This window comes from Mesorhizobium sp. M0751 (assembly GCF_040320265.1).
GTDB lineage: Bacteria > Pseudomonadota > Alphaproteobacteria > Rhizobiales > Rhizobiaceae > Mesorhizobium.
The window spans coordinates 55,370-283,535 of the sequence record NZ_JAMYPH010000005.1; the positions used below are offsets into that span (position 1 = coordinate 55,370).

The 228,166-nt window shown below is 61.7% G+C and carries 210 protein-coding genes, 1 tRNA gene and 6 pseudogenes (1 of these 217 only partly in view); 107 read left to right on the forward strand and 110 right to left on the reverse strand.

Annotation, left to right across the window (positions count from 1 at the left end):
• Nucleotides 1–1,061, forward strand: the 3' portion of a protein-coding gene (gene groL, locus NKI19_RS10425) for a chaperonin GroEL (RefSeq protein ID WP_352490843.1). The gene continues 559 nt to the left of window position 1, outside the view; 1,061 of the gene's 1,620 nt are visible here — the last part of the coding sequence; its start codon lies off the left edge, out of view; the stop codon is at nt 1,059–1,061.
• 82 nt (nt 1,062–1,143) lie between these two features.
• The gene (locus NKI19_RS10430; RefSeq protein ID WP_352490842.1) at nt 1,144–1,305 is read left to right on the forward strand and encodes a hypothetical protein; all 162 of its coding nucleotides are present in this window, start codon (nt 1,144–1,146) and stop codon (nt 1,303–1,305) included.
• Nucleotides 1,306–1,385: 80 nt separating this feature from the next.
• Here NKI19_RS10430 and NKI19_RS10435 read toward each other — a convergent pair whose 3' ends face one another.
• Nucleotides 1,386–2,090 (reverse strand): TetR/AcrR family transcriptional regulator, encoded by a 705-nt coding sequence (locus NKI19_RS10435; RefSeq protein ID WP_352490841.1) that lies wholly within the window; start codon nt 2,088–2,090, stop codon nt 1,386–1,388.
• 19 nt (nt 2,091–2,109) lie between these two features.
• Between NKI19_RS10435 and NKI19_RS10440 the strand changes: the two genes are divergently transcribed.
• The 4 genes from NKI19_RS10440 (at nt 2,110) to NKI19_RS10455 (ending at nt 6,617) form a co-directional block, all read left to right on the forward strand.
• Nucleotides 2,110–2,685 (forward strand): cupin domain-containing protein, encoded by a 576-nt coding sequence (locus NKI19_RS10440; RefSeq protein WP_352490840.1) that lies wholly within the window; start codon nt 2,110–2,112, stop codon nt 2,683–2,685.
• A 407-nt stretch (nt 2,686–3,092) separates the two neighbouring features.
• A complete protein-coding gene (locus tag NKI19_RS10445) occupies nt 3,093–5,252 on the forward strand; it encodes a transglycosylase domain-containing protein (RefSeq protein WP_352490839.1) in 2,160 nt (719 codons plus the stop codon).
• Between the two features lie 239 nt (nt 5,253–5,491).
• The gene (locus tag NKI19_RS10450; RefSeq protein ID WP_352449049.1) at nt 5,492–6,076 is read left to right on the forward strand and encodes a DUF1214 domain-containing protein; all 585 of its coding nucleotides are present in this window, start codon (nt 5,492–5,494) and stop codon (nt 6,074–6,076) included.
• Nucleotides 6,069–6,617 carry a DUF1254 domain-containing protein gene (locus NKI19_RS10455; RefSeq protein WP_352490838.1) on the forward strand — a complete coding sequence of 183 codons (549 nt, stop codon included), beginning with the start codon at nt 6,069–6,071 and terminating at the stop codon, nt 6,615–6,617. The genes NKI19_RS10450 and NKI19_RS10455 overlap by 8 nt, the downstream gene beginning before the upstream one ends.
• A gap of 14 nt (nt 6,618–6,631) precedes the next feature.
• Here the strand turns inward: NKI19_RS10455 and NKI19_RS10460 are convergent, their stop codons facing one another.
• Nucleotides 6,632–6,817, reverse strand: a complete 186-nt coding sequence (locus tag NKI19_RS10460; RefSeq protein ID WP_352490837.1) for a hypothetical protein — start codon at nt 6,815–6,817, stop codon at nt 6,632–6,634.
• Nucleotides 6,818–7,004: 187 nt separating this feature from the next.
• On the opposite strand from NKI19_RS10460, the gene NKI19_RS10465 reads away from it, so the two are divergent.
• Entirely contained in the window at nt 7,005–8,015 is a 1,011-nt protein-coding gene (locus NKI19_RS10465) for a DUF2336 domain-containing protein (RefSeq protein WP_352566133.1), read from the forward strand.
• 10 nt (nt 8,016–8,025) lie between these two features.
• Here NKI19_RS10465 and NKI19_RS10470 read toward each other — a convergent pair whose 3' ends face one another.
• From NKI19_RS10470 to NKI19_RS10480, 3 genes are all read right to left on the reverse strand, one after another.
• Nucleotides 8,026–8,373: a DUF1491 family protein gene (locus NKI19_RS10470; protein ID WP_352454316.1), complete on the reverse strand. Its 348-nt coding sequence runs from the start codon at nt 8,371–8,373 to the stop codon at nt 8,026–8,028.
• A gap of 94 nt (nt 8,374–8,467) precedes the next feature.
• Nucleotides 8,468–9,235, reverse strand: coding sequence for a peptidoglycan-binding domain-containing protein (locus NKI19_RS10475; RefSeq protein WP_352566132.1), 768 nt, complete (start codon nt 9,233–9,235; stop codon nt 8,468–8,470).
• Nucleotides 9,210–10,955 (reverse strand): ATP-binding protein, encoded by a 1,746-nt coding sequence (locus NKI19_RS10480; protein ID WP_352566204.1) that lies wholly within the window; start codon nt 10,953–10,955, stop codon nt 9,210–9,212. Before NKI19_RS10480 ends, NKI19_RS10475 begins: the two co-directional genes overlap by 26 nt.
• A 519-nt stretch (nt 10,956–11,474) precedes the next feature.
• Between NKI19_RS10480 and NKI19_RS10485 the strand changes: the two genes are divergently transcribed.
• Nucleotides 11,475–11,843: a DUF5330 domain-containing protein gene (locus NKI19_RS10485; protein ID WP_023677842.1), complete on the forward strand. Its 369-nt coding sequence runs from the start codon at nt 11,475–11,477 to the stop codon at nt 11,841–11,843.
• Between the two features lie 112 nt (nt 11,844–11,955).
• A complete protein-coding gene (locus NKI19_RS10490) occupies nt 11,956–12,384 on the forward strand; it encodes a SufE family protein (RefSeq protein ID WP_023677843.1) in 429 nt (142 codons plus the stop codon).
• Between the two features lie 114 nt (nt 12,385–12,498).
• Here NKI19_RS10490 and NKI19_RS10495 read toward each other — a convergent pair whose 3' ends face one another.
• On the reverse strand, nt 12,499–12,924 hold the full coding sequence (locus NKI19_RS10495; protein WP_023677844.1) for a Ros/MucR family transcriptional regulator: 426 nt from the start codon (nt 12,922–12,924) through the stop codon (nt 12,499–12,501).
• Between the two features lie 674 nt (nt 12,925–13,598).
• Here NKI19_RS10495 and NKI19_RS10500 point away from each other — a divergent pair.
• The 3 genes from NKI19_RS10500 (at nt 13,599) to NKI19_RS10510 (ending at nt 16,943) form a co-directional block, all read left to right on the forward strand.
• The gene (locus NKI19_RS10500) at nt 13,599–15,710 is read left to right on the forward strand and encodes a S9 family peptidase (RefSeq protein ID WP_352566131.1); all 2,112 of its coding nucleotides are present in this window, start codon (nt 13,599–13,601) and stop codon (nt 15,708–15,710) included.
• 77 nt (nt 15,711–15,787) lie between these two features.
• The gene (locus NKI19_RS10505) at nt 15,788–16,414 is read left to right on the forward strand and encodes a LysE family translocator (protein WP_023677846.1); all 627 of its coding nucleotides are present in this window, start codon (nt 15,788–15,790) and stop codon (nt 16,412–16,414) included.
• Between the two features lie 145 nt (nt 16,415–16,559).
• Nucleotides 16,560–16,943, forward strand: a complete 384-nt coding sequence (locus NKI19_RS10510) for an SET domain-containing protein (RefSeq protein WP_023677847.1) — start codon at nt 16,560–16,562, stop codon at nt 16,941–16,943.
• An 11-nt stretch (nt 16,944–16,954) separates the two neighbouring features.
• Here NKI19_RS10510 and NKI19_RS10515 read toward each other — a convergent pair whose 3' ends face one another.
• From NKI19_RS10515 to NKI19_RS10530, 4 genes are all read right to left on the reverse strand, one after another.
• On the reverse strand, nt 16,955–17,905 hold the full coding sequence (locus NKI19_RS10515; RefSeq protein WP_352951119.1) for a cytochrome c: 951 nt from the start codon (nt 17,903–17,905) through the stop codon (nt 16,955–16,957).
• A gap of 9 nt (nt 17,906–17,914) precedes the next feature.
• Nucleotides 17,915–18,358 carry a c-type cytochrome gene (locus tag NKI19_RS10520; RefSeq protein WP_352566539.1) on the reverse strand — a complete coding sequence of 148 codons (444 nt, stop codon included), beginning with the start codon at nt 18,356–18,358 and terminating at the stop codon, nt 17,915–17,917.
• 175 nt (nt 18,359–18,533) lie between these two features.
• The gene (locus NKI19_RS10525; RefSeq protein ID WP_023677850.1) at nt 18,534–19,130 is read right to left on the reverse strand and encodes a superoxide dismutase; all 597 of its coding nucleotides are present in this window, start codon (nt 19,128–19,130) and stop codon (nt 18,534–18,536) included.
• 107 nt (nt 19,131–19,237) lie between these two features.
• Entirely contained in the window at nt 19,238–20,116 is an 879-nt protein-coding gene (locus NKI19_RS10530; protein ID WP_352470990.1) for a branched-chain amino acid aminotransferase, read from the reverse strand.
• Nucleotides 20,117–20,267: 151 nt separating this feature from the next.
• Here NKI19_RS10530 and NKI19_RS10535 point away from each other — a divergent pair, with 151 nt between their 5' ends.
• Entirely contained in the window at nt 20,268–20,930 is a 663-nt protein-coding gene (locus NKI19_RS10535) for a haloacid dehalogenase type II (RefSeq protein WP_023677852.1), read from the forward strand.
• Between the two features lie 174 nt (nt 20,931–21,104).
• Nucleotides 21,105–21,929 carry a L,D-transpeptidase gene (locus tag NKI19_RS10540; RefSeq protein ID WP_352566537.1) on the forward strand — a complete coding sequence of 275 codons (825 nt, stop codon included), beginning with the start codon at nt 21,105–21,107 and terminating at the stop codon, nt 21,927–21,929.
• Nucleotides 21,930–22,319: 390 nt separating this feature from the next.
• Here the strand turns inward: NKI19_RS10540 and NKI19_RS10545 are convergent, their stop codons facing one another.
• Entirely contained in the window at nt 22,320–22,703 is a 384-nt protein-coding gene (locus NKI19_RS10545; RefSeq protein ID WP_352566535.1) for a hypothetical protein, read from the reverse strand.
• Nucleotides 22,704–22,949: 246 nt separating this feature from the next.
• On the opposite strand from NKI19_RS10545, the gene NKI19_RS10550 reads away from it, so the two are divergent.
• The 4 genes from NKI19_RS10550 (at nt 22,950) to NKI19_RS10565 (ending at nt 28,712) form a co-directional block, all read left to right on the forward strand.
• Nucleotides 22,950–24,584, forward strand: coding sequence for a carbamoyltransferase C-terminal domain-containing protein (locus NKI19_RS10550; protein ID WP_352566533.1), 1,635 nt, complete (start codon nt 22,950–22,952; stop codon nt 24,582–24,584).
• A 76-nt stretch (nt 24,585–24,660) separates the two neighbouring features.
• Complete coding sequence (locus NKI19_RS10555) at nt 24,661–25,503, forward strand: glycosyltransferase family 32 protein (protein WP_352566531.1); 843 nt, start codon at nt 24,661–24,663, stop codon at nt 25,501–25,503.
• Nucleotides 25,504–25,529: 26 nt separating this feature from the next.
• Nucleotides 25,530–27,638 (forward strand): family 16 glycosylhydrolase, encoded by a 2,109-nt coding sequence (locus NKI19_RS10560; RefSeq protein ID WP_352566529.1) that lies wholly within the window; start codon nt 25,530–25,532, stop codon nt 27,636–27,638.
• 231 nt (nt 27,639–27,869) lie between these two features.
• Complete coding sequence (locus tag NKI19_RS10565; protein WP_352566543.1) at nt 27,870–28,712, forward strand: tetratricopeptide repeat protein; 843 nt, start codon at nt 27,870–27,872, stop codon at nt 28,710–28,712.
• A gap of 322 nt (nt 28,713–29,034) precedes the next feature.
• On the opposite strand, the gene NKI19_RS10570 is transcribed toward NKI19_RS10565, so the two are convergent.
• Nucleotides 29,035–30,567, reverse strand: coding sequence for a helicase HerA-like C-terminal domain-containing protein (locus NKI19_RS10570; protein ID WP_352566527.1), 1,533 nt, complete (start codon nt 30,565–30,567; stop codon nt 29,035–29,037).
• A gap of 275 nt (nt 30,568–30,842) precedes the next feature.
• On the opposite strand from NKI19_RS10570, the gene NKI19_RS10575 reads away from it, so the two are divergent.
• The 4 genes from NKI19_RS10575 (at nt 30,843) to NKI19_RS10590 (ending at nt 35,092) form a co-directional block, all read left to right on the forward strand.
• Complete coding sequence (locus NKI19_RS10575) at nt 30,843–32,285, forward strand: methylmalonyl-CoA mutase subunit beta (RefSeq protein WP_023679334.1); 1,443 nt, start codon at nt 30,843–30,845, stop codon at nt 32,283–32,285.
• Nucleotides 32,282–34,405, forward strand: a complete 2,124-nt coding sequence (scpA, locus tag NKI19_RS10580; protein ID WP_352566525.1) for a methylmalonyl-CoA mutase — start codon at nt 32,282–32,284, stop codon at nt 34,403–34,405. The genes NKI19_RS10575 and scpA overlap by 4 nt, the downstream gene beginning before the upstream one ends.
• Nucleotides 34,406–34,478: 73 nt before the next feature.
• Complete coding sequence (locus tag NKI19_RS10585; RefSeq protein WP_352566523.1) at nt 34,479–34,709, forward strand: AbrB/MazE/SpoVT family DNA-binding domain-containing protein; 231 nt, start codon at nt 34,479–34,481, stop codon at nt 34,707–34,709.
• Nucleotides 34,706–35,092, forward strand: coding sequence for a type II toxin-antitoxin system death-on-curing family toxin (locus tag NKI19_RS10590; RefSeq protein WP_352566521.1), 387 nt, complete (start codon nt 34,706–34,708; stop codon nt 35,090–35,092). Before NKI19_RS10585 ends, NKI19_RS10590 begins: the two co-directional genes overlap by 4 nt.
• Here the strand turns inward: NKI19_RS10590 and NKI19_RS10595 are convergent.
• Nucleotides 35,089–35,562, reverse strand: a complete 474-nt coding sequence (locus NKI19_RS10595; RefSeq protein ID WP_352566519.1) for a GreA/GreB family elongation factor — start codon at nt 35,560–35,562, stop codon at nt 35,089–35,091. The genes NKI19_RS10590 and NKI19_RS10595 overlap by 4 nt on opposite strands.
• A 131-nt stretch (nt 35,563–35,693) precedes the next feature.
• On the opposite strand from NKI19_RS10595, the gene NKI19_RS10600 reads away from it, so the two are divergent.
• Entirely contained in the window at nt 35,694–37,070 is a 1,377-nt protein-coding gene (locus tag NKI19_RS10600) for a TIGR03808 family TAT-translocated repetitive protein (protein ID WP_352490813.1), read from the forward strand.
• Here the strand turns inward: NKI19_RS10600 and NKI19_RS10605 are convergent.
• Both NKI19_RS10605 and NKI19_RS10610 read right to left on the reverse strand, forming a co-directional pair.
• Entirely contained in the window at nt 37,063–38,067 is a 1,005-nt protein-coding gene (locus NKI19_RS10605) for an asparaginase (RefSeq protein ID WP_352490812.1), read from the reverse strand. The two genes, NKI19_RS10600 and NKI19_RS10605, sit on opposite strands and share 8 nt — an antisense overlap.
• A gap of 25 nt (nt 38,068–38,092) precedes the next feature.
• Complete coding sequence (locus NKI19_RS10610) at nt 38,093–39,259, reverse strand: acetyl-CoA acetyltransferase (RefSeq protein WP_352566517.1); 1,167 nt, start codon at nt 39,257–39,259, stop codon at nt 38,093–38,095.
• Between the two features lie 224 nt (nt 39,260–39,483).
• Here NKI19_RS10610 and betI point away from each other — a divergent pair, with 224 nt between their 5' ends.
• From betI to betB, 5 genes are read left to right on the forward strand one after another with little or no spacing between them, the layout of a single operon-like run.
• Nucleotides 39,484–40,074, forward strand: coding sequence for a choline-binding transcriptional repressor BetI (gene betI, locus NKI19_RS10615; RefSeq protein ID WP_352490810.1), 591 nt, complete (start codon nt 39,484–39,486; stop codon nt 40,072–40,074).
• Nucleotides 40,071–41,600 (forward strand): choline-sulfatase, encoded by a 1,530-nt coding sequence (gene betC / locus NKI19_RS10620; RefSeq protein ID WP_352490809.1) that lies wholly within the window; start codon nt 40,071–40,073, stop codon nt 41,598–41,600. The genes betI and betC overlap by 4 nt, the downstream gene beginning before the upstream one ends.
• Nucleotides 41,600–42,607 (forward strand): threonine/serine dehydratase family protein, encoded by a 1,008-nt coding sequence (locus tag NKI19_RS10625; RefSeq protein ID WP_352490808.1) that lies wholly within the window; start codon nt 41,600–41,602, stop codon nt 42,605–42,607. Before betC ends, NKI19_RS10625 begins: the two co-directional genes overlap by 1 nt.
• 3 nt (nt 42,608–42,610) lie before the next feature.
• Nucleotides 42,611–44,263 (forward strand): choline dehydrogenase, encoded by a 1,653-nt coding sequence (gene betA / locus NKI19_RS10630; RefSeq protein WP_352566515.1) that lies wholly within the window; start codon nt 42,611–42,613, stop codon nt 44,261–44,263.
• A 59-nt stretch (nt 44,264–44,322) separates the two neighbouring features.
• On the forward strand, nt 44,323–45,786 hold the full coding sequence (gene betB, locus NKI19_RS10635) for a betaine-aldehyde dehydrogenase (RefSeq protein WP_352566513.1): 1,464 nt from the start codon (nt 44,323–44,325) through the stop codon (nt 45,784–45,786).
• Here betB and NKI19_RS10640 read toward each other — a convergent pair.
• Nucleotides 45,750–48,020, reverse strand: coding sequence for an AGE family epimerase/isomerase (locus tag NKI19_RS10640; RefSeq protein WP_352566511.1), 2,271 nt, complete (start codon nt 48,018–48,020; stop codon nt 45,750–45,752). The genes betB and NKI19_RS10640 overlap by 37 nt on opposite strands.
• A gap of 17 nt (nt 48,021–48,037) precedes the next feature.
• A complete protein-coding gene (locus tag NKI19_RS10645; RefSeq protein WP_502899268.1) occupies nt 48,038–49,552 on the reverse strand; it encodes a phosphomannomutase/phosphoglucomutase in 1,515 nt (504 codons plus the stop codon).
• 205 nt (nt 49,553–49,757) lie between these two features.
• On the opposite strand from NKI19_RS10645, the gene NKI19_RS10650 reads away from it, so the two are divergent.
• Nucleotides 49,758–49,834, forward strand: a tRNA-Pro gene (locus NKI19_RS10650).
• Between the two features lie 59 nt (nt 49,835–49,893).
• Here the strand turns inward: NKI19_RS10650 and NKI19_RS10655 are convergent.
• From NKI19_RS10655 to NKI19_RS10670, 4 genes are all read right to left on the reverse strand, one after another.
• The gene (locus NKI19_RS10655) at nt 49,894–51,513 is read right to left on the reverse strand and encodes an ABC transporter ATP-binding protein (RefSeq protein WP_352566509.1); all 1,620 of its coding nucleotides are present in this window, start codon (nt 51,511–51,513) and stop codon (nt 49,894–49,896) included.
• A gap of 1 nt (nt 51,514) precedes the next feature.
• Nucleotides 51,515–52,633 (reverse strand): ABC transporter permease, encoded by a 1,119-nt coding sequence (locus NKI19_RS10660; protein WP_352490802.1) that lies wholly within the window; start codon nt 52,631–52,633, stop codon nt 51,515–51,517.
• On the reverse strand, nt 52,626–53,549 hold the full coding sequence (locus tag NKI19_RS10665; RefSeq protein ID WP_352490801.1) for an ABC transporter permease subunit: 924 nt from the start codon (nt 53,547–53,549) through the stop codon (nt 52,626–52,628). Before NKI19_RS10665 ends, NKI19_RS10660 begins: the two co-directional genes overlap by 8 nt.
• A gap of 166 nt (nt 53,550–53,715) precedes the next feature.
• Nucleotides 53,716–55,308 (reverse strand): peptide ABC transporter substrate-binding protein, encoded by a 1,593-nt coding sequence (locus NKI19_RS10670; protein ID WP_352566507.1) that lies wholly within the window; start codon nt 55,306–55,308, stop codon nt 53,716–53,718.
• A 441-nt stretch (nt 55,309–55,749) separates the two neighbouring features.
• Between NKI19_RS10670 and NKI19_RS10675 the strand changes: the two genes are divergently transcribed.
• Both NKI19_RS10675 and NKI19_RS10680 read left to right on the forward strand, forming a co-directional pair.
• Nucleotides 55,750–56,169, forward strand: a complete 420-nt coding sequence (locus NKI19_RS10675) for a TadE family protein (protein ID WP_352566541.1) — start codon at nt 55,750–55,752, stop codon at nt 56,167–56,169.
• A gap of 1 nt (nt 56,170) precedes the next feature.
• A complete protein-coding gene (locus NKI19_RS10680) occupies nt 56,171–57,955 on the forward strand; it encodes a pilus assembly protein TadG-related protein (RefSeq protein WP_352566506.1) in 1,785 nt (594 codons plus the stop codon).
• A gap of 16 nt (nt 57,956–57,971) precedes the next feature.
• On the opposite strand, the gene bglA is transcribed toward NKI19_RS10680, so the two are convergent.
• The 10 genes from bglA to NKI19_RS10730 form a co-directional block, all read right to left on the reverse strand.
• A complete protein-coding gene (gene bglA / locus NKI19_RS10685; protein WP_352566504.1) occupies nt 57,972–59,600 on the reverse strand; it encodes a beta-galactosidase BglA in 1,629 nt (542 codons plus the stop codon).
• Nucleotides 59,590–61,596: a glycogen debranching protein GlgX gene (gene glgX, locus NKI19_RS10690; protein WP_352566502.1), complete on the reverse strand. Its 2,007-nt coding sequence runs from the start codon at nt 61,594–61,596 to the stop codon at nt 59,590–59,592. Before glgX ends, bglA begins: the two co-directional genes overlap by 11 nt.
• A 253-nt stretch (nt 61,597–61,849) precedes the next feature.
• On the reverse strand, nt 61,850–63,478 hold the full coding sequence (locus NKI19_RS10695; RefSeq protein ID WP_352566500.1) for an alpha-D-glucose phosphate-specific phosphoglucomutase: 1,629 nt from the start codon (nt 63,476–63,478) through the stop codon (nt 61,850–61,852).
• Nucleotides 63,479–63,481: 3 nt separating this feature from the next.
• Entirely contained in the window at nt 63,482–64,927 is a 1,446-nt protein-coding gene (gene glgA / locus NKI19_RS10700) for a glycogen synthase GlgA (RefSeq protein ID WP_352566498.1), read from the reverse strand.
• Between the two features lie 3 nt (nt 64,928–64,930).
• On the reverse strand, nt 64,931–66,196 hold the full coding sequence (gene glgC / locus NKI19_RS10705; RefSeq protein WP_352566496.1) for a glucose-1-phosphate adenylyltransferase: 1,266 nt from the start codon (nt 66,194–66,196) through the stop codon (nt 64,931–64,933).
• A gap of 35 nt (nt 66,197–66,231) precedes the next feature.
• A complete protein-coding gene (gene glgB / locus NKI19_RS10710; RefSeq protein ID WP_352566494.1) occupies nt 66,232–68,445 on the reverse strand; it encodes a 1,4-alpha-glucan branching protein GlgB in 2,214 nt (737 codons plus the stop codon).
• Between the two features lie 145 nt (nt 68,446–68,590).
• On the reverse strand, nt 68,591–71,059 hold the full coding sequence (locus NKI19_RS10715; protein WP_352566492.1) for a glycogen/starch/alpha-glucan phosphorylase: 2,469 nt from the start codon (nt 71,057–71,059) through the stop codon (nt 68,591–68,593).
• A gap of 175 nt (nt 71,060–71,234) precedes the next feature.
• On the reverse strand, nt 71,235–72,023 hold the full coding sequence (locus tag NKI19_RS10720) for an ATP-binding cassette domain-containing protein (protein ID WP_352468541.1): 789 nt from the start codon (nt 72,021–72,023) through the stop codon (nt 71,235–71,237).
• Complete coding sequence (locus tag NKI19_RS10725; protein WP_352566490.1) at nt 72,020–73,102, reverse strand: ABC transporter permease; 1,083 nt, start codon at nt 73,100–73,102, stop codon at nt 72,020–72,022. The genes NKI19_RS10720 and NKI19_RS10725 overlap by 4 nt, the downstream gene beginning before the upstream one ends.
• Nucleotides 73,103–73,191: 89 nt before the next feature.
• On the reverse strand, nt 73,192–74,208 hold the full coding sequence (locus tag NKI19_RS10730) for a sugar ABC transporter substrate-binding protein (protein ID WP_352468544.1): 1,017 nt from the start codon (nt 74,206–74,208) through the stop codon (nt 73,192–73,194).
• Nucleotides 74,209–74,436: 228 nt separating this feature from the next.
• On the opposite strand from NKI19_RS10730, the gene NKI19_RS10735 reads away from it, so the two are divergent.
• From NKI19_RS10735 to NKI19_RS10755, 5 genes are all read left to right on the forward strand, one after another.
• Nucleotides 74,437–75,666: an ROK family transcriptional regulator gene (locus NKI19_RS10735; RefSeq protein ID WP_352566486.1), complete on the forward strand. Its 1,230-nt coding sequence runs from the start codon at nt 74,437–74,439 to the stop codon at nt 75,664–75,666.
• 2 nt (nt 75,667–75,668) lie between these two features.
• A complete protein-coding gene (locus tag NKI19_RS10740) occupies nt 75,669–76,115 on the forward strand; it encodes an RbsD/FucU family protein (RefSeq protein ID WP_023679299.1) in 447 nt (148 codons plus the stop codon).
• On the forward strand, nt 76,112–77,035 hold the full coding sequence (locus tag NKI19_RS10745; protein WP_352566485.1) for a carbohydrate kinase family protein: 924 nt from the start codon (nt 76,112–76,114) through the stop codon (nt 77,033–77,035). Before NKI19_RS10740 ends, NKI19_RS10745 begins: the two co-directional genes overlap by 4 nt.
• A gap of 252 nt (nt 77,036–77,287) precedes the next feature.
• The gene (locus NKI19_RS10750) at nt 77,288–78,430 is read left to right on the forward strand and encodes a DegT/DnrJ/EryC1/StrS family aminotransferase (RefSeq protein WP_352566483.1); all 1,143 of its coding nucleotides are present in this window, start codon (nt 77,288–77,290) and stop codon (nt 78,428–78,430) included.
• A gap of 18 nt (nt 78,431–78,448) precedes the next feature.
• Nucleotides 78,449–78,655 (forward strand): hypothetical protein, encoded by a 207-nt coding sequence (locus NKI19_RS10755; protein WP_352566481.1) that lies wholly within the window; start codon nt 78,449–78,451, stop codon nt 78,653–78,655.
• Nucleotides 78,656–78,858: 203 nt separating this feature from the next.
• Here the strand turns inward: NKI19_RS10755 and NKI19_RS10760 are convergent, their stop codons facing one another.
• The gene (locus NKI19_RS10760; protein WP_352566479.1) at nt 78,859–79,818 is read right to left on the reverse strand and encodes a patatin-like phospholipase family protein; all 960 of its coding nucleotides are present in this window, start codon (nt 79,816–79,818) and stop codon (nt 78,859–78,861) included.
• Nucleotides 79,819–80,303: 485 nt separating this feature from the next.
• Between NKI19_RS10760 and NKI19_RS10765 the strand changes: the two genes are divergently transcribed.
• Nucleotides 80,304–81,323, forward strand: coding sequence for an LLM class flavin-dependent oxidoreductase (locus tag NKI19_RS10765; protein WP_352566478.1), 1,020 nt, complete (start codon nt 80,304–80,306; stop codon nt 81,321–81,323).
• A gap of 59 nt (nt 81,324–81,382) precedes the next feature.
• Here NKI19_RS10765 and NKI19_RS10770 read toward each other — a convergent pair whose 3' ends face one another.
• Nucleotides 81,383–82,009 carry a CDP-alcohol phosphatidyltransferase family protein gene (locus tag NKI19_RS10770; protein ID WP_352566476.1) on the reverse strand — a complete coding sequence of 209 codons (627 nt, stop codon included), beginning with the start codon at nt 82,007–82,009 and terminating at the stop codon, nt 81,383–81,385.
• Nucleotides 82,010–82,243: 234 nt separating this feature from the next.
• Between NKI19_RS10770 and NKI19_RS10775 the strand changes: the two genes are divergently transcribed.
• Nucleotides 82,244–82,756, forward strand: a complete 513-nt coding sequence (locus NKI19_RS10775; protein WP_352951120.1) for a phosphatidylglycerophosphatase A family protein — start codon at nt 82,244–82,246, stop codon at nt 82,754–82,756.
• Nucleotides 82,757–82,950: 194 nt separating this feature from the next.
• Here the strand turns inward: NKI19_RS10775 and NKI19_RS10780 are convergent, their stop codons facing one another.
• The 7 genes from NKI19_RS10780 to NKI19_RS10810 form a co-directional block, all read right to left on the reverse strand.
• Nucleotides 82,951–83,565 (reverse strand): aromatic-ring hydroxylase C-terminal domain-containing protein, encoded by a 615-nt coding sequence (locus NKI19_RS10780; RefSeq protein ID WP_352566473.1) that lies wholly within the window; start codon nt 83,563–83,565, stop codon nt 82,951–82,953.
• Between the two features lie 4 nt (nt 83,566–83,569).
• On the reverse strand, nt 83,570–84,859 hold the full coding sequence (locus NKI19_RS10785) for an ABC transporter substrate-binding protein (RefSeq protein WP_352951122.1): 1,290 nt from the start codon (nt 84,857–84,859) through the stop codon (nt 83,570–83,572).
• A 28-nt stretch (nt 84,860–84,887) separates the two neighbouring features.
• Nucleotides 84,888–85,724 (reverse strand): carbohydrate ABC transporter permease, encoded by an 837-nt coding sequence (locus tag NKI19_RS10790; RefSeq protein ID WP_352566469.1) that lies wholly within the window; start codon nt 85,722–85,724, stop codon nt 84,888–84,890.
• Nucleotides 85,714–86,649, reverse strand: coding sequence for a carbohydrate ABC transporter permease (locus NKI19_RS10795; protein WP_352566467.1), 936 nt, complete (start codon nt 86,647–86,649; stop codon nt 85,714–85,716). The genes NKI19_RS10790 and NKI19_RS10795 overlap by 11 nt, the downstream gene beginning before the upstream one ends.
• A gap of 31 nt (nt 86,650–86,680) precedes the next feature.
• Nucleotides 86,681–87,544: a TauD/TfdA dioxygenase family protein gene (locus NKI19_RS10800; protein WP_352566465.1), complete on the reverse strand. Its 864-nt coding sequence runs from the start codon at nt 87,542–87,544 to the stop codon at nt 86,681–86,683.
• 111 nt (nt 87,545–87,655) lie between these two features.
• Nucleotides 87,656–88,318, reverse strand: coding sequence for a TetR/AcrR family transcriptional regulator (locus NKI19_RS10805; RefSeq protein ID WP_352566463.1), 663 nt, complete (start codon nt 88,316–88,318; stop codon nt 87,656–87,658).
• A gap of 275 nt (nt 88,319–88,593) precedes the next feature.
• Nucleotides 88,594–89,076: an Lrp/AsnC family transcriptional regulator gene (locus NKI19_RS10810; protein WP_352566461.1), complete on the reverse strand. Its 483-nt coding sequence runs from the start codon at nt 89,074–89,076 to the stop codon at nt 88,594–88,596.
• 87 nt (nt 89,077–89,163) lie between these two features.
• Here NKI19_RS10810 and NKI19_RS10815 point away from each other — a divergent pair, with 87 nt between their 5' ends.
• Both NKI19_RS10815 and NKI19_RS10820 read left to right on the forward strand, forming a co-directional pair.
• The gene (locus tag NKI19_RS10815) at nt 89,164–90,237 is read left to right on the forward strand and encodes a pyridoxal-phosphate dependent enzyme (RefSeq protein ID WP_352566459.1); all 1,074 of its coding nucleotides are present in this window, start codon (nt 89,164–89,166) and stop codon (nt 90,235–90,237) included.
• 94 nt (nt 90,238–90,331) lie between these two features.
• Entirely contained in the window at nt 90,332–90,949 is a 618-nt protein-coding gene (locus NKI19_RS10820) for a glutathione S-transferase family protein (protein ID WP_352490778.1), read from the forward strand.
• A 180-nt stretch (nt 90,950–91,129) separates the two neighbouring features.
• On the opposite strand, the gene NKI19_RS10825 is transcribed toward NKI19_RS10820, so the two are convergent.
• Entirely contained in the window at nt 91,130–92,539 is a 1,410-nt protein-coding gene (locus NKI19_RS10825; RefSeq protein WP_352490777.1) for a Do family serine endopeptidase, read from the reverse strand.
• Here NKI19_RS10825 and NKI19_RS10830 point away from each other — a divergent pair.
• From NKI19_RS10830 to NKI19_RS10860, 7 genes and pseudogenes are all read left to right on the forward strand, one after another.
• Nucleotides 92,538–92,756, forward strand: coding sequence for a hypothetical protein (locus tag NKI19_RS10830; protein ID WP_352490776.1), 219 nt, complete (start codon nt 92,538–92,540; stop codon nt 92,754–92,756). The two genes, NKI19_RS10825 and NKI19_RS10830, sit on opposite strands and share 2 nt — an antisense overlap.
• Before the next feature lie 27 nt (nt 92,757–92,783).
• Nucleotides 92,784–93,146, forward strand: a complete 363-nt coding sequence (locus NKI19_RS10835; protein ID WP_352490775.1) for a hypothetical protein — start codon at nt 92,784–92,786, stop codon at nt 93,144–93,146.
• A 261-nt stretch (nt 93,147–93,407) separates the two neighbouring features.
• Nucleotides 93,408–93,878 (forward strand): Hsp20 family protein, encoded by a 471-nt coding sequence (locus NKI19_RS10840; protein ID WP_352490774.1) that lies wholly within the window; start codon nt 93,408–93,410, stop codon nt 93,876–93,878.
• Between the two features lie 74 nt (nt 93,879–93,952).
• A complete protein-coding gene (locus NKI19_RS10845) occupies nt 93,953–94,447 on the forward strand; it encodes an Hsp20/alpha crystallin family protein (RefSeq protein WP_352490773.1) in 495 nt (164 codons plus the stop codon).
• 72 nt (nt 94,448–94,519) lie between these two features.
• Nucleotides 94,520–95,266, forward strand: coding sequence for an ETC complex I subunit (locus tag NKI19_RS10850; protein ID WP_502899269.1), 747 nt, complete (start codon nt 94,520–94,522; stop codon nt 95,264–95,266).
• Between the two features lie 9 nt (nt 95,267–95,275).
• Nucleotides 95,276–95,596 carry a DNA-directed RNA polymerase subunit omega gene (rpoZ, locus tag NKI19_RS10855; RefSeq protein ID WP_352490771.1) on the forward strand — a complete coding sequence of 107 codons (321 nt, stop codon included), beginning with the start codon at nt 95,276–95,278 and terminating at the stop codon, nt 95,594–95,596.
• A gap of 25 nt (nt 95,597–95,621) precedes the next feature.
• Nucleotides 95,622–95,987: pseudogene (locus tag NKI19_RS10860) on the forward strand (SPW repeat protein).
• 119 nt (nt 95,988–96,106) lie between these two features.
• On the opposite strand, the gene NKI19_RS10865 reads toward NKI19_RS10860, so the two are convergent.
• The 3 genes from NKI19_RS10865 to NKI19_RS10875 are packed head-to-tail and all read right to left on the reverse strand — an operon-like array spanning nt 96,107 to nt 99,096.
• A complete protein-coding gene (locus NKI19_RS10865; protein ID WP_352490770.1) occupies nt 96,107–97,249 on the reverse strand; it encodes a two-component system sensor histidine kinase NtrB in 1,143 nt (380 codons plus the stop codon).
• Nucleotide 97,250: 1 nt separating this feature from the next.
• Nucleotides 97,251–98,714 (reverse strand): circadian clock protein KaiC, encoded by a 1,464-nt coding sequence (kaiC, locus tag NKI19_RS10870; protein ID WP_352566457.1) that lies wholly within the window; start codon nt 98,712–98,714, stop codon nt 97,251–97,253.
• A gap of 19 nt (nt 98,715–98,733) precedes the next feature.
• Nucleotides 98,734–99,096, reverse strand: a complete 363-nt coding sequence (locus tag NKI19_RS10875) for a circadian clock KaiB family protein (protein ID WP_352566455.1) — start codon at nt 99,094–99,096, stop codon at nt 98,734–98,736.
• Between the two features lie 217 nt (nt 99,097–99,313).
• Between NKI19_RS10875 and NKI19_RS10880 the strand changes: the two genes are divergently transcribed.
• Both NKI19_RS10880 and ftsH read left to right on the forward strand, forming a co-directional pair.
• Entirely contained in the window at nt 99,314–100,096 is a 783-nt protein-coding gene (locus tag NKI19_RS10880; protein WP_352490767.1) for a Crp/Fnr family transcriptional regulator, read from the forward strand.
• A gap of 114 nt (nt 100,097–100,210) precedes the next feature.
• Nucleotides 100,211–102,145, forward strand: a complete 1,935-nt coding sequence (gene ftsH, locus NKI19_RS10885; RefSeq protein ID WP_352490766.1) for an ATP-dependent zinc metalloprotease FtsH — start codon at nt 100,211–100,213, stop codon at nt 102,143–102,145.
• 91 nt (nt 102,146–102,236) lie between these two features.
• Here the strand turns inward: ftsH and NKI19_RS10890 are convergent, their stop codons facing one another.
• Nucleotides 102,237–103,094 (reverse strand): protein-L-isoaspartate O-methyltransferase family protein, encoded by an 858-nt coding sequence (locus tag NKI19_RS10890; protein WP_352490765.1) that lies wholly within the window; start codon nt 103,092–103,094, stop codon nt 102,237–102,239.
• A gap of 681 nt (nt 103,095–103,775) precedes the next feature.
• Here NKI19_RS10890 and NKI19_RS10895 point away from each other — a divergent pair.
• Both NKI19_RS10895 and NKI19_RS10900 read left to right on the forward strand, forming a co-directional pair.
• On the forward strand, nt 103,776–104,018 hold the full coding sequence (locus NKI19_RS10895; RefSeq protein ID WP_352490764.1) for a type II toxin-antitoxin system Phd/YefM family antitoxin: 243 nt from the start codon (nt 103,776–103,778) through the stop codon (nt 104,016–104,018).
• A 19-nt stretch (nt 104,019–104,037) separates the two neighbouring features.
• Entirely contained in the window at nt 104,038–104,457 is a 420-nt protein-coding gene (locus NKI19_RS10900; protein WP_352566453.1) for a type II toxin-antitoxin system VapC family toxin, read from the forward strand.
• Nucleotides 104,458–104,630: 173 nt separating this feature from the next.
• Here NKI19_RS10900 and NKI19_RS10905 read toward each other — a convergent pair whose 3' ends face one another.
• From NKI19_RS10905 to NKI19_RS10920, 4 genes are all read right to left on the reverse strand, one after another.
• Nucleotides 104,631–105,656, reverse strand: coding sequence for a zinc-binding alcohol dehydrogenase family protein (locus tag NKI19_RS10905; protein ID WP_352490938.1), 1,026 nt, complete (start codon nt 105,654–105,656; stop codon nt 104,631–104,633).
• Between the two features lie 93 nt (nt 105,657–105,749).
• A complete protein-coding gene (locus tag NKI19_RS10910; RefSeq protein WP_352567146.1) occupies nt 105,750–106,664 on the reverse strand; it encodes a sugar ABC transporter substrate-binding protein in 915 nt (304 codons plus the stop codon).
• A gap of 94 nt (nt 106,665–106,758) precedes the next feature.
• Nucleotides 106,759–107,544: an ATP-binding cassette domain-containing protein gene (locus tag NKI19_RS10915; protein WP_352493022.1), complete on the reverse strand. Its 786-nt coding sequence runs from the start codon at nt 107,542–107,544 to the stop codon at nt 106,759–106,761.
• Nucleotides 107,541–108,593 carry an ABC transporter permease gene (locus NKI19_RS10920; protein WP_352567144.1) on the reverse strand — a complete coding sequence of 351 codons (1,053 nt, stop codon included), beginning with the start codon at nt 108,591–108,593 and terminating at the stop codon, nt 107,541–107,543. Before NKI19_RS10920 ends, NKI19_RS10915 begins: the two co-directional genes overlap by 4 nt.
• A gap of 167 nt (nt 108,594–108,760) precedes the next feature.
• On the opposite strand from NKI19_RS10920, the gene NKI19_RS10925 reads away from it, so the two are divergent.
• Nucleotides 108,761–109,672, forward strand: a complete 912-nt coding sequence (locus NKI19_RS10925; RefSeq protein WP_352567142.1) for a GntR family transcriptional regulator — start codon at nt 108,761–108,763, stop codon at nt 109,670–109,672.
• Nucleotides 109,673–109,805: 133 nt separating this feature from the next.
• Here the strand turns inward: NKI19_RS10925 and NKI19_RS10930 are convergent, their stop codons facing one another.
• Both NKI19_RS10930 and NKI19_RS10935 read right to left on the reverse strand, forming a co-directional pair.
• Complete coding sequence (locus NKI19_RS10930; protein ID WP_352493019.1) at nt 109,806–110,399, reverse strand: DJ-1/PfpI family protein; 594 nt, start codon at nt 110,397–110,399, stop codon at nt 109,806–109,808.
• Nucleotides 110,400–110,550: 151 nt separating this feature from the next.
• Nucleotides 110,551–111,243 (reverse strand): GntR family transcriptional regulator, encoded by a 693-nt coding sequence (locus tag NKI19_RS10935; protein WP_352567140.1) that lies wholly within the window; start codon nt 111,241–111,243, stop codon nt 110,551–110,553.
• Nucleotides 111,244–111,575: 332 nt separating this feature from the next.
• Between NKI19_RS10935 and NKI19_RS10940 the strand changes: the two genes are divergently transcribed.
• Genes NKI19_RS10940 through NKI19_RS10950 form a run of 3 tightly spaced genes read left to right on the forward strand, consistent with a single transcriptional unit; the run spans nt 111,576 to nt 115,138 of the window.
• On the forward strand, nt 111,576–112,802 hold the full coding sequence (locus NKI19_RS10940) for an iron-containing alcohol dehydrogenase (protein WP_352567138.1): 1,227 nt from the start codon (nt 111,576–111,578) through the stop codon (nt 112,800–112,802).
• Nucleotides 112,803–112,820: 18 nt separating this feature from the next.
• Entirely contained in the window at nt 112,821–114,308 is a 1,488-nt protein-coding gene (locus NKI19_RS10945) for an NAD-dependent succinate-semialdehyde dehydrogenase (protein ID WP_352493016.1), read from the forward strand.
• Nucleotides 114,309–114,316: 8 nt separating this feature from the next.
• The gene (locus NKI19_RS10950; protein WP_352493015.1) at nt 114,317–115,138 is read left to right on the forward strand and encodes an alpha/beta hydrolase; all 822 of its coding nucleotides are present in this window, start codon (nt 114,317–114,319) and stop codon (nt 115,136–115,138) included.
• Nucleotides 115,139–115,260: 122 nt separating this feature from the next.
• Here the strand turns inward: NKI19_RS10950 and NKI19_RS10955 are convergent, their stop codons facing one another.
• From NKI19_RS10955 to NKI19_RS10975, 5 genes are all read right to left on the reverse strand, one after another.
• Nucleotides 115,261–116,340: an ABC transporter ATP-binding protein gene (locus NKI19_RS10955; protein ID WP_352493014.1), complete on the reverse strand. Its 1,080-nt coding sequence runs from the start codon at nt 116,338–116,340 to the stop codon at nt 115,261–115,263.
• Between the two features lie 10 nt (nt 116,341–116,350).
• The gene (locus tag NKI19_RS10960; RefSeq protein ID WP_352567136.1) at nt 116,351–117,196 is read right to left on the reverse strand and encodes a carbohydrate ABC transporter permease; all 846 of its coding nucleotides are present in this window, start codon (nt 117,194–117,196) and stop codon (nt 116,351–116,353) included.
• A complete protein-coding gene (locus NKI19_RS10965; RefSeq protein ID WP_352711175.1) occupies nt 117,189–117,983 on the reverse strand; it encodes a carbohydrate ABC transporter permease in 795 nt (264 codons plus the stop codon). Before NKI19_RS10965 ends, NKI19_RS10960 begins: the two co-directional genes overlap by 8 nt.
• Nucleotides 117,984–118,181: 198 nt before the next feature.
• Complete coding sequence (locus tag NKI19_RS10970; RefSeq protein WP_352493011.1) at nt 118,182–119,420, reverse strand: ABC transporter substrate-binding protein; 1,239 nt, start codon at nt 119,418–119,420, stop codon at nt 118,182–118,184.
• Between the two features lie 116 nt (nt 119,421–119,536).
• The gene (locus NKI19_RS10975; protein WP_473554799.1) at nt 119,537–120,172 is read right to left on the reverse strand and encodes a GntR family transcriptional regulator; all 636 of its coding nucleotides are present in this window, start codon (nt 120,170–120,172) and stop codon (nt 119,537–119,539) included.
• A 135-nt stretch (nt 120,173–120,307) separates the two neighbouring features.
• On the opposite strand from NKI19_RS10975, the gene NKI19_RS10980 reads away from it, so the two are divergent.
• Entirely contained in the window at nt 120,308–121,447 is a 1,140-nt protein-coding gene (locus NKI19_RS10980) for a mandelate racemase/muconate lactonizing enzyme family protein (protein WP_352493009.1), read from the forward strand.
• A gap of 119 nt (nt 121,448–121,566) precedes the next feature.
• On the opposite strand, the gene NKI19_RS10985 is transcribed toward NKI19_RS10980, so the two are convergent.
• From NKI19_RS10985 to NKI19_RS11025, 9 genes are all read right to left on the reverse strand, one after another.
• Nucleotides 121,567–122,205, reverse strand: a complete 639-nt coding sequence (locus NKI19_RS10985; RefSeq protein ID WP_352493007.1) for a LysE family translocator — start codon at nt 122,203–122,205, stop codon at nt 121,567–121,569.
• 275 nt (nt 122,206–122,480) lie between these two features.
• Nucleotides 122,481–123,605 (reverse strand): methyltransferase, encoded by a 1,125-nt coding sequence (locus NKI19_RS10990; RefSeq protein ID WP_352493006.1) that lies wholly within the window; start codon nt 123,603–123,605, stop codon nt 122,481–122,483.
• 23 nt (nt 123,606–123,628) lie between these two features.
• Nucleotides 123,629–123,862: a hypothetical protein gene (locus NKI19_RS10995; RefSeq protein ID WP_352493005.1), complete on the reverse strand. Its 234-nt coding sequence runs from the start codon at nt 123,860–123,862 to the stop codon at nt 123,629–123,631.
• A gap of 351 nt (nt 123,863–124,213) precedes the next feature.
• Complete coding sequence (locus NKI19_RS11000) at nt 124,214–124,963, reverse strand: ribonuclease activity regulator RraA (protein WP_352567134.1); 750 nt, start codon at nt 124,961–124,963, stop codon at nt 124,214–124,216.
• A 22-nt stretch (nt 124,964–124,985) separates the two neighbouring features.
• Nucleotides 124,986–126,149: a mandelate racemase/muconate lactonizing enzyme family protein gene (locus tag NKI19_RS11005; protein WP_352493003.1), complete on the reverse strand. Its 1,164-nt coding sequence runs from the start codon at nt 126,147–126,149 to the stop codon at nt 124,986–124,988.
• A gap of 33 nt (nt 126,150–126,182) precedes the next feature.
• Complete coding sequence (locus tag NKI19_RS11010) at nt 126,183–127,280, reverse strand: ABC transporter ATP-binding protein (protein ID WP_352493002.1); 1,098 nt, start codon at nt 127,278–127,280, stop codon at nt 126,183–126,185.
• Nucleotides 127,281–127,290: 10 nt separating this feature from the next.
• The gene (locus NKI19_RS11015; RefSeq protein ID WP_023679256.1) at nt 127,291–128,181 is read right to left on the reverse strand and encodes a carbohydrate ABC transporter permease; all 891 of its coding nucleotides are present in this window, start codon (nt 128,179–128,181) and stop codon (nt 127,291–127,293) included.
• On the reverse strand, nt 128,178–129,137 hold the full coding sequence (locus NKI19_RS11020) for a carbohydrate ABC transporter permease (protein WP_352493000.1): 960 nt from the start codon (nt 129,135–129,137) through the stop codon (nt 128,178–128,180). Before NKI19_RS11020 ends, NKI19_RS11015 begins: the two co-directional genes overlap by 4 nt.
• Before the next feature lie 78 nt (nt 129,138–129,215).
• On the reverse strand, nt 129,216–130,694 hold the full coding sequence (locus tag NKI19_RS11025; protein ID WP_352492999.1) for an ABC transporter substrate-binding protein: 1,479 nt from the start codon (nt 130,692–130,694) through the stop codon (nt 129,216–129,218).
• A 218-nt stretch (nt 130,695–130,912) separates the two neighbouring features.
• Here NKI19_RS11025 and NKI19_RS11030 point away from each other — a divergent pair, with 218 nt between their 5' ends.
• The 4 genes from NKI19_RS11030 to NKI19_RS11045 are packed head-to-tail and all read left to right on the forward strand — an operon-like array spanning nt 130,913 to nt 135,478.
• Nucleotides 130,913–131,623, forward strand: a complete 711-nt coding sequence (locus NKI19_RS11030) for a GntR family transcriptional regulator (protein ID WP_023679253.1) — start codon at nt 130,913–130,915, stop codon at nt 131,621–131,623.
• A 55-nt stretch (nt 131,624–131,678) separates the two neighbouring features.
• A complete protein-coding gene (locus NKI19_RS11035; protein WP_352492998.1) occupies nt 131,679–132,845 on the forward strand; it encodes a mandelate racemase/muconate lactonizing enzyme family protein in 1,167 nt (388 codons plus the stop codon).
• Nucleotides 132,846–132,899: 54 nt separating this feature from the next.
• A complete protein-coding gene (locus NKI19_RS11040; RefSeq protein ID WP_352567132.1) occupies nt 132,900–134,261 on the forward strand; it encodes a mandelate racemase/muconate lactonizing enzyme family protein in 1,362 nt (453 codons plus the stop codon).
• A gap of 17 nt (nt 134,262–134,278) precedes the next feature.
• Entirely contained in the window at nt 134,279–135,478 is a 1,200-nt protein-coding gene (locus NKI19_RS11045; protein WP_352492996.1) for a mandelate racemase/muconate lactonizing enzyme family protein, read from the forward strand.
• Between the two features lie 359 nt (nt 135,479–135,837).
• Here NKI19_RS11045 and NKI19_RS11050 read toward each other — a convergent pair whose 3' ends face one another.
• Complete coding sequence (locus NKI19_RS11050; RefSeq protein ID WP_352492995.1) at nt 135,838–137,583, reverse strand: adenylate/guanylate cyclase domain-containing protein; 1,746 nt, start codon at nt 137,581–137,583, stop codon at nt 135,838–135,840.
• Nucleotides 137,584–138,933: 1,350 nt separating this feature from the next.
• On the opposite strand from NKI19_RS11050, the gene NKI19_RS11055 reads away from it, so the two are divergent.
• From NKI19_RS11055 to NKI19_RS11095, 9 genes are all read left to right on the forward strand, one after another.
• A complete protein-coding gene (locus NKI19_RS11055) occupies nt 138,934–140,049 on the forward strand; it encodes a tetratricopeptide repeat protein (protein ID WP_352492994.1) in 1,116 nt (371 codons plus the stop codon).
• 365 nt (nt 140,050–140,414) lie between these two features.
• A complete protein-coding gene (locus NKI19_RS11060) occupies nt 140,415–141,026 on the forward strand; it encodes a cupin domain-containing protein (RefSeq protein ID WP_352492993.1) in 612 nt (203 codons plus the stop codon).
• Between the two features lie 116 nt (nt 141,027–141,142).
• A complete protein-coding gene (locus tag NKI19_RS11065; RefSeq protein WP_352492992.1) occupies nt 141,143–142,081 on the forward strand; it encodes an ABC transporter substrate-binding protein in 939 nt (312 codons plus the stop codon).
• Nucleotides 142,082–142,155: 74 nt separating this feature from the next.
• Nucleotides 142,156–142,953, forward strand: coding sequence for an ATP-binding cassette domain-containing protein (locus NKI19_RS11070; protein WP_352492991.1), 798 nt, complete (start codon nt 142,156–142,158; stop codon nt 142,951–142,953).
• Nucleotides 142,950–143,954: an ABC transporter permease gene (locus tag NKI19_RS11075; protein ID WP_352492990.1), complete on the forward strand. Its 1,005-nt coding sequence runs from the start codon at nt 142,950–142,952 to the stop codon at nt 143,952–143,954. Before NKI19_RS11070 ends, NKI19_RS11075 begins: the two co-directional genes overlap by 4 nt.
• 4 nt (nt 143,955–143,958) lie before the next feature.
• Nucleotides 143,959–145,047: a phosphotriesterase family protein gene (locus tag NKI19_RS11080; protein ID WP_352492989.1), complete on the forward strand. Its 1,089-nt coding sequence runs from the start codon at nt 143,959–143,961 to the stop codon at nt 145,045–145,047.
• A 28-nt stretch (nt 145,048–145,075) separates the two neighbouring features.
• Entirely contained in the window at nt 145,076–145,846 is a 771-nt protein-coding gene (locus tag NKI19_RS11085; protein ID WP_352492988.1) for a glutamine amidotransferase, read from the forward strand.
• A 3-nt stretch (nt 145,847–145,849) separates the two neighbouring features.
• Nucleotides 145,850–146,758 carry a ribokinase gene (locus NKI19_RS11090; RefSeq protein WP_352492987.1) on the forward strand — a complete coding sequence of 303 codons (909 nt, stop codon included), beginning with the start codon at nt 145,850–145,852 and terminating at the stop codon, nt 146,756–146,758.
• On the forward strand, nt 146,755–147,585 hold the full coding sequence (locus NKI19_RS11095; RefSeq protein ID WP_352567130.1) for a BtpA/SgcQ family protein: 831 nt from the start codon (nt 146,755–146,757) through the stop codon (nt 147,583–147,585). The genes NKI19_RS11090 and NKI19_RS11095 overlap by 4 nt, the downstream gene beginning before the upstream one ends.
• Nucleotides 147,586–147,622: 37 nt before the next feature.
• Here the strand turns inward: NKI19_RS11095 and NKI19_RS11100 are convergent, their stop codons facing one another.
• The 3 genes from NKI19_RS11100 to NKI19_RS11110 all read right to left on the reverse strand — a co-directional run bounded on the left by NKI19_RS11100 (nt 147,623) and on the right by NKI19_RS11110 (nt 148,640).
• A complete protein-coding gene (locus NKI19_RS11100) occupies nt 147,623–148,009 on the reverse strand; it encodes a type II toxin-antitoxin system VapC family toxin (RefSeq protein WP_352492985.1) in 387 nt (128 codons plus the stop codon).
• On the reverse strand, nt 148,009–148,251 hold the full coding sequence (locus tag NKI19_RS11105) for a type II toxin-antitoxin system Phd/YefM family antitoxin (RefSeq protein WP_352492984.1): 243 nt from the start codon (nt 148,249–148,251) through the stop codon (nt 148,009–148,011). The genes NKI19_RS11100 and NKI19_RS11105 overlap by 1 nt, the downstream gene beginning before the upstream one ends.
• Nucleotides 148,252–148,418: 167 nt before the next feature.
• On the reverse strand, nt 148,419–148,640 hold the full coding sequence (locus NKI19_RS11110) for a hypothetical protein (RefSeq protein ID WP_352492983.1): 222 nt from the start codon (nt 148,638–148,640) through the stop codon (nt 148,419–148,421).
• A gap of 142 nt (nt 148,641–148,782) precedes the next feature.
• Between NKI19_RS11110 and NKI19_RS11115 the strand changes: the two genes are divergently transcribed.
• Both NKI19_RS11115 and NKI19_RS11120 read left to right on the forward strand, forming a co-directional pair.
• On the forward strand, nt 148,783–149,922 hold the full coding sequence (locus NKI19_RS11115) for an FIST N-terminal domain-containing protein (RefSeq protein WP_352492982.1): 1,140 nt from the start codon (nt 148,783–148,785) through the stop codon (nt 149,920–149,922).
• 10 nt (nt 149,923–149,932) lie between these two features.
• On the forward strand, nt 149,933–151,273 hold the full coding sequence (locus NKI19_RS11120; protein ID WP_352567128.1) for an ATP-binding response regulator: 1,341 nt from the start codon (nt 149,933–149,935) through the stop codon (nt 151,271–151,273).
• Between the two features lie 664 nt (nt 151,274–151,937).
• Here NKI19_RS11120 and NKI19_RS11125 read toward each other — a convergent pair.
• The 3 genes from NKI19_RS11125 to NKI19_RS11135 form a co-directional block, all read right to left on the reverse strand.
• Complete coding sequence (locus NKI19_RS11125; RefSeq protein ID WP_352492980.1) at nt 151,938–152,621, reverse strand: response regulator; 684 nt, start codon at nt 152,619–152,621, stop codon at nt 151,938–151,940.
• Between the two features lie 404 nt (nt 152,622–153,025).
• The gene (gfa, locus tag NKI19_RS11130) at nt 153,026–153,595 is read right to left on the reverse strand and encodes an S-(hydroxymethyl)glutathione synthase (protein WP_352492736.1); all 570 of its coding nucleotides are present in this window, start codon (nt 153,593–153,595) and stop codon (nt 153,026–153,028) included.
• Between the two features lie 66 nt (nt 153,596–153,661).
• A complete protein-coding gene (locus tag NKI19_RS11135; RefSeq protein ID WP_352951125.1) occupies nt 153,662–154,789 on the reverse strand; it encodes an S-(hydroxymethyl)glutathione dehydrogenase/class III alcohol dehydrogenase in 1,128 nt (375 codons plus the stop codon).
• 330 nt (nt 154,790–155,119) lie between these two features.
• Between NKI19_RS11135 and NKI19_RS11140 the strand changes: the two genes are divergently transcribed.
• The 5 genes from NKI19_RS11140 (at nt 155,120) to NKI19_RS11160 (ending at nt 159,676) form a co-directional block, all read left to right on the forward strand.
• Nucleotides 155,120–156,295: a lanthanide ABC transporter ABC transporter substrate-binding protein PedA1 gene (locus NKI19_RS11140; RefSeq protein ID WP_352710004.1), complete on the forward strand. Its 1,176-nt coding sequence runs from the start codon at nt 155,120–155,122 to the stop codon at nt 156,293–156,295.
• Nucleotides 156,296–156,316: 21 nt separating this feature from the next.
• The gene (locus tag NKI19_RS11145; RefSeq protein ID WP_352493642.1) at nt 156,317–157,288 is read left to right on the forward strand and encodes a YVTN family beta-propeller repeat protein; all 972 of its coding nucleotides are present in this window, start codon (nt 156,317–156,319) and stop codon (nt 157,286–157,288) included.
• Nucleotides 157,289–157,386: 98 nt separating this feature from the next.
• Nucleotides 157,387–158,175, forward strand: coding sequence for a lanthanide ABC transporter ATP-binding protein PedB/LutE (locus NKI19_RS11150; protein WP_352493643.1), 789 nt, complete (start codon nt 157,387–157,389; stop codon nt 158,173–158,175).
• Nucleotides 158,172–159,047 carry a lanthanide ABC transporter permease protein PedC gene (locus tag NKI19_RS11155; protein ID WP_352493644.1) on the forward strand — a complete coding sequence of 292 codons (876 nt, stop codon included), beginning with the start codon at nt 158,172–158,174 and terminating at the stop codon, nt 159,045–159,047. The genes NKI19_RS11150 and NKI19_RS11155 overlap by 4 nt, the downstream gene beginning before the upstream one ends.
• Entirely contained in the window at nt 159,047–159,676 is a 630-nt protein-coding gene (locus NKI19_RS11160) for a hypothetical protein (protein WP_352493645.1), read from the forward strand. The genes NKI19_RS11155 and NKI19_RS11160 overlap by 1 nt, the downstream gene beginning before the upstream one ends.
• A 27-nt stretch (nt 159,677–159,703) precedes the next feature.
• Here NKI19_RS11160 and NKI19_RS11165 read toward each other — a convergent pair whose 3' ends face one another.
• The 4 genes from NKI19_RS11165 to NKI19_RS11180 form a co-directional block, all read right to left on the reverse strand.
• Entirely contained in the window at nt 159,704–159,904 is a 201-nt protein-coding gene (locus NKI19_RS11165) for a hypothetical protein (RefSeq protein WP_352493646.1), read from the reverse strand.
• A 295-nt stretch (nt 159,905–160,199) separates the two neighbouring features.
• Nucleotides 160,200–161,015, reverse strand: a complete 816-nt coding sequence (locus tag NKI19_RS11170) for an oxidoreductase (RefSeq protein ID WP_352565942.1) — start codon at nt 161,013–161,015, stop codon at nt 160,200–160,202.
• Nucleotides 161,016–161,081: 66 nt separating this feature from the next.
• Entirely contained in the window at nt 161,082–162,386 is a 1,305-nt protein-coding gene (fabF, locus tag NKI19_RS11175) for a beta-ketoacyl-ACP synthase II (protein WP_352492350.1), read from the reverse strand.
• Between the two features lie 37 nt (nt 162,387–162,423).
• The gene (locus tag NKI19_RS11180) at nt 162,424–163,002 is read right to left on the reverse strand and encodes a TetR/AcrR family transcriptional regulator (protein ID WP_352492351.1); all 579 of its coding nucleotides are present in this window, start codon (nt 163,000–163,002) and stop codon (nt 162,424–162,426) included.
• A gap of 79 nt (nt 163,003–163,081) precedes the next feature.
• Between NKI19_RS11180 and NKI19_RS11185 the strand changes: the two genes are divergently transcribed.
• Both NKI19_RS11185 and NKI19_RS11190 read left to right on the forward strand, forming a co-directional pair.
• Nucleotides 163,082–163,444, forward strand: a complete 363-nt coding sequence (locus tag NKI19_RS11185) for a hypothetical protein (RefSeq protein ID WP_352492352.1) — start codon at nt 163,082–163,084, stop codon at nt 163,442–163,444.
• A 344-nt stretch (nt 163,445–163,788) separates the two neighbouring features.
• Entirely contained in the window at nt 163,789–164,247 is a 459-nt protein-coding gene (locus NKI19_RS11190) for a nuclear transport factor 2 family protein (RefSeq protein ID WP_352492353.1), read from the forward strand.
• A 209-nt stretch (nt 164,248–164,456) separates the two neighbouring features.
• Here the strand turns inward: NKI19_RS11190 and NKI19_RS11195 are convergent, their stop codons facing one another.
• Complete coding sequence (locus NKI19_RS11195; RefSeq protein WP_352492354.1) at nt 164,457–165,416, reverse strand: LysR family transcriptional regulator; 960 nt, start codon at nt 165,414–165,416, stop codon at nt 164,457–164,459.
• A gap of 123 nt (nt 165,417–165,539) precedes the next feature.
• Here NKI19_RS11195 and NKI19_RS11200 point away from each other — a divergent pair, with 123 nt between their 5' ends.
• The 10 genes from NKI19_RS11200 (at nt 165,540) to gph (ending at nt 175,548) form a co-directional block, all read left to right on the forward strand.
• Nucleotides 165,540–166,586 carry a class 1 fructose-bisphosphatase gene (locus NKI19_RS11200; protein ID WP_352565940.1) on the forward strand — a complete coding sequence of 349 codons (1,047 nt, stop codon included), beginning with the start codon at nt 165,540–165,542 and terminating at the stop codon, nt 166,584–166,586.
• A 5-nt stretch (nt 166,587–166,591) separates the two neighbouring features.
• Nucleotides 166,592–167,464, forward strand: coding sequence for a phosphoribulokinase (locus NKI19_RS11205; RefSeq protein WP_023678839.1), 873 nt, complete (start codon nt 166,592–166,594; stop codon nt 167,462–167,464).
• 10 nt (nt 167,465–167,474) lie between these two features.
• Nucleotides 167,475–169,496, forward strand: a complete 2,022-nt coding sequence (gene tkt / locus NKI19_RS11210) for a transketolase (protein ID WP_352492356.1) — start codon at nt 167,475–167,477, stop codon at nt 169,494–169,496.
• 30 nt (nt 169,497–169,526) lie between these two features.
• Nucleotides 169,527–170,606, forward strand: a complete 1,080-nt coding sequence (fba, locus tag NKI19_RS11215) for a class II fructose-bisphosphate aldolase (protein ID WP_352492357.1) — start codon at nt 169,527–169,529, stop codon at nt 170,604–170,606.
• 21 nt (nt 170,607–170,627) lie between these two features.
• The gene (locus NKI19_RS11220) at nt 170,628–172,121 is read left to right on the forward strand and encodes a ribulose-bisphosphate carboxylase large subunit (RefSeq protein ID WP_502899262.1); all 1,494 of its coding nucleotides are present in this window, start codon (nt 170,628–170,630) and stop codon (nt 172,119–172,121) included.
• 18 nt (nt 172,122–172,139) lie between these two features.
• The gene (locus tag NKI19_RS11225) at nt 172,140–172,574 is read left to right on the forward strand and encodes a ribulose bisphosphate carboxylase small subunit (RefSeq protein WP_352492358.1); all 435 of its coding nucleotides are present in this window, start codon (nt 172,140–172,142) and stop codon (nt 172,572–172,574) included.
• 8 nt (nt 172,575–172,582) lie between these two features.
• Nucleotides 172,583–173,521, forward strand: coding sequence for a CbbX protein (cbbX, locus tag NKI19_RS11230; RefSeq protein ID WP_352492359.1), 939 nt, complete (start codon nt 172,583–172,585; stop codon nt 173,519–173,521).
• Between the two features lie 63 nt (nt 173,522–173,584).
• Entirely contained in the window at nt 173,585–174,271 is a 687-nt protein-coding gene (gene rpe, locus NKI19_RS11235; RefSeq protein ID WP_352492360.1) for a ribulose-phosphate 3-epimerase, read from the forward strand.
• Nucleotides 174,272–174,292: 21 nt separating this feature from the next.
• Nucleotides 174,293–174,850: a thioredoxin family protein gene (locus tag NKI19_RS11240; protein ID WP_352565938.1), complete on the forward strand. Its 558-nt coding sequence runs from the start codon at nt 174,293–174,295 to the stop codon at nt 174,848–174,850.
• On the forward strand, nt 174,847–175,548 hold the full coding sequence (gph, locus tag NKI19_RS11245; RefSeq protein WP_352565936.1) for a phosphoglycolate phosphatase: 702 nt from the start codon (nt 174,847–174,849) through the stop codon (nt 175,546–175,548). Before NKI19_RS11240 ends, gph begins: the two co-directional genes overlap by 4 nt.
• Before the next feature lie 61 nt (nt 175,549–175,609).
• Here gph and NKI19_RS11250 read toward each other — a convergent pair whose 3' ends face one another.
• Complete coding sequence (locus tag NKI19_RS11250; protein WP_352492363.1) at nt 175,610–175,990, reverse strand: c-type cytochrome; 381 nt, start codon at nt 175,988–175,990, stop codon at nt 175,610–175,612.
• Nucleotides 175,991–176,494: 504 nt separating this feature from the next.
• On the opposite strand from NKI19_RS11250, the gene NKI19_RS11255 reads away from it, so the two are divergent.
• Together NKI19_RS11255 and NKI19_RS11260 are read left to right on the forward strand one after the other, a co-directional pair.
• The gene (locus NKI19_RS11255; RefSeq protein ID WP_352492364.1) at nt 176,495–177,184 is read left to right on the forward strand and encodes a DUF899 family protein; all 690 of its coding nucleotides are present in this window, start codon (nt 176,495–176,497) and stop codon (nt 177,182–177,184) included.
• Nucleotides 177,185–177,226: 42 nt separating this feature from the next.
• Complete coding sequence (locus NKI19_RS11260) at nt 177,227–177,508, forward strand: thiosulfate oxidation carrier complex protein SoxZ (RefSeq protein WP_352492365.1); 282 nt, start codon at nt 177,227–177,229, stop codon at nt 177,506–177,508.
• A gap of 31 nt (nt 177,509–177,539) precedes the next feature.
• Here NKI19_RS11260 and NKI19_RS11265 read toward each other — a convergent pair whose 3' ends face one another.
• Nucleotides 177,540–177,893: a hypothetical protein gene (locus tag NKI19_RS11265; protein ID WP_502899263.1), complete on the reverse strand. Its 354-nt coding sequence runs from the start codon at nt 177,891–177,893 to the stop codon at nt 177,540–177,542.
• Between the two features lie 797 nt (nt 177,894–178,690).
• Between NKI19_RS11265 and NKI19_RS11270 the strand changes: the two genes are divergently transcribed.
• The 8 genes from NKI19_RS11270 to pqqE all read left to right on the forward strand — a co-directional run bounded on the left by NKI19_RS11270 (nt 178,691) and on the right by pqqE (nt 186,118).
• A complete protein-coding gene (locus NKI19_RS11270) occupies nt 178,691–180,466 on the forward strand; it encodes a methanol/ethanol family PQQ-dependent dehydrogenase (protein ID WP_502899270.1) in 1,776 nt (591 codons plus the stop codon).
• A 153-nt stretch (nt 180,467–180,619) separates the two neighbouring features.
• Nucleotides 180,620–181,144 carry a c-type cytochrome, methanol metabolism-related gene (locus tag NKI19_RS11275; protein WP_473559245.1) on the forward strand — a complete coding sequence of 175 codons (525 nt, stop codon included), beginning with the start codon at nt 180,620–180,622 and terminating at the stop codon, nt 181,142–181,144.
• Between the two features lies 1 nt (nt 181,145).
• Nucleotides 181,146–182,009, forward strand: coding sequence for a substrate-binding domain-containing protein (locus NKI19_RS11280; RefSeq protein ID WP_352492368.1), 864 nt, complete (start codon nt 181,146–181,148; stop codon nt 182,007–182,009).
• Nucleotides 182,010–182,047: 38 nt separating this feature from the next.
• A complete protein-coding gene (locus tag NKI19_RS11285; RefSeq protein ID WP_352565934.1) occupies nt 182,048–182,605 on the forward strand; it encodes a PQQ-dependent catabolism-associated CXXCW motif protein in 558 nt (185 codons plus the stop codon).
• Nucleotides 182,606–183,013: 408 nt separating this feature from the next.
• Nucleotides 183,014–183,952: a pyrroloquinoline quinone biosynthesis protein PqqB gene (gene pqqB, locus NKI19_RS11290; protein WP_352492370.1), complete on the forward strand. Its 939-nt coding sequence runs from the start codon at nt 183,014–183,016 to the stop codon at nt 183,950–183,952.
• A complete protein-coding gene (pqqC, locus tag NKI19_RS11295; protein ID WP_352492371.1) occupies nt 183,949–184,707 on the forward strand; it encodes a pyrroloquinoline-quinone synthase PqqC in 759 nt (252 codons plus the stop codon). Before pqqB ends, pqqC begins: the two co-directional genes overlap by 4 nt.
• Nucleotides 184,704–185,000 (forward strand): pyrroloquinoline quinone biosynthesis peptide chaperone PqqD, encoded by a 297-nt coding sequence (gene pqqD / locus NKI19_RS11300; protein ID WP_352492372.1) that lies wholly within the window; start codon nt 184,704–184,706, stop codon nt 184,998–185,000. Before pqqC ends, pqqD begins: the two co-directional genes overlap by 4 nt.
• Entirely contained in the window at nt 184,997–186,118 is a 1,122-nt protein-coding gene (pqqE, locus tag NKI19_RS11305) for a pyrroloquinoline quinone biosynthesis protein PqqE (protein WP_352492373.1), read from the forward strand. Before pqqD ends, pqqE begins: the two co-directional genes overlap by 4 nt.
• Before the next feature lie 22 nt (nt 186,119–186,140).
• Here pqqE and fghA read toward each other — a convergent pair whose 3' ends face one another.
• The 5 genes from fghA to NKI19_RS11330 form a co-directional block, all read right to left on the reverse strand.
• Complete coding sequence (gene fghA / locus NKI19_RS11310) at nt 186,141–186,992, reverse strand: S-formylglutathione hydrolase (RefSeq protein WP_352565932.1); 852 nt, start codon at nt 186,990–186,992, stop codon at nt 186,141–186,143.
• 155 nt (nt 186,993–187,147) lie between these two features.
• On the reverse strand, nt 187,148–188,602 hold the full coding sequence (locus tag NKI19_RS11315; protein WP_352492375.1) for an aldehyde dehydrogenase family protein: 1,455 nt from the start codon (nt 188,600–188,602) through the stop codon (nt 187,148–187,150).
• A complete protein-coding gene (locus NKI19_RS11320) occupies nt 188,599–189,873 on the reverse strand; it encodes an NAD(P)/FAD-dependent oxidoreductase (protein ID WP_352565930.1) in 1,275 nt (424 codons plus the stop codon). Before NKI19_RS11320 ends, NKI19_RS11315 begins: the two co-directional genes overlap by 4 nt.
• Before the next feature lie 52 nt (nt 189,874–189,925).
• Entirely contained in the window at nt 189,926–191,104 is a 1,179-nt protein-coding gene (locus NKI19_RS11325; RefSeq protein WP_352565928.1) for an alanine racemase, read from the reverse strand.
• An 11-nt stretch (nt 191,105–191,115) separates the two neighbouring features.
• Nucleotides 191,116–192,153: a GNAT family N-acetyltransferase gene (locus NKI19_RS11330; protein WP_352492378.1), complete on the reverse strand. Its 1,038-nt coding sequence runs from the start codon at nt 192,151–192,153 to the stop codon at nt 191,116–191,118.
• Between the two features lie 55 nt (nt 192,154–192,208).
• On the opposite strand from NKI19_RS11330, the gene NKI19_RS11335 reads away from it, so the two are divergent.
• Nucleotides 192,209–193,147 carry an ornithine cyclodeaminase family protein gene (locus NKI19_RS11335; protein WP_352492379.1) on the forward strand — a complete coding sequence of 313 codons (939 nt, stop codon included), beginning with the start codon at nt 192,209–192,211 and terminating at the stop codon, nt 193,145–193,147.
• 158 nt (nt 193,148–193,305) lie between these two features.
• On the opposite strand, the gene NKI19_RS11340 is transcribed toward NKI19_RS11335, so the two are convergent.
• The 5 genes from NKI19_RS11340 to NKI19_RS11360 form a co-directional block, all read right to left on the reverse strand.
• A complete protein-coding gene (locus NKI19_RS11340) occupies nt 193,306–194,637 on the reverse strand; it encodes an NAD(P)/FAD-dependent oxidoreductase (RefSeq protein ID WP_502899264.1) in 1,332 nt (443 codons plus the stop codon).
• A gap of 32 nt (nt 194,638–194,669) precedes the next feature.
• Nucleotides 194,670–195,548 (reverse strand): ABC transporter permease, encoded by an 879-nt coding sequence (locus tag NKI19_RS11345; protein ID WP_352492419.1) that lies wholly within the window; start codon nt 195,546–195,548, stop codon nt 194,670–194,672.
• A gap of 32 nt (nt 195,549–195,580) precedes the next feature.
• Nucleotides 195,581–196,531: an ABC transporter permease gene (locus NKI19_RS11350; RefSeq protein ID WP_352565924.1), complete on the reverse strand. Its 951-nt coding sequence runs from the start codon at nt 196,529–196,531 to the stop codon at nt 195,581–195,583.
• A gap of 79 nt (nt 196,532–196,610) precedes the next feature.
• A complete protein-coding gene (locus NKI19_RS11355) occupies nt 196,611–198,281 on the reverse strand; it encodes a peptide ABC transporter substrate-binding protein (protein WP_352565922.1) in 1,671 nt (556 codons plus the stop codon).
• A gap of 23 nt (nt 198,282–198,304) precedes the next feature.
• The gene (locus tag NKI19_RS11360; protein ID WP_352565921.1) at nt 198,305–199,969 is read right to left on the reverse strand and encodes an ABC transporter ATP-binding protein; all 1,665 of its coding nucleotides are present in this window, start codon (nt 199,967–199,969) and stop codon (nt 198,305–198,307) included.
• Between the two features lie 771 nt (nt 199,970–200,740).
• Here NKI19_RS11360 and NKI19_RS11365 point away from each other — a divergent pair.
• The 3 genes from NKI19_RS11365 to NKI19_RS11375 all read left to right on the forward strand — a co-directional run bounded on the left by NKI19_RS11365 (nt 200,741) and on the right by NKI19_RS11375 (nt 203,710).
• Nucleotides 200,741–202,066, forward strand: coding sequence for an NAD(P)/FAD-dependent oxidoreductase (locus tag NKI19_RS11365; RefSeq protein WP_352492384.1), 1,326 nt, complete (start codon nt 200,741–200,743; stop codon nt 202,064–202,066).
• A gap of 83 nt (nt 202,067–202,149) precedes the next feature.
• Nucleotides 202,150–203,223 carry a tartrate dehydrogenase gene (locus tag NKI19_RS11370; protein WP_352492385.1) on the forward strand — a complete coding sequence of 358 codons (1,074 nt, stop codon included), beginning with the start codon at nt 202,150–202,152 and terminating at the stop codon, nt 203,221–203,223.
• Nucleotides 203,224–203,233: 10 nt separating this feature from the next.
• Nucleotides 203,234–203,710: an Lrp/AsnC family transcriptional regulator gene (locus tag NKI19_RS11375; RefSeq protein WP_352492386.1), complete on the forward strand. Its 477-nt coding sequence runs from the start codon at nt 203,234–203,236 to the stop codon at nt 203,708–203,710.
• Between the two features lie 205 nt (nt 203,711–203,915).
• Here NKI19_RS11375 and NKI19_RS11380 read toward each other — a convergent pair whose 3' ends face one another.
• Complete coding sequence (locus tag NKI19_RS11380; protein WP_352565919.1) at nt 203,916–205,292, reverse strand: aspartate aminotransferase family protein; 1,377 nt, start codon at nt 205,290–205,292, stop codon at nt 203,916–203,918.
• 427 nt (nt 205,293–205,719) lie between these two features.
• Here NKI19_RS11380 and NKI19_RS11385 point away from each other — a divergent pair, with 427 nt between their 5' ends.
• The gene (locus tag NKI19_RS11385; RefSeq protein ID WP_352492388.1) at nt 205,720–206,409 is read left to right on the forward strand and encodes a haloacid dehalogenase type II; all 690 of its coding nucleotides are present in this window, start codon (nt 205,720–205,722) and stop codon (nt 206,407–206,409) included.
• A gap of 131 nt (nt 206,410–206,540) precedes the next feature.
• Here the strand turns inward: NKI19_RS11385 and NKI19_RS11390 are convergent, their stop codons facing one another.
• From NKI19_RS11390 to argE, 5 genes and pseudogenes are all read right to left on the reverse strand, one after another.
• Nucleotides 206,541–208,016 carry an NAD-dependent succinate-semialdehyde dehydrogenase gene (locus tag NKI19_RS11390; RefSeq protein ID WP_502899265.1) on the reverse strand — a complete coding sequence of 492 codons (1,476 nt, stop codon included), beginning with the start codon at nt 208,014–208,016 and terminating at the stop codon, nt 206,541–206,543.
• Between the two features lie 19 nt (nt 208,017–208,035).
• Nucleotides 208,036–209,078, reverse strand: a pseudogene (locus NKI19_RS11395) (tartrate dehydrogenase).
• A gap of 169 nt (nt 209,079–209,247) precedes the next feature.
• Nucleotides 209,248–209,604, reverse strand: coding sequence for a cupin domain-containing protein (locus NKI19_RS11400; RefSeq protein WP_352492390.1), 357 nt, complete (start codon nt 209,602–209,604; stop codon nt 209,248–209,250).
• 14 nt (nt 209,605–209,618) lie between these two features.
• Nucleotides 209,619–210,542: a 2-hydroxyacid dehydrogenase gene (locus tag NKI19_RS11405; protein WP_352492391.1), complete on the reverse strand. Its 924-nt coding sequence runs from the start codon at nt 210,540–210,542 to the stop codon at nt 209,619–209,621.
• Nucleotides 210,543–210,558: 16 nt separating this feature from the next.
• A complete protein-coding gene (argE, locus tag NKI19_RS11410; RefSeq protein WP_352565917.1) occupies nt 210,559–211,683 on the reverse strand; it encodes an acetylornithine deacetylase in 1,125 nt (374 codons plus the stop codon).
• 242 nt (nt 211,684–211,925) lie between these two features.
• Between argE and NKI19_RS11415 the strand changes: the two genes are divergently transcribed.
• The gene (locus tag NKI19_RS11415; RefSeq protein WP_352565915.1) at nt 211,926–212,804 is read left to right on the forward strand and encodes a GNAT family N-acetyltransferase; all 879 of its coding nucleotides are present in this window, start codon (nt 211,926–211,928) and stop codon (nt 212,802–212,804) included.
• 87 nt (nt 212,805–212,891) lie between these two features.
• Here NKI19_RS11415 and NKI19_RS11420 read toward each other — a convergent pair whose 3' ends face one another.
• The 3 genes and pseudogenes from NKI19_RS11420 to NKI19_RS11430 all read right to left on the reverse strand — a co-directional run bounded on the left by NKI19_RS11420 (nt 212,892) and on the right by NKI19_RS11430 (nt 215,933).
• The gene (locus tag NKI19_RS11420; protein ID WP_352565913.1) at nt 212,892–213,731 is read right to left on the reverse strand and encodes an ABC transporter ATP-binding protein; all 840 of its coding nucleotides are present in this window, start codon (nt 213,729–213,731) and stop codon (nt 212,892–212,894) included.
• Nucleotides 213,725–214,804 carry a FecCD family ABC transporter permease gene (locus NKI19_RS11425; RefSeq protein WP_352565911.1) on the reverse strand — a complete coding sequence of 360 codons (1,080 nt, stop codon included), beginning with the start codon at nt 214,802–214,804 and terminating at the stop codon, nt 213,725–213,727. The genes NKI19_RS11420 and NKI19_RS11425 overlap by 7 nt, the downstream gene beginning before the upstream one ends.
• A pseudogene (locus NKI19_RS11430) lies at nt 214,794–215,933 on the reverse strand (ABC transporter substrate-binding protein). Before NKI19_RS11430 ends, NKI19_RS11425 begins: the two are co-directional and overlap by 11 nt.
• Nucleotides 215,934–216,048: 115 nt before the next feature.
• On the opposite strand from NKI19_RS11430, the pseudogene NKI19_RS11435 reads away from it, so the two are divergent.
• Nucleotides 216,049–216,832: pseudogene (locus tag NKI19_RS11435) on the forward strand (class I SAM-dependent methyltransferase).
• 75 nt (nt 216,833–216,907) lie between these two features.
• Here NKI19_RS11435 and NKI19_RS11440 read toward each other — a convergent pair.
• The 4 genes from NKI19_RS11440 to NKI19_RS11455 all read right to left on the reverse strand — a co-directional run bounded on the left by NKI19_RS11440 (nt 216,908) and on the right by NKI19_RS11455 (nt 219,737).
• Nucleotides 216,908–217,306 (reverse strand): type II toxin-antitoxin system VapC family toxin, encoded by a 399-nt coding sequence (locus NKI19_RS11440; RefSeq protein ID WP_352565909.1) that lies wholly within the window; start codon nt 217,304–217,306, stop codon nt 216,908–216,910.
• Nucleotides 217,303–217,569 (reverse strand): AbrB/MazE/SpoVT family DNA-binding domain-containing protein, encoded by a 267-nt coding sequence (locus NKI19_RS11445; protein ID WP_352565908.1) that lies wholly within the window; start codon nt 217,567–217,569, stop codon nt 217,303–217,305. The genes NKI19_RS11440 and NKI19_RS11445 overlap by 4 nt, the downstream gene beginning before the upstream one ends.
• 336 nt (nt 217,570–217,905) lie before the next feature.
• Nucleotides 217,906–218,988 (reverse strand): S-adenosylmethionine:tRNA ribosyltransferase-isomerase, encoded by a 1,083-nt coding sequence (locus NKI19_RS11450; protein WP_352565906.1) that lies wholly within the window; start codon nt 218,986–218,988, stop codon nt 217,906–217,908.
• Nucleotides 218,985–219,737 carry an SDR family NAD(P)-dependent oxidoreductase gene (locus NKI19_RS11455; protein WP_352951128.1) on the reverse strand — a complete coding sequence of 251 codons (753 nt, stop codon included), beginning with the start codon at nt 219,735–219,737 and terminating at the stop codon, nt 218,985–218,987. The genes NKI19_RS11450 and NKI19_RS11455 overlap by 4 nt, the downstream gene beginning before the upstream one ends.
• 212 nt (nt 219,738–219,949) lie before the next feature.
• Between NKI19_RS11455 and NKI19_RS11460 the strand changes: the two are divergent.
• Nucleotides 219,950–220,105 (forward strand): annotated as a pseudogene (locus tag NKI19_RS11460) (ISNCY family transposase); the annotation flags it as partial.
• Between the two features lie 322 nt (nt 220,106–220,427).
• Here NKI19_RS11460 and NKI19_RS11465 read toward each other — a convergent pair.
• The 6 genes from NKI19_RS11465 to NKI19_RS11490 form a co-directional block, all read right to left on the reverse strand.
• Nucleotides 220,428–221,144, reverse strand: a complete 717-nt coding sequence (locus NKI19_RS11465; RefSeq protein WP_352565902.1) for an ABC transporter ATP-binding protein — start codon at nt 221,142–221,144, stop codon at nt 220,428–220,430.
• Complete coding sequence (locus tag NKI19_RS11470; RefSeq protein WP_352565900.1) at nt 221,141–221,887, reverse strand: ABC transporter ATP-binding protein; 747 nt, start codon at nt 221,885–221,887, stop codon at nt 221,141–221,143. The genes NKI19_RS11465 and NKI19_RS11470 overlap by 4 nt, the downstream gene beginning before the upstream one ends.
• Nucleotides 221,884–222,867 (reverse strand): branched-chain amino acid ABC transporter permease, encoded by a 984-nt coding sequence (locus NKI19_RS11475; RefSeq protein ID WP_352565898.1) that lies wholly within the window; start codon nt 222,865–222,867, stop codon nt 221,884–221,886. Before NKI19_RS11475 ends, NKI19_RS11470 begins: the two co-directional genes overlap by 4 nt.
• 8 nt (nt 222,868–222,875) lie before the next feature.
• The gene (locus tag NKI19_RS11480) at nt 222,876–223,748 is read right to left on the reverse strand and encodes a branched-chain amino acid ABC transporter permease (RefSeq protein WP_352565896.1); all 873 of its coding nucleotides are present in this window, start codon (nt 223,746–223,748) and stop codon (nt 222,876–222,878) included.
• 161 nt (nt 223,749–223,909) lie between these two features.
• Nucleotides 223,910–225,178: an amino acid ABC transporter substrate-binding protein gene (locus NKI19_RS11485; RefSeq protein WP_352565894.1), complete on the reverse strand. Its 1,269-nt coding sequence runs from the start codon at nt 225,176–225,178 to the stop codon at nt 223,910–223,912.
• Nucleotides 225,179–225,778: 600 nt separating this feature from the next.
• Entirely contained in the window at nt 225,779–226,588 is an 810-nt protein-coding gene (locus NKI19_RS11490; RefSeq protein ID WP_352565893.1) for a methyltransferase domain-containing protein, read from the reverse strand.
• 265 nt (nt 226,589–226,853) lie between these two features.
• Here NKI19_RS11490 and NKI19_RS11495 point away from each other — a divergent pair.
• Nucleotides 226,854–227,027 (forward strand): annotated as a pseudogene (locus tag NKI19_RS11495) (integrase); the annotation flags it as partial.
• Between the two features lie 123 nt (nt 227,028–227,150).
• Here the strand turns inward: NKI19_RS11495 and NKI19_RS11500 are convergent.
• Both NKI19_RS11500 and NKI19_RS11505 read right to left on the reverse strand, forming a co-directional pair.
• Entirely contained in the window at nt 227,151–227,666 is a 516-nt protein-coding gene (locus tag NKI19_RS11500; RefSeq protein ID WP_352565949.1) for an RES family NAD+ phosphorylase, read from the reverse strand.
• Nucleotides 227,659–227,940, reverse strand: coding sequence for an MbcA/ParS/Xre antitoxin family protein (locus NKI19_RS11505; protein WP_352565948.1), 282 nt, complete (start codon nt 227,938–227,940; stop codon nt 227,659–227,661). The genes NKI19_RS11500 and NKI19_RS11505 overlap by 8 nt, the downstream gene beginning before the upstream one ends.
• Nucleotides 227,941–228,166: the final 226 nt, after the last annotated feature.

Here is a 228,166-nt window from a genome sequence, read left to right on the forward strand (position 1 = left end):
TCGACGTCGTCGAAGGCATGCAGTTCGACCGCGGCTATCTCTCGCCCTATTTCGTCACCAATGCCGAAAAAATGCGCGCCGAGCTGGAAGACCCCTACGTGCTCATCCACGAAAAGAAGCTCGGCAATTTGCAGGCGCTGCTGCCCATCCTCGAAGCCGTGGTGCAAAGCGGCAGGCCGCTGTTGATCATCTCCGAGGATGTCGAGGGCGAAGCGCTGGCGACGCTGGTCGTCAACAAGCTGCGCGGCGGCCTCAAGGTCGCGGCCGTCAAGGCGCCTGGCTTCGGTGACCGCCGCAAGGCGATGCTGGAAGATATCGCCGTGCTCACCGCCGGACAGATGATTTCCGAGGATCTCGGCATCAAGCTGGAGAATATCACCATAGACATGCTCGGCCGCGCCAAGCGCGTGCTGATCGAGAAGGACACCACCACGATCATCGACGGCGCCGGCGAGAAGACCACCATCCAGGCGCGCGTCCAGCAGATCAAGGGGCAGATCGAGGAAACCACTTCCGACTATGACAAGGAGAAGCTGCAAGAACGTCTCGCCAAGCTGGCGGGCGGCGTTGCCGTCATCCGCGTCGGCGGCGCCACCGAATCCGAGGTCAAGGAAAAGAAGGACCGCATCGACGATGCGCTGAACGCCACGCGCGCCGCCGTCGAAGAAGGCATCGTTCCCGGCGGCGGCGTCGCGTTGCTGCGCGCCAAGGCTGTGCTGAACGGGCTGACCGGAGCCAATGCCGATGTGACGGCGGGCATTTCGATCGTATCGAGGGCGCTCGAAGCGCCGATCCGGCAGATCGCCGAGAATTCCGGCGTCGAAGGTTCGATCGTCGTCGGCAAGCTCGCCGATAGCAAGGACCACAACCAGGGCTTCGATGCCCAGAACGAGGTCTATGTCGACATGATCAAGGCCGGCATCGTCGACCCCGCTAAGGTGGTGCGGACGGCGCTGCAGGACGCGGGCTCCATTGCCGCGCTCCTGATCACTGCTGAAGCCATGATCACCGACGTTTCAGCCAAGGAAGCCGCTGCTTCGACCGGCGGCATGGGCTATTGACCAGCCGCTGCCGGAAACAAGCCTGAAAGACAGCCGCCGGGGTATCTTCCCCGGCGTGCACCATCGGCAAGGAGATCGATCCATGATCGCATTCGTCCCGAAGCCAAATGCGGCGGCGAAGACCAAAGTGGCCGAGGAAAGCCGCTTCGATCGCATTCGCAGGCTTGCCGACAAGTACAGGAAAGCCGACGCCGGCACGATAGGCCGCGACCCGAAAAAGATCGCGGACAAGCGTCCCATGTGATCCGCGAGATCAGCGTCAGATCATGAGACCGGCGGCCAAAAGTCTACAAGCATCCGTTTCCAGCGCCGACGGTTGTCAAGTCAACGGCTTGTTACCTCGGCGTCCCGCAAACTCGACCTGACGCTGCGGACGAGGACGAGCATGGTTTCCACCGCCTCTTCGTCAGAGAGGCCTTGGTTCTCGACAAGCGACAGCCAGGTCGTGAAGTCCAGCGCATGTCCTATCGTGGCAACGAGCAACCTTGCAGTTCCGCCATCCGGGTCGAGGTAGCCTTGTGAAAGGATCGCGACGCCTTTTGCGAGAACCTCTCGCCGGCGGGCCAGTGCCGCGGCAACCACCGGCATTTCGGCATCGCGATACAGATTTGCGAGGAGTTGCCGCTTGCGCCTGTAATAGCCGTAGAGCTGGAAAAGCGCTGTCCGGAGCCGGACTTCCGGTTCGACGATCGATCGCCAGGCTTCAGGGTTGGGGGGCGGGTCCTGGCCGAACGAATATGCCGAGCAAGCATTAAAGACCGCTTCTTCGTCGGGAAAATGACGGTAGACGGTTAGCCGTTGCACCCCCGCTTTCTCAGCGATGGCGCTCACCGTCGTTCTCGATGGACCCACCGAACAGTGCAGATCGAATGCTGCGCGGGCGAGCGCAAGATGGGTCTCGGCCTGCTTGATCGCGCGTCGCTGCAACCGGTATGAGCGCCGCTGGCCTTCTTTCAGTGAACTCATATGATCACCGATATTGACTTGGGTTCGAATGGCGCGTAGAAATGGGTGATCGGCAGCGTACACCCATTTTCAGGAGGATGATATGGAACACGCAGTGCCTGATCCAAGCCTCCAACGTACGACGGCTTACTCGCCTCACAGCCATTCATCTGATCCCATCACAATTCTGCCTGGAGCCGGTGACCGCTTTGATCTGGGCGGTTTCGGCATCCACTGGAAGATAGACGGATTCCACACCGGGGAGCGCTTCTCCATCGTGCACCATCCGCTCGCCCCTCGTGCGCTGGCCGCGCCCTTGCACCGGCATCACCGTGAAGACGAATATTCATATGTGCTGAGCGGCAGTTTGGGCGCGTTGCTTGGAGAGAACGTTGTTACCGCTGGGCCGGGCACATGGCTGTTCAAGCCGCGAGGCGAATGGCATACGTTCTGGAACGCGGGCGACACGCAGTGCGAAATCATCGAAGTGATTTCGCCTGCCGGCTTCGAGAATTATTTCCGCGAACTGGCCGTCATCTGGCCAGACAGAACAAAGTCCGGCGAGCTTTTGCGGAAGTACGAACTGGATATGGACTTCGATAGTGTTCCAGGCCTCTGCACCCGATTTGGACTGACATCGGCACGCACCGCCGCTGCAACAGTCGCACGGCAGAAATAGATACACGCCTGATCGCCTTGCGAGTGCATGCGGTTTGCGACAGCAGGCCATTGCAGGAGACCCGGAAAGGTTTGACTGATTCCGGTGAAAATCACCGGGTGTGCGGGCGGCACCAGGCCCTTATCGCGTCTCGCCGCTGATCAGCCCGGCACGGTTCTTGATGACCGTCGCAACGAAGCGGATGACGGCGCGCACCGGCGCCTCTCGCGCAGGGCAGTCAGCATCTCACTGACACCGCACGGGAGCCGTCTTCCCCTCGACAAACCTCCCGCTCATCTTCATCGCCCTCATCTTCATCGCCCTTGTAGGCAGCGCCAAAATGGACGAATAGTCATAGCGGCGCGCCGCCGTGAAATTGCCGGCATGCGGTTTCTCAGTTGGCGGCATCGCCGCAGCCGGATCCTGGAATGGCCAGTCCTTTGGAACCACGCAAGAGAAGAGGTCCGATCGCCGCAAGGCTGCTGGCGGTGGATGCGTGGATCGATTCCTCGGTCTACGAAATCGGCTTCAGGGCGCGCCAGTTCTGGGAGGCGGCGACCATCTTCTCGCGGCGTTTCCGCGTCGCCGGCTGGCGCCGCGGCCTGATCGAACTGTTGAGTGAAGGCTTTACGCTCGGTGCCGGCGGCATCGTCGTGCTTTTGGCGCTGGCCTTGCCGGCCTTCCAGATAACCGCCGGCGACTGGCGCACGCAGGGCGACTTCGCCGTCACCTTCCTCGACCGCTACGGCAACGAGATCGGCCAGCGCGGCATCATCCAGCGCGATTCGGTGCCGGTCGACGAGATGCCCGACCATGTCATCAAGGCGGTACTGGCCACCGAGGACCGTCGTTTCTTCGACCATTACGGCATCGATGTGCTCGGCCTGTCGCGCGCCATATTCGAAAATGTGCGGGCCAATTCCGTCGTCCAGGGCGGCTCGAGCATCACCCAGCAGCTGGCCAAGAACCTGTTCTTGACCAATGAACGGACGTTCGAGCGCAAGATCAAGGAAGCCTTCCTGTCGCTGTGGCTCGAAGCCAATCTGTCAAAGAAGGAAATCCTGCAGCTTTACCTCGACCGCGCCTATATGGGCGGCGGCACTTTCGGCATCGAAGCGGCAGCCGATTTCTATTTCGGCAAGAGCGTCAAGGACCTGAACCTTGCCGAGGCGGCGATGCTGGCCGGCCTGTTCAAGGCGCCGACCAAATACGCGCCGCACATAAACCTGCCCGCTGCCCGGGCGCGGGCCAACGTGGTGCTGTCCAACCTGGTCGATTCCGGCTTCATGACCGAAGGTCAGGTGCTGCAGGCAAGATTGCACCCGGCCGAAATCGTCGACCGTGGCGAGCAGAAGAGCCCCGACTATTATCTCGACTGGGCCTTCGACGAGGTCAAGAAGATCGCCGCCAAAGGCGGCCCGCACTCGCTTGTCGCCCACACCACCTTCGACGCCAACATCCAGAAGGCAGCCGAAGAATCGATGGAGTTCCACCTCCGCCAGTTCGGCAAGGAATACAACGTCACCGAGGGCGCCATCGTCGTCATCGAGACCAATGGCGCGGTCAGGGCGATCGTCGGCGGCCGCGACTACGGCGCCAGCCAGTTCAACCGCGCCACCAAAGCACTTCGCCAGACCGGCTCCTCGTTCAAGCCCTATGTCTATGCGACGGCGATGGAGCATGGCTTCACGCCGGATTCGGTGGTCTCCGGCGGACCCATCTCCTGGGGCAGCTGGTCGCCGCACAATTACAATGGCGGGTCGGCCGGCAACGTCACGCTGATCACAGCGATGGCCAAATCGATCAACACCGTGCCAGTGCGGCTGGCCAAGGACTATCTCGGCATCAAGCCGATCAAGGCGATGGCCGAGGCGATGGGGGTCGAGTCGCCGCTGGAATCGCACAAGACCATGGTGCTCGGCACGTCGGGCATGACCGTGATGGACCAGGCGACGGGCTACAGCGTATTCGCCCAGAACGGCTTTGCCGGAACCCGGCACGGCGTCAGCCAACTCTTCACCCGTACCGGCGAGGTGGTCTACGACTTCGCCAAGGATGCGCCGCCGCCGCATCGGGTGCTGTCGGAACAAGCGCTCAAATACATGAACACCATGCTGGCGGCGGTGCCGGTGATCGGCACTGCCCGGCGCGCGGCCCTTCCAAACATCGTCGTCGCCGGCAAGACCGGCACGACGCAGTCCTACCGCGATGCCTGGTTTGTCGGCTTTACCGGCAACTACACAGCCGCCGTCTGGCTCGGCAATGACGACTTCACCGCGACCAACAAGATGACCGGCGGCACGCTGCCGGCCATGGTGTGGCAGCGCCTGATGCTCTATGCGCACCAGAATATCGACCTCAGACCGATCCCCGGCCTCGATCACCCCTTCGTCGATGCCGAAATCGCCGCCAAGGCCGAGGAAGCGGAAAAGAAGAACGCCGAACAGGCAGCTGCCGACGCCGCCGCCGAGCGTCCGCCGGTGCTGTCTAGCCGGACCACCCAGACCCTGAAGGAACTGACCAAGCTGTTCCAGGCGGCGCCCGTGCTCGACGCGCCCGCTGCACCGGAGACCCTATCGGCGCTGTGACTTGGGCGCGGCTTTCCCTTCTCCCCTTGTGGGAGAAGGTGGATCGGCGCGCAGCGTCGAGACGGTTGAGGGGTGCTGGACGGAGCACCGCCTTTGCCAAGCTGGAACACCCCTCATCCGACCGAGCTTCGCTCGGCCACCTTCTCCCACAAGGGGAGAAGGGAGACCCGCGTGCTTGCCATGCCCACTGCCTCGCGATATCCCAAATGGCGCTTCGCCTTCTAATCCCCGGCCTCCTCATGCTCAAGAACGCCTTCCTGACACTGCTCTCGCTTGCCATCGCCGTCGTCGGCGGTGGCGGCAGCGTCTGGTATGCACTGAAGCTGCAGGACGGCGTCGGCGCCATCAGGATCGGCCAATGGACCGCCTTCCCGGATATCGGCACGCCGACGGCAGATCCCTATTCGAAGGCCCGCGTGGCTCGCGAAGGCGTGCTGGCGCTCGGACAGGCGGAAGGACTGTCCTTCATAGCCGAGCGCGATTCCGGCGGCGAACAGCTCAAGCGGCAATGTGCCTACAAGATTGCGGGCGGCTTTCCCACCGCCCGGTTCTGGACGCTTTATGCCGCCGACCAGTCGCTTGGCGTGGTCGAGACCGGCAAGCCGAGGCCGGCTGCGCTGCAGTCCTATCAAGTGCTGCGCCAGGCCGACAATTCGGTGGTCATTTCCGTCGGCAGCCGCCCTGCGCCCGGCAATTGGCTGCTGACCAGCGGCGCCGGCAAGATGTACTTGGTGCTTACGTTCTACGACACGCCGATCGCCAGCAGCACCGGTCTCTCGGACGTCACGCTGCCGCAGATCCAGAAGGTCGGCTGCAATGCGTAGCCTGCTGCATGCCGTGCTGCTCGGCCTGCTCGGTGCCGGCATCGTGCACATCATCGTGCTGCTGCTCGTCCCCGAGTTTTCCGAACGCGACGCCTGGTCGCGATTGGCCATGGCTTCGGATCTCTACAAGATGACCAGGCTCGACGCGGAAGCCGGCGGCGCGCCGGTGGTGAAATCGGTCGATCCGCTGTTTTATGCGGCGGCTTGCCGCTTCGATCTTGCCGAGGGGATGGTGCGGGTCAAGGCGCCGGGAACGGTGCCGTTCTGGTCGATATCGGTCTACGACCGCGGCGGCCACAACATCTACTCGTTCAACGACCACAGCGCGACCGCAGGCGTGCTCGACACCGTTGTGCTGACGCCCGCCCAGATGATCGAGGTGCGCAAGGATCTTCCCGAGGAACTGCAAGGGGCCATCTTCGTCGAGGCGCCGATAGAGGAAGGCGTCTTCGTCATCCGCTCGTTCGTGCCCGACGACAGCTGGAAGCCGATCGTCTCGCGGTTTCTCGAACAGAGTTCCTGCGAACTGCAGGATTTTTAGGCCCGTTCCGACGCTCAGTGATGCGGTACCGGCAATGTCCCCGAAGGTCCCGGCTTGTCGGGGCCTGCCGGCCGCGTTTCGCCTGTCTTCGGCCGCTGCTCGTAGCGCACCCCGGGAAAGATGATCACTGCCGCCGGCGCGGTTTGTTGTGCTCGATTGGTTGCCGCCGTTCGCGGCACGAAAGACAGTACCATGCCCATGGTTCGCGTATTCCTCTCGGTTGCCCCGGAGCACAACGCAACGCCTCCACAGTCGATTAAGAAGGCAGTAGGTTAACGGAGCGCTAACGGATCGCCGCTAAATTGATCTTTGTTCTTGGGAAACGCGAAACCGGTACAGCCCGGCAGAGCGCTGTCCAGATCGTGTCGAGTGTCGGGCGTATCCTTCGTGTCAGCTTCGGATTTCAGGCAAATCGCAGCAGGAGCTGAATCGGGAAAGGCCGAAAGGCTGTTTCGCGCCGCGGTATCGGCGTTCTGCTCGCTCACCCGCCCTTCGCGCCGGGAAATCGCGCAACTCGAAGACCTGACGCTGCCGCTTTTCGACAATGTCTCGGTCGAATCGCGCCGCTACGTCGCGGCAGCCCTTTCCGAATGCGAATATGCACCCGCCGCACTGGTGCGGCGGCTTTGCCAGGAGCGGGTCGACATCGCAGCTCCGCTGCTCATCCGCTCGCGCGCCCTCAGCGACGTCGACCTGATCGCGCTGATCGGGCGTCACGGCCTGCCGCATGCCCGTGCCATTGCCCGCCGCAAGGATCTCAATCAAACGATCGCGGATCTCATCAAAGTGCTCGAAAGGCCGACGCTGGTGCGGTCGCAGCAGCAGCCGGAAACAACCGCCAAAGCCGCGTCCGAAAACGCCGAAGTGGTTGCGGGCGAGGTCAACAGGCAAGAGGCTTCCGATGCCGCTGAAACTGTACGCCGCAGGCTGCGATCCATGATGCGCGCCGAGAGCGGCGCCGCCATCAGTCCGTTCGTCGAGCCACAAACCTATGTCAAGCTGCGCGAGACCGCGCTGACCGGCAATGCGGCATTCTTCCAGACAGCGCTCGCCGATGCGCTCGAAGTCGATTTTTCAACGGCGCGGACGCTCACCGCGAGCCACAATTACACACCGCTGCTGGCCGCCTTGCGCGCGCTCGACCTTAGTGAAGACAAGGCGTTCCTGATCACGGCGGCCATCTATCCGACCGAGTTTCCGCACCCGCAGGCGATCCGCATCTTCCTCGACCGCTACCGCCTGCTGCACCGCGACGCGGCGTTGGACAGGCTCCGCGGCTGGAAGGCCGACACCGTATCGAAAATTGTTCGCAAGCCTGGGCGCGTCGCCGCAAATGCCGACCTGCGCAAGCCGAACAGCGCCGATATAGCCGCCACCCCAAAGGCGCGTCGCATCTGAAGGCTTGCCGTTACGACGCCTTGACCGAGATAAGCTCCTCGACGGGAATGGCGCCCGCCTCGATCTCGACTACCCAGATATCCGGATCGAATCTCTTCTCGCGCTCCAGCCGCGCGTCGAAGATGGCGGCATCGTCGCCTTCGCCAAGCAGGCTGAAAAAACGGTCGTCCGGCCTGGCTGAATCGTAACTCGTCTGCGGCGCCGGCCCGAACAGCGCTATCTCCCCCAGCCTGCCCCGCGCCAGCACGAAAACCGCGCCGGCTTCCGTCGCGCCGCGCTTGACCACGGCGGCAAAGCCGCCGGCGCTGAAAACCCGGCGCAACAGCGCCGACACCCACAGATCGGTGGTTACCCGCATGGAGAATTCCTGGACATGCGGCGGTCCTTACAGCATTGGCCGGAAAACCGTAACCGGTCTTTGCCGAGCGACCGGCGAGCGGCCGTCACGACCCTTAGTTGGTCAGGCCGATCTCGCGCATCTTGACGTAGACGATCTCGTCTGGCTCGCCGGTCTCCGGCAAGCCGAACAGCGCCTGGAATTCCTTGATCGCGGCCTTGGTGCGCGCGCCTACGACGCCATCCAATTGAATGTCGTCATTGCCGAACGCTTTCAGTCCGGCCTGGATCTTGACGATGCGGGGATCCGGCGCCACCGCATTTGCCGGTGCGGACGCTGGAATGGCGGCTGGAACAGCGACCGTTTCGACCGGCCGCGGCACGGGATGCGGAACCACGGCTGCGGTCGTCGGCGTGGCACCCAGTTGATCCAGCAGGACGCTGTCGATCTCGCCGGAGGCATTCAATCCGACCTTCTGCTGATAGGCCTGGATGGCCTTGCGCGTATTCGGTCCGGGAATCCCGTCCACGGTGCCGGAATAGAAATCGAGATCCTTCAAAATGCCCTGGACCTGTTCGACGACCGGGTCGCTCTTGATCGGCGCAGCGGCCGGACGCACGATATTGATGGTGGTTTCGGGCTCGTCGCTGTCCGCCCGGGGAAAGCGCTCGATACTCCTGGTGGCGAAAAACGCGCCGGCATGCGGAAATGGCTGGTACCAAAGCGCGTTCGCCGAGACGTAGAACAGCGTCACCAGGAATGCGGTGGAGCCGCCGACCACAACAGGATTGCGCGAGATCAGGCTGCCCAGAGCCATAGCTCCGTGCTCGAAGGCATTGCCGCGGCGTTTGACCGCCTTAGGCTGTTTTGCGGAGCGACCCATTGCTCTCCCCCTTGCCACCGTCCGCTCTGGCTTTGGCCGCGGACATCGGCACCACGCCGGCCTTCTCCGCCGAGCGGCCCGTCGGGCCGCTCACGGGAAGGCTGATCGTCACCGTAGTGCCCTCGCCCGGCATGCTTTCGATCGACATGGTGCCCTCGTGCAGCGCCACCAGCCCCTTCACCAGCGAGAGCCCGAGGCCTGTGCCTTCGAAACGGCGGGTATAGTCGTTCTGGATCTGCATGAACGGCTTGCCGAGATTGGCGAAATCTTCCTCGGCGATGCCGATGCCAGTATCCCGGACCCAGAAATGCAGCCGCGAGCCGATGCGCTTGGCGCCGATGACGACATTGCCGCCTTCGGGCGTGAACTTGATCGCGTTAGAGACGAGATTGATCAGGATCTGCTGCACGGCGCGACGGTCGGCATTTATTTCGCCTGCGTCCGGCGCGATCTGGGCCTGCAGATCGATGGCCTTTGCCTCGGCTTGCAGGCGCATCATCGATTGGCACATCTCGACCGCTTCGCGGAAGCGGAACGGTTCCGGTTCGGTCGCGTAGGCGCCCGATTCGATCCGCGATACGTCGAGTATCGAGGTGACGACGGCGAGCAGGTGCTGGCCCGAATCCCTGACCAGCCCGACATATTCCTTCTGGCGCGGATCCTTGAAGCTGCCGAACATCTCGTGCAGCAACATGTCGGAAAAGCCGATGATGGCATTGAGCGGGGTGCGCAACTCATGGCTGACGACGGCAAGGAAGCGTCCTTTCGCCACCTCGGCGGAGGCAGCCGCCTCATTGGCGGCGGCAAGCTCCTGGCGCAGTCCGGCCAGTTCGTCGTTCTCGCGCAGAAGAAGCGTAAAGACAGTCTCCTGCCCCGGCGCGCGCATCATCTCGAGCGAGAACGGCCGGTAATTGTCGGCCGTCACGCCACTGCTCTGCGGCAGCCGTACGCGAAGGTCGAGCCGGCGCGACAGGGCGCCATCGCGCATATCGGCCAGCGCACTGAGATACGGGACGCGGTCGGACAGATGGATGCGATCGAAAAGTCCGGTGCCGAAAAGCAGCTCCGGTGGCAGCCGCAGCATAGTGCGTGCCTTAGCCGAGACGTCCAGAACCTCGCCATGCGCCGCGATTCGCAGCACGACGGCGTCGATGAGGTCTTCGAGCCGGTGGCTGCCGGCCGGATCGAACTGTGCGCTGGCGGCGCCGCGAAGCGGAGCGATACGCGGAATGAGCGTGAGTGCCCAGGCCAGTGGTACCAGCCAGTGCCATGCGGCGATTTCGGTCTGGTCGAGCGGCAAGACGGAACCGGCTAAAGGCTGCAGCAAGACTGCGACAAAGGCCGATATGGCGCCCCAGATCACGGCACGGCGCGACTGGCCGATCCACCACGCTTCAAACGGCACCGCCACCGCGAGCAAGGCAACCGGCGAGGCCACACCGCCGGCGGCAGCGATAAGGGCACCGAGGGCAACGCTGCCGACGACCAAGGCGAGTTGGCCGGCCAGGGTCATCTTGCCCGATGCAGCCACCAGCAGGGCGGCGAACCAGCAAAGGCCGAACGCCGCAAAGATGGCAGCCACGGTCACGGCCGCGCCCATGCCCGACGTGACCAGCGTCACCGCTGCACCCGCGCTGAAGAAAGGAGCCGCCAGCATGGCGCCAATGAACCGACTGTGGCGGCGACGATCGCTCTGGCCGAGCACGGACGGATGAACCATCCGTTCGCAACCGGCGGCTATCGCGCCCGGCAACTCGGCGTATCTGGCCTTGATCGCACTCAACTCAACGCACCCGGTCGTGAACGGCCCTGCTTTGCAGGCGGCTTTTGTCGATTCCGAAACTCGCATCCAGCGTTTAAGGAATGGATAAGGCTGGGCCGATGGTCCCCCGGCAGGCTGCAAATATCGGGATACCGGCGGGGAAAAACCGGGGCAATTGCCGCCATAGTAAACGGAGCGTTATCCACACCGCCCGCGCCTGAACCTACGACCGATGGCATCAAACTGTCGCCGATTAAGAAAATGATAATGAAAAACAATAGGTTGGATGGTTATCATTTGCTGAATAAAATCTGAGCCGTTCGAGGCAAATGAACTTCAAAACGCTTCGTTTCGAATCTACCTAAAATTTAAGGAAAACTGTTGCTTTCGGGACAAGCCGTCCTTTGCGCGTCTGTGTCAGTATCGCGGTACAAGGGTCGTGCGGTTCGGATGCATGACGTCATAAAGGACAGACAGATGGGCTTTCTGATAAGAGCTGCTTTCTGGTTTTCGCTGGTGCTTCTGGCGCTGCCGCTGGGTGTCGGCGCCGATGATGCGGGCCGCGAAAGCGTCGGGCCGCTCCAGGCGCTGTTTGCGGCGCGCGAAGCCGTCGGCGATATCGCCGGCATCTGCGAGCGCAAGCCGGACGTGTGCGAGACCGGCAAATCGGCAATGCACACCATCACCGCCCGGGCCAGGGAGACCGCCAAGATCGCGGCCGCCATGCTGGACGACAAGGCCGCTGAACCCGATACGGTGACGACCACCGGCAGCGTGTCCGAGGAAATCGTGTTGCCGGCGAAAGTCGATTTGCCGGCGAAAGTGCACTTGCCGGCGAAGAACTGAGACTGTTTCGGCCGAATTCATCGCTAAACCGCAAGGCTCTCGCTCTCGGCACCTGCGGCGTTTCTCCTCTTTTTCCGTGACGTGGCAGCGCCGGATGACTATATCCGGGGGAATGACGACGACGATCCAGACCATCCGCGACGACTTTTCCCTGCTCGACGAGTGGGAAGACCGCTATCGCTATGTGATTGAACTGGGTGAAGCGCTGCCGCCGTTTCCCGACGAGCAACGCATACAAGCCAACAAGGTGCCCGGCTGCGTCAGCCAGGTCTGGCTGACCACCGAGCAAGGCGGGGGTGTCGACCCCGTTATCACCTTCAAGGGCGATTCCGACGCGCATATCGTGCGCGGCCTGGTCGCCATCATGCTGGCGCTGTTTTCGGGACGGCCGGCCAGCGAAATCCAGAGGACCGACGCAGAGGCCACATTGAAGGCACTCGGACTTGACGAGCACCTGTCGCCGCAGCGCGCCAATGGTCTTCGCTCGATGGTCAAGCGCATCAAGCGTGACGCCGAGGCAGCGCTGAAGCAGACCGCCTGACCGGACGGCAATTGCCGGCGGCATGAAGAACTGGCGGCCTGAGCTTGGTCTCCCCACAATGCGAAAACGGCGCCTGTAGGCGCCGTTTGAGTATCAAACCGGAAGAGCCGCTTGTCAGCGTCCCTTGCGCTTGCGGCCGAGACCCATCTTCTTGGCGAGCTGCGAACGGGCGGCCGCGTAATTGGGCGCAACCATCGGATAGCTCGGGTCCAGGTTCCACTTTTCACGATACTGGTCGGGCGTCAGATCATAGTGGGTCATCAAGTGACGCTTGAGCGACTTGAACTTCTTGCCGTCTTCGAGACAGATGATGTAGTCGTCATGCACCGACCGCTTCGGATTTACCGCCGGCTTCTGCTTGTCGGCAGGCGGCTGCTCGGCGGCCCCGCCGACACGCCCGAGAGCGGCATGGACATCGGCGATAAGGTTCGGCAGTTCGCCGACCGGTACGGGATTGTTGCTGACATAGGCAGCCACCACGTCGGCGGTGAGCTCGATCAGCGCGTCACTGTTTCTGGAAGGTGTTTCGGTAATATCCATGGCGTTCAGGCCCCAACGAGAATTGTTTCTGTTTGCGCCCGTTTCGATAGTTGGGCATCGCGCGAACTTGTGCAGGAAAAAGCCTCCGCGATTCGCGTCGCGGCATCTTAATGGGCCGGGCCGCCAAGTAAGTCAATTCGCTTCTTTCGGTCTATTCAGCGATACAAGTCAAATCTTCCATATTCAGCTTCACTCTTTCGTGCAAAGCGTAACTTTGCCGTTTTTTCTGGTCAGACCAGCATCGACTGACGCCGCGGCAAGCAGCCATTACACAAACGGCAGCAGGTAAATAGAGTTCGATGCTTGACCCTGCCGGCGGCATTACAGCCTGGATGATCGGCGGATTCAGTAAAATCATAGGTTGCGAAGCGTTACTGTTGCTCGCGAGCCGTCGCCGGAGCGGTGCGCTGTGTCATTGAAATGGGGTAATGTATTTCCGTAGACCCAGCCATATCGGCCACTTGCCAAGCCGCGAAGGCAGTTGCATGAGATTGACCGGCACTGGCAGGGTCATCGCAGCGACGGCGAGAACCGCGGCAGTCCGAGAAGAAATATTCGTTATCCGCTCCTCCAGCCCGTCCTCTCGAGCCACCACGACAATAGATCATAGCCCTTGAACCCGCGCTGCTCGGCGTGTTCATTCGCCATTCAAGTAGCTTCCACAGCGAGACGCAATGACCAGAACCCCAGTGTTTCCGACCGCCACGCCGCCGCAGCCGGAGAAGCGGCCGATCTTCGACACGCATCACGGCATAACGCGGACGGACGATTATGGCTGGCTGAGGGCCGCCAATTGGCAAGAGATGTTCAGGGATCCGTCCCTGCTCGACGGCCAAATCCGCGCCCACCTCGAAGCCGAGAATGCTTACCAGGCGGCGCTGATGGCCGATACGGTCCAACTGCAGAAGCAGCTTTTCGCGGAAATGAAGGGACGCATCAAGGAAGACGATTCTTCCGTGCCGATGAAGGACGGACCTTACGCCTACGGCTCCTCCTTCAAGCTTGGCGGCCAGCAGCCGCGTTATTTCCGCACGGCGCGTGACGGCGGCGACAAGCAGATATTGCTCGACGGCGATGCCGAGGCCGAGGGCAAGCCCTATTTCCGCCTGGGCGGCGTCGATCATTCGGACGACCACAGCAAGCTGCTCTGGGCCTTCGACGACAAGGGTTCCGAATTCTACACGCTGCGCGTCCGCGATCTGGCCGGCGGCAACGATCTGGCGGACAGGGTCCCGGACACCGGCGGCGGCGGTGTGTGGGATGCCGGCAATGACGGTTTTTTCTACACCCGCCTCGACCCCAACCACCGTCCTTCCAAAGTGCTGTTCCATGCGCTTGGCGACGGTCCTGAAAACGACCGGCTGATCTACGAGGAGACCGATCCCGGCTTCTTCATGGATGTCGGCGGCACGCGCTCCAACGAGTGGATCATGATCGGCATCAACGACCATGAGACCTCGGAATACCGCATCATGAGCGCCGACGATCCGTTCGCAGAGCCGAAGCTGGTTGCGGCGCGCCAGACGGGCCTGCAGTACGAACTCGAGGAAGGCGGCGACATCTTCTTCATCCTCACCAATGCCGACGGCGCCAAGGACTTCAAGATCATGACGGCGCCGGCCCATGATCCGGTGCGCGCCAACTGGCAGGAACTGGTGCCGCACGAAGCGGGCCGGCTGATCCTTTCGGTGATCGGCTTCAAGGACCACATGGTCCGGCTCGAGCGCAAGGAAGGCCTGCCGCGCATCGTCGTGCGCGACCGCAAGAGCGGCGAGGAGCACCTGATCTCCTTCGACGAGGAAGCCTTCTCGCTCGGCCTGTCCGGCTCCTACGAATACGACACCGAGATCATGCGCTTTTCCTATTCGTCGATGACGACCCCGGCGCAGGTCTTCGATTACAACATGCGCACCCGCGAGCGGGTGCTGCTCAAGACCCAGGAAGTGCCGTCCGGCCACGACCCGGAGCACTACGTCACGCGCCGGCTGATGGCGCCTGCCGCCGACGGCGAACTGGTGCCGATCTCGCTCCTCCATCACCGCGACACACCGCTCGACGGGTCCGCCCCTTGCCTGCTTTACGGCTACGGATCTTACGGCATAGCCGTACCCGCCGCGTTCAACACCAATCTGTTTTCGCTGGTCGACCGCGGCTTTGTCTACGCGATAGCCCATGTTCGCGGCGGCAAGGACAAGGGCTATGGCTGGTACGACGACGGCAAGCGGGCGAACAAGATGAACACGTTCACCGATTTTGTCGCTGCCGCCCACCACCTTGTCGCCGAACGCTATACGCAGCATGACCGCATCGTTGCGCAAGGCGGTTCGGCCGGCGGCATGCTGATGGGCGCGGTCGCCAACATGGCGCCGCAATGCTTCGGCGGCATCGTCGCCGAGGTTCCCTTCGTCGACGTGCTCACCACCATGCTCGACGCCAGCTTGCCGCTGACGCCGCCGGAATGGCCGGAATGGGGCAATCCGATCGCGTCGGCGGAGGATTACCGGACCATCGCCGCCTACTCGCCCTACGACAATGTCGCCGCACTCGACTATCCGCCGATCCTGGCGCTGGCCGGCCTGACCGACCCGCGCGTCACTTATTGGGAGCCGGCCAAATGGGTGGCGCGGCTGCGCGACCGCAAGACAGGTGGGAATCCGGTGCTGTTCAAGATCAACCTGGATTCAGGCCATGCCGGCGCCTCCGGCCGGTTTTCAAGACTGGAGGAAATCGCCTTCACCTACGCCTTCGCGCTCAAGGTGACGGGCAAGGCCGAGCTTGCGGCGTGAGCATCGGCGGATGAGCGGTCATTGCCTTCCGTTCCGCGACGTGGCTTCATTGGCGGTGAGAGTTGCGGAGCCCACCAATGATCGATCTCGCCACGTTGATAGCTTATGTCGCGGTTGTGCTTGGCTTTGTCTTCATCCCGGGTCCCGCCACTCTTCTGACGGTGGCGCGGGCAACCAGTTCCGGAACCAGGGTGGGCATTGCGACCGGCGCCGGGATCGCGGCCGGCGACGTGGTTCACACCTTCATGGCGATCGTCGGCATTTCGGCGATAATTGCCACGTCGGCGGCGCTTTTCAACATCGTGAAGTACATCGGCGCAGCCTACCTCATTTATCTCGGCATTCGCGCGATCATCGAGAAAACGCCGGCCTATCCGGCCGCCGGCGCACTTGCGATCCCCGCTGCCAAAGCATTTCGGCAGGCTGTTTTGACCGAGGTTCTCAATCCCAAGACCGCGCTTTTCTTCCTCGCATTTCTTCCGCAGTTCGTGCGGCCTGAAAACGGATCGGTGATGCTTCAACTGGCGATATTGGGCATCATCTTTGTTCTGTTGGGCCTCGTCAGCACGGTGGTTTTCGCCGTGGGTGCGGGCGGCCTCGGTGCATTCCTGCGCCGAAACCCGACGGTGCTGAGATGGCAAGGCAAGGCTGTCGGCGGTATCTATTGCGCCTTAGGCATCCGGCTGGCGCTGCAACAGCGCTAGGGTCTCGACAGGCGACGAGCCGTACGAGGCTTCGGATAATGGGCAGGCACAGCTGATTTTCCGCTCGCAATTGCAAAGGCCGCGCGCTACCCAGTGCGCGGCCTTTTCACAGCCGCGCCAACACACAATCACCCAGGGATCTGCCATGTTGCTCGTCGATGTCTATCTCGACAAATCGCCCATCCAGGGCATCGGCGTCTTTGCCAAGAACCACATTGCCCGCGGCACGCTGGTCTGGAAGCTCGACCCGAAATACGACCGGCGCATCGAGGTAGCGGCCTACGAGCGGGAAACCGGGCCGGTCAGAACCTATCTCGACCGCTACGCCTATCCGGACCGGCGCGACCCGAATTACATCGTCTTCGAAGCCGACGATGCGCGCTACATGAACCATGCCGACGACCCGAATTGCGACGTCTCGCAGCCGGAGGAGACCTATGCCTTGCGCGACATTGGGCCCGGCGAGGAAATGACCTGCGACTACAATCACTTCTTCGAAACCGGCTTCGACTTTCTCGGCGACCGCTGACGCAACGGCCGTCAGCTCGACGGCTTCTTGCGCGCCGGATAGCCGTTGGGGTGCGGCGGCACGGCTTTCAGGTAGGCGGCGATCGCCGCGCGGTCCTCCGGGGTCAGCACGGCCATGTTCCGCTGCACGTCGACCATTGCGCCGCCGACCGTATCGAAATCCGGCGCGAAGCCGGTTTCGAGATAGTTGGCGATGTCGGCCTCGGACCAGTCCGCGATGCCGCCCTCGCCCGACGTGATGTTCGGCACGATGCCGCTGCCTTCGGCGGCGGCCGCACCTGCCAGCCATTGGCTCTTCCTGGTGCCGCCGGCAAGATCCCGCGGCGTGTGGCATTCGCCGCAATGGCCGGGGCCTTCGACCAGATAGCGGCCTGTCAACACCGGATCCGGTGTGCCGTCGGGAAAGGAAACGACCGGCTGGTCACTCAAATAGAGCAGCTTCCACAAGCCAAGACCGCGTCGGACGTTGAAGGGAAATGCCAGCGAATTGGCGGGCGCCTTGCCGGCGACCGCGGGTAACGTCTTCAGGAATGCATAGAGATCGGCAATGTCGGCCGGCTTCATGCGCGCGTAGGAAGCATAGGGAAATGCCGGATAGAGATGCTCGCCCGACGGCGACACGCCCTTCAGCATGGCGTTGACAAAGTCCTCGACCGACCAGGCGCCGATGCCGTCCCTGGTATCCTGCGATATGTTCGGCGGCACGAAGGTGCCGAATGGCGTCTTGAGTTCAAGGCCGCCCGCCAGCTGAAGACGGGCGTCGCCTTGCGAGCCAGGCTTGGCATGACAGGATGTGCAGCCGCCGGCGTAGAAGATGCGCTTGCCCCTGGCGGCGTCGCCAGGACCAAGCTCAGCCAGCGTTGCGGCATCGAGCCTGACCGGAGCCGACAGGAACCAGCCGGCAATCGCGGCCGCGCCGCCCAGAACGAGGGCGGCGCCGACAAGTTTCTTCAGCAAGCGCATTGCCCGCTATCAGCCTTTTTTCACCCTGTAGTTTTGATGACAGTTGCCGCAGCCGCCGCCAATGGTGTTGAACTGCGCCTTCAACGCGTCGGCATCCGCAGGTGCTGCGGCGACCGCCGCCTTGACGTCGGCGAGGTACTTGCCTTCAGCCGTCTTGAAGCCGGCCATGTCCTGCCAGATTTTTGGGGACGCCGTCGTGTCGCTGGTGTCGCTGCCCGCCGGGAAAAGCGTGTCGACGCCGGCATGGAATTTCTCGGCATTGACCTGCAGTGCCTGCAACGCCGTCAGCACCGAAGCGGCGTCGTAGGGCGTCTCGCCCTTGACCACTTTCGACAATCCGGCGGCGATCTTGCCACGTTCCTTCATCAGGGCCTGCCGGTCGGCTACCGGGTCGGCAAATGCCGCCGAACCGGCGAAGGCGAGCATCGAGATGGCGAGGATAAGCTTTCTCATTCACTTGGCTCCATGTTGAAGGCAAATTCAGAATGCGGTCCCACCCCGATGACAAACGGCAAGGATGGCTTAAAAATTCCGACGCTTCGCCTCACGCTTGCGTGAAATTTTTGCAGCTGTCGTTCTGATGCAGAAAAAGAAAAGCCCCGGTTCTGCCGGGGCTTTCTGGAACGGATCAGGCCTTTTCGTAGAGTTCGAGCACATAGTCCCAGTTGATGAGACTGTCGACGAAGGCTTCGAGATATTTCGGCCGGGCGTTGCGATAATCGATGTAATAGGAATGTTCCCAGACATCGACGCCGAGGATCGGCGTCGCGCCATGGACGAGCGGGTTCTCGCCATTCGGCGTCTTCGAGATCGCCAGCTTGCCGTCCTTGACCGAGACCCAGGCCCAGCCCGAACCGAACTGGGTGGTGCCGGCGGCGATGAAGTCGGCCTTGAACTTGTCGTAGCCACCAAGATCGCTGTCGACCGCCTTTTGCAATGCGCCCGGCAGCTTGTTGCCACCGCCGCCCTTCTTCATCCATTTCCAGAAATGGATGTGATTGTAGTGCTGGGCGGCATTGTTGAAGAGGCCCGCATTCTTGCCGAAGGACTGTTTGACGGCCTCTTCGACCGACAAATCGCCCATGCCCGCCTCGGCGGCCAGCTTGTTGCCGTTATCGACATAGGCCTTGTGGTGCTTGTCGTGGTGATATTCCAGCGTTTCCTTGGACATGTAAGGCTGCAAAGCCTCGTAATCATAGGGCAAGGCGGGCAATTCAAAAGCCATCGGTCGTACTCCCTCGTGGAAAAATCCGGTGTCGATACCGGACTAACATAGGACTGGATTGGTCTGGAACAACTCCGGAAACGAAGCGCCGGCCGCTTTTTAGCGGGTCAGCCGGGCGAAGTCGAATGCGCCCATTCCCAATAGAGTTCGCGCGCCTTCTTGGCCACCGGTCCCGGCTGCAGATTGCGATCCTCGATACGGGTGACCGGCACGACTTTCGAGTGGTTTCCGGTCGAGAAGATTTCGTCCGCCTCCAGGAAATCGCGGATCGACAGCGTCTTTTCCGTCGTCGTGAAACCGTATTCGCCTAGCAGGGCCATGGTGCGCGCGCGGGTAATGCCGGACAGGAAGGTGCCGTTCGGCGCCGGCGTCAGGACATGGCCGTCCTTGACCAGGAAAATATTCGAGGTGCCGGTCTCGGCGACATTGCCCAGCATGTCGAGCACGAGCGCATTGTCGAAGCCGCGCATCTTGGCTTCGAGGATGGCACGGCCGTTGTTGGGATAAAGGCAGCCGGCCTTGGCGTTGGTCGGCATGGTCTCGATGGTCGGGCGCCGGAACGGCGACACCGTCACCGAAAACCCCGCCGGCGAGATCATCGGCGATTCGTAGAGGCAAAGGCAGAAACGCGTCGAGGCCGGGTCGGCCGGCACGCCCATATAGCCGCCATGCTCGGCCCAATACATCGGCCTGATATAGACCGCCGTCTTGCCGTCGAACTTCTTCAGCCCGTCCCAGGTCAGGCCGACGATCCTGTCGGTGCTCATCGTCGGTTTCAGACCGAGCGCGATCGCCGAGGCATTTACCCGCGCTGCATGGCGATCGAGATCGGGAGCGACGCCCTCGAACCAGCGAGCGCCGTCGAACACGCTGGTGCCGAGCCACATGGCGTGGCTGCGCGGCCCTAGAATGGCAACATTGCCCTCGTACCAGTCGCCGTCGACGAAGGTCCATGTCGCGGATTGCGCCGCTGTCGCCAATGTCATTGCCAGGTTCCGTTCGATGCTTGTTGCGGCGCATTGGAAGATGCTTTGGCGGCCGCCGTCAACCGGCATGGCTGAGATTTGTTGAGGCCAGCGGGCTGGCGGACTGCAATCAGCGCTTGCGCCTTGCCTTATGCGGCCTCAAAACTGTCGAATGCAGTTCGCGGCTTACGTTTTCGACGCCTATGGCACGCTGTTCGACGTGCATGCGGCCGTGCGCCGTCACGCCGACCAGATCGGGCCGGACGGCCAGTTGCTGTCCGATATCTGGCGCGCCAAGCAGCTGGAATATTCCTGGGTCAGGACGCTGATGGGGGCCTATGCCGATTTCTGGCAGCTCACCGAGCAGGCCCTCGACTTCGCCCTGCGCAAGGTTCCATCCGCCGATGCCGGGCTGAGGGCGAAGCTGCTCGAGGCCTATTGGCGGCTGGACTGCTATCCGGAGGTACCGGCCGTGCTCAAGGCGCTCAAGGCATCGGGGGCAAGGCTGGCGATCCTGTCCAACGGTTCGCCTGAGATGCTGCAAGCGGCCGTCAAGTCCGCCGCGCTCGACCAGGTCCTGGACGACGTCTTTTCCGTCGACAGCGTCAGGCGCTTCAAGACCGATCCGTCGGTCTACGACATGGTCACCACGGGCTGGCGCCTCTATCCGGGCGCTGTCTCTTTCCAGTCATCCAACCGCTGGGACGTCGCCGGCGCCACCAAATTCGGCTTCAGGACAGTGTGGATCAACCGCGCCAATCAGCCTGAGGAATACCGGGATTTTCCACCGGCCCTGATCCTGCCGTCCCTTGAAGGTCTGGTCGCCGGGGGGTGACACCGGAAATGTTGCGTCGGCGCAACAGTGACGATCCGGTCACAGCTTTGCCTTTGTTTGTCCACCCTGCGGCCAGAATTGGAACCGCCTATCGCGCCGGGCATTGCTCGGGCAACCGCGCGCAACAGGACGCATTTATGCTTTGTTGCGATTTGAGACTTAAAAAAGGCAATCATGTTCACACCCCCATCGTCCTCTTTTCGCCTGAGCCGTCGCGGTTTTCTCAACGCAGCAGCCCTTGGCGCCGCCTCGGTCGCGGTCTCCAGTTGCACCACGCTGTCGCAACAACCGGTCGAGCCACCGCCGCCGACCTATGTCGAGCCGGCGCTCGGCGACTATGTGACGATGTATGGGCCGATGTCGGATGGCGGCTTCGAGCTGCCGGCCATACCGGCCGACAAGATCGACCCGCAGTTCCTGCGCCAGATCGTTGACGATCCGACCGGGCAGCAGCCGGGCACCATCGTCGTCGACACCACCAATCACTTCCTCTACCTGGTGCGCCCGGGCGGCCAGGCGATCCGCTACGGTGTCGGCCTCGGCCGCGCCGGCTTCGAATGGTCGGGCGATGCGGTGGTCCAATGGAAGCAGAAATGGCCGAAATGGACGCCGCCGGACGACATGATCGCCCGGCAGCCGGAGTTGAAGCCGTACAGCGCCGACAATGGCGGCATGCCCGGTGGGCTCAAGAACCCGCTTGGCGCGCGGGCGCTTTATCTCTTCCAGGGCAACCAGGACACGCTCTACCGCTTGCACGGTTCGCCGGAATGGCGGTCGATCGGCAAGTCGGTGTCGTCGGGCTGTGTGCGCCTGATGAACCAGGACATCATCGATCTCTATGATCGTGTGCCGAACAAGACCCCGGTCGTGGTGACGGCCGACATCGGTCAGCCGATGGTGGCGACAGCAAACCGCAAAGCCATCCCGATCGACGCTGGCGTGCCGGAAGGATCGATCCTGCTCGGCCCGATAAAAGCGGTGACCAACTCGATCTTTTGAGCTGGCGGAAGCACTGGGGCAGGATTGCTCCGGCTCCTGCTGGTTTTGCCGGACGTCGGGTTGCCCGTGCCGGTGCCCGCCTTTAGGTGCGGTGCTTACGCCGAGCAGCGGATTTTGCCGCGCTCTGTGCAGACGCCACCAGTGACAGCTCATGACCCGAAGCAGACTCTCGCAAACCGAGCCGTGCACGACAGCTTTGCGCCTCATTGTCGCCTTCAGGATGCCGGTTGCCAATCCCGAAACCAGTCATTCCTCCGGAAAGGCTGTGGGGCGGCCAACCGGGCATCGGCAACTGGCACTAAGCTGTCTTCCCACCGTCGGGGAGAGGTCGGCTCATGGCCAGAGCAGAGATCGCCAAATCGAAGTCGGAGATTGCCCCGATCATCGCCTTCAACTCTTTTCTGCCGATCGTCGTCTTAAACATGTGCCCTTAGTAAGGTCACCGCCCAGGGATCCAGCCAGCACGGTGTGGCGCAATTGGCCAGTGGGGAAGGCCCTGTGTTGTTTGCTGGCCGAACGGGTGCGCAATTGACAGGCAGTTCTCCGGAAATCTAACAGCGGCTTCCACTTGTTGCTGATGTTCGTGCCGTCGAATGGCGGTAAATGGTTGTGAGCCGCCGATCCATCTGACAAGGCATGTTCGTTCTTCCATTTGGACATTGTGACCGCAAAATCAGCCAAATCGAATCGCTCTGCGCGCAATTCCAGCGTCCAACCTTCGCTATTCTTGCCCACACATTGCTCCAGAGAGGATCCGCCCAGGACGAAGGTCATTCGTGGATTCGCGCGTCTTGCGTTTCACCGGCAATCCTGTGGCTGCCCGTCAAGAACTCACCGACAGAAAGTTAGCGCAGTTCGAGCAAATCAGACTGTCACGCTTTCTATTTAAGCGACAGCAGACCAGCGGCACCAAATTAAACGTGTATATCTTATACATTGGCATTGCGTCGCGGGATGTAAATTGATTCATCAATTACAGAGAAATGAATACTGAGTGATTTTTTTGGGGGGTGACCGGATATGAATTTCCTGTCGTATAAGCCTGGCCACGATGGTGCCATCGCCTTTCTTCAGGACTTCCGCCTGGTGTTCTCCATTGAGGCAGAGAAGGACTCCAACTACAGATATTCCGCGATTTCAGTAGCCGATGTACTGGACGCCATCGGCGAGCTCGGCGTCATTCCAGACGTCATCTGCATGGGCGGGTGGTGGCCGCGTGATCATCACGAGTATTTACACGGCTCCCACAGAAACGGTGGGTATCGAGGCGTCTCGAGCAACAGTGCCATCATGGATAAGGGCAGGCTTCTGCGTGGTAGGGCCGACTACTTTTCCTCCTCCCACGAGAGGTCGCACATACTCTGCGCGTTCGGCATGTCGCCTTTGCCCAAGGGGACCGCCTGCTACGCACTAGTGTGGGAAGGAGAGATGGGTACGTTCTACGATATCGACTCCGAGCTCAATATCACGCTAATCGCCGATGTACTGACCCAGCCGGGAAATCGATATGGACTGCTCTACGGCCTAGCTGACCCTACGTTCCCCAAGGACGGGCCGTACCCCCGCGCCTCGGACGCGGGAAAGCTGATGGCCCTCGCTTCGTTCTCGAAGCGTATTGCCCCCACCGAGGCAGAGAGGGACCTGCTCCGCTTCATGCTGAATGGTCCCTATCGAAAGCTCAGCGACTACCATCGCATCGCTCAGGCGCCGCATCTCGACGCGGGCCTGGGTGATCCCGAATTCCGCAACTTCGCGGGGATCTACAGCGATGCGATCTTCGATGTTTTCCAGCAGTTCGCGAGGAAAAATCTGGAGAAAGGGCGACCGCTGGTCATAGCGGGCGGTTGCGGTCTCAACTGCGACTGGAACACCAAGTGGAAGGAGACAGGCCTCTTTTCTGAGATATTCGTCCCTCCGGTTGCGAACGATTCGGGGTCCGCTATCGGCACGGCCATCGATGCGCAGTTCCGCCATACCGGCAATCCGAAGATCGACTGGAACGTCTACTCGGGCCTGAGCTTTCGCACGGAAAGCGCAGTCGATTTTAGCAAATACGATGTGTACGAGAAGAATCACGACACGGTCGCCCACATGCTAGCCAATGACGTCATCCTGGGCTGGGCGCACGGCAGATACGAAATCGGCCCCCGCGCGCTAGGCAACAGATCCATCCTCGCTGCTCCGTTTGGTAATGAGACAAGAGTGCGACTAAACGAGATCAAGGAGCGCGAACAGTTCCGCCCAATCGCCCCCGTTTGCCTTCGGAATGATGCCAAGAGGTGGTTCGGATGCGATCACGAGAGCCCGCACATGCTGTATACGTATCACGCGACTACAGAGGAACTCCGGGCCGTCACACACGTGAATGGAACCGCTCGCCTCCAGACGGTCACCCCCGACACTAACAACGACCTCTATAACCTCCTTGTCGCGTTTAAGGCTCGCACTGGCTACGGAGTCTTGTGCAACACGTCTCTCAACTTCAAGGGCAAGGGCTTCATAAACAATATGACCGATCTCGATGCATATGCTCATGAGCATGGTCTTGACGGGTTCGTCGTCGAGGGACGAGCACATCTTCTCAAGAGTTCCCCGCGATACCAGGCGTACCTGAACGCGGCAAAGCCCCAAGTCGCAGATCGCTTACCAGCTTAGCGCAGGAACTCGGGCAACTTTGCGCGGCGGTAGGCACGCGCGGAAGGCCTCAGTTCTCGAACCAACTTCAGGGACCATGACAGACATAAATCCATATCCACCCGGCTTCGAAGAACGCGAGGACCTTCGATCCGCTTTCATCCGCGAGATCACCTTGCAGCAGCTAGAAGTCTCGACGAGAGCAGTCGAGGACCTCAACGTGGAGTCGGCCTCGATTCCAAGAAGGCTGGTCAGATACTGGCACGATCCGACCAACCTGCCGGAGGACGTCCGCGCCTGCCTCGAAAGTTGGGATCGCCTCGCCGACGAGGGCTTCGAGTTCCACATGTTCGACGACGCCAGCGCGGCAGCCTACATCGCGAATACCTATGGTAAACGGGAGCGCGAAGCGTTCGACCGCTGCAGCCATCCGGCGATGCGCTGCGACTATCTGCGCATGTGTTTTGTGCTCGCGGAAGGCGGCCTTTACGTCGATGCGGATGACGTGCTGCTCGGGGATGGCTGGAGACACATCTTTCGGGACGGCAAGCTCAAGATGCAGCCACTGTGTTACGACATCACGGCTAGCGGAATGATGCCAAGTGCCGAGATCTGGCGACCGGATCTGCCCACGGACGGCCGCATCTTTTACGTCAATAATGACCCGATCGCTGCACCGGCCAATCATCCAGTCCTGCGATGCGCGCTTTTCCGAGCGACTGAAAAGCTGCTCAGCGAAGATCGCTTTCCCGAAATCCAGTCCACGACAGGGCCCGGCAACCTTACTGCCGCGCTGGCAGTCCACGCGCACCAACTGCAGTTGGCCGGTCTTCCGTTCGATTTTGAGCTACTGCGCGATTGGGAGTTAGTCGCAGAAATGCGCTGGGACCTGTCCTACAGGGGTGATACCCGTAACTGGCGCAACGTGTACGGCTGCTAAGACCCGATGCGCAGCGAGTCCGTGCAGTGAATCTCCAGAAAACCTTTGGTCGGGTCCAGAGGCTCGCGTTCCGCGCGTCACGCGTCATGCTCGGCCTGATCCATGGCGGTCGGATCTCGGCGTTCGGTACGGGCACGGGGAAGATCGGGATGGTCCTGATCGTGAATTTGGACCGGCAACCGCAGCGGCTGCGGCGGACGCTACGCGAGCTGAGCCGCTTCAGAACCTCTGACGGCACGTCTCTGACCTCTCTGGCGCGGCGGCTGACGGCAGTAGATGCTCGCGACGGCCGTGCCGTAGCAGCAACGGCTGATGTCGACCAGACCTACCTTCTTGGCGATCAGCTCTACGTTCAACCAGATGGGAGGCTGGAGGAGTGCTTTGGCGTCAAGGAGCCGATCAGGATGACACGGCAAGAAGTAGCCGTCGCCAGATCGCACATTGAGGCATGGAAAGCCATCGTCGCAGGCCCCTGCGATAATGTTCTGGTGCTTGAGGACGATGTCTGGTTCAGGCGCGGGGCCGCTGCGGCGATCGACCTGGGATGGCGCGCAGCAGGTAGGCGTTGTGCGGGCGAGAGAGGTCCGCGTCTGCTCTATCTCTCCTACGAAGACGCCGGTGGGACGGCCGCACGTGTCGACATCTGCGACGCCCTGTTTCGCCCGAAGCGCGGACTCTGGTTTCTGTCAGGCTACGTCCTGTCTCGAGAAGGTGCGGAGGCTCTGCTGCGCTCGATGCCGGTCATCGGCCCTGTCGACATGTGGATCAACTATCGTTTCGATGAGCTTGGCGCGCTGGCACTGTCCTCGCCAGCAATCCTGCAACGTCCGGATGGAGGGTCGGACAACTGCTATTCCGTCCTACCTTACCTCGCACGAGCTGGAATCGTTGATGCAAATGCCGTCCATATGCCACGCCGAACCGCCGTTGGCACTGTATTGGCATGGACCGCCGGTCGCGACCGGGAAGGTTTGGCCATGGCGTTGTCGATGCTCGGTCTTCGTGTGCGGGCTTTCGATGGTGATGAGGACACGATTCGAGAGAATGAGCTGCCAGCTCTCCTCGAGACATTCGACGCCCTCGTCGACGCTCCGCTGTCGGCGGGCGCGATCTCTGCTGCAATCGGACGGACGGGCGCTAAGTTCGTGTTCGAAGCGGATGCCTGTCTCGGCTGCGGGATCGAACTAGATCGCTTGCCCTCCGCCAGAACTGCGGTCTTGCCAAACTACGAGTCGGGCTATGCTTCATGGCAACCGCTTTGCGCCCTGCTATGTCTCGCTGTGCCGATCCAGGCTTTTCCCATCGGTCCCCCGCGGGAATGGAGGGTCTTCCGCGACGACCGTGCGGCAGCATCGCGCCTCGAGAATAGTGCCGCGCCTTGGGCCGGCCCGATGGATGACTCGCCTTGGATCCTTCTTCCAGGAAGCGGCTGGCCTTCGCCACCACCGCCGGACCGAGCCGTGCAGTCCAACAGCACGCGCCTCGTCCGGGCTACGATGAGGACCCCGACACCGCTGCTCCCAAGACGCGTGGAGACGTTCCCAGGAAATCTAGCCGCGTTTGCCCGAGAGGGTCTGGTGCACGATGCACGCGGGACACACCTCGTCCTTAGCAAGACGGCGATCGGAGATAGACCGTATCGCTCCGGCGCCTTTGCCTCCGCGCGCACTTTCGGGCACGGAAGGTTCGAGGCGGAGATAAGGGCCGCCCGAGGTTCAGGTCTCGTCACAGGCTTCTTCCTTCACCGGGACGCACCTCGGCAGGAGATCGACGTCGAGCTGACCGGCGATGATCCGTACGGCATGCTGGTCAATGTCTATTTCAATCCTGGAGACGATAGAGCGGCGATAGGTTTCGGCTATCGGGGTTCGCCCTACCGTATCGAGCTCGGGTTCGACGCCTCCTTAGACTTCCATCTTTACGCGATCGACTGGCGACCAGGTTTCATCTCTTGGTGGGTAGATGGCAGAGTCGTCCACGAACGTGTAGGATGGGATCCTACACCAATTCCGCATCTTCCAATGCGTCTGCACGCCAACCTGTGGGTTCCTCGTTCGGAGGAACTCGCCGGACGGATCGATGAAAGTGCCCTACCTTCGACGGCAACCTTCAGGAACGTATCGATTTGGACGTGAACACTCGCGGAAAATGTGCAGTCGGCGGATGAATTAAGGGCAGCTTATCATATACTCTGAACCGAAACCTGCCGGTCCGCTTCCGGCCCAAACTGGACCAGCCATAACGGCTTCCTCGGAAGCGGAACGGCCGCTTTCGGCGAACAGCGCGAAAAGCAGTCGCTCATGGGCTTATGCTGAAACAGAATTGCCCAATTCTGTTTCATTTGGTCTAGTGCCATCGTGAAGCTGATGGTGCGCAGCTTCTACAAAAACTGGGAGAGAAAGAATGTTGCCGTGCTGAAGCGTATACTTACCGGGTTTATCATCGTTGTCATGTTGGCCGATGCGACGATGGCAGGGCCATTCGAGGATGGCGTTGCTGCTGATAAGCATGGCGACTATGCCGAGGCCGCAAAGTTGTATCGTCTGGCAGCCGATCAAGGCCATGCTCAAGCACAATACAACCTCGGTCACATGGCCGGCAACGGCCAAGGCGTCCCGCAGAATTATGCGGAGGCGATGAAGTGGTTTCGTCTGGCCGCCGACCAAGGGGATTTGAAGGCTATTAGCAGCTTAGGTTTCATGTACGCCAACGGCCAAGGTGTCTCGCAGGACTATGCCGAGGCGATGAAGTGGTTTCGTTTGGCCGCCGACCAAGGGAATTTAAAGGCTATTAGCAGCTTAGGTTTCATGTACGCCAACGGCCAAGGCGTCTCGCAGGACTATGCCGAGGCAATGAAGTGGTTTCGTTTGGCCGCCGACCAAAGGGATTTGAAGGCCCGTGACGTCTTAGGCTTCATGTACGTCAACGGCCAAGGCGTCCCGCAGAACTATGCCGAGGGGGCAAAGTGGTATGGGCTGGCAGCCCAAGAGGGTTTTGCCGACTCCCAGAACAACCTGGGCGTCTTGTACACCAATGGCCAAGGCGTCCCGCAAGACTACGTGGTTGCACACATGTGGTTCAACCTAGCGGCGGCGCAGGGCTACGAGGTGGCGGTTCAGAACAGGGATTGGGCCGCCAGCAAGATGACTCCCGACCAGATCGCAGAAGCACAGCGCCTGGCGCGAGCTTGGAAACCAACGAACGGATAAGCCTCATCATTTACGCAAAAGGCAACGTCTAGGTTGAAACAGATTGGTAGTATTCTGTTTCACAGATCGAACGTCCGCTTTAAGAGCGATGACGGTGACGATACGAGCGTGCGTGATGGGTCGGCAGCGGAATGTCGGTTTTCTGGCCTATTCATCCGGGAATCGGACAGTCCGCTCTCGGCCCAAACGTCTGAGTAGTGGTTCGGCAATGACCGCCCTTTCCGCATAGCCGCCGTCCTCTGTCCACCATATCTGGCTGCCGGCGCTTGATGCCAGGACAGAATTTGCCCACACCGACGCCCGCCCTTCGGTGCGATGCCCCTCACCGCCCCCTGGACAAGCTCCCCAAAATCCCGCGGACGATGGCTCGTCCGACCGACGAACCGACCGAGCGCACGACTGATTTGATCGCCGCCTCCGCCACCGTCTGACGGTTGGAGGGGCGCGGCGCGCGGCGGCCGCCGGTCGGCTGGGGGTCGTCATTGCCGAAGCCGGGAATGGTCCAGCGCGAACGGCCGCTCTCCTGCTGCTGGGATTGCGCCTCCTGGGCGTCCTTGGCCTTTTTCTGCAGGATCTCGAAGGCCGATTCGCGATCGACGGTCTGGTCGTACTGTCCCGCAACCGGGCTCTCATTGATCAGCTTGCGGCGCTCGTCGGGCGTGATCGGGCCAAGGCGCGACGATGGCGGGCGGATCAGCGTCCGCTGCACCATGGACGGCACGCCCTTGGCTTCCAGCGTCGAGACCAGCGCCTCGCCGGTGCCGAGCTGCGTGATAACGGTTGCGCAGTCGAAATCGGGATTGGGTCTGAACGTCTCGGCCGCCGTCTTGACGGCCTTCTGTTCGCGCGGCGTATAGGCACGAAGTGCGTGCTGCACCCGGTTGCCGAGCTGGGCCAGCACCGTTTCAGGGATATCCAGCGGATTTTGCGTGACGAAATAAACGCCGACGCCTTTCGAGCGGATCAGCCGGACCACCTGCTCGACGCGGTCGACCAACACCTTCGGGGCGTCGTCGAACAGAAGGTGCGCCTCGTCGAAGAAGAAGACCAGCTTCGGCTTGTCCGGGTCGCCGACCTCGGGCAGTTCCTCGAACAGTTCCGACATCAGCCACAGAAGGAACGTCGCATAGAGCCGCGGATTCATCATCAGCTTGTCGGCGGCGAGCACGCTGATGGCGCCGCGTCCATCGCGCGTGGTGCGCATGATGTCGGCGATCCGCAATGCCGGCTCGCCGAAGAAATTGGCAGCGCCCTGCTGCTCCAGGACCAGCAGCGTGCGCTGGATGGCGCCGACCGAAGGTTTCGTAACATTGCCGTAGCGGGCGCCGATCTCTTGGGCGCGGTCGGCGATATTGGCCAGCAGTGACTGCAGGTCCTTCAAATCGAGCAGCAGAAGGCCTTCCTCGTCGGCGATGCGGAAGGCGATGTTCATGATGCCTTCCTGCGCCTCGGAAAGGTTCATCAACCGCGACAGAAGCAGCGGCCCCATCTCCGAGATGGTGGCGCGGATCGGGTGGCCCTGCTCGCCGAACAGATCCCAGAAGATGACCGGGAATTCCTGGAATTCGTAAGGATCGAGCTTGACCTGCTCGGCCCGCTTCACCAGAAAATCCTGCGCTGTGCCCATCATGGCGATACCCGACAGGTCGCCCTTGATGTCGGCGCAGAATACCGGCACGCCGGCATTGGAGAAACCCTCGGCCAAAATCTGCAGGGTCACCGTCTTGCCGGTGCCGGTCGCGCCGGTGACCAGGCCGTGACGATTGCCATATTGCAGCAAAAGCTGTTCGGGCCGCTGATAGCTGTCGTCCGGCTTGCGGCTGGCCCCTATGAAGATACTGGTATCGTCGGCCATGTGTCCGGTCTCCGCAAACCTATAGGGTTGAATGCCCTGATCCCTTGAAGAAAAGGGAGCCCCGCCGCAGGTATAGTGAGGCCATTGCGCAGCGACAATGGGCGTTGTCGAAAATGGCTTTTGGAGCTTGCAGAACCTGCCCATGTTTGGCAATCGGTTGACGGTCACCATCACGGAAGGCGCGTTGCACGGCATGTGTGCTGCATTGTGATATCGGGCCGGGGACCGTAGACTGACATAGTCGGCCGCTGCGGCCGCTAGAACGAGGAGAACCGATGGGCGCCGGTGCCTTGACCCAGGATGCCGAACTTCCAAACGTCGACCGGCAACGATGGCTGGCGCTGGCGGAGAAGGCGCTGGCCGGCGGGTCCTTCGAGGAAAAGCTCGTCTCGCATACGGACGACGCCATCCGCATCGAGCCGCTCTACGAGCGTTCGGTAACCGCCGAGCCTGTCGTGCGCGCCAACCCGGGATCACCGTGGATCGTCAGCCAGCGCATCGACGATCCGGACATAGGCCGCGCCAGTGCGCAGGCGCTGGAAGACGTCGCGCAGGGTGCCACCGGACTGTCGCTTGTCTTCGAGGGTGCGCCGAACGCCTTCGGCTATGGCTTGCCGAGGACGGCGGAGGCGCTGGAGGGCGTGCTCGACGGCGTGCCGCTCAACCGCATCCAGATCCGCATCGACGCCCATCCCTGGAGCCGTGCCGTGGCCGACTGGCTGGTGGCGTTTTTGACCAAGCGCCGCTCCGACCCGGCAAAGCTCAACCTCTCCTTCGGCATCGATCCGGCGGCGATCTTTGCCGGGACCGGCAGGCTGCGCATGTCGATCGAGGCTTTACAGGCTTCGATGCCGCAATCGCTGGCGCATTTCTTTTCGATGGGTGTGCCCGGCGTGCTGCTGGAGGCCGACGGGCGGGTATTCCACAATGCCGGCGCCACCGAGGCGCAGGAGCTTGGCACCATGCTCGCCTCGGCCGTCTCCTATTTGAGGCTGTTCGAGAAGGCGCGCCAGCCGCTCGTCTACGCGGCGCCGCATATCGGTTTTGCGCTCAGCGTCGATCAGGACCAGTTCGTTTCGACGGCCAAGGTCAGGGCGTTGCGCAGGCTGTGGGCGCGTGTCCAGGAGGCCTGCTCGATACCGCCCTCCACCGCCAGCATCCATGCCGAAACCTCCTTCCGGATGATGACGGCGGCCGACCCGGAAACCAACATCCTGCGCACCACCATCGCCGCTTTCGCGGCTGCCGCCGGCGGCGCGGATTCGATCGCCATCCTGCCGCACACGATCGCGCACGGCCTACCCGCGGATTTTGCTCGCCGCGTTGCCCGCAACGCGCAACTGATCATGGCCAATGAAAGCCACATCGACCACGTCGCCGATCCGGTTTGCGGTTCGGGCGCCGTCGAAGCGCTGACTGCGGAGCTCTGCGCGGCGGCCTGGCAGGAGTTCCAGCAGATCGAGGCGGAAGGCGGCGTGCTGACCAGCCTTGAGCAAGGCCACATCCAGAGGCGCGTCCAGGCAGCTTCCGCCCGCCGCAACACAGCCTACCAGGCGGGCGAACGGGCGATCGTCGGCACGACGCTGCACCCGTCGAAGACCGAGCGTCCGGTCGAGACGCTGGCGGCGGAGCGGCGGCCTGCCTTCACCGAAGGCGTTGCGGTGTGCGAGCCGCTATTTCCGATCCGCATCGATCAGTCGATCGGAGCCGTGCCATGATCCCGGATTTCAGCCAGATCGCCTGGTCGCCGCCACGGCGGGCGCCGGTCGAGATCAAAGGCCAGCGGATGACGCCGGAAGGCATCGCCGTCAAGCATCTCTACAACCAGGGCGATCTCAAGGGCTTGCCGCACCTCGATACCTATCCAGGCCTGCCGCCTTTCGTGCGCGGCCCCTATCCGACGATGTATGTCCAGCAACCCTGGACGATCCGGCAATATGCCGGCTTCTCGACTGCCGAAGAGTCCAACGCCTTCTACCGTCGCAACCTTGCCGCCGGCCAGAAGGGCCTGTCGGTCGCCTTCGACCTCGCCACGCATCGCGGCTACGACAGCGACCATCCGCGCGTAGCCGGCGATGTCGGCATGGCCGGCGTCGCCATCGATTCCATTCTCGACATGCGCCAGTTGTTCGACGGCATCCCGCTTAACGAGATGACGGTATCGATGACGATGAACGGCGCGGTGCTGCCGATCATGGCGCTCTATATCGTCGCGGCGGAGGAACAGGACGTTGCGCAGAAGGACCTCACCGGGACCATTCAGAACGACATCCTGAAAGAGTTCATGGTGCGCAACACCTACATCTATCCGCCAAAACCTTCGATGCGGATCGTGTCGGACATTTTTTCCTACACGTCGAAGCACATGCCGAAGTTCAATTCGATCTCGATCTCCGGCTACCACATGCAGGAGGCGGGAGCGACGGCGGACCTCGAGCTCGCCTACACGATTGCCGACGGTATCGAATATGCGCGCGCCGGCGTCGCGGCCGGCCTCGACATCGACCGTTTCGCGCCGCGCCTTTCCTTCTTCTGGGCGATCGGCATGAATTTCTTCATGGAAGTCGCCAAGCTGAGAGCAGCGCGCCTTTTGTGGGCCAGCCTGATGCTGAAGAACTTTTCGCCGAAAGACGAGCGCTCGCTGTCGCTGCGCACCCATTGCCAGACTTCGGGCTGGTCGCTGACGGCGCAGGATCCCTACAACAACATCATCCGCACCATGATCGAGGCGATGGCCGCCACTCAAGGCCACACGCAGTCGCTGCACACCAATTCCTTCGACGAGGCAATGGCGCTGCCGACCGACCATTCGGCCCGCATCGCCCGCAACACACAGCTCATCCTGCAGAAGGAATCCGGCACGACGCGCATTATCGACCCGTGGGGTGGCTCCGCCTATGTCGAACGGCTGACACATGATCTTGCGGCGCGCGCGCTTGCGCATATCGAGGAGGTCGAGAGCCTCGGCGGCATGGCCGCAGCGATCGAAAAGGGCCTACCGAAGCTGCGCATCGAAGAGGCTGCCGCGCGCACCCAGGCGCGCATCGATTCCGGCGAACAGATCGTGGTCGGTGTCAATGCCCAGCGTCCCGCCACGGACATCGAAGTCGACGTGCTGAAGATCGACAATGCCGAAGTCAGGGCGCGGCAATTGTCGAAGCTGCAGCGGCTGAAAGGTACGCGTGACGTCGCCGCCGTCGAGAGCGCGCTCGATGCGCTTACCCGTGCTGCCGGGAGTAACGGAAACCTGCTGGAATTCGCCATCCGGGCCGCACGCGCCAACGCCACGGTCGGCGAGATTTCGCTGGCGCTGGAAAAGGTTTTCGGCCGCCATGTCGCCTCGGTGCAGACGATCTCCGGCGTCTATCGCAACGCGCTCGGCGACAATCCGGTGGTCGACCGGCTGCAGGACAAGATCGTCGCGTTCGAGGAGAAGTCCGGCGGCAAGCCACGCATTCTGGTCGCCAAGATGGGGCAAGACGGCCATGATCGCGGCCAGAAAGTGATCGCCACCGCCTTTGCCGACCTAGGCTTCGACGTCACCGTCGGGCCGATGTTCCAGACTCCGGACGAGATCGCCAGGCTGGCGGTCGAGCATGACGTGCACATCGTCGGCGCCTCGTCGCTGGCAGCAGGCCATTTGACGCTCATTCCCGAACTCAGGCTTGCACTGAAGAAGTTGGGCCGCGACGACATGCTGATCGTCGCCGGCGGCGTCATCCCGCCGCAGGATTACGACTCAGTCCGGCAGGCAGGCGCCACTGAAATCTTCCCGCCCGGCACGGTCATCCCGGAAGCGGCGGAGCGGCTGATGGACCGGCTGCTGCAGGCCGGCTGACGCTTTGTTATAATGTCTGTTGTAACAAGAAACGCGCTGAGTTATAATCAGTGTTGCAACAGGATGCCTCACCATGAAAACGACCATTCGCAAGATCGGCAATTCCGAAGGCGTGATCCTGCCGAAGGAAATTCTCGACCGCATGAACCTGAAGGCGGGCGACAGCATCGTCATCGTCCAGGAAGGCGATGAGCTTCGTCTGCGCCGCACCGAGGACACTGCTGAAGAATTCGAGCGCAAGATGAAGATCGCGCGCGAGCGGATGAAGAAGTATGAGGTTGCCTACCGCGCGCTCGCAAAATGACCGAGCATCATTTGCGGGAATTCGTGGAGGCGCTTCACGCCGAGCAGCTGCGCCTCCACGGCGGCGCAGCGGGCATCCGCGACGAAGGAATGCTGGAGTCGGCGCTCTACAGGCCGCAGCAGAGGGAAATCTATGGCGAGCCCGATCTCTGTGAGCTGGCGTCCGCTTATCTTTTCGGTATCGGCAAAAACCATCCATTCGTCGACGGAAACAAGCGTACTGCTTTCGCGGCGGCCGATCTGTTCCTTTATTTCAATGGCTTGAGCATCGAAGCCGAGCAGGCGGACATTATTCAACTGGTCATGATGGTTGCCGCCGGCGAAATCGACGAGGCCGGCGCCGCAGCGTTCTTCCGCGATCATGTCATCAAGCTCGAAGACTAACTGTCGGAGAGCTTGACGATCTCCCATTCCTTGCCATTGACCACGGCAACTTCGCCGACCTTCTTGCCGAACAGCGCCATCGCCATCGGCGACATATGGGAAATTGTCCCCTTGGCCGGATTGGCTTCGTCCTCGCCGACGATCTTCCAGTGCACCTTCTTGCCGTCGTCGCTTTCCAGGGTGACGCCCATACCGAAGCGAACCATGTCGCTGCCCGGTTCCGGCACCGAAAGCTCGGCGCTTTCCCGCCGCGCCGTCCAATAGCGGAGATCACGCGACACCAGCGCGATGCGCTCGCGGTCGGCCCTCTTTTCGGCTCTGCCCAGTTCGTCGCGCAGAGCGGCCACCTCCGCATCGATCAGCGCCAGGCCGCGTTCCGTCACCAGATTGCGGTGATGACTGATCGGCCGCTCGCCGATGCCGGCGATGGCGTTTTCGCTGTCTTCTTCGCGGGTGAAGGCCCTGCTCATCTATCGAACTTATGCCTGACGCGACGACTCCACAAGCCGTAGCCGGCGAACCGACGTCGGGGTCGATCCGGGCCGATCCTGTCTGGCACGAATCCTGCGGCGCGACCGTTGAACGCAAGGAATCTGTGCCGATGTTGAACAGACGAACGCTGCTTGCGCAGACCGCCGGCTTTGCCGTCATGGGGCTTTCGCTCGGCAAGGCCGCGGCGAAAAACCTGCCCGGCATCGAGAAAGCCGCGATACGTGGCGCGATCAACGCGACCGAGCTCGGCGTTCGGCCCGGCGCGCTTGACGACCAGAGCAAGGCTTTCACCAAGCTGCTGCGCGACGCGCACGACCACGACATGCCGGTGTTCCTGCCGCCGGGGATCTATATCGTTTCCAACCTGTCGCTGCCCGGCCGGGTACGCCTGTCCGGCGTGCCGGGCGCGTCGCGGATCGTCTACGGCGGCAACGGCCATCTCATCATGGCCGAACAGGCCGAGCATATCGAACTCAGCGGGCTGGTGTTCGACGGCAGCAACCGCTGGATGGGGGACTACACGCAAGGCCTGCTTGATCTGCGCCGCATCGCCCATCTGGTCGTCGACAACTGCCAGATGACCGGCAGCGGCAAGAACGGTCTGGCGCTCGAGCACGCCTCGGGCCGCATCGAGCGCTCGGAGATATCCGGTGCAGCCGATGCCGGCATCTATTCGGTCGAGGCCGATGGCCTGGAAATATCAGGCAATAGCGTCTGCGACTGCGCCAATGGCGGCATTCTCGTGCACCGCTGGCAGGCGGCGGAAGACGGCACCATCGTCAGCGGCAACCGCATCGAACGCATCCAGGCGCGCGGCGGCGGAACAGGCCAGAACGGCAATGGCATCAATGCCTTCCGCGCCGGCAATGTCATCATCTCCGGCAATATCGTTTCGGACTGCGCGTTCTCGGCGATCCGCGCCAATAGTGCCAGCAATTTGCAGATCACCGGCAATACCTGTTCGCGCTCGGGCGAAACGGCCGTGTATTCCGAATTCTCCTTCGAAGGGGCGATCATCGGCAATAACATCGTCGATGGCGCCGCGAACGGCATTTCGATCGTCAATTTCAACGAAGGCGGCCGCATGGGCGTCTGCTCCGGCAACATCGTCCGCAATCTGTCGACCAGCGGCCCCTACCCTGCCGACGCGCCCGGCTTCGGCGTCGGCATCAGCGTCGAGGCAGACACCACAGTTTCCGGCAATGTCGTCGAGAATGCGCCGCTCTACGGCATGCAGATCGGCTGGGGACCGTTCATGCGCAATGTAGTCGCCACGGGAAATGTCATCCGCAAGGCGGGGACCGGCATCGTCGTCACCGTGGTCGAAGGTGCCGGGACGGCAATCATTTCCGACAATGTCATCGACGGGGTCCAGAACGGCGCGATCGTCGGCCAGCGCTGGGCCGAGCCGGTAACCGGCGACCTCGCCGCCTCAGGCAATGCCGGCTATGCGCATTTGACCGTCGAGCGCAATCACGTCAGTTGAGGGCGGCGGTGTGCCGGAGCGCGCCGACTTTGGCGCCGATCCGGCTTTCGATGGGCGGATTTGCCTGTTCGATCAGTTTCGCCGCCAGCGCGTGGTCGGCGTGCAAAAGCTTTGCCAGCACAGCTGCGACCATCACTTCAGCGGCGCGGCCGGCGCCATCGTCACATTTCAGCGCGATGCCAAGGCCAAGCTCCGGAACGGCGGCGCAAAAAACGCCTTCGGCGCCTCCCTTGACGAAAATCCGGCCCGGCGCTGCCTCCATCATCGCGACATCGGACCTGCCCGTGCCGGCGACGAAAAACGGCTCGGCCATGCAGGCGGAAAGCAGCCGCTCCGCCGCCCGGGCGCGCACCGGCTCGAAGCCGGCACCTGTCGCCATGCGGGCAAAGCCAAGGGCAAAGCTGCGCAGCGGCACGGCATAGGTCGGAATCGAGCAGCCGTCGGTGCCGCGGTGATCGGCGTCATGGGCAGCACCGGTCACCGCCTGCATCGCTTCGCGCACCATTTCCTGCGAGGCATGGCCAGCCTTGACGTAACCACGATGGGCGATGCCGCTGTGAACGCAGGTGCATAGGAAGCCTGAGTGCTTGCCGGAACAATTGTTGTGCAGCGCGTTCGGTACGCTGCCGGCGCGGGCAAGCGCCAGCGTCGCCCCATGGCTCGACGGCCAATGCGCGCCGCATTCGAGTGCCGTCTCGTCGAGGCCGGCCTTCGCCAGCATGGCCCGCGCGAGCTCGACATGTGGCGGCTCGCCGGAATGCGAGGCGCAGGCCAGCGCCAGCTCCCGATCACCGAAGCCGTAGGCATCGGCAGCGCCGCTCTCGACCAGCGGCAACGCCTGGATCGCCTTGACCGCCGAACGCGGGAACACCGGCTGTGCCGTGTCGCCGATCTCCCAGACAGGCTTGCCGTCGGCGTCGAATACGGCAACAGCGCCGCGATGCGCGCTCTCAACGATTGCGCCGCGCAAGACTTCGACCAGAACCGGATTTGTCATGTCACTTCCCGCAATGCGGGCGGGTTTATCTGATCCGGTCGAGAATGGAAACGTAGTTGGCGACCGCAGCACCACCCATGTTGAAGATGCCGCCGAGCTTCGCTCCCTGCACCTGGATGCCGCCCGCCTCGCCGACGAGCTGCATGGCGCTCAGCACATGCATCGATACACCGGTGGCACCGATCGGATGGCCCTTGGCCTTCAGCCCGCCCGACGGATTGACCGGCAGCCTTCCATCTTTCGCCGTCTCGCCATCCAGGACCAGCTTGGCGCCCTCGCCCGGCTTTGCCAGGCCCATCGCCTCATACTCGATCAGTTCGGCGATGGTGAAACAGTCATGCGTCTCGACGAAGGACAGGTCGCAGAGCGTCACGCCCGCCTGCTTCAGCGCCTGGTTCCAGGCCTGCTCGCAGCCTTCGAAGGCGAGAATGTCGCGCTTCGACATCGGCAGGAAATCCTGCACATGCTGATTAGCGCGGAAGGCGACGGCGCGGCGCATCTTCAGCGCCGTGGCCGTGTCGGCAAGGACAAGCGCGGCGGCGCCGTCCGACACCAGCGAGCAGTCTGTGCGCTTCAGCGGACCGGCGACGAACGGGTTCTTCTCGCTTTCCTGCCGGCAGAACTCGTAGCCGAAATCCTTGCGTATCTGCGCGTAGGGATTGTCGACGCCGTTCTTGTGGTTCTTGGCGGCGATCATCGCCAGCGCATCCGACTGGTCGCCGTAGCGCTGGAAATAGGCTTGGGCGATCTTGCCGAAGACGCCGGCGAAGCCTGCCGGCGTGTCACCGTCCTCCGGCAGATACGAGGCCTTGAGCAGGTTCTTTCCGATCTCGGGACCGGGCGTCGTCGTCATCTGCTCGGCGCCGACCACCAACACGATACGGGCGGCATTGGCGTCGATGGCGCGGATGCCTTGCCTGACCGCCGCCGAGCCGGTGGCGCAGGCGTTCTCGACGCGGGTCGCCGGCTTGAAGCGCAGCCGGTCGTCGGCCTGGAGGACCAGGCTCGCGGTGAAATCCTGGGCGGAAAACCCGGCGTTGAAGTGGCCGAGCACGATCTCGTCGATGTCATCCGGACCGATGCCGGCATGATCGAGCGCCTCGACTGCCACCTTGGTGATCAGGCCCTCCAACGTCTCGCCTTCGAGCTTGCCGAAGCGCGAATGCGCCCAACCGACGATGCATGCTGTCATGGCGATCTCCATCCTGTGGACCTGGGCCACGCGATACTGCGGCGCGCTCAGCATTGTTCAAGCATGAACCGTTCCGCCGGCTTCGTGAAGGGGCCAGAACCGCACAATCGCTTGATCTTGATCATCTGGTCATAGTGCCTGGCTTTTGCCAGCAAATCAGGCTGGATTTTTGTTGATTGATGCGTCAATAAAAAATAATCTTGCCCCAAAAGGCCGGAGCAGGAATGCCGAAACTCGGAATGGAGCCGTTGCGCCGCAGGGCGCTCATCGACGCAACGATCTCGGCGATCGGCGAGCGCGGCTCGCTTGATGTGACGATGTCGGAAATCGCCGGGCGTGCCGGCGTGTCCTCGGCGCTTGCCCACCATTATTTCGGTGCCAAGGACGAGTTGCTGTTGGCGACGATGCGGCACATCCTGAGCGAGCTCACCGCCGACACGCGCCGCGCGCTTCGCGCAGCCGGCTCGGCGCGGCAGCGCGTCTCGGCAGTGGTCGCGGTCAATTTCTCCGACATCCAGTTCCGGCCCGAAACGATCGCCGCATGGCTCGCCTTCTATGTCGAGGCGCAGAAATCGGCAGCACTTCGCCGGCTGCTCAGGGTCTATGCGCGGCGGCTGCATTCCAATCTGCTCAGCGGGCTGACCGGCATCCTGCCGAGAAGCGAGGCCGACCGGATCGCCGAAGCGACGGCGGCGCTGATCGACGGGCTCTATATCAGGCGCGCGCTGAAGGACGGCGTCCCCGATGCCGCGACCGCGATTGCACTGGTCGAGGACTATCTCGAAACGAAGCTCAGCGGACGGCAGAAGCAGTGACATCCAAGCGACCCAACATCCTGATCGTGATGGTCGATCAGCTCAACGGAACGCTGTTTCCGGATGGGCCGGCGGACTTCCTGCACGCGCCGCATCTGAAGGCGCTGGCCGCACGTTCGGCTCGTTTTTGCAACAATTACACCGCCTCGCCGCTCTGCGCGCCGGGCCGCGCCGCATTCATGAGCGGCCAGTTGCCGTCACGCACAGGGGTCTATGACAACGCCGCCGAATTCGTGTCTTCGATCCCGACCTTTGCTCATCATCTGCGCGCTGCCGGCTATCACACCTGCCTCTCCGGCAAGATGCATTTCGTCGGCCCGGACCAATTGCACGGTTTCGAAGAGCGGCTGACCACCGACATCTATCCGGCCGACTTCGGTTGGACGCCGGACTATCGCAAGCCCGGCGAGCGGATCGACTGGTGGTATCACAATCTCGGCTCGGTGAGCGGCGCCGGTACTGCCGAGATCACCAACCAGCTGGAATATGACGACGAGGTCGCCTTCCATGCGGTGCAGAAGCTTTATGATTTTGCCCGCGTCTCCGACGACGCCGCACATCGCCCCTGGTGCTTGACTGTTTCCTTCACCCATCCGCACGATCCCTACGTCGCACGGCGGCGCTACTGGGACCACTACGAGGATTGCCCGGCGCTCGAGCCGGAGGTCGGCTTCATTCCTTATGACAGGCAGGACCCGCATTCGCAGCGGCTCTACCGCGCCAGCGACTATGACAGGTTCGACATCACCACGGAGCAGATCCGCCGCGCGCGGCGCGGCTATTTCGCCAACATCTCATATCTCGACGACAAGCTCGGCGAATTGCTGTCCGTGCTCGAGCTTACGCGCATGCTCGACGACACAATCATCCTGTTCTGCTCGGACCATGGCGACATGCTCGGCGAGCGCGGCCTGTGGTTCAAGATGTGCTTCTTCGAAGGTTCGGCGCGGGTGCCTCTGATGATCGCCGGCAACGGCATCGCCGCCGGCCTTATCGAGACGCCGGTCTCCAACCTCGACGTGACGCCGACGCTTTGCGACCTCGCCGGCATCGACATCAGCGCGATTGCGCCGTGGACCGACGGCCAATCGCTGCTGCCGCTGCTGAACGGAAAGAAACGCTCCGCGCCGGTGCTGATGGAATATGCTGCCGAAGGCTCCAACGCCCCGATCGTGGCGATGCGCGAGGGCCGCTACAAATTCATCCATTGCGAGATCGACCCGCCGCAACTGTTTGATCTTGAATCGGATCCGCGGGAATTGACCAACCTCGCCGCCGATCCGGCCAATGCGGCTTTGGTGGCCGCTTTCACCGACAAGGTGCGGGCGCGCTGGGACATGGCTGCGTTCGACGCGGCGGTGCGTGCCAGCCAGGCACGCCGCTGGGTGGTCTACCCGGCGCTGCGCAACGGCACCCATTACCCCTGGGAATTCCAGCCGCTCCAGAAGGCATCGGAGCGCTACATGCGCAACCATATGAACCTCGACCTGCTCGAAGAGCAGAAGCGCTTTCCGCGAGGCGAATGATGACAGATAGTCTCCTCCCCTCGCTCGACCATCTCAGGCAGGCCTATGCCGTCACCTCGAAGGCGACGCAGATCACGCCGCTGCTGGAATCGGCGGCACTCGCCCGCGAGACCGGCGCCGCCCGCGTCTTCGTCAAGGCCGAGTCGCTGCAATGGGCTGGATCGTTCAAGGTGCGCGGCGCCTATTGGCGGCTGAAGCGGCTGTCGCCCGATGAAGCCAAAAATGGCGTCGTCGCCTACTCCTCCGGCAATTTCGCGCAAGGGCTGGCGGCGGCGGGCCAGGCGCTTGGCATTCCCGTCACCATCGTCATGCCGATCGACGCGCCTGCCGCCAAACGCGATGCCACGTCGGGCTATGGCGCCCGCGTCGTGCTGACCGACCATGGCGAGCGCGCGCGTGAGGAAGTCGCTGCCGCCAAGGCGCGCGAGATCGCCGCGAGCGAAGGCCTGGCGCTGCTGCACCCGTTCGACGATCCGGAGATCGTCGCCGGCCAGGCCGGTGCCGGGCTGGAGGCACTCGACCAGCTCGCCGCCAGGCAGGTCGAGGCCGATCTCTTGTTCTGCTCGGTCGGCGGCGGCGGCCTGATCGGCGGTGTTTCGCTGGCCTTCCACTACCTGTCGCCAACCACGAAGATCATCGGCGTGGAGCCGGAAGGTTTTGACGGCATGGGCTCGTCGTTGGCGCATGGCGCCATCGAAACCATGCCGATCGGGCCGAAATCGATCTGCGATGGGCTGATGTCGCGGCGGCCCGGCGACGCGCCGTTCGCAGCGGTGAAGGCCGCCGGCGTTCGCGGCGTCACGGTCGACGATGCTTCGGTGCGGCGCGCCATGCAAATCGCCTTCGAGCGGCTGAAGTTGGTCCTCGAACCTTCGGGCGCTGCTTCGCTCGCGGCACTGCTGGGCGGCAAGGTCGACGTGACCGCCAAGACCGTTCTCGTAATGGCAACCGGCGGCAACGTCTCGCTGGCCGATTTCATTGCGCATATGAACCATGGGCGCGCATGAACCATGCTTGAAGCGGATTTCGTCATTATCGGCTCCGGCTCGGCCGGTTCGGCCATGGCCTACCGGCTGTCGGAGGACGGCAAGCATTCGGTGATCGTCATCGAATATGGTGGCAGCGATATCGGGCCGCTGATCCAGATGCCGTCGGCGCTGTCGATCCCGCTCAATATGAGCCTCTACGACTGGGGCTTTGCCAGCGAGCCGGAGCCGCATCTCGGCGGCCGCGTGCTGGCGACGCCGCGCGGCAAGGTCATCGGCGGCTCATCGTCGATCAACGGCATGGTCTATGTCCGCGGCCATGCGCGCGACTTCGACCACTGGGCCGAACAGGGCGCGGTCGGCTGGGGCTTTGCCGACGTGCTCCCCTATTTCAAGCGCATGGAGGATAGCGCAGGCGGCGAGGACGGCTGGCGCGGCCATGGCGGGCCGCTGACTGTGCAGCGCGGATCGAGGACGAACCCACTCTACGGCGCCTTCGTCGAGGCAGGCCGTCAGGCCGGTTTCGAGCTGACCGACGACTATAACGGCGCGAAGCAGGAAGGCTTTGGGCCGATGGAGCAGACCATTCGCGGCGGTCGCCGCTGGTCGGCGGCGAGTGCCTATCTGAGGCCGGCGCTGAGGCGAAAAAATGTCAGCCTGGTCGAGGGTTTCGCCCGGCGAGTAGTCATCGAGAATCAACGCGCCACCGGCGTCGAGATCGAAGTGCGCAAACGGATTCAGGTGGTCAGAGCGCGGCGCGAGGTGATCGTTGCCGCGTCCTCGATCAACTCGCCCAAGATCCTGATGCTGTCCGGCATCGGCCCCGGCCAGCACCTTAGGGAGAACGGTATTCCGGTGATCGCCGACCGGCCCGGCGTCGGCCGCAATCTGCAGGACCATATGGAACTTTACATCCAGCAGGAATCGACGAAGCCGATCACGCTGAACTCGGTGCTGAACCCGTTCTCGAAGGCGCTGATCGGGGCGCAGTGGCTGTTCTTCAAGTCCGGCCTCGGCGCCACCAATCATTTCGAGGCGGCCGCCTTCGTGCGCTCGCGCGCCGGCGTCGACTATCCCGATATCCAATATCACTTCATCCCGGCCGCGGTCCGCTATGACGGCAAGGCGGCGGCCAAGGCGCATGGTTTCCAGGCGCATGTCGGGCCGATGCGGTCGAAGTCGCGCGGTTCGGTCACGCTGCGCTCGCCCGATCCCAAATCGAAGCCGGTGATCCGCTTCAACTACATGTCGCATCCGGATGACTGGACGGAGTTCCGTCACTGCATCCGGCTGACCCGCGAGATCTTCGGGCAAGCTGCCTTCGATCCGTACCGCGGCAAGGAACTGTCGCCGGGTTCACATGTGCAATCGGATGAGGAGCTCGACGCCTTCATTCGCGACCACGCCGAAAGCGCCTACCATCCTTGCGGCACCTGCAAGATGGGCCGTGCCGATGATGCGATGAGCGTCGTTGATCCGGAATGCCGCGTCATTGGCGTCGAAGGGCTGCGGGTCGCCGATTCCTCGATCTTTCCACGCGTCACCAACGGCAATCTCAACGCGCCGTCGATCATGACCGGCGAGAAGGCCGCCGACCACATTCTCGGGCGTACGCCGCTGCCACCGTCCAACCAGGAACCATGGATCAATCCGCGCTGGCAGGTGTCGGACAGATAGGCCATGATCCGGCGGACGCATATTCTGCATGCCGCGAAAAGACGATTTGGAGAACAGTCATGCGCGCCCAGCCAACGGCATCGCATTATGTCAACGGCCGCTATATCGACGACGAGCGCGGCGCGCCCCTGCCGGTCATCTATCCGGCAACCGGCGAGACCATCGCCATGCTGCGCTCGGCGACACCGAACGTGCTGGAGCTCGCGATCGAGGCGGCGCGTGCGGCACAACCGGCCTGGGCGCGGCTGAAGCCGGTCGAACGCGGCCGCATCCTGCGCCGTGCCGCCGACATCTTGCGCGCGCGCAATGCCGATCTGGCGCGCATCGAGACGCTGGATACCGGTAAGCCGATCCAGGAGACGCTGGTTGCGGACGCTCCGTCGGCGGCGGATTGCCTCGAATATTTCGGCGGCGCGGTCGCCGCCTTCAATGGCGAGGCCGTCGATCTCGGCGGACCCTTTGCCTATACCAGGCGCGAGGCGCTCGGCGTTTGCGTCGGCATCGGCGCCTGGAACTACCCGATCCAGATCGCCGGCTGGAAATCCGCACCCGCCCTAGCCATGGGCAATGCGATGGTTTTCAAGCCCTCGGAGAACACGCCGCTTTCAGCGCTGGCGCTCGCCGAAATCTACACCGAGGCCGGTCTGCCCGACGGGCTGTTCAACGTCGTGCAGGGTTTTGGCGATGTCGGCGCCGGTCTTGTCGGACATGATGTCGTCGCCAAGGTCTCGGTGACCGGCTCGGTGCCAACCGGCCGCAAGGTGCTGTCGCTCGCCGGCTCGAAGATGAAGCACGCGACGATGGAGCTCGGCGGCAAGTCGCCGCTGATCGTCTTCGATGACGCCGACCTCGAAAACGCCATCGGCGGCGCGATGCTCGGCAATTTCTATTCGACCGGCCAGATCTGCTCCAACGGCACGCGGGTCTTCGTGCAGAGCGGCATCCATGACCGTTTCGTCGAGAGGCTGACCGAACGGACGAAGAAAATCCGCATCGGCGATCCGCTCGATCCGGACACGCAGATGGGGCCGCTGGTCTCGAAGGCGCAGCACGACAAGGTGGTCTCTTACATCGAGGCCGGCAAGCAGGATGGCGCGGTACTCGCTTGCGGCGGCAACGTGCCTTCGCTGCAGGGTTTTCAGGGCGGCTTCTTCGTCGAGCCGACGGTGTTCACCGGTGTCACCGACAGGATGCGCATCGCCCGCGAGGAGATTTTCGGGCCGGTGATGAGCGTGCTGAAGTTCGACGGCGAGGACGAGGTGATCGAGCGCGCCAACGATACCGAATTCGGCCTCGCCGCAGGCGTGTTCACACGCGACCTGCAGCGCGCCCACCGCGTCATCGCCGAATTGCAGGCCGGCACCTGCTGGATCAACGCCTACAATCTGACGCCGGTCGAAATCCCCTTCGGCGGCTTCAAGCAGTCCGGCATCGGCCGCGAGAATTCGCTCGCGGCACTGGCGCTCTATTCGCAGCTGAAGTCGGTCTATGTCGAGACGGGGGATGTCGCCAGCCCGTACTGATCCTTGCGGGCCGTGCCGTCGAGATACTGGGTCAGCGCGCAGACCAGATGATAGAAGATGCTGGCCGGCACCTCGCTTGCCAGCGAGCGGCCACGCTCGTCGATGCGGTCGATCCACAGGCCGAGCGGTGCCGGATTGATGTGCCAGCGGAACAGCCGGCCGACACGCGCCTCGATTTCCGGCTTCAGGTCGGGACCGCCCGAACCGTCCAGCGCGATCGCCGCCTTGATCGCTTCGGCCTGCGGCCAGCTGCGCGAGACGCGGTCGAGCGGCAGTCCTTGCCGCGAGACCGCGCCGTAGGCGAGGCCTGTAGCGCGGTTCAGGCCATTGGCAATCGCCGACGCATAAAGTTTCCGGGCGAGCCCGGTCAAGCCGCTCTGGCCACTGCGCCCGGCGAAGTCGACCAGCAGCGAGGCCCATTCGAAATGATGGCCAGGTTCGGTCCACGTGCCCTTCTCGCCAGGGGCCGGCCGCCATTCATGGTCGAAATACTCACCCAGCGTCCAGCTTTCCGGGTCGAAGAAATGGCTGCGGAACAGATCGACGATGCGCGCGGCGCGGCGAAGATAGGCACGCTCGCCCGTCGCCTGATGCCAAGCCAGGAATGCCTCGAGCAGATGCATATGCGGGTTGGAGCGGCGCTCGCCCTCGCCGCTCGAGGTTTCGCGGAAGCCGGTCAGGCGTTCGTCCTCGAGATGCGCGTCGATGAACGCAAAGGTCTCCTCGCCAAGCCGCAACGCATCGGGATTGCCGCACATATGGGCATGTGCCAGCGCCAGGAGCACGCAGGAATGGTCGTAAGCATCCTCGGCGGCGTCGGCGACGGTGCCGTCGATGTTGAGCGTGCGTACCCAGCCGCCATTGTCGGTACGTCCGTGCCTGGCCATGAATTCGAGGCCGTGGCTGATCAGCCGATCGGCCGGGCCGTTCCAGCCGCGCGCCTTGGCGACGGCGAAGGCGTAGATCTGCCTGGCCTGCGTGCGCATGCGCTTGGGTTTCATCAGCGGGGCGGCATCGAAGCCGAGCGCCTCGTGGAACCCGCCATGGCGCTCATCGACGCCGACTGTCGACCACAACGGCACCGTCTCCTCGAACAGCCAATGGTGCACGCGGCGCTGCCAGGCGCCGCTTTCGATGACGCGGTCGTCGGCGGGCGTGAACCTGGTCTCGAGGCGGCCGCTTTTTTCGAGCTGCTCGACGATCTTCTTGACGTTCTGGCTGTGGCTGACCGGGGCGACGAAAGTGGCGTCGGCGGTCGACACGATGGCAACGTCCTTCAGGCCTATGGCCGACAGCAGGCGACCGTCGCTGCGGATATAGGAGTTCTCGCAATCGATGGCGACGACATCGCCGACGATGACATTGCCCTGCGTGTCGGAGGGGCCGACGTCGAGCAGCGATTGCCAGGAGCCGAGATCGTTCCAGCGAAAGCCGGCCGGCACCATGGCGATGCCGCTGGCGCGCTCCATGATCGCATAGTCAATCGATGTCGATGGGATGGCGGCATAGAGCTCCAGAGGCATGTAGAGGCCGGAAAGGTCCGATGTGGCACCCTGGTAGGCTGCCTCGGTGGCGCTCCAGATGTCGGGCTGGAAAGCCATGAACGCGTCGCGCATGGCACTGGCGCGAAACAGGAAGATGCCGGTGTTCCAGTAGAAATTGCCGGCCTCGAGATAGCTCTGCGCGGTGGCGAGATCGGGTTTTTCGACGAAACGCGAGACATCGCAGATGCCATCGCGCTCGCCGGCCACCTCGATGTAGCCATAACCGGTCTCGGGTTGGGCGGGCTTGATGCCGAACACCACCAGCCTGCCCTGGCGCGCGACAGCCGTGCCGGCCTCGACGCTGCGCCAGAATTGCTGTGGCGTCGCGATCTCATGGTCGGACGGCACCACCAGCACCAGGCTGTCGCCGAATTCCGACAGCGTGCGCAGGCTTGCCAAAGCGACGGCAGCGGCGGTGTTGCGTCCGGTCGGCTCGAACAGCGGACCGCCGCCGGAAAGCTCGTGACCGGCAATGTCGGCATGAACGCGGTCGGCATGCCTTTCCGAGGCAATCAGGAAAACCGGCGTTTCGCCCTCCGGCCGCGCCGTCAGCCGGCGCAGCGTCTTGGCCAGCATCGAGCCGTCGCCGGAGAAATCATGGAACTGCTTGGGATTGTCCTCGCGCGACAGCGGCCACAGCCGCGAGCCGACGCCTCCGCTCATCACAAAACTGACGATCCGTTCGGTCATGAAAACAAGCCCCGCGTTCAAAAGGTCTGATTGTAAGCGCCAACTTCGGAGCTGCGGCGCAGCACCGCATCGACGGCTTCGAACATCTGCCGGCGCCGCTCGGATGATACCGGGCTCTCCACCACCACCACAAGCTCCGGCTTGTTCGATGATGCCCGCACCAGGCCCCAGGTGCCGTCCTCCGCCACGACCCTGACGCCGTTGACGGTGATCAGTTCGGCGATCTTCTGGCCGGCGAAGACCGCGCCCTCGTCCTTCATCTTGCGAAAGTCGCCTACGACGCGCTCGACGACGCCGTATTTGAGCTCGTCGGCGCAATGTGGCGACATGGTCGGCGTGCCGAAGGTCAGCGGCAGGTCGCGGTAGAGGTCGGCCATGCTGCTTTGCGGGCTGCGATCCAGCATCTGGCATATGGCGATGGCCGTGACCAGACCATCGTCGTAGCCGCGGCCGATCGGCGGATTGAAGAAGAAATGGCCCGATTTCTCGAAACCGGCGGCGGCGCCGAGTTCGGCAACGCGCCGCTTGATATAGGAGTGACCGGTTTTCCAATAATCGGTGACCGCGCCATTTTCCCGCAACACCTTGTCCGTCATGAACAATCCGGTCGACTTGACGTCGACGACGAAGGTCGAGCCGGGATAGAGGTGCGAGATGTCGCGCGCCAGCATGACACCGACCTTGTCGGCGAAAATCTCGTTGCCTTCATTATCGACCACGCCGCAGCGATCGCCGTCGCCGTCGAAGCCGAGCCCGACATCGGCGCCCGTCTCCAGCACCTTGTCGCGAATGGCGTGCAGCATCTGCATGTCTTCGGGGTTGGGATTGTAGTTGGGAAACGTATGATCGAGCTCGACGTCGAGCGGGATCACCTCGCAGCCGATCCTTTCCAGTGCCTCGGGAGCGAAAGCCCCGGCGGTGCCGTTGCCGCAAGCGGCCACCACCTTGAGCTTCCTGGAGATACGCTTTCCCGCTGTCAGATCGTCGAGGTAGGTTTTGCGGAAATCCGCAACGAAGTCATAGGAGCCACCACCGACAAGGTCGAAATCGCCTGAGAGCACGATCGCCTTCAAGGCGCTCATCTCTTCCGGACCAAAAGTCAGCGGGCGCGCCGCGCCCATCTTGACGCCGGTCCAGCCATTCTCGTTGTGCGAGGCAGTGACCATGGCGACGGACGGCGTGTCCAGCGCGAACTGGGCGAAATAAGCCATCGGCGACAGGGCCAGCCCGACATCCTTGACCCGTGCGCCGGCCGCCATCAGCCCGGAAACCAGCGCCAGCTTTATGGCAAGCGAATAGGAGCGGAAATCGTGACCGGTGACGATGTCGGGTCCGGCACCCAGGCGACGGATCAGCGTGCCGAGCCCCATGCCGAGCGCCTGGACGCCGATCAGATTGAGTTCCGGCGTTTCGTTCGAGCCGGGATGGCCGAACCACCAGCGCGCATCATATTCGCGAAACCCGGACGGCTTGATCAACGCCGAGGTTTCAAACTCAAAAGTGTTTGGTCTGACATCGCTAACGATCTTCATCGACAAGGCTGCAAACTCCAGGCGGCTGAATCAGGTGCTTCGAGGCAAGTGGACGGTTACCCACAAGCCCTTTAAGCCGTGTTTGTGCGACAGGAAACTGAAACCTGTATGACGTGGCGGCTAAAGCGAAAGAAATGCGACAGAAGCGCTGCCATTGGCGCTTGCAGTAACCAAACGCGGCGGCTATAAGCCCGCGGTCTGGTCACGGAGTGTAGCGCAGCCTGGTAGCGCACATCGTTCGGGACGATGGGGTCGCAGGTTCAAATCCTGCCACTCCGACCAGAAAAAACAGCGGCTTAGCTGTTTTTGTTCCCGAAACAACGCAGTTCTGACCAATCACGCTATGCACTCAGGCGAAATCGCGTGACGTCGATGGCCGCGGCCATCAGTGTCTGTGTGTAGGTGGCCTGCGGATTGCTGAAGATCGCCTCGGCCGGTCCCTCCTCGACGATCTTGCCCTGCTTCATGACAATGATGTAGTCGGCCATGGCGCGCACGACGGCGAGATCGTGGCTGATGAATAGATAGGACAGCTCGTGGTCGGCCTGCAGCTTGCGCAGCAATTCGACGATCTGCTTCTGCACGGAGCGGTCCAGCGCCGAGGTCGGCTCGTCCAGCACCACCACCTTCGGCTTGAGGATCATGGCGCGCGCAATGGCGATGCGCTGCCGCTGGCCGCCGGAGAATTCGTGCGGATAGCGGTTGCGCGTGTTCGGGTCGAGCCCGACTTCGAGCAAGGCGTCGACCGCGCGGAGATCGCGCTGCCTGCCCGACAGATTGGGCTCGTGGACCAAGAGCCCCTCGGTGATGATCTGGCCGACGGTCATGCGTGGCGACAGCGAGCCGAATGGATCCTGGAAGACCAGCTGCAATTCGCGCCGCAGCGGCCGCATCGCCTGGCGGTCGGCGTGGGAAATGTCGCGATCGCCAAGCCGGATGATGCCGTCGCTGGGCAGGAGCCGCAGCAAGGCGCGGCCGAGCGTCGATTTTCCCGAGCCGGATTCGCCGACGATGCCGATGGTCTGGTTGCGCTTCAACCGGATCGAAATGCGATCGACGGCGCGCAGCAGCAGCGGCTCGCCGCCAAGAAATCCGCCGCCGATCCTAAAGGTCACCTCGACGTTCCTGCCTTCAAGCAGGACAGGCGCATTCGGAGGCGGCGGCGCCTTGGTGCCGGTCGGTTCGGCGGCGAGTAGCATCTTGGTGTAGGCGTGCTGCGGGTTGGCGAAGATCGCTTCCGCCTCGCCCTCCTCGACCACCTCGCCATAGCGCATCACATAGACCCGATCGGCAAAGCGCCTGACGATGCCGAGATCGTGGGTGATGAAGACGATCGCCATGCCGAGCTTGCGCTGCAGTTCGGCGAGCAGCATGAGGATCTGCGCCTGGATGGTCACGTCGAGCGCGGTCGTCGGCTCATCGGCGATCAGTATGTCGGGGTCGTTGGCCAGCGCCATGGCAATCATGACGCGCTGGCGCTGGCCGCCCGACAACTCGTGCGGATAGGATTTCATCCGCCGCTCCGGATCGGGAATATGGACCAGCCGCAGCAACTTGAGCGCCTCCTCGCGCGCCGCGGCGGCGCCAAGTCCGCGATGCTTGCGGATCGGCTCGATCAGCTGGTTGCCAATCGAATAGAGCGGGTCGAGCGACGTCATCGGCTCCTGGAAGATCATGCTGATCTTGCGGCCGCGGATCTTGTTGAGCTCAGGCTTGCTCAAGGTCAAAAGATTGCGGCCGCGATAATCGACTGTGCCGGTGGCTTCGCCGTTCGAGGCGAGCAGGCTCATCGCCGCCATCATCGTCTGGCTCTTGCCGGAACCGGATTCGCCGACGACGGCGACGGTTTCGCCTGATTTGACGTGGATGTTGATACCCTTCACCGCCTCCACCACACCGTCGAGGGTGCGGAAGCGGACGCGAAGGTCCTTGACGCTGAGGATGGTTTCGGAAGCAGCCATCTCAACGATCCTTCGGGTCGAGCGCGTCGCGTAGCCCATCGCCGACGAAATTCAGCGCAAACAGCGTGGAGACGAGAAAGAAGGCCGGGAACAAAAGCAGCCAGTTGGCCGAGCCGATGTTCTGGGCGCCAACCGAAATCAGCACGCCCCAGCTGGTCATCGGCTCCTGGACGCCGAGCCCGAGGAACGACAAAAAACTCTCCAGGATGATGACCTGCGGCACCAGCAGCGTCATATAGATCACCACCGGCCCGAGCAAATTGGGGATCACATGGCGCAGCAGAATGCCGCGCTGGCCGACGCCCATCGCCTCAGCCGCCTGGACATATTCCTGCCGGCGGATCGACAGCGCCTGTCCGCGCACGATGCGCGCCATGTCGAGCCACAGCACCGCGCCGACGGCCAGGAACATCAGCACGAAGTTCCTGCCGAAGAACACCACCAGCATGATGACGAAGAAGATGAACGGCAAAGAATAAAGCACGTCGACGACACGCATCATCACCTCGTCGACCCTGCCGCCGGCAAGGCCGGCGGTGGCGCCGTAGAGCACGCCGATGACCACGGCCACGATGCCGGCAAGCAGGCCGATGGCCAGCGATATGCGCCCGGCCATCAGCGTTCGGGATAGGAGATCGCGGCCGGTATTGTCGGTGCCGAACACGAAATATTGCTGCTTGATCGAGGCACTCATCACCATTTCGAGACCGTCCGGCGATTTGCTCTCGATCTTTGTGTCATCAAAGGTATCGGAACGATCAAGGTAGCGAATGTTGCGGTCGTCGATCGGCTTGGACGATTTGACGGTGACGAACACACGGCTGCCCTCCTGCCGCCACTCCTTGATGTCGACGCGCATACGCCTGATCGCCTCATCGAGAGCGCCTTCGATCATGTCGGCCTTCGGATAGGCGGAGAAGCTCGGCGGCGTCCGGACATAGTCGGCGTAGATGGTGGTGTATTGGTGCGGCACGAAATAGGGCCCAAACACGCTGATGACGGCGATGAAGGCAAGATAATAGAGGCTGAACATGGCCGCGCGATTGGCCTTGAGGCGCGCCCAGGCGTCACCCCACAGGGATCGACCGACGACCGGTGCGGCAACTGCGATATCAGTCATAGCGCACCCTCGGATCGACGACCCCATAGAGGACGTCGACGATCAGGTTGAAGACAATGGTGAAGAGCGCGATGACCACCACCGTTCCCATCACCAGTGTGTAGTCGCGGTTGAGCGCGGCAACGACGAAATGGCGACCGATGCCCGGGATAGAGAAGATGGTCTCGACGATGATCGAGCCGGTGAGGAGGGCTGCAGCTGCCGGACCGGTGAAGGAGACGATCGGCAGGATGGCGCCGCGCAGTGCATGCTTGACGACGACTGACCAGTCGGACAGGCCGAGAGCGCGCGCGGTGCGGATGTGATGCGAGTGCAGCGATTCGATCATCGAGCCGCGCATCAGGCGGGCAACGATGGCGATCTGCGGCAGAGCGAGCGTCAGCACCGGGCCGACCTTGTTGATGAGGGCTCCATCCCCCCAGCCACCGATCGGCAGCAGCTTCCAGGTCAATCCGAACACAAGCTGGATTACCGGGGCGATGACAAAGGTTGGTATGGTGCTGCCGGCGGTCGCCAGTGCGATCACCGAATAGTCGGCAAGCTTGTTCTGGTTGAGCGCGGCAACAGTGCCGAGCACGCTGCCGAGGAGCAGCGCCAGAACGAGCGCCGAAGCGCCGAGTTGGATCGAGATCGGCAGGCCTTCCCTGAACAGCTCGCCGACGGTGAAATCCGGCATGTTGTAGCTGGGACCGAAATTGCCGCGCAGAAGATTGCCTAGATAATGGAGGTATTGCAGCCAGAGCGGGTCGTTGAGGCCGAACTGGGCTTCGAGATTGGCTCTGATCTCGGGGCTCAGGCCCCGCTCCTGGTTGAACGGGCCGCCCGGCGCGACGCGTATCAGGAAGAACGCTATGGTCACGATGACGAACAGCGTCGGGATGGCGGTCAGCAGCCGCCGGAAAACGAATCGCAGCATCGATGCCCCGCTTGATCCAGAGCAGCGCGCGTCCGGCTGGACGATTGCGCTCTAGCCTTCAAATCTTCGCACCGACATTGTCGAAAATCGAATCCGGTTCCCGGGCCGATGCGATGGCAAACCGGCGCCGCCGCGCGTTGAGTTGCGCGGCGGCCTGGCTAAGGGATCAGTCCTTGCTGATGAAGCGGGACGGATGGATGTCCATCACATTGTCGTCGAAGCCGTGCAGCTTCGAGGAAACGATGTCGTGGTAGCTGTAGTAGAGAAGCGGTATCTCGCCGACGTCGTCGACGAGGATGCGCTCGGCCTCGGCGAGTTCCTTCATGCGCTGTTCGGGCTTGCCGCCGGCGGCGGCGGCCTTATCCATTGCCGCTTCGAATTTCGGGCTGTCGTAGCTCGAATAATTATTGCCGCTGGCCTTGCGGGATATGCCGAGGAAAGTTTCCGGGTCCTTGTAATCGGCGATCCAGGCGGCACGCGCCACGTCATAGTCGCCCTTCTGCTCGAGGAAGGAGTAGTGCGTCTTGGTGTCGGTGTTGAGCAGGCTGACCTCGACGCCAAGCGGCTTCAGCTGTTCCTGGATAGCGACAGCGGTGTTCTTGTGGTTTTCCGAGGTGTTGTAGCGGATCTGCATCTTCAACGGATGCTCGGGTGTATAGCCGAGTTTCTCGAGGATCTTCTTCGCAGCGTCCTCGCGGTCGATCTGCGACATGTCGGCGTATTTGGCCAGTGCCGGCGTGTAGCCCTCGATGCCTGGAGGCACCATCGAATAGCCGGGCAGCATCGAATTCTGCCAGACTTTTTCAGCAAGGAAGTCGCGATCGATCGCCATCGAGATGGCGTTGCGCAGTTCGACATTGTCCCACGGCGCCTTGTCGGTCTTGATCGCGTAATAGTAGATGCCGAGATATGGCCCGACACGGACCTGGTCGCCGAATTTGGCCCTGAGGTCGGCGAGCTGTTCGGTCGGCAGGTCACCGTAACTGTCGAATTCGCCGGCCTCGAAGCGCTTCATCGCCGACGAGCGATCCTCGGTCGGGATGTAGTTGACCACGTCGAACTTGACGCTCGCGGCATCCCAGAATTTCGGATTCTTGACCAGCTTCAGATGGTCGTTGGGAATCCACTCTGCCGCTGTAAAGGCCCCGTTGGACACCAGCTTGCCTGCCTTGATCCAGTCGGCGCCAAGCTTTTCGATAGACGCCTTGTTGACCGGATAGGTCGCCTGATGGGTCAGCATCTCCAGGAAGTAAGGCGTTGGCGCCTTGAGCGTGACTTCGAGGGTATTTGCGTCAATCGCCTTGACGCCCATATCCTCCGGCTTGCCCTTCTTGGTGTTGACTTCCTCGGCACCCTTCACAGGATAAAGCATGGAAGCGTATTCGGCTGCGGTGGCCGGATCTTCCAGCCGACGGAACGAATAAACGAAGTCGTCCGCCGTTACCGGGCTGCCATCCGACCAGAGGCCATCCTTGCGCAGCTTGAAGGTGTAGACAGTGCCGTCGTCGGACACCGTCCAGCTTTCGGCGGCGCCCGGAATGAGATTCGTCTTCTGGTCATGCATGACGAGGCCCTGGAACAGGTCGCGTATGATATCGGCTTCGTAGACCGTCGAGGTCTTGTGCGGGTCGAGCGTCTCCGCTTCGGCGGCGGCTCCGCGGTTGTAGACGGTTTCGGCGAAAGCCGGCGTGTAGAACGCACCGGCGGCCAAGATCATGGTCGTGGCGAGTACCGTCGCCTTCAGCACATGTTTCAGCATGGAGTTCTCCCTAATGACGTCGCCCTTCAGCCACGTCTCTAAGTGTTGACGCCCCGAAACCGATTGGCTGGTTCCTTTCGAGCGCGCAGCCGGTTCCCTTTCCGGCAGCTGGTGGCCAAACAGTAACGTGGAGATTTTTTATTTCAACAGACTCTCGGGGTCACCCAAAGTAAGGGGGCCGGGGCAGTCGTTTTGCGGGCGGCCAATCAATGGTCGGAACCATGAGTTTGACTGGGTTTCCTGGCCAGAACACCGATTTGGGAAATAATCTGGCCGATCATTTCAGTTTACCAGAATGTATTAATTGGTTCTTAGGCAACCAAGGGTTACAAACTTCGATGGGATCGGCACATCGACCTTGGGTTCCAACGGGCAAGGGCAATGAACAAGATAGACAGTAATACTGTCACATTGAAGCGTAAAATATTGCGCCAAATACGGATGAATCTACGCAAAATTGGAGAAGAGTCCGGAACTTCCGCGGTCGAGTTCGCCCTGCTTTCCCCGATCTTTATCCTTCTTTTGCTCGGAATGGTTGCATACGGTATCTATTTTGGTGCAAGCAACTCCTTGCAGCAAATCGCCGCCGATGCCGCCCGCACCGCAATTGCCGGATTGAATCAGACCGAGCGCCAGGCGCTGGTGGCGAGTTTCGTCAAAAACAATGCCAGTGGATACCCGTTCGTCGATTCCGGCAAGCTGACCTATCAGGCGACGGACAGCACGGCCGACGGAAATCAGTTCGTCGTGTCGATCCAGTACGATGCCAGCAACCTGCCAATCTGGAACCTGTTGCCCAGCCTTGCGATGCCGCAAACCACGATCTCACGCAGATCGACCATCAGGATTGGAGGCATTTGAAATGTCGCAGTTCTTGCTGAGGGGCATCGGGCGGATCGCTCGGTCGATGGTTGGCGACAAGAAGGCGAACTTTGCCGTCATGACGGCGCTGATATCGCCATTCGCGTTGGGGCTGGCGGCCTTTGCTGTCGACGAAGGTTCGATCTACACGGAGCGCAGGGAAGCCCAGGCGATGACCGATCTGGCGGCGATCACCGCGGCGTCGAACATCAACAATATGGAAGCCGCGGCAGTAACCACGCTCAGTGACAACCGAATGCCCGGCATCATTGTTCAAAAGCCAGGTCAGACAATCGTTCCCACGGTTGGCAAAACCGTCGTGTCGGTCACCGGCGGCCGATACTCAGCGGCGTCCTCCGTTGGCGTCGACAAGCGCTTCGAAGCCGGTAAAACGCCTTACAACGCCGTTCGCGTCACTCTGAAAAAAATCCCCGCCCGGTATTTCGCCAGTTCGCTCATCCCTACTCCGGTCGTCGGCACCGAAGCCATTGCCAGCGTGACCCCGCAAGCGATGTTCTCGGTCGGGTCCAGGCTCCTCAGCGTCAATGGCGGCATCCTCAACGCGCTTCTCAGCAAGTTGCTGGGCGCCAACATTGCGCTCAGCGTCATGGACTACAACGCGCTGATCTCGGCCGATGTAAACGTGCTTTCGTTCGTCGATGCCCTTGCCGTACAGTTGCAACTGACAGGTGTCAGCTATTCCGACGTGCTGGCGTCAAAAGCGACGGTAGGCCAGATCGCGACTGCCATGGCCAATGCGTCCGGGTCGGGCAGCGCCAGCAAACTTGTGCTGCAGACGATCGCGTCGAGGGCCACCAACACGGTCAAGATACCCCTCAGTCACCTTATCGACCTTGGCTCGATCGGCAAGCTCGGCCTCGGACAAAAGTCTCCCGGCTTTTCCGTCGACGCAAGCGCGATGGGCATGCTGGGTGCCGCCGCCTCGCTGGCCAATGGCTCAAACCAGGTCCAGGTCGATCTCGGCGCCACTATTCCGGGACTTACCTCCACCACGCTCGCCATCGCCATCGGCGAACCGATGCAATACTCACCCTGGCTGGCCGTCGGGGAAAAAGGCACCGTGGTGCGCACCGCGCAGACGCGCATCAAGCTGGTCACCACAGTCGGCATCGGCAATTCCAATCTCGGCGGCGGCATCAGCCTGCTGTCCGTCAACCTGCCTCTGCATGTCGAAGTCGCCTATGCGGAAGCCAAGCTGACCGACATCAGTTGCCCGACGGGCCGGCCGGATAGCATCAAGGTCTCGATCGCCGCGCAGCCTGGCGTGGCCTCGCTGCACCTTGCCGCCAGCGACGCCGACAACAGCCCATCGACCTTCGCCGATTTCAGCAATCCGCAATCGTTCTCCGATGCCACGATTGCACAGGTAAGCGTGAGGCTTCTGCTGCTCACCCTCAATCTGCTCGATGTGAAGGGTTCGTCATCGCTTGCCATCACCAACAACGATCCGACCACATTGACGTTCGACAGCACCGATATCGCCAACAAGACGATAAAAACTGTCGCCACGAAAAACCTGACGCAATCGCTCACGACATCGCTGGTCAGCGGCCTCTCGCTCTCGGTCAATGCACTGGGCCTCGGGCTGGACGTGACGGCCCTGCTCGGAACGGTGAAGCCGGCGGTGGTAGCGGTTCTGAACGGCGTGACGGCGCCGGTCGACGAACTGGTCTATAACGTGCTTGCAGCTGTCGGCGTGCATGTCGGCGAAGCTGATGTGCGGGTTGTCGGCGCGACTTGCGGGCGCTCCGTGCTCGTTCAATGAGATGATGAAATAGAGCTCAGCCGATCCGGCCGAGGAAGCAGCCCAGCGGCGGCAGCGACAGAGTTCTTTCCTGCAAGACGCCGGCAGCACCGCCAAGATCTATCGGCTCTATCGCTTCCACATCCGGTGGCAAGTGCCAGCCGGCCGGCTCGTCGGCGAAATTGAAGACACAAAGCAGCTTTTCGTCACCGCCTTCGCGAATGAAAGCAAGGACGTCGCCTTCGGCATCGAGGAACCGGATCGAGCCTCGAACCAGCGCCGGATGCTGCTTGCGCAAGGCCAGCATCGCCCGGTAGCTCGCCAGGACGGAGGTTTGCTCGCCATCCTGGACGTCGACCGCCCGGGCGCGATGGCTTGCCGGCACCGGAAGCCACGGCTTGCCGGTCGAAAAGCCGGCATTGTCGGCACCAGCCTCCCAGACCATCGGCGTTCGGCACCCATCCCGCCCCTTGATTGCCGGCCAGAAGCGGATGCCGAAGGGATCGCGCAAATCCTCGAACGCCAGTTCGGCCTCCTCCAACCCGAGTTCTTCGCCCTGGTAGAGGCAGATCGATCCGCGCAGGCAGGAAAGCAGCACGATCGAGAATTTCGCCACCCTGTCCGGATCGCCGCCCGGCTTTGTCCAGCGACTGACATGGCGCACGACATCGTGGTTGGAGAACGCCCAGCAAACCCAGCCGTCGAACACCTTACTTTCGAAGGCCTCGACACAGCCACGCACATGCGACGCCGAAAATTGCGGGCCGAGCAGGTCGAACGTGTAGGACATTTGAAGCTTGTCGCCACCGCCGGTATAGGCGGCGAGTGTTTGCAAGGAACGAGTTTCGTCGCCAATCTCGCCGACAGCGACGCGGCCTTCATATTCGTCAAGCAAGGCCCGGAAGCGCCTGAGGAAAGCAAGGTTTTCCGGCTGGCTCTTGTCGAAGAGATGCTCCTGATAGAGATAGGGGCTGGTTGCCGTATTGGTGCCGGCGACGCTTTCCGCCAAAGGCGGGTTGCTGCGCAGCCAGCGGTCGTGGACGTAGTAGTTGACGGTATCCAACCGGAAACCGTCGACGCCGCGCTCGAGCCAGAACCGCACCGTTTCCAGCAGGGCGTCCTGCACCTGCGGATTGTGGAAATTCAGGTCCGGCTGCGAGGCGAGGAAATTGTGCAGGTAATATTGCCTGCGCGTTGCGTCCCATTCCCAAGCCGGGCCGCCGAAAAGCGACAGCCAGTTGTTGGGGGCGGTGCCGTCGGGCTTCGCATCGGCCCAGACGTACCAGTCGGCCTTGGGGTTGTCGCGGCTCGTGCGGCTTTCGACAAACCATTCGTGCCGATCCGACGAATGCGACAAGACCTGGTCGATAATCACCTTCAGGCCGAGCCGGTGTGCCTCGGCAACCAGCGCGTCGAAATCCTCTGATGTGCCGAACGTCGGATCGACGGCGCAGTAATCCGAAACGTCGTAACCCATATCGGCCATTGGCGACTTGAAGAAAGGCGACAGCCAAACCGCGTCGACACCGAGCGATGCGACATGGGCCAGCCTCGAGGTGATGCCGCGGAGATCGCCGCTGCCGTCGCCTGTCGTATCCTGGAAGGAGCGCGGGTAGATCTGGTAGATGACGCAGCCGCGCCACCATTCGGCATTGTCAGCCATCATGGCTCTCCCCTGCGCCCGCCCGCGCTGTCCTGCTTTCGATCATGAACAAGACCGTTCGCCCAGGCACCGGCCGTGAGATATCGCCACTATCCGGTTCGATAGCTGGGCGCCAAAGAAAACCCGCCCGTTCCGGCAGCGTGAACATGCAGGCCCGGCGGTCGCCATTGATGACCACCGCAAGGCGACTGTTCTCACCGCTACCGAGAACCATGACCAGCCGGTGCCGCCTAGCATTGTGCCAGGCTGCCTCGTCGAGCGGCACGCCGGTTTCCGTCAGCCAGGCTACGTCTGGGATTTCCGAGCCCGCAGGCGGTTCTCCGGTCAGGAATGTTGTGTCCAAAAGCGCCGGCACGGCACGACGCATCTTGGCGAGCAGAACCGTGTACCGCTCCAGCGCCCGGTCGCGCCCGGACCAGTCGAGCCAGGTGATGTCATTGTCCTGCGCGTAGGCGTTGTTGTTGCCGCGCTGCGTGCGGCCGAACTCGTCGCCGGCCGTCAGCATGATCGTGCCGCGCGAGGCAAAGAGCGTCGCCAGCAGCGCGCGCTGATCATCGAAACGGACCGTAACGATCGCCCGGTCGCCGGTTTCGCCCTCGACGCTATTGTTCCAGGACAGGTTGTCGTCGTGACCATCGCGGTTCTGTTCGCCATTGGCCTCGTTGTGCTTGTGCTCATAGGAAACGATATCGGCCAGCGTCATGCCGTCATGCGCAGCGATGAAATTGACGCTGCGGCTCATTGTCTGGCCTGCTTTGGCAAAGACGTCGGACGAACCGGCAAGCCGCGTCGCCAACGCACCGATCATGCCGCCGTCGCCGCGCCAGAAGCGGCGGATATCGTCGCGGTATCTGTCGTTCCATTCGAGGAAGTGCGGCGGAAAATTACCCAGCTGATAGCCATCCGGTCCAATATCCCAAGGCTCGACGATCAGCACCCGGTCGCCAAGAACAGGATCTTTGCGAATGGCGTTCAGCAGCGGCGCATCAGCGTCGAAAACGCCGTCGACGCGACCCAGAACGGGCGCCAGATCGAAGCGGAAACCGTCGACGCCGGCATGGCGCACAAAGTGACGAAGCGTGTCGAGGACCATTTCCCGGACGACCGGATGATCGCAGGCGAGCGTATTGCCGGTTCCGGTGTCATTGACCAGAGCGCCGTCGGCCTCGTGCCGGTAATAGGCGCGATTGTCGAGCCCGCGCAGCGACAATGTCGGGCCGAGCCGGTCGCTTTCGCCGGTGTGGTTGAACACCAGGTCGAGGATGGTGCCGATGCCGGCCACGCGCAGCGCGGCGACCGTTCCGCGCAACTCGGCCAGACCGCCGGGCGCCAGTCGCGGATCGAGCGCCATAAAGGTCACGGGATTATAACCCCAGGCGTTGCGCAGCCCGAGGGACGGTAAATGCCGTTCGTCGATCGATGCAGTCACCGGCATCAACTCAATGGCTGCGACGCCGAGTTTTCGCAGATGCTCGACAACGAGGGGGTGAGCGAGCGCTGCAATGGTGCCGCGTTGTTTCTCGGGAATGTCCGGATGCAGCTTTGTGAAAGCGCGTACCGGCACCTCGTAGATGAGGCCGCCGGGCCGAAATAGAGGCGGCAAAGCAGGCAAGGGTTCCGGCAAGACGCCAGCAATGGCCTTCGGCATCAGCGACGCCGTGTCGGCCCCCTCGCCCCGGCGCGCGGCCAGCCGGCCGTCATAGGCATAGGACCTGTCGATCTCGACGGCATAGGGATCGGCCAGCAGCTTGTCGGGATCGAACCAGAGACCGTGTTCCGGCGCGTAGTCGCCATCGGCGCGGAACCCGTATCGGGTGCCGGCGCCGAGACCGGCAACAAAAAGTGCGTGGACGCCCTCGCCTTCCGACTGGAGTTCCAGCCGGTCGACTTCGCGGTTGCCGTGTTCGTCGAAAATCGAGATCCAGATGCGCCGAGCCGACGAGGACCATGCGGCGAAGCGAATGCCTTCCTTGGTGATGGTTGCGCCGAGTTGGCTCACGCGCGCTCACAGCAGCAGGTCGTAGACAGTTTGAGGCGTTGCCAGGTTAGTTCCCCCTTCTCCCCTTGTGGGAGAAGGTGTCGCCGAAGGCGACGGATGAGGGGTGCTCCAGCTTGGCACCCACGGCGATCCGTCCAACACCCCTCATCCGTCTCGGCGCTACGCGCCGATCCACCACCCGGGGGCGAGCCACGGGTCTCGGCCCGTCCTTCGGACCCCACAAGGGGAGAAGGAAAGGCGCGCCGCTCCAGGCTCACGTAATCACGCTCGGCTTGGCGCGGCCGGTATGGCTGCGAATCCCGGCAATGTCGTCGGCCGCCGCGATCAAATCGGCAAGCGCCTCCTGGGTGTCGAGATCGTGGCGGCTCTTGTCCGGCTCGTAGCGCTCGACATAAAGACGTAGCGTCGCGCCCGAGGTGCCGGTGCCGGACAGGCGAAAGACGACGCGTGAGCCGCCTTCGAACAATACCCTGATGCCCTGGTTCTTGCTGACCGAGCCGTCGACCGGATCGTGATAGGCGAAATCATCGGCGCTGGCGATCGTCATGCCGCGCACGCTGGTGCCAGGCAGCGAGCCGAGCTTGGCGCGCAGCTCGTCGACAAGGGCGTTGGCACGGTCGGTCTCGACCTCCTCGTAATCATGGCGCGAATAGTAGTTACGGCCATAGGCCGCCCAATGCTGGGTGACGATCTGCTTGGCGCTTTCGCCGCGCACGGCAAGGATGTTGAGCCACAAAAGCACGGCCCACAGGCCGTCCTTTTCGCGGACATGGTTGGAGCCGGTTCCGGCACTTTCCTCGCCGCAGATCGTCGCCATGCCGGCATCGAGCAGATTGCCGAAGAACTTCCAGCCGGTTGGCGTTTCATAGATGCCGATGCCGAGCTTTTCGGCGACCCGGTCGGCAGCACCGCTGGTCGGCATCGAACGGGCGATGCCTTTCAGCCCGGCCTTGTAGCCTGGCGCCAGATGGGCGTTGGCGGCGAGCATCGCCAGCGAATCCGACGGGGTGATGAAAATGCCCTTGCCGATGATCAGGTTGCGGTCGCCGTCGCCATCCGAGGCAGCGCCAAAGTCTGGCGCATCCGGCCCCATCATCTCGTCATAGAGGTGTTTTGCATGCACCAGATTGGGATCTGGATGGTGGCCGCCGAAATCCGGCAGCGGAATGAAATTGCGGGCGGTGCCGTTGGGCGCGCCGAGGCGGTTTTCGAGGATCTCCTTGGCGTAGGGGCCGGTCACAGCATGCATGGCGTCGAAGCGCATGCGGAAGCCTGATTTGAACAGCGCCCGCAAGGCATCGAAATCGAACAGGCTTTCCATCAGTTCGGCATAGTCGGCGACCGGATCGATGATTTCGACGGTCATGTCAGCCGCCTTGACCGTGCCGATCGTGTCGATGTCGACCGGCCCGATATCGGCGATCTTGAAGCTCGAAATCGCCTTGGTTTTTTCGAAGATCGCGTCGGTCAGCTTTTCCGGCGCCGGGCCGCCATTGCCGGCATTGTACTTGATACCGAAATCCTCATGCGGGCCACCCGGATTGTGGCTGGCCGACAGGATGATGCCGCCGAAGGTCTTATATTTGCGGATGACATGCGAAGCGGCCGGCGTCGACAGGATGCCGCCCTGCCCGACCATCACCTTGCCGAAGCCGTTCGCCGCGGCCATGGCGATGGCCTTCTGGATGACCTCGCGGTTATAGAAGCGGCCGTCGCCGCCGATCACCAGGGTTTTGCCCTCGAACCCGTCCAGGGCATCGAAGATCGACTGGATGAAGTTCTCGGCATAGTGCTCCTGCTGGAACACCGGGACTTTCTTGCGCAGCCCGGAGGTGCCGGGCTTCTGGTCGGGATAGGGTTTGGTGGCGATAGTGCGGATCATCAGTCAGGCAGCCCTTTTCGAAAGCAGCAAGCGATAGAGTTGGACATATTTTTCGGCGCTTTTGTCCCACGAAACGTCGGCCTTCATGCCTTGCCGCTGCATCGACGTCCACACTGCGAGATTGGCATGCGCCTCGACAAGGCGGCGGACGGCGTACAGCAGGGCGCCGGCGTTGGCGGGGGCAAACTGGAAACCGGTCGCCACGCCGGCAGAGATGGCGGCTTCGTTGGCATCGATGACCGTGTCGGCAAGGCCGCCGGTGCGCGCGACGACCGGCACGCAGCCATAGCGCAGGCCGTAAAGCTGCGTCAGCCCGCAAGGTTCGAAGCGCGATGGGATAATGATGGCGTCGCAGCCGCCCTGCATGGTGTGGGAGAGTCCCTCGTCATAGCCGACGACGACGCCGATGCGACCGCGATGGCGGGCTGCGGCGGCAAGCAATGCGCCTTCCAGCCCAGCGTCGCCAGACCCAAGGATTGCCAGCCGTGCACCCGCCGCGACGATGCCGTCAACGGCCGCAGCCAGTATGTCCATGCCCTTTTGCCAGGTCAGCCGGCTGACAACGCAGACGATCGGGCTGTCATCGCGATCGAGGCTGAAACGGTCCTCGACCGCGGCCTTGTTGGGCATTCGCGCCTTGAGCGTCTTTGCGGTGTAGTTGGAGGCCAGATGCTTGTCGGTTTCCGGGTTCCAGATCTCGGTATCGATGCCGTTGACAATGCCATGGAGATCGACGGATCGCATATTAATCAGGCCGTCGAGGCCCATGCCGAATTCAGGCAAGCGGATCTCCTGCGCATAGGTCGGGCTGACCGTGGTGATCGCCCACGCGGCCTGCAGGCCGGCCTTAAGGAAGCCGACGCCGCCATAATATTCGACGCCGTCGAGCGCCATCGCCGCCGCCGGCAGGCCAAGCTCGCCAAAGATGCCGGCGCCGAACTGGCCCTGGAAGGCGAGGTTGTGGACGGTGATCATCGACGGTGTGCCGACCGCCTTGCCGTAGCGCATGTAGGCAAGCGTCATTGCCGACTGCCAGTCATGGGCATGGACGATATCTGGCAGGTAGCCCGAGATCGCGCCGCCGGCAATATCACCGCCTACCTGGCTCAAGGCCGCGAACCGGCGCCAATTGTCCGGCCAGTCGGCGCCCGTCGCGTTGCCGTATGGGCCGCCGGGACGGTCGAAAAGATGCGGCGCATCAAGCACGAACAGGTCGAGCCCGGCGATCTGGACGGCATGCACCGAAGCCTTGCCGCCCTGCAGCAATGGATATTGCTGAACCGCCTTCTTTTTCCTGAAGGCTCCCATCACCTGAGGATAGCCGGGGACGAGCGTGCGCATGGTGACGCCCTTGCCGGCCAATGCCACGGGCAACGCGCCGGTTACGTCGGCGAGCCCGCCGGTCTTGACCAGCGGAAAGATCTCGGGCGCCACCGACAGAACCTGCATGCACTACGATCCCAGCCTGTTGATCATGTCCTGCGTGACGAGGCAGATGCCTTTTTCCGAAACGCGGAAACGCTTGGCGTCGAGGACAGGATCCTCGCCGACCACCAGACCCTCCGGGATCCTGACGCCGTGATCGATGACCACGCGCTTCAGCCTCGCACTGCGGCCGACATGGACGTCGGGCAGCATGACGACCTCCTCCAGCGTCGAATAGGAGTTGATGCGCGCGCCGGTGAAGATCAGGCTTCGCTTCAGCGAGGCGCCCGAAACGATGCAATCGCCCGACACGAGAGACGACACGGCCGACCCGCGGCGGCCATCCTCGTCATGCACGAACTTTGCCGGCGGCTTCAACTCGGCGTAAGTCCAGATCGGCCAGTCGCGGTCGTAGAGGTCGAGTTCCGGCGTGATGTCGGTTAGGTCGATATTGGCTTCCCAGTAAGCGTCGACCGTGCCGACGTCGCGCCAATACGCCTCATTCTCGGCGGTCGAGCGCACGCAGGATTTGGCGAAGCGATGCGCGATCGCCTTTCCGTGCTCGACGATATAGGGGATGATGTCCTTGCCGAAGTCGCGGCTCGAGCCGGGCTCCGCCGCATCGCGACGCAATTGCTCCATCAGGAACTTGGTCTTGAACACATAGATGCCCATCGAGGCCAGCGCGAAATCGGGTTTGTCGGGAATGCCCGGCGGATCGGCTGGCTTTTCGATGAAGGAGATAATGGTGTCCTTGTTGTCGACATGCATGACGCCGAAGCCGGTGGCTTCCATGCGCGGCACTTCGAGGCAGCCGACGGTGACATCGGCGCCGGCCTCTACATGCTGGCGCAGCATCATTTCGTAGTCCATCTTGTAGACGTGGTCGCCGGCCAGGATGACCATGTATTCCGGCCCATAGGCCTCGATGATGTCGATGTTCTGGTAAACGGCGTCGGCGGTGCCCTCATACCATTGCGTTTCCGACACACGCTGGCTGGCCGGCAGGATGTCGAAACTCTCGTTACGCTCGGGCCGCAGGAAGTTCCAACCGCGTTGCAGATGGCGGATTAGCGAATGCGCCTTGTACTGGGTGGCGACGCCGAGGCGGCGGATACCGGAATTGAGCGCATTGGAGAGCGCGAAGTCGATGATGCGGGTCTTGCCGCCGAAATAGACCGCCGGCTTGGCGCGGCGGTCGGTCAGCTCCTTGAGCCGGCTGCCACGGCCGCCGGCCAGCACATAAGCCATGGCGTCGCGTGCCAGCGGCTGTGTTCGTTTTATTTCAGCCATTCCTATCCTCCCAGGTTAGATGCTCCAGACATAGCTCAGTCCGGGACGAATTCGAGCATGATCGTCGACAGCGGCGGCAAAAGCATCGTCGCCGAAATGCCTCCTCCTTCCGCCCGAGCCTCGACGACCCCGCTATTGCCCTTGCCGGAACCGCCATAATCCGTGGCATCGGTGTTGATGATCTCGCGCCATTTTCCGGCCTGCGGCAACGGCACGCGGTAATTGTCGCGCGGCACCGGCGTGAAGTTGGAAATGACGGCGACCGGGTTGCCGCCCGGCGCGCTGCGCAGCCAGGCAAATACCGAGTTCGCGCTGTCGTCGACAATCAGCCAGGAAAAGCCCTCCGGCTCGCAGTCGCGGGCATGCAGCGCAGGGCGCGAGCGGTAAAGATAGTTCAGATCGCGCACAGTCTGCCAGACGCCGCGGTGGAGCCGGAAATCGAGCAGGTTCCAGTCGAGCGCGCGCGCCTCGCTCCACTCGCGGCGCTGCGCGAACTCCTGGCCCATGAACAACAGCTTCTTGCCGGGATAGCCCCACATGAAGGCGTAGTAGGCGCGCAGCGTCGCGAATTTCTGCCAGTCGTCGCCGGCCATCTTGTTGAGCAGCGTGCCCTTGCCGTGCACCACCTCGTCATGGGACAGCGGCAGCACGAAATTCTCGCTGAAGGCGTAGACCAGGCCGAAGGTGATGTCGTTGTGGTGATGCTTGCGGAAGATCGGCTCCTTGGAGAAATACTCCAAAGTGTCATGCATGAAACCCATGTTCCACTTGAAACCGAAGCCCAGTCCGCCTTCATGCACCGGCTGCGAGACTTTCGGCCACGAGGTCGATTCCTCGGCGATGGTCATCACGCCCGGATGATGGCCGTAGACCTCCTTGTTCATACGCTGCAGGAAACTGACCGCTTCGAGGTTCTCCCGCCCGCCCTTCTCGTTGGGAATCCACTCACCGGCCTTGCGCGAATAATCGAGATAAAGCATCGAGGCGACCGCGTCGACGCGCAGTCCGTCGACGTGATATTTCTCGGCCCAGAACAGCGCATTGTTGACCAGGAACGAAATCACTTCGCGGCGCCCGAAATTATAGATCGCGGTGTTCCAGTCGGGATGGAAGCCCTTGCGCGGATCAGCATGTTCGTAGAGTGCGGTGCCGTCGAATTTTGCCAGCCCGTGTTCGTCAACCGGAAAATGCGCCGGCACCCAGTCGAGGATGACGCCGATGCCGGCGCGATGGGCGCCATCGACGAAGCGGGCAAAACCGTCCGGATCGCCAAAGCGGGCAGTCGGCGCATAGAGACCCGTCGTCTGGTAGCCCCAGGACGGGTCATAAGGGTGTTCGGAGATCGGCATGAATTCGATGTGGGTAAAACCGGTCTCGACCACGTAAGGGATCAGCCTGTCGGCGAGCTCGTCCCACGACAGGAAGCTGCCGTCGTCGTGAAGCCGCCATGACCCGGCATGGACCTCGTAGATCGATACGGCTTCGCGCCTGTGGTCGGCATTGCGCCAGTAGTTCCGGTGCGCCTCGTCACCCCATTCATGCGCCGGCGGCAGCGCCGTCACCGAGGCGGTGGCCGGGCGCAGCTCGGACTTGAAGGCGAACGGATCGGCTTTGAGCGGCAATCTCACGCCATCCGGCCCGATGATTTCATACTTATACGGGCGGCCAGCGCCGATGTCGGGAATGAACAGCTCCCAGATGCCGGTGTCGCGGCGGACGCGCATGGTATGCCTGCGGCCGTCCCACTCGTTGAAGTCGCCGACCACCGAGACGCGCCTTGCATTGGGCGCCCACACCGCAAAATGCACACCCGATGCACCTTCATGGTCGATGAGATGGGCGCCGAGCTTGTCGAACAGCCTGAGATGCGATCCTTCGGCGATGTAATAATCGTCCAGCGGGCCGAGCACGGGGCCGAAGGAATATGGATCGGTCAGCCACCAGTCACCGCCGGAGTTCCTGGCATGATAGCGCAGCGGCTGGCGTTTGCGCAGCGACAGTTTGCCCTCGAAGAAGCCGCGGTCGTCGCGTCTCGACAGCTCGCCGGCCTTCTTGCCGGTCAACGTGTAGGCGGTGACGAACTCGGCATGAGGGACGAAGCAGCGGGCGACAAAGCCCTTCCCCGCCTCATGCACGCCAAGCACGGCAAACGGGTCGCCATGCGTGCCGGCGACAATCGCCGCGACATCGCCGGCTGGCGCCAGTCCGTCCGGCCCGCTTGTCGCAACGGTTGCGCGCGGCTTGCTCATCAGGCAGTGTCCCTCCTCGGGCACTAAGTGTGTGTTTCTAGTGAAGTTTTGAATTCGACAGTCGCAGGCCGCCTGACCTTCCAAGGGATGCGAAGGTCAAATCACTCCACTAGGGCCACATTGTTCCTGGTCTCATGCAATCACATCAGGCGGGCACGTGCCAGATGTCTTTCGCATATTGGCGGATCGTGCGGTCGGACGAGAACCAGCCGACGCGGGCGACATTGCGGATCGCCCTGGCGTACCAGTCCGGGCTGTTGCGCCAGACGGCATCGACGTCGCGCTGGGTGGTGGCGTAGGCATCGAAATCCGCGGCGACCATGAACCAGTCGCTCTGGTAAAGACCGTTGATCAGGTCGCGATAACGGTCCGGATCGTCAGGTGAAAAGACGCCGGATGAAACCGCGGCCAGCGCCTGCGCCAATTCAGGCGATTCCTCGATCACGGCACGCGGATCGTAACCATTGTTGCGTCGCTCGGCGACCTCATCGGTGGTCAGGCCGAAGATGAAGATGTTGTCGTCGCCGACGCATTCCTTGATCTCGACATTGGCGCCGTCGAGCGTGCCGATGGTCAACGCGCCGTTCAGCGCGAACTTCATGTTGCCGGTGCCGGACGCTTCCATGCCGGCGGTCGATATCTGCTCCGAAAGATCGGCGGCCGGCATCATGATCTCGGCCAGGCTGACATTGTAGTTCGGCACGAATACCACTTTCAGCAAGCCGCGCACCGCCGGGTCGCGGTTGATGACCCGGGCGACGTCGTTGGCAAGTTTGATGATCAGCTTGGCGTTGTGGTAGCTGGGCGCCGCCTTGCCGCCGAAGAATTTGACGCGAGGCATCCAGTCGCGCTCCGGATGCGAGCGGATCTGGTCGTAAAGCGCGACCGCTTCGAGAATGTTCAAGAGCTGACGCTTGTATTCGTGGATGCGCTTGACCTGGACGTCGAACAGCGCCGAGGGGTCGACCTTGATACCGAGCCGGTCGGCAACGAGATTGGCAAGCCTCGTCTTGTTCGCCCGTTTGACAGCGGCGAACTTGTCGCGGAAGGCGGCGTCCTCGGCGAAAGGATCAAGCCGCTTTATCTCGTTGATGTCGTCGAGAAAACCGTCGCCGATCGCCTCTCGGGTGAGTGCCGTGAGGCCGGGATTGCACTGTATCAGCCAGCGCCGCGGCGTGATCCCGTTGGTCTTGTTGTTGATGCGGTCCGGGTAGAGCCTGTGGAGGTCGGCAAACACCGTCTCCTTCATCAATTCCGTGTGCAGTGCCGACACGCCGTTGATCGAGTGCGAGCCGACAAAGGCCAGGTTGCCCATACGCACGCGGCGATCGCCATTTTCCTGGATCAGCGAGATGCGGCTGATCTGCTCGTCCGAGAACTGGTCGGAGGCGCGCGCCTCGAGCAGCACCTCGGCGTTGATGGCGTAGACGATCTGCATGTGGCGCGGCAACAGCCGCTCGAACAGCGGCACGGGCCAGCTTTCCAGCGCTTCGGGAAGCAGCGTGTGGTTGGTGTAGCCGAAGGTGCGCTTGGTGATGCTCCAGGCCTGGTCGAAATCCATGCCGTGGACATCCATCAACAAGCGCATCAGCTCGGCTACGGCGATCGCCGGATGGGTGTCGTTGAGATGGATCGCCGCCTTATCGGGCAGCGATTGCAGGTCGCCATACTGGCTGAGATGACGCTGGACGATGTCCTGCAGCGAGGCGGTGGAGAAGAAATACTCCTGCCTGAGCCGCAGCTCCTGGCCGGCCTTGTGGGAATCGGCCGGGTAAAGGACGCGCGACAACGCATCGGCCTTGTTGCTTTCGGCGAGCGCGCCGATGTGATCGCCGGCGTTGAACTTGTCGAGCAGGATCGGGTCGACCGGCATGCCGGACCACAGACGCAGCGTGTTGACGCGGTTGGCCCGCCAGCCAACCACTGGCGTATCGTAAGCGACGGCCAGAACATGTTCGGTCGGCTTCCAGACATGGCGCTCGAGCCTGCCGTCCTTCGAGGTGATCGATTCAACCGAGCCGCCGAAGCCGACCTCGAAGGAGCGTTCGCGGCGCTCGAACTCCCAGGGATTGCCGTGATCGAGCCACGTCTCGGGCAGCTCCACCTGCCAGCCGTCATGGATCTCCTGCCGGAACATGCCGTTGGCGTAGCGGATGCCGTAGCCATGCGCGGGGATATTGACGGTCGCCATGCTTTCCATGAAGCAGGCGGCGAGCCGGCCAAGACCGCCATTGCCAAGGGCAGCATCCGGTTCGAGCGCTGCAATGATGTCGAGGTCGACGCCAAGCGACGACAGCGCCTCGCGCATATTGTCCATCAGGCCGAGATTGGAGAAGGCATCGCGCATCAGGCGGCCGATAAGGAATTCCAGCGACAGGTAGTAGACGCGCTTTTCCTGCTGGGCGTAGGCCTCTTGGGTCGCCTGCATCCAATGATCGACAATGCGGTCGCGCACAACCTTGATCGAGGCGGTGAGCCAATCGTACTGGGTTGCAACGTTGATGCCCTTGCCGACTCTGTATTTGAGGGCCTGCAAGACTTCCTCGGCGAGCGTCTTGGGATCCGGGTTTTCGAGCGTGGGCAGAGGAGCTTCGGTTGTCATCGCGCGCGTCATGCTGCCTCTCGTGACGTTGCCAGGATCATGCGGCTTTCACCATCTTTGCCAATGCTAATGCATCTCACCGAATGTTCAATTGATTCAGGCGACCGCAAGCCGGGTTGCCCTGCGGCAATTTGGTATTTTGAAACAGCGAATTTGGGCCCCTGGGCGATGGGCCTCAACTTCTTGCTCAAGCCGCCAGCGCCGCTTCCGGCGGCACCTTGGCGCCGGTCATGAAGGCGACCGCGTCGGACATGGTATACTGCTTCGGATCGATGACACAGAGGCGGCGGCCGAGCCGGTGAATGTGGATGCGGTCCGCCACCTCGAAGACATGCGGCATGTTGTGTGAAATCAGCACGATCGGCAGGCCTCGGCGTTTGACGTCGAGTATGAGTTCGAGCACGCGGCGGCTCTCCTTGACGCCGAGCGCGGCCGTCGGCTCATCCATGATGACCATCTTCGAGCCGAAGGCGGCGGCGCGCGCCACCGCCACGCCCTGGCGCTGACCGCCGGAGAGCGTTTCCACCGCCTGGCTGATGTTCTGGATCGTCATCAGGCCGAGTTCGGTGAGCTTGTCGCGGGCGCGCTTTTCCATCGCCGGACGGTCGAGCATGCGCAGCCAGCTGCCAAGAAAGCCCGGCTTGCGGATCTCGCGGCCGAGGAACATGTTGTCGGCGATGGACAGCGCCGGCGACAGAGCCAGGTTCTGATAGACCGTCTCGATGCCGGCCTCGCGGGCCTCCATCGGCGACTTGAAGGCAATAGGCTTGCCTTCAAGCCGGATCTCGCCTTCGTCGGGGGTGACGGCTCCGGAAATCGCCTTGATAAGCGACGACTTGCCGGCGCCGTTGTCGCCGATGACAGCAAGGATTTCGCCCGGATAGAGGTCGAAGTCGGCGCTGTCGAGAGCGGTGACGCGGCCATAGCGCTTGACCAGGCTGCGGGCGGTAAGGATCGGTTCCTGAGTCTGGTTCATGCCGAGATCTTCCTGATCCACTGGTCGATACCAACAGCGATGATGATAAGGGCGCCGACGGACAATTGCGTCCATTGGGGATCTGTCCCCCAAAGCCTGAGGCCGAGCGCGAACACCCCGACGATCAGCGCACCGAAGATGGTCCCGAGAATGGAACCGCGGCCGCCGAACAGCGATGTGCCGCCAATCACCACGGCGGTAATCGAATTGATGTTCTCGAACTGCCCGGCCTGCGGCGAGACCGATCCGATGCGTCCGATCAAGGCCCAGCCGGCGATGGCACAAATGATGCCAGTCAGCGTATAGACCGTGACCAGCATCCGGCTGACGCGCACCCCCGACAGTTCCGCGGCTTCCGGGTCGTCGCCGACTGCGTAGACATGCCGGCCCCATGCCGTGTGATTGAGCACGTACCAGGCAATTGCCCCCATGATCAGCACCAACAGCACGCCATAGGTGAAGACGGCGCCGCCGATCCTGAACGAGCCGCCGAAAAACTGCAGCAGCGGTGCCGTTGCCTCGAGATCCTGGCTGCGGATGGTCTCGTTGCCGGAATAGATGAAGTTGATGGCAGCGTAGATCGACCAGGTGCCGAGCGTCACGATGAAGGGCGGCAGTTTCACCCAAGCGATGAGAATGCCGTTGATCAGGCCGCAAATCGCGCCGACAAGCAGCCCGACGGCAACGGCGACCGGCGCTGGAACACCGTAATGCATGGCGAACTGGCCCATAACAACCGAGCTCAGCACCATGATAGCGCCGACTGACAAGTCGATGCCAGCGGTGAGCACCACCAGTGTCTGCGCGATGCCGACCATGCCTGTTATCGCCACCTGCTGGAGGATCAGGGTGAGGGTGAAGGGAGAAAAGAAGCGGCCACCGACGACGACTGCGAACAGAACCACCGAGATGAGCAGGATGATCAGCGGCACCATGGCGGGGCTTTTGTGCAAGCGGTGCTGGATGCTCTCCAATGTCGAGCGGGAATGCGTCTCGAATGAAGCGACGCTGGCGTCGCTGGCGGCCAGGACCGTCTCGAATTCCTGCGGTCCCTTGCTCCTGGTTGTTTCGACGCTCAAGTCGGCCTCCCCGCCTGTGACGTGGAGCGGCCGAAACCGCTCCACATTCTCTATTGTTGTTTTGAAGTTGAGCCGATCAGGGGATCAAATCAACCCCAGCACTTGCTGAGGCCTTGCTTCGTGTCGATGGATTCGATGCCGGCGGCAGGCTTATCGGTGATCAGCGTGACGCCGGTGTTGTAGAAATCCAGACCGGGCGACGGCTCCGGCTTCTTGCCGGTGTCGGCAAAGGTCTTGATCGCTTCGATGCCGAGCGAGGCCATGAGCAGTGGATATTGTTGTGAAGTGGCGCCGATCACGCCCTCGGCAACGTTCTTGACACCAGGGCAGCCGCCATCGACCGAGACAATCAGGACGTCCTTCTCCTTGCCGACTGCCTTCAGCGCCTGGTAGGCGCCCGCGGCCGCAGGTTCGTTGATGGTGTAGACGACGTTGATATCCGGATCCTTCTGGAGGCAATTCTCCATAGCAGTATGCCCGCCATCCTCATTGCCGCTCGACAGATCATGACAGACGTTGCGTGCGTCGGTTTCGTCGCCGATCTTCTTGGGATCGCCGAGGTCGATGCCGAAGCCCTTCATGAAGCCTTGATCACGCTGGACGTCGACGGAGGGCTGGCTGGCGATCAGATCCATGTAGGCGATGTGCGCATCCTTGGCCTTGTCGCCCAACGTAGCCTTTGCCCAGGAGCCGATAAGCTCGCCGGCCTTGAAATTGTCGGTCGCAAACGTCGCATCCGCGGCATCGGCAGGCTCGAGCTGCGTGTCGAGAGCGATCACCAGCACCCCTGCATCGCGCGCCTTCTTCACCGCCGGCACGATGGCCGCAGTGTCGGTGGCGGTGATCAAAATGCCCTTGGCGCCGTCGGCGATGCAGGATTCGATCGCCGCAACCTGGCCCTCATTGTCACCTTCCGCCTTGCCGGCATAGGCTTTCAGATCGACACCGATTTCCTTGGCTTTCGCGGCGGCACCCTCCTTCATCTTGACGAAGAAGGGGTTGGTGTCGGTCTTGGTGATCAGGCAAGCACTGACATTGGCTGCGGACGCGGTCGATGCAAACGCAATCAAGCTCAGACCGGCCGCCGCAAACACGGTGGATTTCAACAGTTTTGACGTGGTCACGATTTTCCTCCCATGGAACCATTTAGGATGCCGGCCAACCGGCATCTGCAGCGCGTCCGACGAAATCTCCCAGTGTCGGCGCCGATCTCAAGAGACACCAGTCCGCCAGCACTGTCAATAATTAAATCACTCTTATTTATTATTGACAACGCAGGATTGTTCACTCACTCTAGACCAAAAGCATTGAGGGGAAACGACGGGAGGAACAGGGTGGAGACCGGCATTACAAGGCACGGCTCGCCCGATGCGGCCGAAAGCCGCCTGCACCGCGGCACCAATCAAAGCGGCATGCGGGACCACAATGAGCGGCTGGTGCTGTCGCTGGTGCGCCAGCACGGCAGCCTGGCCAAATCCGACATCGCACGTATGACCGGGCTCTCGGCGCAGACAGTATCAGTCATCATGCGTGAGCTGGAGGAGGACGACCTGCTCGTTCGCCAGGCGCCGTTGCGCGGCAAGATCGGCCAGCCCTCGATACCGATGGCGCTCAATCCCGACGGCGCCTATTTCATCGGCCTGAAGATCGGCCGCCGCAGCGCCGAGCTGGTGCTGATCGATTTCCTCGGCAATGTGCGCTCGATGCTGCAGCATTCATACCGCTATCCGGCGCCGCGCGAGACGGTGGAGTTCGTCACAAGCGGCATGAAGAAGATGCGCGGCGAGCTAACCCCTGCGCAGGACAAACGCATCGCCGGGCTTGGCATAGCCATGCCGTTCGAATTGTGGAACTGGGCCGACACCGCCGGCGCACCGCGCGAAATCATGGACGAATGGCGTCATCGCGACATCCGCTCCGACATCCAGGCGCAATGCGAATTTCCGGTCTATCTGCAGAACGACGCCACCTCGGCCTGCGGCGCCGAGCTCGTGTTCGGCCACGCGGCGGGTGCGGCACGCGATTTCGTCTATTTCTATATCGGCGCCTTTGCCGGCGGCGGCATCGTGCTGAACGGCCGGTTGTTTGGCGGCCCAACCGGCAATGCCGGCGCGCTGGGCTCGATGCCGGTGCCCGGGCCGGACGGCAAGCCGACGCAGTTGATCGACGTGGCGTCGATCGCCATGCTGGAAAAGGCGCTCAACGCGCGCGGCGTCGAAGCCTCGCATCTGTGGACATCACCGGGAGATTGGGGCGAGATCGGCGCCGAGCTTGACGACTGGATCGCCAGCGCCTCGCAGGCGCTCGCCTATGCCATCGTTTCGGCGTCCTCCGTCATTGACTTCGAAGCCGCGGTGATCGACGGATGGATGCCGCTTACTGTGCGCAGGCGGCTTGTCGATGCCGTCGTCCAGGCCATCGGCCGGATCGACGGCGAAGGCCTGAGGCTGCCGGCGGTTCGCGAGGGAACGGTCGGCATTCATGCGCGGGCGCTGGGTGGCGCCAGCCTGCCGCTATCGGAGCGCTTCCTCATCGGCTCGACCACGATTTCCCGGAGCTTCTGAAAATGCTGATCGGCATCCCGGCGCTGCTCGGCCCGGAGCTTCTGGCGATATTGCGCGCCATGGGCCATGGCGACGAGATCGCCCTGGTCGACGGCAACTACCCGGCCGAGCAGCAGGCACAGCGGCTGATCCGCGCCGACGGTCATCATCTCGTCCCGGTGCTGGATGCCGTATTGAGCGTGTTGCCGGTCGATGACGCCGTGCCGCAGGCGCTGTTTCGCGCCTCGGCCAAGGGCGATCCGCTGCTCGCCGATCCGGTCCATCATGAGATGGAAGCGATCTGCGCCAGGCGCGCGCCCGGCCGCAAGGTGGTTGCGCTTGCCGGTGCCGACTTCTATGCACGGGTCAAGGCCGCGCACGCAATCGTCGCGACGAGCGAGCCGCGGCTTTATGCCAACATCATCATTCGCAAGGGCGTGATCTATCCGCCGGAAAGCAAGACTTCATGATCCTCTGCTGTGGCGAAGCCCTGATCGATATGCTGCCGCGGACCACGACGGAGGGCGAGCCGGCCTTTGCGCCCTATGTCGGCGGTGCCGTCTTCAACTCGGCAATTGCGCTTGGCCGGCTCGGTGCGCCCGCTGCCTTCTTCTCCGGCCTGTCCTCGGATCTGTTCGGGGGCCAGCTCAGGGAGGCGCTGGGAGCCAGCAAGGTCAGTTCCACCTATGCGCACACCTCGCCGCGGCCAACCACGCTCGCCTTCGTGCGCCTCACCAACGGCCAGGCGACCTACACCTTCTATGACGAGAACACCGCCGGGCGCATGCTGACCATCGAGGATTTGCCGGAACTCGGCAGCGAGATCGAGGCGATGCTGTTCGGCGCCATCAGCCTGATCTCGGAACCGGCCGGGTCGGCTTATGAGGAGTTCATGCGACGCGAGCATGAGCGCCGCGTGATGATGCTCGACCCCAACATCCGGCCAAACTTCATTCCGGACAAGGCCAAGCACCTCAGGCGCATCCGCAACATGATGGCGATGGCCGACATCGTGAAACTGTCGGACGAGGATCTGAACTGGTTCGGCGAAGCCGGCTCGCATGAGGACGTCGTCCGCAACTGGCTGGACCGCGGTCCGAAGCTGATCGTCGTCACCCATGGCAGCGAGGGCGCGGTTGGTTATAGCAGCCAGCACCGGGTCACCGTCGCGCCGGACAAGGTCGAGGTGGTCGATACGGTCGGCGCCGGCGACACCTTCAACGCCGCCATCCTTGCCTCCTTGCACGAACAGGGTCTGCTCTCGAAGACGGCAATCGCCAGCCTGCCGGAAGACGCCATCCAAAAGGCGCTGACGCTCGGCGCCAAGGCCGCGGCGGTGACGGTATCGCGGGCCGGCGCCAATCCGCCATGGCGGCATGAACTCGCCTGACCGGCTGGCACCATGCTCACGGACGTGCCTGCCGCGATCACTTTATGTTTCGCCGACCGGCGGGACAGGCTGTGAAAGTCCATATCGAGCCGGCCGAAGCCCGGATTTCCCAGCGTTTAAGAGGGCAGATCGGAAATCAGAGGTAACAGGCTGCGACACTTGAGCAATTCAGGGTTTTGCCGTGCGGCTTTCTCGGCCGTGCCAAGTCTGCTACCAGCGGCCGGTTATCTGGCTAAACCGTTTGAGGCCGACATGCAGTTCATCGATCTTGGCGCGCAGCGCGAGCGCATCCGCGACAGGCTGAAAGCGGCAATCGAGCGGGTTGTCGACGAGGGCCGCTATATTCTCGGACCTCAGGTCACCGAATTCGAAAACAAGCTCGCCGCCTATATCGGCACCAAGCATGTGGTCGCTTGCGCCAACGGCACCGATGCGCTGCTGCTGCCGCTGTTTGCCGCCGGCATCGGCCCGGGCGACGCTGTGTTCGTGCCGAGCTTCACCTTCGCCGCCACGGCCGAAGTGGTGGCGCTGACCAAGGCCGAACCGGTGTTCGTCGATGTCGATGCCGACAGCTACAATATCGACATCGCCAGCCTCGAGGCGGCAATCGCCATGATCAAGGCGGAAGGCCGGCTGAGGCCGAAGGCAATCATTCCCGTCGACCTGTTCGGCCTCGCCGCCGATTACGAGGCAATCATGGCCATCGCTGATCGCGAAGGCCTGATGGTCATCGAGGATGCGGCGCAGGCGACCGGCGGCTCGGCTGACGGCAAGATGTGCGGCTCGTTCGGCACCGTCGGCTCGACCAGCTTCTATCCGGCAAAGCCGCTCGGCTGCTATGGGGATGGCGGTGCGATGTTCACCAATGACGATGCACTGGCCGAACAGCTGCGCTCGTTTGCTTTTCACGGCAAGGGCGAAACGCAATATGACAATGTCCGCGTCGGCATCAACTCGCGGCTCGACACGCTTCAGGCGGCGATCCTGATAGAGAAGCTGGCCATCCTCGAGGACGAGATGGTGGCGCGGCAAGCGGTCGCCAATCGCTATGCCGAAGGTCTCGGCGATATCGTCAAGGCGGCGCGCAATCTGGGCGGCGGCCGCTCGGCCTGGGCGCAATACGCCATCGAAACGCCGAAACGCGACGGGCTCAAGGCACATCTCGGTGAAAAGGGCATTCCGTCGGTCATCTATTATGTGAAACCGCTGCACAGCCAGATCGCCTATCGCGATTATCCGCGCACGCCGACCGGCCTTGCCGTTTCGGAAGAGCTGCCGAAGCGCATCCTGTGCCTGCCGATGCATCCCTATCTGAGCGAGGCCGACCAGGATCGGATCATCGAAACGATCCGTAACTATATCGGCTCGAATTCGGCGCATGTAGCGGCGGCATAGATTCGAAAGTTTCGAAGCGTGGTCGCGGATTACATCGACGAGTTCATCATGTTCTGCGCCGGGTTGTGGATGGCTGGCGTCGGCTTCGGATTTTTCTCGGACCCCTCTCAAGCTCGCCCCGGCCAACAGCAGGCATGGTGGACCAACTTTGGAACCCATTTTAGATGGATGGGGCCGCTGTTGATCCTCATCGCGATAGTGCTGGCGTTCGCGGCACCTTCCTAGCGGACCGGTGCTCGTTGGTGCACACGGCGCCAGTGAGACGGCGGGGCATGGCCGCCCGATTTCCTGAAGCGGCTCGCGGGCTGCCTCGTGTCACTCCGCGTAATCACGACGTTGCCACTGTAGGCGCGGCGACTCTGCTGCCCCGAACAATCCCAAGCAGTTCGTGCTTCGGAAGCATCAAAGGGCTTCTGCGACTGCTCCTTTTATCCATGCGACTTTGCGTGATTCACAGCATCTTTGCCTTGCTGGATCATGGCAGCAATCTGCTTTCTATTGAATTTCATGATATCAACTAGAATCGGAGATTTAGGCCAAATTACAGTTGGCTTCGGTATATCTCTGTAGCGCATAATCTCTTTTAAGCTTGGGTTTCTCTCAAAATCAATAACTTTTGAAACTCTTCTGTACGCGTCAACCACGCCAATATCATTAAGAACAATCTCGTTTACAATAATGTCGGTTATACGATCTATATGACCTAGCAAGTTACCGGTATTATAAGTGAAGGCATCAAGGTTTTGAGACTGACAAACAATGCAAATAATATTGTCGAATCCATCTTTGATTGCACGCCTTAGCGGTGCCAAGTCCCTAACGCCGCCATCAACAAATGGGTGAATACCGGTTGGAGGAACATCGATATTCATCACCGGAAACGCTACAGGGATTGCTGCACTCGCAAGCGTATAGTCAATGATGTTATCCGATACGGCGGTTTCATAGATGATTTTGCTGGTGAAGACATCAACTGCTCCAGGTTGGAAATGCCGACCACTTCCGGCGAACCTCCGCAGATTGGTTTTGTCAATCTCAGCTCTAATTAAAGCATGAAATTTGTCGACTTTGGTCAGTCCCTTGAATCGGTTAAAAAGTGCACCAGAAGCGATACCGCCTAGCCAACGTTTCTCGACAATGTCGGCAGGTTTTGTAATGCGGGTCATCCAAAATTGTTCTAGATCGGAGCCAACTTGGCGCCAGTTAATTTTGGAGCTACTCGCGAGCTGTCGCCCTGCTCTGTCCGCTAGGAAGGCGCCGTTTAACGCGCCAGCAGAGACTCCGTAAATGCCTTCCGGCTCCACACCATTGTTGAGCAACGCAGAAATTGCGCCGGCTTGAAACGCACCTTTTATTGATCCGCCGCTTAGTACAAGAGCAGTTTTCATTGTTATCCCCCCGAGTATCCCTACCCATATCTTTCTCTCAATTTTCCGAGTTTGTCGATAGGCAGGCCGTTGAATGTTAGAAAGGTCAATGCATGTCGTTTGTCATGCTCGAACGCGCGATGTGACAACGGCCGTCCTATAAAATGGCGCTCAGAGTTTGAACACGTCCTCGTGAAGGCGTTGATCGCGTTTCGGCCGTGCTTCTCTTGCGTCGCGTTTTTGCTTGTAATCGCCTACCGTTGACCCAACACTTGCCCGCCGTCTCCCGCAGCCACACACTCGAGAAACACCCCGCGTAGGACCGTTACGTCCACACTCATTCGGCCATCTTCGCGATCGCACATTGGCCTTTAGCACCGTTCAAAACCCCTCCCCTCTCTCTGCCGGAGCGGCTTTGAAGATTGCCGTCGGGGCAAAATTTTGAAGTGCTTTGCTCTGCGCCGAAGCATAGTCTGCACCTGTGTTCCCTCTAGGCTGGCTAGTTCATGAAGAAGATTGGTTTCCTCTCGTTCGGGCACTGGACGCCTTCGCCGCAATCGCAGACGCGGACGGCATCCGATGCGCTTTTGCAGTCCGTCGAGCTGGCCGTCGCGGCCGAGGAGCTGGGTGCGGACGGCGCGTATTTCCGCGTGCATCACTTCGCGCGCCAGCTCGCCTCGCCCTTCCCGCTGCTGGCAGCGGTTGGGGCGAAGACCAGCCGAATCGAGATCGGCACGGCGGTGATCGACATGCGTTACGAGAGCCCGCTCTATATGGCCGAGGACGCCGGCGCCGCCGATCTAATCGCCGGAGGGCGTCTGCAGCTGGGCATCAGCCGCGGCTCGCCGGAGCAGGTAATCGAGGGATGGCGCTACTTCGGCTACGCCCCGCAAGAGGGCGAGAGCGATGCCGACATGGCCCGCAGCCACACTGGAGTGCTGCTCGAAGTGTTGCTGGGCAAAGGCTTTGCGCAGCCCAACCCGCGGCCGATGTTTCCCAACCCGCCTGGCCTGCTTCGTATCGAGCCGCACTCGGAGGGCCTGCGCGAGCGCATCTGGTGGGGCGCCGCCACAAACGCCACCGCAGAATGGGCTGCGAAACTGGGGATGAATCTGCAGAGCTCCACGCTCAAATTCGATGAAGGCGGAAAGCCGTTTCACATCCAGCAGGCCGAACAGATCCGGGCTTTTCGTGAGGCCTGGAAGGCGGCCGGACACACGCGCGAGCCGCGGGTATCGGTGAGCCGGAGCATTTTTGCGCTGGTCGACGATCGCGACCGGGGCTATTTCGGCGGCAACCAGAGCGGAGATCATTTCGGTTATATCGAGGCAGACAGACGCGCGGTGTTCGGCCGCTCCTATGCCGCCGAACCGGACGTCCTGATCGAGCAGCTAAAGGGCGACGAAGCCATCGCCGAGGCCGATACGCTGCTGCTTACCGTCCCCAACCAGCTCGGCGTCGACTACAATGCCCACGTCATCGAGGCGATCCTGACCCATGTCGCCCCCGGCTTGGGCTGGCGCTGACGCGCGACTTTGTTGGAAAAGCTCACGGCGGTCGATACGATGCTCGCGTTCTAGCGGTCTCACTGCTGCTTCCCGTCGGCTCGTTTCAGCATCGCTAATGCGCGACTGATCCGTTGCAGCGCTGTGGCGTTGGCCAGCACTGCGTACAGCACGAACCCACCCGCCAGAATCCAGGGAGAAGCCGCGCCCATGGCGGTAGCGACTCCGTCGGCGGCGAGCAGCACGCAAATGAACACCAGGCGTTCCATCCGCTCGAAGAAATCCGGCCAACCGTGGTTTTCCACAGGGATTTCCAGCGCCGTCCGCGCCTTGGCATAACTTGTGAGTATCCCGCCGGCGAACGCGAACATTGCGATCGCCCACAGATCGGCGACCCAGCCGATTGCCGCAAAGACGGCCAATTCCTGATAGCGGTCGACGACGGCATCGAAATAGCCGCCGGCCTTGGTGCTCATGTTTGTCCGGCGGGCGACCGCACCATCCAGCGCGTCGAAGGTGAAGGCAAACGCCAGGCAAAGGCCAAAGGCAAGACTTGAATGGTGGTAGACGTAGGCGGCCGAGGACAAAGCGACGAGCACGAGCCCGCTGGCCGTAACCTGGTTCGGCGTCATGCCGATCCCGATCAGCGGAGAGGCGGCCTGCTCCCATAGCGGGTCGATGCGACTTTTCATGAGACCGGCGATCATGGCGGCTCCTCTGATGATGTCGTTTCACCGAGCTTTACCAGCAATTTGCGGGTTTGTTCCACCGGCGCCACCGTTCCAATTGGTCAAAGCGGCCCGGGACCGGGCTCAGCAACATTCTCTACTCGCCGCAACAGCGATTTCTTTCGGCGAATGCGGCCGGCGGAATAAGGCGCTCGCCGAGCCGACGGAGCAAATCGGCCGGCGGTCTGGCGGTCGCACCCGAACGATGTGACTATGATTGCTTGCCATCCGTCGGATGCCGGCCGAAACTCGATGCATAAATTTCCACCCAAGTTTGCCTACCTGCTCGCGACCTCTCTTGGCGCGGGATTATCTCCAATATGGCCGGGCACGATCGGCGCAATGGTTGGAGTGGCTGTTGCCGCAGCTTTGATACCTGCATCGCCTTGGCTGACCGTGCTTGCTTATGCGGCCCTGTTCGCCGTCGGCGTGTGGGCGTCATCGCATGTTATCTTCCGAACCGGGACGGAGGACCCGCAGATCGTCGTCATCGATGAGACCTTCGGCGCCGCCGTGACACTTTCCATGCTGCCACTCGACCCACTCTGGTGGGCAGCAGGCTTCCTTGCTTTCCGGTTTTTCGACGTCGTCAAGCCTTGGCCCATCCGTATCATGCATGACAAGATAAGGGGTGGGGCCGGCATCATGCTGGACGATGCTGCCGCGGCTGTCGTCGCTGGGCCGTTGCTGCTCCTGCTGAACGGTTTGATTGACCATTTGCGGTAACGGCGATAATCGGTCTGCCAAGGCCACGGTGGTCCATCGGAGTTTAGCGACACAAGCGGAGACCGGACCGATGCGAAGCCACAGGATCGCGGCCATTCCAGGCGATGGGATCGGCAAGGAAGTCGTAGCAGCCAGGTTTCGTGCGCTGGCCGTCTGCGCCCTGGGCATCGGAACGCAGGAGGCATCCGCGCCGCTCACCGATGGTGTTCGTGTGCCTGCGTACGGAAACCAAACCCGTCAAGTGTTTCGATCAGCACCTGTACGGGATCAGGCACACCGTGCGATGACCGCCATGCGACAAAGCCGTCCGGCCTGACCAAGACAGCACCGCCGCTTTCAACCCCGAGCGCGGAAGGCCACCGATGGTCCAAGTCAACCAGCTCCCCATTGGCACCCAAGGCGTGGCAGGTCAGCGGCATTCCGAGGCGCTGGCTTACGGCGTCAGCGGCCTGACACCATGCTTCGTCGGCGCAGAGGAGAAGAAAGTCGCGATCGCACAAATCGAGACTCGAAATCCGCTGGCCGGCGCGCTCGACCGCGAAATGCGGTAAACGCGTGCCAGGGCGGCCCGACAGCTCCGTGGATTTTTGGAACGGGTGATCGTCCGGCGTGGATTCCCGAGCCACGATGCCTGCAGTGTAGCGTTGGCCAAATACCACGTCGTAATCCTGAACGATCGCAACCGGAGGAGGCAACCGCTTCGACGGATCGTCGAACCATTTCTGTAGGCGGGCGAGCGCTTGCGCCAACGTAGCCTCGATGACCGGCCGGCGCTCCATGTCACCAGGCGACTTGCCGACGTGACCCATACGATTACGCTGGCATCAGCGGCTTGACGCGATCGACAATGGCGGCGACCGCTTCCTTCGGGCTCTTGCGACCGAGGACAGCGAGCTGAACCTCCTCGAGAAACGTCGACTGAGCGCGAGCGGCTTCGGGAAAAGCCGGGAAGGCCGGTCGCGCCTTGGCGAGCGCGGCAGCCTCGACCTTCGCCTGCGGCAACGACCCGGCGAACGACGGCTCGGCATAGGTCGAGGTGCGGACGGGGCCATTGCCGTTGCGCGCCATGTCGAGTGTGGCGGCCTTGCTCGCTACGAATCGGATGTAGCTCCAGGAGAGCTTCTTGTCCGTCGAATTGGCGGGAATGGCCATCGCCCAGGATTCGACGACCGGATGCATTTCGTGACCGCTGTCGAGGGTTTTGGAGCCGGGGAACTCGATCGCCTTGATCTTTCCCGGTGCGGTCGACTGTTCCTTGTTGTTGAGCTGCGCGTAGCGGGCGAAAGGCAGCACCGCGAAGGCAGCGCGCCCCTGCTGCATCCACGTCACCATGTCGTCGTTGCGCGTTGTGGCATAGCTGCGGGGGAGCGCGCCGGCCTTGAAGAGGTCGGCAAGCACGGACAGGCCTTTTTCCATCGCCTCCGGATCGGGGACCACCTTGAACTGCTTGTCGATGAAATCGCCGCCGAAGGCGCGGGCGAACATGACCGGGAAGACGGCGAGGTCGCTCGCAAGGATCATGCCGACGACGGGCGTGCCGGACCTGGAGGTGAAGGTCAGCTTCTTCGCCTGCTCGACCAGTTCCTCCAGCGTGTTCGGTGGCGCCGAAATGCCGGCCTCCTGAAGCAGCTCCTCGTTGTAGAAAAGCCCCTGCGTAGCATGGCGCACCGGAACGCCGACGAGCTTGCCGCCGACGATCATCGACTGGCGCAGGCCCTCGGCGATATCGTCGAAATCCTCGATCGGCTCGGCTTTCCGGAGATCGTCTAGCGGCTCGAACAGCGAGGCGATCTGCGACGTCATGCGGTTGTCGATGACATAGCCGACGTTGAAGTCGGTCTCGCTCAGGCTCGCCTCCCGGAATAGCCGGTCCTGGAGCGGATTGCTGTCGAGCGTCGTCCAGGAGATCTGGGCGTTGTTCTTGTCCTCCCAGGGCTTGATGACATTGCCGGCGGCGCCGGTCGTCAGGTTGGCTTGGTGGACGCGATGGCAAAGCACGTTCGGCGTCTTTACCTGGGCATGGGCCAACCGGCCCAACGCGCTCGTCGCGCCGGCGGCCATCGCGGTCGTCAGCAGGGCTCTGCGTGTCATGTGCAAAGGCATTGTCTTCCTCCCTTTCTCGGTGACGTCGTCACCCCTTGGTCGCGCCGGCGGTCAATCCGGCGACGAGAAACCGGTTCATCAGGACCACGAAGACGAGAACCGGCAGCAATTGGACGGTAGAGGCCGCAAAGAGCACGCCCCAGTCGACGCCGTCGATCGAACTGATCATCTCCGAAAGGACCAGAGGCGCGGTCTTGGCGTGGTTGGCGGTGAAGATATAGGCGAACAGAAACTCGTTCCACGCGAAGACGACTACGAAGACGGCGACAGCGAGCATGCCGGGCGCTACGAGCGGCAAGATGATCTTCACAAGGATCGTCAGCGGCCGCGCGCCGTCGAGGACGGCCGCCTCGTCGAGTTCGCGCGGTACCTGGTCGATGAACGTGCGCATCAGGAGCGTGCCGAGCGAGACGAAGAAGGTCGCGTAGAGCAGGATCAGCACCAGATGGGTGTCATTGAGCCCGAGCCGATTGACAACCGGGAACAGTGGCAGCGTCACGACGATCGGCGGGATCAGCCGCGATCCGATCAGAAACATCACCGATCCTTCCAGGAAACGGACGCCACGATAGCGCGAGTAGGCGAAACCGGCGAGCAGACTTGCCATGACGGCAAGCGCCGTCGCCCCGGTGGTGATGATCAGGCTGTTGACGAGCCCGTCGAAAAAGGCCGGCCAGCGCTGCCACAGCGAGGCGTAGTGCTCGAAGGTCGGTTCGAAGAAGAGCTCCGGTGGAACCGCGAAAATCTCGCGACCGGGTTTGAACGACGAGAGCACAATGAAGCCGATCGGAAGCAGTGACCAGACGACGATTGCCGCAACAGCGAGCATCTTTCCGGCACCGATGGCGAGACGCCTAGAACGCATTGGCCACGGATTCCTTGCGCAGCCGCCATACATAGCCAGTCGCAAGCAGCAGCGAGATGACGACCATCATCCACGCCGTCGCCGCCGCCGTGCCGAACGAGTTGTAGCGGAAGCCTTCCTGATAAAGATAAACGGAAACGACCTCGGTCGTGCGTGCCGGGCCGCCCTGGGTCAGGAGCCAGACTTCGGAAAAGAGGCGGAAGGCGAAGATGTAGCGGAAGAGCAGCGCGATCAGCATCGCTGGCGCCAGAAGCGGCAGCGTGATGCTGCGGAAGAGCTGGAATCCATTGGCTCCGTCGGTGCGCCCAGCCTCGTAGAGCTCCTTCGGAACCGCGAGCCGTGCCGCATACAGGATGATGAATGTGAATGGCAGGTGCAGCCAGATCGTGAGCAGGCCGACGAGGATGAGGCCGTGAGAAGGGATAAACGTCCAGTCGAGCGTCGGCAGACCGGTGTATCGCAGCATCAGCGTGATCGGGCCGACGTCCGGATCGAACAGGAAGCGCCACATTGCGACCGCCGTCACCTCGCTGATGGCGTAGGGAGCGAGCACCACGACGAGCATGACGCGCTGGAGGGGAAGCCCGGAGGCGAAAAGCAGGGCCAGGCCAAGGCCGAGCAGCAGTTCGATATGAACCGCCACAGCGACGACGAGGACCGTGTTCCAGACCGAAACCCAAAAATAGGGATCGGTGAGGACGCGGATATAGTTATCAAACCCAACGAAGGTCGCCGATTGGCCGAATGATGAGGCTTCGAAACTCAGCCACAGGACGAAGATGGCGGGGAGCACGATGATCCCAAGCACCAGGAGGTGCACGGGCGTCGCATAGAGGTAGGCAGGCGAAAACGCGAAGCGCCGCCTCTTGGCCAGCCGCTTCCGCCGTCCCCTCCCCCCTGTGGCCGACAGACGCCTCGGAACCAAATGCCATTGCTCCTCCCTGAGCGGTTGCGCGTCAGCCGTCCCTGGCGGCAAGTGGAACGGTGCCCTCCACCGTTGTTCTGTACATCACCCGGCGGTATCCGGGGTAATCGTTGATGGCGGTGTGTAGGACATGGGGGTTGTTCCACATACCGAGCGTCTTCGGTTCCCAACGCAGCCTGCAGTTGAACTCGGGCCGGACAGCCCGCGCCATCAGGAAGTCGATCATCGGCTTGCTTTCTTCCTCCGTCATCCCCTTGAAATTGGTCATCACGCTGCTGACGAAGACATAGCGCCGGCCAGTCTCAGGGTGGCGACAGATCACAGGATGCTCGACGGCGGCATTCTCGATCGCCTCGACATCGGCCTTGACGCCGAGCCGGCTATGGGCTGCGTTGATGGCGAAGACCCCGCGGCCGCTATGGACGCCCGTCAGCCCTTGCAGGATCTCGACCAGTCGCGGCGAAAGCGAGTCATATGCCTTCTCGAGGCTGGAGAAGCAGGTGTCGCCGCCAACCGGCGGCACCTCCTCACCGTAGAGGATCGTAATGCCCGGTGGCTTCGGTAGCCAGGCGAGGTCCATGTGCCAGTCCTCGCCGATCACCTTGCCCGTGTCGTCCGGCTCGCGCACGAACCGCACAATATCGTCGAAGCCGTCGATCGGCGTGTGCACCGGATTACCGCTAAATGGTCCGAACCGGCGGGCGACCTTGTGGACGCCGGCGGCGTCAAGCTCCTGATCGCGCACGGCGAGCGCATGATACTTGTAGAGCGCGCGGCGAACGTCCTGGAAGGCATCCTCGCTCGCGCTCGCCAGATCGATCCCACGAATTTCTGCACCGAGCGCTCCAGTGAAGGGGCTGACCTCGAAACGGGCGAATGCATCATCGCGCAGCACGTGATCCTCCCTAATACGCGCCTCGTCGCCATCATGGGCTGACTTACCTGCAAGTAAGTAACTCGAAAGCCAAAGGCTGTCAACTCACCCTCGCTTTGATCCACCGGATGTCTAGCCTCGACCCGAGCCCTTTCCCGCATCCTGCCACGCGGCACGGATGATCGCGGCGAGCGCTGCGAAGGTCCTGGCGACCTCGTCGAAGCTTCCGGTGTCCTGCGTCATCGGTGGACAGGACAGAAGGGTAATGCGCAGCATGTGCACGAGCTCGTCGCTGAGTGTGTCGGAGGAAAGCTCTCCGTCCTTCACCGCCTGGTCCACCGCATGACGCAGGCTCTGATCATAGACCCGGTTGACGCGCTCCAGGGCACGTTCCGCTGGTTCGCCGAGAACCGGGAGGTCGTGGCGAAGGCGCGAAAGCGGGCTCCACATATTGCGGGCTCCCTTCTCGGCGTTGAAACGTTCGTAGAAACGGCGCAGATCCTCGAGCTGCATATCGAGTCGGTCGAAGAACCGGATATCGGGAGTCGTCCAGAAGCGCTTGATCCGGGCCTCGGCGTTGGCGGCGAAGTCGGCGATCAATTCCTCCATCAGCTGACGCTTGTTGCCGAAGTGATGATGGATGTTGGCGCGGGTCGTGCCGATCGCCGTCGCTATATCGCCGAAGCTGAAACCATCGTGGCCGCGCAGGACATAGAACTCGGCCGCGACCTCTTTGATTCTGCTGCGGGTAGAGTGCGCCTCATCGCCGGGAGATCCTGAAGTGTTGGCTCTCATATCCCTTCCGAAATTCATGCCGCCGTTGGACGATCAGTATAGGGGAGCGGGCTGCACCTCCTCGTTTCATACATGGATATTCTTCTACGCACGAGTGGAAGTAATTTGCGCCAGGTGCAGACATTCGCGAAGCATCTTGGCGGCAGCCATTAGCGCGGTGCGGCGGGTGAGTAGATACGGGATGCCTGTATCGAACTTCAATCGGGTTCGCGCCCTCGACTGAGAATTCCGGGTCAAAGCAGGCCCAATCAGCTTGCTGGCGACACGCCGCAAACTCAGGCAGTGGATAGCGGCCGCGCATCCGCTGCGCCGACCACTTCCCGCATTGTCACAACGGTGCGGAACGCCTTCACGTTTGAATCGGCATGGAAGACTTCCCGCGCGAAGACATCGTACGCCTCCATCCCCGGCAATTGCAGGAGGAGCACGAAATCGGCTTCACCGGTGACATACCAGGCCTGCCGAACCTCCGAGCGCCCACGGAGCTTGCCGATGAAGGCGTCCAACTCGACAGCGCTCTCCCGTTCCAGGGAAACGAGCACATGGATGGTTAGCGGCAGGCCCACGGCCGCCGGACGAACGACGGCAATGTCTGCTGCGATCACGCCATCTTTCCGCAGCCGGCGCAGGCGGCGCAGGACCGCACTCTGGGAAAGCCCGACCTGCTCGGCGAGACGCCGCGCCGGGATCTGGTTGTCGCGTTGAACCAGCGACAGCAGTACATGGTCGAAGCGATCGAGGGCGGCAGTTTTCGTCATGAGGACAGGCATCTATGACGAAATCAGGCAGGTGGGCAACGATAATAGGCGCCAAGCGGCATCGTTTCCGGAGTAGAGTTTCGTCTCATGACGACAGACACACAGCCGGGCCTTGGCCCTGATCTTATTGCGGCGCTGTTGCAGCGCCTGTCGCCATTTTATGCCCCGACGCCGCTGCTCGACCTGCCTGACCTGGCTGCGGGCCTGGATGTGACCCAGGTGCTTGCCAAGAACGAGGGCCACCGTGCCCTGGGCAGCTTCAAGTCCCTCGGCGGCACGTATGCCGGTCTGTGCGCTCTCGCTCGCACTACCGGGATGGATATTGATGAACTGCTCGATTCAGAGCGGGCTCACACGCCGCTGCCGGCGCTCATCACGGCCAGCGCCGGCAATCACGGACTTGCCGTCGCGGCGGCGGCGAAGTTTGCGGGCGGGAGGGCAAGAATATACCTCCACACGGGCGTTCCTGCAGCGCGAGTGCGGCGTGTTGAGTCCCAAGGCGCCGAAATCGTGTGGGTCGACGGCACCTATGACGATGCGGTGGATCGAGCCTCCGCGGCGGCCCGCGCCGGAGAAGGTATTCTGGTTGCCGACACCTCGAGCGACCCGGATGATCCAGCTGTCGCTGATGTCGTCGCTGGCTATGGCGTGCTTGCTGCGGAAATCCGTCGCCAGGTCGACGAGATCGGCCATCTGAGGCCAACCCACCTTTTCGTGCAGGCCGGTGTCGGTGGACTTGCCGCCGCCTTGACGACTGGGCTGAAGGACTGGCTGATGCCTCCAGCCATGATCGTCGTCGTAGAGCCAGAGGCCGCAGCCTGCGTCGCGGCCGCGCTGTCGCAAGGACGGTCGGTGCGGATATCCGGCGATCTCAAGACGTCGGCGGACATGCTCGCCTGTGGCGAAGCAGCCGCATCGGCGCTCGACGTACTCCGCCAAGGCAACGCTCGGGCCATAACCGTGTCCGAGGCGGCGCTTGCCGACGCGAAGAGCCGGCTTCGCGAGGCAAACGGTCCAGGCACAACCCCGTCGGGTGCGGCCGGCCTCGCCGGTCTCGCCACAGCCGTCGCGGCTTCCGGCCTGTCGCAGGAGCTTGCGCTTGATGGATCGGGCCGGGTGCTGATCATCGTGACCGAGGCCGAACTGGAGAAGGACGCATGACGATGGCGCCGGACCCGGGACCATTGAGCAGAAGAGCGGCTGGGTCACGGACTGCTCAGATGGCCGCGTTCCAGCCCCAACGCAGAACGGGTCCATGAAGCTCATCTACCAGACCCACTCCCCCTACGCGCGCAAGGTTCTGGTCTTTGCCCACGAGGCTGGGCTTGCCGGACGTCTGCGCGTCATTCATCAGGAGACGAGCCCCATCAATCGCAACGATGATGTGTTTGCGATCAATCCGCTTGGCAAGGTGCCCGTTCTCATTCTCGATGACGGCTATGCGATCTTCGATTCGGGCGTAATCTGCGACTATCTCGACAATCTTGAAAGCAATCGTCGGCTCATCCCCGAGACAGGGCGGGCCAAATGGTCCGCCTTGCGCCTCCAGGCGCTCGCCGGCGGCATGTGCGACGCAGGCATTTCCATCCGCTGGGAAAACGAACGCCGCCCTGAACATCTGCGTTATCCCGCCTTGGGCGCAGGCATGACGATGAAGCTTATCGAATCCTATGACTTCGTGGAACGCGAGGTCGAATTCGACGTGCCGCTCCATGTCGGCCACATCGCGCTCGCCACTTGCCTAACCTGGCTGGAATTCCGCGGACTGCCGGACTTCCTGCACGGAAGGCCACGACTGGAACAATGGTATAGATCCTTCGTGGAGCGCCCTTCAATGCGTGCCACACCCTACGGCGGCGACACGCGAGATTGATATCGATCGCCAGGCTTTCGAAATCCAGTATGTGCCGCTCACCAGCCAAGCATTCTCGCGACCATTCGCTGGTCGGCCCCGATGATACTGCGCGAAACCGGTAATCTTGCCAGCACAGCCTCGAGGGCGGCCATCAAGGCCATTTCTTCGTCTGTGCGCCTGGTCTGTCGCAGCACCGTGTCAGGAGGCAGCCACTGCAACGAAAAGCGATTGTCCTTGCCTTTCGATGCGGAACAGGATGGGCTTTTTCTGCTGACGGGATTTCGTCCACTCTTGCTGGATATCCGACGGCTGCGTCACGTTGCGGTTGTTGGCCGAGACGATGACGTCGCCAGGCCGAAGGCCGTTCTCGGCGGCGGGGCTATTCGGCGCCACCTCCTGGATAAACACGCCGGTGGTACCCGGCTGGAGACCGAGTTGCTGGCGCGCTTCATCCGGAATGGGGCTGAGCGACAGTCCGAGACGTTGGTCCGCCGCTTCCGGACTCGGAACGGCACCGGTCTGCACCTCCTCATCCTTGCGTTGACCGACGGTCAGCTCCACCTCCTGCTGGGAGCCGCCGCGGTTCCTTGTCAGCGTCGCTTTCGACCCTGGCTTTTCGTTCGCTGCCGCCAGCGTCAAGTCATGGACGCCCTGGATGTCCTGGCCGTTGAACCGGGTGATCACATCGCCCGATTGCAAGCCTGCCTTCTCCGCCGGGCTGCCGGGCTCGACCGAGGCGACCAGCGCTCCCTTGGTGCTCGATATCCCAAGCGCCTGGGCAAGCGACGGCGTCACCTCCTGGAGACGCACTCCGATAAAACCGCGCTCGATCCGGCCCGTGCGGATCAGCTGATCGGCGACGCTCCGTGCAGTTCGGGACGGCACGGCGAAACCGATGCCTATGCTGCCGCCCGACGGTGAGACGATAGCCGTGTTGACCCCGATTACTTCGCCGCGCGCGTTGAACAGGGGGCCGCCGGAATTGCCTCTGTTGATCGAGGCGTCTGTCTGGAGGAAATCGTCGTAAGGGCCGGCCTGGATGTCGCGCGATCGGGCGGAAAGAACGCCGACGGTCACGGTTCCGCCGAGCCCGAAGGGACTGCCAATCGCGATGGTCCAGGCACCCGGCTGCATTGCGTCAGAATCACCCCAGGCGGTGATCGTCATGTTGGGGCGTGGATCGACCTTCAGCACCGCGATATCGGTTGCTGGATCGCGGCCCACCAGTCGCGCGGGCGACGTCTCCGCGGGCGACGTCTCCTTGTCGGAGAATACGACGTGGATTTCAGTGGAGTCGGCCACGACATGATTGTTGGTGACGATGTAGCCCTCGGGACTGATCACGAAGCCGGAGCCAAGAGCTTCTCGCACCTGCGGCTGGGCAGGCCCGCGGCTGTCGAAGGGGTTGAGAAAGTCGTCGAGCATCGTTTGGTCCTGGATGATCTGCCTGGTCGTGATCGCGACCACGGCTGGCAGCTTCTGACGCACGATTGCGCTGAAGTCGTTCGGGATTTCCTGTGCCGAAACCGCAGCAGGGCCGCCAGCCGAGAGCATTAAAATTCCTGCGACGAGGCCAATGCACAGTCGCTTCCTGGAAATGTAAGACATGATTGTTCTCCTGCCCGGCCGCCCTGGCGCTGCTGCGCGACTTGTCCAGACGCAAGAACTGACATTCACGCCGATTGTTTCACCGGTTCGAAAAAATGTTGATGGTGGGCTGAACGGCGAAGAATGTGGCCTTGCGTGGCCATTGAAATTTGGTCGAAACTCTCCAAAATTTCAGCTGGTGGAAATCGCGAGAGCCACCAACATGACGTCAACATAGGAGACCATTCAAAGCGGAGGACCATCGATGGAAGGAACCATGTCGACGAGTTTTCCCCCGATCGGGCCTGAAAGCCCTGATGTTTTTCTTGACCGGTTGCTCCATCCGGCACGGCATTTCGAGCGACCTCAGGACGTGCTGACCGACTTGACGCTGGACGTCCATGAGAAGCGTGCGATCCTTTCGTCATGGGCATCGGATGCCTGTGCGGTGGAATCGGTGCCGGCGCTGCGCATGCCGCCGGGAGCCACCGAACCGGTCAGCTTCGACGCCATCATGGATGCGTTGCGGCAATTGGATCAATTGGAGGAGCTTCCCGGCGCCGGTCGCGGTCGTGAGGTCGACAGCATCGCGGTTGCCGGTTTCACAGCATCGGTTGATCGACTTTAAGTGAAACGCCGCCCCTCCCCGCGGGACCCGGATCCGCTGGCGAGGAACTCGCCAGCGGCAACCGCCGAATGCGTTCACCCGCCCATTCGTCTACACGTCTGGATCACGCCTGAAAATTTTTCCATGGCCCCTCTTGAACGCGTAACGCACTGTTATAAATAACTAATCGCCGGTCGCCAGATGGGGCCGGCGTAAGTCCAGGAGGTGTCAAGGCGCTCTTGGCGCTTCTTGTATCCATGTTGCTCAAAGGAGGATGTGGCTATGAGGACAAACCTCGATTTTACCCCCCTGTTCCGGTCCAGCATCGGCTTCGACCGCATTTTCAACATGCTGGAAAACGCGAGCCGTGTCACTGCGATAGACAATTGGCCGCCTTATGACATCGCCAAGACTGGTGAAGACGCCTATCGCATCACCATGGCGGTCGCCGGCTTCCCGCAGGATCAGCTGACCATCACTCATCAGCCTAACCTGCTGGTTGTGAGCGGGTCGCAACCTGGCGACGATAACGGCCAGTATCTCTATCGCGGCATTGCCGGGCGCGCCTTCGAGCGTCAGTTCGAACTGGCCGACCATGTGAAGGTCGTCGGCGCCAGCCTGGACAACGGGCTGCTGAACATCGATCTCAAGCGCGAGCTTCCCGAAGAGATGAAACCGCGCCGGATCGCCATCGCCGGCAGCACGGCAAAGACAGCACCGCGGCAGATCGAAGCCGAAAAGAACGCAGCCTGAGGTCAGAGTGAATCAGAAGCGACAGGCACCGGCATTCGCCGGTGCCGCGCGGTTGAACATGGAGGTGAATGAAGATGAACATGCGTGACCTTATCCCGTGGGGCCGCAACAACAACCAGGCCCCGAGCATCTATAGCGGTGGCGATCCCTTCCTTTCGCTTCACCGCGAGGTAAACAGGCTCTTTGACGATATGTTGAGGAGCTTCGAGACGCGCTTGCCTACTATGGGGCAGATTTCGCCTTTCGATAGCGGCTGGCCGAAGGTGGAGATTTCGGAGTCGGATGATGAGCTTCGTGTCACCGCCGAGGTCCCCGGTATGGAAGAGAAGGACATCGAAGTCCTGCTCGACGAAGACGTGCTGACCCTGCGTGGCGAAAAGCGGTCGGAGACCAACGAGAAGGACTACTCCGAGCGCTTCTACGGTCACTTCGAGCGGCGCATACCCCTCGGCTACGAGGTCGAGGACGACAAGGTCAAGGCGTCCTTTGCCAATGGCGTCCTGACCTTGACGCTGCCGAAGAATCCGAACGCGCAGTCCAAGGTGAAGCGCATCCCGATCACCCACTGACGCATGAAGCAAGTCGGAGGCGGCAGGCCGCCGCCTCCGACGCATCCTTCGCCAAAATGGGAGGGATGAATGATGCAGAAGCAAGAAAGAGAAATCATACCAGTCGTAGAAAATCTCGAACCGGCAAACGACAACCGCGGGCGAGCGCCGTCGCTTGGCCGATCCGAGTTTCCGCGTGATGCGGTCGCGCGGATCTACAAGCCTTGCCGCTCAGTCATGACCTCGGGCCGTGCGCGGCCGAAAGGCTGGCGGCTGGTGTTCGAGCGGCGCGCTGCGCCGGTCATCGAACCGCTGATGGGCTACACCGCAAGCGGTGACACGCTGACCCAGGTGGAGCTCGATTTTCCGACGGCTCAGGCGGCCATCGACTATGCCGAACGCCAGGGACTTGCCTACACGGTTCAAGGAAGCCCGGCGGCCGAAGAATCCGGTGTCGAATCTGCCGATGCGGACAAGCGGCTGCAGGGCGGCGCAGACGTTGTCTGGAACCGCGTCCAGTTGGCCTTGCTGCAGAGCAGCCACGGCGGGGTCTCGCAGGCGCCACATTATGGACCGGCGCTGACGGACCCAGAGGCGCTTTATGCATCGCCGATGGACGTGGTCGTCGATCCTCTTCTGACAGCCGACGAGAAGCGCGCCATCCTGCGCAACTGGGCCTGGAACGAGTATCTGGTCGATCTCGCGACAGCCGAGGGGATGCCTGAAAACGCGCGTCCGACACGGCTCGACGAAGTGGAACTGGCCCTGCTCGCGCTGGAGCCAGTTACGGCAGCGAACCTGGCCGTTTTCATTCCTGAACAGAAGCAGAAGGCAATGTGAGGTGGCGTCATGGATCCGCTGATCGTGCTCGACTGTGAAAATACCGTGCCGAACCGTTTCGCACTGGCCGTCGCCGCGGCGGGACGGGCTCGTGCGCTCAGCCGGGGTGCCGAGCCTCGCCTGAGCGACGAAGCAACGGCGCCGGTCGAACTCGCCCTGCGCGAGATCGCCGGCAACCGCTTCCAGCCTGACGAGGTCAAGCCCTTCGTTCTGGCCGGTACGGTTGCGCGCGATGGCCGGGTTCGGCCCGGCCAACGAAGGAAGCTTCGCGGTGGCGAAGGGCAATCCTTAGCCGCCGCACCCGCCTTCGCTCAGAGGGCGGTACACTGACCATGTCAGGAAAGGAGGATGAACAATGGAGAAATGGCTGAAAACTGAAAAACGTCCGGTGATCGATATAGTCAATGTGATCGCCGGCATAGCGCTGGTACTGTCGCCTTGGTATCTCGGGTTTGCGGCTGAAACCTATGCGGCCTGGAACGCCTAGATCGCAGGCGCGGCGATTGCCCTGATCGCCGTGGGTGCGCTGGTTGCGTTCCATGCCTATGAGGAATGGGCAAACCTGGTGGTTGGGCTGTGGACGCTGATCTCGCCCTGGGCCCTCGGTTTCTCGGCCCTGGCAACGGCCATGTGGGTACATGTGGTCGTGGGTGTCATCGTGGCGGCCTTGGCTGCCGGAAGCCTCTGGTTCTTCGGCGACCGTCCGCTTTCAACGGCCTGACCAGCATCTCCGGCGGGCCCGGATCTCCGGGCCCGCTTTTTCTCAAACGCCACGGATGCGGTCTGCCGTTGTGGGCGTTGCGGCCAGGCAAATCGGCAGCCGAAACATAGGCCGCTTTTTCACCGACGTGTGTTGAGCCGGATCTCGGCCTGCATTTGCACCTCGTCATTTCCTGTGCTTGGCGAGCGGGGAAGAAAGAGATGAACGCTTGTTCCCTCGCCGACCGCACTCTCGATCCTAACATGCCCCCCGGACTGCTTGATGAAGCCGTAAACCTGGCTAAGCCCAAGTCCGGTTCCCCGGCCATCGGCCTTGGTCGTAAAGAACGGCTCAAACACGTGGGCCAGGACCTCCTTGCTCATCCCGCACCCCGTATCGCTGACCGTGACCCGAACAAAAGAGGCAGCCGGAGCGGGCACGTCTTCGATGTCGCCGGGAGTATCGCTGGTCTCGATCGCCAGCGTGCCCCGGCCGGCCATCGCGTCCTTGGCATTCACAGCCAGGTTCAGGATGGCGACGTCGAGCTGATTGGCATCGACAACGACGGGGCCAAGTGCCGGATCCAGCTCAAGCCTGATGCTGATCCCGTTCCCCAGCGTCCGCTCCAGCAGCATCGTGACGGCTTCGATACGTCCATTCAGGTCGATTGTCTCCGGATACAGCGACTGTCCGCGAGAGAACGCGAGCAATTGCTGCGTCAGCGCACCGCCGTTTTGCGTTCGTTTGAGCAACTCTTCGATCAGCATCGCCGTGTTCGGATTGGCAGGATCCTCGCGCAGCTGCTTCTGAAGCAGTCGCAGCCCCGATTCGAACACCGCGAGCAGATTGTTGATGTCGTGAACGATCCCGGCAGCGAGCCGGCCGATCGCTTCGAGCTTTTGCGATTGACGTCGACGCTCCTGCTGCGCGCGTTGCGCGGAGACGTCGCGAAGACTGGCCAGCAGTGCCGGCCTGCCGTCCCAGCTAAGCTCAACCGTCCGCATTTCCACTTGGGCTGGTGCTCGAATGGGTCTGTGGACGGTGATCTCCGTGGTTTCACCCGACATGACCGGCCGTCCGAGAGGAATGTGGACGAGATCGGCAGCCGGATAGCCGAAAATGGTGGCCGCCGCCGGATTTGCATAAAGCACCGTTCCCGACAGATCGACGACCAGAACCCCGTCGGCTGTGGTTTCGATCAGCCGTCGAAAGTCGAGCTGGCTGATGCCCGTCAGACTTGCGTCGCCGTATTGGTCGGAGATTTCGGCTGCGCCGCGCGCCATCTCAACGCTCCTCACGCCGGGACGCGGCGGACTCGCCGAACACGTCGGGTGCGCCGTGGAAGGGCTGACCGAGATGCATGCCGGCGCCGTCGATTGTGAAGCGTCGAATCTGCTTGTCGTGCTCGCTGCCGCGCATTTTCAGCACCATGATCCCGCGATGCATGAAATCTCCTTCCTGGATGTACCGCAACAGAATGATCGAGTCCGTGAGGGTTGAAATATGTTGTTCGCTGGCACTCTGGCCGCCGACGAGCGACTTGTTGGTGGCCGTGCAAAGGCCAGCGATCTCGTGTTTCTTGATGAAGGAAGTGAGACTGATCAGGAATTCCCGGAAACCGGTCTCTGGCGCGATCCGTTCCAATGCCGACAGGCTGTCAATGGCGATCCGGTCAGGTTTGAACTCCTCAACGAGTTCGCGGATCATCAACAGGTGGTCCGGCAAGTTCTGCGCTTCCGGGTAAATGCAAACGACCTTCAGCCGCCCATCCGCCTCCATAGCCTCGAAATCGACGCCCCAGCCGCGCGCATTGCGAAACAGCTGGCCGCGGCTCTCCTCGTAGCCTACCAGCAAGGCACGTTCGCCAGCCGCCGCGCCGCCTGCCAGAAAGTTTGTCACCAGCAGGGTCTTTCCGGTCCCCGTCGCACCGCTGACGAGGGTGACGCTGTCGCGGAAGAATCCACCGCCACACATCATGTCGAGTTCCGGATTGCCGCTAGTCACCCGCTTCGTGCTGGATTGCTGCTCGAGCCGCAATGAAGACAATGGCACCGCCACTATGCCTTGCTTCACCACAAGGGTGATCGGCACCTCGCCCTCGACGTGGCGGCTGCCCCGCATCTTGAGAACTTCGATCGTGCGTCTGCGCCGCTCGCGCTCGAGCGCATTGCGCAGGATCACGACGTTGTCGGCAACGAACTCCTCGATGCGATGGCGGGAGATCTCGCCATACTCGCTGTTGCGTTCGGCGGTCATCAGCACCGTCAAACCTTCCCTCTTTAGCGCTGTCGCAATGCGAAGGAGCTCCCGACGCACCGACGCCTGCTCCGCCACGAAGTGGTCGAAGAGCTGGGTCACGGAATCCAGCACGATGCGCTTCGCCGCGGCGTTTCGCGCAGCGTGCAGGACACGCGTCAGCAAGCCTGACAAATCGAAATTGCCGATAATCATCTGGTCGTGGTCACGCGGGCTGGCGTCGACGAAGACCAGCTTGTTGATCTCCCGCCAACGGCGGATGTCCCAGCCGAAGCTGGCCATGTTGACCTCGATCTCGACCGGCGATTCCTCGAACGTGACGAAGACGCCGGGCTCGTCGAGCATGGTGATGCCGTGGGCCAGAAACTGCGTTGCAAATACAGTCTTGCCACTGCCGGGCGTGCCACCGACGATGGTGGTGCGCCCGCGCGGCAGGCCGCCCATCACAAGATCGTCGAAAGCCTCGATACCGGTCCTGACCCGTTCGAGCACGGGATCGATGAGGATCTCTTCAGCTGTGGTCATGGCCGCTGTCCTTCCTGCGATAACCGAAATAGTCGAGAACCTGAGCGATGTTGCTGATGTCGCCAATCAGCCGGCGTGGAGGGGTGGTTGACTCATCCGAGAGCGTCGGCGTCGCTAGAATGCCGGCCCTTTCCGCCTCTTCAGGATGCGCGAGGACGTCGACGACCTCGATTTCGATACCGCCGGCCAACTCCTCTACTATCCTCCGACGGCTTTCCAGCGCCCGACGGGCGCCCGGCGCATCGCCGGCGACATACAGGCGAAGCAGGCCGTTGGCCCCTGGATTGGACCGATGACTGACGCTCATGTTTACGCCTTGCTGCAGGGAGTTGCAGTTTTCGGCGTGCACGAGGCGCCACGCCACGGAATCCAGTCGCCGGCATTTTTCTTCCCTGAGCAGCTGTCGGTCTGCCTGGAAGCCGATGCACCCGCGGCTCGCGCTCGGTGAGGCCTGGATCAGCGCCCCTGTGCAATTTGTAGATAGCGGCGCCCGCCTCGTCTGCGCACTTGTGAACATTTCGCCGCGCCGGTCGTTGTAAATGCCGCCATTTGGGAAGAGGAGTGCGATGGAGAACCCTCGAAGACGATCAGACCCGATCGGAAACAACCTGCTTCGGGCTCTCAGAGCCGACGACTGGGAGATCCTGCAACGGAGGCTCGAACAATGGTCGGCGTCCGCCGGGACCTTGCTGCACGAGCCAGGCGATGCAGTCCGTTACGCCTACTTCCCGCGCGGATCGGCCCTGGTCTCCTACCGCGTCGTGCTGAGCGACGGGCGAGCGATCGAGACTGCGCTCATCGGACGTGAAGGAGCGGTCGGCGGCATCGTCAGCCAAGGCAGACTTCCGGCCTATGCACGGGCCGAAGTTCAACTTGGCGGTTCATTCTTCAGGATCGACCTGCACCATCTCGAGGAGGCCAAATTGCGTTCCTTGACATTGCGTCACCTGTTTGCCCGCTATGCTGATTGCCTGATGGCGCAAGTATTCCAATCCGTCGCCTGCAGCGCAGCGCATTCGATCGAACAGCGCACGGCAAGATGGCTGCTGGCCGCGACAGAACGGACGGGAGCCGAAAACCTTGCGGTGACACAGGAACAGCTTGCAACAATGCTGGGAGTAGGCCGCTCCTATCTGAGCCGGGTCATTCGCGACCTGCGGCAGCGCGGCGTCATCGAAACCCGGCGCTCCCGGCTTGCGGTACGCAGTCCAGAAGGGCTGCGCTCGCTTGCCTGCGAGTGCAATGCGGCCGTCAGCCGCCATTTCAACGAAGTTCTGAGGGGGGTCTATCCGGCGGAGGAAAACGGCATGACGGGTTCGCCAGGCATGCCGCACAGGAAAGGACAATGACTGACCATTATCGTCGCTGGCTGGTCTGGACCTCCACTTTTTTGCGCCGGACCCTGCCTACACCGATGCCGCGCGGGCTGGGCGACCTATATCCGGTTCCCTGTGGAGGCCGCCATGGACATGAGCAACAGAAAGACGCAGTTCAATATCTGGTACTGGATCGCGGCGTTCGTGGGCGTGATTGTTGTCCAGTACATCTATGCCACGACGCAGCACGTTGCCCAGATACCGTACAGCCAGTTCGAGACCCTGCTGAATGCCGGCAAAATCGCCGAGGTGCAGGTTTCGGACCGCTTCATCCAGGGCCGCTTCAAGGAGCCGCAAGACGGCAGGCCGCTGTTCATCACCACACGCGTTGAGCCGGACCTCGCCCGCGACCTGCAACAACACGGTGTTACGGTGACTGGCCAGATCGAAAGCACCTTGCTGAGCGACCTGCTTTCCTGGGTTGTGCCGGTGCTCGTCTTCTTTGGCCTGTGGATGCTGCTTCTAAGACGCATGAACGGCGGCGTCGGAGGTTTGATGCAAATCGGCCGGAGCAAGGCCAGAGTCTATGTCGAGGCCAATACCGGGGTGACGTTCGACGATGTGGCGGGGGTCGATGAAGCCAAGGCCGAGCTGCAGGAGATCGTGGATTTTCTGAAGAACCCGGGCGAATACGGCCGCCTCGGAGGCCGCATGCCCAAAGGCGTGCTGCTGGTCGGCCCGCCGGGCACGGGCAAGACCCTGCTCGCCAAGGCCGTCGCGGGCGAAGCCAAGGTTCCGTTCTTTTCGATCTCCGGTTCGGAGTTCGTCGAGATGTTCGTGGGGGTCGGGGCCGCGCGCGTGCGCGACCTTTTCGAACAGGCGCGGTCCAAGGCTCCCGCCATCATATTTATCGACGAGCTCGACGCTCTTGGCCGCGCCCGCGGGACCATGGTCGGCGGCCACGACGAAAAGGAGCAGACGCTCAACCAGCTTCTGGTCGAACTCGACGGTTTCGATCCACAGATCGGCGTCGTGCTGCTGGCCGCGACGAACCGTCCTGAAATCCTTGACCCGGCACTTCTGCGCGCCGGCCGTTTCGACCGCCAGGTATTGGTCGACCGGCCCGACAAGCAGGGTCGCATCAAGATCCTGCAGGTTCACATGAGCAAGGCCAAGCTGGCGACGGATGTCGATGCGGAAAAAGTGGCGGCGCTGACGCCCGGTTTCACCGGTGCTGACCTGGCAAATCTCGTGAACGAGGCGACGTTGCTCGCCACGCGCCGCAAGGCGGATGCGGTAACGATGGACGATTTCAACAATGCGGTGGAGCGCATCGTCGCGGGACTGGAGAAGCGCAATCGGCTCCTGAACCCGAAGGAGCGCGAGATCGTCGCTTACCATGAAATGGGTCATGCGCTGGTAGCCATGGCGCTGCCTGGCGTCGACCCGGTGCACAAGGTGTCGATCATACCACGCGGCGTCGGCGCGCTCGGCTACACTATCCAGCGTCCGACCGAGGACCGCTTCCTGATGACACGCGAGGAGCTGGACAACAAGATGGCAGTGCTGCTCGGCGGCAGGGCGGCCGAATGGATCGTATTCGGCCATCTGTCCACCGGAGCCGCCGATGATCTCGCCAAGGTAACCGACATAGCGCGCGCCATGGTGACGCGTTACGGCATGTCGGCAAAACTCGGGCACGTGGCGCTGGAAAAGGATCCACGCTCCTTCCTGAGCCCCAACCCGCTCGCCGGCGGACCGCGCGAGCACGATTACGGCGAAGCCGCCGCCGATGCCATCGACGCGGAAGTGCGCGACATTGTGGAGGCCGCGTTCGAACGAACCGTCAGCCTGCTCACCGAGCGGCGCGACGTGCTGGAAAGGGCGGCACGCAGGCTGCTCGAGACCGAGACGCTCGACGAGACTGAACTTGCGTCGCTGGTCGGAGATGTCTCGGCGGCGGATCGCGCTGTACGGGATAGGTCTAGTCAATCGTCGGACAAGAGAAAGCCTGCGCTGCAGCCGGCCAGGACCGCGGCTGCAATCCCCACGCGCCGATCGGGGAAATACCGGACGCAATAATGATGTTTCGGACTGCTCCCGACGGCATAGATCGCTCGTGGAACGCCGTGCCGCACGCTACTACGGCGACACGCGAGATCGACATCGATCTCTAGGCTTTCGAAATCCAGTATGTGTCGGTCACCAACCAAGCGTTCTCGAGGCCGTTTGTTGGTCGCCCTTGGTGATATTGGGCGAGACGGGTGACCTTGCCTCGCGCAGCCTTGAGGGCGACCATCAAGGCCTTTTCTTCGTCACTGCGCCGGGCTCCGCTGCAGGGGTAAAACCCGCATGGCACCAGTGATCGCACGGGAAACGTATCGCCAGCCCTTTCCAGAAGCATCATGAAACCTCGTCGGTCTTCACCTGTGAACGGCAATGCCATCCGGCCAGCGTCGGACAAATTTGAAAGCCACCGTTCCGGCACGTGCGTCACTCCGGCAAAGGCGACCACGACATCGAGGTCTGGCAGATCAACCGCCTGCGTTGCATCACCGGACGTCACTTCGACGTGCGCATAATGAGCAAGATTGCTTTGCGCGCGCCGAGCTAGTCCTTCGTCGATCTCATAGGCAATCACCCGTCCTTCAGAACCCGTCAGTTCAGCGAGGATGGCGGTGAAATAGCCGACACCGGCGCCCACCTGAAGGACTGTCTGGCCGGGAGCGATGTTCAGATGGTCGAATACCAATGCCCAAAGCGACGGCAAGCCGCTGTTTAGTCCGCGTTTTTCGTCAAGCAAGACCAGAACGTCGTGATAAATCTCATGAAGTGCGGCTGAAGGGCTGGTGTGGACCGCCCCGATTTGCAATCGCGAATGGATACGCCATGGCCCGTTGCCAAGGTAGTGTTCGCGCGGAACCCTTGCGAAGGCCTCGATGACCGCAGGGTTGTGCAAGACAGGCGATGCGACACGCAGGTCTTCGGCAAACCACCGGCGCGCTTCACTAGCATCGGTTCTTGTCGGCATTGAGTATCGGCTCCGGATTGCGCGTACTCAGTCATGCTCTCAGAAAACCGAACGGCGGCAAAGGGCGCCTATCGCCTCCGCCCTGCTGTTGAAGTGCTTCGGAGCGTTGGATCAGGCAAGCTCCGACTTGGGCACGATCATTGCAAGCTCGCGCCCGGTTCGAAATTAGGCCAAGACAGCGCTCGTGCATCCACGTCGGTGATCAGCATATGGCCCGGCGAGAGATCGCGAATTCGGCACGAGCAGGTGCGGAGAGACCCGCGCCAGGAAAGCCAGCGCAATGTCGGACAGGAGCATGCTGACAATGAGCGGAAAACGAGGGTCAGCGGTCCGGCAATTTGTCCGCTGGATTTGGCCGAAGCGCGTTTGCACCGACTGTCACTCCGGCACACTGCAGAGCTAAATGCCCGTAGCATCACCATGACGGGAGTTTCGAGATCCCGAGCACGATCAGAAACCCCCGTTCCACCAGAACGAACGATTTCACCTTATTGAGAGACGGCCCCGCCTTGCCGCGTACGAAGGGTCGGTAGTGTCCAGCCTAGTGACTTGACCAAGCCTTGACCAAGCGTCAGCATTGCGCCTATTGCCGCGCACAGCGATTGTCGGGCTATCCACACTCAGCTCAACGGCAATGAACACGGCTCGCCACGAGGGCCCCGACGTGTACAAGGACAGGAAGTGCCCATCACGGTGAAAGTTGGCGAGGCCAAGACGCATCTCTCGGAACTGCTTTCAAGGGTCGAAGCTGGCGAGGAGGTGATCATTTCGCGCGGCAACGATCCCATCGCTAAACTGTCGCGGATGCAACGGCGCAACGATGTCGAGGCCGTGATCGAAGAGATCAGCGCTGCCCGCGCCCGTGCCAAGCGCGTGACACAGGACGAAATTCGGGCCTGGCGCGATGAAGGGCGCCGCGCTTGATGGTGATCATCATCGTTTGATGCCCTTCGTTGTCGACCTTTCCATGGCGGCTGCCTGGATTCTTCCTGATGAAGACAGCGAGGCGGCGGCCGCCCTGATGCGACCACTGCCGGGAACAACGGCGCCTGTCCCTTCCCTGTTCTGGCACGAGGCCCATAACGTCGTACTGATGGCCGAGCGGCGTGGCCGCATCGCGGCGGGCGAAGCTGCCACCACCATGGCACGGCTGCGCCGATTGCCGCTGGAGGACGCCGGCGGCGGGTCGGACGGCGCAGTGCTGACGCTAGCGGCTTCGCACGGGCTCAGCGCCTATGACGCCGCCTATCTGGCGCTGGCAATCGAAACCGAGTTGCCGCTGGCCACCCTCGATCGCAAGCTCGCACTTGCCGCGCGCCACCAGGGACTCCAAATTCTCGGGCCGCTTGCGAATGGAAACTGACCTCTTCGCTCGACCACCTGCCTAAGCCAGTTCGGCAGGAACAATTGTTCTCTGAGGAAAACCACGCCGAATACCGTGTCAAGCGCGACGCTTAGCCTGGCGTCACCGAGCAACTCCCCACCCATAATGCAGCGCCAGGGCTGCGACGACATATCTTGATAGTGTTGCTGAAGTCAGCCAGATCCCGCTACGTCGATAACGGCCTTGATCAGACCGCACTTCTGCTGCGCCCAGATTGCGATATCGCGTGGGCTGTCGCGCAGGGTAGTGCGGTGGGTGACGAGCTGGTCGATTGGTATTTTTCCAGCGCGGATCGAGGCAATGACGTGCTGGAAATCGCTACGCGTTGCGTTGCGACTGCCGATCAGCATCATTTCCCGCTTGTGGAACTCTGGATCGGAGAAAGTTATATCTTCCGGTACGACGCTGACCATCACCATGACGCCGCCATGGGCAACATAGTCAAAGGCAGACTGCATCGAACGGCTGTTTCCCGTTGCGTCGTAGACGACATCGAAGCCTGCCCCGGCGGTTCGCTCCGCTATCGTTTCGGCGATCGATCCCTTCGATCCGTCGATCACCAGGAAACCCAGTTGCCTCGCGGCAAAGGTCAGCCGCTCACTATCGACGTCCATGACGGTCACGTTCTGTTGCGCGATGCGCGCAAAAAGCGCGGTGCCGAGGCCGATCGGCCCGGCGCCGATAACCAAGGTGCGAATGCCCGGCCCCGCCATGGATCTGCGGACCGCGTGGGCACCGATGGCCAGAAACTCGACCGTGGCAGCCTCGACCGGTGACAGGCCGGCCGCTGGTATCAAGTTCCGCGCCGGCACGAGAATCTGCTCACTCATGGCACCGTCACGGTGCACGCCAAGCACCTCGATCGACATGCAGCAGTTGGGCTTGCTCTGGCGGCAGGCGGCACAATTTCCGCAGGCAAGATAGGGATTGACGAGGATTTGCTCTCCAACCGACAGGTCCACGGGCGCGTCGATTGCCGCGATCGTTCCCGAAACCTCATGGCCCATGACGCGCGGATAGGCGAGATAAGGATGCGTGCCCTCGAAGATGTGGTAGTCGGTTCCGCATATCCCGACAAGGGCGACATTGACCAGTGCCCAGCCTTCGGGCGGAGCGCCTGGTGCCTGCTGCTCCTCAAACACCAGTCTGCCGGGCTCGGCGCATCGCACGACTTTGATGGTGGGGTCCATGACTGCAATTCACCCCTTGCTAAGCTGGAGTCCGGCAACAGGAAGTGGTCCGGCGGTGCAATACCCCGGACCGCTGGTGGATCACTCGAAGTCCTTGACGTTCTGCAGCGTCACCAGTCCGGCGCCGGTATCCACATTAGCCTCGACGGGTTCCCCACGGATGGCCTTGACGACAGTGTCGATGCCAAGCTCGCCCATTTTTGCGGGAAATTGAGCTACGCTGGCGTCCTCCGCCCCCGACTTGATCGCTTCGATCTCACCGCAGCAGGCGTCAAATCCGACCACTATGAGGTTGTCGTTGGCAATGCCAGCATTGCTGATCGACTTGACGGCGCCAGGGATCGGCGGGCCGCAGGCCGAGTAGATTGCCTTGAGATCGGGATTGGCGGTCAGAATGTCTTCCGTCACTGACGTACCAAGTTCCAGCGTGCAGTTGGTTGCACCTTTGCCGACGACCTCGACCTTGACGTCGCCCAGTCCCTCCATCATGCCCGTGACCCGGTCATCCAGAGCCGGCACCCCGGGAACGCCTTGCAGGATACCGATCTTGTCACCGCTCTTGAGCACCGTCTTAAGATACTCTCCGGCGATCTTGCCGCCATTGAGGTTGTTGGTCGATACCAGCGCCGTCTGGCCTTTCCAGTTGGGGATGCTGTTGTCGACGAGAACCACCTTGATGCCGGCGGCCACCGCCTTGTCGAGCGCCGGCGCGACCGTCGGGTCGACCGGAGTGATTGCAAGCCCCTTGACGCCTTGCGTGATCATGGATTCGATCAGAGCGATCTGGCCTTCGATGTCGGTAGCCGCCTGGCCCTGGCCGGTGACCAGTTCGATCTCCGGATGAGCGGCCGCGTATTTCTTGGCAGCGTCCTCCATGGTCGAGTAGAACGGCACCGGGAATTTCGTAATCAGTCCGACCTTGATCTTGTCTGCGGCCGAAGCCGGCACGGAAAACGCAACGGCGATCGCCAGCCCTGCGAACAGTTTTCGGTTCATTGGCATTGTATTCCTCCCTTGGATTTGAAACGCCTCCCGGCGGGAGACGCTTCAGGCATTTGCGGACCGGAAAGGTCCCCAAATTTCGAACGGGTCAGGCTCCAACGATCATGGAAACCAGTTCCTGTTTGTTGCCCTTGGTCGGCACCAGTTCGCCGACCCTGCGGCCCTGGCGAAGCACCACCGCGCGATCGGCGAGCTCGACGACGTGTTCCATGTTGTGAGTGATCAGGATGACGGCGTTGCCCTGGTCGCGGAGCGCAGCGACCAGATTGAGCACCTGGCGCGATTCACGCAGGCCGAGTGCGGCGGTCGGCTCATCCAGAATGACAACCTTGCGGGCGAACACGGTCGAGCGGGCCACGGCGATCGCTTGCCTTTGGCCGCCAGACATCATGGCGACGACGGCATCCAGCCGCGGCAACGCAACCTTCAGGTTTGCCAGCAGGGCGCGGGTCTCGGCGTCCATCCGGCGCTGCTGCAGAAATCGCAGTCCGCGCGGAAGCCATTGCGGGCCAGCCAGCTCGCGACCGGCAAAGAAGTTCTGTCCCGGTGTCAGATTGTCGAACAGCGCCAGATCCTGATAGACGGTCTCGATGCCGGCGAAGCGCGCATCCGCAGGGGAGCGTATCTGCGTTGGCGCACCGTCCAAAAGGATCACGCCGGCATCGAGTTGGTGCACCCCGCTGATGCATTTGGTCAGCGTCGATTTACCCGCGCCATTGTCGCCGAGCAGGCCGACGATCTCGCCTCGCCGCACCTCGATGCTGACATCGTCCAGCGCCAGAACCGAACCGAAACGCTTCGTAGCACCACGTACCGCCAGCACGGGATTGTCCGTGCTGACCGCATGATCGGCGTTGGCCGCAACGGCGCTCATGACTGTCGTCCGGCTTGCAGGACACGCACACGCCCTTCGAGGTAATTGCGCAGCACGTCGGACTCGACCGCTATGACGATAACCACGCCGATGACGATGAGCTGGAAAAAGACGTTGACGTTGAGCAGGTTGAGCGCGTTGCGGATAACGCCGATCATGATGGCGCCGATCAACGCATGGCCGAGGTGGCCGCGACCGCCAAGAAAACTGGCGCCGCCAATGATCACCGCCGCGATCGTATCCAGTTCCAGCAGATTGCCGAACAGCGGCGAACCGGCGTCGGTGCGGCCGGCAAGGATGACGGAACCGATGCCGGCGCACAGCCCTGAGATCACATAGACGGAAACCAGGACCCAGGACACGGGAATACCCATGCGCAATGCAGCGTCGGGCCGGCCGCCGACGGCATAAATCCAGCGCCCCCAGACCATGGTTTTAGCCATGATGAAAAGAACCGCGGCAACGCCGGCAACGACGAACACCGATCCAGGCAGACCCCAGACGGCGTCGCGGCCAAGCGCATCGATGGAATCCGGCATGCCAGGAATGGCGCGCCCGTGGGCCAATTGCAGCGCCAGCCCCTTGGCGATGCTCAACGTCGCCAGCGTGATGATGAAAGGATGCGGCAGCCGGCCGAAGACGTAGAAAAGCCCGTTGATGGCGCCGACCGCGGCACCGCAGCCAACCATCACGGCGATCACGACGATGGCGGGGGCGCCGGCATGAAAGCTCAGCGCGCCGACGACGGAAGCCAGTGCAAGGTTCGAGCCGACGGAGAGATCGATGCCGCGCGTCAGGATGACCAGATGCTGGCCCATCGCGACAACCGAGATGACGGCCGTCTGGGCGAGGATGTTGCTGAGATTGCGTCCCGTCAGGAAATAGGGTGACAGAAAGCTGAGGACGGCGATCAGCAGCACCAGGATGACCACCGGACCAGCGCTCAGCAGCATCAGGCCAAGCGAAAGGCCGGGGACGGCTTCTGACTTCCTGGATGCTGGCAACGCGACCTCGCCGACAGTCGTGCCGGTGTTTCCCGGTTCAGGCAAATTTCCCCTCCCCACCGCGGCTCACGCGAGCCGCGTCGTCAAAAACTCAATTCGTGTTCAGGTCCTCTTCTTATCGATAAAAAACAACCAGCCGGGTCGGGTCAAGTTGTTTTTTATGGATAAAGTTCATGCTAAAAAGGACAAGGTATTGTTCCAGGGAAAATCGGATGAGAACCGACACCGTCTACAAGAAGGCCTTCAATCGAGCTGCAAATATGCTGCGCGACGGGCAACTGGCCGGTGACCTTCCTTCCGAAAATGAGCTTAGACGGCGAATGTGCGTCAGCCGCACAACCGTCAGAAAGGTTTTGCGGGAACTGGTTCACCGCGAACTTGTCACCGAGCATAACGGCCTCAGGTCGACGGGCCGCCCGGTCAGCGACAACGACTACTATCCGGACGCCGAAACCACGCCTCGCGCCAAGCATGTCGAACAGCAGTTCATGGAGTGGATGCTGCGGGGTGACACCAGGCCTGGAACCAGCATCAATGAGCTCGAGCTTGCGCGCCAATTCGGCGTTGCGACCAATGGAATTCGCGAATTCCTGATCCGCTTCAGCCGGTTCGGACTGATCGAGAAAAGGCCGAATACAGGCTGGCTTTTCAAGGGCTTTACCGAAGACTTTGCACTTGAGCTCTTCGAGATCCGGGTGATGTTCGAATTGCGTTCGGCACAGCTGTTTTCACTGCAGCCGGACAGTTCTCCGCTATGGTCGAAACTCGCCGCGCTCAGGATGGCGCATGCCGACCTGCTGGAGCGAATTGAAGGCCGTTTTCACGACTTCTCCGGCCTGGACAACCGGTTTCACCGGCTCATAAACGAGGCGTCACCGAACCGCTTCATCAATGATTTCTACGACATCATCACGTTCATTTTTCACTACCACTATCAGTGGAACAAGCAGGACGAAAAGCAGCGCAACCTTGCCGCAATCCACGAACACATTGCCTATATCGATGCGCTTGAGAGCCGCAACTCCACTCGGATTGAGGTGGCCTGCCGAGCGCATCTGGCCTCAGCGAGGGAAACACTGATGCGCTCGCTCACAGGATTTGATGAAACGAGCATCAATGCATAACGAAAGACCTCTGTCCTTGGGAGGCAAACTCAGCGTGGTGCAGGCGTTTTATGATCCGGGCCGAACTGGCGGTGACAAGTTTCCCTTCCAGAAGGGAACCGACGCCCCCCTTTGAGATGCGTCGGAAGAAGGTCTAAGCGTGGCGGATTTCCGTTCCCAGCACCTTCAGGCATTCGCGGATGAACGCTGCAAGCGCCGTCCAGCCTTTTGCCGAAACCATCGTCCCATCCACATATGCCTCCGTTGGAGACAGATCGATATAGGTTCCGCCCGCAAGCGTCACCTCCGGCTCGCACGCCGCCAGCGCGCCGACCTTCTTGCCACGCACGACGCCGTCGACCGCGATCAGGATCTGCACGCCGTGGCAGATCGTGAAAATCGGCTTCTTGGTTTCGTGGAAGTGGCGCACCATCGCCTGCACGCGCTTGTCGGTGCGGATGTATTCGGGCCCGCGACCGCCAGCGCAGTAAACAGCGTGGTATTGCTCCAGTTGCTTCTCAGCGTCGGAAAAGGTCTTGTTGATCAGCGCATAGTGGCCGAGCTTTTCGGTGTAGGTCTGATCGCCCTCGAAATCGTGCAGCGATGTTTTGATCAGGTCTCCGGCGCTTTTGTCTGGGCACACGACATGAACAGTGTGGCCCACCGCTTCCATCGCCTGCTGGTAGACGAAGATTTCGTATTCCTCGGTGAATTCACCGGTCAGCATCAGGATCTTTTTGCCTGGCATGGTAGTTCCTTTCCTGTGACAACGGCCGGGCGAGACCTGTACTCGCCCGGTAGGTTTGAGTTTCTAGAAGGGTGAATCGGGGAAGTAGTATTCGTTGGCACTGGCCTGCGTGATGACCATCGACGGCGGGTACGGGGACATCGGGACAGTCTCAGTCGAACGCCAACAACAAACGGTCGCGGGAATGCTCGATATGGCGACGCATCGCCTGCTCGGCAGCGGCAGGATCGGCCGCAGCGAGAGCGGCCAGAATAGCCTCATGCTCGTCAAGCGCCTCCTCGGTGACGCGCGAATGGAACATCAGGCGAAATATGTGGAAGTGGGTATGCTGGTGCGCCAGTGTCTCGCGCACGAGTTCGTTGTTGGCGAAATCCATGACCTTGTCATGGAAAATGGCATCCTGGCGGGCGAAGTTGGAATACCGCAGGCGCTCGTCCTTGCCCTCACGGCGCGCCATGACGCCGGCCGATTTCTGAAGCTGTGCGAGCTTTACCTCGTCCATGAGCACCGCTGCCTTGGCTGCACCGTGAGGCTCGAGCAGCAGGCGAAGCTCGTAGAGTTCGTCGAACCGTCGTTTCGTAATCTGCGGCGCAGCGCGGTAACCGATCAGATGTGTCTTCAGCACCAGGCCTTCGCCTTCGAGCCGGCCGAGCGCCTCGCGGATCGGCGTGTGGGATACGTTGAATTCCTTGACCAGGCTGTCGACCGTGATGCGCGAGCCCGGCGCAATTTTCAGCGACATGAGTTGCGCGAAAATCGCTTCGTAGACGTCCTCAACCAGGCTGCTGGAGCGCTGGATACGCCCGCCGGCGAGGTTCGCTTCGTCTAGACTGGGTAAGTTCATGGCCTGCACTTTTTGCCTCTTGACACATTGAGTTGCTAACACGATGCTCCAACCAATGCAATCCTATATCCTATACGATTTTATAGAGGATATAATTTGAGGCTGTTTCGAGACAAAGTAATGGCACTTGCGCTAGCGCTGCTGGAACAGCGTGCCGCCCTGGCAACCCGTGCTTCCTCACCTGCTGAACGGACCGCCAGCGTTGCGGGCGATGGCTGGGCGCGTCGACATGCAACCGCGCGACAAGACGGGTTTTACATCGAACCCAGCCTTTGGGCCGAGTTGAACGCCATCTCGCATTCCAATCCAGACATCATCACAGGATGCAGGTCATGAGGCTTTTCGCTGCCCTAAGGCTGCCGCGCGAAATCCTCTTCGGGAAGGGCCAACGCCACGTCATTCCGGTTGTCGCGGCCAGGCTTGGACGTCGCGCACTCGTCTGCACCGATGAACGTTTTACCGCAACGAGCCCGTTCAGAGAGATCGTCGCGGCGCTGCGAGCCGCCTCGATAGACCTACTGGTGCATGACCGTGTGCTACCCGACGTCCCCCGGGATACCGTTGCCGTCTGCGTCGAGGAAGCGCGGAAGTTCGCGCCCGACATGGTGATCGGCATTGGCGGCGGAAGTTGTCTCGACATGGCCAAATGCGCCGCGTTGCTCATCAGTCACGGCGGTCAGCTCCAGGATTACTACGGCGAGTTCAAGGTGCCCGGCCCGACGCTGCCATTGATCGCGGTGCCGACAACCGCCGGCACCGGCTCTGAAGTCACCCCGGTTGCCGTGATCTCGGATCCGGATCGCACGCTGAAGGTCGGCATCTCCAGCCCTTATCTGATCGCGGCCGCGGCTGTCTGCGATCCTGAACTGACGATGACATGCCCGCCGGGATTGACGGCGATCGCAGGCGCCGATGCGCTGACGCATGCAATCGAGGCCTTCACCGCCGTCAGGCGCGGGACCGATCCCGGCCTTCCGCAACAACATGTCTTTATCGGCAAAACCGCCTTGACCGATCATTTTGCCCTGCTGGCGATCAAGCTGCTTGGCCGAAGCCTTGAAACGGCATACCGCCGGCCCTCCGACGAGGACGCCCGGGCCGATGTCATGATGGGTGCACTTGCCGCCGGCTGCGCGTTCGGAACGGCCGGCACGGCGGCAGCGCACGCCGTGCAATACCCGGTTGGCGCGATAACCCACACCCCTCACGGACTGGGTGTCGCCACCATGCTGCCATACGTCATGAAGTACAACAGAACAGCCGCAGCAACCGAGATGGCCGAGATCGCCAACGCGCTCTCCCTCGATCGAAAAGGCCTGACGCCCGAAGAGTTGGCCGACGCGAGCATTGGCGAGGTCAGTCGGCTGTTTGGGGCAATCGGGATCACTCCCTCGTTGGCCGAGCTGGGGCTGCCTGCCGACAAGCTCGATTGGACGGCGGAACAAGCGATCGGTATCGAGCGCCTCATCAAGAACAATCCGCGGCCATTCGATTTGAGGTCCATGCGAAGCCTGGTCCAGGCCGCCTTTGATGGCGACCTCGCCAGCTGCGTCATGTAAACAATCGGGAATATCGAGATGAACACGTTTTCACAGGTTCTGTCGGATGATCAGGGCGTCAGCGACTTCCACACAATTTCGCACGGGCTGTATATTGACGGCCAATGGCGGCAATCCGCGGATGGCAGGGTAATTCCGGTCATTGATCCTTCGACGGAAGCCATCATCGCTGCCGTACCCGATGCGACCTTGGAGGACGCGGCCGCCGCCGTTGCCGCCGCTGCCAAGGCGGCCCATGGCTGGCGGACAACGTCGCCGCGAAAGCGTTCCGAGATCCTCAGACGCTGCTTTGAGTTGATGACAGAACGATCGGAGGCACTGGCTACTCTCATCGCACTGGAAAACGGAAAGGCCCTGCGGGATGCCCGAGGCGAGATCGCTTACGCCGCGGAATTTTTCCGTTGGAATGCTGAGGAGGCCGTTCGCATTACCGGTGAGTTCGGTACTGCGCCTTCCGGCACCAACCGCATTGTGGTCGACTACGAACCGATCGGCATCTGCGTCCTGATCACGCCGTGGAATTTTCCTGCCGCGATGGCGACGCGCAAGATCGCGCCGGCACTTGCCGCTGGATGCACGGTGATCCTGAAGCCGGCCAGTGAGACCCCGCTTACCGCCTACGCGCTGGCCGCGCTCTATCAGGACGCAGGCGTTCCACCGGGCGTGGTCAACGTCCTGACAACCTCCAGTCCCGGGCCTTTGACGGCCGCCATGCTGGCCGATCCGCGGGTGCGCAAACTCTCCTTCACCGGTTCAACGGGTGTGGGTCGCGCTCTGCTGGCAGAGGCTGCCAGGCATGTGGTCTCGTGTTCCATGGAACTCGGCGGCAACGCACCGTTCATTGTGTTCGACGACGCCGATCTCGAAGCGGCGCTCGATGGCGCAATGGTGGCCAAGATGCGCAACGCCGGCGAGGCCTGCACGGCCGCAAACCGCCTCTATGTGCAATCTGGCATCTACGAAGCCTTCTGCGAGGGCCTCGAGAAGCGGATGTCGTCGCTCAAGGTCGGCGTCGGCACCGACCCGGACACGGAATGCGGGCCCATGATCACGAAAAAGGCGGTCGAGAAGATAGACCGACTTGTCATCGACGCGGTCGCACGCGGCGCGCGCGTCTTGTGCGGTGGCTCAGTCCAGTCCGGACGTGGTTTCTTCTACCCTCCGACAGTGCTTCGCGACGTGCCGGGCGATGCAAAGATGGCGCATGAGGAGATATTCGGGCCGGTGGCGCCAATCTCTAGCTTCGAAACCGAGGCCGAGGTCATCGCACGCGCCAATGACACTGAATATGGGCTTGCTGCCTACATATACACGCGCGATCTAGCGCGCGGCATGCGGGTGGTCTCCCGGATCGAGGCCGGGATGATCGCTCTCAACCGCGGGCTGATGTCCGATCCGGCAGCCCCCTTCGGCGGCGTAAAGCAGAGCGGGCTTGGCCGCGAGGGAGGGCAGCATCACGGCATTGCGGAATTCATGGAGGCGAAATACCTCGCCATCAGCATGTGAGCAGAAGAATGCAAGGCGATCCCTTTCGCATCCGCGACCACGTCGCGGATTTTGATGAAATCGTGCAGGACTTCGTTGATCGCAGCGAGGCCGCCCGCGCCACCATTGCGATGACCGCTGACGTAGCGTACGGACCGGATCCGACCGAGACCATGGACCTGTTCTTTCCCGCGGGCAAAAGAACGGCGCTTCCGGTGCACATCTTTGTCCATGGCGGCTACTGGAGAATGTTCTCCAAGCGCGACTATTCATACGTGGCGACGACGATTACCCAGGCCGGGGCTATTGCCGTCGTCATTGATTATGCGCTGATGCCCAAGGTCCGAATGCCGACGATCGTCGACCAGGTGCGCCGCGCCAAGCAGTGGGTCCTGGCCAACATCGCCGATCATGGCGGAAACCCGGCGGCCCTGACCGTCAGTGGTCATTCGGCCGGAGCCCATCTTGCAACGTTTCTGTTCGGGGGCGAGCATGCCCCCTCGAATGTGAGGGCAGCCCTTCTGCTGAGCGGGCTTTACGATTTGAAACCGCTCCAGGATTCCTTTCTCGCCGACGAAATTGGAATAACCGACGAGGAAGTCGCCATGTTTACACCTCTTGCCTATCGGCATGATCCTCAAACCAGGGCGACGGTTCTGGTCGGAGCCAACGAGACACCACCCTTCCATCAGCAAGCCGATCGATTCAAAGCAAGCTTGCTGCGGCAGGGATCGCTGGTAACGTCGCATGTGCTCGCGAACCGTAACCACATGGACAGTGTCAGAGATCTCGGCGTGCCGGGGACCGAGGCTGCCGGTTGCCTGGAAAAACTGATCGCCAAGGGCTGCTGACTACCATGCCGAGATGCCGGTCAACGCCGCTTGACCGCTAGCGGTCCGCATTCGCTCGGGATAAATTCGAGGCGACATCGCGGGACCGTGCGCAACTGCCTCCAGCCGCTGGTATCCACGCCCTAAATGTCGATGCGCTGTCCGCTATCCGGATCGAACAGGTTGACGCTCGCTGGATCCACGGCAAGACATATTGGCTCTTTGCGCCGGCCGGCAAACCTCGGCGGCAGGCGCGCGATGATCGCGTGCTCGCCGACCTGCACCGTCACCATGGTTTCAGGGCCGGTAGGCTCTACCACATCGATCTCGCCCATGATCGAAGCTCGATTTTGCGGAACGGTTCTCAGCTCTTCAGGCCGTATGCCCAGCACCACAGGTCGCTCAGAGTCCACCTGCCGGTTCCGCGTCGGCAACACGATCGATACTCCGCTCGCTTGAAACCGGACACCTTCCGAATCCGGGACCAGTCGTCCGGCAAAGAAGTTCATTGCCGGAGATCCGATGAAACTTGCCACGAACATATTGGCGGGCCGTTCATAGATGGTGCGCGGGTCGCCCAATTGCTGGATGTAGCCGCCTTTCATGACGGCCACCTTGGTGCCCAGCGTCATCGCCTCGATCTGATCATGCGTGACATAGACGATGCTCGTGCCGAGACGCTCGTGCAGGCGCTTGATCTCCGTACGCATTTCCACGCGGAGCTTGGCATCGAGATTGGACAGCGGCTCATCGAAGAGGAACAGCTCCGGGTCGCGCACGATCGCGCGGCCCATCGCAACGCGCTGCCGCTGTCCACCCGAAAGATTGGCGGGGCGTCGGTCGAGCAGATGGGAGATTTGCAACATTCGCGCGGCATCTTCCACGGCGCGCTTGCGCTGGTCGGCGCCCACGCCACGCATTTCCAATCCGAAGCCGATATTCCTCGCCACCGACATGGTGGGATAAAGCGCGTAGGATTGGAACACCATCGCGATATTGCGGTCCTTGGGTGCAAGGTCGAGGACCGAGCGTCCCCCGATCAGGATGTCACCGCCGGACGTGTCGTCGAGGCCGGCAATCATGTTGAGCAAGGTCGACTTGCCGCATCCGGACGGCCCGAGCAGAACCAGAAAGCCTCCGTCCTCGAGCTCGATGTCGACCCCGTGAAGAACCTGTGCGGAGCCATAGGACTTGCGCACGTCCCTGATGGAAAGCGTCGCCATGCGAGTACTCCTAACCTTTGATGGCGCCTGCGGTCAGCCCCTGGACCATGGTTCGCTGGACGATCGCGAAGAGAACGATGACCGGGATGATGCTGAGAATGCCGCCTGCCGCCAGAACTCCCCAAGGAAGCTGGAACTCTCCGACCATCAGTTGCAGGCCCACGGGCCAGGTGCGAGACCCCTGCCCGGTCGTCAGCATCAGGGCGAACAGGAACTCGTTCCAGGCCGCGATGGCAATGAACACCGAACTTGCGACCAGGCCGTTCCGCGCAAGGGGCATGACGATGCGGACCATGGCGCCAAGCCTTGTCGAGCCGTCGATGCGTGCCGCGCTCTCGAGTTCCTTAGGTGCGGAATCGAAGAACCCCTTGAGCATCCACACGAACAGCGGCAGCAGGAAACTCGTATAGGCAAGCGCCAGGCCGAAACGGCTGTCCACGAGCCCCACACCGCGCATAACGACATAAAGGGGAATGATCATCATGACTGCCGGGAACATACGAACGACAAGATAGCCGAGCATGAGTTGATCCCGGCCTCGAAACGCGAAGCGAGAAAATGCATAGGCGGCAAGCGTGCCCGTGACGACGCAGATCGTCACCGTCAGGAAGGTGACGACGAGGCTGTTGCCTATAAGCCGTGGGAAACCTGACTGCGTCCAGATGGCGACATAATTGTCGAAGGTGACGCGGCTCGGGAGATACTGCATCGTCTGGGTGACAATGTCGGCCTCATATTTGAGGGATGTCAGGAACATCCAGATCATCGGACCGATGCAGAACACCGTCAGGCTTGCGAGCACGACGTAGGTGGCGATGTTCGCGATCATCCGCCGGTGACGCTTGCTTTCAATCATCGCCCTGTCCTTTGGTAATCCTGGAGATACGGATGTACCCGGCCGCGAAGATCATCAGGGTCGCGAACATCACCACCGACAGGGCGGATGCGTAGCCGAAATTAAATTCCTTGTAGGCGGTCTGAAAGGCATACAACGACAGCACCTGCGTGGCATCTCCGGGTCCGCCGCCGGTGAGAATGAGGAGCAGATCGGGCGAATTGACCAGACCGATGACGCGCAGGATCACTGCCGCCGCGATGACGGTCTTGAGCATCGGCAAGGTGATCAGCCGGAGCTGCGCCGCTACGCCTGCGCCGTCGACCGCCGCTGCCCTGTAGAGGTCCTCGGGAATACCTTTCAGGCCCGCGAGCAGCAGCAGCGCGAAGAATGGAAACCCGTGCCAGGCCTCGACGAGAATGGTCGCCGCAAGTGCAGTATTGGGATCAGCAAACCATGCCCTGTAGGACTGCAGGACGCCTATCCGGACAAGAAGATCGTTGATCACTCCGAGCCGCGGATCGAGCAGCAAGGCCCACATATGGCCCGCCACGACGTTGGGCAGGAAGTAGGGAAGCAGGATGAGCACGGCGAAGATTTTCGTGCCCGGCAAATCCCTGTTGAGAGCTGTCGCGGCGAGAAGACCAAGCGACAGTTCCAGCGCGACCGCGGCCGCGACCCACACGACTGTGTTCTTCAATGCGATCCAGAAGACCGGGTCTGACCACATCGCTACATAATGTTTGAAGCCCACCCAGCCGTCCAACCCGGGACGCGTCAGACGCATCTCGCGAAAGCTGATGGCCATGCCGTAAAGCGTTGGATAGGCGATCACGAGAAGGATAAGGGCGAGGCTGGGAAGGAGCAGCAAATACATCCAGTATCGGGTCTCGGACAGTTCGCCGAGAGCCCGCAAAGACAGATATCTGCTCGAGCCTATTGTCATGAATCTGCGATGCGAAAGCACCGTCCCGTTGCGTTCTGAGCACGGCTGCAGGGCGGGGGATCAGCGGAGCGCCGCCTCCAGGCCCTGGATCATGCGGTCCACTGCCTGTTCCGGCGTCGACTGACCCGTCAGCACCGACTGGAAAGCGGGATTGACGACATTTTCGGACCAGCCCGCGGCGCCGACGAAATTGTTCGGCAGGCGTCCGAACTTGAGCGTCTCCGTCGCCGCACTATAGATCGGATTGCCGGTGATCCGCTGATCCTGCAGCGCAGCGGCGGAAGCCGGAAAATAGCCGGTCCCCTCGAGCAGGGCCAAGGCAGCGTCGGTTTGGCCCCAGAAACTCACCCACCGCCAGGCAGCCTCGATATTGTCTCCCTTCATGACGCCGTTGCCGGCGTATGCGACGCGAGCGACATGCGCCTTCGGACCGGCCGGCATCGGCGCGGTCGAGAATTGTTCGCCCTGCTTCATCGCGCTCGAGATTTCGTTCAGCGAACCGGTATGATGCCACACCATGGCAGTCTGCCCGGTGCGGAACGCCTCCATGATCTGACGGTAGCTGTCGTGGGGCGCGCTCGGCGGCACGACCTTTTCCTTCAGGAAGAGATCGGAATAGAACGTTATCGCTTCGATCGCCGCGGCCCTGTCCATGGCCGGCTGCCCGTCCTTGACGATCGGCGAGCCGAACGCCTCCATGACATCGATGACATATTTGAAACCGCCGGCGCCGGCGCGCATGCCGAAGGCATACCTGCCCTTCGAAGGATTCGTCAGTTTGCGGGATGCTTGCAGGAATTCGTCGAAATTTCGGGGTGGCCCCGCCAGTCCAGCTTCCTCGAAATAGTCTGCGCGGTAGTACATCCAGTCAACGAAGGCGAAGGCGGGAACCGCATAAATGGCGCCATTGCTGGAAAGCCCGGTCCAGCGGTTGTCGGGAAAGTTTGCTTTGCCCTCCCACCCGTTCACGCGCTCGGTAAGATCGATCAATCCCTCCATCGCGGTAAGATCGGCGAAGCGCTCGGCGATCACCATGGCGGTATCGGGACGCCCGCCGGCCAGCACGGCCGAAGACACCTTGGCCATATATTCCGAGTTCGGGATGTTCTCCTGGGTTACAGCCACGTCTGCATTCGCCGCCTGAAACAATCCGATGATCTTGAGCAAGCCGGCCATTTCCGACTGACTGGTGAAGTGGTGCCAGTAACTGATGGCACTTGCGGCACGGGCACCACCGATGCGCCCTGCCATCGCAAGGGCCGCCGAACCCACGAGAAACTGCCTCTTGTTCAACTGCATGCGACCTCCTCCACGATATCAGATCAGCAGACTGATCGATCAGTTGGAGTGTTGGGTAACATCATTTTCCAAGCCGTGCAACCTCACCGGAGAGGCAAATGGCAAACGACGACGTGTCAGACCAGACCCAGGTTCCGCTGCATGGCCGCCTGGAAATGGGACTGCAGCTTTGCCTCGGCAGCGTCGGCATTCCTGCTGCTGCAAGCCTCGAGGATGTCGAGGTGCTCCTTGAGCGTCCGGATCATGATCGGCGAGGTGAGTTTGCTGTCCAGCCGCAACAGACGTAGATAATTGTGCATGCGCCGATATGTGCTATCGATCAAGGGATTGCGCAGCGCGCCGATGATTGCGCCATGCAGCTCTCCCTCCAGCGCATCCATCTCCTCCAGTTGCTCCTTTCCCACACCCTCCCGCTCGATGCGCCGAACCAGCCGGGAGTGCCGCATTTCCAAGGCATTCATGATGGCTTCATCACCCTGTTCGGCAAAGACGCGAATTGCCGAACGCTCTATGATGGCGCGGAATTGGTAGGTGGCGCGCGTGAGTTCCATGCCAGGCTTTATAAACTGGATTCCGGAGCGTGGATGGATGGTGAGAATTCCTTCCGCCTCGAGCTTGCGCAGAGCGTCACGAAGCGGAGCGACGGGCACGTCAACGATCGCGGACAGTTCGCTCTGCGAAACGAATGCCCCGACCGGAACGCGCCTGTCGAATAAGCGCTCCAGAATTCGTTCGTAGGCAACATCGCTCATACGGGTGGCCGCCACCGGGGTATGAGAGATGGCTTTTGCTTTGCCCGCCACTTGCGGCTCCTCCGTTGATTCGGTACTGAGACATCCTGACTGATAGATCAGAAACTTGCACTAAACGATCAGAAAGCCCCTGTGATGAGCCTTTCGCATTTTCGTATAACCCGATTTCAGTTCGCCCGCGACCGGGTAATCGGGGACAGTCAAGTTCGCGCAGACGATGTAAACGTCGCCGCGCTGGAACTCGTTTCGAAAAGTGGCGAGGTGGGGCTGGGCTTCATCCAGACGCTCTTCGATCCCCTGCCCGACCAGATCGAGATTGAGACCGTTTTCGAACACGAGGTCTGGCCGGCCCTGAAAGGACACAAGGCGATCGCGCTGGTTCATCGTGTGAACCGCCCGCGTGGCGGCAATCAGCGGGCGTACTCCCTGCCCTTTCATGAAGCGGTCCAGGTGGCGCTTTGGGACCTTGCGGCAAAGGAAGCTGGCCTACCCCTTCACGTGCTGCTCGGCAGTCGTCGCAACCGTGTGAAAGCCTACGCCAGTGGCCTCGATTTCCACCTCGACGATGATGCTTTCGTTTCCTTGTTTTCCCACGCGGCGTCGCTTGGCTATTCCGCTTTCAAGATCAAGGTCGGCCACCCGGATTTCGATCGCGATCTGCGGCGCCTGGAACTGTTGAAATCCTGTGTGCCGGCAGGCTCGAAAATCATGATCGACCCGAATGAGGCGTGGACCTCGAAGGAAGCGCTGGTGAAATTGGTGGCGATCCGCGATGCCGGTCACGATCTTCTCTGGGTCGAGGATCCAATCCTGCGTCACGACCACGAAGGATTGAGAATGCTCAGGCAGGCAATAACATGGACTCAGATCAACAGCGGCGAGTATCTAGATCTTCAAGGCAAACGGCTTCTTCTGGAAGCCCACGCAGCCGACATCCTGAATGTCCACGGTCAAGTCACCGATGTTATGCGCATCGGTTGGCTGGCCGCCGAGCTCGGCATCCCGGTCAGCATCGGCAACACCTTTCTGGAGATCGGCGTGCACATGGCGGTCGCGCTTCCGGAAGTCGAATGGCTGGAATATTCGTTTCAGAACTTCGATCATCTGGTGGAGCAGCCCATCGAAATCCGGGACGGCTACGCCTATGCACCCGATCGACCTGGCCATGGATTGGTACTGTCCGAAAAAGCGCGCGGCGAATGGATGAGACCAAGGCGCCTGATACGGTCGGAACTGGGTACCGCGCCAGAAAATACACGCCTCCCTGGCAAGTGAGTGAATAGCTGATTGGGAGTTGGCGATGCATGGCGCAATTAACGCCGCCGCCGACGAAAAGTGCAACGGCCAAGATCAGCCAAATCCTGACTTCCAAGCCGAAAGGCAGGAGCTATGCGTCAAACAGAAGATCGCACGCTGTCGGTCATCAGCTTGACGCCCAACGCTCCAACCACCGTTCCCGCAGTGCGGTCGATCCAGACTTTGGATCGCAAATAGGCAGCCTTCGGTCCGCGCGACGAGAAACCCAGTGCCACGATGGTGTACCATACGAATTCGTTGAGGAAGAGCAGCGGCGGCAGAGCAAACAACATCCAGGACGGTGTCGGCGAGGGCAAGAGCGCGGCGAACATTGAAGCGTAGAAGATCGCTGTCTTTGGATTGGACAGTTGTACAAACAGACCACGCAGTAGGGACTTCCAAAGCGTGCTTGGTCGTCCAGTCGCGGTCTCGGCAACCTCTATCGGTTCGGGCGCGGCGCGCCAGATATTGATGCCGAGCCAAACAAGATAAGCCCCGCCGGCCAACCTTAGCGCAAGGTTAAGCCATTCAACTTGCAATAGGATCGCCGTCAGGCCCGCGACCGCGATGCAGGCGAAAAGGAAGCCGCCTATGCCCATCCCTATCGCCGCCATTACGCCGTCCGCGCGCGACGCGGAGATCGCGATGCGCGAAACCACGACAAAGCTCGGGCCTGGGCTGATAGCGCCGAGAAGGAAGACCCCGAGGATGGAGAACAGGATGGCAAGTTCATGCATGGCGTTTCCTCCTCATATCCAATTCTCCTCGCATTGGACGCCCTACCGGGGTCCAGCCACCGCAATTAGTGGATTAACTCGTTTTTGTCTGCAACGGGTCGCGATCGGACCGGCTGCAACTCCAACTGCTTCGCCGCTGGCTATCAGCTCACACCGCTGCACAAGCGGTCGAAGCACGCGCCGATGATCACGACGTCGTACATTTTGGAGGTCGTTTGGAGTCGGGTGCCCTCCGAGTTTGAGCTGCGGGCGCCTATTCCACTCCGCTTTGCGCCCTACGGCTTGCGGCCGATCACGGCGCCGTTCGCGGCGGGTGCATCGAACCAGACCGTCTCGATTTGCCGGAATCCTGCTTCCTCGAGCCACGCGCGATATTCGGCCGGCGTGTAGTTTCGCCCTTCCGTCTCGATCAGCATGTTGAGGCTCATCAGCGCGGCCGGCGCCGGCCCGGTCTTTTCGTCATTGACGAGAAGCTCGCTGATGACGACGGCGCCGCCGCTCGGCAAAGCCTCGAAGGACCGGCGCAGCAGGGCGCGGTCCTTCGCCTCGTCCCAATCGTGCAGGATCATCGACAGGAGATGCACGTCGTGATCTCCGGGAAGCTGTTCGAAGAAGTTGCCGCCGACGGTCTCGATACGGTCGGTCAAGCCGGCCTCGGTAATTTTTCCCGCGGCGATCGCGGCCACATGCGGCAGATCAAACACGGTCGCACGCAGCGCCCCATATTGTTTGCAAAGCTCGATGTCGTACGCGCCCGATCCGCCGCCAATGTCCAGGAGGCGGCGGAAATGTCCAAAATCCACCGCTTCGCCGAGCTTGCGCGCGGTCATCGTAGAAAGCGAATGCATCGCCTCCCAGAAGAGTGCCAGCATCGTCGGATCCTCGCCGTCGAATATCGAGGATTGTACTGCCGGGTCCCACGTGGTTGGCCGGTTCGTGCGAAGTGCTTCGGTAAGTTTGCCCCAGCCTGCGTAGAGCCGTTTGTCGGCCATCTGCACGAAGCCACCGAAATAATACGGCTTCCCGCGCACAAGATAGGCTTCGCTTAAAGGCGTGTTGCGATAACGGCCGTCCGTTTTCTCCAGAAGCCCGAGTGCAGCGCAGCCGGTCAACAGCATCTCGGCCGGGCGTGGATGCAGACCGAGCGCTTGCGCGAGCTCGCCGGCAGTCGTGCCTGGGCCGTCCGCGAAGCGACCGAACAGGTCCAGCTCGTGCGCAGCGGCCAACGTCTTGAAGGCCCAGAAGCCGGTCGAAAGTGTCATCAGCGGGACGGCGGAAGGAAGCTCCGGCATGGCAATCGGCTGATCGACTGCCTGCAGCTTTGTCTCGTCCGTAATCGAACCGAACTGGCGGGCAAGCGTCGTTGTGCGCGCAGCAGCGCGCTGGAGATGGTCGAACATGGCGCATTCCTCAGTGTTGATGGTTAGTTGGTTCGCGGCTTCAAGCCTGCTGTATTCTTGGCGGTGCGGGTTCCGAACGCTGCCGCAAGTGTGGATGCCACAGTGTTGCGGACTTCGAGAACATTTAAGTGTTTTCCAATGTGGTGTTGGCCCTTGCCGTTCTCGACGCGGATTGCATACGTCAGACCCTTCGATGCCGGTGCTCGTCGAGCGCACCAGGCACCGTGCCATGCGCCATGGATGAGCAGGAACGGCATTATTTCACTCCTCTCGTAACAGTCGGACCATGCGCGAGAATGACCGCGCTGGTTCGAATCTCAGCAGGCCATGTTACGGGGTGATTTCGGGATTCGGACAATCGGTTACGGCTGAAACAAACCGGCGGTCAGCTTGCTGTCAAGCAGCGCGCCGGTGCTGCCGAACAGGTGGTTCGTCAGCTTCTAGGCGACCATGATGCTTCCGGTTCGCCATTTGAGGTCCGCTTGGTGTAACGCTTGGTGCCCGCACAAGATGGCGGGAGCCGGACCCGTCTCGGCCGTTCAGTGCAGTGCAGTGGGCGCCCGACGATGAAACTCGACTCCGCAGCCCGCCACGAGGTAATCCATGCGCTAACTCGGGTTCTCCAGGCGATTTGCTTTGCGCCACTCCTCGTACTCCCCGCGGGCATCGTCATGCAGCGGATAGTAGCGTTGCAACGGACCGCCCTCCATGAGCTTCGCTCGCGAGAACTCCTCCCAATCGTGATGCTTCTGTGATTCTTCGATCACCTTCGGAGCCATCACGACGGGAAGCACCACCACCCCGTCGTCGTCGGCGACGATGATGTCGCCGGGGATCACCGTGACACCGCCGCAGGCAATCGGAACGTTGACGGCATTGGGATAGATGCTGGTCTGCACATGATAGTTTGGCGTCCAGCCGCGCAGCCATAGGGGCAGGTCGAGCTTTTCGACATTCGGCCGGTCGCGCATGCACCCGTCGATGACGATACCCGCCCCGCCCCTGCCCTTGAAATAGGTCGACATCATATCGCCGAAGACGCCCGAGCTCATGTCGCCGCGCGCGTCGACCACGACCACATCGCCCTCCTGCGCGTGATAGAGCACGTGCCGGTGCAGCTGCGTCTCCGGATCGGCATATTCTCCTTCGGTGAACAGGTCCGGCCGCTGCGGCAGGAACTGCAGCGTCAGCGCCGGCCCGACGATCGACTTCCCGTGGTTTTGCGCCACCGGACCGACCATGTGCGGATTGCGGAAGCCCATGTGGCCAAGCGTGCCGGCAACCGTCGCGGCGCCGATCTCCCTGAGTGCGTCGATCAGGTCTTTAGACGGCCGTACGATGTCGGAAGTATGCGTCATTGTGGACTCCGATTGAATGGAACTACCAGTTCGTAACAGAACCGTCGCGGCGCTTAAGGTGAGGCGCTTCCCAGAAACGCAAACTCTGCGCTTGGACCGCAACTTCGTTGACCTCGATGCCGAGGCCCGGCAGATCGCCGACCGGGTAATCGGTCCCGTCGAGCCGTGGTTGCACGGGGAAGAAGTCGGAATTGTCGAAGCCCAGCTTTGTTTCGGGCGCCCTGGTCTCGAGCCACGCGAAGTTGGGTACCGCGGCGGCGAGATGCACGGTCGCGGCGGTGCACACTGGACCAAGCGGATTGTGCGGCATCAGGTCCACATAATGCGCCTCGCTCCAGCCAGCGATTTTCATCGCCTCGGTGAGCCCGCCGACATTGCAAACATCGATCCGGTTGAACTGATGGATGCCGCGCTCGATGTAGGGCAGGAACTGCCACTTGCTGGCAAATTCCTCGCCGATGGCAAAGGGGATGTCGGTCATCGTGCGCAGCGATTCATAGGCCTCCGGCGTCTCGGCCCGTATCGGCTCCTCGAGGAAATCAAGCACGCCGCGGCCGAGCTTGTTGCAGAAGCTCGCCGCCTCTGCCACCGAGAGCCGATGGTGATAGTCGAGGCCGAGGACCACGTCGTCGCCCAGCACCTCGCGCGCCTTGTTCAGCATACTTGCGGTAGTGCCGATGGACTCGCGCGGCTCGAAGATGTCCTCGCTGTTTTGCCCGAACGGGAAGAAGCGGATCGCCTGCCACCCATGTGCGCGAAGTTCGCGGGCCCGTTCGATGGCAACATCGCCCTCGGCCTCGTCGCCGGTCGAGGCGAAGGTGGGAATGCGGTCGCGCTGCTTGCCGCCTAGCAGCTCATAGACCGGCACGCCCAGCGCCTTGCCCTTGATGTCGTGAAGGGCGATGTCGATTGCGGAAATCGCCGCCTGAAGCACTCGCCCGCCTTCGAAGTACTGGCTGCGGTAAACCTCCTGCCAGATCCGCCCGATCTGCATCGGGTCGCGGCCGATGAGAAACTCGCGATAGTGCTCGACCGCGCCGGCCACGGCCCTCTCGCGACCGCTCAAGCCGCTCTCGCCCCAACCGAAGATGCCTTGGTCGGTCTCGACCTTGACGAGCATCTGATTGCGCGTTCCTACCCACACCGGATAGGGCTTGATCGCGGTGATCTTAAGCTTCTCAGTCATCCACGCCCACGTTTCACGCGCATCCGCCCTATCTCAGTTGGCCTTGAGGGCCATTTCAGTTTCGCCATCGAACAGATGCATCCGCTCCTGGTCGAACTCGAGCCAGATCTGCTCGTCGGGCGAGACGGCAACGTTTGGCGGCACGCTGACGTTGACGATGGCCCCGGACAGGAACGCCTGCACGAAGGTGATGTCTCCTGTCGGCTCCACCGTATAGGCTTTGGCCGGGACGCTGCCTGGTACCGCACTCTTGTGGAGCTTGATCGTCGAGTGACGTGCGCCGAGCACGACCTTCTTTGTCGTTGCTCTCGCGACCTTCTGGGCATTGAGCGGCGAGAGCTCAAGGCGCCAGCCCTCGGCGCCGGTCAACACCGTGTTGCCGTTTGCCATCGAGGCCTGCAGCGGAATAAGGCTCATCGCCGGGCTGCCGATGAAGCTGGCGACGAACATGTTTACCGGATGGGCAAAGACCTGCGCCGGTGAATCGTATTGCTGCAGGTAGCCGCCATTCATCACCGCCATTTTGTCAGCCATGGTCACGGCTTCGAGCTGGTCGTGCGTCACATAGATGATCGTCGCCTTTAGGTCCTGGTGGAAACGCTTGATTTCCGACCGCATCTGCACGCGCAGTTTGGCATCGAGGTTAGACAGTGGCTCGTCCATGAGGAACACGGCGGGGTCGCGAACGAGGGCACGGCCAAGGGCCACACGCTGCTGCTGCCCGCCTGAAAGTTCGCGCGGCTTGCGCTCGAGCAGGTGCGTCATGTCGAGCACTCGTGCCGCTTCCTTGACCTTCTTGTCGATCTCGTCCCTGGGGAGTTTGCGCATCTGAAGCGGGAATGCCAGGTTCTTGTAGACCGATTTCTGCGGGTAGAGCGCATAGTTCTGGAACACCATTGCGATGTCCCGGTCCTTGGGGTCGAGGTCGTTGACCACGCGCTCGCCGATGATGATGTCGCCCGATGTGATCGGGGTCAGCCCGGCGACGAGATTGAGCGTGGTTGTCTTGCCGCAGCCTGAAGGGCCGACGAGCGCAACGAACTCGCCGTCATTGACCGTCAGCGAGACGTGGTTGACAGCTTTGAAGCTGCCATAGCTCTTGACGAGATCTTGGAGGACCACGTGGGCCATCGGCAACTCCCTAGTGCTTGACCGCGCCTTCTGTAAGGGCGCGTACGAAGTATCGTTGCAGGACCAGGAACAGCACCACGACGGGCACACTCATCATGAAGCTGGCTGCCATCAGGCCCGGAAAGTCCGTCGTATTTTCCGAGAAGAAGCGCTGGATGCCGACCGGCAGCGTCAACTGCTCGTTCTTGGAGAGGAAGGTGTAGGCGTAGATGTACTCGTTCCACGCGCCGATGAAGGAATAGATTGCGGTGGCGATGATCCCCGGCGTCGAGAGCGGCATCACGATCATGATGAAGGCCTGGAACCGTGTTGCGCCATCGATGCGCGCCGCCTGCTCGAGCTGCACCGGGATGTTGTCGTAAAAACCCTTGAGCAGCCAGATCGCCAGCGGCAGGCCGAAGGTGAGATAGGTGAGGATCAGCGAGCCATGCGTGTTTATCAGACCGATCGCGCGCATCAGGATGAAGAGTGGCACGAGAAAGATCACCGCCGGGAACATATTGCGCAGCAGCACGGCAAAGAACAGGAAATTGCGGCCGGGGAAACTGAAGCGCGAAAACGCGTAGGCCGCAGGGACAGCCACGATCACGGAAAGGATTGTCGTGACGGTCGAAACGAAAAGGCTGTTCCAGAAGAAGCGGAGGAAGTCCTGGCCGACGCTGTTCTGCGGATCGAGCAGTTTCTGGTAGCTGGCGAGGGTAGGTTCGTCCGGCCACCATTGCGGCGGGAATTGCGTCGCCGCGAATCCGGACTTGATCGAGGTGATCAGCATCCAGATCATCGGCAACGCGGTATAAAGCAGCATGAATACGAGGAAGATGCGCCCCGCCCACCGCCATCCGTCGACGCGCATGCGGCGACGGGTCTGGGCTCGAGGTGCCGTCTCGGCAATCGTGCTCATGCGCTCCCCTCTTTCCGCTCGTTGCCGCTTAACGCACGGACGTAGAAGTAGCCCAGCGTCATCAGTGTGAGGAACAGGAGCACCGAATAGGCCGATGCCACGCCCCAGCGCTGCCGTCCGAAGGCGAGCTCATAAATGTGGGTTATCCAGATGTGCGATGCATTCGACGGCCCGCCGCCCGTCATGATCCAGGGGATGATGAAGGAATTGAAGTTGGCCACCGCGAGCAGCAGCATCGTCACCACCGAGACGTTGCGCAAGTGCGGGAAGGTGACGTGCCAGAAGCGCTGCCATGCGTTGGCCCCGTCGACTGTTGCGGCACGCAGCAACTGATCGGGGACAGTCTGCAGGCCGGCCATCATCATGATCATGGCAAACGGAAACTCGCGCCAGATATTGACGACGATCAGGGAGGGCAGCACCGTGCTGACATTGTCGATGAAATTCGGCGGCTGGTCGGCCAATCCGAGGCCCACCAGCACCGCGCCGATGATCCCGAAGTCCGAATGGTAGATCCACTTCCAGATATAGGAGGCGGCGACTGCGCTGATGACCCAAGGGATGATCAGGACAGCGCGCAGGACACCACGGCCGATGAAGTCGCGGTGGAGCGCAAGCGCTGTGGCAAACCCCAGGACAAAGGAGATGAAAGTTGACCCCAGAGTCCAGATCAGTGTGTTCCAGGTGACTTTCCAGAACACCTGACTGGTCAGGATGGTCGTGTAGTTGTCGAAGCCGATGAAGGTCTTGTCGCGGAGCTGCAGGCCAGGCGGTGTCTTGAAAAACGACAGCTCGACCGTGTAGTAGATCGGATAGGCAATGACGATGAGCATGACGGCGATCGCTGGGAGCACGTACGCGTAGTCCGCGCGATGCGCCCAGATCTTCCGCAGCGTGCCGGATGTACCGGGTTGCAATCTTCGGCGAGCCTCGGCCTTGCCGGTCACGATCGTCACTTGTGGCGTGCCCTTTTTCTTCGGAACGAGGCGGCTGCGCCAGCGGCGCAGCCGGTCAGGTCGTAGGTCAGGCCTGGGCTACAGTCCGCCCATCAGGTCTTTTACCTTCTTGGCCGCGTCGTCCGCTGCCTCGTCGACCGTCATCGCTCCGGTCAGGGCATTCTGCAGCATGTCCGGGATGATGATGTTCATGATCTCGGGGGCCTGCGGCAGCGCTGGGAACGGGATGCCGTATGGCAGCATCGAGGTGGTGACGTCGAGGAACTTGATGTTGTCCAGACGTTCCTTCATCCACTTGGTCTTGAAGCCGTTGAGGTTGCCCGGGTTTGATCCGGCGTAGGCCATCTTCAGCGACCATTCAGGGCTCGTCCACATGCAGATGATAGCTTTCGCAGCCGGTTCGTCTACCTTGCCGCCCTCGACATATTCGGGCTTCAGGATGTGAATGTTCGAGCCGCCGAACACGACGGCGCGCTTGCCGTCGGGACCAGTCGGGATCAGGCCGTAGCGCATGTTGTCGATGACCGTCTGCGCCTTGTCCTTGTCGGTGCCCGTCGCCTTTTTCTGCAGGTCGAGCATGACGTTGTAATCGGACGGGTGCGAGATCATCATGCCGAGCTGGCCGGCGACGAACAGGGGCTGGTTATCGGCCTGCTGGTTGGTGAGTGCCGAGACCGGAACCGACTTGTCGCGAACATACATGTCGTACGAGGCTTGCAGCGCTGCCTTGCTCTGCGGGCTATCGAGCTGGACCTGCTCATAGGTCGGGTTTGCGGTGGCTTCGTCGAAGACGCCGCCGCCATAGGCCCATAGCTGTGGCATGAAACGGTACGGCGTATTGCCGGCATTCTTGCGAGCCACGAGGCCGTAGCCGGCAATGCCGAGCTTGTCGTGGATCTGCTTGGAATATTTGACGACGTCTTCCCAGGTTGCCGGAGGCTTGTCCGGATCGAGGCCCGCACGCTTGAAGATGTCGGCGTTCCAGATGAACGCCATCGTCTCGTTGTTGGTCGGAATGCCGTAGGTCACGCCCTCCCAGGTCACTGCCTTCATGGCGCCGGGCCAGAAATCCTCGGTCGAATACCCCACATCCTCGGGCTTGAGCGGCTGGAGATAGCCCTTTGAGGCGAACTCGGTACCACCCAGGATTTGCAGACGGACCGCCATCGGCGCGGCATTGCCCAGGAGCGCCGTGCGGAACTTGTCGAGAAGGTCGTTATAGGTGAGCGCTTGTTCCTCGAGTTGGATGTTCGGATATGTCTTGCGGAAGGTCTCGAAGAATTCCTTGTAGTACTGGCGCAGGAGGTCGGGGTCGCCCTCGAACACGCCCTGATACCAGAAAGTCAGTCGCCCCTTGTAGTCGAGCGAGGTGACCTTGGCGCAATCGGCCGCCGTGTCAAAATCCTGTGTGCCCGCAATCGAGCGCACATATTCCGGCGACCACTTGCTCAGGTCAACCGGCGGTGCACCCAGCGCCGATGTAGACGTCAGGGATGCCATCAAAGCAGTGGCGACAGTGCCGCGCAGGACGGCACTGCCGAGCGCAATTCTCGTCATAGGTATCCTCCCTGGTTCTCCCATGCCGCCCTGCGCCGAAGCAAAGCGGTCCTTGCTCGTTTCGATCGCGATGATGCTTCTTTCAGCTCAGTGTATCCTCTCGATCGCTTGGTACGTTTTCAGATCGTGGATTGCCTGTCAACGCGCAGAATCGTACATTGTTTGCGAAAGCCGTGTGTGATATCGGGCAAGGTATGTATTAAATTAGGGAGCCGGCCTTGGCCGAAATAAGCGATTTCAAAGCGATGCCACCGGTCGGGACTGATCCCATCGGGGCCTCAAGCGAGGGCGCCTCGCTCTATGAACTGATCAGGGAAGACATCATCGAAGGACGGCTTGCCGCCAACGAACGGCTTGTGGTCACCGATCTCGCCCGGCGTCACGGCACCTCGACCAATCCTGTGCGCGAGGCCCTGCAGCTGTTGCGTGGCGAAGGCTTTGTCACCTTTGTCGCCAATCGCGGGGCGCGCGTCCGACCCATCGATCAGGATTTTGTCCGGGATATCTACGAGATCGGTGTTCTAATCGAGCCAGCCCTGACACGATGGTTTGTGAACATGGCTACCGGCGAGGACATCGCCGAACTCGAACGTCTCCAAGGCCTGATCGAAGAGAACAACTTCGCCGACACATTCAGGCACAGTGAGCTGGATACCGCTTTCCACACCGTCATGTACCAGCGGCACTACAACCGCCACGCCGCCGAGCTTTGGTGGAAGCATCGCGAAGTACTGCGAGCCGTGAGCCGTCGTTTCAATTTCACGCTGGCGCGACGTGCCGCGATCATGCGCGAGCACCGCGAACTCATCGCGCTTGTGAAGGCGGGAGAGGCTGACAAGGCGGCCGAACTCGTTTCCCGCCATGTCGAGGGTTCGGGCCGGCATATTCTGGAACAGATGCGTGCCCGCAACGCCGCTCGGGCCGGGTAGAATGTCCAGTCCAGAACCTCGTTAGGCTGACCATTTTCAGGCAAAGGTAGTCGAGATGAAAATCACGAGCATTCGGCCGTGGCTGATCAAGTCCGAGGCTTCTTATTGGGGAGAGTTCCTGTTCGTCGAAGTGACGACCGACGAGGGAGTGAGTGGCTGGGGAGAGATCACCACTACGACAAGGCTCGCCAACCGCGCTCTCTGCACGATCCTGCGGCAGATCGGCGTCGCCGTGACAGGTGAGGATCCGGCGCGTATCGAGCATCTCTGGCACAAGATCTTCCGCAGCTTCACCTATATGGGAAGCCGCGGCGCGGCTGTCGAATGCGTGAGCGCCATCGACATAGCCCTCTGGGACATCAGGGGCAAAGTCCTCGGCAAGCCGATTTACGAGCTGCTGGGCGGACCGGTACGCGATGAAATCGCGCTCTACACCCATCCCAACCAGGCTAAATTCACAAGCAAGGAGGCTGTGGTCCGCGAAATTCTAGACATTGTCGAGTCCGGACACACTGCGCTCAAGTTCGATCCCTACCCCCACCAGGGCCGCAGCGCCGATGGCCTGCCCCGCGAACAGCGGGACGGCTACCTCGATGGCAGCATGACCCGCAAGGACGAGCGCGAAGCCGCCGAACTCACGGCTCTGATCCGCGAAACGGCAGGACCCGATGTCGACATTCTCATCGATGCGCATGGCCGCTTCGACGTCCCCACCGCCATTCGCCTCTGTCGGAGCCTCGAGGAGGCCGGCCAGATCGACTGGTTTGAGGAGCCCTGCCCGCCCGAGAGCCTTAACGCCCTCAAGCAGGTGCGTGAGAAGGTCAATACCGCTATCTCATGGGGCGAGCGCGGCCACACGAAATGGGATTTCGTGCCGGTGCTTGAGAACAAGCTCGCCGACTACATCATGCCCGACGTTACCTGGACCGGCGGCATTACCGAACTCAAGAAGATTTCTGCGTTGTGCGAAGCCTACTACGTGCCTGTCTCGCCACATGACGCCGCGGGACCGATCAACGTGGTTGCGGGAGCGCAGGTGATGATGACCGTTCCCAATTTCTACAAACTCGAAACATCGGAGTGGAACCTGGGCAAATACGATCACCTGATCGACAGACCGCTCGACGTCTCGAACGGCAGCCTCAAGCTGACATCGAAGCCTGGTCTCGGTATTGAGATGGACCGCGACTACCTGCAGGCCCACGAGATAGAGCTGGGCTAGCAACACTCTATGCCGGCCGTGGTGCGGGGCGACAAGCCGAAACGAGGATAAGTCATGGCAAAGACAGGTGGCGCCGACGAAGCGCTCAATCGGGTGAACGCGAACTCCAAGCCGTCCCAGCTTCGCATCACCGACATGCGGGTAGCCGAAATCGTCGGCGCGCCGTTCACCTCGACCCTGCTCAAGATTTACACCAACCAGGGCATCGTCGGGCTTGGCGAGGTGCGCGACGGCGCCAGCGCCACCTACGCGCTGATGCTGAAGAGCCGGCTGCTTGGCGAAAACCCTTGCGACATCGACCGCCTGTTTCGCCGGATCAAGCAGTTCGGTGGGCACGGCCGGCAAGGCGGCGGCGTCTCCGCGGTCGAAATCGCGTTGTGGGATCTCGCCGGCAAGGCCTATGGCGTGCCCATCTACCAGATGCTCGGCGGCCGGTTTCGGGAGAAGGTGCGCGTCTATTGCGACACCGACGCGACCGTGCCGAGCGGCACCGAGACCGGCAAGCGCCTCAAGCAGCGCATGGAGCTCGGCTTCACCTTCCTCAAGATGGATCTGGGGCTGATGCAGATCGCGGATGTACCCGGTGCGGTCGTCTCCCCTGCCGGCTCACTTGAAGGCTACCGCGTCCATCCCGGCCGCGGGCCGGTCAAGACGCTTGAAGAGCGGCGCGCCCGCAATGCGGCTTACGATTTGCATAACGTTGCCCACCCATTTACCGGCCTCCACTTTTCCGACAAGGGCCTCGACCTGCTTGAACAGTACATTGCCGAGGTTCGCGAAATTATCGGCATGGATATTCCGCTCGCCATTGACCATGTCGGCCACATCTCGCTGCAGAACGGTATTCGGCTCGCCAGGCGGATTGAAAAATACGTGCCGGCCTGGCTCGAGGATGTGATCCCATGGCAGTACACCGAGCAGTACCGACAGCTGCAGGCCGCCACCACGGTGCCGATCTGCACCGGCGAGGACATCTACCTTAAGGAGGGTTTCGAGCCTCTGCTCAAGAGCGGCGGCCTCTCCATTATCCACCCGGACCTGCTCACCAGCGGGGGCATCCTCGAGACCAAGAAGATCGGCGACATGGCGCAGGACCACGGCGTCGCAATGGCCATCCATATGGCCGAAAGTCCAATCGCCGCAATGGCCGCGGCACATGTCGCGACCGCGACCGAAAACTTCATGGCGCTCGAATACCACTCCGCCGACGTCGACTGGTGGGACGATATCGTCACCGGCGTTCCCAAGCCGCTCGTGAAGGACGGCTTTATCACTGTTCCGGACAAACCGGGCCTTGGGATCGACGACGTCGTCGACGAGGTGATCTCGCAGCACCTGCAGCCGGATGTCACCGGCATCTGGCAGCCCACGGATCACTGGGACAACGAGTATTCCTGGGACCGCACCTGGAGCTGAGGCGAAAAGAACCGAAGATGAAGATCACCGACCTCCGCTGCGCCGTCATCGGCAAACATCCCATCGTCCGCATCGTTACTGACGAGGGCCTCTATGGCCTTGGCGAGGTCGAGTTCACCAAGACCTATCTCAAACCTTGGGTGCTGCATTTCCGCGAGGCGCTGATCGGCGAGGACCCGACCGACGTCGAGCGGGTGATGCTGAAGATCCGCCAACGCGGCTCTTTCAAGCCCTATGGCGCGGCGGTAAGCGCTATCGAGCATGCGCTGTGGGACATTGCCGGCAAGGCCGCAGGCGTGCCTGTCTACAAACTGCTCGGCGGCAAGGTGCGCGACAAGGTGCGCGTCTATAACGGCTCGATCCGCCAGAAACGAACAGGGGACCGGCCGGAGGATTACGCCGCTGACGTGAAATGGATGATGGAGCAGCCGCAGAACTTCTTCATGATCAAGCAAGGAATCTCGTTCCACTCCAACATGAAGGACACCATCGAGGACTTCCATTACGGCGTGACGCAGAAGAAGGCTGGCTATCACGGTGCCATGGATCAGGGCGTGATCAGCGAGCGCGGTTTCAACCACATGCTTGACTGCGTGATCGCGATGAAGGAAGTGCTGGGCGACAAGGTCAGCCTGGCGCTCGACTGCGGCCCGGGCTGGATGCTGCCCGATGCGATCAAGTTCGCTCGCGCGGTCGAGAAGTACAATTTGATGTGGCTCGAGGATATGCTGACCGGCGACTATTTGCCGTGGGTCAATCCGCAGGCCTATCGGGAGCTGACCACCTCCACCTCGACGCCAATTCATACCGGCGAGCAGATCTACCTGCGGCACAATTTCAAGGAGCTGATCGAAACGCAGGCGGTGCGCGTCATCGGCCCCGATCCGGCCGATATTGGCGGCATTGCCGAGCTCAAATGGGTCGCCGAGCACGCCTATATGCACTCGATCCTGATGGCACCGCACGGCACCGCGAACGGCCTTCTGGGCCTCGGAGCGCTGATCAATGTCTGCGCCACGCTGCCCGCCAACTACATCGCGTTCGAATACCCGAGCGCCTCAGACCCCTGGTGGGAGGACCTCGTAATCGGCCTGCCGTCGCAGATCGTGAAGGACAGCATGGTGGACCTGCTGGAAGCGCCGGGGCTGGGCCTCGACATCGACGCCGAAGCAGCCAGGAAGTATCTCAGCGAAGAGGATGCGGGCTTCTTCGACTGAACCATGCTTCTTGCGCCACCTTGCACCATGCGGACCGCTTCACGCAAATTGGCATCCGGAGTGACCACTTCGCGGCCGAAAGCTGGCTGGCGGCTTCCAGTGTGAGGTGTAGTTGAGCGGACATTCAGCTCGGCGCAGGGTCTGTCCTCACCTGACCCAACGGCCACGTTTGTCTGGACCGTCGGTAGGTCGTCAGGGTGGAAACCGAAAGTTCGACGCGAATTCAACAGAGAGCTCGCTTGCTGTTCACGGCTGCTCTACGCGCTCAATCCTCAGACAAGCCGGCCAGAGAACTGTCCTTCCAGAAGCGAAGGGGTCAAGGGCCGTCGCCTCGCTGGGCATTTTTGCAACCGCGACGATCACTCCGGCACGCCGGAGATGCCCAGCGCCTCGACGTAACGCTCGGCGAACACCTTGTCCAGCCACGGGTTGATCTGTCTCTGCAGGGTGAGCGTGTAGGTCGGGAACGCCTCCATCAGCCGCCGCGCCGCCGCCTGCGCCTCGTCCAGCCGGTTGAGTTTGACCAGCGCCATGATCACCACCCGGTGCGAGGAACCGTAGTTCGGCATCTCGTGCAACGCGCGTTCTCCCCATGCGAGCGCTTCCTCGTAGTGCTCGAGCATCAGGTAGCTCATCCCGATGCCCGAGAGCGCGATGCCCTTCTCGGGGTCGACCGGGCTCAGCCGCATTGCCCTGTGAAAGTGCTCGATCGCGACGAGCGGGCGGCTGGAATGTGCGTTCACCCAGCCGCTGCCCGTATAGCCCTGCGCCGAATTGGGGTTGAGCAGCAGGGATCGTTCGATCGTGTCCAGGGCCGTCTCGTAGTCCTTCGCGCTGTAGGCGATCACCTGCGCGGCGAAGCGTAGGCTCGTGGGGTCGTCACGCGCTTCCGCCAGTACCTCGCGAGCCATGCGCGCGGCGACCCGGATATCGTCGGGCTCGTGCCAGCACTGGCTCACGGAAAGGCTGCGGATATAGGAGCCAAGTGCCTTCGCCAAGGTGAAGCCAGGGTCGATGCTGAGCGCCTCGTTGGTGAGCCGGCGCACGTCGGCAAAGCCTTCGCGCGTCATGCTGTAGAAGCGCGGCAGCGCGCGAAGGTAGAGGTCGTAGGCGCTGATGTAGTCGGTCGGCTTCATGCGCGCCTGCTTGATCTCCTGCAGCCGGATGCTCGGTTCGACAGCGCCGACGACGCTCTCGGTCACCTTGTCCTGCAGGTCGAAGATGTCGCTCACGTCGCCCTCGAAGCGATCGGCCCAGACATGATGTCCGCTGATCGCGTCCACCAACTGCCCACTGATGCGCACCCGCGATCCTGCTCTGCGGATGCTGCCTTCGAGCACGTAGCGGACGCCCAGCTCGCGCCCGACCTGGCGCAGGTCCACCGCCCGGCCCTTGTAGGTGAAGGACGAGTTGCGGGCGATCACGAAGAAGGAGTCCACCCGGCTCAATCCCGTGATGATGTCCTCCACCAGTCCGTCGGCGAAGTATTCCTGGTCGGGGTCGCCGCTCATGTTGGTGAAAGGCAGAACCGCGATCGAGGGTTTCTCGGGCAGCGGAGGCGGTGCAGCCACCGAGGCGCTGGCGTCGGTCTCGACGCGGTAGGCGCGCACAGGCCGCTCGATGTTCTTGAGGCGCAGGTTGCCGAGCGGCGTGAAGCCGCAGCCGAGCTTGCCCTGAAGGTGGTCGTAGGCGGTGCCCGAGACGACCACCGTGCCGGGGTCGGCGATGCTTTCGAGGCGGGCGGCGATGTTGACCGCGTCGCCGTAGAGGTCGCCGTCTTCCTCGCAGACCACGTCGCCGAGATTGACGCCGATGCGGAAGCGAATCCGCTCTTCCTTCGGCGTCTCCGCTTCGTGTTTTGCCACGGCCTGCTGGATCGCCATTGCCGAGGTCACCGCGTTAACGACGCTCGCGAACTCACACAGCATGCCGTCGCCGGTGAGCTTGACGATCCGACCCCCGTGCTCGGAGACCAGCGGTTCGAGGAGGTCCTTGCGGTAGATCTTCAGCCGCTCGAGGGTCCCGCGCTCGTCGCGCTCCGTCAGGCGCGAATAGCCGACCACGTCGCAAGCCAGGATCGCTGCGAGGTGGCGCTGCGTGGTCATCGCACCGCTCAGCCATGAGCCTGCACGCGGGCCGCCCCGTGCCCATGTCCTGCCAACTTCCAGACGCCCCATGTGCATGGTATCCATCTCTCCCGGTCGCCGCCCGTCGCCGATACAGAACGGAGAACGCAGCTCGACCTTGCCTTCACGAGATTTCGCTATCCCGCTTGCGAGGCGTGGAGCGTTCCAGTCGCCGCGCTAACACGACACGCCCACGCAGCCTCTGGAACGCTGACACTTCACTCCCAGAAGGCCGCAGATATTTCTCGCCCTCTGTAACCGGTTGACGCCACCGTGGCGGTGCTTTTGTCACCCCGATGTAACAGCGAGATGCCCTACGAACGCGCGCATCGGGCGTTACTGTCCTATGAACGTCGTATCGGTTGGTCAACCATCCAGATACTAGGAGCAGTTCGGAGGAGGTCTCCTTCGCGCCACCTTCAGACTATGCGGCGCCGGGTCGCCCTGCCAAACGCGTATTGCTCCCTGGGCAGATTCTGCGCCCGGCACTTGTTCGGTGCAAGTGTCGTCATGACGTGACCCGATGCGGCCTTTCAATTGCGACCCTCGCTTGCCGGAGCTGCGTTAAGTCGGCGGAGGCCAATGGTATTTTCAATGGAACGCTAATATACATGGAAACCCGAACGAGCAGCGCCTGCCAGACACTTGAGGAATGCCATGCGAAGGCTCATCTTCACGGCAATGTGTATCGCCGCCGCAACAGCCGCTAACGCCCATGATTGGTACGAAGACAAGATTGACCCGCAGACCAAATTCAAGTGCTGCGGCGGTTCAGATTGCCGCGCCGTACCTCGGTCTTCGGTGCGGTCCAGGGTAGACGGTGGGTACACCTATTTGCCGCATAATTTCATCATCCCACAGGACCGTGTACAGGAATCCCCGGACGGCCAATACCATATCTGCGAAAATAAATATGTCGTAACCAATCAGCTGTATTGGCGTTGCTTCTTCGCACCTCGTGTCGATGTGTCTATACTTCTAAAGCATTAAAGCGCGTCGCTTCCGCAATTCACATTCTCAAGGTTCTAGTCCACTAATTCTGATTTGACTTTCTTCAAAATTGTCGAAGCTTAAAGTTACGCGATTTCGACCTTGCCCACCTAGTTTGGCTATGCGGTCCCGAGCGCGGGCACGCTCACCCCTCGCGATCTGCCCGAGGCAACATTTATCAACCATTTCGACCACTTCCTTGCCGGGACGACTTGCGAAGAACAAAGATTTGTTTGATCAAGTTGGAACGAGGCCAACAAACCGCAATTGTGATCCGAACCTGCTGACACGATGTTTGATGGGCGGCCAATCGAACGGTCAATTCAAGCGGGACAGCGGGTGCTGGCCTGTCTCATTGTGCTGCTTGCGCTCGGTGCTCCGACCTTGGCCGAGGACAGCCACGATTGTGGTGGCGCCGCTGCGGGCTCACAGCGGATCGCGGCCTGCACGCGGATCATCGAGGACAGGACGCGAAGCTCGGGCAGCCGCGCCGTCGCTTACCACAACCGGGCTATTGTCTGGACTGAGATCGGTGACACTGACCGGGCCTTGGCAGATTACGACAACGCCATCGCCCTCGACCCGGACGACACCGATGCCTACAACGAGCGTGGGCTGCTATGGCTCGACAAGGGCGAGAACGACAACGCCATCCGCGATTTCGACCGGGCGATCGAGCTCGACCCCGGAAAAGCCGTGGCCTTTTACAACAAAGGCCTCGGCTGGGCTCACAAGGGCGACGACGTTCGCGCCATCATCGACTACAGCCACGCAATCGGACTCGATCCGGCATATATGGAGGCCTACAATAATCGCGGCTTCGTCTTCAACAGGATGGGCAAATTCGACCGCGCCATCGCCGATTTCGACGAGGCGATCAGACTCAATCCCCGACACCCGTTCGCCTACAATAACCGGGCCATCTCTTGGGGCGCAAAGGGTAATGCAGCACGCGCCGTCGCTGACTACAGCCAGGCGATCACGCTCGATCCCACCTATGTCAATCCCTACGGAAGCAGGGGAATCTACTATTTCTGCGGCCCGGAACCGGCCAAGGCGCAAGCCGACCTTACAATGGCGGCGACACTTGCACCCGACAATGCCTACTATGCGATCTGGGCGGATCTGGCCGAGCGGCGCAGTGGTGGCGCCAGCCATTTACGCCGGGTGGCCAGCAAGTTGGACATGACCAAATGGCCGGCGCCGCTGGTTCGCATGTTCCTTGGCGAGCAGTCGCCCGAAGCAGCCCTGACCGCAGCCGACGATCCCGTCCCGAGGCGGAAACGCGGAAATCTGTGTGAGGCCAATTTCTACGCGGCGGAATTCCACCAGCTCAAGGGCAATGCCGACAAGGCTTTGCGACATTACCGGCTAGCCGTGCGCGACTGCCCCAGGGATTTCATTGAGTACGTCGCAGCCACCGAGAGCCTGCGCGCCCTGGGCGTAACTCCATAGGGCGCTGCCGTGGGTGACTTCTGGGCGGACTCCACGAATTCGGTGACAGTCCAAATTTTGTCGTGTCGGCACGGCCGTGGTTGTGTAGATTGGCTGTGTGGCCGCCTTGCCCGCATTGTCGTTCCCGGTCCACTCGCCACATGACGCAACGCGGTAGCGGTGACGATTTCGGCCCCGATGGGCAGCCAAGCGACACTGATGACCGGGGCGAGATCATCAGTGCGGTTCATGCGGGAGCAGCATTCGCCAGATGCCGGAGCTACGGCTGCAGTCTCGAATTTGACGCATCAGCACTTGCAAATCGTCGGCCGAGGTCTTTTGCTCGCGCGATAGTTGCCCTTGACCGTTGAATGGTTGGCGAACAGATGAACAAAATCGATCGACGGCGGCCACAGTCAGAAACGGACGTCACCGTAAATGTCGCAAGACTTGGAACTCGGCTGCGCCTCGCCCGCCAGACACGCGGCATGACGCTGAAGACGCTGGCCGCGGCTGCGAATTGTTCGGAAAGCCTGCTGTCCAAGATCGAGAACGGCAAGGCTTCGCCGTCCCTGCCCATGCTTCACCGCCTGGTCGAGGTTCTCGACACCAACATCGGCTGGATGTTCGAGCAAGTCGATGACGACGAGGCGATCGTATTCCGGGCGGGCGCAAGGCCTTTGATCGCGCTCGACGCGCTACGGCGTGGCGAAGGCATTTCGCTCGAACGCATCATTCCGTATTCGCCTGGCCACCTCTTACAATGCAACATCCATCACATCGAGGCAGAGGGCTCGAGCGAAGGTCCGATCCAGCATGCCGGCGAGGAAGTCGGCTATGTGCTCGCCGGCCGGATCGAACTGATCGTCGACGGCAAGAGCCATGCTCTCGCCAGGGGCGATGCCTTCGTGTTCAGGTCGGAGTTGCCGCATCATTACCGCAACATCGGCGAGGAACGCGCTAGCATTTTCTGGGTCAACACGCCGGCGACTTTCTGAGCAACGCTCTGCGTTCATTTGGATTGACAAATATTCAAGTCTCTTGAATGTTTGCCTCGTGCCTGTAGCACCAACGGGACCAGCCGAGGTCTGGTCCGCAAGCAAGGGGAACCGAAATGCGTCTGTTCAAACTTCTCGCCGGCTGTGCCGCCGCCATTGCCATGGGCTCGGCAGCGATGGGATCGGCGCTTGCCGATACGTTCGCTCTCGTCAACATCAACCAGCAGGCCCTGTTCTTCAACCAGATCAACGAGGGCGCGCAAAAGGCAGCCGATGCCGCCGGCGCCAAGCTGGTCATTTTCAACGCCAACAATGTGCCGAGCGCGCAAAACGACGCGATCGAGAACTACATCACGCAGAAAGTCGACGGCATCATTCTGGTCGCCATCGACGTCAACGGCGTCAAGCCTGCGATCACCGCGGCCAAGGCGGCCGGCATTCCCGTCATAGCCATCGACGCGCAAATCCCCGACGGCGACAATATTTCGTTCATCGGCGTCGACAACACCAAGGCCGGCGAGGACATCGGCAAGTTCTACGCCGACTATGTGAAGACCGAGATGGGCGGCAAGGCCAAGATCGGTATCGTCGGCGCACTCAATTCATTCATCCAGAACCAGCGGCTCGACGGCTTCAAGAAGGCGGTCACCGAAAGCGGCCAGGCCGTCACCTTCCTCGACACGGTCGACGGCCAGAACGTTCAGGAGACCGCGTTGAGCGCTTCGGAAAACCTGATGACGGCCAATCCGGACATGAACTCGCTCTATGCGACCGGAGAGCCGGCCTTGCTCGGCGCCGTTTCGGCAGTGACCAGCCAGGGCCGCACCGGCGACGTCAAGGTATTCGGCTGGGATCTGACCAAGCAGGCCGTTCAGGGCATCGACGACGGCTGGGTGGTGGCGGTCGTGCAGCAGGATCCGGCCGGCGAAGGCAAGGCCGCGGTCGAAGCGCTCGGCAAGCTCAAGAAGGGCGAGAAAATCGATCCGATCATCAATATCCCGGTGACGATCGTGACCAAGAAGAATGTCGACCAATACCGCGCGATGTTCAAGTAAACTGCGTCGGCGACCGAGCCGCGGCGCCGCCTGAGGCTGCGCCGCGGACACCTTGCAATCGCGTGGAATCCCAGATGAGCAGTGGCCAGACCTATCGGGTGCGGATGAGCGGCATCTCAAAGCGCTACAACGCCATCCAGACGCTCGATGACGTGTCGCTGACGCTGAAGCCGGGCGAGGTGCTGGGGCTGGTCGGCGACAATGGCGCCGGCAAGTCGACATTGAGCAAGGTGCTGTCGGGGGCTGTGGTTCCCGACGCCGGCACCATCGAAATCGACGGCAAGCCGGTGGTCTTCAGCTCGCCGGCCGACGCACGTGCGGCGCGCGTGGAGATGGTCTACCAGGACCTGTCGCTCTGCGACACGGTCGATGTCGCCGGCAATCTGTTTCTCGGCCGCGAGCCGCGCCGCCGCATCGCAGGCATTTCCTTTCTCGACAAGAAGCGCATGCATGACGAGACGCGCCAGATGCTCGATCGGCTCGGCATCGTCATTGCCGACACCCGTCTCAAGGTCGAAAACCTCTCCGGCGGGCAGCGCCAGTCGATCGCGATCGGCCGCGCCGCCTCGTTCGAGCCGGCCGTGCTGATCATGGACGAGCCGACGGCAGCGCTTGCCGTCGCCGAAGTCGAGGCGGTGCTCGAACTGATCCGCGCGGTCAGTGCGCGCGGTGTCAGCGTCATCCTGATCACCCACCGGCTTCAGGATCTGTTCCTCGTCTGCGATCGCATCCAGGTCATGTATGAAGGGCGCAATGTCGCCGAGCGGCTGATCGGCGAGACCAATATCGAAGACGTGGTCAATCTGATCGTCGGCCGCAAGTTCAGTGCGCGTTCCGCCACCAATGGCTATCGCGGTGGAGCGCCGGCATGAGCGACGCGATCCACGCCGCTCAGCCCTCACGAGTGCACAAGGGCACCTGGCGCGATGTGCTGCTCGCCAATGGCAGTGTCGTCTCGATCGCGCTGTTCTTTCTGGTCGTCTGCATCATCTTCTCGGTTGCGACCGACGCCTTTCTGACGTCGCCCAATCTGTTGAACATCCTGCGGCAGTCGGCGCCGCTGTTGATCGTCGCCGCGGCAATGACTTTCGTCATCACCACTGGCGGCATCGATCTTTCGGTCGGCTCCGTGCTGGCGCTGGTGGCGACGCTGTCGGCGACGCTTTTGCAGTTCGGCCTGCCCTGGCCAGTCGTTATCCTCGCCATGTTGGCGCTCGGTGCCCTGCTTGGCGCGGTGCAGGGCTATTTCGTCGCCTATGAGGGCATCCCGTCCTTCATCGTCACGCTTGCCGGGCTTTCGGTGATCCGTGGCGTGGCGCTGCTGATCACCGGCGGCTATTCCATCCCGATCGAGCCAGGAAGCGCTTTCACCGTGCTGGGACGCGCCTGGTTCCTTGGCGTGCCGGTGCCGGCGCTGATCGCGCTGGCGATCCTGGCCATCGCCTATCTCGCCTTCAACGAGACGCCATTCGGCCGCTATGTCACCGGCATCGGCGCCAACGCCGAGGCGGTGCGGCGCGCCGGCGTCAACACGCGGCAGACGACGCTGTTCGTGTATGTGATTTCCGCCACCGCGGCAGCCCTTGCCGGGATCATCATTGCTGCCCGGCTTGGATCGGGATCTTCGAATGCCGGACAGGGTTTCGAGCTGGAAGTCATCGCCGCCGTCGTGCTCGGCGGCACCAGCCTGTTCGGCGGCCGCGGAACGATCATCGGCACGGTGCTCGGCGCGCTGACCGTGGCCGTCATCGGCAACGGCCTGATCCTGGCGCATCTGTCGCCTTTCCTGACGCCGATAGTCACCGGAACGATCATCCTGATCGCCATCTGGCTGAACTTCCGCCTGTTCCGCGGCGCCGTGCGGAGCCGTTGAGCCAATGAGCGGTCTGTTCGATAACGCAGAGCCCGGCCAGCGGCTGCCAATCGGGGTCGAAACCGGCCATGTGATGACCGTGCTCGGCCCAGTTCCGGTCGAGGAGATGGGCATTACGCTGATGCACGAGCACATCTTGCTCGATGGCGCGCGCAGCTGGAAATGTCCCTGCCATCCCGATGACATGGCGATCGCCGAGCAGCCGGTGAACATCGAGATCATCGGCGAGTTGCGCATGAACCCTTACGTCAACCGCGACAACGTTTCGCTCGACGACGCCGACCTGGCGCTGTCGGAGCTGCAGCGCTATCGCGCACTGGGCGGCCACACCGTCGTCGATGCCACCAATATCGGCATCGGCCGCGACCCCGAAAAGCTCGCCCGCATCAGCCGCATGTCCGGCCTAAAGATCGTCATGGGCACCGGCTTCTATCTCGATCACACCCATCCCGAATGGCTGAAGGCGATGGATGTGGACGCGGTGACCGAGTTCATCGTCAACGATGTCGGCGGCGGCGAGACGCAGCCGCCGATCATGGCCGGGCTGATCGGCGAGGTCGGCGTCAGCAAGGATTTCACCGCCGAGGAACGCAAGTCGCTGCGAGCTTCGGCGCGCGCCTCGCGCATCACCGGCGTGCCGCTGTCAATCCATCTGCCTGGCTGGGAGCGGCTGGCGCACGACGTGCTCGATATCGTCGAGGCCGAAGGCGGCGATCTTCGTCACACCGTGCTCTGCCACATGAACCCGAGCCACGACGATCCCGATTACCAGAAAAGCCTCGCCCGGCGCGGCGCATTCCTCGAATACGACATGATCGGCATGGACTATTATTATGCCGACCAGGACGCGCAATCGCCCTCCGACGAGGAGAATGCACGCGCCATCGCTGCCCTTGTCGAGGCGGGCTTCGGCGACCGCCTGCTGTTGTCGCAGGATGTGTTCCTCAAGATCATGCTGACGCGCTTCGGCGGCTTCGGCTATGGCTATATCCTGAAGCATTTCATACCGCGCCTGAAACGCCACGGCGTCGAGCAGGCTGCTATCGACCGCATGCTGATCGCCAATCCAAAGAGCGTATTCGCGCGGCTCTGAATGGCCTCGAGTTACGACGGGAGTTCAAATGTCCAAGAAGAAAATCCTGCTTGCCGGCGAATCCTGGGTTTCGACCGCGACCCATATCAAGGGTTTCGATCAGTTTCCGACCGTCACCTACCACACCGGCGCGGACGAGTTGCTGAGCGCGCTGACGGCGACCGACTTCGACGTCACCTTCATGCCGGCGCATGAGGCGCAGCGCGGCTTTCCACAGACGATGGAGGCGCTGTCGGCCTATGACGCGGTCGTGCTCTCCGACATCGGCGCCAACACGCTGCTGCTGCATCCCGACACATGGGTCCACTCCAAGCCGACGCCGAACCGCTTGCGCCTGCTGCGCGATTACGTCAACGGCGGCGGCGGTCTATTGATGTTCGGCGGCTACTACAGCTTCCAGGGCATCAATGGCGGCGCGCGCTACCGCAAGACCCCGGTCGAGGACGTGCTACCGGTGAATTGCCTGGCCTACGACGACCGCGTCGAGGTTCCCGAAGGTTTTGCGCCTGTGCCGAAACCAGGGTCGAGCCATCCCATCCTCAGGGGCCTCGGCTCGGACTGGCCGATCCTGCTCGGCTTCAACGAGGTGACGCTGAAGGATGGGGCCGAGGTCCTGGCCAGCGTGTCGTCGGACTATGGTTCGCTGCCGCTGCTTGTCACCGGCCATTACGGCAAGGGCCGCACCGTTGCCTGGACATCCGATGTCGGGCCGCATTGGCTTCCGCCGCAATTCATCGCCTGGCGCGGCTACAAGACCCTGTTCGAACAGATGCTGGGCTGGGCGACCGGTGAGAGCTGAGCCATGCATGTCCACGTCGTCGGCAATGCCTGCGTCGATACCGTGTTTCGCGTCGGCCGCTTCCCTGCCGCCGGCGAGACCTTGAATGCCGTGAGTTATGCCGACGGGCTCGGCGGCAAGGGCGCCAACCAGGCAGTCGCAGCAGCACGGACTGGTGCAGAGGTGACGTTCTGGACGGCGCTCGGCAAGGACCCCGCTGGCGCGTGGATCAGGAGCCGCCTCGACAGCGAGCTGTCAGACCTTGAGGTGAGCGAATTCGAGCTGCCGAGCGACCGCTCGACCATCGTCGTCGATAAAGGCGGAGAGAATTTCATCGTCAGCGGCGTCGCCTGCAGCGAAGCCTTCGATCCGGTGACGCAGACAGCACTTGTCCGCTGGATCGCCCCCGGCGACATCCTCGTCTGCCAGGGAAATTTGCAGACTGCCGTGACCAATGCCTGCCTCAGAGCGGCAAAGGGAAACGGTGCGCGCACCGTTCTCAACGCCAGCCCGATCAATGCGGCATCTGTTCCCGATCTCGGCCTGGCGGAGGTTTTGGTGGTCAACCAATCCGAGGCGAAAACCCTGACCGGCCGGAATGACATGACAGCAGCCGCCGGCGCGCTGGTGGCCAAAGGCGCAGGCGCCGTCGTCATCACGCTCGGTGCCGCAGGCTGTCTCGTGCTTGGCACGGACCGGACGGAACCGCTTCGCTTGCCGGCGCCGCAGGTCGAAGCGCTCGACACCAGCGGCGCGGGCGATGTGTTCTGCGGCTGTCTGGCCGGTGGGCTTGCCAGGGGCATGCCGGTCATCTCGGCGCTGGAGCTGGCGCTAGCCGCCGCCGCAATCGCCGTGACACGGCCGGGCACGCTGGCGTCCTGTCCTTCCGCCTCCGAGATGGCGGCGCTCATCGATCAAATGGAGCTCTCATGACCCAGATCGGCCAATCCTGCGGCGACGCGCTGCTAGACCTTTTCGGCCGCACCAAGGTGGTGATCGGCGTCGTTCACCTGGCGCCGCTGCCCGGCGCGCCGCGCTATGACGGCGAGGCCGTGGAAGTGATCTACCAGCGCGGGCTCGACGACGCCAAAGCCTATCTCGACGGCGGCTGCGACGGCGTCATCGTCGAGAACCATGGCGACATCCCCTTCGCCAAGCCTGATGATATCGGCCCGGAGACGGCGGCCTATATGGCGGTCGTTTCCGACCGCATCCGCCGCGAACTCGGCAGGCCGATCGGCATCAATGTGCTGGCCAATGCCGCGATCCCGGCCTTGGCGATCGCCAGCGCTGCCCGCGCCGGTTTCGTCCGCGTCAATCAATGGGCGAACGCCTATGTCGCCAATGAGGGCTTTGTCGAAGGCGAGTCGGGCCGCGCGGCGCGCTACCGCGCCAGGCTGCGCGCCAACGGCATCCGCATTTTCGCCGATGCCCATGTCAAGCACGGCGCACATGCCATCGTCGCCGACCGTCCGGTGGAGGAACTGGTCAAGGACCTGGTCTTCTTCGACGCCGACGCCATCATCGCCACCGGCCAGCGCACCGGCCACGCCGCGGATTTGGGCTACATAAGTATGATCAAGCAGGCCGCCGGCCTGCCGACGCTGGTCGGCAGCGGTGTCACCCCGGACAACGCCAATGATATCCTCGCCATTGTCGACGGGGTCATCATCGCCAGCGCGCTGAAGTACGACGGCGTCTGGTGGAACCAAGTCGACTCTGCTCGAGTGAAGGCGTTCATGAGTGGTCTGAAGCGATAGCTGACTACCCTACCGAGGGGCTTGGGGTCCAGCTTGATCAGAGACAATGGACGGGCGCAGGATACTGCGCGACCAGATCGTCGACGGTCAGCAAAGTAATGCCTTCCACAATCGATTGAGCAATCAGGATCCGATCGAAGGGATCCTTGTGGATGGGTGGAAGCCCCTCCACTGCAATGGCATGCTCGCCGGTGATTGGCAGCTCATAATAGCCATTGTCGATCAGGCCCCGACGTAAAAGACGCGCATCGACCTTAAAGTCGAGGCGGCCCAGACCGCGTTTAATTGCAATCTCCCAGAGACTTGCGGCGCTGAACGTCAAGTGGTTATCGGCATTCTCGATCTCAGCAAGGGCTGCGGGCGGGAGCTTTTCGGGCTCGCCCGCCGCCCAGAGCAGAAGATGGGTATCGAGAAGAAGTTTCATCAATCGCCGCCAAACAGCTTCTCGATTTCGTCATCGGCCATGCGATCAAAATCGTCCGGAACTGAAAACTGCCCGGCCATAAACCCCACCCGACGCATTTCGCCGGCCGCAGGTGCGTCTATGGCAACGACCTTGACCATCGGCTTGCCGGATTTGGCGATAATGAAGGATTCGCCTTTGGCCGCCCTGTCGACAAGACGAGACAGATGCGTCTTGGCCTCGTGAATATTGACGGTGTGCATTGCAGACCTCATGACTTAGTCCATGCAACTTAGTCTACACAGGCCCGATTTTCAAGCGTGTTTCAGTCAGTGAAGGGTGAAGGATGCCGGATTCGGCTGATCCTTCCTCGGTAGCGCTCGCGCTACTTTCGAGAACGAGAGGCGGTGTGACAAATATCTCCTGCTCGTCACTCGCGAAGACCTACTCCTACGAAGTTTCGCACCTCTTTTACGGACTTAGCATCAGTCGTGATGTGGCGCTTTGCTTCCACTGCCCGCTGGATGACCCAGTTGTCACGCAAAGCCAGGAACGGCGTAACGAAGCGAACGCGATAGCGGTGCGATGCGGCCTTCCGTCCGTGAGCGGCTGCGCTGACACCGTCAAACGGCAGAAACTTCAGATCCATCATGTTGGCTCATTGCCAAAGCGTCGCTTCAAGACAACAATGACCTCGACGCCCGCGCGCCAGACGCGCACAAAAAAAGCGTCGGAGGAAATGGAGGAGGAAGCCGCTGGCCAAGTCACGGACGCGCTATGCATGCGGCCTTTCGGTGCTCACCACCGACGAATCCGACGCGGATGCGTTCGCCCGGGCGGTGGCAGCGGAAGCAGTGGCCATCGACGCCGGGTTTGCCCTCCTGTTTTTCTCGCAGAGTCTCATAGAGGCCGTCGCCCTGTCGGAAGCGCTGAAGACCCACGCGCCGGCGCTCCACTATGCCGGCTGCTCGACGGCCGGTGAGATAACGCCCAGGGGGCTGGAGGAAGGCCAGATCCTGGCTATGCTGCTTCCCTCCGTATCGTTTTCGGCAGCCAGCACCATGGTCGAAAATCTGTCCTCATCGGGCATGGACGGGATTACCGGCGAAGTCGAGGCGCTGAGGCGTTCGCTACGCGACCGCCTCGGGCACGAGCGAGCCGACACCACTTTCGCGCTCTGCTTGATCGACGGGCTGTCCTATGCCGAAGAAGCGGTGACCTCCGCCATTCATTGGGGGCTCGACGACATCCCACTGATCGGCGGGTCGGCTGGCGATGATTTGAAATTCGAGACAACGCGGCTGATCTCGAACGGCAAAGTGACCTCCGACAGCGCCATTATCGTGCTGATCACTACGGAAATTCCTTTCCACGTGTTCAAGACCGACAATTTCGTTCCCACCGACGAGAAGCTGGTGGTGACGGCATCCGATCCCGACCACCGCATCGTGCGCGAATTCAACGCCACCATTGCCGCCGAGGAATATGCCGCCTCGGTCGGCGTCGTCGCGCAGATGCTGACGCCACTGAGTTTTGCCTCGCACCCGGTGGTGGTGAAAGTCGGCGGCGAATTTTACTGCCGTTCAATCCAGAAGATGCACGCGGACGGCTCGCTGTCGTTCTTCTGCGCCATCGACGATGGTGTCGTGCTTGCCGTCGCCCAGCCCAAGGACATGGTCGAGGCGACCCGCGCCGCTCTCAGCGACGTCAGCGAAAGGCTTGGCGGCATCGACCTGATCCTCGGTTTCGACTGCGTGCTGCGCCGGCTCGACGCGCGCAATCGGCAGGTCTATCGCGAGATTTCGGAACTCTACAAGGTCAACAACGTCCTCGGCTTCGGCACCTATGGCGAACAGTACCGTTCGATGCATCTGAACCAGACCTTCACCGGCATCGCCTTCGGTGAACGCAATGCGGCCGAAGCGGCGGAGTAGGAAATCCGGGATGCCGCTCAGGAACATCAACGACCTGGAAAGGCTAAAGAAAATAAACGCCGCGCTGATCAGCCGCGTCGAGCGTTCCATGGACCAGCAAGGCAATGCCTTTTCGCTGTTCCAGACCGCCATTTCGCTCGAGAGCCGGGTGCGCAGCCGCACCGAAGAGCTGCATTCGACCTTGCGCCGGCTGGAGCAGTCGAACATCGACCTTAACGCGGCCAAGGAAAACGCCGAGCTGGCGAACCTGTCCAAGACCAGGTTCCTGGCGGCCGCCAGCCATGACGTGCTGCAGCCGCTGAACGCCGCGCATCTGTCGGTCTCGGCGCTTGCCGAAGTACAGACCAGCGACGAAGGCAGAAACCTGGTCCGCCAGGTCGAGCGATCGCTAGAGACGATGGAGGACCTGCTCCGCACCTTGCTCGACATTTCCAAGCTCGATGCCGGCGTCGTGCAGCCCGACATCACCGATGTCAGCCTGGAGACGCTGTTTTCGTCTCTGCGCTCGGATTTTCAGCCGGTCGCGGAGATGAAGGGGCTGACGCTGAAGTTCCGGCCGGTCAATGCGCTCGTTCGTTCGGACCGAACCTTGCTGCGCCGCATCCTGCAGAACATCCTGTCCAATGCATTGCGCTATACCCGCTCGGGCGGCGTGTTGGTCGGCACCAGGCATCGCGGCGACACGATCCGCATCGACGTCGCCGATACCGGCTGCGGCATCCCCGACGACCAGCGCGAGGCGGTGTTCGAGGAATTCCATCGCGGCGTGATCCCGACGGATGCCGGGCTTGCCGCCGGCGGGCTGGGGTTGGGGCTAGCCATCGTGCGCCGCATCGCCGCGGCACTCGGCCATCCCGTCACGTTTTCGTCGAAGGTCGGACATGGCACGATTTTCCATATCGACGTTCCGGTCGGGATCGGCGACACGGCCGATCCAATCGCCAGCACGATCGACATGGAGCGGCCGCGCGGCTACGGCCTGTTCGGCACAAGGGTGCTGCTGGTCGAGAACGACATCGACGTGCTGCAGGCGATGACCTCCCTGCTCGAGCGCTGGCAATGCCTGGTGCGCCCCGCCACCTCGACCGGTGATGCGCTCGACTTGCTTGGCGATACCGACTGGTTGCCAGATATTGTCATAGCCGACCAGCATCTCGACGCCGGCGACCTCGGCACCACCACAATCGCCGAGGTCCGTGATTATCTCGGTCGCGCCGTGCCGGCGCTGATCGTCACTGCCGACGGCTCGGAGACAGTCGCCAACGCCGCCCGCGCCGCCGGCATCGAGCTGATGCGCAAACCGTTGAAGCCAGCGCAATTGCGCGCGCTGCTCGCGCATCTGCTGGCTTGATCCCTTTTGAGGGCTTGGGCGAACTGCATCAGGCAGAATCAAACTTTGAAAAGGCCAAGGATGTATTGGAGAATAGAAGAAAACGCCCGAGACTACTGTATTCTCGTCGACGACGGAAATACAAATGGATCCCAGGCTTTCCTCGAGATGGAGGAGGCCGGGCCTATCGACAAAAGTAAGTTGCTTTTTCGCTTTGATGACGAGCGGCCGCTACCTATCCCGGATTTCGTACCAGGCTCTCATCCAGGCGTCTTGTTTGCAAAGCGCGAGATATTCGAGGCGTTTGGTCCGATTGTTTCGAGAAGCAAGCACCTCCTTTATACGGCCAAGACAGATAGAGGCGACTTGAAAATATATGTACCCATGGAGGAGATAAGTGGGTTCGACTTTTCCAAATCTATTTTCGAAACATTTGAGGACGGAGACATATACCGCATTGATCAGCTAAGATTGGTCGATGATTTCTCGACCGAGTTTGACATTTTTCGCCTGAATGATAATTTTGGGACGAGATTCCATATAATTGTTTCTGACAAATTCAAGTACATATATGATTCGCAAGGAATGACGGGCCTACGGTTTTCTGCGACATGAGCCGCTGTAGCCGGAATTACGGTGACAGTGCACTTTTTGCAAGCACGCACCGCGCCTCCCGCTCGTCCCCTCAAAACCCCGCCTGGTCCCGAAACAGCTCGGCATTGTCGAGCTTCGAGACCTCGATCACCGCCTGGGTGCGGCTGTAGACGTTGAGCTTGCGCAGGATTTCGGAGACATGCGCCTTGACGGTGGTTTCGCCGACCTGCAGCTCATAGGCGATCTGCTTGTTGAGCAGGCCCTGGCGTAGCATCTGCAGCACCTTGAGCTGCTGCGGCGTCAGCGTGGCCAGGCGCTGGACCATCTCGGCGCGGTCGGTACTGTCGGCGTCGGGCGGCCGGCCCTCATAGGTCCCAGGAACATAGATCGCGCCTTCCATCACCGAGCGGATGGCCGCGGCAAGGTCGCTCTTGCGCGCCGATTTCGGGATGAAGCCTGCCGCACCATAGGACAGCGCCTCGGAAATGATCTTCGGTTCCTCATAGCCGGATACGATGACCACCGGCAGGCGCGGATAACGCGTCCTGAGCTGCAGCAGCCCGTCAAACCCATGCACGTCGGGCATACTGAGATCGAGCAGCGCCAGGTCGAACGGCTTGGCATCCGTCAGAAGCTCGAGCGCCTCGGCAATCGAGCGCGCTTCCACCGTGTCAACCTCCGGATAGGCCATCTGGACGGCGCTGTGCAGCGCCTCGCGAAACAGCGGATGGTCGTCGATGATCAGGAACCTGGCGCGATCGGTCATCAGCTTCATTTCGGTTTGGTCTGGCCTAGAATAGTCCTGCAACCATGGCCAGCTTATTGGCAAATAGTACATTGCCATCTTGGCTGGCTAAAGCAGAATGTGCCCATGATTTCCGCGGCGCCACGCGGCAGATGTGGCCGTTCTGAAATGCAATGCCTTGCCCGGTGGCCCAAATCGGCCGATCTGGGCCGCGCCAAGCCAGAACCAACTGATCGCAGTCGCTGATGTTGAAGCTACACGATCCGGTTGGACCAATTCCAGCGTATTCCCGTTGAGCCCAACGCCCCCCGAGGCTGACAGCACGTCGGCAATGACTTACGAAGCGTGTCCGTCTACGCGCTCGCCTGCGTTCGTTCCAACGCATGGGACCGGGCGATTTCGTCCGGCCCCCAAGGATAATGTCTGATCGGTCGTTAGGCCGGCAACGCGCCGGATCTCTTGGCCGTCCAGGTGGCGATATAGTCCATCAGGCCGGGATTGAGGCAATCATAAGGTTCGAGCCCGATCGACTTCAGCTGTGACCTTATGCCGTCCATGCGGCTCGGATCGACACCGGATTCAATGATCGACGAGACAAAGGCGGTGAAGCCCGGAGGCGACCAGCCGTCTTCCTGGAAGCGCTCCGGATGGATGAAGGACAGCCCCTTGAAAGCGTGGTCGCGCTCGACCGGGCCGTGCATGTGGACGCCGCAGCCCGTGCAGGCATGGCGCAGGATCAGCGCGCCCGGATCGACCACCTTCAGCTTGTCGCCGTTTTCGGTCACCGTCACGTCGTTTGTAGCGGCAACCGCCACGACCGAGAACAGTGCGCCTTCCGGCTTCCAGCATTTGGTGCAGCCGCAGGCATGGTTGTGGGCGATCTGGCCCTTGACCTTCACCTTGACCGGGTTGCTGGTGCAGGCGCAGACCAGCGTGCCGCCGGCAAAATCGGCCTTTTCCCGTGGCAGTCCATTGTCGATTTTAGGATGCAGTTTTTCCGGCATTTTGTCTCCTCCCGTGTTGAACATCTGCATTTTTCGGCCGCTGGTTAGCCGGCGGCTTTCTCCTCCTCAGTAAACCACCACGCTCCTGATCGACTTGCCTTCATGCATCAGGTCAAAGCCCTTGTTGATGTCCTCGAGCTTCAGCGTGTGGGTGATCATCGGATCGATCTCGATCTTGCCGGCCATGTACCAGTCGACGATCTTCGGCACGTCGGTGCGGCCGCGCGCGCCGCCGAAGGCGGTGCCCATCCAGGTGCGGCCGGTGACCAGCTGGAACGGCCGCGTCGAGATCTCCTGGCCGGCGCCGGCAACGCCGATGATGACCGACTTGCCCCAGCCGCGATGCGACGATTCAAGCGCCTGCCGCATGACTTTGGTGTTGCCGGTGCAGTCGAACGTGTAGTCGGCGCCGCCGATCTGGTCGGCGCCGCGCTTGGTCATGTTGACCAGATGGGCCACGACATCGCCGTCGATCTCCTTCGGATTGACGAAATGCGTCATGCCGAATTTCTCGCCCCATGCCTTCTTGTCGTTGTTCAGGTCGACGCCGATGATCATGTCGGCGCCGGCAAGGCGCAGGCCCTGGATGACGTTGAGGCCGATGCCGCCGAGGCCGAAGACGACCGCGGTCGCGCCCTGCTCGACCTTGGCCGTGTTGATCACAGCACCGATGCCGGTGGTGACGCCGCAGCCGATGTAGCAGATCTTGTCGAACGGGGCGTCGGCATTGACCTTGGCCACCGCGATCTCGGGCAGCACGGTGAAGTTGGAAAAGGTCGAGCAGCCCATATAGTGGAACAGCTTGTCCTTGCCGATCGAGAAGCGCGAGGTGCCGTCCGGCATCAAGCCCTGACCCTGCGTGGCGCGGATGGCGGTGCACAGATTGGTCTTGCGCGACAGGCAGGACGGGCACTGCCGGCATTCCGGCGTATAGAGCGGGATGACATGGTCGCCCTTCTTGACCGAGGTGACGCCCTTGCCGACGTCGACGACGATGCCGGCGCCCTCATGGCCGAGGATCGCCGGAAACAGACCTTCCGGGTCGGCGCCCGACAGCGTGAACTCGTCGGTGTGGCAGATGCCGGTTGCCTTGATCTCGACCAGCACCTCGCCATCACGGGGACCTTCGAGGTCGACCTCCATAATCTCCAGCGGCTTTCCGGCGGCGACGGCGACAGCGGCGCGCGTTTTCATCAGGCAATCCTCCCAAGACAACCCATAGAGTTTCACATTCCGGCATTGCTGCGGATGATCTCGGAGTCGAAGACCGCAACACGCTCATTCACCGCCGTATATCCCCGAAAAGCTATAGGACTAAAGCAGACACGTAAGTCCACTTGCAGGGCTTTGATAAATCTTGTGGGGTCCGCTAAGCTCATTGTGGGCACCTTGAATTCGCGCTGGTCCGGGAACAATCGGACTTTAGTGCAAGAATGGGCAGTTTTATCGATGACGAGCGCGGTGCCAGGCACTCTCGCGGCCTTTTTGTGCTTTTTTTTCCAGACCGCCAATGTTGCGGACGTGATGGCCCAGGAAGCGACGGGCAAGCAACCAGTCGCAACCGACAGGCCGGAAAGAAAGATAACCGAAATCAGAATAGGTTATTTGCGGGCCCACGCGCCGCAACTGGCGCTTTCCCTGCTGGACCTGCCGCCACGCGACGAAGGTGTCGCCGGCGCCAATGTGGCGATCAGCGATAACAACACGACAGGAAAGTTCCTCAGCCAGAAATTCAGCCTCGACATAGCCGAGGTCAAGCCGGACGCCGACGCGGTTCAGGCGTTCAACGATCTGATTGCCAAAGGTGACCGCTATGTTGTCGCGGACCTCTCGGCCAGGCAATTGCTGTCGATCGCCGACACCGCCCGCGACAAGGGCGTTCTGGTCTTCAATGTCGGTGCCACTGACGACAGCCTGCGCGAGGAAGACTGCCGCATAAACGTTTTCCATGTGGCGCCGACACGAAGCATGCTGGCTGACGCGCTGGCGCAGTATCTCGTGGTAAAGAAATGGCCGAATTGGGTGCTGCTCTATGGTTCGCACGAGCGGGATCATCTCTATGCGGCCGCGTTGCGCCGCGCGGCGGCTCGCTTCGGCGGTCAGATCGTCGCCGAGAAAGAATTCAAAGACACTGGCACGGCGCGCCGCACCGACACTGGCGCCACGCAGATACAGCAGCAGATTTCCGTGTTCACGCAGGATCTGCCGGAGCATGACGTGGTGCTTGTCGCCGATGAGAGCGAGGTGTTCGGGACCTATGTGCCCTACCGCACCTGGACACCGCGGCTGGTCGCTGGCACGGCCGGTCTTGTCGCATCCTCCTGGCATCCCGCGAGCGAGCAATGGGGTGGCATTCAAATGCAAAGCCGTTTCCTGAGGACGACCGGCCGGCGAATGCTGTCCAAGGATATGTCGGCCTGGACGGCGGTGCGGGCGGTGGGCGAAGCCAGCACGCGCACCAATGGCGACGATCCGAAGAAGATCAGCGACTACATCCGCTCGGATGATTTCTCGGTCGCCGCCTTCAAGGGACAGAAGCTAACCTTCCGCAAGTGGAACCATCAGCTTCGCCAACCAATCCTGCTCGGCGACACCAAATCCGTGGTCTCGACATCGCCACAGGAGGGTTATCTCCACCAGATCTCCGAGCTCGATACGCTCGGCGTCGATCAGCCGGAAACCAAATGCGTCCTTAAGTAGAACCAATTGGGAGGAATTTTCGTGCAAAGACGAGCTTGCGCACTCGCCATTCTCGCAACCGGCTTCATGGTCAATCCGGCGTGGGCTTACACCGTTTATGTCTCCAACGAGAAAGACAATACGATAACGGTCGTCGACACGGCGACGATGCAAGTGGTGAAGACCGTCGAAGTCGGCCAGAGGCCGCGCGGCATCACCATCTCGCATGACGGCAAGTTCATCTATTTGTGCGCCAGCGATGACGATACGATCGAAATCATCGATACCGCGACGCTGCAGATCGTGGGCACGCTGCCATCGGGCCCCGATCCCGAACTGTTCGTGCTATCGCCCGACGGCAAGACGCTCTACGTCGCCAACGAGGACGACAATCTCGTCACCGCGATCAACATCGAGAGCAAGCAGGTCATGACGGAGATTCCCGTTGGGGTGGAGCCTGAAGGCATGGCCGTCAGTCCCGATGGCAAAACCATGGTCAACACCTCCGAAACCACCAGCATGGCGCATTTCATCGACACCGACAGCCATGAGGTGACCGACAACGTCCTGGTCGACACGCGTCCGCGCTTTGCGCAATTCAAGCCCGACGGATCACAGATCTGGGTCAGCGCCGAAATCGGCGGCACCGTCAGCGTCATCGACAGTCTCAAACGCGAGGTGGTGAAGAAGATCCAGTTCGCGATTGCGGGACTGCGGCCCGAAACCATCCAGCCGGTCGGCATCGCGATCAGCGCCGACGGCAAGAAAGCCTATGTCGCGCTCGGGCCAGCGAACCACGTCGCCGTCATCAACACCGAAACCTACGAGGTGGAAAAATACATCCTGGTCGGCCAGCGCGTCTGGCATCTCGACTTCACCCCCGATCAGAAGACGCTGATCACTACCAACGGCAATTCCAACGACATCACCTTCATCGACACGGCGACGGACGAGCCGGTTCAATCGGTTACGGTGGGCCAGCAGCCTTGGGGTGTGGCCATATCGCCCCACTAGACCGCAGCGACTATCAGGGAAGCCGACATGACAAATCTTTGCCGCCGGGCTGTTGCAAGTGCACTAGATAACCAGCGCGCCCCGAAGGAGCCAGCCGCATGCAGCATGTGAGGACAGGCGAACCTGGAGAGGAGGTGGCGGCGCTCGATGTTGCCGGTATCAGCCATTCCTATGGTCCGAAGCGGGCGCTCCACGACGTCTCATTCTCGATCGCGCCGGGAACTTTCACCGTTCTGCTCGGCCTCAACGGCGCCGGCAAGACAACTTTGTTCTCACTGATCAGCCATCTTTACGGCACCCGCCGCGGATCGATCCGCATCTTCGGCCATGACGTCAGCCGCGCTTCGGGCGAAGCCCTCAGGCGTGTCGGCATCGTGTTCCAGGCACGCACGCTCGACCTCGACCTCAGCGTCCACCAGAACCTCTCCTACCACGCCTCGTTGCATGGCATTGGCGGACACCAAGCCCGGCAGCGCATTGCCGCGCTGCTCGATACAGTCAACATGCAGGGCCGTCAGCATGACAAGGCACGCAGTCTTTCCGGCGGGCAAATGCGGCGCATCGAGATCGCGCGGGCGCTGCTCCACCGCCCTTCCCTGCTGCTGCTCGACGAGGCGACGGTCGGACTCGACATCCAGTCGCGTGCGGGCATTCTGGCCACCATCCGCAAACTCGTCGAAACCGAGGGCATCGGCGTGCTGTGGGCGACGCATCTGATCGATGAGGTCGAAGACGGCGACCATGTCGTCGTGCTGCGGCAGGGCGACCTGGTTGCCAAGGGCAAGGTGGCCGATGTCGTCGGGACGAGCGGTGCCAGTTCGATTCGCGACGCCTTTTCCAGGCTCAACCGCATCGAGACAAGCGGCATCGCGGAGATGTCGCCATGAGCGCTCCCGCAACGCCCGCAAAAGTCGCCGCCCTCACGCCGGTGAAGTTCGAACAATTTGGGCTCCGCCACTACCTCATTTGCCTCAAAGGGATCGTCGTGCGGGAGTGCCTGCGCTTCCTGCATCAGCGCGAGCGCTTCATATCCTCGCTGGTTCGGCCGCTCGTCTGGCTGTTCATTTTTGCCGCCGGATTCCGCCAGGTGCTCGGCGTATCGATCATCCCGCCCTACAAGACCTACGTGCTCTACGAGGTCTACATCACGCCGGGCCTGTGCGGCATGATTCTGCTCTTTTCGGGCATGCAGTCTTCGCTGTCGATGGTCTATGACCGCGAAATGGGCAACATGCGCACCCTGCTGGTCAGCCCCTTCCCCCGTTGGTTTTTGCTGATCTCGAAGATGCTCGCCGGTGTCGCCGTGTCGATCGCGCAGGTTTACGCGTTCCTGATCGTCGCCTGGTTCTGGGGCGTCAAGGCGCCGCTGCTTGGCTATCTCACCGTGCTGCCGGCGCTGTTCCTGTCAGGCATGATGCTGTGCGCGCTCGGCATGCTTTTGTCCTCGATGATCAAGCAACTCGAAAACTTCGCTGGCATCATGAACTTCGTCATCTTTCCCGGCTATTTCGCTTCTCCGGCACTCTATCCCTTGTGGCGTATCCAGGAGGCTAGCCCCCTGCTCTACAAAATCTGCCTCGCCAATCCGTTTACTTACGCCGTCGAACTGATCCGCTTCGCCTTCTACGGCCAGGTCGACTGGCTGTCGCTGGGCGTCGTTGCCGGCTGCACGCTGCTGTTCCTTGCCGCCGCCATCATCGCCTACGACCCTTCGCGCGGCCTGATGACCCGCAAACAGGACACGGGAGGAAATGCCTGATGGCGCGAATGGTTCACGTTCGCGGCCTGGCTCTGGTTGCCATGCTCGCGCCGGGCGTCAACGCCATGGCAGCCAACCCCGATCCAGACTGGCCCTGCATACAGCGCAAGGTACCGCAACTCTCGCTCGGCCAGATCTGGACCGGACCGGACCTTCCTTCAGTGGCGAAGGGCTGGTCGAAGGACCCCACCATCTCCGCCTTGGTCGAGGAGCTGGCAGCTCGCCGCATGCCGATTGCGGAAGCTCAAAAGAAGATCAGGGATTTCGCCGCTTCCTTGCCGGCCGAGCAACTTGCACCCAAAATGGCGATGCTGGTGCAAGGTATGTTCGATCACATGGACGCCGAGCGCTCGCAGGTGATCTCCGGTATTTCCCGTTACGCCCACAAGCAGCTCGAAATGGCCGCCGCGTTGCGCAAGGAAGCGTCCGATGTCGATGCGTTGCGGGCAAAGCCGGATGCGGATCCCGAAGAGATCGATCGGCGAACCGAACAGCTGAAATTCGCAACGCGAATTTTCAATGAACGCGTCCAATCACTGACTTACGTCTGTGAAGTGCCGACGATAATCGAGCAGCGGCTTTATCAATTGTCCAAGGTCGTCTCGGAAACGCTGGCCGCGAAGAAATAGAACCTCATTCGATCTTCGCGGCGGATATCACGATCCGCGGCCGGGCAGCACGCGCCAGCGCTGAACGAAATAACCGGGATGCGTCCCGATCCACTGGGCTACCAGCGATTGCGCCTGCATGAAGGCGGTCCCGGGATTCATCGCCAAGCCGTCCACCATCTGTTCGCGTTGTTCACAGGTCTGCGGCACATCCGTCAGGCAGACCATCATAACGAGCGTGTAGAGCATTACCCCTTGTCCCCATCGAATCCCGAACCCCATGCCCGGGAGCTTCCGTGATACCGACCAGTCTGCAGGGGTCGCACATACGGATCACTTACGGGTGTGAAAGGAACGTGGCCCCCGCTCTTTCGCGCCGCAATATAACATGGCGCTAATCTAACGCCAATGACCGCAGGGCTAAGTCGCGGACGCTGACGCATCGAAGATGCGCGTCTGGCTGTGCCAGTGCCAAAAAATGTGAACTCCTGGAACGCACGCTCGCATAGGTTCGACCGAAACAGGAATATCATTGTTGTCGACCTCAGACCGGAAGCCCGTTCTGCTTTCGCAGGCTTTTGTCGAATGCGGATGCCGGGACGAAACGGCGCAGGAAACTGACCTGGCGCGCCATTTTTCCAGCCGCATAGCGCCTCTTCGGAGCGGGATCGGTCGCAGCCGCCAAAACGGTCCTGGCTACCACTTCCGGCGCATCGCCTTTTTCCATCGCTTTCCGCACAGCTGCATTCATGCCGGCGCGCGCAGAGTCGTAGATATCAAGCAACTGGTCCGGCCTGGCGAGATTTTCTTCAAATGAGGTGCGGGTATAGGCGGGCTCCACCAACACGACGCGAATTCCGAAAGTACGCAGTTCGTGGTCGAGCGATTCGGAATAGCCCTCAACGGCATGTTTGGTCGACGAATAGAGCGCGAAATAGGGAGCTGGAATGAACCCCTGCGCCGAGCTCAAATTGACGATTCTGCCCTTGCCTTGGCGGCGCATTGTCGGCAACACCGCTTTGGTTACTCGCATAACGCCAAAGACGTTCACGTCAAATAATGACTTGGCCTGGGCCATCGAGGACTCCTCCGCGCCACCAAGCAGGCCAACGCCGGCATTGTTGACGAGCAGGTCGATGCGCCCGGTCTCGGCCAGCACGTCCTGGACAAGTTTCGCCACGGACGTGTCATCGGTCACGTCGCAGGCCAGCATGGTAACGCCATCGGATCGGTCGACGACCGCGCGACGGCTGGTTCCGAACACGCGAAAGCCCGCGTCCTGCAGGGCTTTGGCCGTCGTGTGCCCGATGCCGCTGGATGCCCCGGTCACTAGGGCGACGCCTAGATTGGTCTTGTTCATGGAGGTCACTTCTTTCTTCGTATTGAATTGGCGTGGGGGAAGTCCGAAAGGCCGGAGCGAAAGGCGTCAATCATGAGCGCCTCCGGTGCTCGCACCGGCCAGATCATCCGTCCAGCGCCGGAACAGCGCGCTGGCATTAACGCCTCCGAAGCCGAAGCCATTGGAGATTGCATAGCCCATCGCCATCGGCCGGGCCCGGTTTGCGACGAAGTCGATCCCGTCGCCGGCTGGATCGGGAGTGCTCAGATTGAGGGTCGGCGGTGCCATCTGATCCCTGAGTGCCAGGATTGCGAAGATAGCTCCGAGCCCGCCGGCGGCTCCGAGCAGGTGTCCGGTCGCCGATTTCGTTGCACTGACAGCTATCGCGAAATCGCGCCCGAACACGCTCTTGATCGCTTCGATCTCACCGAGGTCGCCTACCGGCGTGGAGGTCGCATGGGCATTGAGATGACGAACCTCGCGGGGCGAAATCCCTGCTTGGGCGATTGCGATCTCCATCGCCCGGCGCGCACCATCGCCGTCCTCGGGACCGGAGGTGACGTGATGAGCATCCGCGGTCGTGCCGTAGCCGACAAGCTCGGCCAGCGGTCTTGCGCCGCGCGCCAGCGCGTGGGTCAATTCCTCGATGACCAGAATGCCGGCTCCTTCGCCCATGACGAAGCCGTCGCGCGACTTGTCGAACGGTCGGGAGGCCTCATCAGGACGGTGATTAAAGGAGGTCGAAAGAGAGCGTGCCGCGGCAAACCCACCGAGGCTGACAAGATTCATGCATGCTTCCGTCCCGCCGCACACGGCAATATCGGCTTCATTGGCGCGGATTAGGCGAGCCGCATCACCGATCGCCTGAATGCCGGCCGCGCACGCCGTCACCGGTGCACCGAGCGGACCTTTGAAGCCATAGCGGATCGAGACGTGGCCTGCCGCGAGGTTCACCAAGAAGGACGGCACCGTAAAAGGTGATAGACGGCGGACGCCGCGCCGGTCGACCGTGCGCACCGCCTCGGTTATGGCCGGGAACCCGCCGACGCCCGAGGCGATGATCGTGGCCGTGCGCAAGCGATCCCGTTCCGAGGCGGGGACCCATCTTGCTTGGGCAAGCGCCTCTTCTGCCGCCGCCAGGGCAAAGACAATGAACCGGTCTACCTTACGCTGATCCTTCGGCGGAAGGACGGCTTCCGGATCGAAACCAGCGTCCGGATCTTCTTCTGCGGAGGGCACTACCCCGCCGACCTTCGCCGGCAGGTCGCCCACCACATCATCCACAAGCCTCCGGATGCCCGAGCGGCCGGCCAGGAGACGCGACCAGGACGTTTCAACATCGGCAGCAAGGGGCGTGACCGCTCCCATGCCCGTAACAACAATCCGTCGCATCTATTTTCCTATCAATTCGGGCGCGCCGCCACGCCATTCAAGCGCCGGCTGATTCACGAACGTGATTGGCCGCCGCATCCAGAAAGGCCTGCGCGAGCTCAGGATCGTTAATGACGCGCGATAACATCAGCGCACCGACCATCGTCGAGAGAATGGCCATGGCCTTACCATCGAACTCCCCGCCATCGGCCTCGGCAAGGAAACGGCCGAGGATCTCGAGATGCTCCTTGATCCCGGCTTCGAACGGCGCTTTCACGTCCTTGCCCTGTCTGGCGGCATCCGAGCCGAGCGCCACGATCGGGCAGCCGTCCATCTTTTCTCCGCGATGGTCCATACTGAGGTAGAACGCCATCACCGCCCCAAGCGGGTCATCAGGGTTTTCGGCCGTCGCGGCCGACCATCGACGGGTGGCGCTCTCCATCGCCCGCCTGGACGCCTGCGCCGCCAGGTCGTCCTTGGATGCGAACTGTTTGTAAAACGCGCCTTGGGTCAGTCCGGCACCCTTCATCAGATCCTTAAGGCCGATACCGTCAAAGCCGCGCTCGCGAAAAAGGCGGCTTGCCACGTTGATTACGGTTTCGCGGTTTTCCGCGGCCTGAGTACGACTTACGCGCATTGTCGACCTCTTTTTTAGATTGCGTTCGTAATCTATACCCTATATAGAGTTCGAACGCAATCTAAAAAGGAGATACGAAATGACCCGCAAAATCCTGAGCGCATCGCTCCTGGCCGCGCTGTTTCTTGCGACCCCGGCTTTTGCCGAGGAAGCCACCATCGGACGCCCGATCGAGGGCGGCAGCCTGCACGAGGGACACCTTGACATGGTGGTCTACTACGTCCCGGTCGACGGCGGCCTCCTGGAGGTCACCGCCACCTTCGCGCCGAAGACCGGGGGCGATCCGCTGCGCGTTGTAATGGGTCTCGCCGACGATGACTCCGTGGCTTTTTCCATGCCGGGCCACCAGGGCTCGCTTTACGCGTTCGAAAGGTCCGGCGAGCAGGTGACGGTCTCGACCGAGGCTGCCATGGATCGGCGAGCCGACGCGACAATCCGCTAACACGACGTGCAGACCGCAACCTGCGTGCTACGGACCGTGGGTCTCGTGTCCGCGCGGCCGACGTAGAGGTCGAACGCAATCTACTGATATGAGGAGATGGACATGAAAACGAGACCCGCCATTGTGCTGGCGGGCGTCCTGTTCGGATGGTCGTCCCGAGACCGCCATGAGCAGGCAAGAGCCGCACTAGAGACGGCCAGGCAGCGACCACCGGGCGGAAACCAATAAGGTTCCACCGGATCAACGCCAGCGTTCCCCAATGGCGGCGAGCATCATCAGAATCAGCGGACGGAGCGCCACGGTGCCCTCGATCACGCCATCGAATAAGCTTGAGGAGAGGTCAAATGCTGTACAGTTATTTTGTCGAGAAATCGATCCGAGAGAGCTTCGACCAGGTCAACAACCATCGCTGGGATGAGGCGGCGAAGGCACTCGCGCCGCATGTCCATCACCGCGTTTCCGGCGCCCACGCGCTTGGTGGTGAGCGCCACGACAAAGAAGCCATGCGCCGCTGGTTTGAGCGCCTCGGCCGCGTCCTGCCCAATCTCCATCTCACGGTCAACCACATCTGGGTGAAGGGCTGGCCGTGGCATACCACCGTGTTTGCCCAGTGGGACGGCACCGCGACGCTGCTCAATGGCGACGCGTCGTACATCAACCGTGGTCTGCACGTGTTCACCCTGCGGTGGGGCAGAGTCTATGCACTTGAGGAATTTTACGATTCACAAGCAGCGGCCCGCGGTCTCGCCGCCCAAGCGGCAGCTGGCCTCGAAGAAGCTGTCGCCGAACCAATTGTAGGCTAGCAGACGCTCAGTCAAAGCCCACCCGTTCCGTGAACGCGGGGGACGCTACCCCGTGGCCCAGCGCTTCGGTAGCGGTCGCCTCGGCAAATTCGTGCCACCAGCGAAGCCTCCCGATCCTCTGCTCGTGGACGTCGGTCTGGAGACCACAGCTGATCAGCCGCTGCTACGCACCATCGTTTGTCTGAAGCGTTTGTCTTGGGCCGCGCGCCCTAACTCGCTCGACCTCTACTGTTCAGTTCCTCGTGCGGATAGAGCTTGCCGAACAGTGGCAGGTACATCGCGCCCTTGCGCATCAGAAAATCGTGGAAGGTCGCCATCGCCGGCGAGATTGCGTGATCGCTGCGCATCACGGAAAACCATTGCCGGCGGATCGGCATGCCGACGACGTCGAGGATAACCAGCCGGCCAGCCTCGATTTCCGCGGCGATGGTGTGGGCAGAGATGAAGGCGATGCCGAGCCCGGCCATCACCGCTTGCTTGATCGTCTCGTTCGAGCCCATCTCGACGCCGAGATCGTCGATGCGGCCAGGCACGTCGCTCAAAAATATTTCCAGCGAGATGCGCGTGCCGGAGCCGGACTCGCGAATGAGGAAATGTTCCTGGGCAATCCGCTCCTTGGATATCTCGCGCACCGAGGCCAGCGGGTGGTCCGGCGGCGCGATGATGACCAGCGGGTGATCGCCGAAGACCGAGGCACGCACCGGGACTTCTTTCGCCGGGCGTCCCATCAGCGCGATGTCGATGTCGTGATTCTTCAGATTGTCGATCGTCTCGGCGCGATTACCAATGGCAAGCCGCATGTCGATGTCGGGATGTTCCTTCATGAAAGCAGCCATCAGCCGCGGTGCGAAATATTTGGCCGTGGAAACAACGCCGAGCCGCAAGCTGCCGGCGCGCACGCCCTTGATCGCATCCATCTTGTCTTCGAGCAGACGAAGCCGCTCCTCGATGGCCTGTGCCGTCTCGACGAAGGCAAGACCTGCGGCAGTGGGACGCATACCGTCCGCCGTCCGATCAAACAAGGCCAGTTGGAACTCTTCCTCAACCTGCCGCAACTGGATCGTCACCGCTGGAGGAGACAGGCCTAACACCTTGGCTGCACTGACGATTTTCCCGTGGGCGACGATTGCCTGAACGGTCTTGAACTGCTTGAGCGTGAGGTTTCTCATATAGCATACTAAAATTTTTTTAGTGGCAAAGTAAAGTTATTGAATTTTACTTATCCAGCGTCGTTTGTTTTCATTCCCCAATCCGGCCGCTCCGAGGAGAGGCGGCTGGATCGGGAGGTTACGATGCCAGCGGCAACGCTCGACGCTTTTCTGAACTCCTATCTCGGCGAGCCGGACGAACTGCGCGCCGCGGTCGTAATGACCGTCCGTCGGCTGACGCAGGCGGCCACCACGATCCGCAACACCATCAATCAAGGGGTACTCGGCACCGCCTTTGCCGGAACCCGTGGCGCCAATGCTGACGGCGATGTTCAGAAGGATCTCGATGTCTTCGCCGACGACATCTTTCTCGATGCCATGCGCCACGCTCCGGTCGCGCTCTACGCTTCCGAGGAACTGGAGCAGCCGGTGCTTCTCGACCCGCAAGCGCCTCTCGCCATCGCCATCGACCCGCTCGACGGCTCTTCCAACATCGACACCAACGCGTCGATCGGAACGATCTTCTCGCTTCTCCCTGCAATTGGTGCGCCGGATAAGAATCCGGCCGCCACATTTTTGCAGGCAGGGGTGAACCAGCTGGGCGCCGGCTTCTTCATCTACGGGCCGCAGCTGGCGCTCGTTCTGTCTCTCGGCAGCGGCACGCATGTCTTCGTTCTCTCAGCCAGGCTCGGCACCTTCGTCCAGGCCTACGAGAGCCGGGTCATCCCCCAGCGTACCCAGGAATTTGCCATCAACGCAGCCAACTACCGGCACTGGGACGAGGCGGTGCGGCTCTACATCGACGACTGCCTCGAAGGCACCGAAGGCCCACGCGAGAAGGACTTCAACATGCGCTGGATCGCCTCCCTGGTCGCCGACTGCTACCGCATATTGATGCGCGGCGGCGTATTCCTGTATCCAGGCGACAAGCGCAAGGGCTACAGGCAGGGGCGACTTCGCCTCGTCTATGAGGCAAACCCCATCGCCTATCTCATCGAACAGGCGGGCGGTGCCGCCACCGATACGATCACCCGCATCCTCGAAATCGAACCCGAGAGCCTGCACCAGCGCGTGCCCATGATTTTCGGATCGGCGCGGGAAGTCGCGCGTATCACCCGCTACCACACCGAGCCGAGCGCCATCGGCGAGCGCGCGCCGCTGTTCAGCCGCCGCGGCCTTTTCAGGGCCTGAAGACCATGTCGGCAAAGCACCCCATCATTACCATCACCGGGTCGTCGGGCGCCGGCACTACCTCTGTCAAGCGCATCTTCGAGCTGATCTTCAGGCGCGAGAACATCGGGGCCGCCTTCATCGAAGGCGATGCTTTCCATCGCTACGACCGCGCCACGATGAAGGCGAAGGTGGCCGAGGAGGAAAAGGCGGGCAATCCGAACTTCACCCACTTCCATGCCGAGGCCAATGAACTGGCAATCCTCGAAGAGGTATTCGAGGAATATGGCCGCCGGGGAACCGGAAAGACCCGCACCTACATCCATGACGAGGATGAGGAGAAGCAGTACGGCACGCCGCCGGGACATTTCACCGAATGGCGCGAATTTCCGCCGAGCGACCTGCTTTTCTACGAGGGCCTGCATGGCTGCGTCGTCACCGACAAGATCAACCTAGCCAGGCACGCGGACCTCAAGATCGGCGTGGTGCCGGTCATAAATCTCGAATGGATCCAGAAGATCCATCGCGACCGCGCAACGCGCGGCTATTCCACCGAGGCGGTGATGGACGTGATCCTGCGCCGCATGCCGGACTATGTCCGCTACATCGTCCCGCAGTTTTCGCAGACCGCCATCAACTTCCAGCGCGTGCCGATCGTCGACACGTCCAATCCATTCATCGCGCGCTGGATTCCGACGCCCGACGAATCGATGCTGGTTATCCGCTTCGCCAATCCGCGCGGCATCGATTTCCCCTACCTGCTTTCGATGATCCACGACTCGTTCATGTCGCGGCCGAATTCCATAGTGGTGCCCGGCAACAAGCTCGACCTTGCCATGCAGCTGATCCTGACGCCGCTCATCCTGCAATTGATCGAACGCAAGAACCGTGTGTCGTGAGGAGGACGCCATGAACAGCCAAGCCGCAGCATTGAAGCCCGTCGCCGCCGTCTCGGAATGCGACATGGCCAACGCCATTCGCGCACTGGCGATGGACAGCGTCCAAAAGGCCAATTCCGGCCATCCGGGCATGCCGATGGGCATGGCCGATGTCGCGACGGTGCTGTTCAGCCGCTTCATCAATATCGATCCGTCGGCGCCCAGCTGGCCCGATCGCGACCGCTTCGTGCTGTCGGCCGGGCACGGCTCGATGCTGCAATACGCGCTGCATTACCTGCTCGGCTACGCAGACATGCCAATCGAGGAATTGCAGCGGTTTCGCCAGCTGGGCAGCCGCACCGCCGGACATCCGGAATATGGCCATGCGCTTGGCATCGAGACGACGACCGGTCCTCTTGGACAAGGCATTTCGACGGCTGTCGGTATGGCGCTGGCAGAGCGCATGCTTGCTGCCCGCTACGGTGCCGATCTCGTCGACCATTTCACCTACGCGATCGCCGGCGACGGCTGCCTGCAGGAAGGCATCAGCCACGAGGCGATCGATCTTGCCGGTCACCTGAAGCTCTCCCGGCTGATCGTCTTTTGGGACGACAATGCGATCTCGATCGACGGACCGACTTCGCTGTCGACGTCGATGGACCAGCCGGCACGGTTCAAAGCCGCTGGATGGCATGTCCAGTCGGTGAACGGCCACGACGCCGAAACCGTTGCGGCGGCAATCGAAGCGGCACAGCAATCGGACCAGCCGTCTCTGATCGCTTGCCGCACGGTGATCGGCAAGGGAGCGCCCAATCTGGGTGGTTCGGAAAAGACGCACGGCGCCCCGCTGGGCGATGCGGAGATCGCCGCGACGCGCGAAAACATCGGCTGGGCCTACGCGCCGTTCGAGGTGCCGGACGATATCCTTTTCGCCTGGCGCGAGATTGCCGGCCGCGGGCAAGCGGCACGCCGCGCCTGGGAGCAGCGGCTTGCCGCCTCGCCGCAGCGCGAGGCCTTCGAGAGCGCGGTCGCGGGCACCCTGCCCGACGCGGTCTTCGAAGCGCTCGGCGCTTTCCGCAAGGAGCATGTCGAGAAGGCGACCAAGGTTGCAACGCGAAAAGCCTCCGAAATGGCGCTCGCTGCGATCAATGGCGCAACCGACCTGACCGTCGGCGGCTCCGCCGATCTGACGCATTCGAACCTGACGATCACCAAGGGGATGGATCGCATAGCGCCTGATGACTATGCCGGCCGCTACATTCACTACGGCATCCGTGAGCACGGCATGGCAGCAGCCATGAACGGCATCGCGCTGCATGGCGGCTTCGTGCCTTATGGCGGCACCTTCCTGTGCTTCGCCGACTATGCGCGCGGCGCGATGCGGCTCTCGGCGCTGATGGGCCAGCGCGTTGTCTATGTGATGACGCATGATTCCATCGGTCTCGGCGAGGATGGTCCGACCCACCAGCCGGTCGAGCATCTGGCAATGCTGCGGGCCACGCCGAACCTCAACGTCTTCCGTCCGGCCGACATCATCGAAACGGCGGAGTGCTGGGAACTGGCGCTGAAGAGCGAGAACCGGCCGAGCGTGCTGGTGCTTTCGCGCCAGACCCTACCGATGCTGCGCCAAGCACAAAGCGACGAGGCACACAGCGACGAGAACCGGTCGAGCCGGGGCGCTTACATCCTGCGCGAGCCAGCCGAGCACCGCGCCGTGACGCTGATCGCCACCGGGTCTGAGGTCGAGATCGCCGTTGCCGCCGCCGAACGGCTGGAAGCCGAGCACGGCATCTCCGCCGCGGTCGTCTCGATGCCGTGCTGGGAACTATTCGAGGAGCAGGATGCGGACTACCGCAAGTCCGTCCTCGGCTCGGCGCCCCGCATTGCCATCGAAGCCGCAGCACGGCTCGGCTGGGACCGCTGGATCGGCGACACCGGCACTTTCATCGGCATGGCCGGTTTCGGCGCCAGCGCCCCTGCCCCGGATCTCTACCGGCATTTCGACATCACGCCCGAAGCCATCGCCGCAGCGGCGCTGAAGCTCATCATCTAGCCCAACTTCCGCAGCTAAGAGGACCCGACAATGGCCCGCATCACCCTTCGCCAGCTTCTCGACCATGCCGCCGAGCACGGCTATGGCGTGCCCGCATTCAACATCAACAACATGGAACAGGGCCTCGCCATCATGGAGGCCGCCAGGGCCTGCGATGCGCCGGTCATCATCCAGGCCTCGCGCGGCGCTCGCTCCTATGCCAACGACATCATGCTGGCCAAGATGATGGAGGCGTTGACCGAAATCCATCCGGCCATTCCGCTATGCATCCATCAGGATCACGGCAACAACGAAGCCACCTGCCTGTCGGCGATCCGCCACGGCTTCACCTCGGTGATGATGGACGGGTCGCTGATGGCGGATGCCAAGACGCCGGCGAGCTACGATTACAATGTCGCCATCACCGAACGCGTCGCACGCATGGCGCACTGGGTCGGCGCTTCGGTCGAAGGCGAGCTCGGCGTGCTCGGCTCGCTGGAAACCGGCCAGGGCGAGGCCGAGGACGGGCACGGCGCCGAAGGTGCGCTTTCCCACGCCCAGCTTTTGACCGATCCCGATCAGGCGGTCGACTTCGTGACCGCCACCCGGGTCGACGCGCTGGCGATCGCCTGCGGTACTTCACACGGCGCCTATAAATTCAGCCGCAAGCCCGACGGCGGCATCCTGGCCATGCAGGTGATCGAGGCGATCCACGAGAAACTGCCCAACACGCATCTGGTCATGCATGGATCTTCCTCCGTGCCGCAGGAACTGCAGGACATCATCAACAACTATGGCGGCGAGATGCCCCAGACCTTTGGCGTCCCGGTCGAGGAAATCGAGCGCGGCATCCGCTACGGCGTGCGCAAGGTCAACATCGACACCGATTGCCGAATGGCCATGGCCGGGCAGTTCCGCCGCGTCGCGACGGAGGACCCGCGCGAATTCGATCCGCGTAAATTCCTGAAACCCGCCATGGACGCCCTGCGCGACCTTTGCCGCGATCGCTTCGAACGCTTCGGCACCGCAGGCCACGCGTCGAAGATCAGGGTGATCGCCATGGATGAGATGGCGAAACGTTACGCCGCAGGAAAGCTCGACCCCCAAATCGCAACCGCGAAAGCCGCCTGAGCGGCAAACAGGAGACCTGCCATGAACAAGATCGACATGCCCTCAGCAGGCACGCTCAAGGAAGGCAAGGAACGCTACAGGTCGGGCGTCATCCCCTACAAGAAGATGGGCTACTGGGAGCCGGACTACCGGCCCAAGGAGACCGACCTGATCGCCATGTTTCGGATCACGCCACAGCCCGGCGTCGACCACGAGGAGGCGGCCGCCGCCATCGCCGGTGAATCCTCTACCGCGACATGGACCGTGGTATGGACCGACAGGCTGACCGCCTGCGAGCTCTACCGCGCCAAGGCGTTCAAATCGGAGCCGGTGCCGAACACAGGTCCAGGCACCAGGATCGAGCAACAGTACTTCGCCTATATCGCCTACGACCTCGACCTGTTCGAGCCCGGCTCCATCGCCAACCTGACTGCATCGATCATCGGCAACGTGTTCGGCTTCAAGGCCGTCAAGGCCTTGCGGCTCGAGGACATGCGCATCCCGGTGGCTTACCTCAAAACCTTCCAGGGCCCGGCGACCGGCATCGTGGTGGAACGCGAGCGGCTCGACAAGTTCGGCCGGCCGCTGCTCGGCGCGACGACGAAGCCGAAGCTTGGCCTGTCCGGCCGCAACTACGGCCGCGTCGTCTACGAGGCACTGAAGGGTGGCCTCGACTTCGTCAAGGACGACGAGAACATCAACTCACAGCCCTTCATGCATTGGCGCGACCGTTTCCTCTACTGCATGGAGGCAGTGAACAAGGCGTCGGCCGCCACCGGCGAAGTCAAGGGCCATTATCTCAACGTCACCGCCGGCACGATGGAGGACATGTACGAGCGCGCCGAATTTGCAAAACAGCTTGGCTCCTGCATCGTCATGATCGACCTCGTCATTGGCTACACGGCGATCCAGTCGATGGCCAAGTGGGCACGCCGCAACGACATGATCCTGCACCTGCACCGGGCCGGCAACTCGACCTATTCGCGCCAGAAGAACCACGGCATGAATTTTCGCGTCATCTGCAAATGGATGCGGATGGCCGGCGTCGATCACATCCATGCCGGCACGGTGGTCGGCAAGCTGGAAGGCGACCCGCTTATGATCAAGGGGTTTTATGACACGCTGCGCGAGGAGCGCACGCCGCAGAACCTCGAAACCGGGCTGTTCTTCGATCAGGACTGGGCCTCGCTCAACAAGGTGATGCCCGTCGCCTCGGGCGGCATCCATGCCGGCCAGATGCACCAGCTGATCCATTATCTCGGCGAGGACGTCATCCTGCAGTTCGGCGGCGGCACGATCGGCCATCCGGACGGCATCCAGGCCGGTGCGACGGCCAATCGCGTCGCGTTGGAGGCGATGATCCTCGCCCGCAACGAGGGCCGCGACTATCTGCGCGAAGGGACCAAAATCCTCGAACAGGCGGCCAGGTGGTGCAAGCCGCTCAAGGCGGCCCTGGAGACGTGGAAGGACGTCACCTTCAACTACGAATCGACAGACACGGCCGACTTTGTACCAACCGCAACGCCGAGCTTCTAGACGAAAGGAACCGTCGCCATGATGACCAATCCGGGAAACAAGGCCACGCAGGGACAGTTTTCGTTCCTGCCCGAGCTGACCGACGAGCAGATTTCGGCGCAGATCAAATACGCGCTGAAAAACCACTGGGCGGTCGGCGTCGAGTACACCGACGATCCGCATCCGCGAAACACCTATTGGGAAATGTACGGCAACCCGATGTTCGACCTTAGGGACCCGGCGGGCATCCTGCTTGAAGTCAACAATTGCCGGAAAGCCATGCCCAACATGTATGTCCGGGTCACCGCCTTCGATTCGACCAAGGGCTGGGAAGCGCCGCGCATGTCGTTCATCGTCAACCGGCCGCCCAACGAACCCGGGTTCCGGCTGCTGCGCCAGGAGCGTGACGGGCGCAGCCAGGGCTATTCGATCGTGCCTTATGCGACCGACAGGCCCGAAGGCGAGCGGAGCTAGGCGAAACCATGCTGGACGCGATAGCAAAGGGCGCTGCCGCGCAGGGCGAATCGGTTGATCTGCAGGCCGAGTTCGAGGCATCCAACATCGACGAGGTGATGGAAAAGCTCGACCGCGAACTCGTTGGCCTGAAGCCCGTCAAGAACCGCATCCGCGAGATCGCCGCGCTGCTCCTGGTCGACCGGCTTCGCCGCAAGTTCGGGCTGATCTCGGGCGCGCCGACGCTGCACATGAACTTTACGGGAAATCCCGGTACCGGAAAGACCACCGTGGCGCTTAGAATGGCGGAAATCCTGCATCGTCTCGGCTATGTTCGCGAAGGGCACATGGTCGCGGTGACGCGCGACGATCTCGTCGGCCAGTATGTGGGCCACACCGCGCCCAAAACCCGCGAAGTGATCAAGCGCGCCATGGGCGGGGTGCTTTTCATCGACGAGGCCTACTATCTCTACAAGCCCGAGAACGAACGCGACTACGGCCAGGAATCGATCGAAATCCTGCTGCAATGCATGGAAAACAACCGCGACGATCTGGTAGTGATTCTTGCCGGCTACAAGGACAAGATGGACCGCTTCTTCGACAGCAATCCCGGCATGCGCTCGCGCGTCGCCCATCACCTCGATTTTCCGGACTACGGCGTCAGCGAACTCAAATCCATCGCCGAGATCATGCTGGCGGAACAGAATTACCGTCTCAGCGAAGCGGCGGCTAAGGCGCTCGACGAGTATCTCCCGATCCGCATGCGGCTGCCGCATTTCTCCAACGCCCGCTCGGTCCGCAATAGCCTCGACCGGGCGCGGCTTCGCCAGGCCAGCCGGCTTTTCGCATCGCGCGACCGGGCGTTGACCAAAACCGACCTTATCACCATCGAGGAATCCGACATTCGCGGCAGCCGCGTATTCGCGGAAGGTAAGCTCGAAGGCGAACCGGAGACGAAGGTGCGCTGACAAGACGACGCCGGTTGGGTGTGCAGCGACCAGAAACGGACGACAGAATGGGAGCCGACGATCATGGATACCAAGACAATCATTGCGCCCTCGGTGCTTTCCGCGGACTTCTCACGGCTCGGCGACGAGGTCGAAGCGGTCGTCCGGGCAGGCGCCGACTGGATTCATCTCGACGTGATGGACGGCCATTTCGTGCCCAACATCACCTTCGGTCCGCCGGTGATCAAGGCGATCCGTGATCGAACGGACAAGATCTTCGACTGCCACCTGATGATCGCGCCGGCCGACGCCTATCTCGGCGCCTTCGCCGATGCCGGCTGCGACATCATCACGGTGCATGCCGAGGCCGGACCGCATCTCGACCGTTCGCTGCAGGCAATCAGGAATCTCGGCAAGAAGGCCGGCGTTTCGCTGAACCCCTCGACGCCAGAAAGCGTCATCGAATATGTGCTCGACCGGCTCGATCTGGTGCTTCTGATGACGGTCAATCCGGGCTTCGGCGGCCAGGCCTTCATTGCGGCGGTCGTCGACAAGGTCAGGCGGGTCAAGGCCCTAGTCGGCCATCGTCCGATCGACATAGAGATCGACGGCGGCGTCACGCCCGAAACCGCTCCGCTGGTCACCGCGGCCGGCGCCAATGTGCTGGTCGCCGGCTCTGCCATCTTTAGGGGTGGCACCGAGGCTGCCTATCGCGCCAATATCGGCGCCATCAGGCAGGCGGCCGACGGGGCGATCCGGAAAGCTGCATAACCGTTTCATCCGAGGGCAACTATGGCGGCAATTCCACCTGTCTGCGATTTCGGCTGGCGAGCCATCGACGCCGTTTTGCCTGGTGTCGACGGCACATCGCATTCGATCTTAAGCCATGCCGGCCCGAACGGGCTGGTCGTGGCCTTCATCTGCAATCACTGCCCCTATGTGAAGGCGGTGATTTCACGCATCGTCCGCGATGCCAACGACCTCAAGGCGCAAGGCATCGGCTTTGTCGCGATCAACTCAAACGATGCCGACGCCTACCCCGACGATTCCTTCGACAACATGAAGCGCTTCGCCATGACGAACGGCTTCACCTTCCCCTATCTCCACGACGAGCGCCAGACGGTGGCGCGCGCCTATGGAGCCGTTTGCACTCCGGATTTCTTCGGCCTCAACAGCGATTTGACGCTGCAATATCGCGGCCGGCTGGACGCGTCGCGACGCGACGCCGCATCGCCCGGGCTGAGGCGCGACCTGTTCGAGGCGATGAAGCAAATTGCCCGAACCGGCGACGGACCGCTCGACCAGATCGCTTCGATCGGCTGTTCGATCAAGTGGAAGGATGCTGCATGAACGTCGGCGCAGGCAGGCCCTTTCGGTCGCCGAAAGCGATCCTGTTCGATCTCGACGGCACACTGGTCGATTCGGCGCCTGATATAGCCGCCGCGGTCAACGAATTGCTGGCCGACCGCGATCTGCCGCCGCTGCGCCTGGATCAGGTCAAGGCCATGATCGGCGGCGGCATCAGGAAACTGGTCGAACGAGCCTTCGCGGCTTCCGGCACGCCGCTCCTCGGCAGCACGCTCGATGAGGCCAACCGCGTCATGGCGCCGATCTATCGCAGGAATCTGACCGGCCGCACGAGGCTGATGCCTGGCGTCAGGGAGGTTCTCACGCACTTGCATTTGAGCGGAATGGCCATGGGCGTGGTGACCAACAAGCCGCAGCTGGCGGCTCGTGAAATTCTGCTGCATTTTCGGCTGACGGATTATCTTGGCGCGATCGTCGGCGGAGACGCGGTGACATACTTGAAACCGGCGCCAGACGCGCTGTTGCTGGCGCTCGACCAGCTTGAGGTCGAGCCTCGTGACACGTTGATGGTCGGAGACAGCAGCGCCGACGTGGCCGCCGCCCGCGCCGCCGGCATGGCAGTCATTCTGCTGCGTGGCGGATACAGCCAAATTCCCGTTGAAGAGCTTGGCGCCGACCTCGTTTGCGACAGCCTGTTCGATCTGCCGTCCGCGATGCAGAGGCTGCAAGACGCTGCGTGACCCCAAGCGCAAGGCCCAGTCAACGCCGGCCGGGCGCAGTCCAATGGCCGGCGGTACCGCGTTATTTCGAGAATTGCTTCAGATAAGCAATGACGTTGGCGATGTCCTCGTCCTTCTTGAGGCCGGCAAACGCCATCTTGGTTCCTTTGACCATCGCCTTGGGATCGCGAAGGTAGGTCGTCAGTGTGGCTTCGTCCCATTTGACGCCGGACTTGCCGGCCTCGGTCATGGCCTTGGAATAGCTGAACCCCGGATGCGTCCCGGCCGTTCGGCCGATGACGCCATTCAAGGACGGACCGACCTTGTTCTGGTCCTTGTCGGCGACGTGGCAGATCTTGCATTTGGCGAAGACCTTCTCACCCGCCGCGGCATCCTGTGCCTGAGACTGGGTAGTGACAAAGGTGGCGACGGACACGGCGGTGAAAAATGCGACTGCGCGCATGGCATTTCCTCATTGATCGTGTGAGTGCCCTGGACACTTTACGCGTGTCGATGCCTTGATCGCCGGCATTCGTTTTTAAGCGGGAGAGCGAACTATTCGTCCTTCCTCCCCGGACTGGCAGCACCTGCACGCCTCGAAAAGCTAGACTGCCGATGAAAGAAGTCAATCGTACAAAGGTCCTGTTTCGTTTCCCGACTGGGAAGTGTGTAGCGACACGCGGTCCACATCTTTGACGCCTATTGGCCGAACGCGTAGCCTCACTCCAACCGATTTGCTGTTTGGGCACTTTCGCAAATTGACCGGGCCTCGTCCGCCGCGGTACGATCACTTGGATGCGCGCTCCGTCGCAGTTCCCTGTGCCCGCCGGGCGAGCCAGGCTACCTTCCGCTCTCGCCGTGTCCGTCCTGCGACTAGAAGACAACAGGTCGGGGAGGCCGCGGGGCCGATGAGTTTTCCGCTCTCGCGCGATTTCAACAAGGACGAGGTCGAACATAGGGAGGTCGGATGAAGATCGCGACTGAGCAGGAGTGGCAAGCTGCCCGCAAGGAGCTTCTGGCGGCCGAGCAGGAGCTGGCGGCGCACGAAAAGCGCGTCACCGAGCAACGGCGGGAGTTGCCTTGGGTGCCGGTCGAGAAGCACTACGCCTTCGCCACCGACGAAGGGGCGAAGTCCTTGCCGCAGCTGTTCGATGGCCGCTCGCAGCTCCTCATCTACCACCTGATGTACGGAGAGGACTGGAAGGCGGCTTGCCCGGGGTGCACCTCGGTCGGCGATGGGCTGAGCGGCATGATCGCGCACGTGAAAGACCGCGACGTGACGCTAATCGCGATGTCGCTGGCGCCGCTGGAGAAGCTGATGGCAACCAAGGCACAGCGCGGGTGGACGATGCCCTATGTGTCGGGCTACGGCGACGACTTCCTGTTCGATTACGGCTTCGCATTCCGGCGGGAGGAGATGTTCCGAATCGCGCGCGACGAGTTCGATATGGGGCAGCTGCTCCGCGAGGCGCCGCAATGGCTGCAGGATTACCGGGACGAAGTGGGTGCGCCGGACCTCCAGTCGGCCGTGTCGGTGAGCGCAGGGTGGAGCGTCTTCGCGATGGAGGACGGAGCGGTCTACAACACGTACCGCCGCTATCCGCCGCTGGTTGGACCGCCGTACGCGCCGTTGCTGGAGTTCGTGCCAAAGCGGTGACATCCGCAACTTGGGTGCATTTAATCTGTCCTGGCTCGCGCCATGAAGCACCGCATCCTCGTCGGTGCGCTCGGTGCGGAGCCGCCGGCTCTCCAATTGAAAGAACTCTGGCGCCTCATTCCCGCGCACTTCATCCACGAACTGTCGATCTCTCAAGGCGACCAGCCGATTCTCTCGATGGAGGGCGGAATATCGATTTCGGAGGATGCCAATTTCCGGTTCGATTTCACCGCGCACGGCAAAGGCGAAATCCGTGTCGAGGCGACAGACACGGATGGCAAGGTATTTCGCGGCCACTGGCCGATGGAAGCAGCGGGACTGTGAGGCGCACGGCAGGCGTACCTGTTCTGCCTGACTAAAAGCAACGTACGTCGGCTTCAGCCTGCGCGCGTTTCAGTTCCGTGCGCGCCGCCTTCGCCGGCGCGCTTTCGCGAAACAAGCCTGCCGCCTCCCCTGTCGTCAACGACATGCTTTTGAAGGTCTCCGCCCTCTCATAGTGATTGTAAGGAAGGATCGAGGCGATCACATCGATCGAGCAGGAACAGCTTTCAAGCGCCTGACGTGTCTGGCCATTTGTTTGCATGCAGCCGAGCACGTAGTCGGCAATCGTTGCCGTCGGGTAGTCTCCCGCTGCGTTGGCCGAGTTCGCAAAGGCCAGCGTCGCCGCAAAGGCCAGCGGCAAGGTGAGAGATCCAACGGACCTTATCATGAGGAACCTCCAGTTGGCCTGGACACCACGCATCCAGACGGGATCATCGCTCCAATTTGGCGACGTCCCGCAAAGCCCGTCAAGCTCCCATGGGCTGCGTATAGGACCAAAGGAGGAATGCCCCATCGGCCGTCAAGAGCCAGCTTCAAGACCCGCTGCGCACCCTCCTTCACGCGTCCATTTCATGCTTCGCTCACTATCGGCAGTCAGCGAGATGCACGCATACTTACGCCGAGCTGCCTCGTATAATATATCGAAATAAAGTCAAATGTGTATCACCTCGAGAATACGAGAACAATATGTTTGCTATATGTGTCGCAGCTGGCGGTCATCCTCTTATTAGTTTTTCACACGATGCTTATTTTAATTGTTTCTAAATATTGCATCGCACCATAATCGATTTTGCAGTGCAACGACGCAATGTAGGTTTTTGCTTGCCTGGCCTTTTGCGATGACATAGCTTTTTACTGTTTCCGGCTTCAAGAGCGCCACCGTCATCAGGGAGCGGCGGCAGTCTTTCGAAGACCAAGGGGGCGGGCGGTAACGGTGCCCTCTGCTTCGGGGTAGGTCGTGACAGCTGCCGGAAAATAACTTCCCAACATGAATTGCTTGGGCAAGCCCTTGTGGGGCTTGACGGTCGATTCTTCACTGCGAACCCGGGAGGATTTTGGATGCGTGTACTTGCGAAAACTACTTACATTCTGACGACCGCGGCGTTTTTATCGCTCGGCGCTGCCTATACGGCTTCGGCCAATGAAGACCTTGCAAAGCTCGCATCGGATGCGAAGAACTGGGCGATGCAGACGGGTGACTACGCCAACACCCGCTATTCCAAACTCAACCAGATCACTGCCGACAATGTGAAGAACCTGCAGGTCAAATGGAGCTTTTCCACCGGCGTGCTGCGCGGTCACGAAGGCGGGCCGTTGGTCATCGGCGACGTGATGTATGTCCACACGCCTTTTCCAAACAACGTCTTCGCTCTCGATCTCAAGAACGACGGCAAGATCCTGTGGAAATACGAGCCCAAGCAGGACACGAACGTCATTCCGATCATGTGCTGCGACACGGTCAATCGTGGTGTTGCCTATGGTGACGGCAAGATCATTCTCAACCAGGCCGACACCACCGTCGTCGCGCTCGATGCCAAGACCGGCAAGGTCGTCTGGTCTGTCAAGAACGGCGACCAGACCGACGGCGGAAAGGGCGAATCCGGCACGTCGGCACCCGTAGTCATCAAGGACAAGGTGCTCGTGGGCGTCTCCGGTGCTGAATTCGGTGTTCGCGGCTGGCTGGCCGCCTACAATCTGAAAGACGGCAAGCTCGCCTGGAAAGCCTATTCGGAAGGTCCTGATGCAGACACCCTTCTCGATCCCGAGAAGACGACCCATCTCGGCAAGCCCGTCGGAAAGGATTCCGGCACGAACACCTGGGAAGGCGAACAGTGGAAGACGGGCGGCGGCACGACATGGGGATGGTATTCCTATGATCCCAAGCTGAACCTGGTCTATTACGGCACCGGCAATCCCTCGACGTGGAACCCGGTCCAGCGCCCGGGTGACAATCGCTGGTCCATGACAATCATGGCTCGCGATGCGGATACCGGTGTTGCCAAATGGCTCTACCAAATGACCCCGCATGACGAGTGGGACTATGACGGCATCAACGAGATGATTCTCGTCGATGGCATAGAGGTCAACGGTGCCAAGCACGACGTGCTGGTGCATTTCGACCGCAACGGCTTTGCCTACACAATGGATCGAGCCACCGGCGAACTTCTCGTCGCCAAAAAATACGATCCGGCAGTGAACTGGGCGACGGAAGTCAACATGGATCCCAAGAGCGACCAGTATGGCCGCCCGCAGGTGGTAGCCAAGTATTCGACCCAGCAGAACGGCGAAGACACCAACTCGACCGGTATCTGCCCGGCCGCGCTTGGAACCAAGGACCAGCAGCCGGCCGCCTACTCGCCGAAGACCGGGTTGTTCTACGTGCCGACCAACCATGTCTGCATGGACTATGAGCCTTACAAAGTGAGCTACACCGCCGGTCAGCCCTATGTGGGCGCCACCGTGTCGATGTATGCGGCGCCTGGCGGTGACGGCAACATGGGCAACTTCATTGCCTGGGATGCAGCCAAGGGTGAGATCGTCTGGTCGAAGCCCGAGCAGTTCTCGGTGTGGTCGGGCGCATTGGCGACAGATGGCGACGTCGTCTTCTACGGTACCCTCGAAGGCTACATCAAGGCGGTCGATAAGGACGGCAAGGAGCTCTACAAGTTCAAGACCCCGTCCGGCATCATCGGCAACATCACGACCTACGAGCATGACGGCAAGCAGTACATCGCCGTTCTGTCCGGCGTCGGTGGATGGGCCGGTATCGGTCTGGCAGGTGGGCTGCTTTCGCCCGACAACGCCGCTGCCTGGCATGGCGCCGTTGATCAGGGCCGTGCGCAGGGCGACCAGGCCGCAGTCGTTGGAACCGCTGGTCTGGGTGCCGTCGGCGGTTACGCGGCACTTGCCGACTATACGACGCTGGGCGGCCAGCTCACCGTCTTCGGCCTCCCGGACTGATAACCGGAGGAGCCTAACGACCAGGTTCGAAAACGAGAGCCCGGGCCACCCGAAGCCGGGAACCGGGCTCTCGATTGCGCCGCGCACCCAACACCGATCAATGCCGCTGCACGACGGCAGCCAGGGTTTCTGGCAAACGAAGGAAGAGTCTGAATGATCGTTCGCATTGCAGTTTCCGCTCTCGCCCTGGTCCTGCTGCCTCTGGCCAGCTCAAGTCTGGTACGGGCCGAAGACAGCATGGAAAAAGCCAAGGCGGTGAAGCAAGAAGGAGGCAAATATCTAGATGCGGACGGAAATCCGACCTACAAGATCGAAAACGGAACCGTCGATTGGTACACCTTCAGCGGGTACCGCCGGTATCACTCAGATTGCCATGTCTGTCACGGACAGGACGCCACAGGTTCGAGCTATGCGCCTGCCCTGGCTAACAGCCTGAAGAACATGGATTACGCCACGTTCCTGTCGATCGTCGCCGAGGGCCGCAAGAATGTCGGCGGCGGCAAGGAAAATGTCATGCCTGCCTTTGGCGACAACAAGAACGTCTATTGTTACCTGGACGATCTCTACGTCTATCTGCGCGCGCGCGCCGATGGCGCCGCACCCCGCGGCAGGCCGCCCAAGCACGAAAACAAGTCCCAGGCAGCCAAGGATGCCGAAGCATCCTGCATGGGTGGATGATATGACCGGCTGCACTGCATCGAAGCTACGCATCGTTCTGTCGATCCTCGGCGCGCTCGCCTTGCTGCCGTCGAATGTTCTGGCACAAAATGCCGGGCTTGGCGCCGCGGGAGAACTGGTCGATCCCGACAATCTGCGCGTCTGCGCAGATCCCTCGAACATGCCCTTTACCGACAAGAACGGCCAAGGCTTCGAAAACAAGCTGGCTGAACTGGTTGCCAAGAAGACGGGGCGGAAATCAGTCGCTTATACGTGGTTTCCCACCGTCACCGGCTTTGTGCGCAACACGCTTGGGGCCAACCGATGCGACATCATCATGGGCTACGCCCAAGGTGATGAACTGGTGCAGAACACCAATGCCTACTACCGCTCCGCCTATGTGCTCGTCTACCCGAAAGGCAACGGCATGGAAGGCGTCGAGACGATCGAAGATCCGAAACTTTCCGGCAAGAGAATCGGCGTCGTCGAAAGCACGCCGCCAACCGCCAACATGGCCGCCAACAAGCTTCTGCGGACCGCCAAGATCTACCCGCTGGCGGTGGATACGCGCGTCACCCCTTCCATGGGGGAGGTCATGATCAAGGACATGCTCGCCGGCAAGATCGACGCGGCGGTCCTGTGGGGCCCGATGGCGGGCTACTATGCCAGGGAACTCGGAGCCGACGTCACGATCGTTCCGCTGCTGAAGGAAAGAACCGGCTCGCGCATGTCTTATCGCATCACCATGGGCGTACGCCCGTCCGACCAGGAATGGAAGCGGACGCTCAACCGGGTGATCAGGGAAAACCAGGCGGAGATCATCAAGATCCTGCTCAGCTACAACGTGCCGCTGATCGACGAGCATGACAATCCGATCACACAATAGTTGGGACGGGCCCGGCAGAGGCCAGAATGTGGCAGGCGATGAAAGGAAAGGAAGCGGTTTTGCTGCTCATGATGGGCCTCCTGGGCATTGCGGAGCCGGCATGGGCAGGCGGGGTTGACGAGCCCGCTGGCTACCGGCTGGACGAATACCGGGCACCCGTGCCGGACACGCTGCAGGGTGCGACAGTGGTGACCACGGAAGAGGCGGAAGCGCTGTGGCGAGGGAAAAAGGCCGTCTTCTTCGACGTGATGCCGAACACGCCGAAGCCGACCACTCTGCCGGCTGGAACGATATGGAGAGACAAGGTCAGAAAGGACATTCCAGGCAGCATATGGCTGGCCAACGCGGGATACGGCGCTATTTCGGAGGAGACCGCCAGCTACTTTCGCCAAGGCCTCGCAGCCGCGGCCGGCACCGACAAATCGCGCACGATACTGTTCTATTGCATGACGAATTGCTGGATATCGTGGAATGCCGCGAAACGGGCAGTCGAGTGGGGCTACAGTTCAGTGATCTGGTATCCGCTCGGCGCGGATGGCTGGGAAGGTGCAAGTCTTCCGCTTGAGGAGAAGAAACGCTACGCGATGAACAATTGAAGAAAGACCACAGCTATTTTCGATTTTTTTCGACTTTTAAAAACCTATCGATTCATTTGTCCATTTTGAACCTGATGGACGAGCCATTGCTTCGGTGCCCTGCAATGGCTGACTAGCGACAGCATCGGCCCTTCGGGCTGGTAGAAGAGGAGAAATGTTATGAAGAAGAGCTGGACAAAACCGACCATGTGCCAGGTTGCTGCGGGCTTTGAAATTTCGCGGTATCTGCCTGCTGAAATTACTCCCAAGAAGTAGGCCGCAGAGGTGCGTGTCCCTGGCAACGGGGGCACGCATCCCCTTGCCGCATGGAATTTTCGTGAAAGAGTTTGAGGCACGCAGAGCGGGCGGGACGTTTTTTGCGGCTGCAAATTGGCTGCTGGTCAGCGAAGCCGCGGGGCGGGCGTTTTCATGCGCTTGAGAATCATCGGGTCGGCTGCCGGCGGAGGCTTTCCGCAATGGAACTGCAATTATCGTCTGAGCCGTGCGGCTCGCACCGGGGTAGGTGGCGTGCATTCACGAACCCAATCGAGTGTCGCCGCGTCGGCGGATGGGCTTGGCTGGGTTCTGTTCAACGCCTCGCCCGACATTCGCCAGCAGATCGCGGCAACGCCTGAATTGCAGCCCGCGCACGATGCGCCGCTGCGCTCGACACCTATTCGCGCGGTGGTGCTGACCAATGCCGATGTCGATCATGTCGCCGGCCTGCTCAGCCTGCGTGAGCGGCAGCCTTTCGCTATCTATGCAACGACACAGGTTCTGGCGACGCTGGAGGCGAATTCGATTTTTAATGTCCTCGATCCGGCGCTCGTGCCGCGACGCATCTTGCCGCCTGCGCAAGAACTGTCGATCTGCGATGCAGACGGCCACGACACCGGGGTGGCTGTCGAGAGCTTTCCCGTGCCCGGGAAGATTGCCCTCTATCTCGAAGAAAAAGGCCAGCCGGATGCCAATTTCAGCTCCGATGCCGGCGACACGATCGGCGTTCGTATCGCCAGTGTCGACAGTCGCGGCTCCGTCTTCTACATCCCCGGCTGCGCCCGCATCGATGCGACCCTGCGCAGGCGTCTAGCCGATGCCGCATGCCTTCTGTTCGACGGCACGGTCTTCACCGACGACGAGATGATTGCTGCCGGCGTCGGCCAAAAGACCGGTGCGCGGATGGGGCATCTGGCAATGTCGGGAGACGCGGGATCGATCGCCGGCTTGGCCGATGTGAGGATCGGCCGCCGTGTCTTTGTCCACATCAACAACACCAACCCTGTTCTGGACGAGAATTCTGCCGAACACGCAGCAGTCGAAGCGGCTGGCTGGGAAGTGGCCCGCGACGGGATGGAGATGGACCTTTGAGTGATTTCCGCGACGCGGCCAAGAACGGCCTGTCCTCCAGCGAGCTCGAAGCCGTGCTGCGGCAGGTCGGTGCCGAGCGCTATCACAACCGTCACCCTTTCCATCACAGGATGACCAGCGGTGCGCTGTCGAGGACCGAGATGCAGGCTTGGGCGCTGAACCGTTATTGTTATCAGGCTGTCATTCCGCGCAAGGATGCCATGATTCTCGCGCATGCCGAGGATCCGGCGTTTCGCGCCGCCTGGCGCAAACGCATCGAGGATCATGACGGCGAGGACGGCTGGAGCGGCGGTATTGCGCGCTGGTTGCACCTGGCGACCTCGCTCGGTCTCGATGCCGACGCGGTGAAGAGCGAGAGGCTGGCCCTGCCGGCGACACGTTTTGCGGTTGGCGCTTACCTCTCCTTTTGCACGAACCGGACCCTGCTGGAGGCGGTTGCGTCGTCGCTGACCGAGATGTTCTCGCCGCTCATCATCGGCGAGCGGGTACCGGCGATGCTGGCCAGATACGATTATATCACCGAGGATACGCTGGCCTATTTCACCCGACGGCCCGAACAGGCCTCGCGCGACGCCGACTTCGCGCTCGCCTATGTGCTCGAACATGCCGACACGGCCGAACGCCAGCAGCAGGCGATCGATGCACTGGTGTTCAAATGCGATATACTGTGGACCATGCTTGACGCGCTTCAACACGCTTATGGCGAGCCGGGCAATATCCCGCCCGGCGCCTTCCGTCCGGAGGCAGCCCAATGATGGCATTGCGCGAAAGAGCCATGGTGTCGCCGCAGTCGGTTCCATCGCTGCCGAAGCACGTGCGCATACAGTATGACCCCGTGCGCCAGGCGTTCGCCGTGCTTTCGCCCGAGAAGGTGTTCTGGCCAAACGAGATCAGCCTCGACATATTGCGCCGCTGCGATGGGCGGTCCACGGTCGGCCACATCATTGCCGGCCTTGCCGCAGATTATGACGCCGAACAGGAGGCTGTGGCGGCCGATGTCATCGCCTTCCTGCAGGAATGGTCGGACAAGCTGCTGGTGAAGCTATGAGTGAGCCCCCTCTCCCCCCGATCGGCATGCTGGCGGAACTGACGCATCGCTGCCCGCTGCAATGCCCCTATTGCTCCAATCCGCTCGAATTGCTGAAGGCCAATCGCGAACTCGACACGCAGAGCTGGCTCGACTTGTTCTCGCAGGCGGCCGATCTTGGCGTTCTCCAGGTGCATCTGTCCGGCGGTGAACCGACGCTGCGTCGCGATCTCGAGCAATTGATCGCCGGGCTTTCGGCGCGCGGCGTCTACACCAACCTGATCACCGCCGGCGTTGGAATTGCGGATGGCCGCATCGAGGCATTTGCCGAAGCCGGGCTCGCCCATCTGCAACTGAGCTTTCAAGGCGCACGGCCGGCAACCACCGAGCGCATCGGCAATCACAGGGGCAGCCACGAAAAGAAGCTGGAAACGGCACGCCGCGCTCGCGCGGCCGGCTTGCCGCTTACCATCAACGCGCCGATCCATCGCCACAATATCGAGGAGGTACCGGAATTCATCGAACTGGCCCTTTCGCTGGGTGCGGAGCGTCTCGAGATCGCCAACGTGCAGTACGCCGGCTGGGCGCTGACCAATCGCGATCAACTGATGCCCGAGCGTGCTGCCGTCGACCGCCAGGCGGAGATCGTCGCGGCGGCGCGCGAACGGCTCACCGGCATCATGAACATCGATTTCGTCACGCCGGATTATTTCGCCATCTATCCCAAGCCGTGCATGGGCGGCTGGGCGCGCGACGCCTTCATGGTGACGCCGGACGGCACCGTACTGCCATGCCATGCCGCCCAGACTATCCCGTCGCTCAGTTTCGAGCGTTTTGGACCACGCAGCCTGGCCGCGATATGGACCGATTCCCCTGCATTTAATGCCTTTAGAGGCACGGACTGGATGCAGGAGCCCTGCCGCAACTGTGAGCGGCGCGAGATCGACTGGGGCGGCTGCCGCTGCCAGGCGATGGCAATCGCCGGCGATGCCGCCGCGACGGACCCAGCTTGCGCGAAATCGCCGATCCATGCGCGCATGGCAATGCTGATCGACGAAGCCCAGCGCGCTGCGACGGTTCCTTCGAGCGACGCACCATTCGTCTACCGGCGTATCGGCGTCGTCACCGAGCCCGCCTGACTGCCGACCTATTCCTACTGCCCTACCCTCGTGAAAGCCGTTCGGCATGCCACGTCATATGGTCATGCATGAAGGTCGAAATGAAAAAATAGGAGTGATCGTATTCGTCCTGCATCCGCAATTTCAACGGGATGCCTGCCTTGGAGCAGGCGTCTTCGAGCAGCCAAGGCCTGAGGCCCTCCTGGAGGAAACCGTCTGACGTTCCCTGATCGACCAGGAATTCCGGGAAACGGTGTCCATCCTCGATGAGCGAAGTGGCATCGTGGCGCCGCCACGAGGCCTCATCCAGGCCGAGATACTTTTCGAAAGCCGGCTTCGACCAGCCGGCTGTGCTTGGCTGCACGATCGGCGCAAAGGCCGAGCAACTTCTGAAACGCGCGGGATTGTTCAGTGCGATCGTCAGCGCACCATGCCCGCCCATCGAATGGCCGAAGATCGACTGGCGTGCCATATCGGCGGGAAATTCGCGCCCGATGACGGCTGGCAGCTCCTCGACGATATAGGAATACATGCGATAGTTCTTGGCATACGGCTCTTGCGTCGCGTCGAGGTAGAAACCGGCGCCGCTGCCGAACTGCCAATTGTCCTTCTCATCCGGAATGTCGGCACCACGCGGGCTGGTGTCGGGGCAGACGACGATCAAGCCAAGGTCGGCGGCAATACGTCTGTATTCGCCTTTTTCCATTACATTCGCATGGGTGCAGGTGAGCCCGGAGAGGTACCACACCAACGGGCAACGCCGTTCCCGTGCCTGCGGAGGCACGAAAATGGCAAACGTCATTTCGCACGAGCAGCTCGTCGAGAGATGAGAGTAAACGTGCTGGGCGCCGCCATGCGACTTGGCAGTCGAGACGAGTTTCGGGTGCTCTGGCATATATTCTTCTCCGCCAATTTTTGACCGCCCGACCGTAGGCTCTACGACATCAAGGGTGATCGCGGCAACCTTGGTGGGACGGCTGGCGGGTGAGCGCAGTCCAGGAGCTCGGCGCGGCCCACGGGCGCGCGCTCTGCGCTTGACGAAGATGTCGCCTAGAAATAGCCGAGGATGGATTTGACCTCGAGATACTCCAGCATGCCCTCGATCCCATATTCGCGCCCATTTCCAGACTGCTTGAAACCGCCAAACGGGGCGTGCGGATCCCAGGCCGGGTAGTTGAGATGCACCTGACCGGAGCGGATCCGCGAGGCCACGTCCCTGACGGCGTCCACATCCTCGCCCTGCACATGGGCGCCCAGACCGTAGACCGTGTCGTTGGCGATGGTGACCGCCTCCTCGATTGTGTCGTACGGGATGATGCAGAGAACGGGCCCGAAGACCTCTTCCTGGGCAATACGCATGCTCGTGCGCACGTCGGAAAAGATGGTCGGCTTCACATAGAACCCGACGTTCAGATCGTGCGCACGACCCGGTCCGCCGGTGAGTAGCCTGGCGCCCTCGGAAATGCCGACGCCGATCATGGTTTGGATGCGGTCGAATTGGGCACGGTTGGCGATTGCACCATGAGTTGTGGCTTCGCAAAGTGGATCACCAATGACGATCTGGGCTGCGGCCATTTTGGCGATTGCCTCGATCTCGGAGAGCAGCGCGCGCGGCACGATCATGCGCGTCGGGGCGCTGCATGACTGGCCGAGATTGCGGAAGGCGGCGGCTACGCCCAGAGAAACGGCGCGATCGAGATCTGCGTCCGGCAGGATCACGTTCGGCGACTTGCCGCCGAGCTCCTGCGCGACACGCTTGACCGTGGTCGCTGCCGCCTGGGCCACCGCAATGCCCGCGCGGGTGGACCCGGTAATGGAGATCATGTCGACATCCGGATGGGAGGCGAGCCCCATACCCACGCCTGGACCATCACCTTGCAGGAGGTTGAAAACCCCCGCAGGGAAGCCGGCTTCCTCGAGCGCCTCGGCGAACAGCAGGGCGTCCAAGGGAGAAAGCTCACTCGGCTTCAGCACGATCGTGCAGCCTGCAGCGAGCGCCGGCGAAACCTTGGCGGTGATCTGGTAAAGTGGCCAGTTCCACGGAGTGATCAAGGCGCAGACACCGATCGGTTCGTGGGTGACGGCGGTTTGCCCCCGTTGCTTGACGAAGCGAAAGTCTGTCAGCACATCGCGAGCGACCTTAACATGCGTGATCGCCAGCGGCACCTGGGCGCTGCGCGCATAGCCGATCGCCGCGCCCATTTCGAGGCTCAGGCATTGAGCCAGCAGTTCGCCGCGCGCCTCGAGCAGCGCTTGCAGGCGATCGAGCAGACCCACGCGGTCTTCTGGCGTGGTCCGACTCCAGGTGGCGAATGCCCTGCGCGCCGCTGCAACGGCCGCGTCCACGTCCTCGCCATTTCCAAGCGGAAACTGGCTCACAACGTCTTCTGTGGCGGGGTTGACGACAACGCCCGTCGCGGTGCCGCTCGGCTCGACCCATTGACCGTCGATGAAGAACTTGTCCAGATGGCCGTTGCGGGACAGGTGTTCGAGGGGCGTCATCACCCTACAAGATCCTTCATGCGGTAATAGGCGCCGAGAATCGGCAGGAACCAGGGGCGCCCGAAATAACCGGGGATCGCTGGCCAGTCGAAATCCTTCCAGGGATTAAGCTCGGGGTGCCCGTCCATGACGTCGGCCATGATGGTGCCCATCAACGTCGACATCTGGGTCCCGTGTCCGCTATAGCCCATCGAGTAATAGATGCCATCGCGCGCTCCGGCGCGCGGCAGGCGATCGCGAGTCATATCGACCATGCCGCCCCAGCAGTAGTCGATGCGGGTGCCGGCCAGTTCCGGAAAGACCTCGACCATCGCCGCCTTGAGTATCCGGCCGCTTTTTTCGTCGGATTGAGGATTGGACACGGCAAAGCGCGCCCTCCCGCCGAACAGAAGGCGATTGTCGGGCGTAAGCCGCCAATAGACAACGAGGTTGCGCGTGTCGACGACCATGCGCCCGGTCGGCATGAGACGCTTAAGGTGGTCGGGCGACAGCGGCTCGGTCACGATCAGAAAAGCTCCGACCGGGATCATGCGCCGGCGGATCCAGCCGAGCGGGCCAACCTGGGAAATGCCGCTCGCCAACAGGACCTGCCGTGCGACGATCTTGCCCTTTGGCGTCGTTATCTCATGCCCGCCCGAAACCTTGCGCATCGCCATGACGGGCGAGCGTTCATGGACCTCTGCGCCACGCCGGGCAGCGGCGATCGCGAGGCCCCGGACGAACCGGCCGACATGCATGCCCGCGCTCTTGGGAAAGAGCAGCCCGCCATGGTAGCGGTTGGTCCCGACTTCCGCCCGCAGGTCGCAGCGCGCGATCATCCTGGTGTCGGGATCGACATTGGCCGCCAGCAGTTCCTGGCTGCGCGCCAGCATGTCGTAGTGCTCTGGCTTGGCGGCGAGCTTGAGCTTGCCGACGCGGGAGAAGCTGCAGTCGATCTTTTCTTCCTGCACCAACCGCTCGACCATATCGACGCCGGCGTCGAAAGCCTTGTAGAGCGCATTTGTGGCCGGCTTGCCGTGCTTGCCAGCCATGATTGCATAGTTCTGGGCAAAGCCGTTGTTGCACATCCCGCCATTGCGGCCGGACGCGGCGCTGCCGATCGTTTCGGCCTCCAACAGGGCAACCCGGGCGCCCTTTTTGGCAAGGGCCAGCGCGGCGGAGGAGCCAGTCAGGCCGCCGCCCACAATCGCTACGTCGTAGTGGCCTTCGAGCGGTTTGGACGACCCTTCATTGAACGGCTGAGACGTATCCAGCCAATAAGAGGTAAATTTCATTTTCTTGACCACCAGTGCTGATTGAGTGGGCCGACATCCGAGCGTTGTTGCTCTACCAGCCGCGCATCCGCTCCCAACGCGCTTCAATCTTGGGGCTGTCCCCGTTGACGACGCTGTAGAAATCATGCTGGGCGGCCATCGCACACGCATGGTTGGGCAGAATGCGGACCCGAGACCCGAGCGGCAGCTCGGGCATGGACTTTCCAGAGCCGGCACGAATGGCGAGGATACCGTGTTCCTGGCTGGCCTGGGCCACGATCACATCTTCAAGCACCCGCCCCTTTTCGTCGCAGACCACGCCGTAGCCCTGGTCGATCTGCTGGTTTGCGGTTCCCCGGTCGCGCGAAAGCGCCATCCACCCTGCGTCGACCACCACCCATCCCTTTTCCGGCTTGGACCCGATCACCGTGGCCAACACGGAAATCGCGATGTCGTCGATGGCACAGACCCCGACCCCGTGCTGGACGAGGTCGAAGAACATGTAGACTCCAGCGCGCAGCTCCGTGATGCCTTCTAGATTCTCGGCGAAATGCGCTGTCGGCGTCGAACCGAGGCTGATGATCGGGCAGGCATGGCCGTGAGCGCGCAAAGTTTCGGCGGCGCGCAAGCTGGCCGAACGCTCGTTCTCGGCTGCCTTGACCAGCGCATCGGGCGTGCTCAAGGTATAGGACTCGCCCGCATGGGCGAGGACGCCGACGAGATTAGCGCCCGCTTCGACGACCCTGTCGGCCACCTCGAGCAGCTTGGGATCGTCCGGCTTCAATCCACCGCGATGGTCATCGCAGTCCAGTTCGATGAAGACGGACGGCGTCACGCCGATTGCTTGGCGCACGTCGGCCAAAGCATCAGCCTGCTCCACAGTATCGAGCAGCAGCTTCAGGTCGACGCCAGTACGGCGACAAAGCTCCATGGCGCGCCTAGCCGAAGCCGGTGAGATACCAACCGCATAGGTCATGTCTCGAAAGCCATGGCCCGCAAAATACTCTGCCTCGGCGATGGTCGAGACCGTGATCGGACCGGGTTCTGGATGGAACGCGCATCGGGCGACGTCGATGCTTTTGGCCGTCTTCATATGCGGGCGCAGCACCACGCCAAGCTTCCTGGCGCGCTCGGCCAGACCTCGGATGTTGCGCTCGAGCCGCCCACTGTCGAGAAGCAGCGCCGGAGTGACCAAGGCGTCGATCGTCCTAGCCGTCTCGCTCACCGCCAGGTTTGCCGCCCTCGTGTTCATAAGGTCGTCTCCTAAGTGAACGACTGGTTTGCCAACGCATACATATGGGCGGGCCGCTCGGAGACGGGCCGTTGCCCTTTGACCATGGCCGTCGCACTGCCGGACCGCTGAAGGCCAAGGCTCTCAAGCCAGTCGCCCAATCCATCCTCGGCATAGACGTCGATACGAACGAATTGATCGTGAAGGCTCGAAAGCTGGGCCAGGATCAGAAGCCGCGCGTCTTGCTCGCTCTCGGCCGCACAAGGGCCCACGACATAGCCGCGGCCAAACCTCCTCGCGATAGCGTAGCCTGCAATCCCTCCCCTGCGCTCAATGACCAATGCGTTGCCCACATCGGCGAGCGCAGCCACCATCGCCAGCCGGGGCATGCCCGTGGCCCGTTCGTCGAAGGCCTGGATCGCCGCGAGGTCAGAGACTGTCGCTTGACGGATATCGTCGCAAGCACTGCGCGTCACTGCGACGTTCAGCGAGCCCTGGTGCTGATGCACCCTGCCCCAGGCAGTGAAGCCGCGTCGCTTGTAGAGCGCCAGCCCCTCTTCGGTTGAGTTGAGCAGCACGTTGCGACCGTGCGTCGCCTCAAGCAATCCATCAAAGAGCCGGGCGCCGTTGCCACCGCCTTGGGCGGAGCCAGTAACTATGATCATCCCGACCGAGGCATAGGACTGTCCGTAATTCCACGACATGGCCGTGCCAATCACCTGCCCTGCCCGCTCGAGGACCAGGCCTTTGCCGACCATCAGGGCAAATTCCCAATCCTCCTGACGGTAGGGCCAGGCCATCTCCTGCGACAGCTTCAGTGCGCCCGGCAAATGGCGGGTTTCCAATTTCATCAGCTCGGTCGGCGCGCTGACGATATCTCTGTCATGCTCAAAGGCCATAAGGTGCAACGCTGTCACTTGATCCAGAGTCGGATTGAAGTCGGACCTTAGAGTCGCGCCCGGCGGACAGATTTCGCTGCTGTTTTGCCCCTTCAAATCAGCGGGATTATTCGTTTTAAGCAGTTCCTCGGCATGCCAAATCGCGCAAATCAGGCGAGGAATACCTGACACCTTGAATCGCCGCTTCGTGGTTGTCCGCGATCGGCGATGTCCAGAGGAATTTTTGATGATCTACATCAGCGAAGAGGAGTCAGCCGCCCTCGTCACGCATAAACTTGCTTTCGAGGCGGCGCGCGGGGCCCTCGTGGCAGCAGCATCGCAGCAGAGCTGGGTCTTTCCCGCTGTTCTCGGACGCACACAGGACGCGACCAATACCTTCTCAATCAAATCCGGTTCGTCGGACGACCTCACCGGAGTGAAAATCGGCTCCTTCTGGTCGGGCAATCCGGCACGTGGCCTTCCCCGCCACAACTCCACCATCGTGCTGCTCGATCAGCATACAGGTCGGCTCGGCGCCGTAATCGAGGCCGGGAAGGTCAACGCCTACAGGACGGCGGCCGCCGACGCGGTGGCGGCCGATCTTCTTGCGCGCAAGCAAGCCAAGGTTCTGGCGATCTTCGGCGCCGGCAGCCAGGCGAGCTTCGAAGTGATGGCGCTGGCACGCATCCGCCCGATCGACACCGTGCTTGTCGTGGCCCGGCCTTCGCAGCGGCGCGACGCTTTTGTCGATCAGATCGGCGAAAGGGGACTGAAGGCGCGCGCTGCCTTGCCGGAAGAAGCCGTGGGCGCCGCCGACATCGTGGTGACGGCGACACCCTCACGCGAACCGCTGTTCGATGCCGCTTGGGTGAGACCCGGAACCCATATCGTCAGCATGGGTTCGGATGCTCCGGGCAAGCGCGAATTGCCGAGCGAATTATTTCCCAAGGCACGTCTGTTTTGTGATCTGCTTTCCCAGTCCGTCCAGATCGGCGAGTTCCAGCACGTGCGCGACGAGATCGACGCCGGCGTGCTTGCGGTAACACCAATCGGCGACGTCATCGAAAGGCGTGCGCCCGGACGCGGCTTCGACAATGAGATCACGGTCTTCGACAGTTCCGGTATCTCCCTGCAGGACCTCTACATGGCCGACGCGCTGATCCGTGCGAAGGCGTTCCACCGCTGATCAGCTTCGCACCGACGGGCCCCAGCCCCGACGGATTTTTCGACACTTGTGGAGTGCTCTCCGGTAACAAGGTGTCCCACGCGATTCTGCAGTCGTATCAGCGGCGGGCACGCCAAGGGTTGCCCGCATGAACCACGGATCGCCCCCGATGTCGGCGACTAGCGGCTGGCGCGCCAGAAGGCGAGACGGTCCTGCAACCGATAGCCCTGGATAATCGCCGGCATGAACCACGGATTGCCACGATAAAGCGGGACGGCCAAAGGCGGCCGAAAATCGAACGCCGTGCGCGACTGCTCGCCATGCCCCATCAACTTGTGGGCCGCACGCATGCCAATCCATGGCGCCCAGACCACGCCCGAACCGCAGAAGCCGGAGGCATAGACCACACCGTCCTTCTCGAAGATGCGGGGCAGCATGTCTCGGTTCATCGCCACATTGCCGAACCAGCAATGCGAAAGGCGCACGTTCTCCAACTCCGGGAAAAGGTTCACCAGTCCCTTGCGTAGGAGAAGTTTCGGCGCTGCGGGATCGCCGACGCGAGAACTGTCACGCCCCCCCAGCAGGATACGTTTCCCGTCGGGCGACGGGCGATAATAGAAACCGAGTTGCCGGTTCTCGGTGATCGTCATCAGCTTCGGCATCAATCGCGCCATGATATCGGGCGCAAGTTCCTCGGTCACGATGATCCGGCTGCGGACCGGAACCAGGCGGCGGCGCAGGAAGGGAGCGGCGCCGTCGGTATAGCCGTTGGTACAGACCAGAACCTGCCGTGCATCCACCGTCCCTGCCGAAGTCGCGACGCGGAACCCCGAACCGTTCCTCTCGATCGACTTGACCACTGTATGCGAATGGACCGTCAACCCGGATGCGAGCGCCACCCGCAGGAGCTCAGCATGGAATTTTGCGGGGTGCAGCCCGCCAATGTCCATCCGAACGGTCCCGCCGCGGTAGAAGTCGGTGCCGATATAATTTAGCTGCTCGGCATGCGGAACCGCGTAGGACTCGATCCCCAATTTCTTCGCCAGCGTCTCGGCGCCGCGCGCCATCTTCTCATACTGTTCATATCCAAAAGCGCCCTTGAACTGGCCAACCAGTCGGAAGTCGCAGTCGAGCCCTTCGGTCTGGATGAAGCCGTAGAGGAATTCGCGTGCGACCTTGCCCTCGGCCTCGATCGCCATGGCCTTCTCTTCGCCGAAGCGCCGGGTGATCGTGGCATAGTCTGGCCGGATGCTTCCGCTCGTGATCCCGCCGTTGCGGGTGGAAGCACCCTCGCCCGGATTCATCGCATCAAAGGCGGCGACCGAGCGCCCTTCGCGCGCCAGCACCAGCGCGGCAGAAAGCCCGGCATAACCGGCGCCGACGATTGCCACGTCAACCTTCTTTGCGACTGGCTGCCGCGGCAGCGGCATGACGGGCGCTGCTTCCCACCAATAGGGCGTGTTCTTGTCGGCGATATGAGGCTCTTGCACGTGGCTGACTTCTCGCTGCATTGCAGGGGTAAAGATCTGCGGTCGGTGAAACTTCAGATGTGGTCGTCTCGGACGTCGAGCGCATCACGCAGCCCGTCACCGATGAAATTGAAACTCGTTACCGCAATGGTGATTGCAGCTCCGGGAATGATTGCCAGCCAAGGTGCGCTGCCCAGATATTGTTGGGCGCCATTGAGCATGTTGCCCCAACTGGGCAGTGGCGGCTGGATCCCGTAGCCGAGAAAGCTGATGTAGGCCTCCATGAGAATGGCGCGCGCGACCGTCAAGGTGGAAGCGACGATAATCGGCCCCATGGCGTTGGGCAGTATCTCGCGGAACATGATGTGGGTGCCGCTCAACCCCAGCATTCGCCCGGCCAGGACGAACTCGCGTTCGCGTAACGAGCGGACCTCCGCTTCCACAATACGAGCAACTTCCATCCAACTGGTGAGGGCGATAATGACGGTGATCATCACAGGACTGGGCTTCAGTGCGGCAGCCAGCGCCAGCAGCAGAAAGATCGATGGGAATGACAGGAATCCATCGACCGTGCGCATCAGCGTGGCCCCGACCCAGCCGCCGCGATAGCCGGCAATTACGCCGACCAGGGTGCCGATAAGCGTCGACAAAACCATGGCAAAGAAACCGACCAGCAGCGAGATTCGTCCCGCCATCAAAAGCCTTGCCGCCACGTCGCGGCCAAGCGGATCGGTACCTAGAAAGTGGTAGCCCGTCAGCGGGGGGGCAAAGCGGGCCCGCAGATCGATATACAGTGAGCTATAAGGCAGGAGATGGGGGCCGAGGACGCAAGCAAGGCTCAGGAAGATGATCATCGCCAACCCAAGCAGCGCCAAGCGATGCCGCATGAAACGACGTGCCGCGCGGTTGTTTCTCCAGCGGCTTGGAGCTGCATTTGCGGTGAGAGCGGTCATATCGGCTGTCTCCTGTCGGGGAAGTTGCGCGCTCAAGCCAGACGAATGCGCGGATCGACAATAGCGACGACAATATCGGCGATCAGGTTTCCAAGCAGAACGAGGATGGCGGAGAACATCAGCAGCCCCATCACAACCGGATAGTCGCTGTAACCAAGGCTATCGAGGAACAACCGTCCCATTCCTGGCCAGGTAAAGACGGTTTCGGTCACGAGCGCGCCAGTGAGGACGCTGGGAAGCTGCATCCCGGCCAAGGTAATCATCGGCAAAAGTGCGTTGCCGACGACATGCTTCATCAGGATCCGGCGCTCACTCAACCCCTTGGCCCGAGCCGTCTTGACGAAGTCCTGGCTGATGGCGTCGAGAGTCGCCGTCCGCATGTAGCGGCTCCAGATCGCGACATGGACCAGCGACAGCACAATACTTGGCAGGATCAGATGGTGGAGGTAGCCCAGGATCGAGGCGTCGCCGATCTCGGACATATTGCCCGCGGGCAGCCAGCCCAACTTCAGGGAAAAGACGTAGATGCCGACGAGCCCGAACCAGAAGGTGGGGACCGACAACGCGACCATGGCACCGACAGTTGCGAGATAGTCGAACAGCGAATAGCGGCGCGTGGCGCCGCGGATTCCGATCCAGGCGCCAATGGAAATTGCAATCACGGTTGAGGAACCCATCAGAAGCAGCGTGGCAAAGAGATGGCTGCCGATGACCTCCAATACCGGCGCTCCATCACGGAACGAGTGACCCCAGTCGCCCCGCACCAGCCGCCATGCCCAGTCCAGATATTGGATCCATATAGGCCGATCGAGGCCCAGCAGCCCCTTGAGACGCTCGATATCCTGCTGGGTCATTCCGGGATCAAGCCCAAATTGCGCCAGCGGGCCGCCGGGAAGGAGGTTCAGAATGCCGAAGCCGATGATCGAAACGATCACAAGCAGCACCAGGCTCTGGGAGAGGCGATTGAGCAGGAAGCCGCGCATTCGAGTCCTCCATTGTGGGTTGATGATTCTGATCTGTTGCCGCCGCCGCGACGGAACCGGGCGGCGGCAACTGCGTGGATCAGGCCTTCCACTGCCAGGCCGCGGCATTCCATGACGCGGTGCGGGTGTTGGCGTTAGGCTCGAAGCCGTCCAACCCTTTCTTGCGTCCGAGGACGATTGTGTAGGCGAACAGCGGCAGGAAGGGCAGATCGTGGCGCACCACTTCCTGCACGCGATTATAGATCCCGCGCCGTTCTTCCGGATCGAAGCTGCGAGCACCCTTTTCGAGCAGGGCATCGACCTCAGGATTGGAATATTGTCCGGTGTTCGAGCCGTGTCCGCCTTGAGCGGCGATCGCCTTCGTATGGAGCCGGTTTGTGGCGTCGGGGTCCGCGGCAATAAGATAGGTGACGCCCACCATGGCGGTGTCGAATTGCGACTTCAGCCAGAACTCGCCCCACATAACTGCAGCCGGCAAATTCGAGATCGTCATCTCGACGCCGATCTCGGCAAACGTCTGCTGCAGGAACTGCTGCGTCTGCTCGCGGAGGTTGTTGCCAGAAGTTGTCGAGTTGGAGAAGGACAGTCGCACCCCATCCTTGGCGCGGATTCCATCCGGCCCCGGCGCCCAGCCGGCCTCATCAAGGATTTGGCGCGCCCGGTCCAGATTGAACTCCTGAACCGGCAGGTCCGGGTCGTAGTAGTAGGACTCCTTCGGCATGAAGGTCTCGGTGAGAGTGCCCACGCCGTAATAGATCGTGTCGACGATCGCTTTCCTGTCCAACGCGGCGTAGAGCGCCTGGCGCACTGCCAGATCCTTGAACTGCGGGCGGCCCAAATTGAGGTAGATCGACTCCAGGGATGCCCCTGTCTCCAGTGTCACCACGCGGTCTGGTAGTTCGCGGGCTTCAGTATAATGGTCGGCGGTGATGAACGACTGATCGACCAGGTCCACGTCGCCGCTCTTGAACTGCGTGTAGAGCACCGTCATGTCGGGGATGTATTTGAAGATGAGCTGCTCGACATAGGGACCTTCGCCGGCGTACTCAGGATTGGCGACGAGCTCGATGTGATCGCCCGCGACGCGCTGGCCCCATTTGAATGCGCCGGTGCCGACCGGCGCCTGGTTGAACGCGGCGGTATTCGGATCGGCCTCTTTCCCCAGAATGTGCTTAGGCACGATGAAGGTTTCGGCCAAGAATGAAAGGTAGGGCGCAAAAGCCTCCTTCATCCGCCATGTGATCTCGGTGGGCGAAACCACTGTGATGTCCTGCACGAGCGAATGGCCGCTCGTGCGCCAAGCGCGAAACTTCGGGTTCGTGATGAGCTCAAGGGTGAATTTCACGTCCTCGGCCGTGAAGGGCTCACCGTCGTGCCAGCGGGCATTGTCGCGCAACCGGATGCGCCAGTTGAGACCGTCCTCCGAAATGCCGCCGTTCTTCTGGCTTGGCACCTCGGCTGCGAGGTTTGGATGCAGGCCACCTTGGGGATCCATCCGGACCAACGCATCGAAAACCGAGAAATGGACCGCGTCATCGACTTCGATATGCGCCATCAGCGGATTGAATACGGTCGGCTCTTGCGAAAGACCGACGACGACGCGACCGGCCGGGCCTGCAGGAGGGGTCTTGGCGAAGGCGGGCTTGCCCAACAGATTGGGCGCGATGAGGCCTGCAGCCCCACCTAGCGCCATCAGTCGCAGCGCTTCGCGCCTCGAGTAGTTGGACGTAGTCGATGAATTTTTGGTCATGGTAGTTCCTCTCTTGTTATTTGTTATGCGTTTGCTGCTACTGGACGGGCATTGCCCGGCCGCTCTCCTGGAATTGCCGCTACCAGTTGGCGCGTGTAGGCTGCTTGCGGGTTCAGGAATATTTGCGAGGGCGGCCCGCGCTCGACGATCCGGCCCTTCTGCATCACAGCGATTTCGTCGCAGATCTGGCTGGCGACGCGCAGGTCGTGCGTGATGAAGACCATCGACACGCCGGTCTCGCGCTGGATCTGGTCCAGAAGCTGCAGGATCTGCGCCTGGATCGACACGTCGAGTGCGGAGACAGCCTCGTCGGCGATCAACAGCTTCGGCTTGAACATCAGCGCACGAGCGATGCCGATGCGCTGGCGTTGCCCACCCGAGAACTCGTGCGGGTAGCGGCCAAAAGCACCGGCATCGAGACCGACATGGGCCAGAAGCGCACGCGCTTCATCGCGCGCTTGAGCAGAAGGCATCCCGTGCGCCATCGGACCTATTGTCATGATGTGGCCGACCGTCGAGCGTGGATTCAGAGAAGCGAAGGGATCCTGGAAGATCATCTGGATCCGCGGTCGAAGCGGGCGGAACTTCGCTTCGGAAAGCTTGGCTATGTCACAGCCCTCGAACAAGATCCTGCCGCCGTCACTGTCCAGCAGCTTGATCAGCAGCCGGCCCAGCGAGGATTTCCCCGAACCGCTCTCGCCTACGATCCCCAGCGTGCGGCCAGGCGCCAGTTCGAACGAAACCTCGTTGACCGCCGTCACAGTCCGCTGCGCGCCGAACAGCGCGCTGCCGCCGCGATAGGTCTTCACCAGACCCTCAACCTTGAGGATGGGCTCCTTGCTGGCAGCCTCCGGGCGAGAACGATCTTCGCCGGTCAAATGTGGCACGGCCGCGATCAGGCGCTGGGTGTAAGGGTGCTTGGGCGACTTCAACACCTGCTCGGCGCTGCCCTGTTCGACGACATGGCCCTTTTCCATCACCACGACGCTGTCGGCGATCTCGGCCACCACGCCGAAATCGTGGGTGATGAACATCACGCTCATGCCCTTGCGCCGCTGAATGTCACGGATCAGTTGCAGTATCTGAGCCTGGGTGGTGACGTCGAGCGCGGTGGTTGGTTCATCCGCAATCAGCACCGTCGGCTCGAGCGCCAGGGCCATGGCGATCATGACGCGCTGCCGCTGCCCGCCCGAAAGCCGGAACGGGTACTGGTGATACATGAGTTCGGGACCTGGCAGGCCTACTTCAGTGAGCAGCTCGATGGCGCGGTTTCGACAGGTTTGTGGCGTGCCGAAGCCATGCGCGGCCATGACCTCGTCAATCTGCGCGCCCACCGTCATCAGGGGATTGAGCGCCGAGAGCGGGTCCTGAAAGATCATCGACACGACCCGTCCACGCAGATTGCGCAGCTTGTCTGGCGACATGCCGATGATGTTCATCCCCTCCAGCTGGATGACACCCGATGAGAGGCGGATCACCTTCGGCAGAAGCCCCATGATCGCGTTCGCCGTGACCGACTTACCCGATCCGGACTCGCCTATGATGCAGAGGATCTGGCCGCGTTTCAGATCGAAGGAAATGTTCTTGACAGCATAGGTTCGTTCCATACCTTGCGGCAAATTCACTGTGAGGTCGCGCACCGAAAGCGCCACATCGTGGGAGGCTACAGGCTGGATGCTTGCGACCATCGAGATCACCTCCCTTTCAACCGAGCGCGTCCACCCTGTTGCGGACCGCTTCATCGCCCTTTGAGCTGAAGCGCCTAACCGTAGCGGCCGTAGTCTGGCCTGCTCGGCGCTTCGCGCGCTGAGGCTGCGAGAGACGGGTTCTGCTCATCCTGGCGGCTCCCTTGTGAAATCCGGTCCGTGTACCGGACTCTGTTCCCTTTTCTTGGAGAACTCTCCGAAGGGGCAAGTCCTGCCTGTCGGATGTCCTCTGGAGCCTGCCTGCCATAAGGGTTGCTCTGTTCTTCCAGCCAGTTTGACTGTTCTGTTTCCGCAGAGTCTTCGAAACTTGGCCCTCGGGCGGCAGGAACTTCTGAAAAGAACGTCTAGTTCGGCATTTCACTCTGTTCCCGTTTCGACGCAGAAACCGGGATCAGACAATCATGTCCTTCGTTCGGCAATACGCGCCCACGAGGGGTAGGACCAAGGCTTTCCGGTATACATCGGCACCGTGTGCAGGCCATGCCGCCGAGCGGATTGATGACCGGCCGTCGCAATGTCGGCAAGGCGCTGCCGATCAAGGTCGACGGCTGCGCCGTGTGCCCAATTGCCCATGCCGTAGATGACGCGACTGCGTGAAGTGTACTCCTGCTTGCCCTATGCAGCGAGCTTTTCGCGCAATAATTGCCTGTCCTGGGGGCTGCTAAACGCAGGATATTCCGTCCAGGCACAAACTCCGCAGCCTGCCTCTGTGGGCGGCAGGTTAGGATGCTTCAAATTACCGGAGTCCCACCCATGCCCGCGCCGCTCATGCACATCGACTGCAGCCCTTCCTTCCCTCACGAAGCGGACGTCGTCGTCATCGGCGGCGGCGTGGTGGGCGTGTTCAGCGCATACTATCTGGCGCGCCGCGGCCTCAAGGTCGCCCTGGTCGAGAAGGGGCGTATCGCGGCCGAGCAGTCCAGCCGCAACTGGGGCTGGTGCCGCCAGCAGAACCGCGATGCGCGTGAGCTGCCGATGGCGACCAAGAGCCTCGATCTCTGGGAGAAGGTAGCACAGGAGACCGGCCAAGACACCGGCTTTCGCCGCTGCGGGCTCCTCTATCTCTCACAAGACGAAAATGAGCTGGCGGGCTGGGCAAAGTGGCGCGATTTTGCGAGAACGGTCGGGGTCACCACGCGTATGCTGAGCGCGGAAGAAGCCACCGAACGGGGCAAAGCGACGGGTCGCAAATGGAAAGGCGGCGTGTTCTCGCCAACTGACGGAACGGCGGACCCTTCCAAGGCAGTGCCGGTTGCGGCGCGCGGCATTATGGCGGCGGGCGGCACCGTACATCAGCATTGCGCGGCGCGCGGGCTGGAGTTGAGCGGCGGCCGGGTGAGCGCTGTGGTGACCGAAGCGGGCACCATCCAGACAAAGACCGTGGTCATGGCCGGGGGCGCCTGGGCCTCATCCTTCTGCAATCAGCTCGGTATTCGTTTTCCGCAAGCTGCCGTGCGTTCGTCCATTCTGGCCGTGGCACCCGGCGCAAACAGCCTGCCCGATGCCCTGCATACCACGCGCGTCTCTCTGACGCGGCGCAGCAACGGTGGATACGCGCTGGCGATCAGCGGGCGGGCGCGTATCGATCCAACGCCGCAGCAGTTCAGGTTCAGCCGCGAGTTTGTACCTATGTTCGCCCGCCGCTGGCGCAATCTCGCCCCGGGCGCCTTTGAGGGCTGGCGTCAAGGCCATGAAAGCCTGCGCAAATGGACCCTCAACGACATCACGCCAATGGAACGGAACCGGATTCTCGACCCGAAGCCCGACATGGGACAGATTCGGCTGACATATCGAAGAGCCTGCGAATTAATCCCCGAACTCCAACGCGTCGCGATCTCCGATGTCTGGGCGGGTTATATCGACAGCACGCCCGACGGCATTCCCGCTGTCGGCGAAGTGGAGGGGATTCCGGGCTTCATCCTGGCGGCGGGATTCAGTGGTCACGGCTTCGGGATTGGCCCGGGCGCAGGGCATATGCTCGCCGACATCATCACAGGCAGCGAGCCTATCGTCGATCCGCGTCCTTATAGGCCCGAGCGTCTGAAGACTGCTGCGTGGGGCAAGGTCGCTGAATTCTGAGAAGACCGTCTTGCCAAGGTACAATCGATCGCACACGAGATCGAGGCCACGAGGCGGCCAGCACCAAAAACAGGGAAGTGACGATGCGCGAATACGAGATTGCCGCCATTCCCGCCGACGGGATCGGCCCGGAGGTGATTGCTGCAGGTCTCCAGGCGCTTGAGGCGCTGCAGCAGCGCTGCGGCGACTTCAAGTTGCGCGTCCAGCACTTCGACTGGGGCTCAGACTATTACAAGGCCCATGGTCGCATGATGCCCGAAGATGGGGTGGCGCAACTGAAGCGCTTCGACGCCATCTTCTTTGGCGCGGTAGGCGCCCCCGATCTGCCTGACGACATCACGCTCTGGGGCCTCCGGCTGCCGATCTGCCAAGGCTTTGATCAGTACGCCAACGTGCGGCCGACCAGGATATTGCCCGGGATTGTTTCGCCGCTGGCGGGCGTTGGCCCTGGCGATCTGGATTGGGTGATCGTGCGGGAGAATTCCGAGGGCGAGTATTCGGGCCACGGCGGCCGCGCCCATCGCGGCCTCCCCGAGGAGGTCGGAACCGAGGTCGCGATCTTCACGCGCGTCGGCGTCACCCGCATCATGCGCTATGCATTCCGGCTGGCGCAGTCACGGCCGCGAAAGCTCCTGACGGTAGTTACGAAATCCAACGCGCAACGTCACGGCATGGTAATGTGGGACGAAATCGCAGCCGAGGTGGCGCGGGAATTCCCGCACGTCGCGTGGGATAAGATGCTAGTCGATGCTATGACGGTGCGTATGACGTTGAAACCTCGGAGTCTCGATACGATCGTCGCCACCAATCTTCACGCCGACATATTATCGGACCTTGCAGGCGCGCTCGCGGGCAGTCTCGGGATTGCACCGACCGCCAACATTGATCCCGAGCGGCGCTATCCCTCGATGTTCGAGCCAATTCACGGCTCGGCATTCGACATCGCCGGCAAGGGTATTGCCAACCCGGTCGCCACCTTCTGGACCGCTGCCCAGATGCTCGAACATCTGGGCGAGAGCGCAGCGGCCGTGCGGTTGATGAGCGCTGTGGAAACGGTGACGGGTGAAGGCGTGCTGACGCCGGACGTGGGAGGGACAGCGACCACGCAAGAGTTGACGGACGCCGTCTGTCGGGCGATCCGCGGTTCGAACGTGTGACAGGTTTCCAATGAAGCTCGACAAGATCGACATCAAGATCTTATCCCAACTGCAAAAGAACGGCCGGGTCACCAATGTCGAGCTTGCCGACCTGGTCAACCTTTCGCCGAGCCCTTGCCTGATGCGGGTGAAGAAGCTTCAGGCGGAAGGCTTCATCACCGGCTATTCCGCCCAGATCGATGTGTCCAAGCTCGGACAGACTCTGACGATCTTCACCGAAGTCACGCTCAAGCACCATCAACAGAACGACTTCGCGAGATTTCTCACCGCAATTCAGAAAGTCGATTCTGTCATCGAATGCCATCTGGTTTCAGGCGGTTACGACTATCTTGTGAAGTTTGTCACAGCGGGCATCAGCGAGTACCAGACGATCATGGAGCGCATGATCGAGTTGGACATCGGAATCGACAAATATTTCAGCTTCGTCGTGCTGAAGTCACCGATCGTGAAATCCCATTTGCCTCTCGACATCATTTTCGACAGATGAGAAAGCTGCTCCGCAGTCTTGGACATGGAGAGCCGCGCGCTAGCGCTCCCCTCTTGCTGTTTTCGCTACGCTTGTGCAACGGCAAGAGATTCCACATGCCGGCACATGCTTGGCACTTGGCAGACGGCGGCATCACCTGAGGATTTGCTTCGGGGCCGCCAGGCGTCTACCGCATTGACCGAGGTCGCTTCGGCGATGGCAACGATCATCCCTTCATCGCTGACCGCACGTCCTTGTCTTCGAGCGTTTGGTCCAGCGTCATCCGCGTGCGTTCGAGGATTCCATCAATATCGTCGTCCGAGCAGCAGAGCGGCGGCGCATAGCCGAGGATGCCGCTGTTGAAGGCGCGGATGACAAGGCCGTTCGCCCACGCGCGCTCGAAGATGCGGCGCCCCGGATCGGCCGCCGCCGGCAGCGGCGTCTTGCGTTCCTTGTCGGTGACCAACTCGATTGCTGCCAGCATGCCGCGACCGCGAATGTCGCCAACCAGCGGGTGGTCGACGAGCGAGTGTAGGCCTTCCATCAGGCGCTTCCCTGCCTTGCGCCCGTTCTCGAGCAAGCTGTCTTCGTAGAGACGAAGGCATTCGAGCCCGACCGCCGCGCTGACGGGATGGGCCGAATAAGTATAGCCATGGCCGACGGCCGCTTTGCCGGCTCCGTCCGCGATCGTATTGTACACGTGGTCCGACATGAAGACGGCGCCCATCGGCACGTAGCCCGAGGTCAGTCCCTTCGCCGTGGTTATGAAATCCGGCACGACCTCGTCTTCCTCGCAGGCGAAGAGCGGGCCGGTACGGCCAAAGGCAGTGATAACTTCGTCGACAACGAACAGAATGTCGTGTTCCTTGCACACGGCGTGTAGAGCCTTCAGCCAAGCTGTCGGTGGAACGAGGACACCGCCCGAACCCTGGATGGGTTCGGCGTAAAAGGCCGCAACGCGTCCCGCACCGAGTTCCGCGATTTTGGCCCGCAGGGCCGCGACCGATGCATCGATGATCGCCTGCGGGTCGGAACCGACCGGATTGCGATAGGCATAGTGAGAGGGAATTTTGTGCTGCCAGTCGTAAGGCACGCCGAAACCCGCATGGAAGGCCGGGATCGCTGTCAGGCCTGACCCTGCCGTCGAGGATCCATGGTAGCCATACTCGACCGAGATGAACTGGTCTTTTTGCGGCGTACCCTTGGCATGGTAGTAATAGCGAATGAAGCGGATCGTACTGTCGACTGCGTCGGAGCCGCCAAGCGTGAAATAGACATGGTTCAAATCGCCGGGCGCCAGTTCGGCAAGCCTGGCAGCAAGGCGAATGGCAGGCTCGGATCCCAGCCCGAAATATCCCGTCGCATAGGGAAGCTCTCTTAGCTGCTTTGCCGCCGCCTCGACAACGCTTTCCTGGCCGTATCCGACGTTGACGCACCATAGACCGGCAAATCCGTCCAGCAAGGTTTTCCCGCTTGCATCGGTCACTGTTGCGCCCTTCGCGGATTTGAGCACCCGCACGCCCGTCTCCTCGTGGCTCCGATAACATGAAAACGGGTGAACCAGATGTGCGCGATCGAGTTCGATCAATGAGTTTGCCAGCATTTCTTCCTCCGATTCAGCGCAGTGCCTGACTGACGAGAGCATAAGTGTGGTGTGGTGTGGTTTCGTCCTTCAGCTCGTTTTTCAGCGTGATCTGCTGCGCGGGCATGTTCATTCCGGGCCTGAATTCTCTAGGTCCAAGATAGGCTGCCGCCGGCAGCAGTTCCTCCCGACCAGAACCTGAGCGATAGGCGTTTTGACTTTCCTTTGTCGCCGGCGCCGCATCTTATGCCGACGCACGGCTGAAAGATCGCGCTCCCGCCGAAGCCCGAAACGAACTCAGACGCAACTCTCTGCCAAAGCTCTCACCCAATACAAAACAATCTGCTTCAGGGCGCATCGAATGCGGCGACTAGTCTTCTCCGGTCCTCATTATGATCCTTGCTGTAAAAGGCACGCAGTGCCGACAGGATCGGAAGGATCGACGCCCATGACCCAGTTCAGACCGAAATACATCACCTTCGACTGCTACGGTACACTGACCAACTTCGACATGGCCGGCGCGGCGAGACGCGCATACGGCGCGCAGCTCTCCCCAGCTGTGATGGCGCAGTTCATTAAGGATTTCTCAGCCTATCGCCTCGATGAGGTTCTTGGCGCCTGGAAGCCGTACAGCGAGGTCGTGCACAATTCCGTGGAACGTGCCTGCAAGCGCAACGGCGTCGCATTCCGGCCCGAGGATGCCCATCGCATCTACGCGGAAGTGCCGACATGGGGTCCGCACCCGGATGTCCCGGCGGGCCTGGCCAAGGTCGCCAAGGAAATCCCGCTGGTGATCCTGTCGAATTCCATGAAGAGCCTGATCATGTCGAACGTGGAGAAACTCGGCGCACCGTTCCACATGGTCATCACGGCCGAGGAGACCGGCGCCTACAAGCCTTTGATGAAGGGCTTCGAATATATGTTCGAAAAGCTCGGCTGCGGCCCGGAGGACATTACGCACGTGTCGTCCTCATTTCGCTATGATCTCATGACCGCCTATGATCTCGGTATCAAGAGCAAGGTCTGGGTGAACCGCGGCCACGAGCCTGCAAACCCCTTCTACGAATATACCGAAATCAAGGATATCGGCGGTCTGGCCGGCGCCGTCGGTCTGGAGCCCGTTCGCGAATTCGCCTGAACGTCTGTTTGGCGCAGTCGCACCTGACCCTCCCAAAACGTTCACTGGTCGCAATAGAGAAAGGGGCGGTTTTCATCGCCCCTTTCTTGTACGCTTTAGGCTGCAAGTGTTTCCACCTGCATGCAATATAATTAATTAAGCCCGCCAACATGAAGCGCCTTGATCTCGAGATATTCCTCGATGCCGAGCTGCGATCCTTCGCGCCCCACTCCTGACTGCTTGACACCGCCGAAAGGCGCAACCTCGGTCGAGATCATGCCTGTGTTGAGCCCGACCATACCGAACTCCAGCGCCTCGGCAACACGCCATGAGCGCTTGAGGTTGTCGGTGTAGAAGTAGGCGGTAAGGCCGAACGGCGTACCGTTCGCGATGGCGATGGCCTCTTCCTCCGTCTCGAAGCGAAAAAGCGGCGCCACCGGACCGAATGTCTCTTCCGATGCCAGGAGCATCTCGGTAGTAGCCTCTCCCAGCACGACGGGCCGTGCATATTGCTTGCCCTCCGGCATCGTCTCGCTCTGGGCGATGATCCGCGCACCTTTCGCCTGTGCATCCGCGATGTGACGCTCGATCTTGTCGATCGCGGCGGTGTTGATCATCGGGCCGATCTCAATGCCGTCGTCGGTCCCTGCGCCAACCTTCATCCGCGTGACGCGCTGGCTCAGCTTTTCGGCGAAAGCGTCGTAAACGCCTTCGTGCACGAGAATCCGGTTCGCGCAAACGCAGGTTTGACCGCCATTGCGGAACTTGGATACGATCACCCCTTCAACTGCCTTATCCAGATCGGCGTCGTCAAAGACGATAAAGGGTGCGTTGCCGCCAAGCTCCAGGCTCAGCCGCTTGATGCTATCGGCCGCGCCACGCATGAGCAGCGCACCGACGCGGGTCGAACCGGTGAACGAGATCTTGCGCACCGTCTCGTTGGCCATCATTTCGTTGCCGATTTCGATGGGCATGCCGGTCACAATGTTGATCACGCCGGCAGGGATACCTGCCCGTTCCGCCAGAACGCCGAGCGCCAGCGCCGAGAATGGCGTAAATTCCGACGGCTTGATGACAACCGTACAACCTGCGGCCAGCGCCGGTGCTACTTTGCGCGTGATCATCGCGTTGGGGAAATTCCACGGCGTGATGATGGCGCAGACCCCGACGGGTTCTTTCAGCACCAGAATGCGGCGATCGGGTGTGGGTGACGGAATGGTCGAGGCACCGATCCGGCGCGCCTCCTCGGCAAACCATTTCACAAAAGATGCGCCGTAGCGGATCTCCGCCACCGCCTCGGCAAGCGGCTTGCCTTGTTCCAGCGTAAGCAGGAGCGCGAGATCCTGTTCGTGCTGGCGGATGAGGTCGTGCCAGCGCTCCAGAAGTCCTGCACGCTCCGCATGGGTCTTCTTCTTCCAGCTTTTGAAGGCCTCGGCCGCGGCATCGATTGCGGCTCTCGTCTCGTTCTCGTCCATTGCGGGAACGGTGCCGAGAACACTTTGGCTGGCAGGGTCAATGACATCGACCACGCCCTTCGTTTCGCCATCCCGCCAGACACCGCCAATCAGCGCCTGCTGGCGGAAAAGGTCGGAATCGTTGAACACACCAATCTTCCTCATCGCATTCATGGACTTTTCCTCTGCTCTTTCAGCTTAATCGTGCCAGCACGGCCTGCGTGATTGTTTCAGTCCTGTCCTTGCCTGCGATCGTGCCAATCCCTCGCGCGGTTGCGGACTCGATTGCCGACATCACGTCCGCCGCAGCCTGCCCCTCACCCAGATGCCCGAGCATCATCGCACCGGACCAGATCGCGGCGATCGGATTGGCGACGCCGAGATACGCTATGTCGGGCGCCGAACCATGGACTGGCTCGAACATGGAAGGCGAGCTGCGATCGGGATTGATATTGGCGGAGGCGGCGTAACCCAGCCCGCCCTGAATGGCCGCTCCAATATGGTGAGGATGTCGCCGAAAAGGTTCGATGCGACGATTACGTCGAGGCTTTCAGGCGCCAGGACCATACGGGCGGCAATGGCGTCGATGTGGTAGTGCGAGACCTCCACATCGGCATAGTCTTTCGCCACTTCGCGCGTGACCTCATCCCAGAAAACCATGGTGTGTTTCTGGGCGTTGGATTTGGTGACAGATGCCAGCTTCTTGCGACGCGCCTGCGCCTGTTCGAAACCGAAACGAATGATCCGTTCGACACCTGTACGCGTGAAGATCGCAGTCTCAACCGCGACCTCATCGGCCGTGCCGGAATGAACGCGCCCACCGGCGCCGGAATATTCGCCTTCCGTATTCTCGCGGATGCACAGGATGTCGAAACCATCGGAGCGGAGGGGCCCCTGAACACCCGGCAACAGCCGGTGCGGTCGTATGTTGGCGTACTGCGTGAACCCTTTCCGGATCGGCAGGAGCAGTCCGTGAAGCGATACTGAGTCGGGCACTTCCGCGGACCAGCCCACAGCGCCGAGATAGATCGCATCGAATTTTCGAAGTGTCTCGATGCCGTCTGACGGCATCATTGCACCGGTCTCCAGGTAGTAGGCGCACGACCATGGGAATCTTGTGTCATCAAGGGCGAAACCGCCCCGCTTTGCCGCCGCCTGCAGCACCTGCCATGCCGCCTGCGTCACGTCCTTGCCGATGCCGTCGCCGGGGATGAGCGCTATCTTGTAGGTCTTCATTGATGGAGGTCCTCATTCACTGACGTCATCGGGACAATAGTCGACCGCCCGCCGCATTTTCCGTCGAGGATGAGCCGCCCGACGGCGTCGAATCGCGTCAGGCGGAACTTAAAAAGCCGATTGTTCCGGAGCCGCCGCGCGCTATTCGGCCGGACCTTGAGCACTGAACTCAGTCATAAACGCAGACGTAGATCTTGCGCACGGTCTCGATAGTGCGCCAGACGCCGACGAAACCGGGCTTCATTACGAAACTGTCGCCGGCGCGGTAGGTCTTGGTCTCACCGCCCTTCTCCTCGATTTCGACGAGACCCGAAACGATGTGGCAGAACTCGTAGATCGTGCCCTTGATCGAATGCGTCTCGCCGGGCGTCGCCTCCCAGACACCGGTCAGAACTTTCTCACCTTTCGAGGCATCCTGCGCCCAGGTCTTGAAGGATGGATTGCCCGAAATGAGCCGCTCCGGAGCCGGTAGTGCCGCCTTCGGCGCGAAGTCTGGAACTGTGTCGATCGTGATCAGAAGTGACATGTGATGTTTCCTGGTTAGTAGCCGAGTGTCCGATCGACGAGGCCGATCAGTGCTTCTCCGGTGCGGTGGCGCCGGATGTTGTCGACGACGGATTGTGCCGCCGTATGCGGTTGCGTCACCGAGGCGATATGCGGCGTTATCATCACCTTCGGATGCGACCACAGCGGATGGCCTTCCGGGAGCGGTTCTGGATCAGTGACATCAAGCATCGCCGCAGATACGTGACCAGTGTCGAGCGCGTTGATCAGCGCGGCCTGGTCTAGTTGCGGACCCCTGCCGACATGCAACAGCTGCGCCCCGACGGGCAGTAAGTCGAAGAACTCGGCGTCGAGCATGCCGTGCGTTTGTTCCGTGAGCGGGAGCAGGCAGACCAGAATATCCGTTTGCTTCAGAAAGCCAGGGAGTTGGTCCGTGCCGTGAAAACAGGCGACGTCCTCTATTCGCTTTTGGCTGCGGCTCCACCCGGCAAGCGGAAACTGGAAGGGCTTCAAGCGCTCGATAGCCGCGCGGGCCAGCATGCCAAGACCGAGAAAGCCAATCCGGCGTTCGGCCGCCTGTCGAGCGACAATCGGTTGCCAGAGGCATCTTTTCTGCTGCTCGAGATAGGCGGGCATCTCCCGGTGGAGCGCCAATACGCCGAGCGCGACGTATTCCTGCATCATGCGTATGATGCCGTCCTCGACCATGCGCACAAGCTTCACATGGCTTGGCACCACGTCCTGCTTGAACTGGTCGACGCCCGCTCCGATGGAAAACAGCACTTCCAGATTGCGGTAGCGCGAGATCTCGTCCGGCACCGTCCAGGTGATGAGATAGCGCACCTTCTCCGGCTCAATCTCGTCCCCTGAATGAAAGAATTCCAGATCCGGGATCTGGCGCGCAAAGATCTCGCGGAAAATCGCAGCACGCGCGGTATCGGAATTGAAAAGAAACGCCATGGTGACCGCCTTTCCTTCATGCCGTAAGACGCGCGCCGAGCCCGTGGATCATCTTCCGGCAAGCGGCGAGTTCACCGATCTCGATATATTCGTCGGGACGATGGGCACGGCCGATGTCGCCTGGGCCGCAAACGACCGCATCGATGCCGGCCTGCTGATAAAGCCCGGCCTCCGTGCCGAAACTGACGGCCGTGAGCGGCTCCTGCCCCGTCAGCTCCCTCAGAACGGCCGCCAGCGCGCTCCCGTTGGCGGGCGCAAGGGCGGGATAGGTGCTCAACTCGTGCCACGCCACATCGAAGCCGCTGTCTCGCAGGGCGAAGAGCCGGGCCTTGACCGGCTCAAGCAGGGAGGCTGGAGAAACGCCGGGCACGGCACGCGCCTCGATGTCGGCTGTGCAGTGACCAGCGATGATGTTGACCGCCTGTCCACCGGCGATGACGCCCACCTGCAAGGACGAGTATGGGGGCTCGAAATTTTGATCGAGCGGCCCGTCCGCGAGCGATTGGCCGTAGGCCACGGCATATGTGATGACGCCGGCCATGGCGTGCACTGCATTGAGTCCGAGATCGGGGCGTGACGAATGGCCTGATCGCCCGATCACCTCGAGTCGTGCGGCGGCCTTCCCCTTGTGCGCGCGCACAGGCCGCATCCGGCTCGGCTCGCCGACAATCGCGCCAAGCGGCCTCTCGCATAAGCTCGGCAACGCGGCCAGGAGATGCGGCACACCACGGCACCCCGCCTCTTCGTCATAGGAGAATGCGAGATGAACTGGCCGCCGCAGGTTCATCGCCGCAAGTCCTGGGAGCGCGGCCAGTGCGCAGGCGAGGAAGCCCTTCATGTCGGTGGTGCCGCGGCCGTAAAGCCTGCCGCCCTCGCGGCGCAGGACGAACGGATCCGAGCTCCATTCCGGCTCGCCGGCCGGCACGACATCCATATGTCCGGAGATGATGTAGCCCCGACCCTGGCGCGGGCCGATCGTCACGAAGAGGTTGGACCGGTCGCCCTCGGGACCGGGCAGAACCGTCACCTCGGCTCCGGCTGCCTGACAGTAGTCGCGGATCCAATCGACGATCGCGCCGTTTGGGGTGCCCACAACAGAGGGAAATCCAATCAGCGTCGCGAGGATTTCTTCCACGTTCATGGCGGTCCGCTCTGCTTGCACACTATCACCGGGTGCAACCAGCCTATCCGCAGGCAGCAGTGTTCCCTGCCGAATCGCGTCGCGCTTTGGCCGAAGATTGCGAAAAAGAACCTCGAACCAGCTAAACCTGCTGGCTTTCCCGTATAATGCTGCGGCAAAAGGGGTATGTCGCGACATGGCGATCGATGACAGGATCAACACCGCGTGCCTTGCGCATTCGTTGAAGGAGCGGATCGATTGAGATGCAGAGATCAGTACGCCTGAAATCCTTCGAACTGGTCGCGCGGGACATTGATGATGTCGACGTCAAGCTACTGCACGCGCTGTCGATCTCAGTCCGCTGGCCTCACCGGCCGAAGGATTGGGACTTTCTGCGCCGTGCCGGACGCGGCATTGTTGCCGTTGATGGTATTGGACGCGTTTTCGGCAGCGCGATGTGGTTTCCCCACGGGGACGATTTCGCCACCATCGGCGTAGTGATCACAACGCCCCGCACGCAAGCGCAAGGAGGCGGCCGATGGCTCATGGACTTGGTGCTCGAGCAGTGCGGCGATCGCAACTTGGCGCTCAATTCTACCCACGCTGCCTATCCTCTTTATGTCTCACTCGGCTTCACGACCGAGGCGATCGTATACATGCACCAAGGGGAGGTCCCACAGACGCTCCCAACAATGCCGGCTCTGGACGGTCAATTGCAGGCGCTATCGAGCGACAGTCTGAAGGAGATCACGGCGCAGGATACGCCCGCGTTTGGGACAAACCGCGAGAGGCTGCTCGCGTTGCTCGCAGCGGATGCCTCAATCTGCACCTTGAGCCGCGGCGGCGAGATCGTCGGCTATTCCATGTGTCGCGAGTTCGGACGTGGCCATGTGATCGGCCCCATGGTCGCGCGAAACGATCTTGACGCAGTCCATCTTACAGCCGCGCATCTGAAGGAACTGGCAGGACGATTTGCCCGCGTCGACACCCGCGAGCAGGATGGCGTGTTTGCCGCGTTTCTCCAGCAGAGCGGCCTCGGCATTGCCGAGACCGTTACGACAATGTCCAAAGGGCGCCGCTTCCTGAACCGGGAAGACAATGAGCCTTGGGTCTATGGATTGGCCGGCCACGCCTTGAGCTGAATGCAAGCACGCTGTCGCCTTCAACCAGCAGTCAGAGGATCAGGTGATCAGTGCGCGCGTCGATCAACCGGCATGATGCGGTTGCCGTCACGCGGCCGGAACGGCTGCCGCTTCGAATCTGCTCCTAATCCAGGATTCAGTTTCCGCTGCCGACATAATGACCGTCCGACGCCCATCCGCCACGCCATCCACGATGACATGGCCGATGCCGCGCGAGCACGGCTCGATGCGGGCGTTGAGGTGATAGATGTCGCGCAGCAGATCGGATGTGATGACGTCTGGCGATGACCCGCATGCGACCAGCCGGCCGTCCGCGATGACCATTGTCTGATCGCTGAAGCGAAGGGCGTGATTGAGGTCGTGCAGGGCGATCAGCACGACCATGCCTCGCGCCTGAGCAAGTCCCCGCATGAGGCCAAGCACTTCCACCTGCCGCGACAGATCGAGTGCTGATGTCGGTTCGTCCATCAGCAGGATCTCCGGCTCGCGCACCAGCGTTTGTGCCAGGCTGGCGAGTTGCCGCTGGCCGCCGGAAAGCTCGCCAATGTTGCGGAAAGCGATGTCGGCGATGCCGAGCGCCGCCAGCGTCTCGTCAATGCGAGCCAAATCATCATCGCCCACCGACCAGCCCATACCCTGCTTACGGGCGAGCAACACTGACTCGTAGACGGTGAGCACCGCGTTGGCGGACGTTTCCTGTGGCATGTAGCAGATGCCGCTCTTCCCGCGAATGGCCCCCTCGACATGCATTGCTCCCGGTCCGTCCAGGAGGCCGGCAATGCGCCTGAAGAGCGTCGACTTCCCGGCGGCATTCGGACCGATCACGGCCACGATGTCTCCGCCCTCGAACGCAGGCGTCGTCACATCGCGAAGCCGCAGGCTCGTGCCGTAGCGCGCGCCGAGCGCCTCGAGCCGGATCGTCACCATGAGCGCCTCGTGCTGGACAGGATGAGCGAGATGAAGAACGGGATGCCGATCAGCGAGCTGACGATGCCGATCGGGAAGACCGTCCCCGGGATAAGCGACTTGCTGACGACCGAGCTGGCCGACAGGATGAGCGCGCCCGCAAGGGCCGAGGCGGGCAGGAAGAAGCGTTGGTCCTCGCCGATGACCATGCGCGCGATGTGCGGACCTACCAGACCGATAAAACCTATGGTGCCGACGAAGGCGACAGGAATGGCGGCGAGGAGGCTCACCAGAATGAGCGTCTCGAGCCGCAGGCGACCGACCTTGACGCCGAAGCTGGCCGCCTTGTCCTCACCGAGCCTCAACGCCGTCAGCGCCCAAACGCGCCGGGCGAAAATGGGCAAGACTGCCAGGAGAATGAATGTGGTGACTGCAAGCTTCGGCCAGGTGGCCTTGCTGAGGCTGCCCATTGTCCAGAAGACGACCGCCGCCAGCGCTTCCGCCGAGGCGAAAAACTGGACGAGCGCGAGCAGCGCGTTGAAGGTGAAAACCAGCGCGATGCCGAGCAGCACGATGGTCTCCGCGCTGACGCCGCGCTTTACGCTTAGTACGTGAATGAGGAAGGCCGCCAGCATCGCCATCACGAAGGCGTTGATCGGCACCACATATTCGACTGCGGCGGGGACAAGCCTCACCCCGAAGGCAAGTGCAAGCGCGGCGCCGAAGCTCGCGGCGGCGGATATGCCGAGCGTGAAGGGGCTCGCCAGCGGGTTGTTGAGGATGGTCTGCATCTGCGCGCCGGCCACGGCGAGCGCTGCCCCGACGACAATGGCCATCAGGGCGACCGGCATGCGGATGTCCCAGAGCACCACGCGCACCTGCTGCGGCACCGTGTCGGGAAACACAAGCGCCCGCACGACCTCACCAAGTCCGTAGCGGGCGGGACCGACCGCAAGGTCGAAGCACAGGCTGAAGAGCAGGGCAGCGCCAAGGCCGGCAAGGATCAACTGCCGCCGCCAGACGAGAGCGCGGTAACGCCCTCGTCCATCGGTGCTGTCGAGCGCGGTGCTGACGGCCGTCGATTCAATCGACATCGGTCAGCGAAACCCAGTGGCCGGGCCGGTATGCTACGGGCAAGAATTTCTCGTGCAACTCTCTGAAGGTCGCCTCGGGATCGAGATCGGCGAAGAGATCCGGATGCAGCCACTTGGCCATCTGCTGGATAGCCACGAACTGATAGGGGCTGTTGTAGAACTGATGCCAGATGGCATGCACCGCGCCATCCTCGACGGCCTTCACGCCGGTCAGCGCCGGCCGCTCGGTCAGCGCCTTCAGCTTGCGCAGGGCCTCTGCCTGATCACGGCCGGGCCCGACGCCGACCCAGGCACCGCCCGGCACATAGGCTTCCCACCATCCGCCGGTGACGATGATCTGATCCGGGTCGGATGCGATGATCTGTTCGGGATTGAGCGTGCCGAACGTGCCGGGGATGATGCCCTTGGCGATGTTGTCGCCGCCTGCCATCTCGACGAATTTGCCGAAATTGTCGTCGCCGAAGCTCATGCAGCAGTCGTCGGAATAGCCGCCGGCGCGTTCGATGAAGACCTTGGGCCGTTCCGGCTTGGCCCGCTCGATGACGTCGGTAACGAGCGCGATCTCGGCGGCGCGCCAGGTGATGAATTCCTCAGCGCGCTCCTCCTTGCCGAACAGCTTGCCAAACAGGCGCATGCTGGGTTCGGTGTTGGTGAAGGGGCGCTCGCGGAAATCGACATAGACCAACGGAATGCCGGCGGCGGCGAGCTTCTCGATATACTTGCCGTCTTCCGTAGCCTGCTTCGATTCGATATTCATCAGGATGACGTCGGGCCTGAGCGAGACGGCCTGCTCGACGTCGAAAGTACCGTCCTTGAAGCCGCCAAAAGTCGGGATCTCCGCCATCCTGGGGAATTTTTCCAGATAGGCGGCGTAATTGTCCGGATCCGCTTGGCTGAAATCCTCGCGCCAGCCAGCGATGCGCTTGAACGGATCCTCGGTGTCGAGTGCCGCGACGAGATAGACCTGCCGGCCCTCACCCAGGATTACCTTCCCGACCGGGACGTTCACCTCGACCTAGCGGCCCGCGATGTCAGTCAGTGCAACCATTTCGGCCCTGGCGGCCAGCGTCATCGACAGGGCGACGATAGCTGCCGCCATCGTCGCTGCTGGGATCCTTCCGAAATTCATCGCGCCCTCTCTTGAAGTGGATTAGCCAGAGGTGGCTTATAAAAGATGACTTCAATTCTCAAGAAATATCTTTTTTAGAGCCATTCCAGACTGGTGCGACGAGAAGGGGTCTGGAATGGCGGGCGAGCCCAATTATTCGCTGCGCGACGAGATACGCGACTATTGGTCGGCGCGCGCCGGAACATTCGACCTTTCGGTGGGGCATGAAATCTTCTCACAGCGGGAACGCCTGGCCTGGCACAGGCTGATGCTCAAGCACCTGGGGCCCGGGGATGGGCGTCGCGCGCTCGACCTCGCTTGCGGCACCGGCGTCGTATCCCATCTCATGCACGACCTGGGTTATGCCGTGACCGGGCTCGATTGGTCAGAGGCCATGCTTGCCCGCGCGCGTGCAAAGGCGACGCAGAGGGAAACCGGCATCCATCGGCGACGCCGAGCGCACCCTTGAAAAAGGAGAAAGCTACGACGTCCTCGTCGCCCGTCATCTCGTCTGGACGTTGGTGGATCCGCGAGCGGCGTTCGCCGAATGGTTCTCGCTGCTCAAGCCTGGCGGACGGCTGCTGATCATTGATGGTGATTTCGTCAGCAAGACCTGGGTAACCTCTCTGCGACAAGTCCTGGAAAGGGCCATTGGCCGGACAGTCGGGCCGGTCCACGGACTGGATCAGGCGATGGCGGACCGCCATCGCAGCATCCTGTCGCGGCTGCACTTTTCGCACGGCGCCAAAGGGGACGAGGTCTGCGCGCTTCTCGTAGAGGCTGGTTTCCAGATACCTGTGGTCGACACCCGGCTCGGCGCGATTCATCGCGCGCAGGCACGGCACTTGAACTTCCTCAGGGCGCTGGAACGCTCGACGCAGCATCGCTACGCGATCTGCGCGACCAAGTCGGCCTCGTAGTTGGGGAATTTCTAACGATTTGCTCGCAACAGCCCAGACGCGACAGCTCAGGGCGAAAGACCAGCGCGGAGAGACTTAGAAAAGAAGCTGTACGGATTGTCCCTGCGCCGAAAGCAGTTTGACGGCCTTCCGGTCAAACGAGACGAAAGTCTCCCCGCCAAGCCAGCCGCCGTCAAAAGCGATCACGCCGTCCGCGAAATCGCCGCCGGCATCGAGGACTGACAGCCCTGCCTCAACGGCCGGCCGGTTGACGACAACATTCGCTGTGTTCAGCAACGCCCGGATCGCCGCAGCAATATTTTCGGGCTCTGTCTGGTATTGCCGGGCCAGAACCCAAACGAATTCGCACAAGGTCTGCAAGCTCACGGCCACGATGTCCGCTTTAGCCAGCAGGTCGACGGCAATGGCCGCCTGCCTCTCATCGTCGGCGACATAGGCGCGCAGCAGCACATTCGTGTCGGCCGTAATCCTCATTCCTTGCCCGATCCGGCCGCGGCGCCCGCCTCCGATATCGCCTCGTTGATCTCCTCGATGCTGAGCACCCGGCGGTTCGTCTTGCCTCTGAGGAAGGCGTGGAGGTCCCGGAACGACCCCCTCGCCCGTGCTGCCTTCAATTCTGCCCGACCGCCGGGCAGCAGATCAAGCTCGATCTTCTCGCCCGGCTTGATGCCCAGATGTTGCAGCACGTCCTTGCGGAAGGTCACCTGTCCCCTTGTCGTCACTGTCAGCGTTGTCATATCAAACATTCCTGTTCATTGCGTAAGATAATGCAAATCTGCATTATTATCAATGCGGATGGTCGGGCCAAGCTTGGCGTCCATGGGCGACAGAATCGCGTTCGATGCCTTTTAGAAAGCCGTCAGGCACGTAGATTCGCTCTCGCCACCGTCGTTCGGCAAAATTTGTTGACTTCCCAACGTCGAGTGGATGTCGCAGCTCGCGCGTGACCTCCCGGCGACGAAATTCGAACTCCGGACCCTGGAGTCGAAGTTACCAGGTCAAAATAGTTTAGATGAATTACTTAATCAAAACGTCGTTTTCGAACGCCCTGGAAACCAAGATCATCGGATCGCCTAGAGTTGAGGCTTGCTTTCGCGCACTTCAGTCGCTTCTGTTCGCACGATCGATCTAACCGTTGGGCGACTGAGCAGCATGGAATCGCCGAATTCATGCGTGCGATATCGGTGCTCGGCGAAGACTGCGGAAGCCTTGGCGAGCAGAGCATCGTCGGCAAAGGCGCGCAGGAGCTCGAAATGGCTTTCGCCGGGCTGGTGGACGCCTGTTAGAATCGCATCGACCGCGCGAAGGGGCGTGCCCAGCGCGATGCGCCCCCTCGCAACGCCATTTCCGGCACGCACATTACCGTCGGGGTTGGCAGCTGCTTCAAGCGCGCGCACCACGCTCGTGCCGATTGCGATGATGCGGCTTCCGCGGAGCTTCGCCCGCGCGACCTGCGCCGCCGTGCGCTCGGGGATGCGATACGGCTCGTCGAAAGGGAGGCGCAAGTCGAGCGCGGGGTCGCCGGTGGAAGTCACGCCCGCGGCATGAGTGAGTGTTGCGAAGCTGATGTCGCGCCGACGCCAGGCCTGGAGCGTGCGCCAGTCGAGTGCGAAGCCTGCCGATGGCGCCTCGAATGCGACCGGCCCGGCGGCAATCTTCGTCCAAACATTCCAAAGTACCAACGGTTCGTGAACATGCGCATATTGGATCGGCCTGCCGTGTTGCGCCAGTCCTGCAAGCACCGCTGCGCGGCTGCCCGGGAAGCGCAACTCGATAAGGCGAGGATGATCGAGAAGGCGCTCTACGATGGTTTCAAGCGGACCGAGCCGAAGGTGATCGCCTGGTGACAGCGGAGGCGGAGGCAGCCGGTCTTCTGTGCGCATGCGGTGATCGCCTGCGCCGAAGGCAATCGCTACGAAGCGGGTTGGATCGGGAAGTGACAGCCAGCCTGCCAGGCGAATCTCGATCGCTTTGTCGTTGCGGATATGCGTGCCGCGCAAGCTGGCAGGCAGGGTCGCGGCGTCGTTGGCGATTACCAGATCGCCGGCATCGAACAGTGTCGCGAGTTCAGTGCGCGGCAGGTCGCGCGTCGCGCCGTCCGCCTCGACGACGAGCAGCCGGGCGGCGCGCCGATCCGGACGGTCGGCGGCAATCATCCACGTGTCTCGGCGAGAAGTGTTGCGGCGGCCGGCAACGTGTCGAGCATCTTTTCGATGATCTCGGCAGCGGCCAGGTCGGGACGCTTCAATGTCGACCGATCGGCGTCAGGAAGCGCCAGCGCGTGCAGCGGGGTGTCCATATCGCCGGGGTCGAGCGCGAGGAGCCGGATGCCGTCGGCCTTCGCCTCCTCGTCCCAAATCGCCGTCAGGTGAGCAAGAGCAGCCTTGCTCGCACCATACGCGCCCCAGCCGGGATAGGCGTTCACCGCCGCGTCGCTGGAGATGTTGATCACCAGTGCGCCACGGCCCTCGCGCGCGGAGGCGGCAAGTGCACCGAACAGTGCTTTCGTCAGCCGGAACGCGCCGACGAGATTGACCGCGAGCGCTTTTTCCAGCTCCTCGCACTCGGTATCGGCAAGGAGCGCCAGTGGAACGGGGCCGAGGCTTGATGCATTGTTGATCAGAACGTCGAGCCCGCCTAGGCTCGCGGTGACCTGCAACGCGATCGGGTGGATGTCCTCCTTTTTGCCGACGTCGCCGACAATGCCATGTGCGCCCGTCTCGTCAGCGATGTCTTCGACGTTCGCGGCAGTGCGGGCAACGAAGGCGACCGACGCACCGTCTCTGGCAAGCTGCCGGACAAGCGCCAGTCCTAGGCCGGACGTGCCGCCCGTGACTGCTACATGAAGTCCCTGAAGATCAATGTTGGTCAGCATTGACGATACTCCTTCAATCCCTACGCCCATTGGTACAAGCTGAAGTTAACTTGAGGTCAAGCCTTCATTCCGTGAATCGATGCCGACCAAACTCACGTATCGCAGCGCACCTTCGCCTTGTCGGCCGGCGGGCTGATCGCATGCGAGCGGGCCGGAACGGGCGCAAGCGCCCGTTGATGCCGGGCTCCTACGCAACATTCATTTCGGGACCATCTCTCTAATATTCTGCAGGCGAACGCGTCCCGGTTGCCAAAGGACGTGTTGAGAACGGCAATCAGACACTCCAGGACCGGCTTGTGAAGGCACTGCGCCTGCGTGGCATCCGCACGATCAAGGAGACCAATGCTTATGCGCCTGAGTTCAGGGCGGACTTCAACGCTCGCTTTGGCAAGGAGCCGGTCCGTCTTGGCGATCCTGCCGGCGCCTTCGGCAAAGCGCCGGGCCGGTGATCTGAACATTCCCCTTTGCGGCGAGATCTTCGGCAAACGAACGGCGGGAGTTGGATATGACACCGGAAATGTTGTTCGATCAAAGGGTCTCGCCAAGTCGGCCATAGGCGAGTGTTCAGGTTCTGAGCAGCAGGCTTGAACTTCTGTACGACAACCGATCTCAGCCTGATCATTCTCCCAATTGATTGCCGAAAAAGACCGCCTTCTTACAATTAGCCGCCAAGCCAGATTTGGCAGTTGCAAACTCGCGTTCAGGTATCGACCGCTTCTCTCACGCTCCCCCCATATAAATTTCCATGATCTGCCGGTCGTCGTGCACGTCCCGACGCGTCCCCTCGAAGCGCTTTTCGCCGGCCGCCAGGATGTAAAGCTTGTCCGCAATCGGCATCGCCTCGCGGATGTTCTGCTCCACCATGACAATGCCGATGCCGTGCGCGGTGAGGGTGGTAATGCGTTCGAGCGTCTCGATGACCATGGCCGGCGACAATCCGGCGGAAGGCTCGTCCAGCAGAATGAAGCGCGGTTCCGAAACCAGCGCCCGCGCCAGCGCAAGCATTGCCTGCTCGCCGCCCGAAAGCGAACCGGCCGCGGTACGGCGCCGCCGTGCCAAAGAGGGATATTGCTCGATCAGCGCCTCGATGCGCTGCTCGACTATCCGCCGATCCGCGATGGCGTAGCCACCCATGCGCAAATTCTCCATCACTGTCAGGCGCGGAAACACACCGCCGCCCTGCGGCATCAACACCAGCCCCTGGCGCACCACTTCATGGACGGCAAGGTTGGAGAGTGTTGATTCGCCTAGGCTCGCCGTGCCGCTCCACACCGGCAGCGCGCCGACAATAGCCTTGAGTAGGGTCGACTTGCCACTGCCGTTCGGCCCGAAGATGCAGGTAATCTTGCCAGCTTCCGCGCTCAGCGAGACGCCATGGACGATCTCCTGCTTGCCGTAGCCGGTAACGATGTTGTCGGCGGTGAGCCTGGTGCTCATTGCGGCCGCCCCAGATAGGTCTGCATAACCTCCGAATTGCGAACGATGTCGTTGAAAGGCCCGGCGGCCACGACACGGCCAGCATCCATGACGATGATGCGGTCGCACACGTTCCGCACCATTTCCATGTCGTGCTCGATGACCAGAAGGGTGGTGCCGCGCTCGCGCAGCCGCGCGATGGCATCCACGATGATCTTGCGGATGCTGGGATGGACGCCCGCTGTCACCTCGTCGAGCAGAATGAGTGAGGCCTGGCGCATCACAACGCGCCCGAACTCCAGCAGTTTCTGCTGGCCGCCCGAAAGATCGGATGCGCGGTTGTCTGCGACATGCTCCAGCTTGACCAGCGCCAGCGTATCGGCCGCCCTTTCGCGTGCGCCCCGCCAGTGGCCCTCGGCCGCAGCCGCCAGCAGGTTTTCGGTGACGCTCATATTGTCGAACATGGCCGGAATCTGGAAGGTGCGAGCAAGCCCCAGCCGCGCGATCGCGTGAGCCTTTCGGCCGCCGATGTCGTGACCGTCGAAGCAGATCTGGCCACGATCCGGCGTCACCGTGCCCGATATTAAGTTGAACAGAGTCGACTTACCAGACCCGTTAGGTCCGATCAGGCCGGCGATCTCGCGCCGACCGACGTCAAGGGAGACACCGTTGACGGCCTTGATGCCGCCGAAATGGCAGTGGAGTTCGCGCACGACGAGAATAGGTTCGCCAGTGCCAGCCGTTTTGCCCTCGGCGGCGCTCAACTGGGCCGTCCCGGGCCGCCGACAAGATTGCCGACGGCCTTGTCCAGTACAGTGCCGGACTTGGCCACGCGCCTCGAAAACAGGCTGGCGATGCCGTTCGGCAGGAACAGCACCACCAGCACGATGGCCGCGCCTAATATGGCGATATAGAAGGCGGTGTCACCCCAGTACATCCAGATGATGCGGTTTACGACGAACAACGCCACACCGCCCAGTGCCGGCCCCCACAGGCTGCCCAGCCCGCCCAGCAGCACCATCACCACCATCTGATCGGTGATGTCGCCGCCGAAAACGCTTTTCGGATTGATGAACGTGACCCAGTAGGCGAAGATCGCGCCGAATACCGAGGCGGTGACGGCACTGAGCACGAAGGTCTGCAGCTTGACCAGCGAAGTGTTGATACCGATAGCCTCGGCCGCCGGCTCATGATCGCGCAGCGCCTTGACCTTCAGCCCGAAACGCGAGCGCTCGAACAGCGCCCACGTAATGAGATAGGTGAGCGCAGCCGCGCCAAACATGGCGAAGTAGAAGAAGCGCTCGTCAAGAAAGGGCGGCAGCCCAATGCCGCCGATGCCGCCGGTGAAGTCCATCACCGAGGCGAACTGTATGAGCACCTCGGCGAAGGCCCAGGTGGCTATGGCGAAATAGGCGCCGCGCAGGCGCAGCGTCGGCGCGCCGATGATGATGGCAAACAGCGCCGTCACCACGATACCGGCCGGGAGCGTGGCGAAGAACGGCCAGGCGAGCCTGTCGGCCATTAGCAGCGCCGTAACATATGCGCCGAGCCCGAAGAAGGCCGAATGGCCGAAATTGATGTAGCCGGCATAGCCGCCAAGCATGTTCCAGGAGCAGGCCAGCCCCGCCCACATCAGCGCGCCAGTGGCAATGCGCAGCCAGTAGTTGTTGACCAGCATCGGCAGCAGCGCCAGCAAAACGATTACGGCGATCAGCAGGAGGAGGCCGGCCCAGCTTGGCTTCATGTCCAGCCTCACAAGCCGTGCCGCAGGATCCCGCGCGGAGACACGAGAAGGACGAGAAACAGGGTGCCGAAGATCGCCAGCAGCGAATAGCTCGACCCGACATAGGTCGCGACGAAGGCTTCGATGACGCCGAGCAACAGCGCGGCGACGAGGGCACCGCCGACGGAGCCCAAGCCGGCAAGCACAGCCACGAAGAATGCGAACAGAGTATAGCGCAGGCCGACTTCCGGGTTCACTGAAAATATCGCGCCCATCAGCACGCCGGCCATGGCAGTGATGCCTGCGTAGAGCCCGTAAACAGTGGCGCTGAGGCGGCGGATGTTGACGCCCATCAGTGCGGCGTTCTGCCGGTTTTCAGCCGTCGCTCTGATCGCTAACCCATAGCGGGTGCGGTAGAGAAACAGGAACAGTCCGCCGGCGATGGCGATCGCGAAGACCGCCGCGGCCACGCGGATCAGTGGCACCGTCACCGGCCCGACGGCGAGGCTCTCGCCGCTTAACCCCGTCGGCACGCTGTGGGTATTGAAGCCCCACGCGGTCAGCATGCCGCCGCGCAGCAGCGTGAACAGGCCGAAGGTCAATGCCAGCGCCATCAATTCTGGCCGCGCCGTGCGGCTGTTGCGGACATTGTAGAGGATCGGGCCGATCAGATAACCGATGGCGCCGAACAGCATGAAGGCCACGGGGATCGCCAGGAATCCGTCGACACCCAGTCCGGCACCCATGTAGTAGCCGAGATAGCCCCCCAGCACGACCCAGCCGCCCACCGCGAAATCGATGACGTGCAGCACGCCGAAAGCGAGCTGGAAACCAATCGTAAAAGTGGCGATAACGCCGCCGATCAGAAGGCCATTCAGCAAAGTCTGTAGGAATAGATCCAACGCGGGAACCGTCCGTCAGCCAACGAAAGAGCAGAGTGCCGCGGCAAAGCGGCCGTACACACGATAGCATGGTCCGTCATTTTCCGAGCACGCGCAACCACTGTCATTGCGCCGGGCAAGGGTGATGGCGACGAGGCCGCCCGCACCCTGTCCAGAACCGACTATTTCCAAGCTGGCAGCGGGTAGGTGAGGTCCGCTGCCGCGGCCTCTTTCGGCCCCACCGCTACGATCTTGCCACCCTGAATCTGGATCAGCACCGGCACCGGCTGGACGTTGTCGTGGTAGTGGTTGCCTTCCTTCTCGAACTTGATCGGTCCGTAGAAGGTCTGGATGTCGGTCGCGGCTATCGCGTCCTTAAGAGCCACCCTGTCTTCGGGCGTGAGCGCCGGCTTCTTGCCAAGCCGCTTGACGGCATCGCCGAAAACGAGACCGCTGGCCGCGCAGGCCGCTTCGGTATAGTCGGGCTCGTGCCCAGACTTCTTTTGCGCCATCTCGGCAAACTCCTTTGCGGTGCCGAAGAGGTTGTCCTTATATGGAACTGACGGCAGCCACACGGAGACACCGCAGGTGCCGTCGGCGTCCGCGGCGAGCGCCTGGGCGAAGGCCGGGTCGGTGACGCCATAGTGCATTATCAGCGCCTTGGGCCGGAAGTTCAGCGACTTGGCGGTCTTGACGACATTGATCAGCGGCTCCTCATGGCCGCCGACGGCGACGATATCGGGATTGAGCGCTGCGATCTTAGAGATGACGGGGGTAAGGTCGCCCGAGGCCGGCACCAATTCGTAAGCGACGACTTCCAATCCGGCCTCCTTGGCCCCGTCGCGAAAACCTTCGCCGGTTTCCTTAGAGAAGGGTTCGTTGACGCCGATCACAGCAATCGTCTTGGCCATGGGGTTGGACAGTTTCGCCAGCACGGCCAGCGATTTGCCCGCAGTGGTGTCCACGGCCGGGATGATGCCGAAGTTGAATTCCGGCTTGGCCTTCCAGACGTTTGGCGATTCCGCGGAGCCGGAAATCATCGGCACCTGGTACTTCTGGCAGATCGGCTGCACGGCGATAGTCGAGCCGCTTGTGTAGGGGCCGAAAAGCACGTCGACCTCGTTCTGGACGATCAGGCGCTCGGCGGCATCGGCGCCGGTTGCGGGGTTGCTTTGGTCGTCACCGTAGAACATGTCGACCTTGAAGCGCTCGCCGGCGACTTCAACCCCACCCTTGGCGTTGATGGCCTCCGCCCATAGGTCGTAACCGCGTTTGGTCAGGTTGCCGCCGAGGATGTTCTCGCCCGACAGCGAGGTGATAACGCCGGCCTTGAATGTCGTCACCTGCGCGCGTGCCGCTCGCACAAACGGGCCCAACGGGCCGGCTGCGAAGGCGCCGGCGCTGACGCCGATGAACCGACGGCGCGAAAAACGTTTGTTGTTCGTGAACATCACTCAACTCCCTTCATCCGGTTATCAGATTGGAAACCGACGATATCTCTTGTTTATACCACTGTATGCCTTTTACGCGGACAGAGAAGATATGCCCGGGTCAACAGGCAATGCGTAAGGCGGCTTCGGGTCATCAACGTGTAGAGGCGCCGCAGGCTGTGGATGCTCAATGCCTCGTCGTGCACCAGCTTCGTCGACGAATGCCTTTTAGACGCCGTTGGCGCCGCGAGCAGTTGTAGACGCGGCTCCTATTCTGCACCTAGACAACTTTGCGAGACAACAATGAACGAAGGACTCTAGTCATTAGCGCATTGATTTTTCTGTCAATTTCCTGTGTCTCGCGACACTCCGTCGCACGGTGGACAAACCACTTTTTTGAGAGGCACCAGGCGCGAGATAGCCCCTCGGACCATGGTCGCGAAGAGTGGGATTCGCCGATCACGGCCTCATCGCCAAGATGACACCTTCGGCAGCCTTCTGATTTCTTTAAAACGGTCCCGCAGTTTCGAGAATGGAGCCCCACGGAACCAAATCTGTCCACTCGCGAAGGGGCAGGCCCAAGCCGACAAACGTGGCAACAATGCTTTCATTCCAATTGGGTCACTCGGGCCGTTCTGCGACAAAGAGAGTATCGGAGAGAAGCCCAAGCCGGTCGCGATCCGCGGCGGGTATACGATCTGAATTTATTCGGGTGACCGTAAAGCCGGCGTCCTCGATACGCTCCTTGATATCCGGTCCGTAGGCTCGCACGTGATCCGATCCACCAAAGCGCTCGTCGCGCTCGCTCAGTGACATAGATGGCGCCGCTTCGATCGTTTGGCGATAAATAAGCGGTACCTGGATCCAGACCTGACCTCGGGGCTTAAGAGATGACCAAAGTTGTCGAAACACATGCCGATCATCAGGTACGTGTTCCATGACATGACTTAAGACAACGATATCGAGATCGCTGGTGCGACGCATGTCCATGAGGTCAATTTTCACGGTATCCGGCCCGTACCGTCCCGGCTCGAAATCGCCTTTGATTAGGTTGCCCGCTTGAGAGAGTCTCTTTGAAAGACCTTTCTCGCTCGGCGCAATCTGGAGGATTTGAAGCTGCCCCGCCGGCAACTTGATAAGCCTACGGTCTAGAGCACAAATCAAAAAACGCTCACGATCCACGGCATGACAAAGCGGGCAGACAAGAGTGTACGCTCCGAAACGGTAAAAAGCCGCTACATCGCGATCGCAGGCATTGCAGTGATGAGGCTTGCTCGTGGGGAGGAGCGTCAGGGCAAAGGCTCTGAGCCAATCTCGGTATGAATGAAGTTTGCGTGTGACTCGCCGCACCGTGATACGATCACCATAGCTGCGAAAAAGAGATAGAAGTCGGCTTTCTCGAGCATTGTTCTTCCCTGATGATTTCAGCATGTCGCCTCTAAGGTTTTTTCGCCCAAGGGCCGATAATTAGCGCCAGCTGATATGAAGTCGAGTCTGCGGAGCAGCAGGTGCTCCCGATCGGTCGCTGCCGATGGAGGCCTGGGAGCCAGGCCCTCGCGCCAACGCTGGGACAGCAGCCAGCAGGAACCGCGGTGGCGGGCTGCTGGTCCTATTGTCCTATTCGACAACCCAGCCTTTGAAGAGAAAATTCGATCATCGTCATTGCTGCGCCTTGTCCTGCTTCTCGACAATGGCCCGCATCGTCAAATTCGCCGGCCACTCGCTGCGGGCTGGCCTCGCCTCGTCGGCCGAGATCGACGAACGCGATGTGCAAAAACAGCTCGGCCATACCTCCTCGGAGATGCCCCGCCGCTATCAGCGCCGCAGACATCGCTTCCGCATCAACCTGACCGGGGCTTCCGGCCTCTAAGGAGGCAAAAACCCCCTCCTCTGCCATTATTCCGCCGCTCAGGTTCACGCGAACGCCTTCACCCTGAGCGTCAAGAGACTGGTTTTCCGCCATTCGGGCAGCCCCGGAGCCTCCGGGCCAGTTTCATCGCCAGGACAGTTGGTCTTTCGGCAGCCGACCGCTCAGATCGAACACGTTCACTTTGTGCGGAAGATCGGGGCCCCAGTCCCATAGCACCAGATTGCGGTCTTCCGTCCCCGCGCCCGGAGCAAAACTCGGCACCAGAATTCCAGCGATGCCTTCAGGCCGCAGCCGGTCATAGATGGACCAGGATGCAGGTCGCCCTCCGTCGCTGAGAGCCGTGGCCCACGCGCTGCCCATGTCCGCAAGCGTGACAGAAGATTCTCCCCTCCCCTGCTCGGTTGTCAGATCAGTGATGTCCTCGCAGTCCACGTCATAAGAGCACAGCACGCAGGGGTCGATGCGGTGCGCGAAGCCCTGGTTGGCTTCCTTGACAGCCGTCATGACGGTCAGGGCCAGATATAGCGCGGGCACACCTTTGGGATTGAACCGAGCGCCCCTGATCACCGCTCCATCACCGAAACTCGGCTTGAATGGCCAATGTGGATCTTGCGCCCTGTTCCGACAAACCTCAAGCAAAGCCACCCAGGGCCATGTGATCGAGGTAGTCGCGAACAGCAGCGGCCTTGCCGTCCTTCACGAGGGCTTCGGCGGTCCGTCCACCGAATGCCGGTAGCGGCTGCGCTCGGTACCAGGCCATGGCCTGTTCCTTGCCTCCCGCCCAATCCGTCACGCGGCTGATGATCTCGAGCATCTCGCGCAGACGGCCCTGCGTCTTGGCCGTGCGGCTGCGCTCCAAGCCCGAGCCCGACTCGCGGTCGTAAAAGTCCGAACCGATCTTCAGCTTAGGGATACGTGCCGGAGAAAAAAAGCCGGTTGCGAACAGCGCCGCGAGCACGGGCAGGAACTCGCCGCTGCTCGCCAGCGTCGCGGCATTGGTAGCGCGCCGGCGAGCGTGGAAAAGGAGGACTGCCTATAGGGCACGAATTCGCCGACAACCGGCAATTTCGCAGACCCCCTTTCCGGAACTAAATCGTCCTGCGGAGTCTGGCACGCCATTCGCGAACACGTGCGACGGG

Bases quoted from the DNA above. Each gene is read 5' to 3' on its own strand.
- NKI19_RS10430 (WP_352490842.1), top strand. From the start codon at position 1,144: ATGATCGCATTCGTCCCGAAGCCAAATGCGGCGGCGAAGACCAAAGTG.
- NKI19_RS10440 (WP_352490840.1), top strand. From the start codon at position 2,110: ATGGAACACGCAGTGCCTGATCCAAGCCTCCAACGTACGACGGCTTAC.
- NKI19_RS10445 (WP_352490839.1), top strand. From the start codon at position 3,093: ATGGCCAGTCCTTTGGAACCACGCAAGAGAAGAGGTCCGATCGCCGCA.
- NKI19_RS10450 (WP_352449049.1), top strand. From the start codon at position 5,492: ATGCTCAAGAACGCCTTCCTGACACTGCTCTCGCTTGCCATCGCCGTC.
- NKI19_RS10455 (WP_352490838.1), top strand. From the start codon at position 6,069: ATGCGTAGCCTGCTGCATGCCGTGCTGCTCGGCCTGCTCGGTGCCGGC.
- NKI19_RS10460 (WP_352490837.1), bottom strand. From the start codon at position 6,817: ATGGGCATGGTACTGTCTTTCGTGCCGCGAACGGCGGCAACCAATCGA.
- NKI19_RS10470 (WP_352454316.1), bottom strand. From the start codon at position 8,373: ATGCGGGTAACCACCGATCTGTGGGTGTCGGCGCTGTTGCGCCGGGTT.
- NKI19_RS10475 (WP_352566132.1), bottom strand. From the start codon at position 9,235: ATGGGTCGCTCCGCAAAACAGCCTAAGGCGGTCAAACGCCGCGGCAAT.
- NKI19_RS10480 (WP_352566204.1), bottom strand. From the start codon at position 10,955: ATGGTTCATCCGTCCGTGCTCGGCCAGAGCGATCGTCGCCGCCACAGT.
- NKI19_RS10485 (WP_023677842.1), top strand. From the start codon at position 11,475: ATGGGCTTTCTGATAAGAGCTGCTTTCTGGTTTTCGCTGGTGCTTCTG.
- NKI19_RS10490 (WP_023677843.1), top strand. From the start codon at position 11,956: ATGACGACGACGATCCAGACCATCCGCGACGACTTTTCCCTGCTCGAC.
- NKI19_RS10495 (WP_023677844.1), bottom strand. From the start codon at position 12,924: ATGGATATTACCGAAACACCTTCCAGAAACAGTGACGCGCTGATCGAG.
- NKI19_RS10500 (WP_352566131.1), top strand. From the start codon at position 13,599: ATGACCAGAACCCCAGTGTTTCCGACCGCCACGCCGCCGCAGCCGGAG.
- NKI19_RS10505 (WP_023677846.1), top strand. From the start codon at position 15,788: ATGATCGATCTCGCCACGTTGATAGCTTATGTCGCGGTTGTGCTTGGC.
- NKI19_RS10510 (WP_023677847.1), top strand. From the start codon at position 16,560: ATGTTGCTCGTCGATGTCTATCTCGACAAATCGCCCATCCAGGGCATC.
- NKI19_RS10515 (WP_352951119.1), bottom strand. From the start codon at position 17,905: ATGCGCTTGCTGAAGAAACTTGTCGGCGCCGCCCTCGTTCTGGGCGGC.
- NKI19_RS10520 (WP_352566539.1), bottom strand. From the start codon at position 18,358: ATGAGAAAGCTTATCCTCGCCATCTCGATGCTCGCCTTCGCCGGTTCG.
- NKI19_RS10525 (WP_023677850.1), bottom strand. From the start codon at position 19,130: ATGGCTTTTGAATTGCCCGCCTTGCCCTATGATTACGAGGCTTTGCAG.
- NKI19_RS10530 (WP_352470990.1), bottom strand. From the start codon at position 20,116: ATGACATTGGCGACAGCGGCGCAATCCGCGACATGGACCTTCGTCGAC.
- NKI19_RS10535 (WP_023677852.1), top strand. From the start codon at position 20,268: ATGCAGTTCGCGGCTTACGTTTTCGACGCCTATGGCACGCTGTTCGAC.
- NKI19_RS10540 (WP_352566537.1), top strand. From the start codon at position 21,105: ATGTTCACACCCCCATCGTCCTCTTTTCGCCTGAGCCGTCGCGGTTTT.
- NKI19_RS10545 (WP_352566535.1), bottom strand. From the start codon at position 22,703: ATGACCTTCGTCCTGGGCGGATCCTCTCTGGAGCAATGTGTGGGCAAG.
- NKI19_RS10550 (WP_352566533.1), top strand. From the start codon at position 22,950: ATGAATTTCCTGTCGTATAAGCCTGGCCACGATGGTGCCATCGCCTTT.
- NKI19_RS10555 (WP_352566531.1), top strand. From the start codon at position 24,661: ATGACAGACATAAATCCATATCCACCCGGCTTCGAAGAACGCGAGGAC.
- NKI19_RS10565 (WP_352566543.1), top strand. From the start codon at position 27,870: ATGGTGCGCAGCTTCTACAAAAACTGGGAGAGAAAGAATGTTGCCGTG.
- NKI19_RS10570 (WP_352566527.1), bottom strand. From the start codon at position 30,567: ATGGCCGACGATACCAGTATCTTCATAGGGGCCAGCCGCAAGCCGGAC.
- NKI19_RS10575 (WP_023679334.1), top strand. From the start codon at position 30,843: ATGGGCGCCGGTGCCTTGACCCAGGATGCCGAACTTCCAAACGTCGAC.
- scpA (WP_352566525.1), top strand. From the start codon at position 32,282: ATGATCCCGGATTTCAGCCAGATCGCCTGGTCGCCGCCACGGCGGGCG.
- NKI19_RS10585 (WP_352566523.1), top strand. From the start codon at position 34,479: ATGAAAACGACCATTCGCAAGATCGGCAATTCCGAAGGCGTGATCCTG.
- NKI19_RS10590 (WP_352566521.1), top strand. From the start codon at position 34,706: ATGACCGAGCATCATTTGCGGGAATTCGTGGAGGCGCTTCACGCCGAG.
- NKI19_RS10595 (WP_352566519.1), bottom strand. From the start codon at position 35,562: ATGAGCAGGGCCTTCACCCGCGAAGAAGACAGCGAAAACGCCATCGCC.
- NKI19_RS10600 (WP_352490813.1), top strand. From the start codon at position 35,694: ATGTTGAACAGACGAACGCTGCTTGCGCAGACCGCCGGCTTTGCCGTC.
- NKI19_RS10605 (WP_352490812.1), bottom strand. From the start codon at position 38,067: ATGACAAATCCGGTTCTGGTCGAAGTCTTGCGCGGCGCAATCGTTGAG.
- NKI19_RS10610 (WP_352566517.1), bottom strand. From the start codon at position 39,259: ATGACAGCATGCATCGTCGGTTGGGCGCATTCGCGCTTCGGCAAGCTC.
- betI (WP_352490810.1), top strand. From the start codon at position 39,484: ATGCCGAAACTCGGAATGGAGCCGTTGCGCCGCAGGGCGCTCATCGAC.
- NKI19_RS10625 (WP_352490808.1), top strand. From the start codon at position 41,600: ATGACAGATAGTCTCCTCCCCTCGCTCGACCATCTCAGGCAGGCCTAT.
- betA (WP_352566515.1), top strand. From the start codon at position 42,611: ATGCTTGAAGCGGATTTCGTCATTATCGGCTCCGGCTCGGCCGGTTCG.
- betB (WP_352566513.1), top strand. From the start codon at position 44,323: ATGCGCGCCCAGCCAACGGCATCGCATTATGTCAACGGCCGCTATATC.
- NKI19_RS10640 (WP_352566511.1), bottom strand. From the start codon at position 48,020: ATGACCGAACGGATCGTCAGTTTTGTGATGAGCGGAGGCGTCGGCTCG.
- NKI19_RS10645 (WP_502899268.1), bottom strand. From the start codon at position 49,552: ATGAAGATCGTTAGCGATGTCAGACCAAACACTTTTGAGTTTGAAACC.
- NKI19_RS10655 (WP_352566509.1), bottom strand. From the start codon at position 51,513: ATGGCTGCTTCCGAAACCATCCTCAGCGTCAAGGACCTTCGCGTCCGC.
- NKI19_RS10660 (WP_352490802.1), bottom strand. From the start codon at position 52,633: ATGACTGATATCGCAGTTGCCGCACCGGTCGTCGGTCGATCCCTGTGG.
- NKI19_RS10665 (WP_352490801.1), bottom strand. From the start codon at position 53,549: ATGCTGCGATTCGTTTTCCGGCGGCTGCTGACCGCCATCCCGACGCTG.
- NKI19_RS10670 (WP_352566507.1), bottom strand. From the start codon at position 55,308: ATGCTGAAACATGTGCTGAAGGCGACGGTACTCGCCACGACCATGATC.
- NKI19_RS10675 (WP_352566541.1), top strand. From the start codon at position 55,750: ATGAATCTACGCAAAATTGGAGAAGAGTCCGGAACTTCCGCGGTCGAG.
- NKI19_RS10680 (WP_352566506.1), top strand. From the start codon at position 56,171: ATGTCGCAGTTCTTGCTGAGGGGCATCGGGCGGATCGCTCGGTCGATG.
- bglA (WP_352566504.1), bottom strand. From the start codon at position 59,600: ATGATGGCTGACAATGCCGAATGGTGGCGCGGCTGCGTCATCTACCAG.
- NKI19_RS10695 (WP_352566500.1), bottom strand. From the start codon at position 63,478: ATGATCCGCACTATCGCCACCAAACCCTATCCCGACCAGAAGCCCGGC.
- glgA (WP_352566498.1), bottom strand. From the start codon at position 64,927: ATGCAGGTTCTGTCGGTGGCGCCCGAGATCTTTCCGCTGGTCAAGACC.
- glgC (WP_352566496.1), bottom strand. From the start codon at position 66,196: ATGGCTGAAATAAAACGAACACAGCCGCTGGCACGCGACGCCATGGCT.
- glgB (WP_352566494.1), bottom strand. From the start codon at position 68,445: ATGAGCAAGCCGCGCGCAACCGTTGCGACAAGCGGGCCGGACGGACTG.
- NKI19_RS10715 (WP_352566492.1), bottom strand. From the start codon at position 71,059: ATGACGCGCGCGATGACAACCGAAGCTCCTCTGCCCACGCTCGAAAAC.
- NKI19_RS10720 (WP_352468541.1), bottom strand. From the start codon at position 72,023: ATGAACCAGACTCAGGAACCGATCCTTACCGCCCGCAGCCTGGTCAAG.
- NKI19_RS10740 (WP_023679299.1), top strand. From the start codon at position 75,669: ATGCTGATCGGCATCCCGGCGCTGCTCGGCCCGGAGCTTCTGGCGATA.
- NKI19_RS10745 (WP_352566485.1), top strand. From the start codon at position 76,112: ATGATCCTCTGCTGTGGCGAAGCCCTGATCGATATGCTGCCGCGGACC.
- NKI19_RS10750 (WP_352566483.1), top strand. From the start codon at position 77,288: ATGCAGTTCATCGATCTTGGCGCGCAGCGCGAGCGCATCCGCGACAGG.
- NKI19_RS10760 (WP_352566479.1), bottom strand. From the start codon at position 79,818: ATGAAAACTGCTCTTGTACTAAGCGGCGGATCAATAAAAGGTGCGTTT.
- NKI19_RS10765 (WP_352566478.1), top strand. From the start codon at position 80,304: ATGAAGAAGATTGGTTTCCTCTCGTTCGGGCACTGGACGCCTTCGCCG.
- NKI19_RS10770 (WP_352566476.1), bottom strand. From the start codon at position 82,009: ATGATCGCCGGTCTCATGAAAAGTCGCATCGACCCGCTATGGGAGCAG.
- NKI19_RS10775 (WP_352951120.1), top strand. From the start codon at position 82,244: ATGATTGCTTGCCATCCGTCGGATGCCGGCCGAAACTCGATGCATAAA.
- NKI19_RS10780 (WP_352566473.1), bottom strand. From the start codon at position 83,565: ATGGGTCACGTCGGCAAGTCGCCTGGTGACATGGAGCGCCGGCCGGTC.
- NKI19_RS10785 (WP_352951122.1), bottom strand. From the start codon at position 84,859: ATGCCTTTGCACATGACACGCAGAGCCCTGCTGACGACCGCGATGGCC.
- NKI19_RS10790 (WP_352566469.1), bottom strand. From the start codon at position 85,724: ATGCGTTCTAGGCGTCTCGCCATCGGTGCCGGAAAGATGCTCGCTGTT.
- NKI19_RS10805 (WP_352566463.1), bottom strand. From the start codon at position 88,318: ATGAGAGCCAACACTTCAGGATCTCCCGGCGATGAGGCGCACTCTACC.
- NKI19_RS10810 (WP_352566461.1), bottom strand. From the start codon at position 89,076: ATGACGAAAACTGCCGCCCTCGATCGCTTCGACCATGTACTGCTGTCG.
- NKI19_RS10815 (WP_352566459.1), top strand. From the start codon at position 89,164: ATGACGACAGACACACAGCCGGGCCTTGGCCCTGATCTTATTGCGGCG.
- NKI19_RS10820 (WP_352490778.1), top strand. From the start codon at position 90,332: ATGAAGCTCATCTACCAGACCCACTCCCCCTACGCGCGCAAGGTTCTG.
- NKI19_RS10830 (WP_352490776.1), top strand. From the start codon at position 92,538: ATGATTGTTCTCCTGCCCGGCCGCCCTGGCGCTGCTGCGCGACTTGTC.
- NKI19_RS10825 (WP_352490777.1), bottom strand. From the start codon at position 92,539: ATGTCTTACATTTCCAGGAAGCGACTGTGCATTGGCCTCGTCGCAGGA.
- NKI19_RS10835 (WP_352490775.1), top strand. From the start codon at position 92,784: ATGGAAGGAACCATGTCGACGAGTTTTCCCCCGATCGGGCCTGAAAGC.
- NKI19_RS10840 (WP_352490774.1), top strand. From the start codon at position 93,408: ATGAGGACAAACCTCGATTTTACCCCCCTGTTCCGGTCCAGCATCGGC.
- NKI19_RS10845 (WP_352490773.1), top strand. From the start codon at position 93,953: ATGAACATGCGTGACCTTATCCCGTGGGGCCGCAACAACAACCAGGCC.
- NKI19_RS10850 (WP_502899269.1), top strand. From the start codon at position 94,520: ATGCAGAAGCAAGAAAGAGAAATCATACCAGTCGTAGAAAATCTCGAA.
- rpoZ (WP_352490771.1), top strand. From the start codon at position 95,276: ATGGATCCGCTGATCGTGCTCGACTGTGAAAATACCGTGCCGAACCGT.
- NKI19_RS10865 (WP_352490770.1), bottom strand. From the start codon at position 97,249: ATGGCGCGCGGCGCAGCCGAAATCTCCGACCAATACGGCGACGCAAGT.
- NKI19_RS10880 (WP_352490767.1), top strand. From the start codon at position 99,314: ATGGAGAACCCTCGAAGACGATCAGACCCGATCGGAAACAACCTGCTT.
- ftsH (WP_352490766.1), top strand. From the start codon at position 100,211: ATGGACATGAGCAACAGAAAGACGCAGTTCAATATCTGGTACTGGATC.
- NKI19_RS10890 (WP_352490765.1), bottom strand. From the start codon at position 103,094: ATGCCGACAAGAACCGATGCTAGTGAAGCGCGCCGGTGGTTTGCCGAA.
- NKI19_RS10900 (WP_352566453.1), top strand. From the start codon at position 104,038: ATGCCCTTCGTTGTCGACCTTTCCATGGCGGCTGCCTGGATTCTTCCT.
- NKI19_RS10910 (WP_352567146.1), bottom strand. From the start codon at position 106,664: ATGAACCGAAAACTGTTCGCAGGGCTGGCGATCGCCGTTGCGTTTTCC.
- NKI19_RS10915 (WP_352493022.1), bottom strand. From the start codon at position 107,544: ATGAGCGCCGTTGCGGCCAACGCCGATCATGCGGTCAGCACGGACAAT.
- NKI19_RS10925 (WP_352567142.1), top strand. From the start codon at position 108,761: ATGAGAACCGACACCGTCTACAAGAAGGCCTTCAATCGAGCTGCAAAT.
- NKI19_RS10930 (WP_352493019.1), bottom strand. From the start codon at position 110,399: ATGCCAGGCAAAAAGATCCTGATGCTGACCGGTGAATTCACCGAGGAA.
- NKI19_RS10935 (WP_352567140.1), bottom strand. From the start codon at position 111,243: ATGAACTTACCCAGTCTAGACGAAGCGAACCTCGCCGGCGGGCGTATC.
- NKI19_RS10940 (WP_352567138.1), top strand. From the start codon at position 111,576: ATGAGGCTTTTCGCTGCCCTAAGGCTGCCGCGCGAAATCCTCTTCGGG.
- NKI19_RS10945 (WP_352493016.1), top strand. From the start codon at position 112,821: ATGAACACGTTTTCACAGGTTCTGTCGGATGATCAGGGCGTCAGCGAC.
- NKI19_RS10950 (WP_352493015.1), top strand. From the start codon at position 114,317: ATGCAAGGCGATCCCTTTCGCATCCGCGACCACGTCGCGGATTTTGAT.
- NKI19_RS10955 (WP_352493014.1), bottom strand. From the start codon at position 116,340: ATGGCGACGCTTTCCATCAGGGACGTGCGCAAGTCCTATGGCTCCGCA.
- NKI19_RS10960 (WP_352567136.1), bottom strand. From the start codon at position 117,196: ATGATTGAAAGCAAGCGTCACCGGCGGATGATCGCGAACATCGCCACC.
- NKI19_RS10965 (WP_352711175.1), bottom strand. From the start codon at position 117,983: ATGGCCATCAGCTTTCGCGAGATGCGTCTGACGCGTCCCGGGTTGGAC.
- NKI19_RS10970 (WP_352493011.1), bottom strand. From the start codon at position 119,420: ATGCAGTTGAACAAGAGGCAGTTTCTCGTGGGTTCGGCGGCCCTTGCG.
- NKI19_RS10975 (WP_473554799.1), bottom strand. From the start codon at position 120,172: ATGAGCGATGTTGCCTACGAACGAATTCTGGAGCGCTTATTCGACAGG.
- NKI19_RS10980 (WP_352493009.1), top strand. From the start codon at position 120,308: ATGAGCCTTTCGCATTTTCGTATAACCCGATTTCAGTTCGCCCGCGAC.
- NKI19_RS10985 (WP_352493007.1), bottom strand. From the start codon at position 122,205: ATGCATGAACTTGCCATCCTGTTCTCCATCCTCGGGGTCTTCCTTCTC.
- NKI19_RS10990 (WP_352493006.1), bottom strand. From the start codon at position 123,605: ATGTTCGACCATCTCCAGCGCGCTGCTGCGCGCACAACGACGCTTGCC.
- NKI19_RS10995 (WP_352493005.1), bottom strand. From the start codon at position 123,862: ATGCCGTTCCTGCTCATCCATGGCGCATGGCACGGTGCCTGGTGCGCT.
- NKI19_RS11000 (WP_352567134.1), bottom strand. From the start codon at position 124,963: ATGACGCATACTTCCGACATCGTACGGCCGTCTAAAGACCTGATCGAC.
- NKI19_RS11005 (WP_352493003.1), bottom strand. From the start codon at position 126,149: ATGACTGAGAAGCTTAAGATCACCGCGATCAAGCCCTATCCGGTGTGG.
- NKI19_RS11010 (WP_352493002.1), bottom strand. From the start codon at position 127,280: ATGGCCCACGTGGTCCTCCAAGATCTCGTCAAGAGCTATGGCAGCTTC.
- NKI19_RS11015 (WP_023679256.1), bottom strand. From the start codon at position 128,181: ATGAGCACGATTGCCGAGACGGCACCTCGAGCCCAGACCCGTCGCCGC.
- NKI19_RS11025 (WP_352492999.1), bottom strand. From the start codon at position 130,694: ATGACGAGAATTGCGCTCGGCAGTGCCGTCCTGCGCGGCACTGTCGCC.
- NKI19_RS11035 (WP_352492998.1), top strand. From the start codon at position 131,679: ATGAAAATCACGAGCATTCGGCCGTGGCTGATCAAGTCCGAGGCTTCT.
- NKI19_RS11040 (WP_352567132.1), top strand. From the start codon at position 132,900: ATGGCAAAGACAGGTGGCGCCGACGAAGCGCTCAATCGGGTGAACGCG.
- NKI19_RS11045 (WP_352492996.1), top strand. From the start codon at position 134,279: ATGAAGATCACCGACCTCCGCTGCGCCGTCATCGGCAAACATCCCATC.
- NKI19_RS11050 (WP_352492995.1), bottom strand. From the start codon at position 137,583: ATGACCACGCAGCGCCACCTCGCAGCGATCCTGGCTTGCGACGTGGTC.
- NKI19_RS11060 (WP_352492993.1), top strand. From the start codon at position 140,415: ATGAACAAAATCGATCGACGGCGGCCACAGTCAGAAACGGACGTCACC.
- NKI19_RS11065 (WP_352492992.1), top strand. From the start codon at position 141,143: ATGCGTCTGTTCAAACTTCTCGCCGGCTGTGCCGCCGCCATTGCCATG.
- NKI19_RS11070 (WP_352492991.1), top strand. From the start codon at position 142,156: ATGAGCAGTGGCCAGACCTATCGGGTGCGGATGAGCGGCATCTCAAAG.
- NKI19_RS11075 (WP_352492990.1), top strand. From the start codon at position 142,950: ATGAGCGACGCGATCCACGCCGCTCAGCCCTCACGAGTGCACAAGGGC.
- NKI19_RS11080 (WP_352492989.1), top strand. From the start codon at position 143,959: ATGAGCGGTCTGTTCGATAACGCAGAGCCCGGCCAGCGGCTGCCAATC.
- NKI19_RS11085 (WP_352492988.1), top strand. From the start codon at position 145,076: ATGTCCAAGAAGAAAATCCTGCTTGCCGGCGAATCCTGGGTTTCGACC.
- NKI19_RS11090 (WP_352492987.1), top strand. From the start codon at position 145,850: ATGCATGTCCACGTCGTCGGCAATGCCTGCGTCGATACCGTGTTTCGC.
- NKI19_RS11095 (WP_352567130.1), top strand. From the start codon at position 146,755: ATGACCCAGATCGGCCAATCCTGCGGCGACGCGCTGCTAGACCTTTTC.
- NKI19_RS11100 (WP_352492985.1), bottom strand. From the start codon at position 148,009: ATGAAACTTCTTCTCGATACCCATCTTCTGCTCTGGGCGGCGGGCGAG.
- NKI19_RS11105 (WP_352492984.1), bottom strand. From the start codon at position 148,251: ATGCACACCGTCAATATTCACGAGGCCAAGACGCATCTGTCTCGTCTT.
- NKI19_RS11110 (WP_352492983.1), bottom strand. From the start codon at position 148,640: ATGATGGATCTGAAGTTTCTGCCGTTTGACGGTGTCAGCGCAGCCGCT.
- NKI19_RS11120 (WP_352567128.1), top strand. From the start codon at position 149,933: ATGCCGCTCAGGAACATCAACGACCTGGAAAGGCTAAAGAAAATAAAC.
- NKI19_RS11125 (WP_352492980.1), bottom strand. From the start codon at position 152,621: ATGAAGCTGATGACCGATCGCGCCAGGTTCCTGATCATCGACGACCAT.
- gfa (WP_352492736.1), bottom strand. From the start codon at position 153,595: ATGCCGGAAAAACTGCATCCTAAAATCGACAATGGACTGCCACGGGAA.
- NKI19_RS11135 (WP_352951125.1), bottom strand. From the start codon at position 154,789: ATGAAAACGCGCGCCGCTGTCGCCGTCGCCGCCGGAAAGCCGCTGGAG.
- NKI19_RS11140 (WP_352710004.1), top strand. From the start codon at position 155,120: ATGGCCCAGGAAGCGACGGGCAAGCAACCAGTCGCAACCGACAGGCCG.
- NKI19_RS11150 (WP_352493643.1), top strand. From the start codon at position 157,387: ATGCAGCATGTGAGGACAGGCGAACCTGGAGAGGAGGTGGCGGCGCTC.
- NKI19_RS11155 (WP_352493644.1), top strand. From the start codon at position 158,172: ATGAGCGCTCCCGCAACGCCCGCAAAAGTCGCCGCCCTCACGCCGGTG.
- NKI19_RS11160 (WP_352493645.1), top strand. From the start codon at position 159,047: ATGGCGCGAATGGTTCACGTTCGCGGCCTGGCTCTGGTTGCCATGCTC.
- NKI19_RS11165 (WP_352493646.1), bottom strand. From the start codon at position 159,904: ATGCTCTACACGCTCGTTATGATGGTCTGCCTGACGGATGTGCCGCAG.
- NKI19_RS11170 (WP_352565942.1), bottom strand. From the start codon at position 161,015: ATGAACAAGACCAATCTAGGCGTCGCCCTAGTGACCGGGGCATCCAGC.
- fabF (WP_352492350.1), bottom strand. From the start codon at position 162,386: ATGCGACGGATTGTTGTTACGGGCATGGGAGCGGTCACGCCCCTTGCT.
- NKI19_RS11180 (WP_352492351.1), bottom strand. From the start codon at position 163,002: ATGCGCGTAAGTCGTACTCAGGCCGCGGAAAACCGCGAAACCGTAATC.
- NKI19_RS11185 (WP_352492352.1), top strand. From the start codon at position 163,082: ATGACCCGCAAAATCCTGAGCGCATCGCTCCTGGCCGCGCTGTTTCTT.
- NKI19_RS11190 (WP_352492353.1), top strand. From the start codon at position 163,789: ATGCTGTACAGTTATTTTGTCGAGAAATCGATCCGAGAGAGCTTCGAC.
- NKI19_RS11195 (WP_352492354.1), bottom strand. From the start codon at position 165,416: ATGAGAAACCTCACGCTCAAGCAGTTCAAGACCGTTCAGGCAATCGTC.
- NKI19_RS11200 (WP_352565940.1), top strand. From the start codon at position 165,540: ATGCCAGCGGCAACGCTCGACGCTTTTCTGAACTCCTATCTCGGCGAG.
- NKI19_RS11205 (WP_023678839.1), top strand. From the start codon at position 166,592: ATGTCGGCAAAGCACCCCATCATTACCATCACCGGGTCGTCGGGCGCC.
- tkt (WP_352492356.1), top strand. From the start codon at position 167,475: ATGAACAGCCAAGCCGCAGCATTGAAGCCCGTCGCCGCCGTCTCGGAA.
- fba (WP_352492357.1), top strand. From the start codon at position 169,527: ATGGCCCGCATCACCCTTCGCCAGCTTCTCGACCATGCCGCCGAGCAC.
- NKI19_RS11220 (WP_502899262.1), top strand. From the start codon at position 170,628: ATGAACAAGATCGACATGCCCTCAGCAGGCACGCTCAAGGAAGGCAAG.
- NKI19_RS11225 (WP_352492358.1), top strand. From the start codon at position 172,140: ATGATGACCAATCCGGGAAACAAGGCCACGCAGGGACAGTTTTCGTTC.
- cbbX (WP_352492359.1), top strand. From the start codon at position 172,583: ATGCTGGACGCGATAGCAAAGGGCGCTGCCGCGCAGGGCGAATCGGTT.
- rpe (WP_352492360.1), top strand. From the start codon at position 173,585: ATGGATACCAAGACAATCATTGCGCCCTCGGTGCTTTCCGCGGACTTC.
- NKI19_RS11240 (WP_352565938.1), top strand. From the start codon at position 174,293: ATGGCGGCAATTCCACCTGTCTGCGATTTCGGCTGGCGAGCCATCGAC.
- gph (WP_352565936.1), top strand. From the start codon at position 174,847: ATGAACGTCGGCGCAGGCAGGCCCTTTCGGTCGCCGAAAGCGATCCTG.
- NKI19_RS11250 (WP_352492363.1), bottom strand. From the start codon at position 175,990: ATGCGCGCAGTCGCATTTTTCACCGCCGTGTCCGTCGCCACCTTTGTC.
- NKI19_RS11255 (WP_352492364.1), top strand. From the start codon at position 176,495: ATGAAGATCGCGACTGAGCAGGAGTGGCAAGCTGCCCGCAAGGAGCTT.
- NKI19_RS11260 (WP_352492365.1), top strand. From the start codon at position 177,227: ATGAAGCACCGCATCCTCGTCGGTGCGCTCGGTGCGGAGCCGCCGGCT.
- NKI19_RS11265 (WP_502899263.1), bottom strand. From the start codon at position 177,893: ATGATAAGGTCCGTTGGATCTCTCACCTTGCCGCTGGCCTTTGCGGCG.
- NKI19_RS11270 (WP_502899270.1), top strand. From the start codon at position 178,691: ATGCAGACGGGTGACTACGCCAACACCCGCTATTCCAAACTCAACCAG.
- NKI19_RS11275 (WP_473559245.1), top strand. From the start codon at position 180,620: ATGATCGTTCGCATTGCAGTTTCCGCTCTCGCCCTGGTCCTGCTGCCT.
- NKI19_RS11280 (WP_352492368.1), top strand. From the start codon at position 181,146: ATGACCGGCTGCACTGCATCGAAGCTACGCATCGTTCTGTCGATCCTC.
- NKI19_RS11285 (WP_352565934.1), top strand. From the start codon at position 182,048: ATGAAAGGAAAGGAAGCGGTTTTGCTGCTCATGATGGGCCTCCTGGGC.
- pqqB (WP_352492370.1), top strand. From the start codon at position 183,014: ATGCGCTTGAGAATCATCGGGTCGGCTGCCGGCGGAGGCTTTCCGCAA.
- pqqD (WP_352492372.1), top strand. From the start codon at position 184,704: ATGATGGCATTGCGCGAAAGAGCCATGGTGTCGCCGCAGTCGGTTCCA.
- pqqE (WP_352492373.1), top strand. From the start codon at position 184,997: ATGAGTGAGCCCCCTCTCCCCCCGATCGGCATGCTGGCGGAACTGACG.
- fghA (WP_352565932.1), bottom strand. From the start codon at position 186,992: ATGCCAGAGCACCCGAAACTCGTCTCGACTGCCAAGTCGCATGGCGGC.
- NKI19_RS11320 (WP_352565930.1), bottom strand. From the start codon at position 189,873: ATGAAATTTACCTCTTATTGGCTGGATACGTCTCAGCCGTTCAATGAA.
- NKI19_RS11325 (WP_352565928.1), bottom strand. From the start codon at position 191,104: ATGAACACGAGGGCGGCAAACCTGGCGGTGAGCGAGACGGCTAGGACG.
- NKI19_RS11335 (WP_352492379.1), top strand. From the start codon at position 192,209: ATGATCTACATCAGCGAAGAGGAGTCAGCCGCCCTCGTCACGCATAAA.
- NKI19_RS11340 (WP_502899264.1), bottom strand. From the start codon at position 194,637: ATGCAGCGAGAAGTCAGCCACGTGCAAGAGCCTCATATCGCCGACAAG.
- NKI19_RS11345 (WP_352492419.1), bottom strand. From the start codon at position 195,548: ATGACCGCTCTCACCGCAAATGCAGCTCCAAGCCGCTGGAGAAACAAC.
- NKI19_RS11350 (WP_352565924.1), bottom strand. From the start codon at position 196,531: ATGCGCGGCTTCCTGCTCAATCGCCTCTCCCAGAGCCTGGTGCTGCTT.
- NKI19_RS11355 (WP_352565922.1), bottom strand. From the start codon at position 198,281: ATGACCAAAAATTCATCGACTACGTCCAACTACTCGAGGCGCGAAGCG.
- NKI19_RS11360 (WP_352565921.1), bottom strand. From the start codon at position 199,969: ATGGTCGCAAGCATCCAGCCTGTAGCCTCCCACGATGTGGCGCTTTCG.
- NKI19_RS11365 (WP_352492384.1), top strand. From the start codon at position 200,741: ATGCCCGCGCCGCTCATGCACATCGACTGCAGCCCTTCCTTCCCTCAC.
- NKI19_RS11370 (WP_352492385.1), top strand. From the start codon at position 202,150: ATGCGCGAATACGAGATTGCCGCCATTCCCGCCGACGGGATCGGCCCG.
- NKI19_RS11375 (WP_352492386.1), top strand. From the start codon at position 203,234: ATGAAGCTCGACAAGATCGACATCAAGATCTTATCCCAACTGCAAAAG.
- NKI19_RS11380 (WP_352565919.1), bottom strand. From the start codon at position 205,292: ATGCTGGCAAACTCATTGATCGAACTCGATCGCGCACATCTGGTTCAC.
- NKI19_RS11385 (WP_352492388.1), top strand. From the start codon at position 205,720: ATGACCCAGTTCAGACCGAAATACATCACCTTCGACTGCTACGGTACA.
- NKI19_RS11390 (WP_502899265.1), bottom strand. From the start codon at position 208,016: ATGAATGCGATGAGGAAGATTGGTGTGTTCAACGATTCCGACCTTTTC.
- NKI19_RS11400 (WP_352492390.1), bottom strand. From the start codon at position 209,604: ATGTCACTTCTGATCACGATCGACACAGTTCCAGACTTCGCGCCGAAG.
- NKI19_RS11405 (WP_352492391.1), bottom strand. From the start codon at position 210,542: ATGGCGTTTCTTTTCAATTCCGATACCGCGCGTGCTGCGATTTTCCGC.
- argE (WP_352565917.1), bottom strand. From the start codon at position 211,683: ATGAACGTGGAAGAAATCCTCGCGACGCTGATTGGATTTCCCTCTGTT.
- NKI19_RS11415 (WP_352565915.1), top strand. From the start codon at position 211,926: ATGCAGAGATCAGTACGCCTGAAATCCTTCGAACTGGTCGCGCGGGAC.
- NKI19_RS11420 (WP_352565913.1), bottom strand. From the start codon at position 213,731: ATGGTGACGATCCGGCTCGAGGCGCTCGGCGCGCGCTACGGCACGAGC.
- NKI19_RS11425 (WP_352565911.1), bottom strand. From the start codon at position 214,804: ATGTCGATTGAATCGACGGCCGTCAGCACCGCGCTCGACAGCACCGAT.
- NKI19_RS11440 (WP_352565909.1), bottom strand. From the start codon at position 217,306: ATGAGGATTACGGCCGACACGAATGTGCTGCTGCGCGCCTATGTCGCC.
- NKI19_RS11445 (WP_352565908.1), bottom strand. From the start codon at position 217,569: ATGACAACGCTGACAGTGACGACAAGGGGACAGGTGACCTTCCGCAAG.
- NKI19_RS11450 (WP_352565906.1), bottom strand. From the start codon at position 218,988: ATGATTGCCGCCGACCGTCCGGATCGGCGCGCCGCCCGGCTGCTCGTC.
- NKI19_RS11455 (WP_352951128.1), bottom strand. From the start codon at position 219,737: ATGGGCGTAGGGATTGAAGGAGTATCGTCAATGCTGACCAACATTGAT.
- NKI19_RS11465 (WP_352565902.1), bottom strand. From the start codon at position 221,144: ATGAGCACCAGGCTCACCGCCGACAACATCGTTACCGGCTACGGCAAG.
- NKI19_RS11475 (WP_352565898.1), bottom strand. From the start codon at position 222,867: ATGAAGCCAAGCTGGGCCGGCCTCCTCCTGCTGATCGCCGTAATCGTT.
- NKI19_RS11485 (WP_352565894.1), bottom strand. From the start codon at position 225,178: ATGTTCACGAACAACAAACGTTTTTCGCGCCGTCGGTTCATCGGCGTC.
- NKI19_RS11490 (WP_352565893.1), bottom strand. From the start codon at position 226,588: ATGCTGAAATCATCAGGGAAGAACAATGCTCGAGAAAGCCGACTTCTA.